The organism is Ochrobactrum sp. WV_118_8 (assembly GCF_039631535.1).
Lineage (GTDB): Bacteria > Pseudomonadota > Alphaproteobacteria > Rhizobiales > Rhizobiaceae > Brucella > Brucella anthropi.
Window position 1 is genome coordinate 1592802 of sequence record NZ_JBDIUZ010000001.1, and the last position, 230686, is coordinate 1823487.

Below are 230686 nucleotides of genomic sequence, written 5' to 3' on the forward strand. Positions count from 1 at the left end.
GGCATGAAGAGCACTTTCTTCGTCAATCCGTCGGGACTAACGGCGAAGTCAACCCAGCTGACCACAGCGCGGGATATGGCCGTGCTTGGCATGTCGCTCCGCCGTGACTTTCCGGAACAATATGAGTTGTTCTCGCAGCGCTCCTTCACTTTCCGCGACCGTGTTCGCAACGGCCACAACAATCTGATGTATCGCTATCAGGGCGTCGATGGCATCAAGACCGGCTATACGGATGTATCCGGCTACAACCTCGTTTCCTCAGCCGTCATCAACGACAAGCACCTTGTCGGCGTTGTACTGGGGGCTGGATCGGCGCGGCAGCGCGACGATCAGATGGCGAAACTGCTCACCCGGTTCGGCACGGAAGGCACTGAGGCCACGGGGCAGCTCGTTGCAATGGCAAAGCCGCAGCCTGTCGCCAAACAGGCAGCTCCGGCCCAGCCGAAAGCAGACGCAGTAGCAGACCTGATCGACGATTCCCGTATCGAGCAGGGCGATGGTGGCTTCCTGATCGCCTCAGCCGCTGGAGCATCGGCCTGGACGATTCAGCTCGGCGCTCCACCGACACTTTCCGGTGCCAAGGAGCTGCTGGCCAAATATCGTCCGGCGGTCGACAAAGTCGCGCCGGGTCTGAAAGCTGAAATTTCTCCTGCAGAAAAGCGCCGCAAGGTCTATCGTGCGCGTTTTTCCGGTTTCAGGGACTCTGCCTCCGCCGAAAAGGCATGCTCGCAGTTGAAGCAGCAGAAGATCGACTGCCTCCCGATTCGGAACTGATTTCATTTCAATTGCACAGATGAGCGCGACCTGACGCTGTCAGTCTGTCGCGCTTTACTGGCTGGGCAAAAAAGACTAGAACCCAACCTTCATTTTCATACGCATGAACCCACCCGCAATCGTTGGCGGGACTGGATAAGGATGATCAGAATGTCGAATACCGTTTCCATGCAATTTCCCGATGGCTCTGTGCGTGAATACGATGCGTCGATGACCGGCGCGGGCCTCGCGGAATCGATTTCCAAATCTCTCGCCAAAAAAGCTGTTGCCTATGCCGTCGATGGCACCGTGCGCGATCTTTCCGATCCTCTCGGCGCTTCCGGCAAGATTGAGATTCTGACCCGCGAAGACCCGCGCGCGCTCGAACTCATTCGTCACGACACGGCGCACGTACTGGCAGAAGCCGTGCAGGAGCTTTTTCCGGGCACGCAGGTTACCATTGGCCCCGTTATCGAGAACGGCTTCTACTACGACTTTGCGCGTAATGAACCGTTCACGCCCGACGATCTTCCCGTGATCGAAAAGAAGATGCGCGAGATCATTCAGCGCAACAAACCGTTCACCAAGGAAGTCTGGTCGCGTGAAAAAGCCAAGCAGGTTTTTGCCGACAAGGGCGAGAACTACAAGGTCGAGCTGGTGGAAGCCATTCCTGCCGGGCAGGACCTCAAGATTTATTATCAGGGCGACTGGTTCGACCTCTGCCGTGGCCCGCACATGGCTTCAACCGGCCAGATCGGCAATTCCTTCAAGCTCATGAAGGTCGCCGGGGCTTACTGGCGCGGTGATTCCAACAATCCGATGCTGACCCGCATCTACGGCACGGCTTTCGCCAACGACAACGATCTTCAGGCCTATCTCCATATGCTTGAAGAAGCCGAAAAGCGCGATCATCGCCGCCTTGGCCGTGAAATGGACCTGTTCCATTTCCAGGAAGAGGGACCGGGCGTTGTGTTCTGGCACGCCAAGGGCTGGAAGATGTTCCAGAATCTGGTGAGCTATATGCGTCGCCGCCTCGACAGCCATGGCTATCAGGAAGTGAACGCGCCGCAGGTGCTCGACAAGTCGCTCTGGGAAACCTCGGGCCACTGGGGCTGGTATCGCGACAACATGTTCAAGGTGACTGTTGCCGGTGACGAAACCGATGATGATCGTGTCTTTGCGCTGAAGCCGATGAACTGTCCCGGCCATGTCATGATCTTCAAGCATGGCCTCAAGTCCTATCGCGACCTGCCGATCAAGCTTGCGGAATTCGGTAATGTGCACCGCTACGAGCCGTCAGGCGCGTTGCATGGCCTGATGCGCGTGCGCGGCTTTACGCAGGACGATGCGCACATCTTCTGCACAGAAGAGCAGATGGCTGCCGAATGCCTGCGCATCAATGACCTGATCCTGTCGGTCTACAAGGATTTCGGTTTCGAAGAGATCACCATCAAACTGTCGACCCGTCCTGAAAAGCGCGTCGGCTCGGATGAGCTCTGGGATCGTGCCGAAAGCGTGATGATGTCGGTGCTGGAAAAGATCCAGCAGCAGTCCAACAACATCAAGACCGGCATTCTGCCGGGCGAGGGCGCGTTCTACGGTCCTAAGTTCGAATATACGCTGAAGGATGCTATCGGCCGTGAATGGCAATGCGGCACCACGCAGGTGGACTTCAACCTGCCGGAACGCTTTGGCGCATTCTATATCGACAAGGATTCTGAAAAGCGCCAACCGGTCATGATCCACCGCGCGATCTGCGGCTCGATGGAGCGCTTCCTAGGCATTCTGATCGAGAACTTCGCCGGTCACATGCCGCTGTGGTTTGCGCCGGTGCAGGTTGTTGTTGCCACGATCACCTCGGATGCCGACGAATATGCGGCGCAGGCTGCGGCAAAGCTGAAAGCCGCCGGACTGCAGGTCTCGACCGATCTGCGCAACGAGAAGATCAACTACAAGGTTCGTGAGCATTCCTTGCAGAAGGTTCCGGTGATCCTCGTCTGCGGCAAGCGCGAAGCCGAAGAAAACACGGTTAATATGCGCCGTCTCGGTTCGCGCGATCAGGAATCCATGACGCTCGATGAAGCCATTGCACGGCTGGTGGAAGAGGCGACCCCGCCCGATCTGCTCCGCCTCAAGAATGGTGGCTAACAATAAAAAGGCCGCGCATTGCGCGGCCTTTTGCTTTTGCAGATAGTTTAAACTCAATCCATGCTGTCTTGAACGGATTCGGATTCGCCATTGGCGACGACTTCGACTTCCTCGTTCTTGCCGGATGAAACCTTGAAATCGCGCTGATAAATGCGGTCCTTGTTCTTGGCGACGGCGACATAATCGCCTTCGATAAGAACCATCGAAGAATAAGCACCAGCACTTTCGCGTACCACATCGCCGGAAGCGTTCAGGATTGACCATGACGTATCGGCAAGCGCTTCGCCGCCGCGCTCGCGCACAAGCTTCAACGTCACTTCCGCGGCCCGATGCTGAACGGTCGCTTCCGTCAGTTTTCCGGCTTCCACGCGAATATCGGCCCGAATGGTGGCATTGGCCGTGCCATAGTTGGAAACAACATGATAAGTGCCGCTGTTGAGGCGAATGATCGCGTTCGGCTTGACGTCGGGCACGATCAGCGAACGATCATTATTGTCTTCGTCCGCATAGATCGAGAAACGCAGGAGATCGTCATTAATTTTGCCGCCATCCGGCAGAATCGCACTGAGCTTCATCCCGCCTGCATCGAGCATCATCACTTCATGACGGGTCGCGTTGCCGACCGTGATCCGCTTGGTAGCACCGGCGCGCCCATAGGCGACATGCACCAGATAGCTGCCCTCGGGCAGATTGAAAACAGCGCTGCCGCCCTTTGCACTTGCGATCAACGGCAGTTGACCATCCGCTCCGACATCCGGCGAGAACACGCGCCATACAAGCCCCGCCGGAATATCACCGCCACCTTCACTCAACCGCGCCTTGAGATCGAGTTCACGCGTCTGGACGAGCGGATTGTTCTCCGGGCTGGATGGGGCGGCATAAGTGTTCAGTGTCGGAAGATCGAGCGCTGGCTGCGGCAAGTCTGGCAGGCCAGTCGTGGTGGTCTGCAACTGTGGAATATTTGTCTGCGGATCTAGGCTCTGAGCCAACGATGGCATTGCACTGACGGCAAACGCGAACGCCGTAAAAAACGATCCTCCGCGCAGGGCAATTTTTCTCTTTGGGTAAAACAGGTTCAAGCGATCCGACATGTTGTATTTTTGAGCCCATGCGGGTGGCGAATTCAAGGCCAAATCGCTTCCGGCACCCGCATTTTTCCAACTTCTGTTGATTAATCGTTTCTGGAATTTTGACTTTACAGTACGGATGCAACGGGCGAGAAGAAGCAGCCCCGAATAAGTGGAGCAATATAAGCAGCATTTTAGTGACGAGGTTATCCGTGGCCCATCCGATCTTCGATTTTCTGGCACAGCGCAGTTCCACCCCGATTTCGGCAATTTCCGGACCAGCACCCGAGGGCGAGGAACTTGCAGCCTTGCTGAAAGTTGCAGCACGTGTGCCTGATCACGGACGCCTGACGCCCTGGCGTTTCATCCTTTATCGTGGCGATGCACGGCTGAAAGTCGGCGAGTATCTGGCCCAACGTGCCGAAGAAATTGAAGGTCCGATGCCGGAAGGACGCAAGGAAAAAGAGCTTACGCGTTTCTCGCGTGCGCCGCTCGTCGTCGGTGTCGTGTCGGCGCCTGTCGCGCATGAACGCATTCCGGAATGGGAGCAATTCCTTTCGGCTGGCGCTGTCGCAATGAACCTTTGCACGGCTGCGAACGCGCTTGGTTATGCCAGCAACTGGATTACAAACTGGTATTCGGACGACGCTTCCGCCCGCGCATTTCTGGGACTGGCGCCCAATGAACGCGTTGCCGGGTTTGTTCATATCGGAACGGCGGCAAACAAGATGCCGGAACGCCCGAGAGCCGACATGGACAAGATCGTTACCGAATATTCCGGCCCATGGACGCAAGCTTAGAACTGACTTCAACAAGACTTTCTAATCAGCGGATAAACATATGTTTTATGAACCGAGGGAAGGGCACCCGCTGCCCCATAATCCGTTCAAGGCAATCGTTGCACCACGCCCCATAGGCTGGATCGGGACGAAATCGAAGGAGGGCGCCGTCAACCTCGCGCCCTACTCCTTCTTCAACGCGATCTGTGACACGCCGCCTATGGTCATGTTCTCATCGAGTGGTGTGAAGGACAGCGTTTCATTCATCGAAGAAACCGGCGAGTTCACCGCAAATCTGGTGAGCGATCATTTGAGAACCCAGATGAATGCATCATCTGTCGACGCGCCTCGCGGTATCAGCGAGTTCGAATATGCCGGACTAACCCAGACGTCGAGCAGGCTTATCGCAGCCCCACGCGTCAAGGAGGCCTATGCAGCGCTTGAATGTGTCGCGGTGGAAATCAAACGATTGCAGGACAAAGAGGGCAGGCCGACCGACAATTACATGGTGATCGGCGAGGTTGTCGGCGTGCATATCGATGAACAGGTCCTGACCAACGGTCTCATCGATATCGCGAAAGCCAGACCTGTCAGCAGGCTTGGCTATATGGATTTTGCCACGACGGAAAGCGTCTATCAGATGTTCCGTCCAAAATGGGAAAACGAAAAACAGGCCGATTGAGCATTCCAGCGAAAGTGTGAAACGGTTTTGCGCCCGGAAATGCTTAAAAACAAATAGTTAGAGGCCTTTTTTCTTGGCTTCGCCCCAGATTGCTTCCATTTCATCGAGAGTAGCGGCGTCAAGGTCGCTTCCGGTTTCACCGAGCGTTTTTTCGATGAAATGGAACCGCCGCTTGAACTTCTCATTGGCTGCGACGAGCGCGGTTTCCGCATCGATCTCAAGATGGCGGCCCAAATTGACCATAGCAAACAGCAGGTCACCATATTCCTCTTCGATATCCGCGCGCTCCTTCGCCGCCATAGCTTCCTTCAGCTCTGCGGTTTCTTCGGCGATCTTGTCGAGGATCGGTGCTGCCTCAGACCAGTCGAAGCCGACTTTGGCGGCTTTCTGCTGAAGTTTCAAAGCACGAAGCAGGGCAGGGAAGGCGTGTGGAATATCGTCCAGAAAACCGTTCTTCTCGGCCGTTTCAAGTCCGAGTTTCTCACGCCGTTCGGCCCGCTCGGCTTTTTCCTCAGCCTTGATGCGATTCCACGAGCCCTTGGCCATGCCTGCATTTCTGGCTTCAGCGTCACCGAAAACATGCGGATGCCGACGTATCATCTTGTGCGTGATAGCTTCGACAACATCGCCAAATGCAAAGCTGCCCTGTTCTTCGGCCATGCGCGAATGGAACACCACTTGCAACAACAGATCGCCAAGTTCTTCGCGCAGATCGTCCATATCATTGCGCTCTATGGCATCGAGGACTTCATAAGTTTCCTCAAGCGTATAGGGCATGATGGATTCGAAACTCTGCTCCACATCCCATGGACAGCCGGTTTCGGGGTCACGGAGCGCTGCCATGATTTCCAGAAGGCGATCAATATTGCGGGATGGTTTCATCATCGCTCCGTCAAACTTGGCTGATCTATTGCAACCATTCAAGAGAATCGCACCGGATGGCTTGAAGTCTGTTACTGATTTTGCATAGTCAGCCGGGGATCGCACATCAGGGCGGTATGTTCAACAAGCGGATACATAAACGATGACAATTCTTGTGACTGGCGGCGCTGGTTATATCGGCTCGCACACCTGTGTTCAGCTCATCGAGGCAGGCCACGACGTCGTTGTGGTCGACAATTTTGACAACAGCCACCCGGAAGCCCTGCATCGCATCGAAAAGATTACCGGGCGCACGCCGCGCCGGGAAGCAGGTGATATTCGAGATCGCGCTTTTTTGGAACAAGTGATCCGGCATCACAAATGCACTGCCGTCATTCACTTTGCCGGTCTGAAGGCCGTCGGTGAATCGAGCGAAAAGCCGATGCTCTATTATGATTGCAATGTGGTGGGCACGCTCCGCCTGTTGCAGGCCATGGAAGCAACCGGCGTCAAGACACTGGTTTTCAGCTCATCAGCCACGGTCTATGGCGATCCGCAGAAATTGCCAATCACGGAAGACCAGCCGCTATCGGCAACCAATCCCTATGGTCGGACCAAGCTCGTCATCGAAGACATGCTTCGCGATATTTATAACGGCGACAACAGCTGGAAGATCGCCATCCTGCGTTATTTCAACCCGGTTGGCGCACATGAGAGCGGCCTGATCGGCGAAGATCCAAAGGGCATTCCGAATAATCTGATGCCGATCATCGCGCAGGTCGCGACCGGTCGTCGCGAAAAACTGAATGTCTGGGGCAATGATTATTCAACGCCCGATGGCACCGGCGTTCGCGACTACATTCACGTAGTGGATCTGGCCGCCGGCCACTTGAAGGCACTCAAGAAGCTGGATGAGCCGCAGTGTTTCGAGGTGAATCTCGGCACGGGGCAGGGCTATAGCGTTCTGGACGTCGTGAAGGCCTTCGAGCATGTTTCGAACCGCGAGATCAAATACGAGATTGCGCCGCGCCGTCCAGGCGACGTTGCTGAATGTTACGCTGATCCAACCTTTGCCCGCGATTTCCTCGACTGGTCCGCAGAGAAGAACCTCCGCGAAATGTGCCAGGATATGTGGCACTGGCAATCGAAGAACCCCAACGGTTACGAATGAACCAGCTTGGATTGTAAATTGGAAGCCACATCTCAAAAGTGTGAGCTATCGCGCCATATCGGGAGGATTGAAACTCCTCCCGAGAGGTTTATGAACGAATGTGAGTTTTGAATGAAGCGGGCGTCGCGCTCTGCGATGCCTGCAAGATTGGACGATATGATGCGCTTCCTGCCTGACAAATTCACCAGCATGCTGATCGTGACCATTCTGCTTGCGTCCGTGCTCCCCGTGCACGGTGATTTTGCAGACTGGTTTGCGCTGGCGACGAAATTTGCTGTCGGGCTTCTGTTCTTTCTGCATGGTGCGAGGCTCTCGCGTGAGGCCGTCGTTGCAGGCATAACGCACTGGAGACTGCATCTGGCAGTCCTGTCATCGACGTTCATCCTGTTTCCGATCCTCGGTCTGGCGGCAGGCTGGACCATTCCCGGCTTGTCGCAATCAGCTTTCTACACAGGTATCCTCTTTCTTTGTGTTTTGCCTTCGACGGTACAGTCGTCCATAGCCTTCACCTCAATTGCGGGCGGCAATGTTTCAGCGGCAATCGTATCAGCATCTGCGTCGAACATTTTCGGCATGTTTCTCACACCCTTGCTGGTCGGCTTGTTGTTCGCAGTCAAAGGCGGTGGTGGAATATCGGTCGATGCGCTCGAATCAATTCTGTTGCAGCTGCTCGCACCCTTCGTGCTCGGACAAATTCTGCAGCCATGGATCGGCAGTTTCATGCGGCGGCACAGCAAAGCACTCGGCTTTGTTGACCGAGGCTCGATCCTGATGGTCGTTTATCTGGCTTTCAGCGAGGCTGTGGTTGAAGGTCTTTGGCGTACCGTTTCATGGCACGATCTCGGCATGATGGTGGGCGTCAACATCGTTCTGCTGGTCGTTGTGCTGCTGGCCACCTGGTACGGCAGCAAGTTGCTCGGTTTCAATCGTCCCGACCGCATCACGATCATGTTCTGCGGATCAAAGAAGAGCCTCGCCAGCGGAGCTCCAATGGCAAGCGCGATTTTCGCCGGTGCGAATGTCGGCAGCATCGTTCTGCCTTTGATGCTCTTTCACCAGATCCAGCTTATGGCCTGTGCTGTGATTGCACGAAAGCTGGCGGATCATAAAGGACAAGACGAGCGCGTCACAGCAGCTGCCGAGTAGGGAACCATCTGATTGCAGCGACCCCGCTTGCGAGATTTTCCAGATAAGCGTAGGAAGCGGGGAGGGATACTCTTGCTCTACGCGCTCGAATGTCCACCAAAGTAAGAAATTATAGATTTTACAAACACTTACATACCGCATCTAACAGATGCCAAGAACAGAAGAAGGGCCGATCTTTATGGCTGAGAATGACCAACCAGCTTTTGATCAGGAAGCGCTTGCAGAAGCCTATGAGCGGGCGCTTGCACTGGAAAAAGCTGGCGATTTCGATGCCGCTGCCAAGGCCTATGAAGATGTGCTGCGGATCGATCCTGATGACCATGGCGGCGCAGCCGTGCGGCTTGCGAGCATGGGACGCGGCGCGGTACCTCTAAAGGCACCGGATGCCTATGTGTCGACACTCTTCGATCAACATGCCGAAATGTTCGACACGATCCTTGTTGACCAGCTCGGTTATGACGTTCCGCTGCAGCTGCGGGAAATGCTCCTCGACATGAACGACGAGTTTTTCGCTGAACGCATGCTCGATCTGGGCTGCGGCACTGGCTTGTCAGCTGATGCGCTCGATGACATGGCCGGACATAAGACCGGCGTCGATATCTCGGAGAACATGATCGAAGTCGCTTACGAGAAAGGCGACTATCAGGTGCTGTTCGTCGGCGAAGCCGTTCGTTTTCTCGAAACCACGAGCGAACAGGATTGGGATCTGATCGTGGCTACCGATGTTTTGCCATATATGGGCGAACTCGACAAATTCTTCACGGGCGTTGCCGCGCATCTGCTGCCGGGCGGACATTTCGGCTTCTCCAGCGAGACGCTGGACGATACAAGGCTTGCCGGGCGCGCATTCATGGTTGGAGACTATCAGCGCTTTGCACACGCACAAACCTATGTGCGTGCAATGCTCGACAACCACGGAATGGACTGTGTGCGTTGCGAAGATATCGTCGTTCGCAGCGAACAAGGAGCGCCAGTTCCAGGCCATCTCTATATAGCTCGGCGTCGCTAGTACTCTGGGCTGATATTCAGGGTTCACATCTAAGTCTCGAAGGAGCTCAGATGTCGACAGCGCCGCAAGCGGTTGTCGCGATGTTTCAGGACAGATGGATATAGGGTAGTTCCATAATCTATCTTATGTGATCGATGTATATAACAGCAATATACAGATGCGACAGATGGGCAAGATAGAGATGCGACATTTTTAGGTCGCGTGCTCTGTTCAGATCGAACGAGGAAAGGAAGACTGGCTCTCTATTGATGTGTATCAGTTTAGAGAGTTGCCATGTCTTGTTTGATTACTATGTCGCAGAGAGAACTCAATCGATTGGAAGTCATTCAGAAGATACGGGATCGCCGCCTGACCGTTATACAGGCCACCGCATTGCTCGATCTCAGCCGCAGCCAGATTCATCGTCTTTTACAGGCTTACGATAAACTTGGGAGTGCTGGACTGGTTTCGGGAAGACGCGGTCGCCTGAGCAATCATCGTTACAGCGAAGATTTCCGCAATGGTGTTCTGGATTTGGTGCGGGGTTATTATCGGGATTTCGGTCCGACACTGGCCTGTGAGAAGCTTGCCGAACGACACCAGCTTTCGGTCAGCAAGGAGACGCTGCGGCAATGGATGACGGTGGCTGGGTTGTGGACGTCGCGTCGTGAACGCAAGCGACAACTGCATCAGCCGCGCGGCCGGCGGGATTGTTTCGGTGAACTGGTGCAGATCGACGGGTCGCATCACTGGTGGTTTGAGGAGCGGGGTCCCAAATGCGCCCTCCTCGTTTATATTGACGATGCCACCGGCAAGCTTCTGCATCTGCGTTTTGCCGGATCAGAGAATACATTCGATTATTTTCATGCGACGAAGGCCTACTTGCAGGAATGGGGCAAGCCGCTGGCCTTTTACAGCGACAAGCATGGTGTGTTTCGCTCCACACATGGTTCAGAGAAAGATCGAACAAGCGGCCTGACACAGTTTGGTCGGGCACTTTATGAGCTCAACATCGATATTATCTGTGCCAATACTCCGCAGGCCAAAGGCCGTGTCGAGCGGGCCAACAGGACTTTGCAGGATCGCCTGGTGAAGGAATTGCGACTGCGCGGCATTGATACAATCGAAGCAGCAAATGCTTATGCGCCGGAATATATTGCAGACTTCAATGCCCGGTTTGGCAAGGAGCCGCGCAATCCGAAGGATATGCATCGACCGCTGGCCGGGCATGAGAACATCGACAGCGCGATGTGCCGGAAGGAAGTACGGACACTTTCGCAAACACTGACGCTGCGTTACGACAAGGTGCTGTTCATCCTGGAGCCGACGGAGCTTGCAAAGCGGCTGGCCCGACAGAAGGTGATTGTCTGCGATTATCCGGATGGCCGTCTGGAGATCATGCATGGAACGGACACCCTGCCCTATACAACCTTCGACAAGCTTCGTTCTGTTCACCGGTCGCCTGTTGTCGAGAACAAGCGATTGGATGACATGCTATCGATTGTGGCCGAGATGCAGGCAGGTCGGGAATTGCAACGCAGTAAGAGTGGACCACGCAGAACGGGGCAGACGAACCACATGTTTGGTGTTCGCGACGGCAGCACAGCCAACGGTTATCAGAAGCGTGAGCGCAAATCGCGCACCGCTTACATGAACGATCCTGAAGTTACTGCACGTCGGGAAAAAGCATTAGCCCGGTTGGCTGCAGCCGAGTGAAATGCCCATCTTTAATGACATTTGGCACTCTCAAAGCTAAAGCCGAAGAGGTGGATATTCACCCGCCCCCATTCCTCGCTTGCAACCCTGACCAGCCTCTCGGAATGGGGGCTGAACGTCAGCACCTGTCGCATTTCTATCTTGCTAAAAACGTCGCATCCCTAACTTGCTAAAACAATGTACGTCACTAGGTGGGTTCTAGTTTGAAGTGCGACTTGCAAATGATAACAATGAGTTATCCAATGCAAGGAACCCGTCATGGACCGCACCTATTCGCATATTGATCTGGATGAACGTCGCAGAATAGCACGCTGGCGCACTGCAAAGCTTTCCGTTGACGTTATTGCTGAGAAGCTTGGAAGGCATCGCTCGACGATTTTTCGTGAACTGAAACGCAACCAGTTTAACGATGATGAGATCAAAGATCTAAACGGCTATTATTGTACGATTGCTGACCAGAAATGCCGCGAGCGGCGTTCGAAGCAACGCAAGCTCATCCGGTATGATGAGCTCCGGCAGTCCGTGATCGATCACATCAGCGATGGATGGTCACCGCAACAGATTGCCGGGAGAATGCGACTGGAGCGGCATCCCATCTCTGTCAGTCACGAAACAATCTATCAGTTTGTGTATTCCACCGACGGTCGAAAAGAAGAGCTTTGGAAATATCTGCCGGAACGTCGTGCCCGACGCCGCCCACGTCATGCCCGGCGTCATCATGGACGCCGCTTTCCACCAGAACTGAGCATCCTTTATCGTCCAGACATGGTTGCCAGGCGCAAGCAGTTCGGACACTGGGAATGCGACCTCATCCAGTTTCGCAAGAGGTTCGGCAAGGCCAATGTGACGTCTCTGGTCGAGCGGGTGAGCCGCTTTACTGTGTTGCTACGTAACAATGATCGTCAGTCACGGCCGGTGATGGATGGCGTGATTAGGGTACTCCAACCCCTGCCCCAAATGGCCCGCCGATCAATCACGTTTGATCGTGGCACTGAGTTTACAGAGTGGTCGTATCTACAGAATGGAATAGGGTCGCAAATATGGTTCTGCGATCCGCAATCACCCTGGCAGAAAGGCACCGTTGAAAACACCAACAGACGCACAAGACGTTGGCTCCCCCCGAGACCTTGATCCGCTCACCCTCAGTGATCGAGACCTCGCATTCATCTGTCATCGGCTCAACAATACGCCGCGCAAATGTTTGGGGTACAAAACGCCCGCAGAAGTCTTTCGGCAGAAAATCTTCGCAAACAGACATCGTTTTGCGTAAACTCAAACGGCAAAAGTCGCGCTTCAGCCTGACCTCACATAAGCATTAGCCGATTGTATCCTGCCCTTCATACCGATTGGACGCGCAGCAGCCTGCTTTACATCGTTGATTTCAATCATTTCGAAGAATCGCGTGACGTGAGAAACACGACCAGTATCACAGCAATCTGTCTTGGCATCTAAGACCAAAGCATGCGTGTACTGTCGGTCCATATAGGCTATTACCCGGGCGGCGCCGTATTTCGCAGATGGTCGGTAGCGATATCTTGCTTTCGAGACGGTGAGCGCCATTTCCGGCTCAAGTCCGGATGGGAAGGAAGGTAGATTTAAAGATGTTGGAAGCACGTATTCGAAACACTTCGCTTCGAGACAAGATCATTACCGCTGAACAGGCCGCGAGCCTTATCCAGGACGGTATGGTCGTCGGCATGAGTGGATTTACCCGCGCTGGCGACGCCAAGGCTGTACCCGTTGCCATGGCTGCCCGTGCTGCGACAGATCCCTTCAAGATGACGCTGATTACTGGCGCTTCCCTCGGCCACGACGTCGACAAGATTCTTACAGAAGCACACGTGCTCTCGCGGCGCATGCCGTTTCAGGTCGACAGAACCCTGCGTGCCGCGATCAATCGCGGCGAAGTGATGTTCATCGACCAGCATCTTTCCGAAACTGTAGAGCAATTGCGCTCAAACCAGATCGGTCCTATCGACTACGCCGTGGTCGAGGCTCTTGCCATCACCGAGAGCGGCGGAATCATTCCCACGACCTCGATCGGCAATTCGGCAAGTTTTGCCATTCTGGCCGATAAGGTCATCGTTGAAGTGAACCTTAATCAGCCTATGGCGCTTGAAGGTCTGCACGACATCTATATTCCAACGAAGCGCCCTTCCCGCGACCCTATACCGGTCACGGCGTGCGACAGCCGCGTCGGCCTGCCCTATATCCCGATCCCACCGGAAAAGATCGCAGGCATCGTCATCACGCAGGAAAATGACAGCGCCTCGACCGTGGAACCGGCCGACGGTGAAACAATAGCCATTGCGGGCCATCTGATTGAATTTCTGATGCAGGAAGTCGCTGCCGGACGTCTTGATCTGACGCTCAATCCGCTTCAGGCTGGCATCGGCACCATTGCAAATGCCGTATTGAACGGTTTTGCCGATAGCCCGTTCCACAATCTGCGCATGTATAGCGAAGTGCTGCAGGACAGCACCTTCGACCTGTTCGATGCCGGAAAGCTCGACTTTGCATCAGGATCATCGATCACGCTCAGCCCCACCTGTGGAGAGCGTGTCTTCAACAATATCGACCGTTACCGCGACAAGCTTATTCTGCGCCCGCAGGAAATCAGCAACCACCCGGAAGTCATCCGTCGTCTCGGCATTATCGGTATCAATACAGCGCTCGAATTCGACATTTATGGCAATGTGAATTCCACGCATGTCGACGGCACGCATATGATGAACGGAATTGGCGGTTCAGGCGACTTTGCCCGTAACGCCTTCATCTCGATCTTCGTGACCAAATCCGAAGCCAAGAACGGCGCGATATCGTCCGTCGTTCCGATGGTCACGCATGTCGACCATACGGAGCATGACGTGGACATTCTGGTAACGGAACAGGGCCTTGCCGATCTGCGCGGCCTCGCCCCTCGTGAGCGGGCCCGTGTCATCATCGACAACTGTGCGCACCCGGATTATCACCCACAACTCAACAATTATTTCGACCGCGCTTGCGCACGTGGCGGGCATACACCTCATCTAATTGAAGAGGCTTTCAGCTGGCATCAGCGCCGCCGCGAGACGGGCAGCATGCGTAGCTGAATATCTGAAAAATCTTGCACTGTTCGGTGCCAGCTTGATTTAAGTTATTGCTTACAAAGCGGAACCTTCTTTTCCTTGGAACGTTAACCGGCACATCGTTTTTGGATTGGAGACGATGTGCCGCTAGCAAGAGCCCTGCTCTTTCTTTCGGTTTGAACGGGCTCAATCGGCGGCGTCGAGGAACGGTCGTCGGTTAGGCAACGCAACCCCAAGTTCCGGGAAGGATCAGACCGCCTATGTCCATCCTCATCAGCCTTCTGATAACAATTCTTGTTATCTTCCTCGTACTTTATCTCATCAACATGCTGCCTCTGGATGCCAAGGTCAAACAGATCGCTCAAGTTATCGTGATCATTATTGGCATCATTTCGCTTCTGAAATATTTGGCGGTCTTCTGATTCAAACCATCAGCAGTCATAGTGCCGGCGAAATCCCGGCCAAAATCCCGGAGTGTCAGGCCGCTCCGGGATTCGTTGCAATGCCTTACCCAGGGTATTTCCTGACTTATATTAGCCACTTACGATTTATGTCTCGTTGAGACGGTTCTTTTAAACATAGTTGTGCTTAATTACATTTCCTCGTAACATATATTCGCTATGCTACCTGTGATTGTGTCAATAATGGCACTCATAGACAAAAAATTGCAAGAAGCGCATGGTGGTATCTTTCCCCTCTCCGGCGTTCCTTTTATAAGGCCCACAAAATAAATGCCCGTTCTTAATAGGGATCAGGCGCGGGTCGTGGATCATCCTCACTCAGGGTTGGGAGCGCGAGGAAATGAAGAAGACTGCTCTACTAAAAGCAGCCTTGATAACGTTGTCTGTCGTGTTGTTCTCTCTCGGGGCAACCTCGATAGTGGCGTTCACTTCTGGCGTCACGCCTGGCATCGTCGCGCTCGGCCTCAGCGCGGGCATTCCCGCAGCCACGGCCTTCCCTTCTCTTGCCTATATTTTTCATCAACATAGCAAGTTGCAAGACGCATATCTCCAGCTTGAAAAAGCGCATGTCGAACTGCAGGCACGGTCACGGATCGACCACATGACTGGTCTTCTCAACCGTGAAGCGTTGTTCGAAGCCATGAAGATCAGCCGCTCCCGTATCGAAACCGGCACCTTGCTCGTTATCGATGCCGACCATTTTAAGGCGATCAACGATACGTTTGGCCATGGCGTCGGCGACCGTGCCTTGAAGCTGATCGCATTCGCGCTTCAGAATGTGACGCGAAAAGGCGATCTTGTCGGCCGTATCGGTGGGGAGGAATTCTGCGTTTTTCTGCCGGGTGCCAGTGGAGAGACCGGTATGCGGGTTGCACAACGCATACGCGCAGAAGTAGAAAATACGCCGTTTCACACAACGGAGTATCAGGTCTATCCGTTGACGATCAGTATCGGTGTTGCCTCTGCGCCGAAAAATGAGACGAACTCGCAGGTACTCAGCCGCGCTGATCGCTGCCTCTATATTGCGAAGCAGCGCGGACGCAATTGCGTGGTCTTCGATGAAGAAAGTGGGCGCCTTGCCAGCGCATCTGTCGTTTCTATCGTAAGTGCTCGGGAAGTGGCGCGCGGATAGCGCCGCGCTTCATTCCCAGGGTTCAATTACCTCTTCAGACCAACCGACCGGCACGAATCCCATTTTCTGATAGAGTTGCAGAGCTCTTGGGCTGTCGAGCGTATTAGTATGGATCGTCACCTTTTCCGGTCCATGCACCCAGGCTGCGGAAATGGCCTCACTCAGGAAAAACTTTCCGAGACCCCGCCCCTGAAAATCATCGATGAGACCGAAATAGACAATCTCGGCAGCCTCCGGCAAAGCGGTCAAGTCGAGTTCGACAAATCCAGCGGGACAGCCTTCTGCATAGAGAACGTGGATTTCAGTCGTATCTGCATGAATTACGGCTGCAACTTCCGCATCCGTCTGAACACGGCGCATCATCCAGTGATGCTTACGCCCGATCTGTTCATAGAGATAGCGGTAGTAATGGACCGGCATGGCACCCGCGCGCATCATAGCGAGGCGGATACCAGACGGCACCGGCACCTGAACTGCCTGACGGGCAGACATTTCCAGGTGGGTGATGCGGGCGGTCAGTTTTCCGGTCATGCTTATTCAGCTTCACCGGTGACAACTGGTGTATCCTGCCGGCTTCCCCATTCACTCCAGGAACCGTCGTATAGACGATTATCCTTGTGACCGACCGACGCCAATGCAAGCATGATGACCGCTGCGGTAACGCCAGAGCCACAGCTCGTAACGACCGGTTGTGAGAGATCAACACCGGCCTCGTCGAAAATCTTGCGCAGGCTTGCAAGGTCCTTTAGCTCACCGTTTTCAGACAAAGTGCCAACGGGAACGTTGCGTGCACCGGGCATATGGCCGGAGCGCATGCCTGCCCGCGGCTCGGCATCGCGTCCGGTGAAGCGTCCGGCTGCGCGTGCATCGGCGATCTGCGAGCGTCGCTCGTCCACAATTTCGCGCATCTGCACGAAATCGACCACTGCGGCCTCGTCGAATGATGGCGTGAACAGCGTTGGCGCAATCTTTGTAGCTTCTTCGGTCACCGGATAACCAGCCTTTTTCCAGCCGTCGAAGCCGCCATCAAGTACATAGACATTCTTCACACCCATCACGCGGAACATCCACCAGACGCGCGGTGCGGAAAACATGCCGACTCCGTCATAGACAACAACTGTCTCATCAGCCGTAACTCCCATGGCACCGACATGCTGCGCAAAAAGCTCTGGCGACGGCAGGGTGTGCGGCAGACCGGATTCCTTGTCAGCAATCTTGTCCTGATCGAAGAACACAGCGCCTGGAATATGTGCAGCGTTGTATTCTTCCTGCCCGTTGCGTCCAGCAGCCGGGAGATACCAGGAGGCATCGACAATCGCGATGCCCGGCTTGCCGAGCCGTTCTTTCAACCAGTCCCGTGAAACGACGAAGGCGCTTTTCTCTACCATGGGTAAACACTCCTCAAGCATGTTTCGTAAAACCGGGAAACACGCAGAAAAAAATGGGTTCAGGCTTCTGGCAGGGAGCCAAAGCGAATGCGGAACCGGCGGTTTTCCTTGCCCTTTTTCTCGATCTTGCCGATGTGGATTTCACCCACTTCCTGCGTTTCGGAAACGTGCGTACCACCGCAAGGTTGCGAATCCACCACGCCGTTTTCACCGATAAGAACAAGGCGTATGCGACCGAGCCCCACCGGAGGACGCACATTCTTCGACTTTACGATATCCGGATTTGCAAGGAATTCTTCATCGCTGATCCAGCGAATGGCAACCGCGTCATTGGCATTCACCCGCTCCATGAGCCTTTCGGTCACGAATTCCTTGGTGTAGCTCGGATCGGGAAGATCGAAATCAACGCGACTTTCATCCTCGCCCACCGCAGCGCCGGTAATCGGAAACGGGCAGACAACGGAAAGCAGGTGGCAGGCCGTATGCATCCGCATCAGCTTGTAGCGACGCGGCCAGTCAACATGCAGGACCAGCTTTTCACCGACAGTGGGCGAAGCCTGTCCTTCTGCCGGAACATGAATGATTTCGTTCTTGTTTTCGCCCGTAACGGTTGCTGAAATCTCGATACGAGAACCATCCGCGCGCTCGAGAAAGCCGATATCCCCCGGTTGGCCGCCGGAGGTCGCATAGAAGTTTGTCTGGTCGAGAATAATCCCGCCCGTCTCGGTAATGGCGAGTACCGTGCCCTCCGCCGTTGAAAGATAGGAATCCTCGCGGAAAAGCGCTTCGGTCTCGTATGCCATGATTATCCCTCGAACGGTATGTCTATCTCGGTCTTCCTCTCCAGCCATCCCGGCACTGGCAGGTTCTTGCCACGCAGGAAAGCAGGATTGAACAGCTTGGACTGGTAACGATTACCATAGTCGCAAAGCACCGTCACAATTGTGTGGCCCGGCCCGAGATCTTTTGCAAGCCGGATTGCGCCTGCAATATTGATACCCGAAGAACCGCCGAGGCAAAGTCCCTCATTTTCCACGAGATCGAAAACGATATCGAGCGCCTCCGCGTCGGAGAGGCGATAGGAGAAATCGGGGGTGAACCCCTCAAGATTGGCGGTGACACGCCCCTGCCCGATGCCTTCGGTGATCGAGTCGCCTTCGGCTTTCAGCTCGCCCGTCGTGTAGAAGGAATGGAGTGCGGCTCCATATGGATCGGCAAGTGCGATCTTGATATCAGCATTGTGGTCCTTCAGACCGAATGCGGTGCCGACAAGCGTTCCACCTGATCCGACAGCGGCGACAAACCCATCCACCTTGCCGTCGGTATCCCGCCAGATTTCCTGCGCCGTGGTTTCGATATGGGCCTGCCGGTTGATCGGATTATCGAATTGATTGGCCCAGACCGCGCCGTTCGGCTCGCTTCTGGCAAGTTTTTCGGCCAATCGTCCCGACAGGCGCACATAATTGTTCGGATTGCGATAGGGGGCGGCTGGAACTTCAATCAGTTCGGCGCCAAGCAGGCGCAGCGCGTCCTTCTTTTCCTGGCTTTGCGTTTCGGGAATAACGATAACTGTCCGATAGCCAAGCGCTTTCGCGACCATCGTGAGGCCGATGCCGGTATTGCCGGCCGTACCTTCAACGATGACACCACCGGGTTTCAGAAGCCCACGCTTTTCGGCATCGCGAATAATATAGAGCGCTGCGCGGTCCTTCACCGACTGTCCGGGATTGAGAAACTCGGCCTTGCCATAAATTGCGCAGCCGGTAAGTTCGGAAGCCTTTTTCAAATGGATCAATGGCGTATTGCCGATTGCGTCGAGCACCGATTGGAACATGGCTTCCGTCCTTCCTGTTTTGAAGAGGAAATTATGAGGAACGGCCCTGCCCTTCAAGCAAGCATGGAATATTTTTCCAAGCCATTACGCAAATTGAAACCCATCCTGCGCTCATAAATAGAAAAGCCGCCCGAAATGGGCGGCTTTTTGAAAAAATATTCAAGGCAAGCTTACGCTGCGCGCTGTCCGCCATTGCCGTTGGCATTGCGGCGCTTGCGGCGAAACGGACGCTTCGCTTTCGGAGCGGCTTCACCTGCTGCGTGACCGCCTGTACGATGGTCGCCTGACTTCGGGGCTGCACGACGCGGCTTCTGCGCCGTTCCGCCCTTGCGATGCTGGGTCTTCTGCGGGCGTTCGCCCGGAGCTGCCGCACGCGGTGCCGGAGCAGGTGCAAGCTCCACAGGTGCATCCTTGATCGGAAGCTTGTTACGCGTCACACGCTCAACGGCTCTCAGCTTGGATTCTTCCGCTGCCGGATCATAGAGCGTGATCGACGCGCCGCTGGCGCCATTACGGCCGGTACGGCCAATACGATGCACATAGGTTTCCGGCTCGTCAGGCAGATCGTAGTTCACGACGTGGCTGATACCCGGCACGTCGATGCCGCGAGCAGCAATGTCCGTTGCGATCAAAATCCGCAGCGATCCATCACGGAATCCGTTCAGCGCACGCTGACGTGCATTCTGCGACTTGTTGCCGTGAATGGCGGCGACTTCATAGCCATCGCGTTCCAGATGACGGACGACTGCATCGGCACCATGCTTCGTACGGGTGAAGACGATGACCGAACGCATAGCCTTGTCACCCAGCAGCGCGGAAAGAAGACGGCGCTTCTCCTTGGTGTGCACAGGATGCACAACCTGCGTGATTTCAGCAGCCGTCGTTCCCTGCGGAGCGACTTCCACACGAACCGGATCACGCAGCAAGCTTCCTGCCAGCGACGCGATTTCCTTCGGCATGGTGGCCGAAAACAGCGCGGTCTGACGATCAGAATGCGTCGCTTTTGCAATGCGCTTCACATCGTTGATGAAGCCCATGTCCAGCATACGGTCCGCTTCGTCGAGGACGAGCCAACGCGTCTGCGAGAGGTCAACCAGACCGTCACGCATCAGATCGGTCAAACGACCAGGCGTGGCGATCAGAACGTCGATGCCCGGTGCGATGCGCTTGATCTGGGACAGCTTGGAAACGCCGCCCAACACAAGCGCTGTCGAGATATGCGCGTGTTTGGAAACATTGCGGATCGTCTGTTCAATTTGCACGGCGAGTTCACGCGTTGGCGCCAAGATCAGCGCGCGTGCAGTTTTTGGACGGCGCTTGTCGCCGAGGCCGATGATCTTCTGCAGGATCGGCAGGCTGAAAGCTGCGGTCTTGCCGGAGCCCGTCTGCGCGATACCAAGAATATCGCGGCCTTCAAGCTGGTGTGGAATCGCCTGCAACTGGATCGGCTTCGGCTCGGTCATGCCAGCGGCTTCGACGCCCTTGAGCAAAATGCCGGTAACGCCGAGAGCGGCAAAGCCGCCCGTAATTTCTTTTGTCAATTCAATCTCTTTCGGCGGCACCATGATGTCATGGTCCGCATACAAATGCCGGTCAAGCGCAACTTGCCGAACTCTATCTGTTCAATGATAACGACGGGACGCCGAAGCTTATAAACTCCAGGCGACTTGCGCTGCCGTGCCCGAACATTTTCTCGGGTCTCCCCGCTTCCGGACCATTCCGGAAGACAGAGGCGAGACGCAACAAGTCCAATGCCGGGAAAGCCGACGAACACGTCGGCCCATGCGCCTGACGCGGCATATGGGGTGTTTTCGTCGAAAAAGCAACTGATTTCGCTTAAGGCACCGAAATCAGATGATGAAATCAGCGAGCACCTGATTGTCCGTTATGTCCTGATAGGCCCAACCGGCTTCTGCGAATTTCTTTTCCAGAAGCTTGAAGTTCGCCGCGTTCTTCGTTTCGATGCCGATCAGCACAGAGCCGAAATTACGCGCCGATTTCTTCAGATATTCGAAACGCGCAATATCATCTTCAGGACCCAGAAGATCAAGGAACGACCGAAGGGCGCCCGGCCTTTGCGGGAAGCGGAAGATGAAATATTTCTTCAAGCCTTCGAAGCGCAGTGCACGCTCACGAACATCCGGCAGGCGCTCGAAGTCGAAATTGCCGCCCGAAACAACAATGACGATGCGCTTGCCTTTGAGGTCGCTCTTCTTGAAGTCCTTCAACGCATCAATGCCGAGCGCGCCCGCTGGTTCAAGCACGACGCCCTCAATATTGAGCATTTCGATGATTGTTGCGCAAAGCCGGTTTTCCGGAACCGTTATAACAGTTTTCGGATCGAACCCTTTGAGAAGCTTGAAGTTTTCTTTTCCGATCTCGGCAACAGCTGCACCATCGACGAAATTGTCGACATGCGTAAGTTTGATACGCTTGCCTGCTTCAAGGCTCCCTTTCAGGCTCGCAGCACCCTGTGGCTCGATAAAGCGGAAACTTGTCTTCCAGCCCAGATCTGAAACATATTGCGTAACGCCGCCGGACAATCCGCCGCCACCGACAGGCAGCAGAATAAAGTCGGGCTTCTTTCCCTCCGGCAACTGCCGCTCGATCTCAAGCGCTACCGTCGCCTGCCCCTCAACGATACCGGGATGATCGAAAGGCGGTACCATCACGCCTTTCTGGCTTGCGGCAAACTCCTGCGACGCGGCATAGCAAACGTCGAAAATATCGCCCACCAGCTTGATTTCGATGAATTCGCCGCCAAAAGCGCGGGTCTTGTCGATTTTCTGCTGCGGCGTCGTAACCGGCATGAAAACGACACCCTTGCGGCCAAAATGGCGGCAGACGAATGCAAAACCCTGTGCATGGTTGCCTGCGGAAGCGCACACGAACACCGCATTCTTGTCGGTCGTTTCTACTGCCTTGGAGATGAAGTTGAAAGCGCCACGAATCTTGTAGGACCGGACCGGTGTGAGATCTTCGCGCTTGAGCCAAATTTCCGCACCGTACTTCCGTGAAAGGTAATCGTTGAGCTGCAGCGGCGTTTCAGGAAACAGCGCGCGCATTGCCTTTTCGGCCTCGGATACGGATTTGACGAAGGCGGTCATTATTCAACTTTCTGCATTTCCTGCTGGATTTCCGCCCATGGCTACATGGGTTTGACAATGCAGACAAGGTTGAAGCTCGTCAGGTCGCCAAATCAACGATTTAGAGTAAGCATATATTCGGCAATACTAACTGTTGATGTTAACAGGCTTTGTGGCTTGAATTCGTGACACAAATCATGACATAGACGAGGGCAATTGCTGCGGTCGTGGCGAAATTGGTATACGCAACGGACTTAAAATCCGTCGTCTTTTAGACTTGCGGGTTCAAGTCCCGCCGACCGCACCACCTCCTCCTTTTGCGCTCAGTTTTCCCATATCCGCTCCAGGCAACCTCGCCTTGACAATTTACTGCCCTATCCTCCAGTTTTCCCCTACTCGAAACAGATGCAGACGGAACAATGGAAGAGCAAGCCACACAGTTGATCGCAAATACAAACGCATTCGTTCTCCAGATGTACGACCTTCTCATACGATATTCAGTCTCCACACTCGGTGCGCTGATTATCCTTTGCGTCGGCTGGATACTGGCCGGAATCCTTCAAAAATGGACCATACAGTCGCTGTCGAAAATTCGCGGCTTCGACCAGACGTTGGTCGGATTCTTCGGCGCTGTCGTCCGCTACGGCATACTCGTCATCATTCTGGTCATGGTTCTCGGGCAGTTTGGTGTCCAGACCGCGTCCATTCTCGCAGCGCTAGGCGCTATTGGCCTTGCTATCGGCCTCGCCCTTCAAGGTACGTTGCAGAACATCGCAGCAGGCATCATGATTCTGGTCCTCAGGCCATTTCGCGTTGGTGAATATATCAGTGCAGGCACCGTCGTCGGCACCGTGCAAGACGTCGGCTTGTTTGCGACGGAGCTCAAAACCATTGATGGCCTTTATGTGCTGGCACCCAATTCCTCTCTTTGGAATACGCCCGTCACCAATTACAGCCGCATGAAAACCCGCATGCACGAGTTCAAGGTAGGGATTGGCTACGAAGACAATATCGATCAGGCCTTCGCGATCATAAAGAAGGTTGTCGAAGATCAGAAAGGTGTTCTCTCAACACCCGCACCGGCCTATTTCGTATCGCAACTGGGCGACAGTGCCGTTGTTCTCAGCGCCAACTACTGGATAAACAGCGCCGATTATGCGCAGGTGTCGCGCCACACGATCAAAACGGTGAAGATCGAATTCGACAAAGCCGGGATCAACATCCCTTATCCGCAAATGACTTATCATGTCATTGAAAAAGATAATAAAACAGAAACAGTTAACTGATCTTTCTAAACTCTTTTTTCAGAGAAGCCGCAGATTGAATCTGCGGCTTTTCAATAGCTGCTACTCCGCTCAACTGTTCAGCTTGGCAGTGATTTCCGCAACACGCCTGCCCTGAAACCGCGCCCCGTCCAGTTCCTGTTCCGAAGGCTGGCGCGAACCGTCGCCATCTGCAGTTGTCGTCATCCCATAGGGAGCACCGCCGCGCACCACATCATTTCCCATCTGCCCCTGATAGGCATAGGAAAGCGGGACGATAATCATGCCCTGATGTTGCATCTGCCACTGTGTGGAAATCAACGCCAGTTCCGCACCACCATGCTGCGTGGCTGTAGAAACCATCACCGACCCGACCTTGTTAATGAGGGCACCCTTTGCCCAGAGACCGCCGGTCTGGTCGAGGAAATTCTTCATTTGAGCCGCCATCATGCCATAGCGGGTAGCGGTGCCGATGATGATGGCGTCGTAATCCGCGAGTTCAGCCGGCGTGGCAATCGGCGCATCCTGATCGATCTTATAGTGCGAGGCTTTCGCGACATCCGGCGGAACCAGTTCCGGCACCCGTTTGATCGTGACTTCCGCGCCGCCTTCGCGCGCACCTTCAGCCGCCGCCTTGGCCATTTTTTCCATGTGACCATAGGCCGAATAATACAGCACCAGCACTTTAACCATGTGACGTCTCCTTATCCCGATTTGTGAGGCCCCAACCTCGACAGGTTCAATTAGGGGAGCCGCCTTCTTTGGGAAGGCACAACTTCTCGCGCCCAAATAAAATGCTGCAATAAAGCAGTTGCAGCCTTGCCCTGCTGGCGCTTAACTGATGCCAGAAAATGGAGTCTGGATATGACCAACAATCCGCAGCAAGCCGTCAAGGCAGCCATGCTGGCAATTGGCGACGAGCTTCTCTCAGGCCGCACCAAGGACAAGAATATCGGGCATCTCGCTGATGTCCTGACAGCGGCGGGCATTGATCTCAAGGAAGTACGGATTGTTCCGGACGAGGAAATCGCCATCGTCGCCGCTCTGAATGCACTGCGACCGCATTATGACTATGTTTTCACGTCCGGTGGAATTGGCCCTACCCATGACGACATCACCGCCGATGCGGTTTCTGCGGCCTTTGGCGTGCCTTGTATCTATGACGAAAAAGCCATGAAACTGCTTGGCGACAATTATGCAAAGCGCGGGCTGGAATTCACCGACTCGCGCAAGCGCATGGCGCGTATGCCGCAAGGTTCTGAGCATATAGCGAACCCGATCTCCGCTGCGCCCGGTTTTCATATCGGCAATGTCTATGTGATGGCAGGCGTGCCTTCCGTGTTTCAGGCAATGCTTGACAATGTACTGCCGACACTGAAGACCGGCCGCAAGATTCTGTCCAGGTCGGTGCTTTGTCCTTTTGGCGAAGGCGTGATTGGCGCTCCCCTGACGGAAATCCAGAAAGAAAACCCCGATACGATCATCGGTTCCTATCCGAAATTCGAGAACGGGCGCTTCAGCACGGAACTTGTCGTCCGCGGGAGCGATCCTCAAAAAATCGATACGGCAATTGATGCAATCGAAAAAATGATCTCGTCGCTCGAAACAAAAGGTGCCGCTTAATCCTTTGCAACCTTTTGCCCGCGCAACTCGTTGCACTATATGCTAAAATAGAAACACAGCCGGAAGGAGTTCGGTCATGTCCTACAAGACGGTGGTTGCCTATTCTCGCAGTGAATCCGAGTTGAAGCGGGTTGTGTCCGCCGTTGGACTTCTAAAGCAGAAGGTGCCCGATATTCACGTCATCGGGCTTTATTCAATCCCTTCGCCCATCGTCTATGCCGACCCGAACGGCTTCATCGATCCGGGAATGTTCGAACTGCATGACAAGCAGCACAAGGAGCTTTCCGAAAGGCTGAAACATCTCTTCGAGGAAGAGATGCGCCGTCAGGGCACCAACTATGAATATCGCATCACGCGGTCCGAAACCGGCACCGCTGCTGATGGCGTGCTGACTGCTTGTCTTGGAGCCGAATTGCTGGTCGCCGGGCAACCCGACCCCGACGATCCGGCCACCAACGACGAAACCGCCGATACGATTGTTTTCAATTCCAGCTGCCCTGTTCTGCTGGTTCCCTATGCACCGGTGCTGCAGATGATTTCGCTCGACCGGATCGTCGTCGCCTTTAACGGCAAGCGGGAAGCGGCCCGGGCCGCTTTCGACGCCCTGCCCTTGATGAAACATGCCGACAGAACGGAAATCGTTTGGGTCGATCCACCGGAAATTGAAGGCGAGGATCAGGCTTTGGCGAGCCACGATATTGCGGAATCACTGTCTCGGCATGGGATTGATGTGACGACCACAGCACTGGCATCCAACGGACGTTATGCGCAGGATGCCTTGAGGGAACATATCATCGCTGAACGCGCTGATCTTTTCGTGATGGGCGCTTACAGTCATTCCCGGTTGCGTGAACTCGTCTTTGGCGGGGTGACGCGCTCCATGCTGAACGAGCTGCCCATTCTCACGCTTTTCTCGCGTTAGAAGACACGATTGAAGCCAGTTTGATCCGGCAATTGGCCAACAACTGGCCGACAACTAGCCTGTGATGACACGACACGCTTGCAAGAACACCATTTTTGCGGTTATCAGCATCACCCGGCGCTGACTGTGCCGGGTGGAGAGCCTTTTCCTCTCTTGCCGCCCGCCTGAAAGGGCGCAGACGAAGAAAAGCCGCAGATCCTGACAGTTACAGCGCTTGGCAATCCGTCATAGCGCATTTTTGGTTTTTAAAGGTCCGGAGAACGAGCTCCGGATCGTTCCACGGAGCGTTTCGATGTCCTTGCCAGATAAAGCCTTCCCAGTTTCATGGGATCAGTTCCACCGTGATGCCCGCGCCCTTGCCTGGCGGATTGCCGGTATGAATCGTGATTGGCACGCAATTGTTGCCATCACGCGTGGCGGTCTGGTCCCTGCTGCCATCGTCTGCCGCGAACTCGGCATTCGTCTCATCGAAACCGTCTGTATTGCCTCCTATCACGACTACACGTCGCAAGGCGACATGCAGATCCTCAAGGGTGTGAGCGAAACACTTCTGGAAAATGGCGGCGAAGGCGTCATCGTCGTAGACGACCTGACCGACACCGGCAAAACCGCAGCCATCGTGCGGGAAATGATGCCGAAGGCCCATTTTGCGACTGTTTACGCCAAGCCGAAAGGCCGTCCGCTGATCGATACCTTCGTAACGGAAGTGTCTCAGGACACCTGGATCTACTTCCCTTGGGATATGGGCTTCACCTATCAGGAACCGATCGCAGGCGACAAGCGCAGCTGAAGCCCGACAGACTTGAAGCCATAAATCCATCGAATGCACTTCCGATAAAACTGGCGGATTCACATCCGCCAGATCAAAACGCTGCGAAACGAAAACAAACGAACGCCATTGCGGTGACATTTCCGCCGCAATCGCACCTTATAGAAAGCGCATCGAAATAACGCCGATTAGAGGCAGATAGCGTTTTCAAAGCCGCCATCCCACCCTGAAATTTCAGTAATACCTTTAAAATAAAAGCTTTTTTCGGATACTTTCAAAGGTCTGTTGCCTAACTAATCAGTTGTTATTTTGGCGAATCGGATCATGCTATAGATAAAAAGGGGATTTTCGCGGTGAAGTCGCAGGCCAAACAACTGATTGCAACCGAAAAGCGTATTTTGACGCCTTCCGGTCGTTTGCAGCAGGTTGCGGCGCTTGTCTATCGTCGCGACATGGGCATCCTCAAGGTTCTCGTCATTACGAGCCGCGGTACAGGCCGCTGGATCATCCCCAAGGGCTGGCCGCAAGTCGGTCGCACTCTGGCGGATACTGCTCTTCGTGAAGCTTATGAAGAAGCCGGCATTCGTGGTGAGGTCTCACCAGTACCAATCGGCAGTTTCTGCTACTGCAAGACCGACCTACCGCCTGAACGCATAAACCAGTTCACGGCAGCAGTATTCGCGGTGCAGTTCACCGGGCAGGAGAAAGATTGGCCTGAGCGGGATCAGCGCATCTGCGAATGGGTGTCGCCACAGGAAGCGGCCAATCGCGTCGAAGAGACAGAACTGAAGCAGTTACTGAACCATTTTGGTGATTCGGGCATTGCCGCTGCTGCTGAGTAAGCAGCCGGCAAGCCGTCTTCAATGCAGTATTCCCCCGGATTATGATCCTTTTGCAGGGATTTTCTCTTTCGACAGTCGACGCCGCCGTGCTTGTTCCTCTAACTGCTAGTAATAGCGGCTATCCAGGCTCCCCAAATCACATAGCCGGCTTGGTTCGCAAAAGTGTCGCTTCTCCCCGTTATCCACATTTGCCCCAAGCTGTTACGCACAATATCTAGATGCTGGAGCGTTACAACAAACCATTGCTTGACGCTCGAAGCCGAGTCGTTTTTTATGATACTATCGTTGCGTAAGTAGCGTGATCGGGCGTTGTAATCTGCCGGTCCTTTTTTCGGTCAAGTTGAGTATCGAACGAGCGTTGCGCTTTGAAAGTGCGGTTTTCGCTCGGTGCTTTCCTGCGCCCAAATTCTGGGTGCGCCCTTCTCTGGAGAAGCAGATGCAACATCGATCAGAAACAGCGTTAACACTAGATTTAGTATTTGCGCTCATGCTTCTTACAAGATAAGGTATTTTTCGTTCCGCCGATTTTTGATCGCGATCGCGCTAGCAAGGTTGCAATTAAGCTCCCCTGAGGCGTTTTTTCGTGGGCTTTGATGAGGTGGAAGCGGATTTCCGGGAGTTTTCTCCCCAACAAGACGCTCCTCCCCGCAGAAGAGCTGTTTTGACAGAGACGCGATACAGACAGGCCGTGGCTGAAAACCGTCACTAGAGCTACTATATATAGAACGTTTGGATGGGACAGATGAAGATCGAACGCCGTTTCACGAAAGAGAATCAGTCGGCCTATGCGGACATCGCGTTCCGGACTGCGACCAGCGAGATCAAGAATCCCGATGGATCCATCGTATTCCGTCTTGAGAACATCAATGTGCCCGCGCAGTTCAGCCAGGTCGCTGCGGACATTCTTGCACAGAAGTACTTCCGCAAGGCTGGCGTTCCCGCACAGCTGAAGAAGATCGAGGAGAACGACGTTCCCTCATGGCTGTGGCGCTCGGTCGCTGACGAGGACGCGCTTGCCAAGCTGCCTGAAAATGATCGCTACGGCTCCGAAATGGACGCCTGCCAGGTTTTCGACCGTCTCGCCGGCACTTGGACCTATTGGGGCTGGAAGGGTGGCTATTTCGCCTCTGAGGAAGACGCCCTCGCCTTCCGCGACGAGCTTGCCTATATGCTCGCGACCCAACGTGTGGCTCCAAACAGCCCGCAATGGTTCAACACCGGCCTGCATTGGGCCTATGGCATCGACGGTCCCGGCCAGGGCCATTTCTATGTCGACTGGCAGACCGGCAAACTGACCAAGTCCAAGTCGGCCTATGAACATCCGCAGCCGCATGCCTGCTTCATTCAGTCCGTTGGCGATGATCTCGTCAATGAAGGCGGCATCATGGATCTGTGGGTCCGTGAAGCGCGCCTGTTCAAGTATGGCTCCGGCACGGGCTCTAACTTCAGCTATCTGCGCGGCGAAGGTGAAAAACTTTCCGGTGGTGGCAAATCCTCCGGTCTGATGAGCTTCCTGAAGATCGGCGACCGCGCCGCAGGTGCGATCAAGTCGGGCGGCACGACCCGCCGCGCCGCCAAGATGGTCGTCGTCGACATCGATCATCCGGATATCGAGGAATATATCGACTGGAAGGTCAAGGAAGAGCAGAAGGTTGCTTCGCTCGTCACCGGTTCCAAGATCGTCAAGCAGCATCTGACCGCCATCATGAAGGCTTGCGTCAACTGCGAAGCGGACAATGATGATTGCTTCGATCCGGCGAAGAACCCTGCCCTGAAGCGCGAAATCAAGGCCGCAAAGAAGAACCAGGTTCCGGAAAACTACGTCAAGCGTGTGATCCAGTTCGCGCGTCAGGGCTACACCGACATTCAGTTCAAGACCTACGATACAGACTGGGATTCGGAAGCCTATCTCACTGTTTCGGGCCAGAATTCCAACAATTCCGTTTCGCTGAAGGACGAATTCCTGCGCGCTGTCGAAAACGACGGCGACTGGAACCTGACAGCTCGTCGCGACGGTCGCGTCATGAAGACGCTGAAGGCGCGCGATTTGTGGGAAAAGATCGGTTACGCCGCCTGGGCGTCCGCTGATCCGGGCCTGCACTACAACACGACCATGAACGACTGGCACACCTGCCCGACCGCCGGTCCGATCCGCGCTTCCAATCCGTGCTCGGAATACATGTTCCTTGACGACACGGCTTGCAATCTGGCGTCGATCAACCTGCTCACCTATCGCAACAAGGATGGTTCATTCGATATTGCGGCTTACGAGCACACGGCACGCCTGTGGACCATCGTTCTCGAAATCTCGGTGATGATGGCGCAGTTCCCGTCGAAGGAAATCGCCCGTCTTTCTTATGAATACCGCACGCTCGGCCTCGGCTACGCCAATATTGGCGGCCTGTTGATGACTTCCGGTATTCCTTATGACTCCGATGAAGGCCGTGCAATTTGTGGCGCGCTGACGGCGATCATGACCGGTGTGGCCTATGCCACCTCCGCTGAAATGGCAAAGGAACTCGGAACCTTCCCGAGCTATGAGCCAAACGCCGAGCATATGTTGCGCGTCATTCGCAACCACCGCCTCGCAGCCCATGGCCAGACGGAAGGTTATGAAGGACTTGCTGTCAATCCGGTTGCACTGATTGCCGAGGATTGCCCGGATCAGGATATGATTACCCATGCACGTGCTGCCTGGGACAAGGCGCTGGAACTTGGCGAAAAGCATGGCTACCGCAATGCACAGTCCACCGTCATCGCGCCTACCGGCACGATCGGCCTCGTCATGGACTGCGACACGACCGGCATCGAGCCTGATTTTGCGCTGGTGAAGTTCAAGAAGCTCGCTGGCGGTGGTTACTTCAAGATCATCAACCGCGCCGTACCGGAAGCACTCCGCACGCTCGGTTATTCGGAAAGCCAGATTGCTGAAATCGAAGCCTATGCTGTCGGTCACGGCAACATCAATCAGGCTCCGGGCATCAACCCGTCTTCTCTGAAGTCCAAGGGCTTCACCGACGAGAAGATCGAAGCCCTGAATGCTGCTCTCAAAAGCGCATTCGACATCAAGTTCGCTTTCAACAAGTGGACGCTGGGCGAAGACTTCTGCAAGGACGTGCTGAAGCTCACCGATGAACAGCTCAACGATTTCTCGTTCGAGATGCTCCCGGCGCTGGGTTTCGCCAAGAAGGACATCGAAGCTGCCAACATCCATGTTTGCGGCGCAATGACCCTCGAAGGGGCGCCGTTCCTCAAGGAAGAGCACTACGCCGTGTTCGATTGCGCCAATCCTTGTGGCAAGATCGGCAAGCGTTATCTCTCGGTGGATAGCCACATTCGCATGATGGCAGCCGCACAGCCGTTCATTTCGGGTGCGATCTCCAAGACGATCAACATGCCGAATGACGCAACCGTCGAGGACTGCAAGAACGCCTATATGCTGTCCTGGAAGCTGGCGCTCAAGGCCAATGCGCTTTATCGCGACGGCTCCAAGCTTTCGCAGCCGCTCAACGCCGCCCTCATCTCGGATGATGAGGACGAAGACGATGCAGTCGAGGCACTGATCGAAGCCCCTGCTGCAGCCCGCGCCGTTCAGGTAACCGAGCGTATCGTCGAAAAGGTTGTCGAAAAGATCGTGCATGAGCGCGAAAAGCTGCCGAACCGTCGTCAGGGTTATACGCAGAAGGCAGTCGTTGGCGGTCACAAGGTCTATCTGCGCACCGGCGAGTTCGGTAATGGACGCCTCGGTGAAATCTTCATCGATATGCACAAGGAAGGCGCTGCTTTCCGTGCAATGATGAACAACTTCGCCATCGCCGTATCGCTCGGCTTGCAGTATGGCGTACCGCTCGAGGAGTATGTGGAAGCCTTCACTTTCACGAAATTCGAACCGGCAGGCATGGTCATCGGCAACGATGCCATCAAGACCGCAACGTCGATCATCGACTATGTCTTCCGTGAGCTGGCGGTGTCCTATCTCGGACGCAATGACCTCGCCCATGTCGACACAAGCGATTTCGGTAATACGGCGCTCGGCAAGGGTATCAAGGAAGGTAAGACCAACCTGGTCTCGACCGGTTGGACGCGTGGTTACAAGCCCACTCTGGTGACCAACTCGACTAACGAAGCCAAGGGATCGACAAATTCTGCGCCGCAGGCTTCCAACGTCACAACCTTGAAGTCGACCACGCCGACGGGCAATCGCCCCGCAACAATCGGTCTGGTGACGGATGGTGCGACCGCCTTCAAGCGGGAGTTGGAAGAGCAACCTGCTCCGGCACAGCAGCAGGAAAGCACATCAGCAACGGCAACCGAACTTTTCTCGGATAAGGCTGCAGCAGACGCTGCTTCCGCCCGCGCGGAAAGTGCGAATGCCGCCAAGAAGCTGGAAGCTGACCGCCGCATCAAGTCGATGATGCAGGGCTATACCGGCGACAGCTGCACCGAATGCCAGAACTTTACCATGGTTCGCAACGGAACGTGTCTCAAGTGCGACACTTGCGGTGCAACGAGTGGCTGTAGCTAAGTCTAGTTCGTTGAATATGAAGATAAAAAAGCCCGCTTTATGCGGGCTTTTCTTTTCCATAAGTATTTTCAAAGAAAAATTATATAGAATTATATTTCTATGATGAAATATTGAGATTCAACAAATTTCGGAACGAACCGACTATTTCCACGTTCAACCTAAGCAACCGAACGTATAAAGGAGATAGTTATGTTCAGGACTACACTTCTGACGACGACGTGTGCATTGCTGATAGGTGGCGCTGCTTATGCTCAGACAACTGCACCAACACCAGCACCTGCCGAGCCACCGGCTGCGGCAGAGGAAATGCCGGTTTCGTCCAAGGACATGTTTGGCAATCCCACATCGGGTGAGACCGACAAGGTCGGCTTTCTGGAACCGAAAGAGGGCCAGCTTCTCGTCACCTCTTTCATCGGACAGAGCGTCTATGAAAGTGATGCTGCTGACGCCCAGACTGTCGGCAAGCTGAATGATCTTATCGCCAGCCCCGAAGGTGATATTGAAGCTGCGGTGATCGGCGTGGGTGGTTTTCTTGGAATCGGCGAGAAGGACGTCGCTGTAAGCCCGGATCAACTGCAGCTTGCAACCCGCAGTGACGGCAAAAAATGGCTGGTCATAAAGGCGACCAAACAGCAGTTGACCGATGCGCCGGCATTCGATCGCTCGAAGCTTTTTGTGGACGGTGTAGCCGATCCATCAGCAGCGAACGAGACCAATGCCCCGACGACTGATGCCCCGGCAAGCGATACAACTCCGGCATCACCACCTCCAGCCCAATGATACGGTCTCGATGAGCAATACGACAAGTCTACCCCCCGGCCTTCTGGCCGGGGTTTTGATGCAAATAACCATTACTCGCGGTTGAAATATTCATATGGCCGCCTTAATTCCTGGTAGAACATGATACAAGCATCGCAACACGGCACCCAATTTTCACCAGGTTAATCTCAGGAAAGTCTATTGTCCGATTTTTTTATTGCTCATCCCTGGGCGGAAACCCCTGTGGCGCTTGGAGGATTATTTCTTTCAGCTTTCATTGCAAACTTTCTAATCAAGGCGATTTTACTCAAACTACTCGAACGTCTTGTCCAGAAAACCTCTTTCGGACAAGACGAAGAGCTTAAAAGACACAGTGTCATCAGCCGTCTTGCCAATATCGTTCCGGCGTTGATTATTTCATCTGGAATCATGGCGGTGCCGGGCCTGCCCGAAGGCGTGATCACCGTTATTCGGAATGTAGCGATAGCTTTTATCATTCTGACGCTGGCTTTGGCGGTCAATTCAGTCTTTGGGCTGATCGATACGCTCTATCATCGCCGTCCCGAAGCCAGATACCGCCCCATAAAGGGCTACATTCAGGTGGCCAAACTTGCTGTCTACATCGTGGCGGCAGTCCTTGTCATTGCGACACTGCTGGACAAGTCGCCGGTTATCCTTCTTTCCGGTGTCGGTGCTATGGCCGCGGTGCTAATCCTTGTCTTTCAGGACACATTGCTTTCTCTGGTCGCCAGTATGCAGATCGCTTCGTCCAACATGGTTCGTGTCGGCGACTGGATCGAAATGAAGAATCTCGACGCCAATGGCGATGTCACGGAAATCGCGCTCTATACCGTCAAGGTCCAGAATTTCGACAAGACGATCACCACCATTCCGATCCGCAAGCTCATCACCGAGCCGATGAAGAACTATCGCGGCATGCAGGAATCCGGCGGGCGTCGCATCAAGCGCGCGCTTTATATCGATCAAAACACCATTCGTTTTCTGTCGGATGACGAGCGAGCCAGACTTGGCACAGTTGATTGGCTGGCGGATTATCTGCCCAAGAAGGCCAAGGAAATCGCCGAATGGAACCAGAAGCTTGGCGACCGCGCCAACAATCCGGTCAACAGGCGTCAGTTCACCAATGTCGGTACGTTTCGGGCCTATGTAGACAATTATCTGCGCAATCACCCCGGCATACACAAAGGCATGACATTGCTGGTGCGCCAGATGGACCCTACTCCCGAAGGGCTGCCGCTGGAAATCTACTGCTTTACGAACACGACCGTCTGGGCGTCGTTCGAACAGATTCAGTCGGACATTTTCGATCACCTTTACGCGGTGTTGCCGGAATTCGGCCTCAGTGCCTTCCAGAATCCGAGCGGTAACGATTTTCGCAAACTGACAATCAATGCGCCTGTCGAGCAGCCTCAATCACCTTGGCGTTCAAACGTTGAACATTATAGCGTGCCCGGGACGGTGTCAGGCCAAGACGGACGACAGCAAGATGCATTGAAGGAACGATCATGACGCTTTGCCCGTCATGGCCCGACATCCAGAATGCGTCTTCCGGAATGCCATCCTCACCTGCCTTCACACCGCTAATCTGCAGCCAGACCTGAGCGGAACCATAGCGCCCTTCGGACTCGGGCCTGGGTTTGCGCATAAATGAAGTATAGTCCGCAGGCAGGATCGGTTTTCCGTACAGGTTTCCACCGTCCGCGAGAAACGCGCCCAACCGAGCCCAATCACGGGCGGTAGCGTACATATAGGAAGAAACGGCAAAGACGCCTGACGCATCCGTCTCCAAAATGACGCTGTTCATGCCAAGCGGACCGAATAGGGCAAGCCGCGGATAAGCCAGCGCCTCCTCGCGGCTGTTAAAACTATCCATGAAAAGATATGACAGAATATTCGCCGTTCCACTGGAATAATTGAATTTCGTCCCTGACGCCGCCTCCAGCGGCAAAGACGCAGCAAACCCGGCCATATCCGGCTCCAGATAAAGCATGCGCGTGACATCCGTTACTGTGCCGTAGTCCTCATCGAAGCGCAGACCGCTATTCATCGCCATCAGATTTGCGAGAGAAATCTTTGCCCGCTCATCGTTCTTCCATTCCGGTAAAAGGGCTGTGCTTTCCAAACTCATGCGCCCTTCAGCAATGCGCATGCCGATCAGTGTCGCGATGACGGACTTGGTCATTGACCAGCCCAGCAAAGGCGTATCCGCATTAAAGCCCGGACCATACGTCTCCGCGATCAGCTTGCCATCGCGAATAACTGCGATTGCACGCATTCCCGGCCCGGCCAGAGCCTGATCCTCAATCACAGCCTGCACCGCTGGATCGGTCTCAATCCGGATCGGTTCTGCGGGCACCTGCGGGCCGGTCGGAATTTCAACGCGCAAATCATCTTTCTGGATATTCGCGCATCCCAGCACTGGGCGATAGATTGCGGTACTTGGTGCAAAGAAGCCGAAAATCCGCACCGTCACACTGCTATTATTCTTGTCGAGAGAGGCATTCAGAAACCGCAGCAGCGGGTTTCCCGGTGCCTGAACATCGTCTGCAAGGACGGCATCAGCATCCCGACCGGCAATGAAAACATTTGAACAGACAATCTTGGCAGCATAGCCGGTGCCGACACGCAACAGCTTAGGCGGCCGAACCGCCAGCCAGAGAATTGCTCCCAGCACGATGACGAGCAGAAGACCACCGACAAACTTCAGAATACGCTTCATGCTGCCCCTCGCAAATAGTCGTTACGTCAATCATACCAAGCCGAGATAACTTGCCAACTCCCGCGCGGCGGCACCACCTGCCCTGTTTGCACCGATGGTCGAGGCAGATGGGCCATAACCAACAAGATGAATACGGGGATCGGCGGCCACCTGTGTTGCAAGGCGTCCAGTCATGAGAATACCGGCTTCCGCATTGCGCAATTGCAGCGGGGCAAGATGGTCGAGCGAACTGCGAAATCCTGTGCACCACAAAATAACATCAAAGGATTGTTCACTTCCATCGTCCCACCGAACACCTGTTTCCGTGATTTCGCTGAACATGGACAAACGGTTGAGCACACCGCGAGCGCGTGCCGCTTCAATGGCTGGCGTCAACGGCAGCCCTGTTACTGAAACGACCGATCCAGGTGGTAAGCCCCGGCGTACCCTTTCCTCAACCAAAGCCACGGCAGCACGGCCCAACTCCGGTGTAAACGGACCCTCCCGGAAAGCAGGTTCTTTGCGCGTGACCCATACGGTTTTCGTCACACGCGATATCTCGTCCAGAAGCTGCACAGCCGAGATACCCGCGCCTACGACAAGAACACGTTTGCCCTTGAAGGCGTCAGCTGTCTGATAATCCCGCGTGTGAAGTTGCTGGCCTTTGAAAAGCTCCGCACCCGGATAGGGTGGGATATAAGGAGACTCCCATGTGCCGGTCGCGTTGATGATCCCGCGTGCCGAATAGTTGCCCCGATCTGTCTCCACACGAAGCCGTTCGCCACGATCGCAAACGACTTTCACGGCCACAGGACGGTGCACCGGAAGATCGAAGGCTTCCTCATAGGCGCGGTAATATTGTGGGATGGCAACCGATGCACGCACCTCACCATTGGTCGTTTCGACAATATCCTCGAACTTCATGCCGGGGAGATCGTGAATGGCGTTGGCAGTCTGGAGAGTTAGCGAAGGCCAGCGGAATTGCCAGGCTCCGCCCGGCCCTGCGGCCTTGTCCAAAACCACGAATTGCCGTTCGCCTGCGAGACCAAGTTTATTCAGATGATAGGCCGACGAGAGCCCCGCCTGCCCGGCTCCAATAACCACAATGTCGACCTTGCGGGCGACTTTCACATGGCCATTATCGGCTGGCTGCTGATCGACGGACTGTATATCTGACATGATGCGCTATAGGCTTCCGAAATATGATTTGTGTCCGTAGATAGGGATCGGACGGCGGCGTCGAAAGCCCACCTATCCTACCATCGCAGCCGAGCGCAGTCTTTTATTGCGCCCCTCCCAAACACTCACAACCAGCATGATAACCGTCGTCAATATGCCCATTTCCAATAAATCGGCCATATAGCCGACCGGGATCGCTGCCAGTAGAGCCAGAACGCCAAAGACGTGGGACGTGGGAATAACGCCATAGACAACCTTCTTGTAGATCGCGCTGCCAATCAGATAGATCGCCGGTCCTGCGACAAGAACAAGAACGTAAGCAGTCTTCAACGGATCATGCGGATGGGCCATGACAAGATCGTTTCCAACTGCCGTTGCGATAATCCCGGCCACCAGAATGGCGTGAACATAGTGGAAATATGCGCCAATCCGTCCAGGATCAGTGGAGTGGGTGATCGTATCTGTCGCATCCTTGCTGGAGGTGCCAAAGTAGAGCCACCACATGGCAAGCGTCCCGAGAAAAGTGGCCAGCAGCGCCGACATGAGGGCCAAATTCCAGACTTCAGCATTTGCAAGGGTTGCCCCGGTAGCCAAAACCGTTTCGCCAAGTGCCACGATTACGAACAACTGGCAACGCTCCGCCAGATGTCCGCCTTCAATGGTCCAATCACTGGTGTGAGAGCGTCCGAGACCCGGCAGTGCAAAGCCGAACATCGGCGATAAGTACTCGCAAAGCACGGCAATAAGCCACAGCGCCATACGGGCTTCATGCTCGACAAAACAACCGGCTATCCAGAAGACAGCGGAAATAGTGAGCCAACCGAGCATACGCCTGTAATTGGCGGCAAGTGGATGGTCCTGCCCCAGAACAAACACGATATAGGCTGTTTTGCCGACCTGAATCGCCACATAGGCCAGAGCAAATATCCAGCCTTTGTCAGCGAAAGCACCGGGGATGGACGATGCCATCACCAAACCGAGCAACATGACGCAGAACAAAAGGCTGCGTATCTGCGGCGTTTCCGGGTTGAACCAGTTTGTCACCCAGCAGGTATATTGCCAGCCGAGCCATACCGCGAACCAGAGGATCAGCGTTTCGACAACACCGGTGAGCGTCAGATTGTGCAGAAGTTCATGACTGAGCTGCGTAACCGCGAAAACATAGACCAAATCGAAGAACAATTCCTCGAATGTCACCCGGGCATGGTGCCCGTCTCTTTGTCTCAAAAGCGGATGTGAAGCGACGGCAGAAGCTGAATTCATGCGAATGTACCTTCCCCTCAGACGGCAAGCATTCAATGCCACTGTCCGGCAGCTTAGCCCGCAGTCGATCAGCCGTATATCCGAATGTGCTGATTTCCACTTAAAGAAGTCAGTGTCGTCTTATTTCCCGCCGAACGTGTTACCCGCCTCGAGCCATGCATTGATACCGTCCGCCGCCGCGCGGCCCATCGCGAAACAGGCAGTCAGGAGATAGCCACCAGTTGGAGCCTCCCAGTCGATCATTTCTCCGACAACGAAAATGCCGGGTAGCTTCGGCAGCATGTAGTTCTTGTCGATTTCATGCCAACGAATACCGCCTGCCGACGAAATCGCTTCATCCAGCGGGCGCGGACGGAGCAGTGGAATGGAAATAGCTTTGATCGCAGTGGCCAGCACTTTCGGGCTTCTGTCGCGGGTAAATTCCGTCACAAGAGCTGCCTTCACGCCCGTCAGACCTGCAGCCTTGCGCAACAGATTGCCGAAGCTCAACTTTGTATCCTGCCGAGCAATATCGCTTTCCAGTCGCTCGATAGTTCGTCCAGGAACAAGATCGAGCGTTAGAAATGCCTTTCCATGTTTCTGCAAGCTGTCGCGCAGAGCTGCGGAATGCGCATAGATGAGACTACCCTCAACCCCACCGCGTGTAATGACAAACTCGCCCTGTGTCGCGCCTGCATGGGAAGTTGCGATAACAGACTTCACCGGTTCACCGGCGAAGCGTTCAGCAAAGAAGTCGCTCCAGGCAACGTCAAAACCGCAATTTGCGGGTTGAAACGGCGCTATATCGATTGACCTTCGCTGAAACTCATTGATCCAGAGGCCGTTGGAACCGAGCTTCGGCCAGCTGCCACCGCCAAAAGCAAAGAGCGCAGCATCGCATGTAATCGTCTGAACACCGTCGGGGTTTTCAATCTTGAGACTATTGCCCTCGAAGCCAATCCAGCGATGTCGGGTGAGAATGCGAACACCCTGATCTTCCAGACGTTTTCCCCAAGCCCGCAAAAGCGGAGACGCTTTCATCGCTTTGGGAAAGACACGACCGGATGAGCCGACAAATGTCTCGGCACCCAATTCATCCGCCCAGACACGTAATTCGGTCGGGCCGAAAGCCGTCAAGGCTGGCAATATACGGTCAATGCTTGAGCCGAAGCGTTTCGCGAAAGTTACAAAATCTTCCGAATGCGTAATGTTCAGCCCTGACTTTCCGGCAAGCAGGAACTTGCGGCCAACTGTCGGCATCTGCTCGTAGACCGTCACGCGATAGCCTCGCGCTGACAGTCTTTCGGCGGCCATCAGACCAGATGGCCCGCCTCCGAGAATGGCGATATTGCCTTCAGGCATCACGGTATCAGCCTCGCCGAAGTATTAATCCTGCTTCTCCAGCATTTCCTTAACTGTGGTCGCCAACTGCTTGAGTGAGAACGGCTTTGGCAGGAATCCGAACTTGGCATCAGCTGGAAGATTGCGTGCAAAGGCATCCTCCGCGTAACCCGACACAAAGATGAATTTGATATCAGGATACGTCTTGCGAAGCTCACGCAGCAGTGTCGGGCCATCCATTTCGGGCATGACGACATCCGATACGACGATATCCACCTCACCGCCAAGTTCTGCCATGACTTCAAGCGCTTCGACACCGGAAGCCGCTTCGTGGACTGTATAACCGCGTGACTGGAGTGCGCGTACGCCGCCCATACGGACCGCGTCTTCGTCTTCCACCAGGAGAACGGTCGCGGAACCGGAAAGATCGGTTGCTTTCTCGACCTTCTTTTCCTTCACGACAACCGGAGCATCGTCGGCGCGTTTTTCCTCGATGAGGCGCGGCAGGAAGATCTTGAACGTCGTGCCTTTTCCAACCTCGGAATCACAATAGATGAAGCCACCGGTCTGTTTGATGATCCCGTAGACCATCGACAGCCCAAGACCCGTACCCTTGCCCACTTCCTTCGTCGTGAAGAACGGCTCGAAAATCTTTTCGAGCACATCCGCAGGAATACCCGTCCCGGTGTCTTCCACTTCGAAGACCACATAGTCCGCTTCCGGAAGATCGCGATAATGCAGCTTTGCGACTTCCTGCGCCGACACGTTACGGGTGCGCAACGTGATTTCGCCGCCGTCCGGCATGGCATCACGTGCATTGACCGCGAGATTGACAGCAACCTGTTCGAACTGTCCGAGATCGGCCTTGACCGGCCAGAGATCACGTCCATGATCGATCTTCAGCTCTATATCCTTGCCGACAAGGCGAGCCAGAAGCATACGCAGATCTGCAAGAACGTCGGTCAGGTCGAGTACTTCCGGACGAAGCGTCTGACGGCGCGAGAATGCCAGCAGCTGGCGCACAAGCGAGGCCGCGCGATTGGCGTTCTGCTTGATGTTCATAATGTCCGGGAAGGACGGATCGGATGCGCGATGGTTGGTCAGCAGCAGGTCCGACGACATGATAATCGCCGTCAGAACGTTGTTGAAGTCGTGCGCAATACCACCTGCAAGCTGGCCGACAGCCTGCATCTTCTGGCTCTGCGCCATCTGGTTTTCAAGGGCTTTCTGCTCGGTTGTTTCGACAGCCGAGATAATCGCCGCTTCTTCGGCGCGCTCGCCGCCCAGATCAGTGACAGGGCTCATATAAAAGCGGATGTGCCGCTCTTCGTTGCCCGGCAACACCGTATCAACAGGCGAAATGCTTGCCTGTCCTGCAAAGGCTGCGGCAAGCGCTCTGTTGAAGGTCTCGCGGTCGCGTTCATGCACGACAATTTCAAGCTTCGCATTGCCGTCAATCGCATCGCGATCGACAACAGGAGCGAAAATATCGAGGAAGCGCGCATTGGTGCGCAGTATATGTCCGGCAGAATCAACCGCAGCGATGGCCATCGGAGCCGAATTGAAGAAACGCGTGAAGCGCACTTCTGCGGAGCGCAGCGCCATTGATGAATCCTCACCCTCCGCACGATCCAGAACGATGGTACGGCTCGTACCGCGCGTTCCATCACGCGCAGCCTGGACACGGTGATAGAAGCGGACGGCGAGGCTCTGTCCGTTCCGCTTGATCAGATCAAGATCGATGACAGTGTTGCGGCTTGTGCCCGGCTCGGCTTTCACCGCCTTGATGAGCGCCATTCCACTGCCTGCCACTATATCGTTGAGTGTCAACGATCCCGGTGTGAACTGGGTCAGATCGACACCGAGCCACTCTGCAAGCGTCGCATTGAGGTAGATGATCCGGCCGGAAGGGTCGGCAGAAAAGAACCCGGCTGGCGCGTGATCGAGGTGATTGATCGCTTCCTGCAGCTCCTGAAAGAAGCGCTCCTGCTCCGCACGCTCGTCGGAAATATCGGCAATCTGCCACGCGACGAGCGGGCTCTTGAATTCGTGTCCGGCTTCAACGGGACGCGCCTTGATGCGATACCAGACAGGCGCCAGCGAGCCATGCCCTTCACGGGAAAGGCCGCCGGAAAGACGCACTTCCTCCTGTGCCGACAGACCATCGCGAACGGCATTCGTCAGACGGTATATGGCATCGGATGCCGCGGGTTCTGCCGTCAATACATTATCGAGCGAACGGACTCCTTCGGCATTCGCAACACCAGTCATGACGGCATAAGCTTGATTGGCATAAACGATCTGGCCGCGTGCGTCGGAAATGACAGTCCCTTCCGGCTGCGAATCCATGAAGGAATGAGCGAGGTCCTGTTCACCGTTCTTCTGGCTGAATTGAATGAGACCCGTTGCTGCGCCGAAAAGGTAGAATACGCCGACCATCGACAGAACGCCCATAAGAACGAGGGCGAATCCATCTCCAAGCTGGTCGCGGAACACAAAATAGGCGATTGCGGCGACCGTAAGCAGAATACCGACGATCAGCAGGCGAAGAGCTCCGCTGCGATTGCGCTTGGGCATTACGAGCGGTTTCGGGTAAGCGTTGTCCGTCTGTCGCGACATCAAGCCTGCTGCCCTCTCATGTTGCGTGGCCGAGCACCAACAGGCATCCGGGTGCCCCGGGTGCCAGGCATTTTTTCGATCAGCCAAGACGTCATTTCAATCATCCGCATATCCGATTTTCTCGAATGCACTTTTCCGCACAGTTCAGCTCTCACGTGGGAACACGCAGCCAATATGTCAGGGTATATCCGATTCGCAGAATGCTTTAATCGGCGAGCAGTACAAGCATTGCCGTACTGAAACGGTGCAAATTGGACTTTTTTGCACCGTTTTGCCTGGGGATCATATATTTCTCGCATTTCCAAGAAACATTCCCAAGGCTTAGAAATTCAACTACTGTACCAATCATGTGATGATGCGGAGTGCCGGGGGAAGCGCAGTCTCCATTCGTCGCAGGTTTTTCGTTTATTGTATAAGAGGGTATCCGCATGAAGGAATGGCTCAGCGGCATCGTTGGAGAGAGTGCGGCTAATATTGTTGGCTTCATCCTAATATTTGCGATCATTCTTGGCGGAATTTTCGTTGTTCTCAGTATCATTCGCCGTTTCAGCGGCGGTACTTTCGTTTCCAACGGGCGTACGCGACAGCCGCGCCTTTCGGTGATGGACGCAGCAGCGGTCGACAGCCGACGCAAGCTCGTGCTTATTCGCCGCGACGACGTGGAACATCTCCTGCTCATCGGCGGGCCAACCGATGTTGTGGTGGAACAGAATATTGTCATGGAATCGCGGGCCCATGCGCGTGTGCAAGCTTCCCGCATCGAGCCTGAACATATCGAACGCTTCAAGCAGCACGAAGCAACCCTGACCAATGACAAGGCGGAGCGCCCTGCTCTCTCACTGCAAACACCGCAGGCCGAAGAGAAGGACGAAGCGATCCAGATCACCTCCGCAATCGAAGCACCGGTCTACCGCAAGCCTGAGCCAGCACGAGAAGAGCCGGTCCAGCAGGCTGCTGCACCTGTTCGTGTGCCGCCGCAGGCGCCGACGGCACCAATCCCGCCACGCCCCCCTGTCGAGCAGAAATCCGCTCAACCACCTCAGCCACGGCCTCAACCGCGCCCGGCGCCGAACTATCCGCCACAGCCACGCACCGTATTGCCGCCCCGCCCCGCGCAAGCACAGCCGCAGTCAACACGTGCACATCCGGCCTATCCATTGAGCCAGGTTTCGCGCGGCGTTCTGAGTTCAACCTCGTCCGGTGCGACCGCCACTGCAGCCGGTGTTGCCGCCGCCGCATCGGTTGCTTCAGCAAATCTTGGCAGCATCGTTCCCGAGCGTGAAACAACGGTTGCGGATAAATCTCCTTCGGTCGATGTAACCGGACCTACAGTCTCTGCGACTGCAGCCCCGGCATTCAGCGCCCCTTCGGAACCGGAGCGCGTCGAGCCGGAAATCGTGGTTGCCGAGTCAAAGCCTGTAGAAACAGAGGCCGTAGCAGTAGAAACGCCGAGCGATAACCTGGCCGATCTCGGCGGTGCGTTGCACGAAGCAATCGCTGCAGACGTCAATTCGGAGAGCGCCGCCAGCGATGACGCCAAGGACGCGATCTCATTCGATACTGAATTCTTCGAGAATGAGCTTCTAAGCTCACTTGATATTTCCGCAACGGACGACGTTGTCGAAGACAAGGCGAAGGATGATATCGAAGATGAAATGGAAAAGCTTCTCGGTGAATTGACCAAGGATGAAACTCGCAGAAGCTGAACTTCCGGCCAAAATTTGTCTCGATACAAAGAAAATAGGCTGCGGAAACCGCAGCCTATAAATTTTCAAACCGTCTCGAAGCTTAGTCGTCGCGATAGACTTTCTCACGACGCTCATGGCGCTCCTGCGCTTCGATAGATAGCGTAGCGATCGGACGCGCATCAAGCCGCTTCAAGCTGATAGGTTCTCCCGTTTCCTCGCAGAAGCCGTATGTTCCTTCATCAATGCGGCTCAATGCTGCGTCGATTTTGGAGATCAATTTGCGCTGTCTGTCGCGAGCACGTAGCTCAATTGCCCGATCCGTTTCGGAGGATGCCCTGTCCGCCAGGTCCGGGTGGTTTGCATTTTCCTGCTGTAGCGCCTCAAGCGTTTCACGCGCTTCTCGCAGAATATCATTCTTCCAAGCGACCAGTTTCGCGCGGAAGTAAGACTTCTGCCGCTCATTCATGAACGGCTCGTCTTCAGTGGGCCTATAGTCAAGGTCAATCAATTCACTCATTCTGAATTACCCCACATCTAGGAGACGCGAGCGGTTATATAGTTCCATAGCAACAAGGACACAACATCAAACAACCGTATCCCACTACTTTTTAGTGCATCAATTTTGTATGATTTTGCATCAAAATTATGCAATTCAAAACTGCACGCAAAAAATTGCTCTTTGGACTTTCAGAATAACTTCAATCAATTGCCAATAAAGTGGGTATATTTTCCAGTCACTGTCACCATCAACCTATGGAAGCATAATCAGCCCAATAATTAGGCATGTGGCACCTGTAAATAATGCTGACAGACATCAAAAAATCGGGAGAATGGACCACCGGAGCGCTCAATTGCGCTCGAAATATGGTCGAAAATGCTCACAAAACACAGCTTGGAACGTTACAGATGAGTCGTTTGCTTCTCCTTAGACATGCTAAAGCCGTGTGGGCGAAACCTGGGATGAAGGATTTTGACCGCCCTCTTGATCAGGAAGGCAAAGCTTCGCTCGACCGGCTTGCTAGGACGATGAAGTCAATCGATCTTTATCCTGATCGGGTGGTTCTTTCCGGTTCGTGTAGAACGCGAGAAACCGCGTTCGGCATTATTGAACGTCTGGGTATCGAGGTCGAAACCATCATCGACGATACGATCTATAGCGGCGGCGCGGCTGACTACATGCAAGCCATACGTGAACATGGCGATGTGCCGACGCTGTTGCTCGTGGGACACAATCCCAGCATAGAGGATCTGGCGCTGGCCGTATGTGGCGATGGCAACAAGGATGGCCTCTTGAAGCTCCGTGCAGGTTTTCCCACTGCCGCACTGGCAAATATTACATTTCCTGCTTCACTGGGCGAACTCGAACGTGGAGCAGGCTATCTCGAAAGCTTCATACTACCCCAGTAGATTTTCCGTAAGTGCACCAACATTCCTTGCCAAGACCGCTGACGCAACCCTATCTATACCGCTGACAGATCATTGAATTCGGCGAGGATTAATTGGCTAAGCTGACAAGTATTGGCGACGAAGCGAAGATCGCACTGGATACGCTGGCAGACCGTGCGACCGGGCTTTTGTCTCCATCATTGCGGCTCGGTGTGACTGGTTTGTCGCGTGCCGGAAAGACGGTCTTCATCACAGCTCTCGTTCACAACATGCTGCATGGCGGCAGGCTTCCAATGTTCGAGGCCTATAAATCGGGCCGCATTTCACGCGCGCTGCTCGAACCGCAGCCCGATGATGCAGTCCCCCGCTTTCAATATGAAGAGCATCTGTCGGCTTTGATCGATGAGCGTATCTGGCCGGACTCCACGCGCGCCATCTCGCAATTGCGCCTGACAATCGAATATGAATCCGCTTCTGCCTGGGGGCGCTGGCTGTCACCGGGCAAGCTTTCGGTCGATATTGTGGATTATCCCGGAGAATGGCTGCTGGATCTGCCTTTGCTGGGCAAATCCTATGCGGAGTTCAGCGCGGATTCCTTTGCTCTGGCCCATGAACCGACGCACAAGGATCTGGCTCAGGATTGGATCACCGAAGCTTCACTCGTCACCCCTTCCGAAAAGGCAGACGAACTGACTGCCCAGCGTCTGGCCAAGAGTTTTACGGCTTATTTGCGTGCAGGCAAAGCGGATGAGCGTGCATTATCGACCTTGCCGCCAGGGCGTTTCCTGATGCCGGGCGATCTCGAGGGTTCACCGGCACTGACATTTGCCCCGCTTCCCGACCTGAAACCGGACGATCTGAAGGCCGGTTCTCTGGGCGCAATGATGGAGCGGCGCTACGAAGCCTATAAAACCTATGTCATCAAGCCCTTCTTTCGCGAACATATTGCGCGGCTCGACCGGCAAATCGTGCTTATCGACGCCATGCAGGCAATGAATGCTGGTGGCGCGGTCGTTGCCGACCTCGAACGTGCACTCACCGATATCCTGTCCTGCTTCCGACCGGGACGCTCTAACCTGCTAACCGGGCTGATCCAGCGACGGATCGGCCGGATTCTCGTGGCTGCAACGAAGGCCGACCATCTGCATCATGAAAGTCATGACCGTCTGCAAGCCATCGTGCGCCGTCTCGTGGAACGGGCTATAGAGCGCGCCGATTTTTCCGGCGCAGATATTGATGTCCTCGCAATGGCTGCCGTGCGCGCCACTCGCGAGGCAACCGTTACACAAGGTAAGGAAACCCTTCCCGTCATCGTCGGCACGCCGCTGGAAGGCGAAAGGATCGACGGTGAAGTATTCGATGGCGAAACCGAAACAGCTATATTTCCCGGTGACTTACCGAAGAATCCCAATGCGATTTTTGAAAAGTCCTTTGCGCAGGATGACCCAGCCATTCGTTTCGTCCGTTTCCGGCCGCCCCGGCTTGAACGTACTGCCGAAGGCATCACGTTGTCCCTGCCCCATATAAGGCTGGATCGTGCCTTGCAGTTTCTGATTGGGGATCGTCTCGCATGACAGAGAAGACACCACGCAAACCAGCTTCCTTTACGGTAAGCCAGTCCTCTAACCGCCCCGAAGCAGCGGATGAAGCACCACGTCGCCCTCGTGCAGTGCGAGACCTTGATGTTGTTGTTGCCCAACCAGATGTTTTTGCATTGAGCGAAGAAGAGGCAGCAGAGCTGGAAATCCTCGATCCGTCGTTTGAAGCGCCCGAACGCAAGGGCTGGTCGCTCAGCAGAATACTTTTCGGTGCACTCGGTATCCTTGTTTCATTCGCCATCGGCATCTGGACCGAAGACCTTATCCGAGCGCTATTTTCCCGCGCGGATTGGTTGGGCTGGACGGCTCTTGGTGTTGCGATAATTGCGCTTGCCGCCTTTATCGCCATCGTCGTTCGTGAACTGGTCGCATTACGCCGCCTCGCGTCCGTGCAGCACCTTCGCAAGGACGCCGCAGATGCAGCAGAACGCGACGATATGGCCGCGGCCAGAAAGGCAGTGGACGCCTTGCGCTCAATTGCGGCGGGCTTGCCGGAGACGGCACGCGGACGACAGCTTCTGGACGGTCTGACAGACGATATCATTGACGGCCGAAACCTGATCCAGCTTGCCGAAACAGAAATCCTTCGCCCCCTCGACCGTGAAGCACGCACACTTATTCTGAATGCTTCAAAGCGGGTTTCGATTGTCACGGCAATCAGCCCGCGTGCGCTGGTCGATATCGGTTACGTCATTTTTGAATCAGCTCGGCTGATCCGCCGACTGTCACAACTTTACGGTGGTCGTCCTGGCACGCTGGGCTTTCTGAAACTTGCCCGCCGGGTCATTGCCCATCTGGCCGTGACAGGAACGCTGGCCATGGGGGACAGCGTGATCCAGCAGCTCGTCGGCCATGGTCTTGCGTCCCGGTTATCGGCCAAGCTCGGTGAAGGCGTCGTCAACGGACTCATGACGGCGCGCATCGGGATTGCCGCCATGGATGTGGTGCGTCCGTTTCCATTCAATGCGGAAAAACGCCCCGGCATCGGCGACTTTATCGGCGATCTCGTGAAGATCAACGGCGAACGACCGGATAAAAAGCATCCCGGAAAATAGCGGTTTATTTCCGAAGCATTAACCATTCGCGACGATTATAGATAGATAGAAATCTGCGCCAGAATCGAGCGACCAGATGTATCGGCACACTCCCCTGAACCGTGTCCTTCTCTGTCAATCGGCTTATGGCAACGTCGGCAAATCCGACGGTTTGCGAGGCGCGACCAGCTTTTGGTCGTGACATGCTGGAAAACAACGATTAGGAATGACGTCCGATCAAGGTCGTGAATCCGGGACAGAGCTGAATATGAAGAATTGCATCGCCGCCTGCCTGACGCTGCTGCCCGTGTCATTTTCCGCTGCGCCGGTTCTGGCCGCTGACAAGGACAAACAGTTCTTTCAAACGATCGAAGGCCAATGGTCAGGCCCGGGCGAAATCGTCGCCGGGAAATACAAAGGCACGAAATTCGTCTGCAATCTCGCCGGATCGACTCCGGATGAAGATATTGGCATGACACTCGACGGCACCTGCCGCGTCGGTGTCTTTTCGCAGCCGATGAAGGCCACCGTCACGCGTGTCGGGTCCGCTTATTCCGGCAAATTCAATGATGGCGCAGCGGGCAAAGGCCTTGATGTCACGTCGGGTTCCGTCAGTGGAAACAAGGTTGTTTTCGGCCTGAACCGCAAGCAGCTCAATGGTGCGATGCTGGCACGTGTCTCCGATCCGAACACGATGAACGTGACGGTTTCGGTGCGGGTCGACAAGGAACTGGTTCCGGTCATCGGCATGAGCCTGAAGCGCGTCGATAATATCGCTGTCGGCAGTATCGCCAAGAACTGACCGGAACGCTATTCACGCCACCAGCCCGCATCCGTGCGGGCTTTTTCTATTCCGGATTGCTCTATCCCGGCATTCCAGTCCGCAACGGCCTTGCCTGCAATCTCGAGAGACGGTGCAATATCGCTCAGGGGCACGAGGACGAAAGCGCGCTCGTGCATACGCGGATGCGGAAGCTCGAGAGCAGCATCCGTCATGACGACAGTCTCTCCCGCATCATCCTGCATTGCCAGTATGTCGATATCGATGATGCGCGGCCCCCATCTTTCAAGCCTGACACGCTTCAAAGAACGCTCCACATCAAGGCAGGTCGCAATCAACTCCAATGGCTGCAACGATGTTTCTATCTCTGCACAGGCATTGTGAAACCACGCCTGATCCGTCTTCCCCCATGGCGGCGTGCGATAGACTGCCGAAACCGCAACGACATCTGTGTCGGCTCGTTCGTCCAATATACGCAACGCCTTGCCCATCGAAGCGACAGGATCATCGATGTTTCCGCCAAGCCCCAGCCAGGCACGATAATGTCTGCCTGTAGTCACTGCGGATAAACCACCGTCACTTCAACATGGTCCAATACGCCCGGAACAGGTGCATTCGGCTTGCGGACGGTAATTTCTGCGCGCTTTACCTGCGGAAACCGGGCAGTCATTGCCTTGGCCACGTCGAGAGCCAGCGTCTCGATCAGATAGCGCTGACGACCGGTGATGATGTCTTCAATGACAGCAAAGGCGATACCGTAATGCACAGTACCGTCAATATCGTCATTCTCCAGCGCATTGCCCGGATCGACATCAAGGATAGCATCGACGTAAAAACGCTGACCGAGCTTGTGCTCTTCATCGAAAACGCCGTGATGCGCGAAAAACGCGCAGTTCATCATTCGGATCGTGTACACGGCTTCACTTTCTATTTTCACTGCGTCTGGATTGCAGGATATCATCTGCAACGGCAAGTGCATCTCTATTAAAAGCGACATTGTGAACACGGAAGATGTCGGCACCTGCCAAACGCAGTGCGACAGACGTTGCCGCAGTTCCTATGTCGCGGTCGAGCGGATTGTCCCTGCCCGTCATGCCGCCGATAAAGCGTTTGCGCGACGTGCCGACGAGCAACGGAAATCCGAATTTCTGCAATTCGCCTGCTCTCGCCAGCAGCGCAATATCCTCATCCTTGTTTTTGCCGAAACCAAAACCGGGATCGAGTACGATGCGGGTTTCTTCAATGCCTGCCTTTTTCGCTATATCCAGTGAAGCATCCAGGAACGAGAACTGGTCCTCGATGACATCAGCATGAACGGGTCGATCCCTGCTGGTATGCATGATGACCAGCCCTGCGCCGCTCCTTTTGGCGACATGAGCGATTTCTGGTTCTCGTTGTAGTCCCCAGACATCATTGACGATATGTGCCCCGGCACTAACTGCCGCCTGCGCTGTTGCTGCGCGGTAAGTGTCGATGGAGATGATGCAATCGTATTTTTTCACCAATGCTTCGATGACCGGGACAACGCGCGTGATCTCCGTTTCGGAATCGATCGCAGCAGCTCCGGGCCGGGTCGATTCTCCGCCAACATCAATGATCGTCGCTCCATCGGCAAGCATCTGACCGGCCACTTCGACGGCCCTTTCCAGCTCATTGTGGTGGCCGCCATCGGAAAATGAGTCTGGCGTGACATTCAATATGCCCATGATCACGGACTTTTCCCCCAGACGAAGGCTTCTTCCATGAGCAACGTGCCATTCTTTCGTCATAGCGAAATGTTCCTGTGTCATTTCCTTGGGCTGTTTACTTGGGGGCATTTCATTGCGGCGAGGTTGCAACCAACCTCGCCTGAAGTCATTTTGTGAAGGGCGTTATAGTTCTCTTGACGATTGCATGCCATGCTCGCGGCAATAAAAAGCGAATTTCTTACTGGTTTTAGAAAGAGGTGCCAGGACATGAATTTGAGGAAGAAGGTTCTGGCTCTCAGTGCAGTTCTTGCCATCGTAGCTCCCCAGGCGGAAGCCGCCGCGATCTTTCGCGAATTCAGCTACTATACCGTGAGCGGCAAAACGGCAGCGGACCTCGACAAGGCTCTTTCCCGCAATGGACCCTTCCTCAAGAAGACTGGTCAGCATCATCCCGGTGCCGCTGAAATCCGTTTCGATGCGAAGGTACGTTATGGTCGCGCGCCCGGGAAAGCCTGCAAAGTGCAGGACGTTTATGTAAACGTTCACGCAAAGGTCTCCCTGCCCCGCTGGAAACAGCGCCGCAAGGCCACGCCGGAACTGGCGCTGATCTGGGATACCCTGTTGCAGGATATTCGCCGCCACGAAGAGAGCCACATCGTCATTGCCCGCAGCTTTGCAAGCCAGATGGAACGGGAAATACGCGGACTGCGCACCCGCACGGATTGCTCTGTGCTTCGCGCTGACATCGACAAAGTGACTGCACGCCTTATGGAAGCGCACGATAAGGAGCAACAACGGTTTGACCGGGTTGAGACGATCAATTTCGAAAACCGCTTTGCACGCTTGCTGACTTATCGCATGGAGCGCGCCCAGCAGGCTTCCAAATAACAGTAGTGTCGAACTATCTCAATTCGCGGCGTATAGCCTGCGTCATCAATGCTGCTTCATGGAAGCCTGACAGGATAAGTTTCAGCTTGCCCGGATAGTGGCAAGCATCGCCGATAGCGTAGACCTTCGAACTTGAAGTTCTGAAGGTCTCGGGACTAACAGCCAGCATGTTGCCCGTCTTGATTAAGGAAACTTCGGCCAGAGGGTCGGGACGGATAACCTGTCCATCGAGACCGAAAGCACCAAGACCGGATGCAATCACCGCTGTCCGTGCTTCAAGCTTGTCGCCATTGCTAGTGTCAACAGCCACGCCGTCATCATCGACCGCGATGCTGACCGCGATCTTGTTGAAATGAAAAACAGGATTATATGGCGCGATCTGCTTGAGAAGCCTTTCGACCAGCTCCTCACCCATGATTTCAGGAAACCCGGGCACGTCGTAAATCGGCTTGTCGGCATAGAGTGCCGTACATTGACCACCGGGCCGATCACTGGCATCAATGAGATGGCACCTGAAACCGAACAGCCCAAGCTGAAAAACGGAAAAGAGTGCAACAGGCCCGCAGCCGATAATGACAATATCATTCTGCGGTTCGGCGCCCATCACATCACCATCTCTTTCAAAACTTAATTCTGGCGTTCGGGCACCTGCACGACAAGGCCGTCAATATCGTCAGAAACCCGGATCTGACACGAGAGGCGTGAAGTAGGACGAACTTCATAAGCGAAGTCCAGCATGTCCTCTTCCATCGCGTCAGGTCCGCCGACAGTGTCCGTCCAGTCTTCATCAACATAGACATGGCAGGTTGCACAGGCGCAGGCACCGCCACATTCCGCATCAATGCCCGGAATGCCATTGCGAATGGCAGCTTCCATCACGCTTGACCCGTTGTCGGCTTCGACTTCGGTCCGTGTCGCGCCATCAGCTGATACGAATACGATCTTCGTCATTTTTATTCCTTGAAACACGCAAGTTTCGCGCGATCTTCATCCTGAGCGCCCGTCACTGCCTTGGCAGGGAGACGCAAATAAACTCGGAATGGCAGATACGGCGTTCTGCAATTAGTTTCAACCTTGACCGCGCCCGCGCCCACAACTGCGCCAATATGCCGTGCATCGACGACGAGTTTCCCTGCCTGATAAACCCGACAGTTGCGCCCAAAACCCGAAAACTCTTCCTTGCCGTCTGCAGAAACTGCATCATATGATGTGAATTGAGGGACGGTTAGGAATGACGGACAGAATCCAGCGCTCCAGTGGATGCAATCATGAAATGAAATTCAGTCATCCAGACACTCTGTACGGGTATTTTTGTTAATAAACTCGTAGAGCTTTCCTGGATGAAGGAAACGGTCCGGATCGATTTCCACAACTTGCTGGTAAATGCGGGAAGCCCGGAAATGTCGAATTTTCATGAATTGAGCCGGTTTCTGTTAACCTTGTATTTAAAGTTTTAGGTATCGGCAGAAGAGGCCTATTTCCTTAACAAGCCCGAGCCGATACGATGCAAAATGGCGGAGAAAGTTTTGTAACGGCCTTTTTATGGTCCGGCCGTCGCAGTAATGAGTACGAGGTAGGCAAACAATGGCTTCCAAATCCAAGGCACAGAAGCTCGACCTTGAGGTTGAAAAGGCACTGGAACAGGCACTTGATATCGATTTCGGTGACGATCTTGATATCGACATGGACTTGAGTGCGTTCGATGAAGGCTTCTCCGTCGATGATCTGGAAGAACAGATTTCGCGCGCGGCTGAAGAACTTGTTGCTGAGCAGAAGACCAAGACGGTAGAGCCCGTTGCCGTTTCCCCTGTGGAAACTGCTGCAAAAGTGGCCACCATCACCACTGCCTCGGTGATTGCAACGCCTGCAGCGCCGCCGGTCCCGCCGGTTGTGAAAGCTGCCGGACCAGTTTCGCAAGGTACGGCCAACGTTCAGCACAAGCCTGCCAACACCTCGAAGGTCGCAACGCCCGCGCCCGAACCTGTTGTCAGCAAGCCTGTTTCCGCTGCACCTGTTGCAACCGCCGCCACCGTTGCATCCCCTACCTTCACGCCGGCCAATGACGATTCCCGCAGTGAAAAAGCGATTATCGCCGCTCCGCGCCGTGCGACGGAAAACTCCTCTAAGCTTTTCTGGACGACAACTGCAATCAGCGTGCTCTGGGCCGCTGGCGGCGTCGCCCTGAGCAAAGCCATCAATCCTGATGTCTTTTCGACCCTGCAAGCCACCAAGGACTTTTTCACCTCGCCCGCCGGCCTCGGCGTCGTTGCGGGTGTAGCATTGCCGGTCGCCATGTTCTGGGGCTTCGCGCAACTCGTAAAACGCGCGCAGGAAATGCATACGGCAGCACGCAGCATGTCGGAAGCTGCGATGCGCCTGCTCCAGCCGGAAGCCGTATCCGGTGATCGCGTTTCTACCCTCGGACAGGCAGTGCGCCGCGAAGTCGCCGCCATGAACGAAGGCATCGAACGCACCTTGGCTCGTGCCGTCGAGCTGGAAACGCTCGTTCAGTCTGAAGTCAATCAGCTTGAGCGTGCTTATAGCGACAATGAAGTTCGCATTCGTTCGCTCGTCAGCGATCTGGGCAATGAGCGTGAAGCTGTTGTCAGCCATGCCGAACGGGTACGTTCATCGATCTCCGGCGCGCATGAGCAGCTTAAGGAAGAACTTTCCAGCGCGTCCAACATCATTCGCGACAATGTTCTGTCTGCCTCGCAGCAGCTGAGCACCCTGCTCGGCGAATCCGGTGAACGCCTGATCGGCAGCATCAACGAAAGCGGCGGCGCTATTGCCGAGGCCATTGAAACCCGCACCGGTGACATCGGCTCCCGCATCACGACTTCGGGCGAAGCTTTTGCAAACCTGCTCGATACGCGCATTGCAACGCTTGATGAACAGTCGCGCACTGTATCGGACCGCCTGACGGAAGCTCTGGACGAACGCACGACCGGTATTGCCAATCTGCTCGGCGGTGCAACGCAATCCATGGTCAGCGAATTCGACACCCGTCTTGCAAACCTCGAAAGCACCCTTTCCGAGCGTGGCCGGTCGCTTCTGTCCGAATTCGAAGCCCGTGCGCATGCTCTCGACAGCAGCACTGAGAAGCTCAATGCAGCTCTCGAAACCCGTTCGCGCCAGATCAACGAAAACCTCATCGCTCGTACTCGTGAAATCGCAGAGACCTTCTCCAGCGGTCGCACGTCTCTGAGCACGATGATCGACGAAACCAAGACAAAGATCGGCGAAGATCTGACATCTATCGGCGAAAGCGTCGGCAATATTCTTGGCGAAAAGGCCGATGCCTTTGCAGGCAAGCTTGCCGAAAGCCGTGATGTTCTGGCTGCTTCGCTGGAAGGCGAAACGGAACGCGTTTCCTCCGTCATCCGCGGTCATGCCGATACGCTTGCTGCACGCACGAGCGATATCGAGAATGCCGTTAACGTCAGCGCATCTGCCCTCAACACCGTTGCCGATAGTCATGCGGCAATTCTGGAAGAGCGGACCAACGCATTGCGCGAGACAATGGCAAGCCATTCCGCACTGCTTGATGCAAGCTTTGCAGACCACGCTCGTTCGCTGGAAGAGCGCGCCACCACGCTTCATGGTGTCATTGCGGGCAATCAAGCCATGCTTGCTCAACTGATGGATGAGCGTGCCGCCGCAATGCGCGATAACTTCAACGAAAACCGTGAGGTTCTCGCTCGCACTTTCGATGAGCGCGTAAATTCGCTACAGGCGCTCATCACTGATAATCAGAACACGCTCGCACGCATTCTCGATGAACGTGCAAGCAGCATGACTGATTCCATTGGTGCCGGTCGCGATGCATTTGTTGCCGCCTTGGGCGAACATGTTCGTCAGGTCGAAGAGCGCACGAGCGGCCTTCATAACGTCCTGAACGATCACAACAATGCCCTCTCCGGCATTCTGGACGGTCACGAGCGCACAATTGAAACGCGTGCTGCCGAAATCCGCTCGACCCTGAGTGAGAGCACGACATCGCTGAGCCAGACGCTGCAGGATCACAGTGATATCCTGGAACAGCGCACGACCAACCTTCACAACGCAATTGCCGACAGCAGTTCGACCATCAGCCGCGCATTCGAAGGCCAGACCGGCATTATCGAAGAACGCACACAGACGATGGAAAAGGCACTCACCATCGGCGTCGACAATGTCCGCCGTGCACTCGAACAGAGCGCTGGCATCGTTGCTGGCACGCTGCGCGAGAAGATCGGCGAAGCCGCGAGCACGCTTTCGGCTGAAGCAGCCAAGGCTGGTGAAGCTCTGGACGGCTTCGGCGAAGCATTCAGCGCTCGCCTGATCGATAATCTGTCTGGGACGGAAGCACGTCTCGGCGACCGCGCCGACGCGATTGCCGGTCGTCTTGGTGAGATCGAAAGCCGTCTCACCGGCGAGCTTGGCTCAATCGAAGCCCGCATCGCCAACACGGCAAGCAGAACCAGCGAAACGCTTGCTGGTCACAGCGAAGCCTTCGCTGCAAGCGTCGCCGACAACCTTGCTGGCACCGAAACGCGCCTCAATGAACGCGCCAGCGCTATTGCCAGCGGTCTTGAAGCAATCGAAAGCCGCCTCACCGGCGAACTTAGCTCGATTGAAGCGCGGATTGCCGATACGGCTTCCAAGACGAGTGAAACGCTTGCAGGCCATAGCGAGTCCTTCTCGGCCAGCGTTGCCGACAATCTCGCTGGTACCGAAACGCGCCTCGCTGAGCGTGCTGACGCGATTGCAACCCGTCTCGGTGATATCGGCTCGCGCATCACGATGGAACTCGGCTCCGTCGAGGCTCGTATTGCACAGGTAACCGACACGACTGCGGTGACGCTGGAAGAACGTACTCGTGAGCTCAATGCCGTTCTCGCTGCCCGTTCGCAGGAAATCACCAAGATCCTCAACGATACGGCAGAACCGCTTGTACAGCGGCTTGCTGATAGCGGTCGTGGACTGGCGCAGCAGCTTGAAGAAGCAACCCATGCCGCAACAGACAGGCTTCGTTCGGAAAACGCCGCTCTGGTCAATGCGCTTGCAAGCCGCACAGCGGAAACAATTGCCGCTGTTCAGCAGGCCAAGACCGGTCTTTCCGACAATGTCAGCGAACTGATCGATCGTCTTGCAGCCTCCAACGGCGAACTGGGCAAGTTGATCGACACTGCAACGCGCAATCTCACCGATATCGATGGTCGCCTTGTCGACACGACGTCGAGCTTCGTTGAGAACACCAACCGTGCAGCACAGATGTTCCAGGCCTCCACTGGCCTGATTGACGGCAATATCGGCACGCTGCGCGCGATCTCCGACAGCACGCTGTCGCAGATCGCAGACATCGCCGATCGTTTCGAAGAGCACGGAAAGGTTCTCTCTTCGGCTTCCGACATGATCAACACGGCCCAGAACGGCCTTGTCAGCACGCTTGAAGATCGCCATCAGGCGCTCGACAAACTGGCATCCGGTCTCGTCGAAAAGTCGGAAGGCGTGGAAAAGCTGATGCAGTCCTTCGAAGGGCTGGTGACCTCCGCATTCCAGCGCGCCGAAGGCCAGACCCGTTCGTCTGCCGAGAAGATGCGGGAAAGCGTTTCGGAAATCGTTGAACAGGCAGCACAGAAGTTCTCTGCAGCAACCGACGATATTCGCCGCACTGCAAGCGAGATTCGAAACGAGCTCAACACGACCCGTGGCGAACTGAAGCGTGGCGTTCTCGACATGCCTGCCGAGGCCAAGGAAACAACGACCGCTATGCGCAAAGCCGTGAGCGAGCAGATCAATGCGCTCAAGGAACTGGCCGAAATCGTCAATAAGTCTGGTCGTCTGGTAGATGTCGGCGAAAGCCGTGCTGATCGCCCGGTTTCGCGTCCGGCACCGGCAGCAGCTCGTCCAGCCCCTGTTCAGGCACCGGTGGTACAGGCAGATGTTGCAATTCGCCAGCGCGCCTACGAAGCGCCGAAGGCTCAGCCTGCACCGGCAGCCGCACAGGCAGAAAAGCCGCGTGGATGGGTGTCTGATCTCCTAGCCCGTGCTTCCCGCGAGGAAGAAGAAGCCGCGCAGCCGAAAGCACAGCCGGTCGCAACGCCTCGTTCACCAAGCCATGTCGTTGAATCGCTGAACTCGCTTTCGGTGGACATTGCCCGCGCTATCGACCACGAAGCTTCGGTGGAGCTTTGGGACCGTTATCGTCGCGGTGAACGAAACGTCTTTACTCGCCGTCTCTACACGCTGAAGGGTCAGCAGACTTTTGATGATATCAAGCGCAAGTATCAGACGGATGGTGAATTCCGCCGCGCCGTCGACCGCTACATGGACGACTTCCAGCGTCTGCTTGAGGATGTAGCCCGCAACGACCGTGACAACATGGTGACGCGGACTTACCTCACCTCGGACACTGGCAAGGTCTACACCATGCTTGCCCACGCAAGCGGTCGCCTTCGCTAAGACCAGAACTAAAAGGAAACGCGGCCTTCGGGCCGCGTTTTTGTTTGTCTGGCTCGGATGAAACCGGCTGGTTCCGTTCAATAAAAAAGGTCGGCGCAACACGCCGACCTTTTTTATTGTTCCACCTTGCCTCGGTTGGAGTGCATCTCGAAAAGTGTGAAACGGTTTTCAGACAATATGTGCTTTAAAAAAACGGTTAGAGCGCTGTCACTGTCCAGCTAACAATCTCGCTAGCAGTCCGTTCAAAAGCCGCGTCGAGTGCCTTCACATAGGCCGCATTCGTCGCACCGCTTACCGGAATGGCCGTACGGAACACGCGGGTGGCCCGAACCTCGCCATTCTTGTCATTCATCAGTTTGACAGCCAGTTCGACCACTGCGAGCTTAGGCGATGCATAGGCCTGAATGCCGAACATGCGCAGATCGGTCAGAATCTGATAGTTGATTGCCAGCCCGTCTCCTGGACGGCCAATCCCGCCGAACACACCTGTATTCTCATAGGCCTGCACCAGACGTGATTGCACAATATTCGTCAGCCTGTCACCCCATTGAGCACCCTTCAGATATTCGATGGAACCGGGCGCTGAGCTGACAACGATATTCTCGCTATCGAGCGCCTTAAGGGCTGTTGGCGTCGGAACCAGCAACTGTGTGTTCTTGCGGCTTGGCGAAGAAACACCGGGCTGCGGTGCAGACAGATTGAACGTGTCGAGCGGCGTCGTCGTCCCGCAGCCAGCAAGAAGTATGCTGAGCAGAACAGATATTGAAGTTGTACGACAAAGAGTGCGACGTGATTTCATGTCAACAAGGCTAGCTTTGGAAATCAATGACGCGTCCTCCCGTCATACTGAGGTACATTCCCTTTACCGCCAAAGATAAGGCGCTGAGGGTTACGCTCGAGATCGGTAATTGCCTGTTCTATGCGCTGAATGGAGCGGCGGCTATCCACAACGACGGATTGCACATCACGCAATCCCTGTCCCGAAAAACGCTGGAGATTGTCCGCAATCGGCCCCATCCGCTTGTCGAGATTGTCGGATGTCTGGCGGATGGATTCCAGCGTTGCCTTAGCCTGTGCAACAACCCCATCCTTGTCGTCGCTCGACAGGAGCTTGTCGGTCTTCGCCAGAATGGCGTCAACACGCACAGAAGCAGCGTTCAAGCGAGCCATCATATCCTTGGCGTCAGTGACGATCTGGTTGATGTTTCCGGTGTTCTCACCAAGTTCCTGAATAATGTTGGCGTTCTGTGCCAGTGCGTCGGTGAAAGTCTTCGTGTTGTTGATTGTATCCGTCAGCGGTCCACGAGCATCCTTTACGAAACCCTCCAACTGACCAAGCACGGCATTGGCTCGTGCAGCAATATCCTGTGCGGTAGCAAGAAGATTGTTGATTGAGGACGGATCGGCATCAATACGCGCAACCGAATCTACGTTTGCAGCCTCGGTCAGAAGATTGGGCTCATCAAGACGACCGCCCTTCAGTTCAATATAAGCCTGCCCGGTCAGTCCCTGAAAACCGAGGGTTGCTGCAGTTGAGCGGGTAATAGGTGTTGTCGCGTTGACGCGAGTTTTGACGATCACCATTTCTGGATTGGACGGATCAAGACGCAGCGCCCGAACATCGCCAACTTTGATACCGTTGAATAGAACCTGACTCCCGATCGAAAGGCCAGTCACGGAACCCGGGATGCGAACATCAAGCTCCAGAGAATCGCGTGCTTCCCCAAAACGGGCGATCCAGAACACAAACGCGAAAGCCAACAGGCTGACGATCAGCGTAAAGACACCCACCAGTACGTAATTGGCTTTAGTTTCCATATCTTATCCAGTCTGCAAGCGGCTGCCGGGCCGCCGTCTCGTTGGCGCCGATGGATCAATCTGGCGCGCACGCTTGCCCCGAAAATAGGATTTAACCCACGGATCGTCTACCGTTAGCATGTCTTCAATGGTGCCGCTGACGAGTACCTTCTTGTTTCCAAGAACAGCAATCCGGTCGCAAATTGCAAAAAGACTATCGAGATCATGAGTGACCATATAGACGGTCAGACCCATCGTATCCCGCAGATTGGCAATCAGGTCGTCAAACTCTGCAGCGCCAATGGGATCAAGACCCGATGTCGGTTCGTCAAGGAACAGAATATCCGGATCCAGAGCCAGAGCACGTGCAAGCGCAGCACGCTTGATCATGCCGCCGGAAAGTTCGGACGGAAACTTTTCTGCCGTGTCAGGCTTCAAACCGACAAGGTCGATTTTCAGTCGCGCCAGCTCGTCCATCAGCTTCGGTGACAGATCAAGATACTCGCGCATCGGAACCTGAATATTTTCAAGAACATTCAGCGCCGAAAATAGCGCCCCGTGCTGAAACAAGACGCCCATACGCATGTCGATGGACATTTTTTCCATCTCATTCAGCTGATCGATGTTGCGACCGAGAATCTCGATTTCACCCGACTGTTTCTTGTTGAGACCGAGAATGGTCCGCATCAGCACTGATTTTCCCGCCCCCGAAGGACCGATGAAGCCCAGAACCTCGCCCTGGTAAATCTCAAGCGACAGCTTGTCGAGCACCGTCTGACGCCCGAACGAAACCGTCACGTCGCGCACCGAGATCATCGGCGCGGTCGTCTGGCGATTGTCTTCGTCCTGCAGTTGCGACCGGTGGTCGATGCCGTTCTCCATAACCATTCTTTAACCGAGCTTGGCTTCGGACTGAACCGTTGAACACGATTGAGGGGTCAATTTTCTGTGCAACTGTGTCTCAAAGAACCCATTAAAAACAAAGAACATAAGCAGTTTCTAAAAATTAATGGCCGCATAGAACATCGCAAACAAACCATCCACGACAATAACCACAAAAATTGCTTTCACAACGGAAGCAGTAACACGACGGCCAAGTGATTCTGCACTGCCGCCGACCTTCATACCTTCTACCGAGGCGAGAATCCCGATGATCATGGCCATAAACGGTGCCTTGATAAGACCGGCGAAATAAGTATTAAGCGCCACCGCGTCATGCAGGCGGCTAATGAAAGCATCGGGCGAAATATTGGAGTAGAACCAAGCGACCCCGCCTGCCCCGATCAATGCAGCCAGATCGGAAATGATGGTGAGCAATGGCAGGACTACGACCAGCGCAACGAGACGGGGAAAAACCAGAACGCCGACCGGATTGAGGCCGATAACCGTCAGAGCATCCGTCTCCTCGCGCATTTTCATGGAGCCGATTTCAGCTGTGATCGCACTGCCTGAACGACCGGCGATCATGATAGCTGTCAGAAGCACCCCGAGTTCACGCAGCACCAGAATGCCAACCAGATCGACGACAAAGATTTCTGCACCGAAATAGCGCAACTGAAATGCGCCCTGCTGGGCGATGATCGCACCAACGATCGTCGACATCAGGATGATAATGGGAATCGCACCGACGCCCATGCGGTCCATCTGCGTAACGATGGCAGCGATTGGAATACCGCTTCCTCGACCGTATTTCAGCTGGGCCCCGCGGATCGTGGCGCCCAGGATATGCATCGCCATCTTGAAGTCGTTACCCATAGAGATAACGCCACCGCCAAGCGCGGCCAGAAACGAGATGAAAAAGAACGGCTTCTTCTGACGTGGAATATCCAGAGTACGTTCGACAGCCTGCCCCACTTCCTCCATCAGAGGGAGCCAGGATTGACGCACGCCTTCAAGCTGGGCGTCGGCACTCTTTGCAACGAGCCGCTGCCGCAAGCGTTCAATCAGCCAGGCACCTGCCGTATCGAGACCGGATACGCCAGAAACATCGATTATCGTTGCTTTGTGTTCGTCCGTTTTCTCAAGACTGCGCATCTTGTCATCGACAAGATTGACGCTCTGCGAGACCCAGCGACCGCTCAACCTGATATGGCGCGCACCGTCCTGCTCCGTCAGATCAATCTTCGGCGCAGGATTATTGGTGGCTCTTGCTTTGTCGGCAGTGTCGGTCAACATGGCCTACCTCATATACGAGTCGTTGAACGACCGAAATACTGCGTCCCAGAGGGCATCTCTATGCACAATACCTTGAATATCATTGTCGAACGCTATCCCATCGCCGGAAAATTCACAATCTCCAGAGGTTCCAAGACGGAAGCCGTTGTCGTTGTGTGTGTGATTGGCAACGGTCTCAATCAAGGGCGCGGCGAATGCGTTCCTTATGCGCGTTATGGCGAAAGCATTGAGAGCGTAAGTGCCCAGATTGAAGCCGCCCGTACAGCTATCGAAAGTGGCGCCACACGACAGGATATCCAGACTTTGATGCCAGCCGGCGCTGCCCGCAATGCGGTCGATTGTGCCTTATGGGATCTCGAGGCAAAGGCATCAGGCAGAAGCGTCACCGATATGCTCGGTACGCCAACCCGACCACTTGAAACCGCAATCACCGTTTCGCTCGGCACACCCGCCGAAATGGCAGAGTCGGCAGCGAAGGTCGCTCACTATCCTCTCATCAAGGTCAAAATGGGTGGTGAAAACGATATCGAGAAGATACAAGCGGTCACGACTGCGGCTCCGAACAGTCGCATCATTATCGATGCGAACGAAGGTTGGACGGCCGACAATATTGCCGAAAACATGCGTGCAGCAGCCGACGCAGGCGTCGTTCTTATCGAACAGCCCTTACCAGCGGATAACGATCATATTCTCAGTGAAATTGAACGGCCTGTCATTATCTGTGCCGATGAAAGCGTTCATACGTCGGTCGGACTTGAGGAGCTGGCCAAGCGCTACGACGCGGTGAACATCAAGCTCGACAAAGCAGGTGGACTGACTGAAGGTCTCATCATGCGAGACAAGGCAATCAACTACGGTCTTCAGATCATGGTCGGCTGTATGGTCGGCACATCGCTCGGCATGGCGCCAGCTGTTCTGCTCGCCCAGAAAGCCAATGTGGTTGACCTTGATGGCCCGCTACTCCTCGCCCATGATCGTGACCCAGGCTTGCGCTATGATGGGGCTCTGGTTTACCCGCCGGAAGCCGCCGTTTGGGGCTGACTTGCACGTTGATAACTCTCGCTCGCGGTTCCGCTTATCGGAGCGAGAGCATCTTCGAAAATGTCCGCACAAGCGTCCCAGGTGAACTGCCTGAGCACCTGTGCGGGCTCAAACGGCTCCATTTGCAGGGCTGACAGACACGCCTTCCCAAGATCTTCGGAGAGAACGCCTGCCCCGGTTGCCCCCACGACATCCCGTGATCCGGGAACGGGATAGGCCGCCACCGGCAAGCCGGAGGCAATCGCTTCCAGCAAGACGAGACCAAACGTATCTGTCCGGCTTGGGAAGACAAACACGTCGGCTGCGGCATAGGTGTTTGCCAGCGTTTCACCTTCCTGCTTCCCGACAAACACAACCTCCGGGAAACGCGCACGCAGATCGTTGAGGGAAGGACCATCCCCGACGATCAACTTTGTGCCGGGAAGATCAAGCTCCAGAAACGCTGGCAGGTTCTTTTCCGTGGCGACGCGTCCCACACAAATGAACACCGGACGTGGCAAGTCCTTGACCACTTCCGGCCGAGGATAAAACAGATTGCGATCGACACCGCGCGTCCAGAGGTCCAGCCGCGTAAAACCTCGCCCCTTCAGATCATCCACAATAGATTGGGTCGGTACCAGCGTATGCTGGGCCGCATTATGGAAACGTCGCAGGAAAGCATAGGTCCATTGTGGCGGGACAGGAAAGCGTTCCGCGAGATATTCGGGAAACCGCGTGTGAAAGCTTGTCGTGAAGGACCAGCCCATTTTCAGGCAGGCGCGCCGTGCCATAAACCCGAGTGGACCCTCGGTTGCAATGTGCACATAGTCCGGTCGCATGACCTTCAGACGTCGCCTAAGCGCACCTGGCGTCGTCAAGGCGAGCCGGATTTCCGGATAGGTCGGACAGGGGACCGACCGATAATCCAGCGGAGATATGACGGTGACGTCGTATCCGCGCTCAATCATCAGATCACGACATTTGGTCAGCGTGCGCACGACGCCGTTGACTTGAGGATGCCAGGCGTCGGTAACGATGACAATTTTCTTCATCAGCGGAAGGTCGCCAGTTCGCGGACGGGAAGTGGGAGCTGGATTACCCTATCCTCGTCACGCTCTTCACTGTCGGAATTGACAATACCTGTCGTCGGGCGGCGATCACGGCGTTCCGTCCATTCGATGAGCTCCATACGGCCATCGAAATGTTCAATCACGGCCGTGCAGCTTTCCACCCAATCGCCCGTATTGATGTATTCCACGCCATTCATGCTCTCGATCGTGGCGTGATGAATATGGCCGCAGATAACACCATCAACCCCGATACGCTGCGCTTCTTCCGAAACCACGCTCTCGAACTGACCAATGAAATTGACCGCCTTTTTGACGCGAAACTTCGCCCAGGCTGAAAATGACCAGTAGCGCAGGCCGAAAAGCGAGCGAACCCGGCTCATAACCGTATTTATCCAGATCGCTGTGTCATATGCCCAATCGCCCAGATAGGCGATAAAGCGGGCATTGCGTACAACCACATCGAACTGATCACCATGGATTACCAGAAACTTGCGACCGTCTGCCGTCTCATGGATCGCGCGGTTCATCACTTCGATGCCGCCAAAATGCGTTCCCTGAAAATTGCGCAGGAACTCATCGTGATTACCGGCAATGTAGATGATGTTGGCGCCCTTGCGGCTCTTGCGAAGCAGCTTCTGGACTACGTCATTATGCTCTTGCGGCCAATGCCAATTGCGCCGCAGGCGCCACCCATCGACAATATCGCCGACAAGATAGATCGTCTCGGCTTCATGATAGCGAAGAAAATCCAGAAGCAGTTCCGCCTGTGCGGCCTTGGAACCGAGATGCACATCCGAGATAAAGAGGGTTCGGAGTTTTCTGGGCTGCGGAGCGTCGGTGCTCATGTGGTTGTCCCTTTCAATGGCAACCTGATCTGAGCGCAGAAAACCCGATTCATGTCACAGACATATGACGGTCGGCTTTGAGGCGCGGAAGGTGGCGTCCGCGCCTCCTGTTGTGTCCACTTTAGGCGACAAGTCCCACAGTTGGGCCGACATATCGCGACTGCGGACGAATGAGCTTGTTTGCCGCCACCTGTTCACGACAATGCGCTATCCAGCCCATGGCCCGCCCCATAGCGAAAACGCAAGTGAAAGCCTCGCGTGGGAACCCCAGTTGTTCCAACAACAAAGCAGTATAGAACTCGACATTGGTTTCGAGGGAACGCTCCGGCTTGTGGCGCTTTAGAACTGCGATAGCGGCTTTTTCAACGGCCTCGGCCAATTCAACGCGGTGTTTTCCACGCCCTTGTTCTAGGGCTTCGATGTGCTTCAATGCACCTTTCAAGGCATCGGCACGAGGATCGCGTACACGATAGACCCTGTGACCGAACCCCATCAGCCTGTCTCCATCGGCAACAGCAGATTCAAGCCAACGTTCAGCGTTGTCGGGTCTACCGATTGCATCCAGCATATCGAGGACCGGTCCGGGTGCACCACCATGCAGCGGTCCTTTCAATGCGCTGATTGCGGCAAGCAGCGATGAGGTCAATCCGGCTCGTGTTGATGCCACGACACGCGCAGCAAAAGTCGATGCGTTCAATCCATGGTCGGAAACCGTCATAAGATAGGTGTTCAGCCCCGCAACTTCTGCTTCATCCGGCATTCCCGCATTCATCATACGAAGGATGTCAGCGCTATGGGGAAGCGTCGGATCAGGATGTATGGGACGGCGCCCCTTCTGGCCCCTCAGAATGGCCGTCGTAAAGACTGCCGGTGCCGCCATCAGGTGTAAGGCTGCGGTCAGATCATCGTCATCAGGGATGCGTGCCATCAATGCGCGAAGCGCTTCGATGGGAGACATTTCCATCAATGTATCGTCAAGCGCATCCGTATGATAAAATACCTGTACGCGCGCTTCACCGAGCGCTTTTTGAAGCTCTTCCCCTTTGGGAAGGTCATTGAAAAAGCCGCCCCACAGAAGTTCTATTCCATCTTCGACGCTGCTATGCGGGACCAGATCGTCCAGCGACCGACCGCGAATAACCAGCCTGCCTGCAAGCCCATCGACGTCAGACAACACGGTTTCAGCAGCAATCACATCTTCAAGTCCGCTATTCATAATTATTCTCCTTGTTTGCCTTTCGACATTGAATCCAAGTATAGTTGACGTCAATCTTGACGAAATAGATCAATGTAGGGGGCAATAATGGACTGGCTAACTGCGGAGGAAGCCCTCGCTGTTCTCCAGACAAAGCCGCAGACTCTCTATGCAAATGTGAGCCGTGGCCGCATCCGTTCCAAACCATTGCCGGATGATCCGAGACGCAGCCTCTATCGGTCGGAGGATGTCCATCGTCTGGCTGGCAAGCGTCCCGGTCGCAAGAGAGATAGCGTGGTTGCCGCCGACACCATTCGTTGGGGCCTGCCGATCATGCGCTCGGGCATTTCGACCATCCTGGATGGCCGCTTGCTCTATCGCGGCTGCGACGCTGCTGAGCTGTCCGAAACAGCGACGCTGGAGGAAGTGGCTGCACTGCTGTGGCAGATGGATTTCGACGGTATCATCAGGAGTGACAACGAATCGACCTTGAACATTCGTCAGACCGAAACTGCGCCTCTGGAACGGCTGTTTACTGTCCTTGGTATTCGCGCTGCGAATGATCTACCCAGTTCGGGGCGTTCAACATCGATTCTGCAGCAAGAGGCTTTTGGTCTGCTGCAACTGTTTCACAATACCGTTCTTGGCGTTTCCGCATCGAATATGCCGATGCATGAACGCATTGCTCAAGCTTGGCAAAAGCCGCAGGCAAGTGATGTGATCCGGCGCATCCTTGTGCTTCTGGCCGACCACGAACTCAATGCATCGGCATTCGCTACACGCGTTGCGGCGTCTACAGGTACACCGCTTTCCGCTGCGGTTCTCGCCGGATTATCAACATTGATTGGCCCGCGACATGGACGAGCGGCTACAGCGGCGGCGGCTATTATTACGCAAACCCGGCAAATAGGAGCGGAAGCAGCGATCAAGGGCCAGCTCAGGCAAGGAACACAGTTTCACTTTTTCGGCCACCCGCTTTACCGCGAAACAGGTGATATTCGCGCCGCCGCACTATTGGAACATCTGGAATTGCCTGCCTCCTATAGCGATCTGGAACAAAGTGCCGCGAACATTCTCGGAGAAAAGCCAAACGTCGATTTCGCCCTCGCCGCCGTTACAGAAATCTATGATCTACCGCCCGACGCACCGCTATTTCTGTTTGCGCTCGCACGCATTGTGGGATGGCTCGCCCATGCACTGGAACAGGCTGATAGCGGATCGCTCATACGCCCGAGGGCAGAATTCATGCCGCCGCTTGAATAGCACTTCACCAAATATTGTTCGCAATGAACGCATATTCTGCCGGTAAAAGGTGGACATATGCGCCCGTGAACCAGAATCCGGTTGATCGGACTGCTCGCTTGGTGGCATGTCTCTAAAACTTGAACAAGATGTGAGGATCGAGCCGTGGACTTGGGCCTGAAGGGTCGAAAAGCAATTGTATGTGCTTCCAGCAAGGGACTCGGACGGGCATGCGCGGAGGCGCTCGCCGAAGCCGGTTGCGATCTGGTTCTCAATGGACGCAACGAAGAAACTCTCGCCACAACCGCGGAAGCAATTCGCAAAACATTTGGCGTGAAAGTCGATGCTGTCGTTGCCGACGTGTCCACCGCTGAAGGGCAAGCCAAACTGCTTGCCGCCTGCCCTGCACCCGACATTCTCGTGAATAATAACGGCGGTCCAGCCTTCAAGGATTTCCGCCTGCTCGACCGCGACGCGATCCTGCAGGGTGTGACACAGAATATGGTCACCCCCATAGAATTGATCAAAGCTGTTATCGACGGAATGGTCGAGCGCCGTTTCGGCCGTATCGTCAATATCACATCGACGTCGGTTTACGCCCCCATTCCCGGGCTTGATCTCTCATCTGGCGCCCGCGCCGGTCTGACTGCATTTCTGGCTGGCGTCGCCCGCACGGTTGCAGCCTCCAATGTGACGATCAACAACATCCTTCCCGGGGCCTTTGACACGGATCGCCTTCGCAATGGCTTTGCATTCTCAGCCCAGAAGAACGGCACGACAGCGGATGCGGAAGCTGCAAAGCGAGCATCAGCAATTCCCGCCGGAAGAATCGGGCAGCCAAAGGAATTTGGTCAGGCCTGTGCCTTCCTATGTTCGGAACATTCCGGGTTCATTACCGGGCAGAATCTCGTTATCGATGGCGGCGCCTATCAGAGTGCGTTTTAACAGCATCAAATAATAGATCTGCAAAATTGGAAAAACTCATTCTCGAAAACGGGCCTACTGAGATTTGAGCCGATAGACTAAGAACAATGACGGCCCAGAGTGCGGAAGTCGTGTACGGAAACTGTATGCGGATACCGCACCCTCCACGTGCAAACGAGCTTTTGCCCTGCACGAAAGATTTTGGAAAGCGATGCGACCATGACCAAGAAAACACCTTCCACTTCCCGTTCGGATTTCGATGAAGCAGCTCTGTTCTTCCACCGTTATCCGAAGCCCGGAAAGCTGGAAATTCAGGCGACAAAGCCACTTGGCAACCAACGAGATCTGGCGTTAGCTTATTCTCCCGGCGTAGCCGCTCCCTGCCTCGCAATCCACGAAGACCCGGCAACTGCCGCCGAATACACCGCTCGCGGCAATCTCGTTGCTGTCGTGTCAAACGGCACTGCGGTTCTCGGCCTTGGTAACATTGGTGCGCTTGCTTCCAAACCGGTCATGGAAGGTAAAGCCGTCCTTTTCAAAAAATTCGCCGACATCGACGTGTTCGACATTGAAATCGACGCGCACGAAATCGGTCGCATCGTTGATGTTGTTGCCGCTTTAGAGCCGACTTTCGGCGGCATCAACCTTGAAGACATCAAGGCACCGGAGTGCTTCGAAGTTGAAGAACAGCTTCGCGCGAAAATGAACATTCCGGTTTTCCACGACGACCAGCACGGCACAGCGATCATCGTTGCTTCGGCGGTGTTGAACGGTTTGGAACTTGCCGGCAAGAAAATCGGGGACGCCAAGATCGTTACATCGGGCGCTGGCGCTGCGGCCCTTGCCTGCCTCAATCTTCTCGTCAATCTCGGCGCGAAACGCGAAAACATCTGGGTCTGTGATCTCGAAGGCGTTGTCTACGAAGGCCGTAACACGCTGATGGATCGTTGGAAGGAAGTTTACGCCCAGAAGACTGACGCGCGCGTTCTGGCCGATGTCATCGGTGGTGCTGACGTCTTCCTCGGCCTGTCGGCTGCTGGCGTGCTGAAGCCTGAACTTCTGAAACAGATGGCCGAAAAGCCACTCATCATGGCCCTTGCCAATCCGAAACCGGAAATCATGCCGGAAGAGGCTCGTGCGGCCCGCGCCGACGCCATGATCTGCACCGGACGTTCGGATTATCCGAACCAGGTCAACAACGTTCTCTGCTTCCCCTATATCTTCCGCGGCGCACTCGATGTCGGTGCGACTGCAATTAACGAAGAAATGAAGCTGGCGGCTGTCCGCGCAATTGCCGCTCTTGCCCGCGAAGAGCCTTCGGATGTCGCTGCACGCGCTTATTCCGGCGACACACCCACTTTCGGACCAGACTACATCATTCCATCGCCATTCGATCAGCGCCTGATTCTGCGTATCGCCCCGGCAGTGGCCAAAGCGGCCATGGAAACAGGCGTAGCAACACGCCCGATCGAAGACATGGAAGCCTATCTCGATCGTCTGAACCGCTTCGTCTTCCGCTCCGGCCTCATCATGAAACCGGTTTTTGCTGCCGCCCGCGCACAGGAAAAACCAAAGCGCGTCATTTATGCAGATGGTGAAGATGAACGCGTGCTCCGCGCTGCTCAGGTAGTCATTGAAGAGCGTATCGCAGCTCCGATTCTCGTCGGACGCCCGCAGGTTATCGAAACACGCTTGCGCCGCTACGGCCTCAAGATTCGTCCGGGAACGGATTTCGAACTCATCAATCCGGAAGACGATCCGCGCTATCGCGACTATGTAGACCTTTATCTGTCCTACACCGGCAGGCAGGGCGTCACACCGGAAGCTGCACGCACCATCGTGCGCACGAACTCGACCGCAATTGCCGCTCTCGCGGTTATGCGCGACGAAGCAGACGCCATGATCTGTGGTCTTGAAGGTCGCTTCGAACGCCACCTCCGTGTCGTACGGCAGATTATCGGCAAGGTTCCCGGTATCCGAGACTATTCCGCCTTGAGCCTGCTCATCTCGCAGCGTGGCGCCCTCTTCCTCACAGACACTTATGTCAACGTCGAACCGGGCGCGAACGAGATCGCCGAAATGGCAATTCTTGCCGCAAAGGAAATCAGCCGCTTCGGTATTGAGCCAAAGGCTGCCCTCGTATCCCATTCGAATTTCGGGTCGAAAGAATCAGCCAGCGCCGAAAAGATGCGTGAAGCAGCGGCAATTCTTGCCGAGAAGGCACCTGAGCTGGAATCCGATGGCGAAATGCATGGCGACTCTGCTCTCTCTCAGGCTCTGCGCGATCGTGTGTTCCCGAATTCGCGCCTGAAGGGCGAAGCCAATCTTCTTGTCTTCCCCAACCTTGACGCTGCAAACATCACGCTGAACGTAGTCAAAATGGTTACAGATGCGCTGCACGTGGGTCCAATCCTGCTCGGCGCGGCACGTCCGGCACATATTCTGACGCCATCCGTCACCTCGCGTGGCGTCGTCAATATGACAGCACTGGCAGTTGTTGAAGCCTTGCAAAAATCAGGAGAGACTCTTCGCAAGAAGAAGTAATTTAACAACAACTAAGTTAGATAATTATAACATAAGTTTAAATAACGGCGAGTATATTTAAATATACTCGCCGTTAGTATTTAATTTACTATATTTTTTAAACATGATATCGCCAGCATCGTTATCGAGGTTATCATGTCTTTTATTTCAATTAATTCTAATAGATCGCTGACTTACTCAGTAGTTTTGATATTTTCGGGAATATTGGCTGGCTGTACAACTATACGCCCTCCAGAATTATGCACGCCTGCCGAGCAGATGCAGCTTAAGAAGCAACTTCGCGTCACCCAGTCACTCCTTGATCGCAAGGAAGCAGAACTTTCTCAGATGAGAAAGACCTCGGCTCAGAATCGTTGCGTCGGGAGCCTGTTTACACCTGCTGTCAAATCCGCACAGTGCACGAAATTGCTGACCAGAACAGATCATCTGGCAACCGAAACACAGACTTTGCGCGAACGCGCCAATGAGCTGAGTATGGCGCTTGCCGGACGTCCGTCTGCGTCCAAACATGTCAAATCGTGCAAGGCCTCCTGGGTGGTGTCCCCTAAGAAACCTCAGTCGAAAACTGTCCACGTACCACAGCGGAAGTCCAGGGGCATCGCCAAGCCGAGCGCCGAGATGGCCAACTCAATTGCATTGCCTGCCTATGAAACTCCCGCTCCTGTCGAAACAGAGAAAGTGGATTACACGTCATCTGCAACGGTACAGACCTCGAATACCACACCAGCCTATGTTGCACCTGTCGCAACGACACCGCCTGTGGAACGTCCCTATACGGCAAACGCAAAAGTCAGGGTCGTCGGGTCAGGGTTCTTTCCGGACCAATCAACACCAGCAAGTCAGCCAACTCCGGCCCATGCGCCTGCCCCGTAAGCGCCAGTCGCAAGGGCATGAAAAGGTTCTTGCCCTTGCGCCCAGTTGCAGCCTTCACTGCTTCGGTCCAGACTTTCCATGTCTGATGATCCCAGGGAGCCGGTGGCAAAAGGGCAAAAGCCTCTTCCAGGAAAACACGATCCTCTTCTGACAGGTCCAGCGTTTCTGGCAGATCACCGTCAACGATGGACCACCAATGTACCGCATCCTTGAAGCGGTCGAGATTTCCTCGCACCGCCTGCCAGAAAGGCTCAGCCTTCTCGCCGCAAATGCCCATGGCAGCCAGACGTGGCTGGGCTTCTGAAAACGGCATCTCGTGCAGCAGGGCGCGATTGAGCGTGTCCAGTTCCGCAGGATCGAACTTTGCCGATGACTTCGATATGGATGCCAGATCGAAACGTTCGGCGAGACTTTCCATATTGGGTGCCGCCGAAACATTTTCCGAGGTGCCGATCAAAATCGCCAACGAGGCCACTGCCATCGGCTCGAACCCGGCGTCGCGCAGCGATCCGACAGACAGTGCGCCGGTTCGCTTTGAAAGCCCCTCGCCCGAAATTGTCGTCAGTAGATTGTGGTGCCCAAAAACCGGAGCCTTGGCCCCCAGTGCCTCGAAAATCGCAATCTGCACACCGGTGTTGGTTACGTGGTCATCACCGCGAATGATGTGCGTGACACCGAGATAGATATCATCCACCACCGACGGCAAGGTATAAAGATAAGTGCCGTCTTCACGCACCAGCACAGGATCGGACATAGAGGCCAGATCGACAGTCTGCGGGCCCCGAACAAGGTCATCCCAATGAACCTCCGTGCGCTGCGTATCAAACGGATCAGCTTCGAAATTCGGCAGCAGGAAACGCCAGTGCGGCTTGCGCCCTTCAGCTTCAAACGCAGCTTTCTCATCGTCAGTGAGTTTTAAACCTTCGCGGCCATATACCGGCGGCAGACGACGTGCGAGGCGCAGTTTGCGGCGACGCTCCAATTCATCAGCCGTTTCATAGCAAGCATAAAGCAAACCAGCCTGTTTGAGCTTCTCTACCGCCTTGCCATAAACATCAAAACGCTTCGACTGATATTCGACGCGATCAGGTTTGACACCGAGCCAGTCAAGATCGACTGCGATTGCCTGTGCGTATTCTTCTTTGGAGCGTTCAACATCGGTGTCGTCATAGCGCAGAATGAACTTGCCGCCATTCTTCTGTGCGAAAAGCCAGTTTGAAAGCGCTGTGCGCGTATTACCAATATGGATATAGCCCGTCGGCGACGGAGCAAAACGAACGGTTGCGGTCATCTTATTGTCTTTCAGCGGTCGCGGAAGCGGTTCGTTATAGGGTAGCGGCGATCGCGTCCGAAATTCTTCTTGGTAATTTTAACACCGGGCGCCGATTGTCGGCGCTTGTATTCAGCCAGATAGAGCAAATGTTCGATCCGTTGAACGGTTTCGAGCGGATGCCCGCGTTTAGCAATCTCGGTGTTGCTCATTTCGTTTTCGACAAGGCATTCAAGAATATCGTCCAGAACCGGATAAGGTGGCAGACTATCCTGATCCGTCTGGTTTTCACGCAGTTCAGCAGACGGCGCCTTGGAGATGATGTTGTGCGGGATCACGTCACCCGATGGTCCGAGTGCGCCGTTCGGAACATGACTGTTGCGCCATTCCGACATCGCATAGACCTGCATCTTGTAGACGTCTTTGATCGGATTGAACCCGCCATTCATGTCGCCATAAAGCGTCGCATAGCCTACCGACATTTCAGACTTGTTGCCGGTGGTGACAACCATCGAACCGAACTTGTTTGAAACAGCCATCAGAATGGTGCCGCGTGCGCGGCTTTGCAGGTTTTCTTCGGTAACGCCGCTCTCGGTGCCTTCAAACAGCGGATGCAGCGCTTCAAGAAAGCCTTCAACTGGCGCAGAGATCGGAACAATATCGTACCGAACACCGAGCGCTTTTGCACAATCGGCCGCGTCTTTCAGAGATTCATCGGATGTATAGCGGTAAGGCAGCATGATGCAGCGCACGCGATCCTTACCCAATGCATCGACGCCGAGAGCCGCGCAGATTGCCGAATCGATACCGCCCGAAAGCCCGAGCACCACATCCTTGAAACCGTTCTTGTTCACATAATCCCGCAAGCCCAGCATGCAGGCGGAATAATCAGCTTCAAGCCCTTCAGGAAGAATAGCCTTTTCGCGTTCGTCACAGCGCCAGCCGTCATTCTCTCTGCGCCAAACGGTCAGCGTGATCTGCTCCTCAAACTGAGGCATTTGCAGACAGAGCGACCGGTCAGTGTTGAATGCAAACGATCCACCATCGAAAACCAGTTCATCCTGTCCGCCAACCTGATTGGCATAGACCATCGGTAACTCGGTTTCGATCACCTGCTTCAGGACAACCTGATGGCGCCGGTCCATCTTCGCACGATGATAAGGCGAACCATTCGGTACAAGCAAAATCTCTGCGCCGCTCTCAGCCAGCGTTTCCGCCACACCGAGTTCGCCCCAAATATCTTCACAGATTGGAATCCCGATGCGAACACCACGGAAATTGACTGGCCCAGGCATTGGGCCCGCCTGAAATACGCGCTTCTCGTCAAACTCGCCATAGTTGGGCAGATCGACCTTGAACCGTTCGGCAATGATCTCGCCGCCATCCAGAACCGCGATAGAGTTGTGCAGACCACTTTCGCGGCTAAGCGGCGTGCCGATAATGACGCCTGGTCCGCCGTCGGCAGTGTCGCTCGCCAGCGCACGAACAGCCTTTTCACACGCAGCAAGAAAAGATGGTTTCAGAACCAGATCTTCCGGCGGATAGCCGGAGATGAACAATTCTGTAAACAAAATGAGATCGGCCTTCATCCTGGCCGCCTCAACGCGTGCCGCGCGTGCCTTGGTCAGATTTCCGGCGATATCGCCCATGATGGGATTAAGCTGCGCAACGGCAATACGGAGCATGGCAAGATTCTCATGAGAGGCTAACATGCCCAAGCTTTAGCGCGCTTGGGCAAGCAAATGCAACGGATGCAATCAACAGACTACTCTGTTTGTCAGGCCAAATAGGTATTGGCGAGGATATAGCCCCAGATCGCGACGACGAACACAATGGAAATCAGAACAGCAAGAGAACCGCAGTCCTTTGCAATCTGAATTTCCTTGTGAAAATCCCGCGAGACGGCATCACACGTTGCCTCGATACCAGTGTTCAACACTTCCACGAGGATGAGAAACAAGATCGAGCCAGTCATGAAGAGGAAAGCGAGCCATGTCGGCGCAAGGAAAAAAGCCACCGGCAGAGACAGTAGAAACAGCACAAGCTCCTGTTGGACGGCCTTTTCATGTCCTGCGAGGTACTTCAGTGCTCGCATGGAATTAAGAAAGGCCAGGAAAATGCGCTGCATCATTACCCTCAATCAAATTGGTTACAGCTTGGCCCGAAAATCAGAGCCAATTTTCTGAAAGCATAAAGCGTCCTCTATGCATCCATTCAGACACATGCCGCTCCAAGGCAATCAATAGGTGAGTTTCCCCGAAATGCAACAGGGCGGAGATCGAAACCTCCGCCCTGCAAGCTCTAGAATGTTGGAAGCCGGTCAGGCACTCGCAACCTGCTTGTCCGCACCGGCATCGCGCTCCTTCTTGAGGAGTTCGGCCAGCAAAAACGCGAGTTCCAGTGCTTGATCGGCGTTGAGACGTGGATCGCAATGCGTGTGGTAACGATCGTGCAGATCTTCTGCCGAGATCGCACGCGCGCCGCCCGTGCATTCCGTCACATTCTTGCCGGTCATTTCGACATGGATACCACCCGGATGCGATCCTTCAGCGCGATGGATCGCGAAGAAGGACTCCACTTCCTTGAGGATACGGTCGAACGGACGCGTCTTGTAGCCACCGGCAGTGATCGTATTGCCGTGCATAGGATCGCATGACCATACGACCTTGCGACCTTCCTTCTCGACAGCACGGATAAGCTGCGGCAGATGATCACCAACCTTGTCGTAGCCAAAGCGCGCAATCAACGTCAGGCGCCCTGCTTCGTTTTCCGGATTCAGAAGATCGATAAGGCGGATGAGATCATCCGGCTGCAGCGACGGCCCACACTTGAGACCGAGCGGATTCTTGATTCCACGGCAGTATTCGATATGCGCATGGTCAGCCTGACGTGTGCGATCACCGATCCAGATCATGTGGCCGGACGTGCCGTACCAGTCGCCGGACGTCGAGTCCACACGAGTCAGCGCTTCTTCAAAGCCAAGAAGCAGCGCTTCATGGCTGGTGTAGAAATCGGTTTCACGCAGCGAATGATTGCTGTCAGCCGTGATCCCGATTGCACGCATGAAGTTCATGGTCTCGGAAATACGCTGCGCCAAAGCTGCATAGCGCTCTGCCTGCGGGCTCTTGCCGACAAAGCCGAGCATCCACTGGTGAACGTTCTCCAGATTAGCGTAACCGCCCTGAGCGAATGCCCGCAGCAGGTTAAGCGTAGCCGCCGACTGGCGATATGCCATGTCCTGACGCTGCGGATCGGGATTGCGCGATGCCGCGTCGAACTCGATACCGTTGATGATGTCACCACGGTAGGACGGCAGTTCCACACCATTCAGCGTTTCCATGTCCGATGAACGTGGTTTGGCAAACTGACCGGCGATACGACCGACCTTCACGACGGGCTTCGACGCACCGAATGTGAGGACAACGGCCATCTGAAGAAAGACGCGGAAAAAGTCGCGGATGTTATCCGCGCCATGTTCAGCAAAACTTTCAGCACAATCGCCGCCTTGGAGCAGAAATGCCTTGCCTTCCGCCACTTCAGCCAGTTGCTGCTTGAGCTTGCGTGCTTCACCTGCAAAAACCAGCGGCGGATAGGTGCGAAGACGAGCCTCAACGTCGTTCAGAGCCTGTGCGTCTGGATAAAACGGCACTTGCTTGATCGGTTTGTTTCTCCAGGAATGCGGGGTCCAGTTCTTCGTCATTTGAGCACCTGTTTGCTTCTATCCGCTCGATTTCTCTCGGATTATATCCTCCTTACACGAATGCTGGAATCCTTTAACGGACAGCTCGCATCTGACAAAGATGACAGTCTGCCCCGGAAAACCGGCCTGCGTGGTCGCGCTGATATAATGCAGGCCGAGACTTTATGCCAGCAATAATCGTTAACCGGAGAAACCGGTCGCGAAAGAGTTAACCGTCGACTTTCTCACCATTCACGACGCGATAGGTCGGCTTGTACATGGTGACCAGTTCTTCGGCCGCAGTCGGATGAACCGCCATCGTGCGATCGAAGTCATCCTTGGTCGCACCAGCCTTGAGGGAAATACCCAGAAGCTGAGCCATTTCACCGGCATCTGGCCCCATGATATGCGCCCCGACCACCCTGCGGCTCGCGGCATCAACGATGAGCTTCATCAGCATTTTTTCATTGCGGCCGGAAAGCGTGTTCTTCATCGGGCGGAACAGCGCTCGGTAAACCTCAAGTTCCGGATACTTCTTCGCAGCCTCATCTTCCGGCAAACCGACCGTGCCAATTTCTGGCTGAGAGAACACCGCCGTCGCAATCAATTCATGGTCGGGCTTCGTCGGATTGTCCTTGAACGCCGTTTCGAGAAAGCACATGGCTTCGTGAATTGCCACCGGCGTCAGCTGGACGCGGTTCGTAACATCACCGACGGCCCAGATGTTCGCGACATTGGTACGCGAATAATCATCGACCGGAATTGCGCCAAGCTCATCCATCTTGACGCCAGCTCTCTCTAGCCCAAGACCCGTCGTGTTGGCCTTGCGCCCGATCGCCATCATTGCCTGACCGACTTCCAATGTATCGCCATTGTTCAACGCGATTTTCAGATTACCGTCGGACTGCTTCTCGATTTTCTCGAAAACCGCTTCGCAAATGATACGGATACCTTTTGCTTCCATGGTTTCATGCAAAAGATGGCGCAAGTCCGGGTCGAAACGGGAGAGGATTTCCTTGCCTCGATACACGAGTGTCGTTTCGACGCCAAGGCCGTGGAATATGTTCGCGAACTCAACAGCGATATATCCGCCACCCGCAATGGCAATCGCTTTCGGCAGCTCAGCGAGATGAAACGCTTCGTTGGAGCTGATGCAATATTCATGTCCAGGCATAGATTCGGGCATGCTCGGATGACCGCCGGTCGCAATCAATATCTGGTCTGCAGTAACGCGACGACCGTCTGCCTTCAGCTCGACAGTATGTTCATCGATCAATTCGGCGCGGCTGGCAAAAATTTCGACATCGGAATTCTGGAGGCCCTTGGTGTAGAGCCCTTCAAGCCGGGCAATTTCTTTGTCCTTGGCATCGATCAGCTTTTTCCAGTCAAACGTCGATGTGCCGACATCCCAACCATAGCCAGCTGCATCCTCGAAATGCTCAGGAAACTGCGAAGCATAGACGAAGAGTTTCTTCGGTACGCAGCCACGAATAACGCAGGTTCCGCCCATGCGATATTCTTCTGCAAGACCGACCTTTTTGCCCATGGCCCCAGCGAGACGCGCTGCCCGAACACCGCCAGAACCGCCGCCGATAACAAAAAGATCATAGTCGAAGCCGGTCATGGGATTCTCCAATAAACATTAGGTTGGCTGTTATGTAAGCAAAAGAAAAAGCCCGGCCAAGGGACCGGGCTTTCAAATTCCTCGTTACCGCAAAAATTACTGCTGCGCAGGCTGTGCCGGAGCTGCAGCAGCGCCAGCCTGTGCCGCCAGAACCTCAGCTACGCCGGTCGCCAGATCACGAGCGATGCCATTCTGCCAGATATTTGCTGCCTTCACGACTTCACGCGTCACAATCGGGCCTTCGGACAGAAGCTTCTTGCCTGCAGGCGATGTATAGAATGCTGCTATGGCTTTGAGTTCGTCTTCGGAAAACGCTTTTGCATAGGCGCGAGCGGATTCGGTTTCGAGATCAGCACGGCGGGAAGCAAGAGCGAGAGCCTTGTCATCGACAGTCTTCGTGATCAGGGCTTCCAGATTCGGATCTTTCTGGATCAGTTCACCCTTGAGGGAGCGCGCTGCGTTCGGCAGAATTTCGTCGAACTGCTCAGTAGCACTAATCGCAGAAATAGCAGCACGGGCAGCTTCCAGATGAGCTTCAGTGATTTCCTGTGCCGAAGCTGCATGAATGCCCGACATCAGTACGAGCGCGGAAAACGGTGCAATCAGACGGCGAAAGCCAGTTGCCGGGATCATAAGGTCAGTACTCCGTTCAATCAGTTCAAGACCGGTTCATGGTGCGGATGCCGTCGTTGCCGGCAACCACCGCCGCACGCGCCAGTCCGATGAAAAGTCCGTGCTCGACAACGCCTGGAATTGCGAAGAGAGCGTCAGATAGTGTCTTTGGATCGGGAATGCGGCCAAAAGATGCATCCACGATATAATGCCCACCATCTGTTACGAAGGGTGAGCCATCTTTTAAACGCAGTGCCAGTGGACCTGCAAGACCACACTTCGCAGCTGCCTCTTCAATCGCGTGCATGGTAGCACCGAGACCGAAGCGATTGACTTCTATAGGCAGTGGAAAACGCCCAAGCGCCTCAACTACCTTTGAGCTGTCGGCAATAACGATCATTGCGTCAGATGCCGCAGCCACGATCTTTTCACGAAGAAGCGCTCCACCGCCGCCCTTGATGAGCGAAAGGTTGGTATCGACTTCATCGGCACCATCCACGGTAAGATCGAGATGAGGCGTTTCATCGAGCGTCGTAAGCGGAACCCCGAGTTCCTCGCAAAGTTTTGCGGTGCGTTCGGAAGTAGGCACTCCAATGATCTTGAAGCCGTTGCTTACCTTGTCGGCAAGCAGGCGCACGAATTCCTCGGCTGTCGAACCAGTACCAATCCCCAGACGCATTCCGTCCTTGACGTGCGTGAGCGCTTCTGCGGCGGCTGCGATTTTCAGCTTGCGAGCTTCGTCCATACTTGAATTCCCGATATTCCCCTGCGGATTCTCATTGTGGTCCGGTTCGCCTCTAGCATGCGGACGCGGCACAACAAAGCGCCTATTCGAACTATGACGCAGAATTTCGGTTTTTAGAGCGCATCCCGATCGCGAGGTTGAGCCGAAGTCGACAATCAGATAGGACTTCCTTATTCCCCATTTCACACACGAGAAGCTAATGTCTGCTGCCAACCCCAAGCCCATCATCATTTTCGATCTCGACGGAACCCTTGTCGACACAGCACCAGACCTTCTCGACAGTCTCAATCACTGCCTCGCTATATCGGGCCTGAAAACAGCTGATCGTGAATCGTTACGCAGATTCGTAGGACAAGGCGGACGTGTCATGATCGAACGTGCTTTCGCTGCGCAGAAGAAACAAGCTGACGAAGCACAGCTCGACAATCTCGTGGAAGAATTCCGCGAACATTATGCCGATCACATGCCGGGACATTCAACCTTTTTCCCAGGCGTTCTGGAAGCAATGGACCGCTTCTCAGCAAGTGGCTACGAGTTGGCAGTTTGCACGAACAAATTCGAGGCCTTGTCGGTAAAACTCCTGACTTCCATGGGTGAAGCCGAACGATTTGCTGCAATCTGCGGAGCCGATACATTTGCTTATCGCAAGCCTGATCCGCGCCATCTCACCGAGACCATCGTACGGGCTGGTGGCAATCGTGAACGGGCAATCATGGTCGGGGATAGCCGAACCGACATCGACACCGCAAAAGCTGCTGGCATCCCCGTTGTTGCCGTCGACTTTGGATATACCGATCTTCCCGTGCAGCATTACGATCCAAGCCGTGTGATTTCGCATTTTGACGAGTTCACCCTCGAAATGGCCGAACAGCTCATCGATGCGGTCACCGATCCCGTATAAAGGGAGAATGGTAAATGATTACGCAGCATTTTCTTATATTTGGCTTTGTTTTCTTAGCCACGGTATCAACAGCGTCTGCGAACGACGGATCGCCGGGACTGCCCGGCGTTCAGGCTCAAAAACCCATTGTGACCGCCCCGCCGCCTGCTCCCGAACCGGAACAGGCACCAAGCGGTAACTGGAAAAATTTTCGTGTTGGCAATACTGACGTTTCGGTCTCTGGAAGCATCACGATTGATGTCGGCACCAAGAACAGCCGGACGTCCGGTCGTTAATTGCGAGAGGATCGCACCAATGCCGACAGGACAGCAGGTATCTGAGCAGGCAAATCTTCCGCAATAAGTCCATGGCCAAAGCGTCGCGCGGCGTCCGCATGCATCCACACGGAAGCACAGGCCGCTGCAAATGCAGGCATCCTTTGAGCAAGCAGGCCGCACACAATTCCCGTCAAGACATCGCCTGATCCTGCAGTGGCGAGCAGCGGGGTTCCATTGGCATTGACCACTGCCAGACCACCCGGTTCTGCGATCACGGTATCGGGACCTTTATATATAAGGACTGCGTTAGCACGCCTTGCAGCCTCGCGAGCCTTTTCGATCTTTGATGTCGAACTCTTTGCTATATCTGGAAAAAGCCGCCGGAACTCTCCCTCATGTGGTGTAAGCACAAGAGCAGTCTTTATGCCCTGTCGCTTATCGAAAAGCTCAGCTGGATTCTGCTCAAAGGCCGTAATCCCGTCGGCATCAAGAACCAAACCATGAAACCCCTCAGCCTCACCGCTTGCGAGAAACAGGGCGTGCTCACGCGCGAACGCGGGATTTCCATAGCCCGGACCGAGTACCGCTGCTGCGACCTTGCGTTCGGCAAAAAACTGTCGAACATCCCTCAAACCACGGGTCTCACGGACCATGATACTGGTCAAATGCGTGGCATTGACTGTCATAGCATCGGGTGGAGACAGAAGTGTTACCGCACCCGCTCCACTACGGGCCGCAGCGAGGGCTGATAAGCGTGCGGCACCTGTCGAATGAGCACCACCGGAAAACACGGCTGCATGGCCGCGACTATACTTATGGGCCTCAACGCCAGATACTGGCAGGGCGCTTGTCCAAAGGTCTGGAGCATTCTCGAATGCATGCGGTTCGATCGCCGCGAGTATGTGATCGGGAATGCCGATATCGGCTGCATGAAGTACACCGCAATGCGCCCTTCCCGGTTGTAGCAAATGGCCGGGTTTCTTGCGAAAGAACGTAACTGTTGCTCGTGCACGGATCGCCGTTCCGAGGATATGGCCGCTTTCACCGGATATGCCACTAGGTAAATCAACCGCCACAACCGGCACATCAGAAGTGTTCACAGCATCAATCGCGATGGCTTCAGCTCCGTGAACATCGCGAGCGAGGCCAGCGCCGAATAATGCATCGATTACGCCACCGAAACTCGCGACCGAAAATTCACCGAAGTTCGAGACAGGCCCCTTATAGAACAACGACGCACGCATGGCATCGGAGCCTTTCCTCGGGGGAGCGGATGCGAAGCACACAACTTCCAAACCCGCTTCCAGCAGAAACTGCGCGGCGATGTAACCGTCGCCACCATTGTTGCCAGGCCCGCACAGAACAGCAACTGGAGCATTGCGAGGAAACATCCGCTGTGCAACCTCTGCGACGGCTCGGCCTGCAGCAAGCATCAGTGAGAAACCATCCTTGATACCAGTCTCGATCGTCTGGCGATCCGCTTCTGCCATTTCCTGCGGGGTCAGCAACTCGTACATCGCGTACCTTCTCAATACGGGGTCTCATTGTGATTAAATACGCGGCACCGGACTTTATGCAAGCTTGCCCTCTTTTGATGCACAATGACTAATTTTTAGACAGATAAACCAGAATGATAGTGCCTATTTCATACCCGTCAGCAGAGTCCCGCTTGCACAAGCGTCATGAATAGTGCCACTCTGCCTGCGGATGAACGAAATCGAAGAAATTTTTTATACAGACTTCAAACTGGCACACTTCATGCTTCTCTATTGGTGAAACGGGCACAATGTCCATTTCCGTAGAAGAGCGGAGACCATTCTCTGATGAAAAAGATCGAAGCCATCATTAAGCCCTTCAAGCTGGATGAAGTGAAGGAAGCCCTTCAGGAAGTCGGCTTACAGGGGATCACTGTCATCGAAGCCAAGGGCTTCGGACGACAGAAAGGTCATACCGAGCTTTACCGCGGCGCCGAATATGTCGTCGACTTTCTTCCCAAGGTGAAAGTTGAAGTCATCGTCGCAGACGAAACCGTGGACAGCGCCATCGAAGCCATCCGCAAGGCTGCCCAGACGGGACGCATCGGCGACGGCAAGATTTTCGTCTCCAACATCGAAGAAGTTATCCGTATCCGCACCGGTGAATCCGGCGTGGATGCAATCTGATAATACCTGCGTACAATCCATCGTCGTGCAAACAGGGAATTAAAATGACGACTGCCAACGATATTCTCAAACAAATCAAAGACAACGACATCAAGTTCGTCGACCTTCGCTTCACCGACCCGAAGGGCAAACTGCAGCACGTTACGATGGATATCGGCCTCGTCGACGAAGAAATGTTTGTCGACGGCGTGATGTTCGACGGCTCTTCCATCGCCGGTTGGAAAGCCATCAATGAATCCGACATGGTTCTGATGCCGGATCCGACGACGGCCCATATCGACCCGTTCTTCGCTCAATCCACGCTGGTCATCCTTTGTGACATTCTTGACCCGATCTCGGGTGAAGCCTATGGCCGCGATCCGCGCACGACTGCAAAGAAGGCGGAAGCCTACATGAAGTCGCTCGGTATCGGCGACACGGTCTATGTCGGTCCGGAAGCTGAATTCTTCGTCTTCGACGACGTGAAGTACAAGGCTGACCCGTACAATACCGGTTTCAAGCTCGACTCGACCGAACTGCCGTCGAACGACGATACCGAATATGAAACAGGCAATCTCGGCCACCGTCCGCGCGTCAAGGGCGGCTATTTCCCGGTACCGCCGATCGACAGCGCGCAGGACATGCGCTCGGAAATGCTGACCGTCCTCACCGAAATGGGTGTCACGGTTGAAAAGCATCACCATGAGGTTGCTTCCGCACAGCACGAACTCGGCGTGAAATTCGATACGCTGGTCCGCAACGCCGACAAGATGCAGATCTACAAGTATGTCGTGCATCAGGTTGCCAATGCCTATGGCAAGACCGCAACCTTCATGCCGAAGCCGATCTTCGGTGACAACGGTTCGGGCATGCACGTCCATTTCTCGATCTGGAAAGAAGGCAAGCCAACCTTCGCTGGTAACGAATATGCCGGCCTGTCGGAAAACTGCCTTTACTTCATCGGTGGCGTCATCAAGCACGCCAAGGCCGTGAATGCCTTCACCAACCCGTCGACCAACTCTTACAAGCGTCTGGTTCCGGGTTACGAAGCCCCGGTTCTGCTTGCCTACTCGGCTCGCAACCGTTCGGCTTCGTGCCGTATTCCATTCGGCAATTCGCCGAAGTCCAAGCGTCTGGAAGTTCGTTTCCCTGATCCGGCGGCAAACCCGTATCTGTGCTTTGCTGCCCTGCTCATGGCTGGTCTTGACGGCATCAAGAACAAGATTCATCCCGGTCAGGCCATGGACAAGGATCTTTACGATCTGCCTGCCAAGGAACTGAAGAAGATTCCGACCGTCTGCGGTTCGCTGCGTGAAGCACTGCAGTCGCTCGATAAGGATCGTGAATTCCTCAAGGCTGGCGGCGTGTTCGATGACGATCAGATCGACAGCTTCATCGAACTCAAGATGGCCGAAGTGATGCGTTATGAAACGACGCCGCATCCGGTCGAGTACGACATGTACTACTCGGTTTAAGAAAGCTGCGCGGGCGTTAATGCGTTCGCGCCATTTCTTTTGCTCTTACCGAGGGGAACGACGCGCAACACTTGATGATTGCGCGCGCAAAAGAAACCCCGGCATTGCCGGGGTTTCTTTATTAGATCAATGCGATAAGTCTGATATTTAAAGTGCTTTGAGCACGCGCGCCGCCATCATCATTTCAATTTCGCGGTTTTCTCGCCGCTCTATGGCTTCCGCGTCCGAACCCCAATGCTCGATAGTCCAGTCCTCATCAATATGAGCCAGATTCCAGCCTTGCTCTGCTGTTATTTCACCCTTTGCGATAGCAAGTGCAATAATCGCTGACCCGGTCAGCGTCGTCATTGTATGCAGTGATGCCAGCGCGATTGGGTCTTTGAAACCAGCCAGATGAACACCGAATGCCGCGATGGCTTCCCGAGGCTGTTCAATGTGCATCACACCTTCAGCAAGTGAAAAACGTGCGCCAAGGCCTTCCATCCAATCGATCAGCGGATCCCATTGCTCGGTCTGCCGAGAAACGAGTTCCTGCGGACTATCGGCGCGATAGCAAAGCATATCCGTGCCTGCGAAACGCAAAATGTCCTCGAAAACTGCCTGCGGATCCTGCGCAATCCCATCAATCGCCGTGTTGACGAGACGGGTCGCAGGCATTTTCCCCGGGTCGATAACCTTTTCCTGAACGGTGAATTCGTCCGCTACGATCTGGGCCGCCGCCTTGGTCGGCAACAGCAGCAGATTGCGAGCCGGCGTCTTGACAGGGCGACCATCCAGATGGACGGTAAAACCGCCTTCAACTTCCGCCACTTCTGCCTTTTCGTAGAAGCGTTTAGGCAGTTGCGCCAGCATCTGCTTTTGTGCCCGCACGATCGGGTTTTCGTCCGAAAGCTGCTTTCCTGCCTCAAGATCACTCAAAATATCACGCATAGATTTGTCCAGTTCTGTGTCGCTGACTTGGTGGAAGGCTCAACAACTAGAGAACCTGTTCGTCCATACCTTGCAGCAATGCATGGAGTTCAGATGGCGCTTCCAGAATGTGATGGGCGCCAGATTCAATCAGTCCCTGTCGGTTATGATACCCCCAGGAGACGCCCACCGCCATAGCCGCCGCCGCGCGTGCCATCTGCATATCATAAACAGCATCGCCGATAACAATTGTCTGGCTGGGTTCTATCCCCATTTCCGCGCAGGATTCAAGCACCATGGCCGGGTGTGGTTTCGACGGGCAATCGTCAGCAGTACGCGTCACCACGAAATGATGCCCGATGCCATGACGTTCGAAAACAGAGCGGACGCCGCGCTGGGATTTTCCGGTCACTATGCCAAGCAGAAGATCATCCCTCGCCCCGAGCTCCGTCAGAAGCGGCATAATTCCATCGTAGAGCGGTTCCGTGAAATCGGGCGCCTGTCGCAACATCACAAAGTTTTCCTTGTAGCGTTGCGTCAACCAATGCACCTGCTCATCCGGCTCGCGATCCAGAATCTTAGCAATAGCCAGATGCAGCGACAGGCCGATGATCGAATGCGTTTCCTCGATTCCGGGAGGTTCCAGACCGGCATCTGCGAAGCTCGTAGCCATGCATCTGTGAATGAAGTCACCGCTGTCGACCAGCGTACCGTCGCAATCGAAAAGGACCAGTTTCATCGGGCGTTGGTGACCTTTGCCGGCTTGTTGATAATCATCAGTCCGCAACCAATCAGCGCAAGAGCCGCGAATATTTTCCAGCTCAGAGGCTCATTCAGGATCAGACCGCTCAATAACACGCCGAAAGCGGGCGTGAGAAAGGCGAAATTAGAAAGTTTCGATGCCGGATAACGGCGCACCATCCAGAACCAGAGCGGATAGGTGAAAGCCACCACGAATATCGCCTGAAAGAGAAACGCCGATATGGACAAGGCATCCGGGCTACGAAGCAATGGGCCGCTCAACGCGATGAATGGCAGCGGCACCAGTGTCGCGACCACCAGCTGGTAGAGAAGCGTCTTTTCTGGAGCCGTATAGGCAAGCCGGGTTCGCTTGATAACCAGCGTGGTAAGTCCCCACAGCACACCTGACACCAGCGCAAGCATATCGCCATAGATGGCGTACGGCCCCGGTCGGCTGACATGATCGGAGAAGACGAGAAACACACCCAGAAAGGCGATACACATGCCAACGAAGGCCCGGACAGACATCCGCTCGCCGAGAAGGAAATGACTGCCAATAGCGACCCAGAACGGCATGACGTTCATCATGAGTGTGACGCGCCCAACGCTCGTCAGCTCCATCGCCAGAAAAATCAGGACGAATTCGCTTCCGAACAACAGCCCGGCGGCAATTCCGGCCCAGAGCGTGCCATCACGCTTGAAAAGCGGAATACGGCGCCAGTAACACCAGAGAAAAACGCACAGGCCACCGAGCGCAGCACGCCCCGCTGCCATCAGCATGGGATTGAACCCTCGATTGCCGATCTTGATGGCAACCTGATTGAGCCCCCAGCTGAACATGATGAACATGACCAGCATGATGGCCAGTCCATCGAACGAAACTCGTCCCTCGGACGATCCCCCCGCTTCGCCTGACATTTTTAATCTTCCGCACTTTCCTCATCAAAGCCGAGCAGGTTCCACGACTGAACCATATGCGGCGGCAGTGGCGCGGTCACATCGATAGTACCGCCCGACGGGTTTGGAATACGAATACGGCGCGCATGAAGATGCAGACGTTTTTGTATACCGCCCGGGAATTCCCAATTCTGGTCAGCTTCAAAATACTTTGGATCACCGATGATAGGATGACCGATATAGGCCGCATGAACGCGCAACTGATGGGTTCTGCCGGTATAAGGCTCCATCTCCAGCCAGGTCAGATTGTTCCCTGCCTTCTCAATGATGCGATAATATGAGACAGCGTGATCGGAATCCGGCTCACCATGCTGGCAAACACGCATCTTGTCGCCATCCGGTGTCTGTTCCCTGACCAGCCAGGTGGAAATTTTGTCTTCGCGCTTGCGTGGAACGCCTTTGACCAAAGCCCAATAGGTCTTTTTGGTGTCGCGTTCACGGAAGGCGGTGGTCAACGCCTGCGCTGCGCCCCGCGTACGAGCAACGACAAGCACGCCCGATGTGTCACGGTCGATACGATGCACAAGACGCGGTTTTTCGCCCTTCTTGTTGCGCCATGCCTCCAGCATTCCATCAACATGACGCGATACGCCTGAACCGCCCTGCACGGCGAGACCTGCAGGCTTGTTGAAAACATACACTTTCGGGTCTTCATAAAGAAGCATCTGCGAAAGCACGTCGCCGTCCTGCTGACTGCGGATTGTGCGCGCCGTGACCGGGCCGACGGCCTTTTCATCGACGCCAAGAGGTGGAATACGAACAGTCTGTCCGGCCTGAATACGCGTATCTGCCTTGGCCCTTGAGCCGTCGATACGAACTTGCCCCGACCGCAGAAGCTTCTGCAGATGGCCGAAACCCAGCCCCGGATAATGGACCTTGAACCAGCGGTCGAGCCGCATGCCCGCCTCGCCTGTATCCACAATCTTCTGTTCAACGCCTGCCATGGAGAAACCCGATCAACTCTTGCTATTGCGGTGCGTACGCGCGCGCCGGTCATTAAGTCCTGTCAATAGACGCGAGTTCCGACGATTGCTAGGCGGAATTCCTGAAAACTGCAATTTGGCTGCTTTAGCCGAAACTGGTCCAGCAATCCCTAAAGAATTCCATTTCGACTACTGAATCTTCACACTCGGTTACACACGTTCTTAATTTATGGTCGATCTTGACACCCAATCGCCACTTCTTGTCGTCATCAGATATTGATAGAACTAAGGGGCTATACCATTTAGTCCCGTGAAATAGAACGAGCGGGAGTGCGAAAGTGTCATTGCTCAAAATCTACTGGCGAGCCATGGAATACCTTGCGGTCGAAAAGACTGCAACGATTACCATGTGTGTCGCCAGCGTGCTGGTTGCCCTGGTCACACTTGCCGAACCTATTCTGTTCGGTCGGGTCATTCAGGCTATCTCCGATAAGGGCGACATCTTCTCGCCTCTTGCGATGTGGGCTGCGCTTGGCGGCTTCAATATCGTTGCTGCAGTCTTCGTGGCGCGCGGAGCCGACCGCCTCGCACACCGCCGTCGTCTGGGCGTGATGATCGATTCTTATGAGCGTCTCATCACTATGCCGCTTTCGTGGCACCAGAAGCGCGGTACATCCAACGCACTCCACACGCTGATCCGCGCAACAGACTCGCTTTTCACGCTCTGGCTCGAATTCATGCGCCAGCATCTGACGACCGTGGTTGCTCTGGCAACGCTCATTCCGGTTGCAATGAGCATGGATATGCGCATGTCGCTGGTGCTCATTGTGCTCGGTGTCATCTATGTGATGATTGGCCAGCTCGTCATGCGCAAGACCAAGGATGGTCAGACCGCTGTCGAAAAGCATCACCACAAGCTGTTCGAACATGTGAGCGATACGATCAGCAACGTCTCGGTTGTGCAGAGCTATAACCGCATCGCGTCGGAAACCCAATCTCTGCGTGATTATGCCAAGAACCTGGAGAAGGTACAGTTTCCTGTTCTCAATTGGTGGGCGCTGGCCAGCGGCCTGAACCGCATGGCATCGACCTTCTCAATGGTGGTGGTTCTCGTTCTGGGCGCTTACTTTGTCACCAAGGGCCAGATGCGCGTCGGCGATGTAATTGCCTTTATCGGCTTTGCACAGCTGATGATCGGTCGTCTTGACCAGATCAGCGCCTTCATCAACCAGACCGTTACGGCACGCGCCAAGCTTGAAGAATTCTTCCAGATGGAAGATGCCACGGCTGATCGTCAGGAGCCCCAGAGCGTCTCAGACCTGAACGACGTCAAGGGCGACATCATATTCGACAATGTAACCTTCGAGTTTCCGAACTCCGGTCAGGGCGTCTATGATGTATCGTTTGAAATCAAGCCGGGACAGACGGTGGCCATCGTCGGCCCAACCGGTGCAGGCAAAACGACGCTCATCAATCTGTTGCAGCGCGTCTTTGATCCGGCAGCTGGCCGCATCACGATCGACGGAACAGATACGCGTACCGTCAGCCGTCGTTCGCTGCGTCACGCCATCGCAACCGTCTTTCAGGATGCAGGCCTGTTCAATCGATCGGTCGAGGAGAATATTCGTGTCGGTCGTGAAAGCGCCACGCATGAGGAAGTGCATGCTGCAGCACGTGCCGCAGCAGCCCACGACTTCATTCTGGCCAAGAGCGATGGCTACGATACGGTTGTCGGTGAACGCGGCTCACAGCTTTCGGGCGGTGAACGTCAGCGCCTAGCGATTGCGCGCGCAATCCTGAAAGATTCGCCGATCCTCGTTCTGGACGAAGCCACCAGTGCGCTTGACGTTGAAACCGAAGAGAAGGTGAAGCAGGCGGTTGACGATCTCAGCCACAACCGCACGACCTTCATCATTGCTCACCGTCTTTCGACAGTCCGTTCCGCCGATCTGGTCCTTTTCATGGACAAGGGCCACCTGGTCGAAAGCGGCAGCTTCGATGAACTGGCCGCACGCGGCGGTCGCTTTACCGACCTTCTTCGTGCTGGCGGCCTCATGCTGGAGGACAAAGCGCCCAAAGCTGTCGAGGGTAGCAATGTGATGCCGTTTCCGTCCAAGGGCGCAGTGGGCTAAAACATAGAGCTTCACATGAAAAGCCCGCGATGATCTCATCGCGGGCTTTTTTCTTCATGGCCTAAAATCTAAAACGGTACCTCGAAGCGGAGCCCATCATATCCCGGTTCGACATTACCCGGTGTCTCACGCATGACTGTCTCGTAATCGAGTGGAACGTGCATATGCGTGAGAATGGCGCGCTTGGGCGCCAGCTTCTCGATCCATTCGAGCGCTTCACCAAGCGAGAAATGGCTTGGATGCGGACGATATTGCAGCGCATCTATGATAAGCACGTCGGCCCCGCCCAAATGCTTAAGGCTTTGCTCAGGGAAAGCGCTCACATCGGTGCAATAAACGACTGAACCAATACGAAAGCCGAGCGATTCAATATCGCCGTGTACCTGACTGAACGGCTTGAAACGGATTGAGCCACCCGCTCCCGATATGGAAAACGGCGTCTCCGGAGCAATATCGTGCATGCTGAGGATCGGCGGGTAGCTCGATCCGGCAGGTGTTTCGAAACAATAGCCAAATGCCTCGAAGAGCCGGTTCCGCGTCAATCGATTGGCATAGACATCCATGAGACGACGATTTTCAACGACATATGTGCGAAGATCGTCGACACCGTGAATATGGTCAGCATGCGGATGGGTATAAACAGCCGCATCGAGGCTGTATGCGCCTGCATCAATCATCTGAGCACGGAAATCCGGCCCGGTATCGATCACAACTGTTGTGCTGTTACCTGTATCGTCAAATCGCTCGACCAATAGCGATGCGCGACGACGTTTGTTTCTCGGATTATGGGGATCGCAACTGCCCCAATCGCCATTGATACGCGGCACGCCGGGCGACGAACCACAGCCCAGAACCGTGAAACGCAGGCAATTTTTTGGGGGATTCACGCTCAATCTTCCCCCTTACAGTGCCAGTGTAGGCCGAGGCATCTTGGAAAACAGCCTGAACACGTTGTCGCTCGTGATACGCGCGACTTCGTCATTGCTCACGCCAATTGTCTCAGCCAGCACGGCCGCCGTATGCTGCACGAAAGACGGTTCGTTACGCTTGCCCCGGTGCGGCAACGGAGCAAGGAACGGCGCATCCGTTTCCACCAGCAGGCGGTCACGCGGAACGATGGTCGCTATTTCACGGATCTCCGGTGAGTTCTTGAAAGTCAGAATCCCTGAGAAAGAAACATAACCGCCGAGCGCGATGCCCTTTTCAGCCAGAGCACGACCGGAAGAGAAGCAGTGCAGGATAAACGGAAAAGCGCCCTTCTCCGTCTCACGCTCCAGTATCTCGGCCATATCCTCATCCGCACTGCGGGCATGAATGACTAACGGCAACTGAGTCCGACGCGCCGCCTCGATGTGTACGAGGAAACCTTGGCGCTGCGCTTCCGGTGGGGCATAGTCGTAGTGATAATCGAGACCCGCCTCGCCTATGGCGACAACCTTCGGATGTTCCGAAAGACGCATGAGATCATCAGCCGTAATGTCGAGTTCTTCATGCGCGTTGTTCGGATGGGTACCGACCGAGCAATAAACGGAATCATAGGCTTCCGCGATCGCACGGATCGTATCGAATTTCTTCACCCTCGTGGAAATCGTCACCATGCGCCTAACTCCGGCATCCAGAGCGCGCTGAACAATATCATCACGCTCCGGTTCAAAGTCGGCAAAGTCGAGGTGACAATGACTGTCGACAAGCATCATCGAACTCAGTTCTGTTCTTCTGTTTCCACATAGCGCGGAAATACCGGCTGCGGGGCTGGCAGATCGGCACCCCCGACAAGCTGGCTTGCCGTAACGTCAGAGAACTGACGCTTGTCGGCAGGAATTGCCAGTATGTCGAGAAGCTTTTCTGCCGACTGCGGAATGAACGGCTGCACCATAATGCCGACACGGCGAATGACTTCAGCTGTTACATAAAGGACAGTGCCCATGCGTGCAGGATCGGTCTTGCGCAGAGCCCAAGGCTCCTGCCCTGCGAAGTAACGATTGGCTTCCGCAACGACGGCGAAGATCGCGCCGAGCGCCAGATGCAGCGCTTGGTCGTCCATAGCTTTACGCGCCGTTTCCAGCGCCGCATCGGCCTGATCGAGAATGGCTTTATCCGCGTCGGAGAATTCACCCGGAACCGGAACCTTACCTTCGCAATTCTTGGCGATCATCGACAGCGAACGCTGCGCCAGATTACCGAGATCATTGGCCAGATCGGCATTGGTGCGGTTGACGATGGCGTCATGACTGTAGCTGCCGTCCTGACCGAATGGTACTTCACGCATCAGGAAATAGCGCAGCTGATCGAGCCCATAACGTTCAACGAGACCGAAGGGATCGATCACATTGCCAAGGGACTTCGACATTTTCTCGCCGCGGTTGAACAGGAAGCCATGTGCGAAAACCCGCTTCGGCAGCGGAATACCAGCAGACATCAGGAATGCAGGCCAATAGACAGCGTGAAAGCGCGAGATATCCTTACCGATGATATGCGCATCGGCAGGCCAATAACCCCACTTTTCATCCGAAGTATCAGGATAGCCAAGAGCAGTAATGTAATTGGTCAGGGCATCGACCCAGACATACATGACGTGTTTCTCGTCACCCGGCACCGGAATGCCCCAGTCGAATGTCGTACGCGAAATCGACAGGTCCTTCAGACCCGACTTTACGAAGCTCACGATCTCGTTGCGACGTTCCGCAGGCATGATGAAGCCCGGATTCTTCTCGTAAAGATCGAGCAATTTGTCCTGATAGGCTGAGAGACGGAAGAAATAGCTTTCTTCCTGAACCCATTCGACAGGAGTCCCTTGCGGACCGTAGCGCACACCATCCTCGCGGACTTCCGTTTCCTCTTCGCCGTAATAGGCTTCGTCACGCACGGAATACCAGCCGGCATATCCACCCTTGTAGATATCGCCATTGTCAACCATCGCTTTCCAGATAGCCTGACTCGCCTTGTAATGGCGCTCTTCCGAGGTGCGAATATAGTCGTCATTCGAGCTGTTCAGCACATCCGCCATCTGGCGGAACGCAGCCGTATTGCGATCTGCGAGCTCGCGCGGCGTAATGCCTTCCTTGCGCGCGCTCTGCAACATCTTGATGCCGTGTTCGTCCGTACCGGTCAGAAAGAAAACATCCTTGCCATTCAGGCGCTGAAAACGCGCCATTGCATCGGTCGCGATCAACTCATACGCGTGGCCGATGTGCGGCTTTCCGTTCGGATAAGCAATCGCGGTGGTGATGTAATATTTTTCGCGGCTCATTATGGACCCGGTCTTTCGAAGTTTGAAAGCGCGCCTGAATGATTAGCAGACACACGAGGAGAAAATTATCAGCGGTGACATAACGCATGTCAGCGGCCATGTCACGCAAGCGGAGGCTGACCGGAACGAAAAGCGCGATGCGTTTTTTCCAAAAGGATTATCACAGCTTGCCGGCGGTCGAGATTGTAGGTTTCAGCATCCACGGTCTCGCGTACGAGATCGCTCCAGAAACGCGACCAGCGATCTGCATCACGCAGTTGCCCTGCCTCCGCACGACGACGAGCTTCGATTGCAACCTGCCCAAGCAGATGATCACGGAACAGCTCATATTGAACCTCCGACTCACGACCATTCAATATGCCGCCGAGCGCCTGCGCTTTCGGCAAATCGAAATTTTGTCCTTCAAGAAGGGAATCGACAGTGTCGGAGATTTCGATACCGCCATTCGCTACCAGCAGAAGTGCCTTACGCACACTGCCTTCCGATCGCTGGAGCAGTGTTTGCGTTACAGCGTCAGCCTGCATTCCGACACCGGGACCGACATGTGCCAAGGCATCCGTCAACCCAGCATCGTCAAGTGGCTTGAAGCCGATGCTCTGGCAACGCGACCGGATTGTCGGGAGCAAGCGTCCCGCCGAATGGGAAATCAGGATAAAGAGCGCCCGTGCAGGAGGCTCTTCCAGGGTTTTCAGGAGTGCATTGGCGGCATTGCGGTTCATATCATCGGCAGGGTCGACAATAACGATGCGCCAAGCGTGGTCTGATGCCGTTCTGGTCAGAAAATGTGTAACCCGGCGGATTTCCTCCACAGGAATACCCGTTTTGAATTTCCCGGTCTTCTGATCGAATGGGCGATTAATATGCAGGACAGCGGGATGCATCCCGCCTGCAATCTGTCGCCAGAGCGGTCTTGCAAAATCCGGAACAGCAATATGCTCCGGCGCCTCGCTATTGTCGCCATGCGCCAGCATATGCCCTGCCAGGTGAAAAGCGAGCGTTGCCTTGCCGATCCCCTGCGCACCTTCAAAGAGCAGCGCATGATGCATACGCCCCTCGCGATAGGCTTGCGCCAAAAAGTCACTAATCTCCCGGTGCCCGGCAACATAATCACTTGCAGAAGGCTCTGGCACACCCTCAATGGAATCGTGCGCTTTAGGGACGTCGAGTTCCTCAATCACAACAACCCCCTTTCCTTCAAAGCACTATCAACCTCTTTTGCGACATCACTTGCAATCTGGTCTTGCAAGCGATCAGCATCGATCACCTTGCAGCGTTCAGGTTCCGCCTCGGCGATTGCGAGAAAGGCTTGCCGTCGTGCCTCGTGCACCGCAATATCTTCCTTCTCGAACCGGTCCGCCGTCTCGCTACCGCGCCGTTTTCCAGCACGAGACAAACCCTTCTCTGCGGGAATATCGAGGATGATCGTCATGTCAGGCATGGCGCCATCGATCGCAATGCGCTCCACCGCCGCCATATAGGTTCTGTCGAGATTGCCGGTAACACCTTGATACGCACGACTTGAGTCGATGAAACGGTCACAGAGGACCACCCGCCCCTCATTCAGCGCCGGGCGGATAAGCTGGTCCACATGGTCTGCTCTTGCCGCCGCGAACAGAAGCGCCTCCATCGCTGCGCCGTAGTTCTCCGCATTGCCGCTCAATATGACATGGCGAATTGCTTCCGCACCAGGAGAACCACCCGGTTCTCGCGTGGTGACCGGATCGAAGCCGTTTGCCCGCAAATGCTTGGCCAGCAACGCAATTTGCGTTGATTTGCCCGCTCCTTCGCCGCCTTCGAATGTGATGAACAATCCCGACAAACCAACTTCCAAATGTTTGAATCGATGTCCGAATGGACTTCTATGAAAGTTATTATCGGCCTTTGGCTATCAGGTCGAGCCTGGAATACGCGTAGCACAGGTTAAAGATATTTCCGCAGCCAGCCAGTGGAAAGCTCCATTGCCGCACCCAATGCGCGCTTCGAAAGACTCCCCTCTTCTACAGATTGCGCTGTAAAAACAGGAACATCGCGAAGAATACTACCATTAAGCTCCAGCCGAAGAACGCCGACCTGCTGGTTGTCGGCAACAGGTGCATCGAGTGGACCCTTATAGACAATACGCGCTTTCAGCTTGTCGCGACCGTCCTTGGGCAGCAACAGCTCGACGCGATCCTTGACCTTCAACGGCACGTGCGTGAGCGCACCACCGAAAACTTGCGCCTCACCCACGATTTCGTCCGCCGGATAAAGCTGCACATCATCAAATGCCGTCATCCCCCATTGCAGGAGACGCTTTGCTTCTTCTTCACGCTCCTTGATGCTGGCAAGGCCGCTCATCGCCAGATAAAGCCTGCGACCGTTCTGTTCCGCCGACCCGACCAGCGCAAAGCCCGACGCTTCCGTAAAGCCTGTTCCCATGCCGTCAGCCCCGACATCAAGCCGTAACAACGGATTGCGGTTGCGCTGCATGATGTTGTTCCAGGTGAAGGCCGGTTGAGCATAGTACTTATAGTATTCAGGATGGGCGGTTCGGATATGTCGCGCCAATCTGACCAAATCCTGCAGCGAGACAACCTGCCCTTCAGCAGGCAAACCTGTCGAGTTTACGAATTTGGAGCCGGTCAAGCCTAGCTCCTTCGCACGGTCATTCATGCGGTCTGCGAAAGCCTGCTCGCTGCCTGCCAGTCCTTCTGCCAGTACGATAGCTCCGTCATTCGCCGACTGAACAATCATTCCTTGCAAAAGATCAGCGACGGTCGGCGTCGACTTGATACGCGCGAACATCGTTGACGTCCCCGAGGGTGCACCTCCGGTTCTCCATGCATTTTCGCTGACTGTGTATGGTGTACCGAGTGTCGTGGCACCCTGTTCGAGCGCTTCAAATACCACTTCCGCAGTCATCAGCTTGGCAAGAGACGCAGGAGGAATCGGAACATTGGCATTCTTGGAAAGAAGCACAGTTCCGCTCCGGTCATCGACGAGCAAGACCTGCGGAGCTTTTGTAACGAATGCAGTTTCGACAGGTGCCGCCAAGCTAGTAACCGGCATGGCAACAGCCAGCGAAACGCCGACAGTGACGGCACGAGCAAACACCAGTGTTTTTGAAATCAGCCCCATGCAAATCCCGTTACGTGAGCAATGTGATAGAGCTTACGCAACGAATCCGACCAAAATCAATATGCCAGTGTTTATCACCGTATCGTGAGCGATCAATCGAGACGCACCACAAACGCATTTTCTGCACCTGCCTTCCAGGCCGCACGCAGCAGAGCATCATTTCCACCCTTCTCGGCCACGACTGTCAACTCGTACAACTCACTGGTTTCGGTCGGAATCTTCGTGAGCGTAAATCTGATTAAGCCTGGCAATGAAGCCTGAACCTGCTTGGCCTCTTCAAGCGTCTTGAATGTGCCAATCTCAACATATTCGCCGTGTTCCTCGGCTTCACGACGCTTCCAGGCGCTTGAGATCGCATCCTTGGTCAGGATGCTGCCATAGGCGCGCTCTTTGGCATAGGCCGTTGCTGCAAGCCGGTCAGACGCATAGCCCGCGAGACCGCTGACACCGGCAGCATTAGCCACTCCGAAGCTTGAGCCAGGGCGCTGCGACGGTACCGGTACATTTGCCGGTAACATTGGAGCTGCTCCACCCGACGGATCGCTATAAGCAGGATCGACTGCAAACGGTGAGTTTTCAGGTATAGGCGTGGACACCGGAACCGCGTCCATTACAGGCATCGGAACGCGTGACTTCGGTGAGGTCGGCGTCGGCCCGTTCATTGCCATCATGACGCCAGTTGCGGGCTGGCCGATCGCATCGCCACCTGCCGGACGGTACGACGCCATCAGAAATGCATCATCATTGCCGTTCAACGGAGCTCTTCCGACATATTCGACCTTCACATTCGCTGTACCGTGATGCTGATAATCAAGCATTTCGGCAGCTTTCTGGGAAAGATCGATCACGCGATCATATTCGTATGGACCACGGTCGTTCACACGCACGATCACCGAACTGCCATTGGCAAGATTGGTCACGCGGGCATAGCTCGGCAACGGCATCGTTGGATGCGCTGCGGTCAGATGCGTCATGTCATAGACTTCACCATTGGCAGTCAGACGACCATGGAAAGCTTCGCCATACCAGGAGGCATGGCCGACCTTGACGTATTTCTTGTCTTCTTTGGGATAATACCAGCGCCCCTTAACCTTGTATGGCTGACCGGTCTGATCGCGCCCGCCACCACGTGGTAGAGGCTTTCCTTTCGAAAAGGCTACGCGTGGGCTGGCTTTCACGCCATATTTGGATTCGGCGAAATATTCCTTCGAGCGCTTTGTCTTCGATTTCGGCTGCGGTGCCGATGCACAACCCGCCAAGGCAACAGCAATGGCCATAAACGACAACAGAACGACAGAACCGCGCCTATCGCGCAGCTTCACTGCCTTGCCGTTGACCGAATGTTTCAGCCCTCGTTTCGAATCCATACGCCACACGCCCGTTACTCAACAACGCAACCGGAAACGCTGGTCACGCCTTTTAGAATTTAGTGATGTCACCGATTCATTGACGGATCATTAAAGCTTTTGAAATTCCGCGTATTTTGAGTCGCATTGAACGGCACGGGCTCAACGCGGACGCGCCATGAATGTCCTGACTTGTGGAACAATCGCTCATTCGAAACGTTGAATTTTCAACAGGAAGGAGAACAAAAATGTTGAGAGCAATGATCCTTTGGCTGATGGGGGTTCCACTCGTTGTCGTGCTGCTTATCTGGTATTTTTTCTTTTAAATGTGGAACGTTCAGACCCTTCAATCGTTATTCATACGGCTCTTATGACCTCCGAGCCAGTCACCTAACGTCATGGATTAGGCCCGCTCCAACAAGGCGGGTCTTTTTTTGCGTGATCAACATCACGGCCTCAATTTTGAATCTGGCATGTAAACATTGATTGCTTTGCGCAGCAGACGAAAATGGGCAGGTGTCCAGGTTGACAGTTCACCATCTGTGTTTACGGCACGCGGCTTCTTGGTGCGCACAATAACTTCGGTCGTCGGGAAAGCCCGTACATCATCCCATTTGGAATGGGTACCGCGACGCAAGCTTGGAAGCAGGCGCAAAAGCTTCCACCAGTGATCGACTTCCAGACTATAGAAATCCAGCTTACCGTCATCCACTGTCGCATCCTTTTCGACAGCCATACCGCCGCCGTAGAATTTTCCATTCCCGACAGAGACTTGCAACGTACGGATTTTCTCTGTCATGCCGTCATGTTCCAGATAGACTGTGAAAAGCTCGGAGCGCATGAGGATGCGCGCTGCGACAATCGCATAACCGAGCTTCCCCCATTTCTTCTTCGCCGCGGAACTCAGTTGCTGCGCCAATTCAGCACTGAAACCGATACTTGCGACATTGAAATAAAGGTGACCGTTCACCTCACCCAGATCGATGGGCTGCACCTCGTAGGATGCAAGGCGACGCGCTGCCTCAACTGGATCGGCAGGAATGCCAATGGTTCGGGCAAAATCGTTTGCGGTTCCCAGCGGAAGGATTGCAAGCGGCAATCCGGTTTCCATCAATCCTTTGGCCGCAGCGTTCAGCGAACCGTCGCCACCACCGACAATAACCAGATCGCAATCTCTTTCACGAAGGATCACATCTGAAATTGTTTCATCGTCCTGCGGATTTCGTTCTATGAGCTGGAGGCCACCGCGTTCCAATGCTGCACGAATATCCGCGCCGTATCCCCTGCCATTTCGGGCATGTGGGTTTACGATAAGTAGTGCTCGGCGCTTTGTGGTCTTACCCATGGACTTCCTGTCATCTGCAACAGCCTGCAAATCTGGCTGCATGGTTGGGAGCGTTACCTGCAGATGGCCTCTCAATCTTGGATATCAATGGAATGGTTCATGAAAAATTTGTCACGGTACTGTAGTGTTTCGTGAGGTCATGAGACCGCATGTAGTGACAAGGCCGACCTGTCGACAAAACAGTTTGACGAGACCAGAAAGAGAACATAGTTTGGCAAAACCAACTGTAAAACTTTCTAAAGCGGCCTCGTCGAATTTGTCGCTAATCGACTGAACTACATTACAGTTTGCGGGTATGATGTAATGGTAGCCTGTCAGCTTCCCAAGCTGAACGCGCGGGTTCGATTCCCGCTACCCGCTCCAACATAATCGCTCGCACAAGTGTCAGAGACTAGCGAACATTTTCTCCGGTTTTTGGATCGACCTTCACCTCCACCTTGGCGCCAGCCTTGGTGACATATTCGATCTCGTAATAACCACGATCATTCCAGTCGACTTCATCAATGAAAGCAGTATCCGCATTCTGTTCGATTTTCGCGATTATTTCCGAAAGTTTGGTGCCTTCCGGTGGCGGAGCGGCATAGGCCGCAGCAACAGACAGACCGAGAAACAAAGTCGTAACAGCAAGACGCATGGTTATCTCCTTTAGCTATCCTAAAAGAGTAGGACTTCAGGCGTCTTCTTCAAGGCTAATGAGCATTACTTTATGATGGGGCTTATCGAACCGGTGAAGGTTTGATCTATCATCGCAGAGAGTTTAGGCTCTGCTCCAGACAAGATGACGACGATCGCTAGCATCAATATCAAAGGCGCAGCAAGAATGCCGCTCCTTACAGCCGGTTCGAGAATGCGCCGGGTTTTCTTGCTTCGCGTGGATTGCTGATCTCTCATGCAACTAACAGTAGTCGAGCAGACTTAATCGCCTATTAAATAATGTAGTTAATGCGTTATTAGCGCCCAACTACCGCTTAGTTTCCCTTGTTGCCGCGATATATATTGACCCCTAGCTCACGAATTTTCTTGCGCAGCGTGTTCCGATTTAATCCCAGAAGATCTGCCGCCTTGATTTGATTTCCACGTGTTGCCGTAAGACAGGCAAGGATCAAGGGATATTCCAGTTCCGCCAGAACCCGATGATAGAGACCTGGAGGCGGCAGGTCGGCACCGAATGACGCGAAGTAACGCTGCATATTCTGCTCGACAGCCTGCGATATGGAAATGTTCTCCATATCGCCACCACCGGCGGGAACGATATCCGGCTTGGCCAACTCAGACTTCAATTCGGTTTCGATGATCTCCGGCGATATTTCCTCTTGCGGATAAAGCGCCGCCAGTCTTCGCACGAGATTTTCCAGCTCACGCACATTTCCAGGCCATGGGTACCGGCGCATCATTTCCAGGCCAGCAGTGCTGATACGTTTTTCGGGCAGACCTTCTTCGGCAGCCCGCTTGAAAAAATGGCGCACGAGATCCGCCACATCCTCGCTGCGCTCGCGAAGCGGCGGCAAGCGCAGAGGCACGACATTCAGCCGATAATAAAGGTCTTCGCGGAAAAGTCCTTGTGCAATCAACTGCCGCAAATCCTTGTTGGTTGCTGCAACGATGCGCACATCGGTCTTGATCGGCGTGCGTCCGCCGACTGTCATATATTCGCCCTGTTGCAGCACACGCAAAAGTCGGGTTTGTGCTTCCATCGGCATATCACCGATTTCGTCGAGAAACAGTGTTCCACCATTCGCCTGCTCGAAGCGACCGCTCGAGCGGTTTTGTGCGCCGGTAAAAGCGCCCTTCTCGTGCCCGAACAACTCAGACTCAATCAGGTCGCGTGGGATTGCCGCCATATTGATCGCAACAAACGGTCCTTTTCGACGGCGTCCATATTCGTGCAGGGCGCTCGCAACCAGTTCCTTGCCCGTACCGGATTCACCCGTAACCATCACGGTCAAGTCCGTCTGCATCATGCGCGCCAGCACCCGGTATATTTCCTGCATCGCAGGCGAACGGCCCACCAGCGGCATGTTATCTGCTTGCTCATCCGATAGAGCGGCAATGGGCTTGTGTTTTGGTTCAGACAGCGCACGACCGACGATATTAATGAGTTCCGTCAAATCGAATGGCTTCGGCAGATATTCGTAGGCTCCCGCCTCGGATGCCCTAATTGCCGTCATGAATGTGTTCTGCGCGCTCATCACCAGAACCGGCAGGTCGGGACGCATCTTCTTGATGCGCGGCAGAAGATCAAAGGCATTCTCGTCCGGCATATTGACGTCTGTAATGACCAGATCACCATCACCTGCAGCCACCCATCGCCAGAGCGAGGCAGCATTGGAAGTTACGCGCACATCGTAGCCTGCTCGCGACAATGCCTGGTTCAGCACGGTCCGAATGGCTGCATCGTCATCCGCCACCAATATGGTTCCCGTCGGACGTCCTGCGATCATGCGTTATCTCCAGTATTTCCAGCTGCCAGTTCAGTATTTTTCCATGCGGGCATCAGAACGCGGAAAGTCGTTCGCGAAGGATGGCTGTCACATTCGATAATGCCACCATGATCGCCAATGATCTTCGCAACGAGTGCCAATCCCAGCCCCGAGCCATTGGTCTTCGTGGTCACGAACGGATCGAACAAATGCGGCAGCATATCCTGCGGCACACCTGGACCATTATCATGCACACAGAATTCGAGAGGCAGCGCCACCCTGTCCCGTGCGCCCGGCACCTGTAGACGAATGCCTGGACGATAAGCCGTGGACAGGACAATCTCGCCGCCCTCACGATCGCCTATGGCTTCCGAGGCATTCTTCAGGAGATTGAGAAAGATCTGCACGAGCTGGTCACGATTGGCGAAAACCGGCGGGAGAGAAGGATCATAATCTTCCACAAAGCGGATCTTCCGTGCGAACCCGTTCTTCGCAATCGCCTTCACATGATCCAGAACCGCGTGAATGTTGACCGCAGAACGCTCGATGGGGCGCTCGTCCGAGAAAACTTCCATGCGGTCAACCAGTGAAACAATCCGATCCGTTTCGTCGGTAATGAGGCGCGCAAGCGCTCGATCTTCATCGCTGACAACCTGCTCCAGCAATTGTGCCGCACCGCGGATACCGGATAAAGGGTTTTTGATTTCATGGGCCAGCATTGAGGCAAGCCCGGTCACGGACCGCGCAGCACCTCGATGCGTCATCTGGCGGTCTATCTTTTCAGCCATCGTCTTTTCCTTGAAGAGGATGACCACAGCTCCCGGCAGCTCCGCTACAGGCGCTACGTAAACATCAACGATGCGCTCTGCCCCAAGACGCGGCGACGAGACATCGACGCGATATTCGTTCACCGGCATCTGACTGGTGCGAACCTGATCGACGAGTGCCAGAAGCGGGCTGCCGAAGGGCAGAAAGGATTCCAGCCGGTTGCGCGCCAGAATGGACGAGCCGGAACGAAAGAACTGTTCCGCGTCCAGATTGGCATAGGCGATATAATTCTCGGCGCTAACCATGATAACCGGTTGGCTGATCGCATCGAGTACAACAGACGGAATACCGTTCGTTTCGGTTCTCTCGCGCATCAGGCAACCTCTTTGAGCGCGGTTTCAGGAACTTCGCGCATGAATATACGACGCAAGGCATCGATGACGGCTTTCCGGTCAGTCAGGGTCATGACTTCTGCTTTCTCGATTGGCGTACATGCAGCGCCAGCATGACGATCAAGATACCAGCCGAGATGTTTGCGCGAATGACGGATGCCCGTCGTACTTCCATAATGCTCGAGCATATCTTCGTAGTGCTTTATAATATAATCAAGAATTTCACTTCGTGACTGTGGGGCAAGATCGCTTCCAGCAATTGCACCGGCCAGCCATGGTTGTCCATAAGAGGCACGCCCAACCATCACGGCATCCGCTCCGGAACGGCGTAAAATTTCCTCCGCATCAGGTCGACACGCCACGTCTCCGTTGGCAATCAGAGGAATCCTGACTGCATCCCGGACGGCGTGAATTGCATTCCAGTCCGCTTTACCTTCATAGAACTGACAACGCGTGCGCCCATGGACAGTCACCATGGCAATACCGGCTCCTTCAGCGCGCCTTGCAAGTTCAGGCGCGTTGACGCTTTTCTCGTCCCATCCCAGCCGCATCTTGAGTGTGACCGGAACGCGGACCGCATTAACCGTGGCCTCGACGAGGGTCATTGCGTGATCGAGATCGCGCATCAGCGCAGATCCCGAATAACCGCCCGTCACTTTCTTGGCCGGACACCCCATATTGATATCGATGATATCAGCGCCTTCACCTTCGGCGATCCTGGCCGCCTCGCCCATCCAGTGTGCTTCTCGTCCCGCGAGCTGCACGACATGCGTTCCAAGCCCTTCACCCGAAAGACGCAGAAGGCTTTCCTTGTGACGGTTACAGAGTTCGGCGCTGGCGACCATTTCAGACACGACCATGCCAGCGCCAGCCTCTGCGGCACGCCTGCGGAACGGAAGGTCCGAAACGCCAGACATCGGCGCGAGGAAAACGCGATTGGCAAGGGCCACATCGCCAATGGTCAAAGGTTGATCGAGAAAACTCACCAATAAATGCCTATTTGATGTGCATAGTGCAATTAGCACATACATTAATCAGTCTCAATTTTCAACGCAAGGAAAAGCGCGCGCAAAATCACGATAAATCAATTGCCGTCTGGCATTTATCTGCGCAAGGCATTATTCGGCTTGAAAAGGCAAATTTGAACAGATGCAACCTTTGGCAGAGGCGACAACCATTTCAAAGATAGCAGCAGTCATTGTGGCAGCTGGCCGCGGAGAGCGAGCCGGGCAGAGCATCGAAGGGCCGAAACAATACCGGCGCATCGGTGGCGAAGCCGTACTTGCCCGCACTTTGCGCGCTTTTATCGACTGCCCGCTGGTTGATAGCATCGTTGTCGTCATTCATCCAGACGACCATGTGCTTTACGAACGCGCCCTCCCGGAAAACTGCGGCACCATTCTCGTCGTGAATGGCGGCGCTACCCGGCAGGAATCAACGCGCCTTGGTCTCCTCGCATTGCGAGATTATGCGCCGCAATATGTCATGATCCATGATGGTGTGAGACCGTTTGTCAGTCAGGATTTACTGAAGCGTATCGTCGAAAATCTCGCGCCTGATGAAGGCGTTCTACCGGCTCTGGCAGTTTCGGACACTCTCAAACAGTCAGCCACAGACGGAACAGTAAAAACGACGGTGCCTCGCGTTGGTCTTTTTGCTGCACAGACCCCCCAAGCATTTCCCTATACGCCAATCCTTGATGCACATGAAAAGGCCTTCACGATCAGTCGCTCTGATTTCACGGATGATGCTGCCATTGCCGAATGGCAAAGTATCGCTGTCCGCATCATCGAAGGATCGGCGGACAATACCAAGCTTACCTGGGCAAAGGATATCGAAATGGCTGACAAACGCCTGCGGCAAGACCAAGTCTCGTTTCCCGACATTCGTACTGGCAATGGTTATGACGTCCATTCCTTTGAACCCGGCGATCATGTGACGCTGTGCGGTGTGAAAATTCCCCACGAAGCGAAACTCAATGGCCATTCAGACGCCGATGTTGGACTTCATGCGCTGACCGACGCCCTGCTTGCGACGCGAGGAGCGGGTGATATCGGCACGCATTTCCCGCCTTCCGACCCACAATGGAAAGGCGCTGCTTCCCGCATCTTTATCGAACATGCTGCCAATATCGTGCGTGAAGCTGGCGGTCGTATCGCCAATGTCGACGTGACCTTTATCAGCGAAGCACCGAAGATCGGCCCACATCGTGCAGCAATGACGGAAGCTCTTTGCGACATGCTGGGAATTGCCGCCGATCGCGTTTCCATTAAAGCCACAACCAACGAAAAACTTGGCTTCGTCGGACGCCGTGAAGGTATTGCTGCCATTGCAACGGCAACCGTCATCTATCCCGGCGAGGTTCCCGAATGAGCGCGCTCATCGCAGAAGACAAAGCTATTGCCGTGCTGGAAGCCTGCCGCAAGGCCGGTGTAATGATCGCGATGGCCGAGTCTTGCACAGGCGGGCTTATAGCTGGATCTCTGACCGACATCGCCGGTTCATCCGATGTCGTGGATCGCGGCTTCGTTACTTATTCCAACGAAGCGAAAGCCGAAATGATCGGTGTTCCGATGGAATTGATCAATCGCGTTGGCGCTGTCTCGAAAGAAGTGGCGCTTTCCATGGCTGAAGGGGCACTTTCTCGCTCCCGCGCCGGTGTAACGGTGGCGGTTACGGGCGTTGCGGGGCCAGGCGGCGGTTCCGATGAAAAACCTGTCGGTCTCGTGCACATCGCATCGGCGCGAAAAGGCCACCCGCCCCTTCATCGCGAATACCATTTCGGTCCAAAAACCAGAGCCGAAATCCGCCACGCGACGGTTTTCGCCGCACTGGACCTCGTTCTGGAAAACCTTCGATAATCTGAAGCATATACTTTTATCTGTCGCGCCCTATCCTTGTCTTTGATCAGACAAGGAGAACATGGCGATGCGTTTCGATGGTAAGGTGGCAATCGTTACAGGTGGGGCAAGTGGCATCGGCGAAGCGACTGTTCGGGCTTTTGTTCGCGAGGGAGCGAATGTCGTTATCGCGGATTATTCGGAGCATGGCCAGCAACTGGCCAGCGAGCTTGCAAGCGGCACCGAACGGGCAATATTCGTCAAAACCGATGTAACCGATACGAAAGCCGTGCAGGCGTTGATTGCAAAAACCGTCGAAACTTATGGTCGCCTCGACATTATGTTCGCCAATGCAGGCATCGCCGCAGATGGCCCGATAGACGAGCTGGATGAAACTGCATGGCAGAAAACCATCGATATCAACCTTACCGGTGTCTATCTTTGCGATAAATACGCGATTGACCAGATGCGCTCACAGGGCGCCGGAGTGATCGTAAATTGCGGCTCCATTCACAGTCATGTCGGGAAATCCGGCGTCACCGCCTATGCGACTGCAAAGGGCGGCGTAAAACTTCTGACGCAGACACTTGCCATTGATTACGGTGCGCAGAACATCCGGGTGAACGCGGTTTGTCCCGGCTATATCGATACGCCGCTTCTCAAGGATATACCCGACGACAAGAAACAGGCTCTAGTAGCCCTGCATCCTATAGGTCGTCTCGGTCGCGCCGAAGAAGTAGCCAGCGTCGTGCTTTTTCTGGCAAGCGACGAATCTTCCTTCGTCACGGGAGCATCCATACTGGTCGATGGCGGCTATACGGCGCAGTAAAAGCACATCCTGAAAAGTGTGAAACGGTTTTCAGATAAGATGTGCGTGAAAAGAAAAAATGAGAGCCCCGGAAAACCAGGGCTTTTCTCAGGTTAGTCCGTATATCTGATCGGCCCGCTTCTCAAACGCTTCGGAAAATTTTTTGAAAGCGAGATCGAACATCGTTCCCATGAGAAGACCGAGGGTACGGCTCTTGAACTCATAATCGATGAAAAACTCGACATCGCACTCACTTCCGTCTCCCACCGGCTTGAAGGTCCAGCGGTTGTCGAGATAGCGAAACGGCCCGTCGAGATATTTTACATCAATGACGTTTTCCTCGGGCTTCAGCAGCACCTGACTGGTGAATGTCTCACGGATAAGCTTGTAACCAACTGTCATGTCGGCAATGAGAAGAGACTTTCCGTCACGCTCCTTGCGGGAGCGAACAGACAAGGCCTCGCACATTGGCAGAAACTGCGGATATTTCTCGACATCCGCAACGAGACCGAACATTTGCTCTGCCCGGTGATGTACCCGCCTGACGGTCGTAAACTGCGGCATTTCCTGTCTTAGGCCCGTGCAGCGATCTGCGCCTCACGCGCGGCTCTCAGCTTCGCGAAATCATCGCCAGCGTGATGCGATGAACGCGTCAGCGGACTGGATGCAACCAGCAGGAAGCCCTTCGTCCGACCAATCGTCTCGAACGACTTGAATTCGTCGGGTGTCACGAAGCGAATGACAGGATGATGCTTGCGGGTCGGCTGAAGATATTGGCCGATGGTCATAAAATCCACATCAGCCGAACGCAGATCGTCCATCAACTGAAGGATTTCGTTCCGCTCTTCGCCAAGACCGACCATGATACCGGACTTGGTGAAAATGGTTGGGTCCAGTTCCTTGACGCGCTGCAGCAGACGGATCGAATGGAAATAACGAGCGCCAGGACGAACCTTCAGATAACGCGACGGCACAGTTTCCAGATTGTGGTTGAACACGTCGGGACGGGCTTTCACCACGACTTCGAGAGCGCCTTCCTTGCGCAGGAAATCCGGCGTCAGGATTTCAATCGTGGTAGCAGGAGTAGCTTCGCGGATGGCCTGAATGACCTCAGCAAAATGCTGCGCACCACCATCGGCAAGATCGTCGCGATCCACCGATGTAATAACCACATGCATCAAGCCCATCTGCTTGACGGCCTTGGCAACATTCTCGGGTTCGTTCGGATCGAGCGCAGTCGGGATACCGGTCGAGACGTTACAGAAAGCACAGGCACGCGTGCAGATCTCGCCCATGATCATGAAGGTCGCGTGCTTCTTTTCCCAGCACTCGCCGATGTTCGGGCAACCTGCCTCTTCGCAAACCGTGACCAGCTTGTTTGAGCGAACGATATCGCGCGTTTCGCTGTAGCCGCGTGAGACAGGAGCCTTGACACGAATCCACTCGGGCTTCTTCAGGACAACATTGTCCGGACGATGCGCCTTCTCTGGATGCCGCTCACGCTTGCCTTGGTTCACCAGATCGAGAACTGTAACCATGCTTTTTCCTGCCTATCCGAAGCATTTTCATGAATGGACCTGAAATGCTCCCAAATTCGGTTCGGTCCTAATCCCTGCCCTCAACCCTGTCAACTTGAGCGATTTGCTACTCATCGCCGCGCCGCCAGTCCAAGAGCCCGGAAAACTAATGCCCATATCAGGCCAAATACCAAGCCTGCAGCGCCGAGCGCCAATGTGAGTACCCAGACACCATACCAACCGGTTATGGCCACTCCGTTGACCGATATGGTGTTGCCGCCAAGAACACTCAAGGTGCCGGCTGCAAAGCCCAGCACCAGTCCTCCAACAGTACACCACTTAATGATCGGCCAGGCGGCACGCCGCCATGGCCCTCCGTTCTCGATCAGCGGAATGAGTGTCCCTCCGTATTATGCGTTCAGCACACGACCATACGCATCCAGAACGCTTTCCTTCATCATCTCGGAAAGGGTCGGGTGCGGGAAGACCGAATGCATCAGCTCTTCCTCAGTCGTTTCAAGGTTCATGGCGATCACGAAACCCTGGATGAGTTCAGTCACTTCCGCACCGACCATATGAGCACCAAGCAGCTGTCCCGTCTTCTTGTCGAAGATGGTCTTAACCAGTCCCTGATCTTCACCGAGCGCAATCGCCTTGCCATTTGCAGCAAACGAATAGCGACCAACGCGGATATCGTAGCCCTTTTCCTTGGCCTTTGCTTCGGTCAGACCAACGGAAGCGACCTGCGGATTACAATAGGTGCAGCCTGGAATCATGTTCTTTTCGAGCGGATGAACATTCGGAAGGCCTGCAATCTTCTCGATGCAGATAACGCCTTCATGCTCGGCCTTGTGTGCTAGCATTGGCGGACCGGCAACGTCGCCGATAGCATAGATGCCAGCAACGTTGGTCTTGCCATATCCATCAATGACGACGCATCCACGGTCTGTTTTCACACCGAGTGCTTCAAGGCCAAGATTTTCGATATTACCCTGAACGCCAACTGCCGAGATCATACGGTCCACGGTCAACGACTGCGTCTTGCCGTCCTTGGTCTCGATATGGGCGGTCACATTATTTGCACCCTTCTCGACCTTGGTAACCTTGGCATCGGTAATGATCTTCAGGCCACGCTTTTCAAGCTGTTTGCGCGCGAGTGCGGAAATCTCCGCATCTTCAACCGGCATGATCTGCGGCATCAATTCCACGACCGTCACGTCAACGCCCATGTCATTGTAGAAAGAGGCAAACTCGATACCAATCGCACCCGACCCCATAACCAGCATGGACTTCGGCAGTTCCTGCGGAACCATTGCTTCGAAATAGGTCCAGATCAGCTTGCCATCCGGCTCAATGCCCGGCAAAGAGCGCGGACGTGCGCCAGTGGCGACGATAACGTGCTTCGCCTTGTAGGTGCCCTCCCCCAAAACGCCCTTCGGAACAGGGTTCTGCGGTTGCATCGGCTGCTTTGACGACTTGCCGACCGAAATCTCAACCGGATTGTTGCCCGAAGCAGCCTTTACAAGCTTTGCCTCGCCCCAGATCACGTCGATCTTGTTCTTCTTCATCAGGAAGCCGACGCCGCCATTAAGACGTGCGGACACACCGCGCGACCGCTGTACCACAGCCGTCACATCAGGTGTGATCGTTCCTTCCAGCTTCAGACCGTAATCCTTGGCGTGTTCGCCAAAATGCAGGATTTCAGCCGAGCGCAAAAGCGCCTTGGTCGGAATACAGCCCCAGTTGAGGCAAATGCCACCCAGATGTTCACGCTCAACGATAGCCGTCTTCAGGCCAAGCTGCGCAGCGCGGATTGCGGTAACATAACCACCCGGGCCCGAGCCGATAACAATAACGTCGTAAATGTCGGCCATATTGTCCTGCCTTTGCTCAGTTCACTTCTCGGGTGAGCAGCACCCAGTCGTGTCTTTTGTCCTGCCCAATGCGTTCTATCGCTTCGAGCCGCTCAATTTCCTTGAAACCATGGGCGCCGTAAAGGGAAAGCGCCACATCGTTGTGGCTTTCGGTTATCAGGCTGATTGCCGGATTACCGTTCCGGTACGCCAGGTCGATCTCGTTGGCGACGAGTGCACGGCCAATACCTTTGCCGCGAAACTCCCGATAAACGCCAACACTATCTATAAAACGGTTGCCAATGACCTTGCGCTGCATCGCGATCAGCTGATCCGTAACCGGATGTTTTTCAGGCAGATCGTTGATACTTTCGTCCACAGTGAAGCCGATGGAAAGCCCAGCAATATCGCCGGCCCATTCGGCTATGGTCGCGCTCTGCCAGCCTTCGCTCCCGTCAGCGCGCATATATTGCCGACCGCGTTCCATGGCCGTTTCGGTTCGCCCGTCAAGAACGGCCCCGTACCAGAGCCATGACGCAAAACCGTGCGAAGAGATATCGACAAGAATGGCGATCTCTGCGGCTTCACGGCGTTCAGCCGGGCGTAGGTTCGGTTGTCCAGCCATTCAAAAACCTCAGGCGTCGAGTTCAGCAGAACGCGACGCCCTTGAAGTTGATCAATCAGACCAGCATACCCATCGGGTTTTCGATGTGACGCTTGAAGGCCTGTGCAAGTTCAGCAGCCAACGCGCCATCGACGGCACGATGATCGGTTGAAAGGGTTACAGACATAACGGTCGCAACCTTGATTTCACCGTTCTTGACCACTGCACGCTGCTCACCTGCGCCGATTGCGAAAATGGTTGCATGCGGCGGATTGATGATCGCGGCAAAGTCCTTCACGCCAAACATGCCAAGGTTGGACACGGAGGTCGAACCGCCCTGATATTCTTCAGGCTTCAGTTTGCGATCGCGCGCACGCTTGGCAAGGTCCTTCATCTCATTGGAGATAGCGGACAGCGTCTTCGAGTCCGACTGACGCACGATTGGTGTAATCAGACCGCCCGGAATGGAGACTGCAACGCCGACATCAGCACGCTTGTGCTTGACCATACCGCCTTCAGTCCAGGAGACATTGGCTTCAGGAATGTCACGCAGTGCAAGAGCAACAGCCTTGATCACCAGATCGTTGACAGAAAGCTTGTAGGCCGGAACCTCACCCTTTTCAGTCTTGATCATCGGTGCAGCTGCATTGATCTGCGAACGCAGAGCCAGAAGTGCATCCAGTTCGCAATCAATCGTCAGATAGAAATGCGGAACAGTCTGCTTCGATTCCACCAGACGGCGGGCAATGGTTTTACGCATACCATCGTGAGGAACGATCTCGTAGGTGCCTTCCTCAAAGAGCTTGAGAACGGTTTCATCCGACATCGGCTTCGGTGCGGCAGCAGAGGCAGCTTCCGCCTTCGGCGCAGCAGCCTTGGCACCACCGGAAGCCAGAGCAGCTTCCACATCGCGCTGAACGACACGGCCGTGCGGACCGGTACCCTTCACAGCGGCGATATCGACACCGGATTCCTTGGCGATACGGCGTGCAAGCGGTGACGCAAACACGCGGTCACCCTTATTCGCAGCAGCAGGCTGCTCTGCCTTGGTTGGTGCAGGCACCGCTGCAGGAGCTGCGGCTGGCTTCGGCTCTTCCTTGGGAGCCTCGACCTTCGCTTCTGTCTTCGGAGCAGAAGCCGCGCCCTTTGCTGCAGCCGCCACGTCCTCGCCTTCTTCGGCGAGGATAGCGATCAGCGCATTGACCTTGACGCCTTCGGAGCCAGCGGGAACCACGAGCTTGGCAATCGTGCCCTCGTCCACAGCTTCCACTTCCATCGTGGCCTTGTCGGTCTCGATTTCAGCAATAACATCGCCAGGAGCGATCTTGTCGCCTTCCTTGACCAGCCATTTCGACAGGTTGCCTTCTTCCATCGTCGGAGAAAGCGCTGGCATGGTGATATTGATCGGCATGTCCAGACCCTTTCGTTACGCGGTATAGGTAACGGCTTTCACCGCTTCGACCACTTCGGCGACAGTCGGCAGCGCCAGCTTTTCCAGATTTGCCGCATAAGGCATCGGAACATCCTTACCAGCAATGGTCAGGATCGGCGCATCGAGATAATCGAAAGCCTGCTGCATGACGCGGGTGGCGATTTCCGTACCAACGGACGACTGCGGGAAACCTTCTTCCACAGTCACAAGTCGGCCAGTCTTCTTGACCGATTCGACTACAGTTGGAATATCCATCGGGCGGATCGTGCGCAGATCGATGATTTCAACATCGATATCCTGCTGGGCCAGCTCTTCAGCCGCCTTGACGGCGTAGGTCATGCCGATACCGAACGAAACAATGGTGGCGTCCTTGCCCTGCTTGTGAATGCGGGCCTTGCCAATCGGCAGCACGAAATCGTCAAGCTTTGGTACATCGAAATGATGACCGTACAGGATTTCGTTTTCGAGGAAGATCACTGGATTCGGATCGCGAATGGCAGCCTTCAGCAAGCCCTTGGCGTCGGCTGCCGTGTACGGCATGACGACCTTGAGACCCGGAATGTGGCTGTACCAGGCCGCATAGCATTGCGAGTGCTGGGCAGCAACACGCGCAGCCGCACCGGACGGACCACGGAAGACCATCGGAGCGCCCATCTGTCCGCCGGACATATAAAGCGTCTTGGCAGCAGAGTTCACGATCTGGTCGATTGCCTGCATGGCAAAGTTGAAGGTCATGAACTCAACGATCGGACGCAGACCTGCAAAAGCAGCCCCTACACCTACACCGGCGAAACCATGTTCGGTGATCGGGGTATCTACAACGCGCTTGGAACCGAATTCATCGAGAAGTCCCTGAGTTACCTTGTAAGCGCCTTGATATTCGGCAACTTCTTCACCCATAACGAAAACGCTCGGGTCGCGGCGCATTTCTTCGGCCATCGCATCACGAAGCGCTTCACGAACGGTCGTAGAAACCATTTCGGTGCCAGCCGGAATGTCCGGGTCGGACGCGACTTCGAGTGCTGGAGCCTTTGGAGCAGCCGGAACAGAATCAGTCTTCTTTTCTTCGGCTTTTGGCTCTTCCTTGGCTTCGCTCGATGGTGCCTCGGCTTTGGCGGCCGGAGCAGAACCGATATCGGAAGCGCTTTCACCGTCACCGAGAAGCACGGCAATCGGCGTATTGACCTTCACGCCTTCGGTGCCTTCATCGACAAGAATTTTGCCAATCGTGCCTTCATCGACAGCTTCGACTTCCATCGTCGCCTTGTCGGTTTCAATTTCGGCGATCACATCGCCGGACGTAACCTTGTCGCCTTCTTTCTTCAGCCATTTGGAGAGCTTGCCCTCTTCCATGGTTGGGGAAAGTGCGGGCATGAGAATTTCTACGGGCATGACAACACCTTCCTGGAATTAGAGCAGAATATCCGTGTAGAGCTCGGATGCATCCGGCTCCGGATCGTTTTGAGCGAAATCAGCAGAATCAGCGACAATGTCGCGGACATCCTTGTCGATTTCCTTCAGCTCTTCCTCGGTTGCCCAACCCTTGTCGATCAGACGCTGCTTGACCTGCTCGATCGGATCATGCTCGGAGCGCATCTTCTGCACTTCTTCCTTCGAGCGATACTTTGCCGGGTCCGACATGGAGTGACCGCGGTAACGGTAGGTCTGCATGTCGAGAATGATCGGCCCCTTGCCCGAACGCGTCCATTCCACGGCCAGATCCGCAGCAGCCTTGACCGCACGAACATCCATGCCATCCACCTGGATACCCGGAATATTGAAAGAGAGACCGCGCTTCGAGAAGTCCGTTTCTGCGGACGAGCGCGAAACCGATGTGCCCATGGCGTAGCGGTTGTTCTCGATGATGTAGACTACCGGCAGCTTCCATAGCGATGCCATGTTGAAGCTTTCGTAGACCTGACCCTGATTGGAAGCGCCATCGCCGAAATAGGTCAGCGTTACATTGTCGTTGTCGCGATAGCGATTCGCGAATGCGAGGCCTGTGCCGAGTGAAACCTGCGCACCGACGATACCATGACCGCCGTAGAAGTTCTTCTCTTTGGAGAACATGTGCATGGAGCCGCCCTTGCCCTTGGAAAGGCCGCTGCGACGTCCGGTCAGTTCAGCCATCACGCCGCGCGCGCTCATGCCCGCTGCAAGCATATGACCATGATCGCGATAGGCGGTGATGACCTGATCACCTTCCTTCAGCGCCATCTGCATGCCGACCACCACGGCCTCCTGGCCGATATAAAGGTGGCAGAAACCACCAATGAAGCCCATGCCATAAAGCTGGCCGGCTTTTTCTTCGAAACGCCGGATCAACAGCATTTCGCGATAAGCGTCCAGCTCCTGCTTCTTGTCGAAGTTCACAGGTGCAGGTGCCTTGGGTGCAGTCACAGAAGACGCCTGCGTTTTGCTAGCAGGCGACTTTTTAGCCCTCGGTGCCATATCTCGCTCCCTAAATTGTCGTTCTATTGTGACGTTATACGGGCATATCACAAGATACAATATGCGCCCAGAGCATAGCTGCTATGTCGCCAAGCCCTTAAAAACATATCACAAAAAGACAATTAACCGGATTTCAGTTAATTTGAACGGTCTTCCCTGGAGGTGATAATTGTCACTTCATCGGGATGGGAGAGATTAAGCGCCCTGCGTGCCTGCTCGTCAAGCATATCCTTCTCGATGGAACCATCGCGCAAAAGCGTGACTCGTTTTTCGAGCGCGTTGCGATCTGCCGTCACTTGTTCGAGCTGCTTGGCCAGAAGACTTTTCTGCTCTTCCAGCTGGATACGGGAGTAAAGACCATATTCGCCGTGATAGGCGTGAAAGCCGAAGTAACTCAGAAATGCAGCCGTCAGAATGGGCAACACAAAACGCCCACGGATCGATTTACGCTTCTGCTTGGTCCACATTTCGGCTTCCTTCCCGGATATTCGGTGCCACTACGAATCCTGCGAAGGGCATCAATCCGAATTCCACCATCAAGCATTATTTTGCTTAACAGAGATTTACCAAGAACCGATGTCAGGAGCAGTCGGGACTAGTTTTCGTAACAGCTGGAAGAAGTGAACCTCGCGCAAACCATTCAAACCCGTCAGGAATCGAGAACGGCTCATCATAAGACGAGCCGCTCATTCAGATTGATAAAATGTTTGACAGGATCAAACATCTACAATTGTGGAAAACCCGCCCATGATCATGCGCTTGCCGTCGAATGGCATCTGGTCACCCATCGCCTTCATACGCGGATCACTCATCATTTTGCTATTTGCAGCGTCGCGCGTTGCCTTGTCGGGATATTCGAACCAGGAGAAAACAACCTCCTCGTCGGCCTCGGCCTTAACCGCACGTCGAAAATCGGTGACCTTGCCATCCGGCACATCATCCCCCCATGCTTCGACCATACGCGTCACGCCAAACTCCTTGAATAATACAGCAGCTTCGGCGGCATGCTTGCGATAAAGTTCCTTGTTCGCCTTGGGGACGGCGACAACAAATCCTTCGATATAAGCCATTTTCTCTCTCCCGTTGTTAACTCCCCCACGGCTTCATCATCTGAATTCCAAGCCGCTGCCTCATCAGCTCAAACACCAATGCAATAACATTGATATCAATATAATTGCATTCGGTCAAATGCCGAGCATTGGAAGTCATATAGGGCGAAAACGAAAAAAGGCGGACCGAAGCCCGCCTTTATCAGTCTCAGAGAAAAATCAGAGGAACTTCAATGCGCTGCGACCTGCATAGCGGGCCTGCTTGCCAAGTTCTTCCTCGATACGGATCAGCTGGTTGTACTTGGCCGTACGGTCCGAACGGGCCAGCGAGCCAGTCTTGATCTGACCACAGTTGGTAGCAACCGCGAGATCGGCAATCGTCGAATCCTCGGTTTCACCCGAACGATGCGACATGACGGCAGTATAGCCAGCCTTATGAGCCGTTTCGACCGCGTCGAGCGTTTCAGACAGCGATCCGATCTGGTTGACCTTGACGAGAATCGAGTTGGCAACGCCCATACGAATACCGTCACGGAGACGAGCGGAATTGGTGACGAACAGGTCGTCACCAACGAGTTGGCACTTGTCGCCAATAAGATCGGTCAGGTACTTCCAACCTTCCCAGTCGTCTTCAGCCATACCATCTTCGATAGTGACGATAGGATAGTCGCTGGCGAGCTTGGCGAGATACTTGGCCTGAGCCTTTGGATCGCGCGTCTTGCGTTCGCCTTCATAGACGTAATTACCGTCCTTGAAGAATTCGGTCGCAGCGCAGTCGAGGCCAAGAGCAATATCTTCACCCGGCTTGAAACCGGCCTTTTCGATCGATTCCATAATGAAGTCGAGCGCAGCCTGGGCATTCTTCAGATTAGGAGCAAAGCCGCCTTCATCGCCAACATTGGTGTTGTGACCGGCATCCTTCAGACGCTTCTTGAGGGTATGGAAAACTTCCGAGCCATAACGAACAGCTTCACGAACGGACGAAGCCCCCACTGGCAGAATCATGAATTCCTGGAAATCAATCGGATTGTCAGCATGTGCACCGCCGTTGATGATATTCATCATGGGAACCGGCAGAACATGTGCGTTTGCGCCACCGACGTAGCGGTAAAGTGGGAGACCGGTTGCCTGGGCCGCAGCCTTGGCAACGGCAAGCGAAACGCCCAGAATAGCGTTGGCGCCGATGTTGCCCTTGTTGGCCGAGCCGTCAAGCTCGATCATCGTCTGGTCGATAAGCAGCTGGCTTTCCGCATCCATGCCCGCAATAGCGTCAAAAATCTTGCCATTGACAGCTTCGACGGCCTTTTCCACACCCTTGCCGAGATAGCGGCTGCCACCGTCACGCAATTCTACAGCTTCATGCGCGCCAGTCGATGCGCCAGACGGAACCGCAGCACGTCCGAAAGAGCCGTCTTCAAGCACAACGTCCACTTCGACGGTCGGGTTGCCGCGGCTGTCGAGGATTTCGCGGCCGACGATGTCGATGATTGCAGTCATAGGAACCAGTCCTTCCCTATAGATTGCCCCGCCAGATGTGCGAGGCGCTTAACAAATCCGATGCGGCCATTTCTTAGCGCATAATCCTGAAACTTTGCAGACATTTCAGAAAAGATTATGCACCAGGCCAATTTTTAAGCCCTAACCGCAAAAAAGCGGCGAGAATGGCTTAGCGAAACAAAAGGCGGAGGAAAATCCCCCGCCTTTTTAAATTCTCCGAGAACTGTTTAAAGCCCTTTCGCGATACGATCGAAAGCCATCAGCTTTTCGAGGAGCGCGGGCATTTTATCCACCGGCACCATGTTCGGGCCATCGGAAGGAGCATTGTCCGGATCCTGATGCGTTTCGATGAAGAGCCCGGCAACGCCAACGGCTACAGCTGCGCGTGCCAGTGTCTCAACGAATTCGCGCTGACCACCCGACGAACCACCTTGCCCGCCTGGTTGCTGTACGGAATGAGTCGCATCGAACACAACCGGTGAACCAAGGCCTGCCATGATCGGCAAGGAACGCATATCGGAAACGAGCGTATTATAGCCAAACGAAACACCGCGTTCGGTCGCCAGCACATTCGGATTGCCACTTTCCGTAATCTTGGAAAGAACATTCTTCATGTCCCACGGCGCCAGAAACTGACCCTTCTTGACATTCACGACACGTCCCGTCTTTGCGGCAGCAATCAGCAGATCGGTCTGGCGGCAGAGAAATGCCGGGATTTGCAGGACATCGACCACAGGAGCAACTGCGGCGCACTGCTCTTCAGTGTGGATGTCCGTCAGCACCGGAAAGCCGAACTCCTTCTTGAGATCGGCAAAAACTTCCATTGCCTTTTCGAGGCCGATTCCACGCTCAGCCTTCAAGGATGTGCGATTGGCCTTGTCGAAGCTGGACTTGTAGACAAGACCGATGCCGAGCTTATCGGTCATCTCCTTGAGACGGCCCGCCATATCGAAGGCGTGTTCACGCGTTTCCATCTGGCACGGGCCCGCTATCAGGGCAAACGGCGCACTGTTTGAAAAAGTAACGTTTCCGATTTTTACGGATGAATTGGCAGTCGCCATGACGTGAACCTCGATATTGAATGCCTTGCAGGCACCTTATCTGGCGTAAAGGTGGGTCGAAAACAAGACCACGGCCTGAGAGCGGAAATGAAAACGCGCCCCGAAAGGCGCGTTAGGTTTTCAGACCAGACGGCTCTGCTCGATTGCCGCTTCGATGAAGGAAGCAAACAGCGGATGCGGTTCGAACGGTCGAGACTTCAGTTCAGGATGATACTGAACGCCGATAAACCAAGGGTGGTCAGGATATTCGACTGTTTCCGGCAGAACACCATCCGGTGACATGCCTGCGAAGTTCAGTCCGGCAGATTCCAGACGTTCCTTGTAGTCGATATTGACTTCATAGCGATGACGATGGCGCTCGGAAATATCGGTCGATCCGTAGATTTCCGCAATCTTCGAGCCCGAATTCAACGCCGCTTCATATGCACCAAGGCGCATTGTACCGCCAAGATCACCAGCCGAAGCGCGCTTCTCGAGCATATTGCCCTTCAGCCACTCGGTCATGAGACCGACAACCGGCTCCTTGGTCGGACCGAACTCGGTCGAAGATGCGTTTTCGATACCAACGAGATTACGTGCTGCTTCAATGCAAGCCATTTGCATGCCAAAGCAGATACCGAAGTAAGGAACCTTGCGTTCACGAGCGAACTTCGCTGCAAGAATCTTGCCTTCCGCGCCACGTTCGCCGAAACCGCCCGGCACCAGAATGCCATGAACCTTTTCCAGATATGGGGCCGGATCTTCGCTTTCGAAGACTTCAGCCTCGATCCAGTCGAGATTGACTTTTACCTTGTTGGCAAGACCACCATGATAGAGCGCTTCGATCAGCGACTTATAGGCATCTTTAAGGCCGGTATATTTGCCGACGATGGCGATGGTCACTTCGCCTTCCGGATTGTGGAGGCGGTTGGAGACCTCTTCCCAGCGGTCCATACGGGGCTTCGGAGCCGGATCGATACCGAATGCCGACAGAACTTCCGAATCAAGGCCTTCCTTATGGTAGGCAATCGGCACATCGTAGATCGTTGCCACGTCGAGCGCCTGAATGACCGCGCTTTCGCGGACATTACAGAACAACGACAGCTTGCGACGTTCTGATTCCGGAATCTCGCGATCGGCGCGGACCAGAAGGATATCTGGAGCAATACCGATAGAGCGCAGTTCCTTGACCGAATGCTGGGTCGGCTTGGTCTTCAGTTCACCAGCTGCCGGAATATACGGCATCAAGGTCAGATGGATATAAACCGCCGTTCCGCGCGGCAGTTCATTGCCAAGCTGACGGATCGCTTCGAGGAACGGCATGGCTTCGATGTCGCCAACCGTGCCGCCGATTTCGCAAAGAACGAAATCATAGTCTTCGTTGCCTTCAAGGACGAAGTTCTTGATCTCGTCGGTCACATGCGGAATGACCTGAACCGTCGCACCGAGATAATCGCCGCGGCGTTCCTTTTCGATGATGTTCCGATAGATGCGGCCGGTGGTGATGTTGTCCTGCTGGTTGGCAGGACGACCGGTGAACCGCTCGTAATGGCCCAGATCAAGGTCGGTTTCGGCACCATCGTCAGTGACGAACACCTCACCATGCTGGTAAGGCGACATCGTGCCGGGATCGACATTCAGATAAGGGTCGAGTTTACGGATACGCACGCGGTAACCACGTGCCTGAAGGAGTGCAGCCAGTGCTGCGGCAGCTATGCCTTTTCCAAGGGAAGAAACCACGCCGCCAGTGATGAATACATATCGCGCCATGGGCTTATCTCGTTAGACTTTCTTGATTGATTCCGCCACAAAAAAATGCACCCCGGCAGTGTTTTTTCACCGAAGCCAGGCGGTAATCGTCGTTGCACAAAGAAAAACCGGAGCCAGAAACCCCGGAGCGAATACGTCTGTACTCTCTAGCGCCCCTATTCACATAAAGCCATGTCGAAGCTCGAAATCCACAGCTTCCACCTGCCAGAATAGCCATTGGCACAAAAGAAAAGGCCGAGCCCATAAGCCCGGCCACATTCACATAGTCATTTACAGATCAGAGAACAACCACTTCGGTACCCAGACCGACGCGCTCATAAAGATCCATCACATCCTCATTGATCATGCGGAAGCAGCCGTTGGAAGCCGAGCTACCGATAGTCCATGGCTGTACCGTACCATGAATGCGGATGTAGGTGTCCTTGTTGCCCTGAAACAAGTACAGAGCGCGCGAACCAAGTGGGTTGCCTGGACCACCATCCATACCGTTCTTGAAGCGACCATAGTGAGCCGGATCACGCTCGATCATTTCCTTGGTTGGAATCCAGCGCGGCCACTCCCGCTTCGCGTTGATTGTTCCAGTGCCCTTGAATTCCAATCCCTGCTTGCCGACAGCGATGCCATAACGGCGAGCAGTCGTCGACGTTTCAACAAGGTAAAGGAAACGCTGCTTCGGGTCGATCACGATGGTGCCAGGCTTATAGCCGGTAAAAGCCACTTCCTGCGCCCGGAACTTCGGATCGATGTTGTACTTGTTGGCCTTAACTGCATTGCCGCTCTTGGAAGCCTTTTTCTTCTTCGGCTTTTCAGGATTGGCCTTGGCATCGCTTGAGAGAGCAACTTGCTGAACAGACGCAGCAGCTTCATTGAGCTGCGCTTCAGCGCTTACCGGCGAAGTTGCAAATGCAGGAGCAGTCGCTCCGATGCAGAGAGTTGCAATACCTGCCATCAAAATACGGCGTGAAAACATGTTCGGTTCCCGAAAATTCAAGCACAAGGGAAAAATGTCTGCCGCATTAATTGCGACCAGACTTTCGCTTTCCTTACTGCAAAGCGATCCGGTTCTCAATTCGCTGCCATCGTTCTGCAATGCGATTCGCGGCAGCGTATTGCCTAGCTGCAACACTTTGCAGTCTCATGATTAACAAAAAGAAAACCGGCCACAAGGGCCGGCTTCGCATTCTGTTCACTTTGCTCGACCTTTTACTGCGAGCTAGGAACCGGGTTGGCCGGGGTTTCCGGAACAGCCGGAGCCTGCGGCTGGGTAGCGTCGGGCTGTGTTGCCGGTGCCGCAGCACCTGGAGCTGCAGGTGCAGTCTGATTGGCGTCAGGACGCGAAGACTCGCCACCCAGCTGATTGAGGATACCGCCGCCATTGCCGCCTGCCGGAGCTGACTGACTGCCGGTTGCCGCCGGGATACGATTGAGAATGTCGGTCGGCTTTTCGCCGTAGCGTGCCATGATGCCAAGAATAAGCGAGGTCGCGAAGAAACCGATCGCGAGAATGGCTGTCGTGCGGGTCAGTGCGTTGGCTGCGCCGCGAGCCGTCATGAACCCCGAACCACCGCCAATGCCAAGGCCACCGCCTTCAGAACGCTGGATAAGCACAACGCCGACAAGCGCCAGCACGATCAACAAATGAATGACAATGATTACGGTCTGCATGGGTTACGGTCTTTATATCCCTAAAACTAGAGCGGCTCTTTACACGCTATTGTCCGATAATCCAAGCCCCGAGACCAAGATAGACAGACGTGATGTGCCGGTTACAAATTACGATAGGTTTCGCATATGGCGAGAAAATCGTTCGCCTTCAAGCTCGCACCACCAACAAGCGCACCATCAACATCCGCGACGCCGAGCAATTCCAATGCGTTTGAAGGCTTGACCGAACCGCCATAGAGCAGCCGAAGATGTGCGCCTTTCGTGCCGAAACGTTCAATTAGCTGCTCACGCATGAAAGCATGAGCGGCACGCACGTCCTGCACTGTTGGCGTCAACCCTGTACCGATTGCCCAAACCGGTTCGTAAGCAATGATCGTATTCGCGGCATTGACGCCATCCGGCAAAGAGCCAGCAAGCTGCTTGCCGATTACATCCAGAGTACGCTCCGCCTTGCGCTCATCGGCAGTTTCGCCGACGCAAACGATTGCAATCAATCCGGCAGCCCATGCGGCCTCGGTCTTGGCGCGAACAGTGTCATTGCTTTCATGATGGTCGGTCCGGCGTTCGGAATGACCGATTATGACATGCGTAGCGCCCGCTTCCTTAAGCATTTCTGCTGAGACATCGCCTGTATGCGCGCCAGACACTTTATGGTGAGCATCCTGACCGCCGAGACCAACAGTCTCGCCTTCGAGCGTTTCCGCCGCGCGGGAAAGAAGCGTCGCAGGTACACAAATGACGGCGTCAAGCTTGCGGCCGAGATCGGAGCTCAGGCCGGCAGCAATCGCACGCAATTCGGTCAGGGACTCTCCCGTGCCATTCATCTTCCAGTTGCCAGCAACCAGCGGACGGATTCCCGGAGTCATTTCATTCTCCTCGCCTGTTCAAAACAGTAGACGCGGTCACCTCTTGAAAGCGGACCAGCGCCAAAATTTGCCACTGACTAAGCGTATTCGTGCCGCAATGCAAATGTTCTTGAGTGCCTACATGCAATGAGACCTTGCATATAGGGCTGGCTTGAGGTTATCCCCTGACTGGCTCTATCTATGAAAGCCGAGCTTAGATTTATACTTGAAGGGTTTCCAATGCTCGACAGCCTGCGTTCTGCCGCTCAATCCTGGGTCGCCAAACTTCTGCTTGGCCTGCTTGTACTGAGCTTTGCGATCTGGGGCATCTCCGATGTCTTTCGCGGCGGCCTGTCAGGCAATGCCGCTTTGACGGCTGGCGGTTCCGAAGTGAGCGCCACTGATTATCGTTTCGCCTATGAACAGCAGATGATGCGTTTATCTCAACAGTTTCGCCAGCGTCTGACGCGCGAACAGGCAAAAACGCTCGGTGTCGAAAATCAGGTACTCGCCCAGCTCGCAGCCGGTGTGGTTCTGGATGAAGGTGCGCGCAACATGCAGCTCGGCCTTTCCAAGGACGGAATTGCTCGACTGACCGGTGAAGATCCGGCTTTCCATGACGCAAGCGGCAACTTCAATCGCGCGCAGTTCGATGCAGTGCTTCGTCAATCTGGCATTCGTGCACAGGATTATCTCGACAACCGCGCGAAAGTGGCTCGCCGCCAGCAGATCGTGGAAGCTGCAACGGACGGCATCAAACTTCCGAATACAGCGTTGAAGGCGCTGGCTCTATATCAAGGTGAAACCCGCAGCGTTGACTATGTGACCATTCAGGCTGAAAAGGCCGATGCTGTCCCTGCCCCGTCCGAAGATGCGCTCAAGACCTATTTTGACGCACACAAGGACGAGTATAAGGCACCGGAGTACCGGAAAATAACCTATGTGAAGCTGGAGCCGGCTGATATTGCAGATCCGTCTGCCGTCACGCAGGACGAAATCAACGAATACTATGAAAAGAACAAGGACCGCTTCAGCACGATCGAAAAGCGTACTATCGAGCAGTTGAGCTTTGCCGATGATGCCGCAGCTGAAGCTGCCCAGCAGAAAATTGCCGCTGGAACGAGCTTCATCGATATCGGCAAGGAACAGGGCAAAACAGAAGACGACCTGAAGCTTGGCACGTTTGAGAAATCCGCCATTCCTGATCAGGCCGTTGCCGACGCAGCTTTTGCACTGGCAGAGAATGGCGTGAGCCCGGTGGTGAAGGGCGGCTTTGGTCCGGTTATCCTGCGTGTGACGCAGATCGAACCGGCTCATGTGAAGCCACAAGCCGAAGTTGAAGGCGAAATTCGAACCACGCTTGCCAACAATATCGCAGCAAGCAGCATCAGCGGCATTCATGACTCTTATGAGCAGGACCGTTCCGACGGCGCATCAATGGCTGATGTGGCAAAGAAGCTAAGCCTCAAGTCCGTCATCGTGGAAGCCGTCGACGCCGAAGGTAACGATCCTTCTGGTAATCCGGTGCAGCTGCCAAACTCCGAAGCGCTGCTTTCTGCTGCCTTCCAGGCCGACCAGGGTTTTGACAACGACGCCCTGACCATGGGCAATATTGGCTATCTCTGGTATCAGGTAGACAGTGTAACTCCGGCACGCGACCGTACGCTCGACGAAGTCAAGGACAAGGTTGCAGCGGCGTGGAAGGGCGAAGAAGCAGTCAAGCGTCTCAACCAGCGCGTAGACGAGTTGAAGAAACGCCTCGATGGCGGCGCGACACTCGACGCGATCGCTACAGAGCTGGGCGTCGAAAAGCAGACCAAGCGTGGTATTGTCCGCACGACCAACGATGCCGATATCGGAACAGCGGCGGCGGCGCAGATTTTCCGGGGAGCGAATGGTTTCACCGGTAGCGCTGCTGCACCTTCGGACGATGCCCAAATTCTGTTCAAGGTTGTTGAAGTGACCGAACCTGCCGGAGCTGGCCCGGAAGCTATTCCGGAACAGCAGCAGAAATATCTGGCGACATCGCTCTCGGATGATGTTCTCGAACAGCTCGTCGGCGAATTGCAGAAGCAGTATCCTGTTAAGATAAACCAGACCGTCATCAACAACGCTCTGGCGTTTTAAGGACGGTGGGCATCCAAAATGGCTGATCTAAAACCCTATATCGCGAAAGCTGCATCAGGCGAGCCGCTTTCGCTTGAGGATTCCAGAGCCGCCTTCGATATCATGATGTCAGGACAGGCAACGCCGTCGCAGATCGGCGGACTGTTGATGGCGTTGCGCGTACGCGGTGAAACAGTACCGGAAATCGCCGGTGCCGTTGCCTCCATGCGCTCGCGTATGCTGGGAGTTTCCGCTCCCGACAATGCCATCGATATTGTTGGCACTGGTGGCGATCAGTCGGGTTCATACAATGTCTCCAGCTGCTCGGCGTTTGTTGTTGCTGGAGCTGGCGTTCCTGTAGCAAAACATGGCAACCGCGCCCTCTCCTCCCGCTCTGGTGCAGCCGATGCACTCGCCGCGCTCGGCATCAATATCGAGGCCGACGCGAGCATCATCGGTCGCAGCATCACAGAAGCTGGCCTCGGCTTCATGTTTGCACCGATGCACCATTCCGCCATGCGCCATGTCGGCCCCTCCCGCGTAGAACTCGGCACCCGCACCATCTTCAATCTGCTTGGCCCCCTCTCCAATCCGGCCAGTGTCAAGCGTCAGCTTGTGGGGGTATTCGCACCACAATGGCTTGTGCCGCTGGCTGAAGTGCTCAAGGAACTGGGTTCCGAAGCGGCTTGGGTTGTCTACGGCGACGGCCTCGACGAGATGACTACCGCAGGAACAACACAAGTTGCCGCCCTCGAAAATGGTCAAATCCGCACCTTTGAAATCACGCCGGAAGAAGTTGGATTGCGTCGTTGCGACCCGGCCGAACTGAAAGGTGGCGAGGCTTCGGTAAACGCCAAGGCTCTGCTGGGCGTGCTTGAAGGCGAGAAAAACGCCTATCGAGACATCGTCCTGCTCAATTCAGGCGCGGCGCTTGTGATTGCTGGCAACGCGAAGGACCTGAAAGAAGGCATCGCACTCGCGGCACAATCCATCGACAGCGGCGCAGCACTTGATGTTTTGCAGAAGGTGATTGCCGTTTCCAACGACAAAGCCGCCTGACGAAAAGGATTAAGTCATGTCCACCGACATTCTGCGCAAGATCGAGGCTTACAAGCGCGAAGAAATCGCTGCTGCAAAAGCCGAGCGCACCGTCGCTGATTTGAAGGCACGCGCACAGGATCAGGAAGCGCCGCGTGGTTTTCTCAAAGCGCTGGAGGCAAAACGCGCCGCCGGTGAATTCGCGCTGATTGCTGAAATCAAGAAGGCAAGCCCATCAAAGGGCTTGATCCGCCCTGACTTCGATCCGCCTGCACTTGCAAAAGCCTATGAATCTGGTGGCGCTGCATGTCTTTCAGTGCTGACTGACACGCCTTCCTTTCAGGGAGCGCCGGAATTTCTGACGGCAGCTCGCAACGCTTGCAGTCTCCCGGCGCTGCGCAAGGATTTTCTGTTCGATACCTATCAGGTACACGAAGCCCGCAGCTGGGGCGCAGACTGCATTCTGATCATTCTCGCGAGCGTCGACGATGATTTGGCAAAAGCGTTGGAAGAAACCGCGTACGAGCTTGGTATGGACGCACTCATCGAAGTGCACGACGAAACCGAGATGGAACGCGCACTAAAGCTTTCATCGCGTCTGCTTGGCGTCAACAATCGCAATTTGCGTACATTTGAGGTCGATCTGGCCATTTCGGAACGGCTGTCGAAAATGGCGCCATCCGATCGCGTTCTGGTCGGTGAAAGCGGCATATTCACACACGAAGATTGCCTGCGTCTGAAAAAGTCTGGAATCGGGACATTCCTCATCGGAGAGAGCCTGATGCGGCAGGCCGATATTGCAGCGGCTACCCGTGAACTGCTGACTGGCAAGGCTTGATCGATGCCATCCAAACTCACCCATATCGACCAGACCGGCGCTGCCAATATGGTGGATGTTGGTGCCAAGGACGAGACTGAACGACAGGCTGTGGCCGAAGGATCGGTCAGAATGAAGCCCGAAACGCTGGCGCTCATTCTGGAAGGCAACGCCGCGAAAGGTGATGTCATTGGTGCTGCGCGTCTGGCTGGCATCATGGCGGCCAAAAAGACCGCCGATCTGATTCCCCTATGCCATCCGCTGATGCTGACCAAAGTAGCCGTCGAAATCGAGCCGGATCAGACATTGCCCGGTTTGCGCGTTCGTGCGCTGGCCAAGCTCAAGGGGCGCACCGGCGTGGAAATGGAAGCCCTCACCGCCGTTTCTGTCACATGTCTTACGATCTATGACATGGCCAAAGCCGTCGACAAACATATGGAGATCGGCGGTATCCGCGTTACCGAAAAGAGCGGCGGCAAATCAGGTGACTGGAAAGCATAAACCGCTAGACTTTGCTCTGGATCAACTCATCTGGACAGATTCTGTGGTCTAGACGGGTCAACAATTCAGTTCGAGAGGAAACGCCATGTCCCTTCTCCCGGTCGATGAAGCACTGGCCCGCATCCTGAAATCCGCAGAACCGCACGGTAAAGAGCAGGTCGCTTTGTCAGATGCAGGTGGGCGCGTGGTTGCAACACCTGTTTTGGCACATTTTCTGCAGCCGCCGTTCGACGGATCAGCCATGGACGGTTACGCCCTGATCGCGCCAGACAACATCTCTTATCCCGTCGAGTTCGACATCATCGGCGAATCGGCAGCGGGCAATCGCTTCGAAGGTGAACCGGGAATTGGTCAGGCGGTCCGGATTTTCACCGGCGCGCCACTGCCCAAAGGCACGGATACGATCGTTATTCAGGAACACACTGAGCGCTCGGATAACCGGCTAACCGTTCACGAAGGCATAGAACCGGGACGACATATACGCCGCGCAGGCCTCGATTTTTCACCCGATAACATCGTCATTCCGAGCGGGCGGGCGCTGGATGCTGCGGCCCTGTCGCTGGCAGCGGCCAGTGGCAATGCGAAAATCGACGTGTTTCAAAAGCCCAAAATAGCAATCATTGCAACCGGCGATGAACTGGTTCCGCCGGGGGAAACACCCGGAAAAGACCAGATTGTTGCATCGAACAGCGTTGGAATCGCCGAGATAGTAAGGCGAGCCGGCGGAGCACCACATGATAAAGGGATCATTCCGGATGATCCTGCCAAAATCGAACGGGCAATAGCAGACAGCCTGCAAAGCGGCATCGACATTCTGGTGACGGTCGGTGGCGCTTCCGTCGGTGACCGGGATTTTGTGCATGGAGCACTGCAGAAACAGGGCGTGGATCTCGACTTCTGGAAGATCGCCATGCGGCCCGGCAAGCCCCTGATGTATGGGCGCATCGAAGTGAACGGCAAGATCGTGCATGTCATCGGACTACCGGGCAATCCCGTTTCGAGCTTGGTATGCAGCCTCGTTTTTCTCCGTCCGCTCGTCGCCAAGCTTGCCGGAACGAACCTCGATGCCGATATCCGACCTGCAAAGCTGGGCACTGACCTGCCTGCGAATGACCACCGCCGCGATTATATCCGGGCCACAATCGAATCAAACCCTGATGGAACGCTGACCGCAAAGCCGTTTCCGGTCCAAGATTCGTCCATGCTTTCAGCTCTCGTCGGTTCAAAAGCGCTTCTCATCAGGGATGAAAACGCTCCTGCTGCCACTGTTGGCGATGACTGTCGCGTTCTCATGCTGTAGATCGAGCGCAATTCTCGGCCTCACTAAAGCTTGAGAAAACAGACCTAAGTCGTCATAAAATATATGTTATTCGAAGCAGCATCTGACATGCCGTGCCCGCGATGGTCTTGCCCTGAAATATTCCGTTCAACCTCACCCCGAGCGTTAATGATTTTAAAACCATTGCAGAACAAGACTGGAACATATAGTGTTCGTTCTGGTTTTGTTTTTCTCGATTCTTGGCCGGGAGGGTGTCGCGCATGTTAACCCGTAAACAGCACGAGCTTCTGCTGTTCATTCATGAACGTCTAAAAGAAACGGGCATTCCCCCGTCTTTCGATGAAATGAAGGAAGCGCTCGATCTGGCTTCAAAATCGGGTATCCATCGTCTGATCACCGCCCTTGAGGAGCGTGGATTTATTCGCCGTCTACCGAACAGGGCGCGTGCGCTTGAGGTGTTACGTCTGCCGGATTCCATCGCTCCGGGCCTCAATGCACAAAAGAAGTTCGCTCCCAGCGTTATCGAAGGCAGCCTGGGCAAAACGCCTCCGCCACCGGCACGCCCCGCCCCCGTGGCTACCAATGACGACACGTCTGGAACTGTGTCCGTACCGGTCATGGGGCGAATTGCTGCGGGTGTACCGATTTCAGCAATCCAGAATCAGACACACTCCCTCAGCCTTCCGCCCGAAATGATCGGTGCGGGCGAGCATTACGCGCTTGAGGTCAGAGGTGATTCAATGATCGACGCCGGAATTTTCGATGGTGACACGGTCATCATTAAACGCGGTGATTCCGCAAACCCCGGCGAAATCGTGGTGGCACTTGTCGATGACGAGGAAGCGACTTTGAAGCGCTTTCGCTGCAAGGGTGCATCCATCGCTTTGGAAGCCGCAAATCCGGCATACGAAACCAGAATATTTGGCCCGGACCGCGTTCGTGTGCAGGGCAAGCTCGTGGGCTTGATCCGCCGCTACTAGATCGTAGTGTAGCCGGTTTTGGAGATAAGCTCCGAGTTCAAACAATGGAGCGGTTCCAGTTAAGAACAGAAACGTGAAACCGCTCTTTATTCAGTTGCAGCGCGTTGATTCATCGCTAACCTCTGATGAGCAAACTCCAGCATTTTGAGCGGAGTGGGATTTCGGTTTGTACTCGCGTTCGGACAAGCCACGTGCTGGACGCGAATGGATGCGGTGCAAATGCCAGGGACGACTTGGCGCATCAATTGCATAGGTAATTCGGTCCTCCGGCTGCAATTCGGATGTTTGCTGGCTCATCTCGGGCTTTGCGACTTCGTAGGTGTCGCTCGACATAGCCTTGAAAGATCGATTTTTATCTGGCCTTTCTCCGAGCCTGATCTCAACGGCTCCCTTTAGTGCCAGTTCCTGTTTGCTGATACTCAGGATAGTGGAACGTCCGCACGCCAGATCTTTGCCGGAAACGGCGAGAATAACCACATCGCCGATATTGCAGGCTATTTCCAGCATCGCGACATCTGCGGTGTAGGCTAGTGTACGACCATCACGCAGACTGATCGTGCAAAGTCCATCTTCGCATTCGAACCCGTCCCCATCAGTTCGCTTTTTGTTTTTGCCGGATGGCGGCGCGATGAACTCTTCCACTAGATAAGCGGTTTTCCAATTGTCTATTGTGAACTGTGACTGTCGGCTTCGATTGACTGCGAACTTCCCGTCTGCGAGCCGAACACCCACCAGTTTGGCATCTTCCGAGATCACGATGTCAGGAAAAGGCTCCCTGACGAAAACGGCAAACCCCAGAACGATGAAGGGCAGCGCCAGCGCCTTCAATCTGGTCGACAGAACAACAACCAGAACGAGCGCAATGGCCCAGAGAACGATAGTGAGTGCGGGCATGGCTCCAGGATTGCCATCTGGTGACCACTTTGCAACAAAGGCAGCAATGTGCCTGACTGCAAAAATACCCCAGCCCATTATCTGCAAAGGCACCCAGTCCAGTTGCAATGGCATCAGCACAAGACCAAAGACGGCAAACGGCATCACGAGAAGAGCTATTACAGGCTCAGCGAGGACATTTCCTACCAGACCAAACGGCGCTGTATTGTTGAAGTGATAAGCTGCAAAAATCCCGCTTGCCAATCCGGCGATGAGCGAAGTAGCCGCCGCCGCAGTGATCGGCTTCAGGACTTTTCCAGCGAAGCTATAGGCGGTCTTCCCACGTTCTTCCGTGCCAACCTGCCTGATCGCGTTGCGCTCGCTCCACCAGGCATAACCGGCAATCAACGCAGCCGTAGCCGAAAAAGACATTTGAAAACTCGGTCCCAGTATCTCATGCGGCGAAATTGCAATCATAGCGATGGCCGCAATCGCCAGATTGCGCATGCTGATGGCCGCTCGGTCTACCAACAAAGCTCCGAGCATCACTGCAATCATCACATAGCTTCGTTGTGCAGCGACATCCGCACCTGACATGGCAAGATAGAAGGTACAGCTCAACAGGGAGAGAAAGGCCGCATATTTCTTCACGGGATGCCGCACACTGAAAGCCGGAAATAGCGCGAAGACAGATCGCAACGTCAGCATGACAACGCCAGCGGCAAGCGCCATATGCAAGCCCGAGATCGACAGAATATGTGCGAGCCCCGCCTTGCGCAGGTCTTCATTTGTCCGCTCGCTGATCCCAGCACGCATACCTGCCACAAGCGCCGAAGCAACACTGCCGTCCTCGCCACCGATCACTTCCTCGATTCGTTCAGACACCCGCACGCGCAACATGGCGATCCACTGGGAGATTTCCGCAGTCAGTTCGTCTGGCTGAGAAACCGTCGCCACTTTGGGTGTTCCGAGAAAGAAACCATTGGCACCGATACCATTGAAATAGGCATGAAACGAGAAATCGTAGTTACCCGGGCGAACCGGACCCGACGGAATACGCAATCGCACGAAACCTGCCAGTCCGCTGCCAATGGCCGTTGACGCCGGTATGTCCCGCGCATTGACACGAATGCGTTTCGGTGGAAAACGGAGTTTTGGACGCTCTGTCTGGAGCACATCAAGTGTTATCCGCCAGCTGCCATTGTCCTGATATTCAAGAGCGACAACCCGACCCGTTACACGTGTTGCCACGTCAGAGCCCAGCATCGGCGTGGCACGACGTTCCGTTTCCCATTTGCCGACCACAAACCCCGCCAGCAGAGCGATTGCCAATGTCACGCCTTGGGCAGCGGCGAATTGCTTGCGCGTCGCAATTCGCAAGATAGTGGCCATACCGAGCATGGACAAAAGCGGTATCCATGCCGGTTCGAATGAGAGCGTGAAATAGATGATTGCGCCAACACCGGCAAAAACCGGCAGCAGAAGAAAAAATACACCGCGTCCCGCTTCAGTTTCGACCGCAGCATTGAACTGTCGCGCTGTGACCGACGGTATAGACAGAAGTCGTTCACGCAAGCTCGGCGCAGGAGGCTTGACCGGCAGTGGATTTACCGGAATCTCGACATCATTTGGAGGCCAGACCTCTGGCAACAAAGCGCGCACCAAACCGTCGGGCATGCTTTTCACAAGCGCCCGTTCGTTTGCATCGCTCGCTTCCCTGATGCCTGTCATGCCCCCGCCTGACTGCAAAAGTTGGCCCAACCGCCGGAATACCCCGAAAGAACGACGGCACATTCGCACGAAAGGGATGCGAGGCCCTTGCGCACATTGCTGCCTATGCTACATGAACCGCAGCCGAAATCGAGTGGGTTCGCATAACGAACCCCGATTACCTGCCGGGCATTCTCGCGCAGGCATTGGAATTCAAGTTCGCGCCTGTGTCTCCGGCATTTGCCGCTGCTCTAAAAAGGCGCACGACATAGTGGAGCTATCATGTCGAAACCGGTCGTTACCCGTTTTGCCCCCTCGCCCACGGGGTATCTGCACATTGGTGGTGCGCGCACTGCCTTGTTCAACTGGCTTTATGCCAAGCACAGCGGTGGCAAGATGCTGCTGCGCATCGAAGACACCGACCGGGAACGTTCCACCGACGCCGCGACGGCTGCCATTCTTGATGGCTTGACCTGGCTTGGTCTGGACTGGGACGGCGATGCCATCTCTCAGTTCGAGCGCGCACCTCGCCATCGCGAAGTAGCAGAAGAACTCGTCGCTCTCGGCAAGGCATATTATTGCTATGCAACACCAGAAGAACTGGCCGAAATGCGCGAGAAAGCACGCGAGGAAGGCCGTCCGCCGCGCTATGACGGTCGCTGGCGTGATCGCGATCCGTCAGAAGCGCCTGCAGGCGTAAAGCCGGTCATCCGGATCAAGGCACCGCAGGAAGGCGAAACCCTCGTGCAGGACGCTGTGCAGGGCGATGTGCGCTTCCCCAACAAAGACCTGGACGATTTCATCATTCTGCGTTCCGATGGTACGCCGACTTACATGCATGCAGTCGTTGTTGATGATCACGACATGGGCGTGACGCATATCATTCGCGGCGACGATCATCTGACCAATGCTGCGCGGCAGACAGTCATCTATGATGCAATGGGTTGGGACGTGCCGCAAATGTCGCATATCCCGCTCATTCATGGTGCGGACGGTGCAAAACTCTCCAAGCGTCATGGCGCTTTGGGTGTGGATGCCTACCGTGCGATGGGTTATTTGCCTGCTGCTCTGCGCAATTATCTTGTACGTCTCGGCTGGAGCCACGGCGACGACGAAATCATGTCGACCGAACAGATGATCGAATGGTTCGATGTGAAGGATATCAACAAGGGTGCAGCTCGCTTCGATTTTCAGAAGCTTGAGGCAATCAATGGCGTCTATATGCGCGCCAGTGACGACAAGGCGCTTTATGATGCGCTTATCGCTGTTCTGCCGGAGATCGAGGGTGGCAAGGAAATTGCCGACGCTCTCGACGACAAGCGAAGCACGCAATTGCTTGCCGCCATGCCGGGCCTGAAGGACCGCGCCAAAACTTTGGTGGAACTGGCTGATGGTTCGAAATTCATCTTTGCTGCCCGTCCGCTTGATCTTGACGAAAAGGCAGCTTCTCTCCTGAACGACGAAGGCCGGGCCGTGCTCAAATCCGTACTCCCGGATCTGGAAGCAGCTGGCGAATGGACCGTTGAATCTCTAGACGCTGTCGTAAGGACTCACGCAGAAAAAACCGGCCTGAAACTGGGCAAGATTGCACAGCCTTTACGTGCAGCTCTGACCGGTCGCGCCACCTCTCCGGGCGTGTTCGACGTGCTTTTCGTCCTTGGACGTGAAGAGTCCCTCGGGCGTATTCGCGATCAAATCGGTTAAGGTGGGAACATTCACGCTGACGTGACAAAACCGGCGTAAATAGTTCAAATTACGCATTGCATCGCGAACCGTTTGGGATAGTTTGACGGGCAAAATCGTTAGGATAATGCGCTAAACGCTGATGGTCCCCATAGGGGCGGGGACCATTCCAAGAGATAAAAGACAAATTATAACGACGATTACAATTCTGCCGTCGTGCGGGCGGCAAAGTGGACATGAAAGGAAACACGATGTCAGATAGGACAGCCAGCTTTACACTAGAAGGCAAAACATTCGACCTGCCTGTACGACAAGGCACTGTCGGACCAGACGTCGTCGATATCGGTCCACTTTACAAGAATTCCCAGATGTTCACCTACGATCCGGGCTTCACATCCACGGCATCGTGCGAATCCAAGATCACTTACATCGATGGCGATGAAGGCACCCTGCTCTATCGCGGATACCCGATCGATCAGCTCGCCGAACACGGTGATTTTCTGGAAACCTGCTATTTGCTTCTCTACGGCGAACTGCCGACCGCGACGCAAAAGTCTGACTTCGACTACCGTGTGACACGTCACACAATGATTCACGAGCAGATGACGAAGTTTTTTACGGGCTTCCGTCGCGACGCTCATCCCATGGCAGTCATGGTCGGCTGCGTTGGTGCAATGTCGGCTTTCTATCATGACTCGACCGACATCACCGACCCGCATCAGCGTATGGTCGCGTCGATCCGTCTGATCGCCAAGGTTCCAACGCTTGCCGCCATGGCCTACAAGTACCATATCGGCCAGCCGTTTATGTACCCGAAGAACGATCTCGATTTTGCGTCGAACTTCCTGCACATGTGCTTTGGCGTTCCATGCGAGGATTACAAGGTCAATCCGGTTCTGGCTCGCGCAATGGACCGCATCTTCATTCTCCACGCAGATCATGAGCAGAATGCCTCGACCTCGACCGTACGCCTTGCCGGTTCTTCTGGAGCCAATCCGTTTGCATGTATCGCTGCCGGCGTTGCCTGCCTCTGGGGCCCTGCCCACGGCGGCGCAAATGAAGCTGCGCTCAACATGCTGGCTGAAATCGGTTCTGTGGACCGCATTCCAGAATTCATCGCCCGTGCAAAGGACAAGAACGATCCGTTCCGTCTGATGGGCTTCGGTCACCGAGTCTACAAGAACTACGATCCACGCGCCAAGATCATGCAGAAGACCTGCCATGAAGTTCTGGGCGAACTGGGCATCAAGGACGACCCGTTGCTCGACGTTGCAATGGAACTGGAAAAGATCGCCCTGACGGACGAATACTTCATTGAGAAGAAGCTTTATCCAAACATCGACTTCTACTCCGGCATCACGCTGAAGGCTCTCGGCTTCCCGACCGAAATGTTCACGGTTCTCTTTGCTCTCGCCCGCACCGTCGGTTGGGTCGCACAGTGGAAGGAAATGATCGAAGATCCGCAGCAGAAGATCGGCCGTCCACGCCAGCTCTATACCGGCGCTCCCGAGCGGGATTACGTGCCGCTCGCAAAGCGTAAGTAAGTATCAGACTATAATAAAAACCCCGGTTGCCAAAACAACCGGGGTTTTTTGTATTCTATCTACAGTCAAAATCAGCTCTTGGAATTGCCTGCCAATTCCAGAATGACGCGCGCCCCGATCTCGCCAGAGGGTTGCTCCGTCGCCATGATCGACGCAACTTTATCAAATCCGTCCAGCTGCGCCTGACGTGCCGATCCAGGCCGCATCAACCGTTCAAGGTTGCGTGCAAGCATTCCCGGACGGACAAACTCATTGAAATACTCAGGAACGACCGGTTCGTCGGCGATGATATTTGGCAAGGCAGCGCTCCAGATCGTGATCTTGGGCATCAGAAACTTGCGTGCGAACCAGTCCGCCTTATAGGAAAGCACGCTTGGAATGCGCGATAGAGCCAGCTCCAGCGAAACCGTCCCTGAAGCGGCAAGCGCTGCATCGGCTTTAGAAAAAGCTTTCCACTTTTCCTCATCACCCAGCACAATAAGCGGTTTGACAGCCCAGTCCTTTGAAAGATCGCGAACCATTTCTTCAATGCGTGGCAGTGTCGGCAGAACGACGTCGAGCTTATCGACCCGGGCAGCTAATTCACCAACTGCCTGCCCGAACGGTTCCATGAGCATCTGGATTTCAGTCCGACGAGACCCCGGCAGAACGAGCAATGTTTTCCGGGACTCAACAGTCCGTCGCGCTTCCAGGTTTTTTTGCTCACCCCGTGCCCGCAGTATCGGTTCATAGCTGGAAAGGCGATGCCCGACATAAGTGGCACTCGGCCCGCTTAACCGCTGCATGACCTCCACCTCAAATGGAAGAATAGTTAGCACATGGTCGAAATAGGCTTTCATCGCCCGCGCGCGTTGCGGCCGCCAGGCCCACACGCTTGGTGCTATATATTTCACGACGGGAATCGATGGATTTGCAGCCCTGATCTTCTTGGCGACGCGATGTGTAAACTCCGGACTGTCAATCAGAAGTACGCAATCCGGTTTCTCAGCGATGATGCCTCTAGCGGTCTGGCCAATACGCCGCATTAGACCCGGTAAATTCTTCAGAATTGCGCCCAGCCCCATAAGCGCAATCTCGTGCGGATCAAAAAAGGACTTCATTCCCCGGGCTGCAAGGTGATCACCACCGACACCAATGATATCAACCAACCGGTCTGTCTGGCTCCGCAACGCATCGATAAGGTCGGCACCTAGAAGATCACCGGATTCTTCACCGGCCACTATTGCTATTTTCAATGGCCGGCTGGTGGTGTTCACTTCTTGATATCCTTTTTCTCGCGACTGACCGTCTCTATGAAAAGGCCTCTTGCATTGGCCGCCGCGATGGTTTCACCGAAGCCTAGAATGAATGTCCTGCCTGCCTCAACAGCTATTCCTGATAATCCCGCTTTTACGGCATTATCAATCGTAGAAATTCCGATGGTCGGAAGGTCTGCTCTTTCGTCCTGTCGCGGCTTCGCCATCTTGACGAGAACACCGCCACGACGAGGTATGCGGCCAGCTGCACGTAACTCGCGCACACGCTCTATCATTTGATCTGTGCCTTCCGCCCCTTCGAGCGCAACGACACGTCCGCCAACCGCAACAGCACCCTGCCCGACATCCAGATCACCCAGACGAAGCGCAGATTCCATTGCAAGTTCAAGATTATAACGTTCTCTCGCGTCCGGTGCTTTTCGCGTCAAAATTTGAGCAGGTGACGGGGAAAGTAAATCCGGAACAACATCGTGAGCCCCGACAACTTTGAAACCGAAGGATTCCAGCAAGCCGATAAATGCACGTAAAAGAGCATCGTCGCCTTGCCCCAGCGCACGTAAAACGTAAGGCACTGCGCGCAGAGTAGGCCAGTCAAACTTCAGATCACTGACATGGGGCCTGCTTGTCACGCCACCAGCGAGGACAACGCGATCCACACCGGCAGCTTTCATGAACCGGACGAGCTTTGCAAACTCTACGATGGAAATTTCCTGATGCTCGTACTTGTAGAGTACCGGATCGGCTTCCCCGCGCAACGGCACGAGGAATGGCTTCTTCTCCGCAGCCTCAAGGGCCTCCGCCACACTGATCGGCAGCAGGCCATTACCGGCGATAATTGCAACGCGTCCCGCATCATCTGCAAGACGCGGTATTTGCTCAATCTTCGCCGCTGTCATGCCCGGCCCCACCATGGACCGCATCGAGCGGAGGTGTACAGTAGGCACGTTTGGTATCGACATTGATGAAGTCGATCATATCGATGACAGCCGGAGAATCCGGTATCGCAGTCAGGACGTCCTTTGCACGGTCCCGAATGGGTTTTGTGCGATCGAACAGCATCCGAACTGCATGACGGAGATTATGAATCTCTTTGCGTTCCATACCGGAACGCTTCATGCCGACGATGTTCAATCCACCGAGATGAGCGTGCACGCCAATCGCCATGCCGTACGGGATAAGATCGCTTACAACCGCAGCCATGCCGCCAACGAAAGCGTGATGCCCAACGCGCACAAACTGATGAATAGCGGCACCACCACCCAGAATAGCGTGATGTCCGATTGTCGTGTGGCCACCAATCATCACATTGTTGGAGAAGGTGACGTAGTCGCCAATGTCACAATCATGTGCCACATGCGCGTAAGCCAGGAACGAGCAGTTGTCGCCGACCGAAGTGTAACCACGTGCGCTGTCTGACCCCTTGTGCATGGTCACGCCTTCGCGGATCAGGCAATTTGTGCCAATGTTCAGCTTCGTTGGACCGCCCTTATGCTTGTTGTTCTGCGGATCGCAACCCAAAACGGCATGCGGATAAACCTTTCCACCTGCGCCAAGCGTCGTTGCACCGGTCACCACTACATGACTCATCAATTCCGAATTGTCGCCTATGACGGCGCCAGACTGAATGTGACAGAAGGGGCCGACAGACACACCCTGCCCCAGTTCCACACCCTGCTCAACAAGAGCGGTGGGGTGAATAAATGTTTCTTTCATTGATATGCTCACTGGCTTTCTTCAGCTGTACTGATCATGGCAGCGACTTCAGCTTCCGCAACCTTTACACCATCGACTTCGGCAATGCATTCGTATTTCGAGATATTTGCGCGTTGCTTGATCTTCTTTACGTGAAGCAAAAGTCGATCTCCCGGTATGACCGGGCGACGGAATTTGGCATTATCTATAGTCATGAAATAGACCACGCCAGGGCGCCCGGTTTTGCGCTGAAGCAGAGAAATAGCGCCCGCCGTCTGTGCCATGGCTTCGACAATCAATACGCCCGGCATAATCGGCTTTTCAGGGAAATGTCCGGTGAAATGCGGCTCGTTGATCGTCACATTCTTGATGCCGGTTGCGGAGACGTCGCCGTCAATGTCAACAATCCGGTCGATCAGTAAAAATGGATAGCGATGCGGCAGCACTGCCAGAAGATCCTGGATATCTGCTGCTTCCAGCTTGGTCTGATTTGCATCACTCATCAGAGGATTGCTCCTTTCTCGATTGCCCGATGCTACGTATGTTCGCGATATCTCGGAACCACTGCTTGATAGGCCGAGCGGGAATACCGCCCCAGCGCTCACCATCGGGTATGTCATTCATAACGCCGCTCGCTGCGGCAATCTGCACGCGCGAACCGATAATCAAATGGTCGGCAAGTCCCACACGACCACCCAGCATCGTCTGGTCACCGATGACACAGCTGCCGGAAATGCCGCAATGAGCCGCAACAATACAAAAACGGCCAATCCGCACATTATGGGCGATCTGTACGAGGTTATCGATCTTTGTACCTTCGCCAATGACGGTGTCGTTCAATGAACCACGGTCAATCGTCGTATTGGCGCCAATCTCGACATTGTCCTGAATGATGACTCTGCCAAGCTGGGGAACCTTTTCCAAGCCGGCGGGACCTGGGACGTAGCCGAAACCGTCCTGCCCAATCCGAACACCTGGATGAAGAGACACTTGATTGCCGATGAAAGCACACTGAACGGTTACACCGGGAGCAATATAGCTGTTGCGACCTATCTGGCTGCCTTCACCGATCACCGCTGTTGAAGAGACCAGCGTACCGCTGCCGACACTTACGCCCTTGCCGATAACTGCACCGGCCTCGATCGTAGCACCGGCCTCGATATGTGCTGTGGGATGAATAACTGCAGCTGAAGAAACACCGGTTTCTCCAAACCAGCTGACCGGTCTAACGGATGCCGGAAACAGCATTCGACCAACAGAAGCAAAGTCGCGTTGTGGATTGCGGGTTATGAGTGCAGCTATGTGCGACGGCACACTGTCCACCACAGCTTCGCTACAGAGAACACCAGCAGCATTGATCGAGGAGAGACCGTCGGCATTCTTCTTGCCTTCGACGAAGACAAGAGAACCCTCAACAGCATCTTTAAGCGAAGAAAGACGCGCAACAGAACGCGGTGCAAGCTTCGGGTCACGAAGTCTTGCACCGGTAAAATCTGCGATATCGCCAATCGTGAGTTCACGCGAAGGCGCGAAAAAAACAGGATCTGCCATCAAAACACTTTCTTCCCCGGGGTTGTTATACCCCGGGAAAAGGCAAACCTATTAGAACTTGGTCGAAACACCGAAGTTGAAGTTCTGAACCTTGTCGGTATCAGCCTTCGCGATCGGGAACGCATAGTCAAAACGCAGAGGACCGAACGGCGAAGCCCACATCAAGCTTATACCTGCCGAAGCGCGAAGCTTCTTGTCGTCGCCATAGATTGGCGAACCGCCCTGCGAGGAGTCATTACCATAAAGCGTTGCGGCATCAGCAAACAAGGCGCCACGGATACCCAAGCTTTCAGGAACGAGCGGCATCGGGAACTGAACTTCAGCCGTACCGTTGATATAGGTCGTTCCGCCCATCCAGTAGCGTTTGCCGTTCGCGGCATCCTGATATGGACCGATACCATTGAACTTGAAGCCGCGGATGATGTCCGAATTGTTCTTGAACAGATCAAAGATGCGGACGCCATCATCACCGAATTCATGGATATAACCACCGCCAATGCCCAGCATACCGACGATATCGGCTTCCTGAGAAAGCGTCTTGTAGTAGTTACCCTTGAACGTGGTCTTGATGTACTTGGCATCGCCGCCAAGACCTGCGAACTCCTGCGTGAACTTGCCATAAAGACCGTCATGCGGATTCTTCATGTCGTCGATGGAGTTGTAGGTCAGCGAGTAGCTGATCGACGAACGCAACCACGGACTATGCTCAGCAGCCTCTAGCAAGGCAGGCGCATAGTAGTTGTCAGCGTCCGCACGGAACAGGTCATACTTTTCCTGAACGAGGTTATACGCGATACCTGCCGAGAAATTGTCCGTGATCGGAAGACCGAAGCGGATCGTACCACCGGTCTGCTCGACGTCGTAATCATCGTTTACGCGATACGTACGACGGAATACATCGAAACCAGCCGAGAGACGATATCCGAGGAAATATGGCTCCGTAAACGACAGGCCATAATTGCGCATATCATCCTGACCGGCACCGGCGCTGATACGGATGTACTGGCCGCGTCCGAGGAAGTTACGCTCGGTAATAGCAGCTTCTACCTGCGCACCCGGCGATTCGCCGCCTGTCGTGTAACCGCCACCAATCGAGAATTCGCCGGTCGACTTTTCAACGACATCAACGACAAGAATAACCTGATCCGGCTCAGAGCCAGGCGCCGTCGAGATATTGACCGTCTGGAAGAAGTCCAGCGCTTCGAGACGACGCTTCGCGCGCTGTACCATGACCTGATTGAAGGCATCGCCTTCGTTCATGTCGAATTCGCGACGAATCACGAAGTCACGCGTCTTGTCGTTACCGCGAATTTCAATGCGCTGAATATAAGCGCGCGGACCTTCGTCAACGCTATAGACGACCGAAATCGTATGGTTCTCGAAATCACGATCGCCACGCGGTTCAACCTTGGCGAAAGCATAACCACTACCGGCAACATTTTCGGTAACTGCGAGAACCGAATCTTCGATTTCCTTGGCGCTGTAAGGCTTACCCGAACGAGTCTTGACCAGATGATCCAGGGCCTGCCCGTCAACGCCATCAACATTGCTCTCGACGCTTACATTGCCGAATGTATAGCGCTGACCTTCATCAACCGTGATGGTGATAGTGTATTCGTTTGTCGACGGATCGAGAACTGCATTCGATGAAATAACGCGGAAATCCGCATAGCCGCGATTGTAATAGAAACGACGGAGCGTTTCCTCGTCAGCCTGAAGACGCCCTTCGTCATATACGTCATTACGCGTCAGCCACGAAAGCGGATTCGAACGTTTGGTCGAAATCACGTCGCGCAAACGACGAGAGCCGAATGCCTGATTGCCAACGAAATCGACATTTGCGATTTTCGTGCGCGAACCTTCGTTGATTTCATAAACGACGTTCACACGCCCCTGACCAAGATCAACAGTACGTGCATTCACGGTCGCATCGCTGCGCCCGATATGCGCATAGGCTCCCTTGATCGCTTCAACGTCAGCTTCCATCGTCGCAGCGTCATAAGGCGAACGCGGCTTGAGCTGAACAGCACGAGTAAGATCAGGATCCTTGATCTTCTTGTTGCCCTGGAAAAGGACGTTGTTGACGACGGAACGCTCAGAAACATTCACGACGAGCGTGCTGCCGGACTGATTAATACGAACATCCGAGAACAGACCCATCGCAAACAGACGCTTCACCGCAGCATCAATATCAGCGCTGGTGAAGGCCTTGCCCGGACGAATGTCGATATTGTCACGGATGGACTGTGCGTCGACGCGTGTATTACCGCGTACCTCGATACGGCTAACGACAGCAGCCTCGGCAACATTGACCGAAGCCAGCGAGAGTGCAGCAGTACCCGAAGCCACAAGAGCCACTGACATGGCGAGCGCAGAAGCGGCGCCAAAGAATTTAGAACTTGCCGTCATAGGCTTTCCGAACCTTCGTTTCTTTCTGTCCCCGGGGCGATTAACCCAGAAAAGCACGTACAGATACAACCGTCATACCCGGTTTTTCCATACAAGCAAGCGTCACGGTTAAATTCTGTTTACTTAAGCAACCAGCGTGGCATCCGCGCCACGCGATTTGAGCGTTATGGTAAACAAATCGCTTAGCTTTTCGAGCAGTCACTCCCAATTTTCACTTCTGTTTAACACCTTCCCCGATCCTCGCCAGAGAAGATGCGCATCATAGCGGTTAGCCGACTGGAACCCTCCAGCCTGCACCGATCCCCAAGATCACCACCTGAGCCAGCCGGAGAGTCATCTAGCAGGCAAACAGGTCGTTGAAAAGTACGAACCCCATGAATCCCATAACAAGTAGGAACCCAACACGATAGAAAATTTCCTGCGCCGCAACAGATACCGGGCTACCCTTTATGGCCTCCACCGCATAGAAAACCAGGTGACCGCCATCCAGCGGAGGCAATGGAAACAGGTTCAAAAGCCCGATACCAACCGACAACATTGCCATTAGCTGGATGAGCCAGTCAAAACCCTGACTTGCAGCCTTACCAGCCATATTGGCAATTTTCACCGGACCACCGAGCTGACATTTATCCTCACGCCCGACCGCAAAACGCTGAAAAAACTCTCCTGTGCGGCTGATAATGTAGCCCGTTTCCATGACAGCTTGTCCCACTGATTCGAGGGGACCATATTCAATCCGGCGGAAATTACCGACAGCTTCAGTGGTTTCCACGCCGATGGCGCCAAGCTTGATCTTGTTTCCAAGCGGATCCGTACGCTCGACGATTGCCGGAACGGCCTGCAAATCTACCATCTTGCCATCACGCTCGACAGTGAAGTTCAGCTTGTCCCCGGCCCGTCCGGATACGATGCGCTGCACATCGGAAAAAGTTGTGATCTTTTCGCCCTCAACGCTGATAAAGCGATCCCCGGCTTCAAACCCTGCTTCAGCAGCAGGACTGCCAGGCTGGACGCCAGCTATGAGCGGATCGGAAATCTGACGCCCATAGAGCGCGAAGAAGACACTGAAGATAACGATCGTCAGAATGATATTGAAAGCAGGACCGGCAAAGACGGTCGCCGCACGCTTCCACACAGGCTGGGTATGGAATGCCCTTCGCTGCTCATCTGCGCTCAGGCTTGCATTATCGACGTCAACTGGAGAGCTCGTGGCGCTCTCGTCACCGATGAATTTGACATAGCCACCGAGCGGAATGGCAGAAATCTTCCACCGCGTGCCGTGCTTGTCCGTGAAACCAATCAGCTCAGGTCCGAAGCCGATAGAAAATGCCTGTGAGCCAATGCCGCACCAGCGCGCAACCAGATAGTGGCCCATTTCATGGACAAAGACCACAACGGTCAAAACAAAGAGGAATGGAATGATGGTTCCGACAAGCAGACTTTCGCCACCCAGAAAAAAGGCCAACGCCTCCTGCAAATCACTACTCCTTACACAACGCTAGTGGGCTTCCGAAGAACCGAATGCGTTTTGAGCAATCCCACAAACTCATCCGTCGCACTCTTAGAAACTGAAGAATATAGCGGACGGCACGTCTGGCTCGGCAAAAATTGCACCAAACAGGTACAAAAGTGCGGCAGCAGCGACAAGCCCGTCCACGCGATCCAGAACACCGCCATGCCCCGGCAAAAGACGGCCAGAGTCCTTTGCGCCGAACTGGCGCTTCACCCATGATTCTGCAAGATCGCCAATCTGCGAAACGACAGACAGCAGCAATGCGAGTAGCGGTACCAGCCAGCTGCCGGGAGCAGCCACCAGTGAGGCAACCAGAATGCCACCGGCTACCGCAGCCGCGGCGCCACCGATGGCGCCTGACCATGTCTTGTTCGGTGAAAAGCGCGGTGCCAGTTTCGGCCCGCCCAGTGCCCGGCCATTGAAGTAGGCCGCGATATCCGTGGACCAGACAACTGCGAAAAGGAAAACAATCGCAGTAAAGCCAAAGGGCTCATCGCCGCGCAGGAGTGAAAGCGAAACGGCGGAGAAACCTGCATAGAAAAGCCCCGCCGCTGGCCAGCCGCGCCCTGTCCGCCATTGCGTGGCCAGAAGAATGAGGGTGCCCACCAACAGAACGCCAATCGTCAGCAAAGCGCTCCGGTCCATAACAAGCAGAACGCTTGTGAGCACCAGCCATGCCCAGCCGAACACACGCGAGAACACTGTCTGCTTCGGCGCGGTCAGGCTCGTCCACTCGTGGAACATGGCCAATCCGATTGCAATCGAAAACAGTGTGAAACCCAAACCGCCGACCCACGTCAGCCACAAGGCGGCTGCACCGAGGACAATGGCAGTAATGATGCGGGTTTGCAGATTGGACATTGAGACCTTTCGACGGACTGGCTTACGCCATATTAGAGCATTTTCAGTCGTCCCAACTCTCGGGAACCACCTTAGACTGCCGCCCCCTTGGTCGAAGGGCATGCGATTTCTTCTTCACGGTCTTCCAGTCCGGCGCGCACTTCAACGCCGCCAAACCGACGCTCGCGCTGGCGAAAAGCCTCATAGGCTGCATCAAGATCAGACGCGCGGAAATCAGGCCAATGAATGGGCAGGAATAGAAACTCGGAATACGCCGCTTGCCAGAGCAGGAAATTCGACAGGCGCATTTCCCCGCTCGTACGGATGATAAGATCGGGATCGGGTATCCCGGCTGTATCGAGATTTGCGGAAACCAGTTCACTGGAAATGGAAGCAGGATCAAGCAGTCCGGCAGCGACATCACGCGCCAGACTTCGAACGGCACGGACGATCTCGTCGCGGGAACCGTAATTGAAAGCTATGATCAGGTTGAGGCCTGTATTGCGACGCGTAAGCGTTTCCGCTTCGACTAATAGCGCACGTATATCGGCGGCAAGTTCCTCGCGCTCGCCGATAATACTGACACGCACATTATTGCGGTGCAGCTCAGCAAGATCGCGTCGGATGAAAATCTTCAGCAACCCCAGAAGATCGTTCACCTCGCCGCTGGGGCGGGACCAGTTCTCTGAAGAGAACGCAAACAATGTAAGGTAGCCGAGGCCACGATCCCCGGCCGCCCGTACAATCTCACGAAGAGCTTCCACGCCTGCCCGGTGCCCGGCGCTGCGCGGCAAATTGCGCGCCTTCGCCCAACGGCCATTGCCATCCATGATAATGGCGATGTGGCGCGGATCGGACATGGCGAAGCTCTCCCTCAATGAAAACCATGCAGGTACTAGACCTGCATGATCTCCCCTTCTTTCACTGCAACGACCTTATCCATCTCAGCGATGGTTTCGTCCGTCAGCTTCTGCACTTTTTCAGACAGAACGCGGCCATCATCCTGACTGATGAGGCTGTCCTTCTCCAGCTTTTTCAGCGTGTCCATACCGTCACGACGAACATGACGGGCAGCGATACGACCTTGCTCAGCATACTGGTGCGCGATCTTGACCAGTTCCTTGCGGCGCTGTTCGTTCAATTCCGGTAGCGGAATGCGCAGCGTCGTACCATCGGTGATCGGATTGAGACCGAGGCCGGAATCGCGAATTGCGCGTTCCACAGCGCCCACCATGCTCTTGTCCCAGACGGAAACCGAAAGCATACGCGATTCGGGAACTGTGATATTGGCAACCTGATTGATCGGCATGGTCGAGCCATAGGCCTCGATCACGATCGGCTCCAGCAAGCTTGCTGAAGCGCGGCCCGTGCGCAGACCGTTAAGGTCGTGCTTCAAAGAGTTGATAGCGCCTTCCATGCGGCGTTTCAGGTCGTTGATGTCGAAAGCATCACTCATGCATTTTCTCCTTCGATACGCAGCAAAGGTCGATCAATTATCGGAAACGATCGTGCAGCGTCCCTTGCCTTGCAGAATTTCGGCCAAGCCGCCGTTTTCATGGATGGAATAGACTATTATCGGAATGTTGTTCTCACGCGCAAGGGCAACAGCGGCTGTATCCATGACTGCGAGCCCGCGATCGAGAACTTCTTTGTGGGTCAAACTGTCAAAACGCGTCGCGTTCGGATCCTTCTTCGGGTCGGCAGAATAGATTCCGTCAACCTGCGTACCCTTCAAAAGCGCATCCGCTTCAATTTCCGCAGCACGAAGAGCTGCTGCCGAATCCGTCGTGAAGAAAGGATTTCCGGTGCCACCAGCAAAGATCACGACCTTGCCCTCATCCATGTAAGCCGTAGCCTGTCTCTGCGAGAAGCTCTCACAGATTTCAGGCATGGCTATGGCCGAGAGCACGACAGAATCGACGCCGATCTTGTGCAGGGAAGTACGCAGCGCCAGCGAATTGATGACCGTGGCCAACATACCCATGTGATCGCCTGTGACGCGGTCTCCGCCCTTGGAGGCCACAGCAACCCCACGGAAAATATTACCGCCGCCGATCACGACGCCAACTTCAACACCAAGCGACCGTGCTTGCTTGATATCGCTTGCAATACGGTCTGCAACGGAAACATCAATGCCAAAGCCCTGACTGCCCATCAATGCCTCGCCCGAGGCTTTCAAAAGGACGCGTTTGTAGGCGGGCTTACCGGACATTGGATGCTCTCCGCAGATTGTGATCAAGTGGTTGTGTTTGGGTTCCGATACACGAAGGGCACCGCGTTGTCACGCGATGCCCTTCATAATCAAAAGCCTTTTCAGGCAATCAGCGCATTCCGAAAAGTGGAAACCGGTTTTCGGAACAAAATGCGCTGAAAAAACGGAGCCACTTAGCCCTTGGCAGCAGCAGCTACTTCAGCAGCAAAGTCGGTTTCTTCCTTCTCGATGCCTTCGCCGAGAGCAACACGGACAAAGCCGGTGATCTTGGCTGGTGCACCGATGGTCTTTTCAGCTTCCTTGAGGGCAGCTGCAACCGTCAGGTCAGGATTGATGACGAAAGCCTGCGAAAGAAGAACAACTTCTTCGTAGAACTTGCGCATACGGCCTTCGATCATCTTTTCGATGATGTTGTCCGGCTTGCCGGATTCACGGGCCTGCTCGATGAAAATCGCCTTTTCGCGCTCGGCAGCAGCCGGGTCAACGTCCTCGGCGGTGAGAGCCAGCGGGTTGATTGCAGCAACGTGCATGGCAACCTGACGACCAAATGCATTTGCAGCTTCTGCATCGCCAGCGGTTTCGATTGCTACGAGAACGCCGAGCTTGCCGAGGCCATCAGCAACGCCGTTGTGAATGTAGGTCGCGACAACGCCCTGCGGGACGGTCAGCGCAGCCGAACGGCGGAAGCCAATGTTTTCACCGATGGTGGCAACAGCGTCCTTTGCCGTTTCGGTAACGGTCTTGCCGTCAACGTTGGCGTTGGCCACAGCTTCGGTCGAACCGTCGGTCGACAGAGCAGCCTGGGCGATCTTGCGGACCAGATCCTGGAAAGCATCGTTGCGGGCAACGAAGTCGGTCTCGGAATTGACTTCAACGACAACAGCCTTGTTACCGGAAGCTGCAACGCCAACCAGACCTTCGGCAGCCGTACGGCCAGCCTTCTTGTCAGCCTTTGCAATGCCCTTGGCACGCAGCCAGTCAACGGCAGCTTCGATATCGCCATTGGTTTCAGCAAGTGCTGCCTTGCAGTCCATCATGCCGGCGCCGGTGAGGTCGCGGAGTTCTTTGACGAGAGATGCGGAAATGCTCATGATATCGCCTTTCATGAAAGCGAAGGCACACCGGATGGGTGTGCCAACTTTTAACCGGCGCTTGGTTTCTGGATCGCGACCACCCTGAGCATTGCACTTCAGGAATCACAATCCCGCACCGGGATGAAACGAGATTATCCACCCGCCCTATCGCAGATATGACGGATGGATGAAATCATACGCTGATTAAGCGCCTTCAGCCGGAGCTTCGAGGGCTGGCTCAACCGGAGCTTCAGCCTGCGCGCCGACGTCGATGCCCATTGCGCCCTGCTGACGAGCAATGCCGTCGAGAGCAGCGCGAGCAATCAGATCGCAATAGAGAGCGATAGCGCGTGCAGCGTCGTCGTTACCCGGAATCGGGTAGTCGATCTGGTCTGGATCGCAGTTCGAGTCGATCACTGCGACAACCGGGATACCAAGACGCTTGGCTTCCTGAATAGCAATCGCTTCCTTGTTGGTGTCGATGATGAACATCAGGTCCGGAACCGAACCCATGTCCTTGATGCCACCGAGGGCGCGATCAAGCTTTTCACGCTCACGCTCAAGGTTCAGGCGTTCCTTCTTGGTGAAGCCCTGAGCTTCGCCAGCCAGAAGTTCGTCGAGCTTGCGCAGACGCTGGATCGAGTTGGAGATCGTCTTCCAGTTGGTCATCATGCCGCCGAGCCAGCGTGCATTGACATAATACTGTGCCGAACGGTTGGCAGCATCGGCAATGATGTCCGAAGCCTGACGCTTCGTGCCGACGAACAGAACGCGACCGCCACGAGCAACCGTGTCCGAAACGATCTTCAGCGCATTGTGCAGCAGAGGAACGGTCTGGGACAGATCGAGAATGTGGATGTTGTTACGGTCACCATAGATGTATGGTGCCATTTTCGGGTTCCAGCGATGGGTCTGGTGGCCGAAGTGAACACCAGCTTCCAGAAGCTGGCGCATGCTGAAATCAGGCAATGCCATCTTTATTTTCCTTTTCCGGTTTAACCTCCACGGGCTGAGGCGATTTCTCGCCACCGGAGGTTTTTGCCGGATTTCTCCCGACAAAAGCCCAATCCCGTGTGTGGAATAGGCGCGCTGTTAACTGATCACGCCGTAAATTGCAAGTCGTCTACACAATATAGCATCGAACAGGCGAACAAACACGCCAATCGGCGTGCTTATTTGCAGGTCGCGGTCTGTTTTGCCGCGTCATAGACATCAAGCTTCACAAGCTTCCCGCGCATGGAGAAATCTCCATAGTCCATAGTGAGGTCGCGGGTGATGCCATTGCGATAGAGCTTGAAATTAATGCGGTAGATCGGCAGGCCGTCCTGCTTTTCCTTGTCATCGAAATAGGCAATCGTCACCGGCCAGACCTGATCCTTGGAAAATTTACCCATGACCTTGGTCTCATCATCCGGCAGAGACTGCTCCTTGCCGACGACAACGGTGGTAGCAACCACCCGGTCGGCATCTTCGGACGCGTCGAAAAGCGACGTCTGGTAAAATTTCTGCCCGGCTTCCGCCTTGCCGATCAGCTCTTCCATATGTCCGGTCGGAAATTGCGTTCCCTTGAGGTCAAGCTTGTTTTCCTTCGGCTTGTTCAGTTCAACGACTGTCTTGCCGCCCTCGAGTTTCGCGTCACCACGCACTTCCTTGACCAGTTCCTTGTCCACGAAGGTCTTGTTGACGAAACGGAAGTTCTTTCCGTCTGCACCTTCGAAAGTCGTCGTCTGCTGGTCGGTCACACGCTGCGGCTGTTCTTCCATATCGATCCGCGTCACGAAACGGAAATTGGTGGTGTAGCCTTCACACGCAGATCCGTTGAACTCGTAGACCATACGACCGGTCAAACCACTGATCCCCGATTTTTCATCGGCACGATCCAGGGTCAGATCATAGACTGCGCGATGTGGAACCAACGTTACCGTCGAGGCCGCATGAGCGACGCCAGCGAATCCAGCCCATACACAAGCAGCCGTTCCACTCGCCGCAACCGCACTCTTGAAAAAACGCATACATGAATCTCCCGATGAGTTGACGAGCATGATAAAAAAACTCGTGGCGGAAGCGAGGCAAAAAACGCACCCTTCCCAAAAGCTTCACCGATTCTGCCTATAGGTAGATCGCGAAGTACCTTTGCAAGCAAGGATTAATACAATGACCGACACGATCGACAGCCGCCTCAAAAATCTGGGTATATCTATCCCGGAGGCCGCAGCACCCGCCGCAAACTACGTTCCTTTTGCGCAAAGCGGTTCTCTGCTTCTCACATCTGGCCAGCTTCCGCTGGAAGGCGGCAAGCTTGTGCACACGGGGCAGATTGGTGATGAGCTGACGGTTGCGCACGGACAAGCGGCTGCACGCGCCTGTGCTGTCAACATCCTTGCCCAGGCAAAGGCTGCTCTTGGTGACCTTGGCCGCATCAAGCGGATTGTGAAGATTACTGCCTTCGTGGCTTCCACACCTGATTTCGTGGAACAGCACCTTGTGGCCAATGGCGCCTCCGATCTCCTCGTGGCGGTTCTCGGCGACGCTGGCAAACATGCCCGCTCGGCTGTTGGTGTTGCGAGCCTACCCCTCAATGCACCTGTTGAAATAGAAGCGATCATCGAGGTTGCCTGACATGACTTCCATCGACTGGATCAAGAAGCGTCCTGTTGCTCATCGCGGATTGCACGATCTCAATAAAGAGCGCTGGGAAAACACTCTTTCAGCGTTCGAGGCAGCAGCAAAAGCGGGTTTCGCTATCGAATGCGATGTGCATCTCACAAGTGACGGCGGCGTAGTCGTCTTTCACGACGATGAACTGAAGCGCCTTGCTGGTCGCGAAGGCTACATCAGCGATCTGACACTGAAGGAAGCCACCGCACTGAAGATTGGCGGCACCGCCGATCATGTGCCGACGCTTCGTCAAATGCTTGATCTGGTCGATGGTCGCGTTCCCCTCGTTATCGAGCTGAAGGGTATCGAAGGTAAAGATGACGGTCTGGTTGCCGCCGTTGCCAAAGAACTGGCGTCCTATAAGGGCGAAGCCGCGATCATGTCTTTCGATCACCACCTGATCCGCCGTTTTGCGGCAGATGCACCGGGAATTCCTGGCGGTCTAACAGCCGAAGGTACACGCAGGGAAGACTATGAAAGACATTTCTCCATGCTGGCGCATGGCATCTCCTTCGTCTCCTATAATGTGCATCACCTGCCCAACCCGTTCGTCACCTTCGTTCGGGAGAAATTGCAAATGCCTGTGATCAGCTGGACAGTGAGGGATCGGGAAATGCAGAAACATAGCGATCTCAATGTCGACCAGATCACGTTCGAGGGCTTTGATCCACGCGCCCTCGTGGCTTGACGACAACACGCCGAACGCCGCAAAATATGTGCGATAACGGCAAAGGAATAGCGGTGAACGACGAAGATCCGCAGAATGAGCAAAGCTTTGTTCTCCGTGTCGTTGAGAATATCAGCGAGTTCACGGCAGACGAATGGAACAGTCTTGTCGGGGCATCCCGGCAGGACGCGCATTACAATCCCTTCATTACCCGCAACTTCCTGCTGGCTCTGGAAGAATCAGGCTCGGTTTCACGAAAAGCGGGCTGGCTTCCGCGCCATTTGCGCCTTGAAGATGATCAGGGCCACCTCATCGGAGCCGTGCCGAACTATCTCAAGGGGCATAGTCAGGGAGAATATGTCTTCGACCATGGATGGGCTGATGCTTTCGAGCGCGCCGGTGGTCGATACTATCCAAAATTTCAGGCCGCAGTGCCGTTTACACCGGCTACCGGTCCGCGCCTCCTCAATCACATCGCCTATGAAAGCAAAACCGTTCGACTGGCGCTGGCTGGCGGACTGCGGGAACTGGCTGATCAATCCGGCGTCTCATCAGCGCATGTCACATTTGCACTGCCAGATGAGATCACCGCGCTCGAGCGCGCAGAGTTTCTTCATCGCACGGATCAACAGTTTCACTTTAAAAACAATGGCTTTAAAAGCTACGATGATTTTCTGAATGAGCTGGTATCTCGGAAACGCAAGGCGTTAAAGAAAGAACGACGTGAAGCCTTGTCGGATGGTATCGAAATCGACTGGTTGACCGCCAGCGACCTCACGGAATCCGTCTGGGACGACTTCTTCGCGTTTTATACGGATACCGGTAGCCGCAAATGGGGACGGCCCTATCTGAACAGGCAGTTCTTTTCGCGGATCGGCGAAACCATGGCCGAAGACATTCTGCTCGTCATGGCCAAACGCAACGGACATTACATTGCCGGTGCGATCAACTTCATCGGTGGTGATACACTTTTCGGCCGTCATTGGGGCTGCATCGAAGATCACCCATACCTGCATTTCGAGGTTTGCTATCATCAGGCAATCGATTTTGCGATTGATCGAAAGCTCAGCGTCGTGGAAGCCGGAGCACAGGGCGAGCACAAAATTGCCCGCGGTTATGTACCGGTAACAACCCATTCAGCGCATTATATTGTCCATGAAGGCTTTCGGAACGCCGTACGCGACTATCTCGATCATGAACGTCGCGAAGTCGAACAGATTCAAGACGCCCTGGAAGAACACTCGCCATTCAGGGATGCGCTCTGACTGTTCGTTTTGACGCGCCTCTCATCCGAAAGCCGCTTCACACCTTTCGGGATGCGCTCGCTCTATCCACCTTGCCTAACGCGACTTGATACGGTCTGATCCTGTCAAACATTTTCGCATTGGAGAGAATCGCATGTCCGCCACCTATGACGACAACAATATCTTCGCCAAAATTCTGCGCGGCGAAATCCCGTCCACCCGTGTTTACGAAACCGATGACGTCGTTGCTTTCATGGATGTGATGCCGCAAGGCACGGGCCACACGCTGGTTGTGCCAAAGACTGCTTCCCGCAATCTGCTCGATGCCAAGCCGGAAACCCTCGCGAATGTTGTTCAAGTGGTGCAGAAAATCGCGCAGGCAGTGAAGAAGGCATTCAATGCCGATGGCGTAACCGTCATGCAGTTCAACGAACCGGCATCCGGCCAGACCGTCTATCATCTGCACTTTCATGTGATCCCGCGTTTTGAAGGCGTGGCGCTCAAGCCCCATACCGGACAGATGGAAGACGCGGCGGTTCTTTCCGCAAACGCTGAAAAGATTCGTGCAGCGCTCTGATAAGACTCACACTTTCAAAGTGTAAGCAGGCCGATTACCAGCAGGATTTCCGCAACGAGCACGCCGACGAGCAATCGCTTACCGGTAATGAGAAAGGCGGCAAATCCTGCCGCGGCGGAACCAGCGCGGAGCCAGAGCGGCGAATTGGCCAGTTCTCCATTAGGATAGAGAATAAGCTGCGCGATAACGCCTGCAACCAGCGCAGTTGCGACGCAGCGCACGAAAACGAGAACTTCTGAATCCTCCCGCACGCGCCCACCAACCAGCACCCCCATCAGCCGAAACAGATAGGTTGGAAGCGCTCCAGCCAGGAGGATAAACAGAAACGGCCACCACCAGGTCGAAAAGCTGTCCCAGTTCATTCAGTTGCCCCCACCGATACGCGGCGCATCCGGTGAAAACCGAACGCTATCAGCCCACCGAGAACACCCGTGATCAGCAGGTCATATCCAGGAGTCAGATGATGAAATATGGGGAATAGAACGATCCCGGAAATCATTGCGACCTGCCCTGCCCTTTCTCTGGCTGAACGCCAGAGCGACGTCAGAAAATACATCGGCGTCAGCATGAAAAGTGCCGCGAAAACAATTGGCGGAAAAGACGTCGATAACGAATAGACGATAGCAACGACAATCGCATTGGTTCCCACCAGAACCATACCGATCCCCGCAAAATAGCTCGTCCGCATATCACGCGGGATCTTGCGCAGCTCCTCCATGGCCATGACCCAGGCGGTGACGGCAACGAAATGACACAGAGCCGCGAGCGTCAGTTTCCGCGTTTTCGATCCCTGCAACTCGGGAAGCAGCGCGACCACCATCGGCATCAAACGCACGGACGAAAGTCCCACCGCGAGAGCCGCGGCAGGCAAAGCCACACCTGCACTGATCGCTCCGATCAGAACGACCTTTGCCGGAAGCGCCCAGATGGTCAGAGTCATAAAGACGGCTTGAACAACGGTGATGCCGCTTTCAATTGCCAGTCCCGCAAAACCGATAAACGAACTCATCAACAATAGAGCTGGAATGCTGCAAATGCGTGTGCAGCCGCGCAAGAACCATCGCAGGTGACGATGGTCTTCTGAATCTTGCTCAGGATAATCGGAATGAATCGGTGGCATGGAGTCACGTTAGAGCAAGGTCCGAGCAAGTTGCACCCGGTTTTTACCGCTCAGATCGGAAAAACTCCGTTTTCCTTCACACCAGCCTCATGCTCACAACAAAACGGCCCTCAGAGAGGGCCGTTCCGCTTGCTTGTTACTTCTTACGTGGCACTTTTGGCACCGACGATTTGGCCGCCGAGGACTTCGAGGAAGATTTCGGCGCCGGTTCGTCCTTGCCCGCCAGCACCTTCTCCTTCTCTGCCTTCTTCGGCGCAGCCTTCTTGCGTTGCAGCTGCTTCTTCTCAGCCGGAATATCCTTCTTCGGACTTACCGGCTTATCAGCCACGCTTTCCAGCGAAAGATCGGTCTTACCGTCCGGTTTCGTCACGACATCCACACGGACCGTGCCACCATGCTTGAGTTTTCCGAAGAGCACTTCATCAGCCAATGGCTTCTTGATGTGTTCCTGGATAACCCGGGCAAGCGGACGTGCACCCATGCGCTCGTCGTAACCCTTGTCAGCAAGCCAAGAGATTGCACCTTCGGTCAGTTCGAAGGTCACGCCGCGCTCAGCAAGCTGTGCTTCAAGCTGAAGCACAAACTTCTGCACAACCTGATGAATGACCGGAACCGGCAACGGACCGAACGGAATGATCGCATCCAGTCGGTTACGGAACTCAGGCGTGAACAAGCGGTTGATCGCTTCCATGTCATCGCCTTCGCGACGCGTGGAACCGAAGCCGATTGCTGCCTTCGCCATATCCGACGCACCGGCATTGGTGGTCATGATCAGGATCACATTGCGGAAGTCGATCTTCTTGCCGTTGTGATCGGTTAGCGAGCCATGATCCATTACCTGCAACAATATGTTGAACAGATCGGGGTGTGCCTTCTCGATTTCATCGAGCAACAGCACGCAATGCGGATGCTGATCGACGCCATCGGTCAGGAGTCCGCCCTGATCGAAGCCAACATAGCCGGGAGGCGCACCGATGAGTCGTGATACGGTGTGACGCTCCATATATTCCGACATATCGAAACGCAGGAGTTCCACGCCCAACGAACTTGCCAGCTGTTTGGCGACTTCCGTCTTGCCGACGCCGGTCGGGCCGGAGAACAGGTAAGAGCCGATTGGCTTGTCCGGTTCGCGCAATCCCGCACGGGCGAGCTTGATCGACGCTGACAGCGCTTCGATGGCCAGATCCTGACCGTAAACGACACGCTTCAGTTCAGCATCCAGATGCGAGAGAACCTGCTCATCATCCTTCGATACCGACTTCGGCGGAATACGGGCCATCGTTGCGATTGTCGCTTCGATTTCCTTCACACCGATGGTCTTCTTGCGCTTGTTCTCAGGCAGCAGCATCTGGCTGGCACCTGTTTCGTCAATCACATCAATTGCCTTGTCTGGCAATTTGCGATCCGAAATATAACGCGCAGAAAGTTCCACTGCCGTCTTGATGGCATCGACCGTGTACTTGACCTTATGGAAATCCTCGAAATAGGGCTTCAGCCCCTTCATGATTTCAATCGCATCCGGGATCGAAGGCTCATTGACATCTATCTTCTGGAAGCGACGCACCAAGGCACGGTCTTTCTCGAAGAACTGACGATATTCCTTATAGGTCGTCGATCCGATGCAGCGGATAGCCCCCGATGAAAGCGCCGGCTTCAACAGGTTCGATGCATCCATCGCGCCGCCAGAAGTGGCGCCCGCACCGATGACCGTATGAATCTCGTCGATGAACAGCACCGCACCCGGATACTCTTCGAGCTCCTTGACGACCTGCTTCAGACGCTCTTCGAAGTCACCGCGATAGCGGGTGCCAGCCAGAAGCGTACCCATGTCGAGCGAGAATATCGTCGCATCGGCAAGCGCTTCAGGCACCTGTCCTTCAACGATCCGCTTGGCAAGACCTTCGGCAATCGCAGTCTTGCCGACGCCGGGATCACCCACATAAAGCGGGTTGTTCTTCGAACGACGGCAAAGCACCTGAATGGTGCGGCTGATTTCGCTGTCACGACCGATCAGCGGATCGATACGCCCGGCCTTGGCTTTCTCATTCAGATTGACGCAATAGGCAGACAGGGCGTCCTGCTTCTTCTTGGCGCTTTCTTCCTGTTCTGTGCTGGTACGTTCTTCACTTGCGCTCTCTGCGCCGCGCGGCGGGCGAGTTTCGCTGTTCTGCGGGCGCTTGGAGATGCCATGCGAAATATAGTTCACGGCATCATAACGTGTCATCTGCTGCTCCTGGAGGAAATAGGCAGCATGACTTTCCCGTTCCGCAAAAATGGCAACCAGCACGTTGGCACCGGTTACTTCCTCACGGTTCGAGGATTGCACATGAATGACCGCGCGCTGAATGACGCGCTGGAAAGCGGCAGTTGGCTTGGAATCCTCGTCATAACCCGTGACGAGATTATCAAGTTCGCGATCAATATAGTCGGTAACGATACGTTTGAGATGCTCAAGGTCGACGCTGCAGGCACGCATCACTGCGCCCGCATCCTGATCGTCGATCAAGGCAAGCAAAAGATGTTCGAGCGTCGCATATTCGTGATGCCGCTCGTTTGCAATTGTGAGGGCTTGGTGCAGGGCCCTTTCAAGGCTTGGGGAGAACGATGGCATATGACCTCACTTTTTCTCCATCACGCATTGCAGCGGATGCTGGTTTTGGCGGGCGAAATCCATGACCTGGCTAACTTTGGTTTCGGCGACTTCGTATGTAAATACGCCGCACTCGCCGACCCCGTGATTGTGAACATGCAGCATGATGCGCGTGGCATCATCCTGGTTCTTCTGGAAAAACCGCTGCAGGACATGAACGACGAACTCCATGGGTGTGTAGTCGTCATTGAGGAGCAGGACACGGTAGAGGCTGGGCTTCTTGGTTTTCGGCTGTGTACGCGTAACTACAACGGTGCCGTTTTCCGGACCATTTCCGCCGTCAGTCTTGCTTTGCATGACTATATCGAGATGCCTCATGAAACCTATTACCCGGATGCCCATCTGCCTGACCCAACTTGCCCTATTATGTAGGTCGTCATGTGGTGATTTTAAGCCCTTCATTGGCACTTGCAACCGGGACTTATTGCAATAACGAGGCTTGACACAGTTATATGATGTCGTCCGAACGATAGGTCATGACAAAACAGCTCTATGTAAAATAGCCGGAGCACTTCGCTGCCAAATAATATAGGTACTAATAATTGGACCTAATAAACTCGACCCTATAAAAAGCGGAACACAAATTGCGGTTTCACGAATACGAAAAAAATACTAATTTTCTCACATAATCAAAACATTAATAAATGCATTAGGGCTACTAACAGAACATACTTTTTAAAACCCGCTCATTTCTAGAGGCTGCCTCTCCCCTTCCACCCAAACAAGGCAGCAGCAAAACTAAACTCGCGCAAGCGGGTTTTTTTGTGTTGTGACACCACTGCCTTCCCCTGATACGAACACAGCATTTCATTGACACATCTGCGTGAACGTTCGCAACGCACCGGGCCTGAACGGACTGTCAGCGTTATGGCTTCCTCAAAATTTTTCCGAAATTTATGAACAACACGGTTACCATAAACGGATTGGTAACGCTGATGGCAGTAGGATCACCGAATTAGACGCTGTGTGCCTTTTGTGTCGCAGTTCAAAAAATCCGGGATACAGGTAGGTCATCATCGTGCGTACCGCATTTAGTAAAGTCGCATATGCCTTGAAAAGAGCGGCGCAAGCCACCCTTCTTCTTGCAGTTGTAACGGGGTGTTCGACAGCTTCGACAACGATACCGGCGATAGCGGCTAGCGATAGATATGCAGCGATCGTGATCGATGCGAACACGGGCAAAACGCTGTTTGCCTCGAATGCGGATGCACAGCGCTATCCAGCTTCCCTCACCAAAATGATGACTCTGTATATGCTTTTCGAGGCAATGCAGGCAGGGCGTATGAACAAGGACACGCGTATCCCGGTGTCCGCCTATGCCGCCGCACGTCCGCCCACTAAAATCGGCTTCCGTTCGGGGCAAAGCATTCGTGCTGAAGATGCAGCGCTGGCCATGATCACAAAGTCGGCCAACGACGTGGCAACTGCCGTCGGCGAATATATCGGCGGCTCCGAAGAGCGCTTTGCGCAGATGATGACAGCAAAGGCTCGTCGTCTTGGCATGCGTAACACGACCTTCCGTAACGCATCGGGTCTGCCGAACATGGCACAGCATACGACTGCACGCGACATGGCGATTCTCAGCATCGCACTTCGCCAGCATTTCCCGAACGAATTCTCCTATTTCTCCCGCCGCAGCTTCGTTTTCCGCGGACAGACCATCAACGGTCACAACCGTTTGCTCGGTCGCGTTGAGGGCGTGGACGGCATCAAGACCGGCTACACCAATGCATCCGGTTACAATCTGGCCTCTTCAGTCAGTCTGGATGGCCGCAGGCTCGTAGCGGTGGTCATGGGCGGCAATACCGGTGCAAGCCGCGACGCCCATATGACTCAGCTCATCCGCAAATATCTTCCTATGGCAACGCGTAGCCGTAACGCTGCACCGCTCGTCGCCATGCGCAACGATGCACCGCAGGTCATTGCTTCGATCGATCTTCCCAAGGCCAAGAATGCCCCTGTTCCTGTAACCCGTCAGGTTGCAGCCGTGGACGACATCATCAACAACGAAAGCGGTGAAGGCGATAGCGACCAGCCTCAGGTTCTGGCACTTGCAGCACCGACCGCGCGTCCTGCTGCGCTGGCCGCACAGGCTGCGATCCGCCCCACACCGAAGGCCGCCGTCCCGTCTGCACAGGCTCAGGAAGTCGATCCGGTCACCACGGCATCCGCCCCTGCTGCCGGTGGCTGGGCTATCCAGATCGGCTCCCTCCCGAGCGAAGGTCAGGCACGGGACATGCTTGCCAAGGCTTCTGCCACGGCAGGTGGCACGCTGCGTGCGGCGTCGCCCTATACCGAGACCTTCAACAAGGGTAGCGCAACTTTCTACCGCGCCCGCTTTGTTGGCTTCTCCTCCAAGCAGGCTGCTTGGGATGCCTGCGCCTCGCTGAAGAAGAAAAACTTCGGCTGCTATGCAGTCGCGAACTAATCGATTGCGAGGGGTTCTGCCCCCTCGTTGCCAGCTTCAAACCCGAATTTGTAGTGCGTAGAGGGTTTCGAGATGTCAAATATGAGAGAAACTTTCGGCCAGCCGCCGTTCAAAACAGCCGACTGGACACAGGATGAAGGCAAGACTTCAGCTTTCGGTGCATTGTTCTCGGTGCAAGGCCTCAAGCAGGCTGCCCTGCGAATTGCCGATGTAAGGCGAGGCACCGGCTTTCAGACTAAAGATCTGGTCGGGCTGCTCGTCTCTCATGCAGCACGTAACAAGCGGTTGGTTCAACCACGGGCTTCCATGCGGATGACCCTGCCGGTGAATTTCGACCGAGTTTCTGTGCGCCTGACGATAGAAAACTGAATGAACACCAGATGAAATAAAAAAGGGCCTGCCGGTTAACCGGCAGGCCCTTTTTCATGAGTGTGTCAATCTTCAAAGCAACCCCAGCGCCGCGAGCTCCTGTCGCAATTCTGCAGGCAAGGCAGCCCTGCCCGCTTTACCAGCAGCCTCATCACGCGGAACTTCATTTTCAGCCAGATAGCGCCAACCCTGAAAGGCACGGCGTGGCTGCCACTCGGTCGGAATGACCTTGGGTTCGAGAACAAGGTGGCAGCGATTGATACCCTGCTCATCTGTAAATGGACGAACATCCAGCAGGCGCTGACGGCATTGGACGTTGCCCTTGATAACCCAGTAGAGCGAGCCACCTTCCAGCAGCTCATCGATCCGTTTCGGAACCATTCTCGTTGTGTGAAACTGTTCCGGCACCAAACCGGCCGCACGCTGTTCAGCGAGACGGAAATCGATCCAAGCCGCGAGATCTTCGATACTGTCGCAGCCGACACAAAGTTTGACGAGATTGAGAGCCATAGGGGTGATTTAGCCAAGACGAATGCGCGCTTCAAGCCTGAAGCATCGCATTCCGCCCAGAATTGCGAATCAACAGGCGACCACGTTGACGGCGAGACCGCCCTGACTGGTTTCCTTGTAACGCTCGCTCATATCGTGACCGGTCTGGCGCATTGTCTCAATACAAGCGTCGAGAGGTACAAAATGCTTGCCGTCGCCCTTTACAGCAAGTGACGCTGCGGTCACCGCCTTCACCGCACCAAGCGCGTTACGTTCAATGCACGGCACCTGCACAAGTCCGGCAACCGGGTCGCAGGTCATGCCAAGATGGTGTTCGAGCGCAATTTCAGCAGCATTTTCAATTTGCTCAGGCGATCCGCCAAGCACAGCGGCAAGACCCGCTGCCGCCATTGCCGATGCTGATCCTACTTCGCCCTGACAACCAACTTCCGCGCCAGAAATCGATGCGTTGTGCTTGATGACACCACCAATTGCGGCAGACGTCAGGAGAAAATCGCGAATGCCTTTCTCATCGGCATCATCATGAAAATGCAGATAATAGCGCAGAACCGCCGGTACAACGCCTGCAGCGCCATTTGTTGGTGCGGTGACTACCCGGCCACCGGACGCGTTTTCTTCATTGACTGCCATCGCGTAAACCGAAAGCCAGTCATTTGCCAGAAGCGGGTTGCTGCGATTGTTGCGCCAGTCATCCTGAAGCTTATCATGAAGCTGTCGCGCACGACGACGGACATTCAGGCCGCCCGGCATGACACCGTCCCGGCTCAGTCCACGCTCGATACAGCCACGCATGGCCCCCCAAATACGATCGAGACCATTATCCAGATCACCGCGTGCCATATGCTTTTCTTCATTGGCCCGCTTCATTTCGGCGATCGACAGCCCGCTGTCGTGGGCCATCTCAAGCATCTCAGCAGCACTACGGAACGGAAACGGCACATCAGCCTTGTCGTCCTGCTTTGCACCGCTGCGCTGAACGCGGCTCAGCTCTTCTTCGGTCACCACAAAGCCGCCACCGATGGAAAAGTATGCCCGACGCAAGAGAAGATTGTCATCGGCATCGAATGCAGAGAAAGCCATGCCGTTGGCGTGCCCCGGCAAAGGAGTCTTCCGATCCAGTACGAGATCGACCTTCGGATCGAAATGATAGGCCGGATGTCCTTCGGGTTTCACCTTCTTCTCGGTAAAAACCTTCTCAACTTCAACGTCCATAATGTCGGGATCAATCGTATCCGGCAGATGACCGCAGAGCCCCAGAATAACGGCTCGATCCGTCGCATGCCCGACGCCGGTATATGCAAGAGAGCCGTGCAGGCTCGCTTTCAACCGGTGGATTTTCGAATGCGCAGGCCGTGGCCAGTTTCCGCCTATAATTTCATTGAGAAACATGCGCGAAGCCGTCATCGGGCCCATCGTATGCGAACTGGAAGGCCCAATGCCAATCTTGTAAAGATCGAAAACCGACAGAAACATTCCACACCTTCTGCAGCCGTCATAAAGGCTGATTGATTCCTGATCGCAGCGTCGCCCGCGATTTGCCTGATCGTCCATTCTAGACAAAAATCGGCAAAAAGTCGCTAACGCAGAAACCGCGTATCTCTATCAGATAGTGTAGGAAAGGATCAACGCAAACGGAATGCCGAAATGCGGCATCAAATTTCCGGAATACGTAACGCCGCCTGACTTCTAGAGCATTTCCTGTTTTGTTTGATTCATTGGAAATGCTCTATCCGTTTGTTTTCACGCATGTCTTTATCCCGAAACCGGTTCCCACTTTCGGGAGACATGCTCTAGACGGAGAACAAATAGGCCATGAGGATGACAGCAGCGAGACCAACGACTGCCCAGAGCGTAACGCCCCAGCAGGATTTTTGAACGGTTTCGTCCATGGAGATTTTGGCAACCTTGTTGTGCAACTCTTTTACACAGCGTCCTTCACAACGCTGTTACCAATCATATAGCTTCGTGAACAACGGAACGCAACGGCGAAAAGCGACTGAATTGTGGCGATGAATTTTCAGGATTGAACATACGCTTCATGAAAGCTTTCTTTATCAATCAGTTACCAATAGATAACCTTAACAAAAGCTTTAAAGTGACGGCAGAAATGCGACATCAGGGTTGAGGTAGAAGCATATCTGTCTTGCCCGCCAACCAGTAAGCGGCAAGTCCTACCCACTCACGCATGGCCACGCTGAACCGCGAAAGCGCTTCATTCGGGGATTCGAGATAAAGGGCAAAACGCTCGCTGGCGCGCGTCTTGTAGTCTACCGGCCAGGCGACAATATCGAAATCCGCCTTGCGAAAGCAGCCAACGGATCGCGGCATATGATATGCGGAAGTCACCAGAAGCCACGTTTCGCCGGGCTTGGGCTGGGCCAGTTCTTTCGAGAAAATTGCATTCTCAACCGTGTTCCGAGACTTGTTTTCATAGATGTAACGTTCGCCGGAAAAGCCGAGATCTACCAGCATCTGCCGCGTGCTATCTGCCTCTTTGACGGATTCTTCGAAAAAGGCTCCATCACCTCCGGAAACAATAACCCTGGCGTCTGGATATAATCTCGCCAGCCGCATCGCTTCGAAAATGCGGTCGGCCGCGCTATTCAACTCGAAACCTTTGCGCCCGGCATTGATGTCGCCATTCATATAGCCGCCAAGAACAACAATCCCATCCACATGTTGTGGCATTGCATCCGGTTTCGGGAAACGATCTTCCAGCGGGGCAAGCAGAACAGAACCCAGTGTGGTGAAAGCCGCAAAAAACAGAATGGCGATAGACAACCCCAGCACACTCATACTGAGCCGTCGAGAACCTCGCCACATGGCCAGAAAAGCAATCAGGACAAGAACGAGAATTATCATAACAGGTTGGAAAAACAGCCAGAAAATCTTCGACAGACTAAAAAACAATCAAGCTCTCCAATATCCAGCCCTCGTTCCGTGCCCATGCCAGCACGAATCCGTGTGCGACCGCATACTATAGTGTTGCAAAAGCCTGTGTTAGAGATTTGCCGGGAATCGAAAAACGCCGGATAGCGCTATCCAGCCGGAAGGAACCATGTCTAACATCACGCCTCAGGATATTGCACCTTCGTCCCGTATTCGTCTCGGGCGCATCGATATTGCGCGTGGGATCGCGCTGATCGCCATGGCGATCTACCACTTTGGCTGGGATCTTGAGTTTTTCGGCTATATGGCGCCTGCCACAACTGCCCATGGGGGCTGGAAGCTTTTCGCCCGCTGTATTGCCTCAAGCTTCCTGTTTCTGGTCGGCTTCAGCCTCGTTCTGGCGCATGGCAACGGGATTCGCTGGAAATCAATGGCGAAACGTCTGGCACAGATCGTTATCGCTGCGGCCGCGATTTCAGCAGTCACATGGTATATGTCGCCGGACAGTTTCATCTTCTTCGGCATCCTTCACCAGATCGCTCTGGCAAGTGTGCTCGGTCTTCTTTTCCTGCGCCTGCCCGCCTTTGCAATATTGATCATTGCAGCGTTGGTCATCAGCGCCCCGCTTTACGCAAGCGCCGATATTTTCAACAATCCCGCGCTCAGCTGGGTCGGCCTTTCGACCGTGGCGCCGCGTTCGAACGATTATGTGCCGCTGTTTCCGTGGTTCGGAGCTGTCCTTATCGGCATGGCGGCGGCGCGCATGTTTCAGCGTTTTGGATGGCTTCAGCTCTTGGCTGGCGGGATCAAACCCCAGTTGCTTGAAAAGCCGCTGACATTTATCGGCAGGCATAGTCTGGCTTTTTATCTCATTCATCAGCCAGTTCTGATCGCGCTAGTTTATGTCTTCTCGCAACTGATGCCTCCGGCACAGCCAACACCGCGAGAAGCTTTCACGCAATCCTGTGTTGCTGCATGCCTGCAAAACGGAAGCGAACAGCTATGCCAGCAGTTCTGCGGCTGCGTCGTGACGGAACTGGATAAAGCGAAACTGTTCGATGATGTCTTCAGCGGCAAGATCGATCAGGAGAACAACAGCACGGTCCAGGATATTGCACAAATGTGCTCACCGGTGCCCGCTACCCGGTAAAACAGATCAGGTATTGACGCCCAGTTCGGCAAGACGCTCGATGCAGGATTCCTCGATCTGGTCGAGTTCGCCGAGTGTCTCCTCAATGTCGCGTCGCTTCTGGCGAAGATCGGCGCGTTTTTCCTCAACGCGCTTCATGAGCAGCTTCAGCTGCCCCGTCTCGCCGGGCGGCTCACGATACATCTGGATGATTTCGTGGATTTCGGCGATCGAAAAACCAAGCCGCTTGCCACGCAGAATCTGCTTCAGAAGATGACGGTCGGCGGGACGGAACAGTCGTGTGCGGCCACGTCTCACAGGAGCGATCAGGCCTTCATCTTCGTAGAAGCGCAAAGTACGGGTTGAAATACCGAACTCGCGCGTCAACTCTGTGATCGTATAATATTCGCGCACCACAACATTCCTGCCTTATATCAAGCGGACCAGCCTCTAAACCGAATTGAGTTCAGAGGCTAAGTTGTGCTCCCCCATTTACGTAAAAGTCAACATTAAACCGATGCGAACTAAAATACATCTAGCTACAATTTGGCCGAAAACCGGAATAATCAATTTCACTTACCGCCACAAACGGTGAAGGCTTTTCCAAAGGGTATTGAGCTGAAACCCCTTAATTTCCGCTGATTTCCCATGGATTGCGACTTGCCATCATATTGCCGCTCATGCGTTATGAACTTGCGGAAACCAGTTACAAATGGCGATTCATGCGGCGCTCTATAAAATTTACCTTGATCGGACTTGTCGTCATCGCTGTGATAGGCGCGGCCCCATTTGCCGTCGAACCAATTGTCGTGAGGATCGGAGAAGGTTCGATTCGTCAGCTCGCCAGAGACGGTAATTTCTGTCAGACAGAGCAATGCGACGAAGGCATGAATTACGCGCTTGGCTTTCTCGAAACCAATTATGCCCTGTCGCCTCACGACGTTAAATGGTGTATGGGCGTCGATGTCATTTCCCATTATGAGTTGCCATTCGGTAACGCATTGAAAAAGTCAATAACCGATCGAATGTACCAACGTTGTGGCGATCCGAAGCAAGATGAACCACCCGGCGATCATACGGATGAATAAAGGCGCTCTTCATGAAGCGATTTTTGCGCATTGGCGCCTGGATGATACTTCTGGCCATCCTTGCAGTTACGATCAGCCCGATTAAATTCCGCCCCGTGACAGGTGAGCCCGTCGATCTAGAGCGGTTTGCGGCTTTCTTTCTGGTCGGAGCCTTGTTCGCCCTCGCCTATCCTCGCCACTGGATGGGTGTTCTTCTGCTGACAGTCGGCTGCGCCGCACTTTTCGAACTGATGCAACGTTTGGCACCTGGGCGTCACGGCGAGTTCATAGACTTTGTTTTCAAGGCGGCCGGAGCCATATTTGGCATTGCTGTTGGCTATGGCCTCAGCCTTATGCGCCCTTTCCGGCAAGAAGGCTGATCAGGCAGCGGGAATAGCCTTCAGTCTGTCGCCTGCCGTTTCACGCATGAATTCCAGATGGATCGAACGTAGCAATGCGGCCAGATCGTCATTGGCAGCAGCAAATCGGCCGCCCCCGACAGCCTCGCACATGAGTGCTGATATTTCCGCAGCGCCCATACGCTTTCGCCCGGCAGCAACCGCCCGCCAAGCCTCGATGGCAACAATCAAGGGCGCATGCGTGGCATCGTTCAATCCGGAAGAGCGAAGAAGCGCAGCAAGGGCAGCAGGACGTCCGCCCGAAATAATCGCACAAATGCGCCTATCATCGAGCTCGGAAAGTGCGCCCAGCAAGCTGGCGAAGAAATCTATACGGCCTCCGGCAACAGCACGGATAACAAAACTGGTCGTGATTTCACCGCGCAGACGCAGATGTTCGACCAGCGCCGGGAGTTCTTCCTGTGAACAGTTTTCCGCCAGTTGCATTGAGGCACGAGCAGTCGCATCGCCTACAACCTTATCGGCGCGGCGTTGACCCAGAAGCAATTTCACCAGTGGAAGAGATTGGAGAACCTCTCCGACTTTCACTGCGAGTAGATGACGGCATTCAGCCGGAAGATGCGGATGGGCCAGCAAGGCTTCCCGTACGACAGCATCATGTCCGCAGCGCTCGCTGATGCGCCGAAACGAAACGGGGGCGATACGGGCGCAGCTGTTGAAGAGCATTTCAGCAACAGCTTCATTATTCCCGACTTCGGCGATTGCCGCCGCGACTGCGAAGGAAACATGCGGGCGCGCGGCAATCAAAACCTGCATCGATGGAGCGCTATAGGCCACACGATCAATCAGATCAGCGTCGCTAAGAAGCTTTGAGCGTGCAAGGATATATCCCGCCACCTCCGGTTGATCGCCTGCAAGCGCAGTTACGATATGCAAAGGCGAATGCACGCTGGTCGAAAGCACATCTGCAATAGCCATGCGAACTTTCGGGGAAGGATCATCAAGCAAAAGCGTCAATGCGGCTTCTGCACGTGCACGAACATGATCAGACTGAAGCTGGTCAATACATTGCCGGGCCAACTGAGCAGCACGGACAACGCGCGCAGCTACCGGCTCGCAGCCACCGACAAACGTATCTTTTTCGATATACATTCTGGCCCCGCTCCAGATCGTTCTTGTATTCGAAAATGATAAATTAAAATGGTTTACGAGCGGTTTACCATGTTTGTTAACCGCATTGTCGCAGCATGGAACCGAACGCGTTTTCACTCGTTTTATCGTCATCAATTCAACGGAGACTTCAAATGGCCGACGAAAAGATCACGAACGAAATCCAGCAGGCTCTCGAAAAGCAGATTGCCGATATGCGCACTGAACTGAAGCGCCTTTCAAAGTCGCTGGCGTCACATTCTGGCGAGCTGAGAGAACGCGCGGAGGACGTCATGGATGATGCGTCCGGTCGTTTCCGTCATGCCGCGCAGGCCGTGCGTGAACGCGGTCAGGTCGTTGCCGAAACGGTTCGCGAAAACCCAGGCACAGCCACGACCCTTTTCGGAACTGCCGGAATTATCGGTATTCTCATTGGTGTTGCCATCGGGTGCGCCATTTCTGATCGCCGCTGAACAGCAAGAACAGCCTGATACTTATGCCCGCGCTCAATGCGCGGGCTTTTGTTTGCACTCTTTACGAGACGGTTGTGGTCTGCTAGCTCCCGGTCATTGGCAGTTTGCCACCGGTCGCAGCCTACCCGGTCAAAACAAGGATGAGCGCAATCAAGCGCTGCAAGACTGCGACGTGGCTTGAAACAAAGGCACGCAAATGTCTGAAAAGACGATATATTCCGATCTCAAGCAGCTCGGCTCCAACGCTTCGATCCCACAAAATCCGGAAGATGCCATCCTTGAAAGGGTCGCAAATCCGCAAGCGGGAACGCCTTACTGTGTGCGCTTCACCGCACCTGAATTCACCTCGCTATGCCCAATGACGGGACAGCCAGACTTTGCGCATCTGGTCATCGACTATGTTCCCGGCCAGTGGCTGGTGGAAAGCAAATCTCTGAAACTGTTCCTGTTTTCCTTCCGCAATCACGGTGCATTTCACGAAGATTGCACGGTAACCATCGGCAAGCGCCTCGTCGAGCTGCTGGAGCCGGAATGGCTCAGGATCGGCGGCTACTGGTATCCACGTGGCGGTATACCCATCGACGTTTTCTTTCAGACCGGAGCGGCGCCGCAGAACGTCTGGATACCGGAACAAGGCGTGCCCAACTATCGTGGTAGAGGCTAGAGCATCTCCAGCAAAAGTGCGAAGCAATTTTGCGTAGGATAATGCGAAAACAAAGAGATCGAGCGGTTCCAGTGAACCCGTTTTAACTGGAACCGCTCCAGTTGATCGGAGTCGCTGTTGCGACTGAAGATCACGATCCCTATTATAGAAGCAGACCACATGGCCCCTGAAAGGACCCCCATGAAAAACTTCGCTATTCTGATTTCTCTGGCCGTTCTTGCCGGATGCGGGGGAGCTGGTAAGGCGGCCATGGATACAGGCAAGAGTTTTGATCGATTCGCCTGCATGTCGCGCAATTTCAAGGGCGAACCGCCCTGCCCGCAGCCGGAAGCTACAAACCAGAAGGCACAGTAAAACCAGAAAGGAGGCCTGTCATGGCTATCGAACCCAAGGACGTTCTCGATTTCTGGTTCTCGCCGAAGATGCGAGAAAACTGGTTCAGCAAAAGTGATGAGATCGACGCGGAAATTCGTGAGAAATTTCTGACGGCTTACGAAGATGCTCGCGCCGACAAGCTGGAACACTGGAAACAACAGCCCGAAAGTGCGCTTGCGCTCACCATTCTGTTCGACCAGTTTCCGCGCAATATGTTCCGTGGTTCACCGCGTTCTTTTGAAAGTGACGGGCTGGCCCGAGATGTGGCGGCGCAGGCGCTCGATCACGATTTCGACCGCAAACTATCGCCCGAACAACGCCAGTTCTTCTATCTGCCATTCATGCATAGTGAGCATCTGAGCGACCAGAAGCGCTGCGTCGATCTTTATGAAAGGCTCGGCGACGAGTTCTCGCTCGGTTTCGCCCGCCAGCATCACGATATCATCGAACGCTTTGGACGCTTTCCCCATCGCAATAAGGTGCTTGGTCGCGATACCACCCACGAGGAAACCGAGTTCCTCAAGGAACATACAGGCTTCTGAAATTCAGAGCGGATCCCGAAAAGTGTGAAACGGTTTTCGGTAAAGATGCGCGTTAAACAAATATCTAGAGCAGCCGATAAGGCAATATTCCGCGGCGGTCATGATCGACCGCCAATCTGCTTTTAAGCGGCGGAACGGCGCGCTGCACACATTCAGCGCGTTCGCAGATACGGCAGGAAACGCCAATCGGATCAAAGGCAGAGCGCACTGCTATGTCGAGCCCATCCGCATAGACAAAATCCTGCGCGTAGGCCACCTCACAGCCAAGGGCGATAGCGTAGCGCCGCTGAGGTGCATTGAATCCCCCCTCGCTCTTGGTCAGTTCTGTCGCAATGCAAAGATAGCGCGCACCATCCGGCGTTTCGGCAAGCTGCCGAATGATCCGTCCCGGCGTCTCGAATGCCTGATGCACATTCCATAGCGGGCACGCAGCACCATAGCGCGCAAATTGCAGCTTGGCAGCGCTGTGTCGCTTCGTGATGTTTCCAGCCCTGTCTATGCGAGCAAAAAACACCGGTACGCCCCGATGGCCGGAACGCTGCAAGGTGCTAAGCCGATGTGCAACCTGTTCCAGACTTGCCCCGAAACGCGATGCCAACAGCTCCAGATCATGGCGCAGCTCCTTGGCTGCTGAAAGGAATGTCTGATAGGGCAGCATCAGCGCCCCGGCGAAATAATTGCGCAAGCCGATCTTGCAAATTTCAACAGCCTCGGCAGAGCGAAAATCCGCTCGTCCAGCAATCGTGCTCACCAGTTCTTCCATTTCCAGTTCGGCGATCTGGAACGCGATCTGGAAACTGCGGGTTGAGGCGGGAGAATAGGGGTTGAGATAAAGCACACGTGCTGCAGGATCGAACCGACGCAGGACTGCCTCCTCCGGCCCGGCCCGCGCAATGTGCACACGGTGGTGCTCCGCCATATATTGCGGCAAGGCTACGCCGATGTCCCGACCCGGAATATTTAGCTCCGCTGCCAGCTTTTCTGCGGCAACATCAATCTCATGTACGTAATTGTCGATAAAATGGAAAAAGTCGCGAACTTCCTCATAAGGCGCAGGCTCCGCAGTAGACGGAGCGCGACCCAGCTGATTATCCAGACTTGCGAGCTGTTCGCTGTTGCGGCGATAGGCCTGATGGCAGGCGATCAGCGCATGAGTCAGCCCCGGCGCATTTTGCGTAATGAGCTTCAGTTCCTGCAGGTTCGGCTTGTAATTGTCGAAAACGGGGTCAGCCAGTGCCTCGGAAACAGCTGAAAGCAATCGATCATCATCACCCAGTGAAATGGCGCCTATATCGATCTGGTAGTTTTCAGCCAGCGCGAGCAAAACGGCTGCGGAAACAGGCCGCTGATTATTCTCGATCTGATTGAGATAACTCGTTGAAATACCGAGGCGTTCAGCAAAGCCCGACTGGGTTGCCTTATGTTGCTCGCGTATTTCGCGTATCTTTCTGCCGATATAAAGTTTTCTCGGTGCCATTTTCGCAAATTCGCATTTCGCTATTTGCAAATTTATATCTTACACAATCGCACCTTTTCAAGCTTTTCCAGAACGCCTTCCGATTTTAAGCAGGAAGGAGAAAAAGACTATCTTTTCAGTTTCATAACTCGCCTTCCAAAGGCCGCCCAAAAGTGGGGACTTTATGCAGGAACTTCTTGAGCAACTCGAAGCCCGTCGTACGGAAGCCCGCCTTGGCGGTGGTCAGCGCCGTATCGATGCCCAGCATGGCAAAGGCAAGCTTACTGCCCGCGAAAGGATCGAAGTGCTTCTCGACGAAGGATCGTTCGAGGAGTTCGATATGTATGTCACGCATCGCTGCACCGACTTCGGCATGGAAAAGCAGAAGGTCGCTGGCGACGGCGTCGTGACGGGCTGGGGCACGATCAACGGCCGGCAGGTTTATGTGTTCAGCCAGGATTTTACCGTTCTGGGCGGCTCATTGTCCGAAACCCATGCGCAGAAAATCTGCAAGATCATGGATATGGCCATGAAGAACGGCGCGCCGGTAATCGGCCTCAACGATTCCGGTGGTGCGCGCATTCAGGAAGGCGTCGCGTCACTCGCGGGCTATGCCGACGTGTTCAAGCGCAATGTGGATGCGTCTGGTGTGGTGCCACAGATCTCAGTCATTATGGGCCCTTGCGCAGGCGGCGCGGTCTATTCGCCAGCCATGACCGACTTCATCTTCATGGTGCGTGACAGCTCCTATATGTTCGTGACCGGCCCCGACGTGGTAAAAACCGTCACCAACGAAATTGTCACCGCAGAGGAACTGGGCGGCGCCTCGACCCACACCAGAAAGTCATCGGTCGCCGATGGCGCTTATGAGAACGATATTGAAGCGCTGGAACAGGTCCGCATTCTGTTCGACTTCCTGCCGCTCAACAATCGCGAGAAGCCGCCAGTACGCCCGGTATTCGATGATCCGGCCCGGCTCGAAATGCGGCTCGACACACTGATTCCAGATAGCGCCACCAAGCCCTACGATATGAAGGAGCTTATCCACGCACTGGCCGACGAAAGCGATTTCTTCGAAATTCAGGAATCTTTTGCGAAGAACATCATTACCGGCTTCATCCGTATGGATGGTCAGACTATCGGTGTCGTTGCAAACCAGCCCATGGTGCTTGCCGGTTGCCTCGATATCGATTCATCGCGCAAGGCTGCCCGGTTCGTTCGCTTTTGCGACGCCTTCAATATCCCGATCCTGACCCTTGTGGATGTTCCGGGCTTCCTGCCCGGCACGGCGCAAGAATATGGCGGCGTCATCAAGCACGGCGCAAAACTGCTCTTCGCTTATAGCCAGGCAACTGTTCCCATGGTCACGCTCATCACCCGCAAGGCCTATGGTGGCGCATATGATGTGATGGCCTCAAAACATATCGGTGCTGATATCAATTATGCCTGGCCGACGGCGGAAATCGCCGTGATGGGTGCCAAGGGTGCAACAGAAATTCTCTATCGTTCCGAGCTGGGTGATGTCGAAAAAATCGCCGGGCGCACGAAGGAATATGAGGAGCGTTTCGCCAATCCGTTCGTGGCCGCTGAACGTGGGTTCATCGACGAAGTCATCATGCCGCATTCCTCGCGTCGCCGCATTGCCCGCGCTTTTGCCAGCCTGCGCAACAAGCAGCAAAGCACGCCGTGGAAGAAGCACGACACCATCCCGCTGTGATCCCCCGGTTCATTTGAGTAAACGCACATGATCAAGAAAATTCTCATTGCCAATCGCGGCGAAATCGCATGCCGGGTCATCAAGACGGCGAAGAAAATGGGCATCGCAACGGTTGCTGTTTATTCCGACGCCGACCGCAATGCCCTGCATGTCAAAATGGCTGACGAAGCGGTCCACATCGGACCAGCGCCGTCCAATCAGTCCTATATCGTCATCGACAAGATTCTGGCTGCGATCAAGGAAACCGGCGCAGATGCCGTACATCCCGGCTACGGCTTTCTGTCGGAAAACCCGCGTTTTGCGGAAGCACTGAAGGCAGCCAATGTCACCTTCATTGGACCGCCGGTGAACGCAATTGAGGCCATGGGCGACAAGATCACCTCGAAGAAGCTGGCCGCGGAAGCAGGCGTATCCACCGTGCCGGGCCATATGGGTCTGATCGAGAATGCCGACGAAGCGGTGAAAATCGCAAGCATGATCGGCTATCCGGTGATGATCAAGGCGTCTGCCGGCGGCGGCGGTAAAGGTATGCGTATTGCGTGGAACGACGAGGAAGCCCGCGAAGGCTTTCAGCTGTCGCGCAACGAAGCCAAGGCCTCCTTCGGCGACGACCGCATTTTCATCGAAAAATTCGTCACCCAGCCGCGCCATATTGAAATTCAGGTTCTGGGTGACCAGCACGGCAATGTTGTCTATCTCGGCGAACGCGAATGTTCCATCCAGCGCCGTAATCAGAAGGTCATTGAAGAAGCACCTTCGCCATTCCTGGATGAAGCCACCCGCAAAGCCATGGGCGAGCAGGCAGTGGCTCTCGCAAAGGCCGTTGGCTATTATTCTGCAGGCACGGTGGAGTTCATCGTTGATGGCAGCCGCAACTTCTACTTCCTTGAAATGAATACGCGTTTGCAGGTTGAGCATCCGGTGACGGAGCTCATTACCGGCATCGACCTCGTGGAAGAAATGATCCGCGTTGCATCGGGTGAAAAGCTCCGTTTCGACCAGAGCGACGTGAAGCTCAACGGTTGGGCTATGGAAAGCCGCCTCTATGCGGAAGACCCATATCGCAACTTCCTGCCCTCTATCGGCAGGTTGACCCGCTATCGCCCACCAGCCGAAGGCCGCAATTCGGATGGTACGATCGTACGCAATGACACTGGCGTGTTCGAAGGCGGCGAAATTTCGATGTATTATGATCCGATGATCGCAAAGCTCTGCACCTGGGGGCCGGATCGCACCAGCGCCATCGATGCGATGGGAGATGCTCTGGACGCATTCGAGGTTGAAGGCATCGGTCACAACCTGCCCTTCCTGTCGGCAGTGATGGATCATCCGCGTTTCCGCGAAGGCGCGCTCACCACTGCATTCATTGCCGAGGAATATCCGGACGGCTTTGCCGGTGTCCCGGTTTCGGAAGATGATGCGCGGGTGCTTGCTGCGGTTGCTGCCCAGATCAATCTGGCGATCGAACAGCGCAACATGCAGATCTCCGGACGGATTTCCAGCGAAAAGCAATCGGTCGCGACTGATTGGGTGGCGACACTTGGCGGGTTCATCCTGCCGGTTCGCATTGTGGAAGGCGAAGGCGGAACGACGATCAATTTTGTGGATGGTGGTAGCCTGCCTGTTGCCACCGACTGGCATCCCGGTAGCCATCTGGGCTCATTCACCGTTGGCGGCAAGCCCATTGCAATCAAAGTTTCGCGCTCGGGCACTGGCTGGCGCCTGCGCTGGCGCGGCATGGATATGGTCGCTCACGTCCGCAAGCCACGTGTCGCAGAACTCGCAAAACTCATGCCGGTAAAGCTGCCACCAGATACGTCGAAAATGCTGCTCTGCCCGATGCCGGGCGTCATCACATCGATCCTCGTCAAGGATGGTGAAACTGTCGAAGCCGGTCAGCCACTGGCCACCGTAGAAGCCATGAAGATGGAAAACGTGCTGCGTGCGGAACGCCGTGCTACCGTAAAGCGCATCACAGCGGAGGCTGGCTCCAGCCTTGCCGTAGACGAACTGATTATGGAATTTGAGTGAGGTCGATATGAGCGAGCGCCCCACAACCCGAGCAGACTGGGAAGCATTGGCCGAGAAGGAACTGAAGCGGCCAGCTGACAGCCTCATTTGGCAAACGCCAGAAGGCATTGACGTCAAGCCGCTCTATACGGAAGATGACCTTCAAGGCATCGACCATCTGGGCACCCTGCCCGGCTTCGAGCCTTTCTTGCGCGGTCCTCGTGCGACCATGTATGCGGGTCGTCCGTGGACGATCCGGCAATATGCGGGATTTTCGACGGCAGAAGAATCCAACGCCTTCTATCGCAAGGCTCTCGCTGCCGGTCAGCAGGGCGTTTCGGTTGCCTTCGATCTTGCCACGCATCGCGGCTATGATAGCGACCATCCGCGTGTTGAAGGCGATGTGGGCAAGGCTGGCGTTGCCATCGATTCCGTCGAGGATATGAAGATCCTTTTCGACGGCATTCCGCTGGAAAAAATTTCCGTTTCCATGACCATGAACGGCGCGGTGATCCCGATCCTCGCCAATTTCATCGTGGCGGGCGAGGAACAGGGCGTGCCCCGCGCCCAGCTTTCCGGCACGATCCAGAACGACATCCTCAAGGAGTTCATGGTCCGCAACACCTATATCTATCCGCCAGAACCTTCCATGCGAATCATTGCGGATATTATCGCCTATACGGCAGCCGAAATGCCGAAGTTCAACTCGATTTCCATTTCCGGCTACCATATGCAGGAAGCGGGCGCGACGCTGGTTCAGGAACTGGCCTTTACGCTGGCCGATGGCCGCGAATATGTGCGTGCCGCCCTGAACAAGGGCCTGAATGTCGATGAATTTGCGGGACGACTGTCATTCTTCTTCGCCATCGGCATGAATTTCTTCATGGAAATCGCCAAGCTGCGCGCCGCGCGCCTGCTCTGGTCGCGCATCATGAAGGAATTCGATCCGAAGAAGCCCGGCTCGCTGATGCTACGCACGCATTGCCAGACTTCGGGCGTATCGCTTCAGGAACAGGATCCCTACAACAATATCGTCCGCACCGCATTCGAGGCCATGTCAGCTGCTCTTGGCGGTACGCAATCGCTGCACACCAATTCCTTCGATGAAGCCATTGCTTTGCCAACCGAATTTTCGGCTCGTATCGCTCGCAATACGCAGCTCATCCTCCAGAACGAAACCGGCGTAACCAAAGTGGTCGATCCGCTGGCAGGTTCTTATTACATCGAAAACCTCACCAACGAGCTGGCCGAAAAGGCCTGGGCGCTGATCGAGGAAGTCGAAGGTCTGGGCGGCATGACCAAGGCGGTCGAAAGCGGCCTTCCGAAGCGCCTCATCGAAGAAGCAGCGACCAAACGGCAGGCGGCGGTCGATAAGGGCGAAGAGATCATTGTCGGGGTCAACAAGTTCCGGCTGGAACAGGAAGACGAAATCGACATTCTGGAAATCGACAATTCGGCTGTTAGCCAGTCGCAAATTGCACGTCTCAATCGCATCAAGGAAACGCGCAACAAGGCAAAAGTCGAAGCAGCTCTGGCAGAACTGGAAAAAGTTGCAAAGACCGGCGAAGGCAATCTTCTCGCCGCCGCTGTTGAAGCCTCCCGTGCTCGCGCCAGCGTCGGAGAAATTTCCGACGCCATGCGCCGCGCATTCGGCGATCATGCTGCAGTTCCGAAGGTCGTCAAGAAGGTTTACGGCGCGGCCTATAAGGACGAGCCCGAATATCAGACGCTGGTTGAGCGGCTTGGCGATTTTTCAAAGCAGATCGGCAAAACGCCGAAAGTGATGGTGGCAAAGCTCGGCCAGGACGGCCATGATCGCGGTGCCAAAATCATTGCGTCAGCCTTCGGCGATATCGGCTTCGACATATTGGCCGGGCCACTGTTCCAGACGCCGGATGAAGCTGCCGATATGGCGATCAAGTCCAAGGTGCATGTTCTTGGAGTTTCGTCGCTAGCAGCCGGTCACAAGACACTTCTGCCTCAGCTTGTGGATACGCTCCGCAAGAAGGGTGCGGAAAATATCATTGTCGTCTGTGGTGGCGTCGTTCCCCGTCAGGATTATCAGTATCTGTTCGACCACGGTGTGGCGGCGGTTTTCGGCCCCGGCTCGAATGTGCTTGATTGTGCCCGCGCCGTGCTCGACCTGATGGAGGGCAAACGTCGTAATCTGTAGTATTCTCAGATGGATATGCCCTTTACAGGACTCACTTTCTGAACAACTTTAGAAGCCGGGTGAATAGCCCGGCTTCTTGCGTGGAGCATTTCCAGCAAAAGTGCGAAGTGTCTACGCAGGGAAATCAGTTCACTGGACTGATTTCTGATCCCGCTTCGATGCGTCAGATAATGCGACGAAACAAATACTCAGAACGGTTCCAGCGACTCCGTTTTAACCGAAACCGCTCTAGAACCATCATTCAGTTTTTCGGTCCGGCAAAACCGGCAATCGTGGAACTGGTAACCGAGACCGGATCGCTGGCCGGGAACGTATCTTCCAAGCCCTCTTCAAGCTGGCGCTCCAGCTCTGCCCGGTCACCAGCGCGGCGCGCGCTGGGGCGTGTCAACAGGTTTTCAGGCTGAATGCCGCATTCCATACATGCAACGCCCAGCGCTTCGCCGAGCTTGATCGCGGCACGACGTATCACTTCATCGCGCGCAAGTTCCGCTTCCGTCTCGTTCTCAACCTTGACAGTGATCTTCTCTTCACCCTCGGTGACGAACTCCACCATATAGAGCTTGAATCCCCCAACCGAACTGATGCGGGTTTCGACAATTTCCATCGCTTGACCTCCGCGTTTTCTATGAGGATCAAACGTCGACCAGCGCCTGAAAGTTCCGCATATCTATGCAATTACGGAACCGCGCCCCTCCATCAAGCGTTTCTCGCCTGTCGTCTGGAGGTTGCGATGTCACAGTTCTTCACAAAGCTCAGCGAAAAAGCCGCCGAACTTGCAGGCCATTATCTGGCATTCGGGCTGGCAACCTTGTTCATCCTGTTATGGGGCATTAGCGGGCCTTTCTTTGACTTCTCGGATACTTGGCAACTGGTGGTGAATACATCGACCACAGTCATCACATTCCTGATGGTGTTCCTTATCCAGAACGCACAGGATCGCGAAGCAAGCGCGACACAGGCAAAACTCGATGAAATTTTGACCATCGTCTCAACAGCCAGGAGTGAGACCATAGGTGCGGAACACCTTCCTCTCGACAAGCTGAAGGCAATCTTGAAGCACCTTGAAGAGCAAAGCAAAAAAACCTCGACCGAAGAACCAGAATAAGCAACCCGATCTTTCCGGTGGAATGTTCACGCCTATATCCCCTCCGGAGAATTCTTATCATTAGCAGAAAGGATGTCCCATGGCCGTCACCAAGAAGCAGGAAGCTCGCGCTCTCAATGCCGACGAAAAAGAGCTAGTGGAAAAGTCGCACCATCCTTTTTTGCAGAACGTCCCCGACGAAGAACTTTCTCATCTGGCGAAACTGATCCGCGAACGCCGCAAGAAGGCGAAAGATCAGGCCCACCAGCGCAGGCGCGAAGTGCGCGGAAAGGGAGCCGCTCGTGGCGCGACACCCTCCAAGGCGGATGAAGGTTCACATCTGAAAGTTTCCGTTCTGGCTATGGCGGTGCGTCGCATCAACACCGAAGTTGAACGCCGTCGTCGCATGTCAGCCAGCGCCGAACTGATCGCCAATGCCCGAAAAGCGCTTGCGACCAAGGAAGCAAACGAAAAGAAAGGCAAGGATTTCAACACGCGTCATGCGCTGAACGGCATGCGTAACATCCCGAACGAGAAATACGACAGCCTTGTCCGCCCTGCAGAGCGTGGACGACTCCGTAAGGCCGCAAGTGTCGCTCAGGCGAAGAAGGACACTCGCCAGAAAGACGCGGGTTAGAGCATTTCCAACGCCGTCTTTCGGGAGGGGGGTGCGAAAGCCCGGTCCAGACGTTTCAATTGATCTTCGGAAAGCCGCAAGTCTGCGGCTTTTCTGTTATCCCGCACATGATGCAGGTTGGACGACTTTGGAATTGCTATGACATTGCCGCTGCGCATTACCCACGCAAGCGCAATTGAGGCTGGCGTTCCTCCCGTCTCGCTTGCAATTTCCGCCAGTACGGAATTGCCCAGCAATCGACCTTGCTCGATAGGCGAATAAGCCATCAGCGGAATCTTACGCCCGGCACACCATGGCATCAGATCAAATTCTGGGCCGCGCCGCGTCAGATTGTAAAGTATCTGGTTCGTTGCAACGGCATTGCCGCCAGCTATACCGACGAGTTCTTTCATGTCATCCGCATCGAAATTGCTGACGCCCCAGCTCACTATCTTTCCAGCATGCTGTAATTCATCGAACGCCGCGACAGTCTCCTCAAGCGGATATCGCCCACGCCAATGCAGCAAATACAGATCAATGTGATCCGTGCGAAGGCGCTGCAGGCTCCTCTCGCAGGCCTCGATTGTGCCCTTCCAGGACGCATTGAACGGCAATACCTTGCTGACGAGAAACACATCATCGCGACGGCCCGTAATGGCTTCGCCAACAACGTCTTCCGCCTCTCCATCAGCATACATTTCCGCCGTATCGATCAGCGTCATCCCGAGATCGATGCCGCTTCTCAGTGCTTCGATTTCATAGCGGCGTTGCGTGCTGTCCTCACCCATATACCAGGTGCCCTGCCCGAGCGCTGGAACCGTCTGGCCCGAAGGCAGGGTGATCTGTGATATGGTTCCCGTCATTGCATCTTCCCCTATGAAACGATCATTGCCATGATCGCTACATAGCCGGAAAATTCAAGACCTTGAGAACAAGGGCTCAAGCAAAATGCAGACCGAAACCCTGCATGAGCCTGCGGATGGCATAGTCCGGATTGCGGGATGTCACGACCGCCAGATCGTTGTGATGATGCAGCTCTTCATCGGCGCGGCGTGGTTTCAGCAGCGAGACGGTACGCCGGGCGATCGCTTCCGCAGGATCGAGCCAGTCAACCGGCCATGGCGCAAGACGGCGAAACACATTGGCAAGGAACGGATAGTGCGTGCAGGCCAGCACGACAATGTCGGTCCGGTTACCATCCTGCTCAATGAAGCAGGGAGCGATCTGTTCCACGACCAGCGCCTCGTCGATCTTTTCGCCGCGAATATGGGCTTCCGCTACTGTCGCAAGCTGATCGGCACCAACGAGACGAACATGGCACTGGGTGGCGAAAGATTGAATGAGATCGCGCGTATAAGCACGCCTGACGGTACCGGGGGTCGCCAGCACGGAAACAAGCCCCGACGATGTTCTTTCGGCAGCGGGCTTGATTGCTGGCACTGTGCCGACAAACGGCACCGAAGGATAGGCTTGCCGCAAATCATCCAGCACCAGCGTGGAGGCCGTATTGCAGGCAATGACCGCGATCTCGGGGTCATAGGTGGCAATGAGCTTGCCGAACAGCTCGACAATCCTCTCCCTCAACGCATCCTCTTCCCATCCGCCATAGGGAAACCCGGCATCGTCGGCAACGTAGACAAAGCGGCGATCCGGCATAAGCACCCGCGCTTCGCGCAAAACCGTCAGGCCTCCGATACCGCTGTCGAAAACCAAAATAGGTCTTTCGACATCGGCAGAAGGCATGGCGGCAAAGCTTACAGCGGGTGCGTTTTTCATTCGTCCTCGTCCTTCATTGCCGGAGCCTCGCTCGCAGGCTTACGCGCACGTCCTTCCGGGGCACCGGAACCGCGTGGTTTCTTCGGCGTGAACACGTCAAGCGACGTGACAACACCGCGCAGCAACTTGAGTTCTGCGGATGCGAAACCAGCACGCGTCAACACGGCGCGCAGATTGTTGACCATGATTTCCTTGCGGGCTTCCGGACGGAAATATCCCCGAACATCAAGGGCTTCTTCGAGATGATTGAAGAGCCCCTGCAACTCCTGTTTTGGCGCCATCTCAAGCTCCGGCCCGCGGAACACGGTCTCCGTTTCCGTCTCAAGGCCCGACTTCATCCATTCATAGGACATCAGCAAAACGGCCTGAGCGATATTCAGCGATGCGAAAGCCGGATTGACCGGAAACGTCACCAGTTCATCCGCAAGACCGACCTCTTCATTGCTGAGACCGAAGCGTTCACGGCCAAACAGGATGCCGGTCTTCTCACCAGTCCGGAAACGACGGCGCAGTTCGCCCCCCGCTTCCACGGCGCTGCGAACCTGCTTGAAGCCATCACGTTCACGTGCCGTCGTCGCATAGACGAAATTGAGATCGGCGATAGCGGACGGCAAATCGTCATAGACGACCGCATTGTCGATCACATGATCGGCCTTGCTGGCTGCCGCCCTCGCCTTTTCGCTCGGAAATTCCTCACGCGGATTGACCAGACGCAGTTCAGCCAGACCAAAATTCGCCATGGCGCGCGCCACCATGCCGATATTTTCCGGCAATTGCGGCTCCACCAGCACGATTGCCGGTCCTTCCGCTATAAAGGGGCGCTGTTTATCTGTTCCTGCCATGATCTCTTCCGCATTAGCTATCGTATCGTGGCGTTTCCCTTACATAATTGACGCAGAATCGCAAAGATTCCCCTTACGTGTTTTAGGGAAAAGCCTGTGTAGTAGCCCGATAACACCTATTTGCTGCCCATTCATGCCAGACTGTCCCACCAGATACAGGATCAAAGGGAGGAAACCATGTCCGGTAAGAAGATACTCATGCTTTGCGGCGACTTTGGTGAGGACTATGAAACCATGGTCCCGTTCCAGACGCTTTTGACTGTTGGTCATACGGTTCATGCGGTCTGCCCCGGCAAGAAGGCTGGCGATCATATCGCGACAGCCATTCACGACTTCGAAGGCCACCAGACCTATACAGAAAAGCCGGGCCATAACTTCACGCTGAACGCGACCTTCACCGATGTTAAGCCTGAGAACTATGACGCTCTGGTCATTCCCGGCGGTCGGGCACCGGAATATCTGCGTCTCGACGATAAGGTTATCGCCGTGGTGAAGCATTTCTTCGAAGCGAACAAGCCAGTTGCTGCGGTCTGCCACGGCGCGCAATTGCTGGCCGCAGCGCGCGTTCTGGAAGGTCGCACCTGTTCCGCCTACCCGGCCTGCCGCCCGGAAGTTGAACTCGCCGGTGGCAAATATGCCGATATTCCGGTTGATCAGGCGGTTACGGATGGCAATCTTGTCACGTCGCCCGCATGGCCTGCTCATCCAGCATGGCTATCACAGTTCCTTACTGTGCTCGGCACCAGGATCACCCATAGCTGATCGCAACGCCCTGCCTGTTTCCCAACACGGTTGCAGGCAGGGCGAAACTGCGCGACAGTAAGTTTGGGAGAATGATCCGGAGGAAATCATGTGCAGGCTGTTCATCGGTGCCGATCCTGAGCTCTGGCTGAGCGTAACACGTTCGCTGCGCATCGACGGCGTCGTGACAAGCGTCCGGCTTGAGAATTTCTTCTGGTGGGCTCTCGAAGATATTGCAGCGCGCGATGATCTCACGGTCAGCCGCCTTATCGGCAAACTTTACGATGAATCCCGGAATGAAGGGCACGACCTCGACAATTTCGCGTCGTTCCTGCGGGTCTGCTGTGGACGCTATCTTTCGTTGCAGCTGAGCGGCCTTGTTCCCACAGACAAGTCGACCGCCATCTCTACACTGGATGCAGATACCATTCTGGTCAGGGAACAGGAAAACTATCGCCAGCGGCAATCTTCCTGGGAGAAATCTCGTGATGACAATCGCGCTGCGCACCGCGCCGCATAATCGGTGCCGTCAAAAGCCGTTTCACGCTTTTCGCAAGTCTCTCCCGAAATTTTGACCGTCTAAACGCTCTATAGGCCAAAGAATAAGCCTCTTACGCTTTGCCTTATTCGTCGTGAGTGCTATACGGGCGCGACGCATTGAAAAAGAGGCTTCATCCATGGCAAAAATCAAGGTTGCGAACCCGGTCGTTGAACTCGACGGCGATGAAATGACCCGCATCATCTGGCAGTTCATCAAGGACAAATTGATCCATCCCTACCTCGACATTGATCTGAAATATTACGATCTATCAGTCGAGCACCGCGATGCCACCAATGACCAGGTTACCATTGATGCGGCTAATGCCATCAAGGAACACGGCGTTGGCGTAAAATGCGCAACCATCACCCCGGACGAAGCCCGCGTTGAAGAATTCAAGCTCAAGAAGATGTGGAAGTCGCCAAACGGCACGATCCGCAACATTCTCGGCGGCGTGATCTTCCGCGAGCCGATCATCTGCAAGAACGTTCCGCGCCTCGTGCCGGGCTGGACCCAGCCGATCATCGTTGGCCGTCATGCTTTCGGCGATCAGTACCGCGCGACCGATTTCAAATTCCCGGGCAAGGGCACTCTGTCGATCAAGTTCGTCGGCGAAGACGGCGAGACCATCGAACACGAAGTCTATCAGGCTCCGGCGGCTGGCGTGGCAATGGCCATGTACAATCTCGACGAATCGATCCGCGAATTTGCACGCGCTTCGCTGAATTACGGCTTGCAGCGCAACTACCCGGTCTATCTTTCGACCAAGAACACTATCCTCAAGGCCTATGACGGTCGCTTCAAGGACATCTTCGAAGAAGTTTACCAGACCGAGTTCGCTGACAAGTTCAAGGCTGCAAAGATCTGGTACGAACATCGCCTCATCGACGACATGGTCGCTTCGGCGCTCAAGTGGTCCGGCGGCTATGTCTGGGCTTGTAAGAACTACGACGGCGACGTGCAGTCGGACATCGTGGCTCAGGGCTTCGGTTCTCTCGGCCTGATGACCTCGGTTCTGATGACGCCGGATGGCAAGACGGTTGAAGCTGAAGCCGCACACGGCACCGTTACCCGTCACTACCGCCAGCATCAGAAGGGCGAGGAAACCTCGACCAACTCGATCGCTTCGATCTTCGCATGGACGCGTGGTCTCGCACACCGCGCCAAGCTCGACGACAATGCCGAGCTTAAGCGTTTTGCCGACACGCTGGAAAAGGTCTGCGTCGACACAGTTGAAAGCGGCTACATGACCAAGGATCTGGCTCTGCTCATCGGTCCGGATCAGCCTTGGCTCTCGACCACCGGTTTCCTCGACAAGATCGACGAGAACCTTCAGAAGGCCATGGCCGCCTGATAAAATATTCGACGCGTATCGTCGATATGGAAAACCCGGCAGCCTCGCTGCCGGGTTTTTTCATTTCCTTTTCAAGGGAAAAAGCGCATCCTGCCACCGCTTACAGGGAGGATGAAATGGCTGAGTTGAAGCTCTATACCAACCCGATGTCGCGCGGACGCATCGCGCGCTGGATGCTGGAGGAGATCGGCAAACCCTATGATGTGGAAATTCTGGATTTCGGGCCACCGATGAAGGGGCCTGACTACTGCACAATCAATCCGATGGGCAAAGTTCCTGCCCTGCGCCACGGCGATGCGGTGGTGACGGAAGTGGCTGCAATCTGCGCCTATCTGGCAACAACATTTCCCGAAGCTGGTCTGGCGCCTCACCCCAATGAGCGCGCGGATTTCTTCCGCTGGCTGTTCTTTACATCTGGTCCTGTGGAAGCCGCCTTGTCCAACCATGCGCTCGGCTTTGAAATCCCCGCAGACAAGCAGGGAATGGTCGGCTACGGCAATTACGATACAGTGGTCAACACATTGGAGAAAGCGGTTTCGCACCATCCATACATCACCGGCGACCGCTTCACGGCGGCTGACGTTTATGTCGGCTCGCACATCGGCTGGGGCCTGCGCTTCGGCACTTTGCCTGCCAGAGCAGCGTTCGCCGCCTATTGGGACCGACTAAAAGATCGTCCTGCCATGAAGCGCGCCACGGAACTGGACGAGGCAGCAGCCGCAGCCACACAGCATTAACAACATAATGCTGGCTGTTCAGGTCACGTAATCTGGCCAGCCAGCTCAAACGTGTGTGAGAATGCCTGTGCACCTTTTGGCGAGAACGCGATGACACGCCCCGCTTCGCGGCGTGCCCAGCCCTTTGAAATGAAATGGTTCAACAACGCTGCACCGAGCGCTCCGCCCAGATGGTTGCGACGTTCACTCCAGTCGAGGCAGTGACGACAGACCGGGCGCTTGCCCTGCTCCAGAGTGGTCACATCAACGCCAAGGCAACTGAAAAACGACTTGCCCTTTTCTGTCAGCACCGGCTCATTGTCATCAACAATCAGCTCAAGCCGATGCGAGGCATCGAGCATTTCCACCCCACGCTCACCGGCCAGATGGTCATAGCAGATGCGTGCCTTGCGTAGTGCCTGATCTTTCGGGCCGGTCCGCACCCGCACAGCGCCGGTGCGTTGCGCAAGCCCCATCAAACCTTCCAGGACCTGCGCCACATCTGTTCCTGAAAGCCGGAAATAGCGGTGGCGCCCCTGCTTCTGCGCGACCAGCAGATTGGCCGCATCAAGCTTTGCAAGATGCCCGCTGGCGGTTTGCAGCGTCACGCCTGCGGCTGACGCGAGTTCACTGACAGTCAGCGCACGACCATCCATCAGCGCCGTGAGCATGTTTGCACGCGCCGGATCACCAAGGAGTGCTGCAACGGAAGCTATGATCGGGCCATCTTTCATACTTCGATGCTAACCGAACTATGGAGAAACTTCAATTGCTACATTGTCAGCATCAAAGACATGCTTTTGAAGGAGACACGCATGATTACCTGTTTCATCCGCTATCAGATCGACCCGTTCAAAGCGGATGCCTTTGCAGAATATGCGCGCAATTGGGGACAGGCGATTCCGCGCTGCGGCGCTGATCTCATCGGCTATTTCGGGCCGCATGAAGGTTCGTCGACCACAGCCTACGGCGTCTATTCAGTCGAAAACCTTGCCGCGTATGAAGCATATCGGGCACGGCTTGCCGCCGATCCGATGGGACGCGAGAATTACGAATTTGCGCGCAAAGAACAATTCATCCGATCCGAAGACCGCATCTTCCTCAAACTCCAATCCGCACCGCATGGGGAGTTCATCAAGCCATGATTGCCGTCATATTCGAAGTCTGGCCAGCCGATGACAACAGGCGTGAACAGTATCTGGATATTGCCGCAAGCCTGCGCGAAGATCTTTCCAGGATTGACGGTTTTCTGTCGATCGAGCGTTTTCAAAGCCTGGCCGATCCCGACAAATTGCTTTCGCTCTCGTTCTGGCGCGACGACGATGCGGTGCGTGAATGGCGCAACCTGCCATCTCATAGGGTAGCACAGGGGCAAGGCCGCAATGGTGTTTTTGAAAACTACCGTTTGCGTGTAGCCAGCGTCATGCGTGACTATGGTCTGGATGAACGAAGCGAAGCGCCTGACGACAGCCGCACAATTCATGCTGCTTATTTCCACCGATAAAAAAGGCCGGGTTAACCCGGCCTTTTGAATTAGATGATCAGTGCCTTGACTGCTGCAATCGCGGCGTCGGCCTTATCGCCATCCGGCCCGCCGGCCTGCGCCATGTCCGGGCGACCGCCGCCACCTGCGCCACCGAGGGCCGCAGAAGCAGCGCGAACCAGATCGACCGCACTAAAGCGACCAACCAGATCTTCCGTCACTGCGGCCACCGCGCTGGCCTTGCTATCTTCGCCGACACCAATGAACAGCACCACACCGGAGCCGACCTGCTTCTTGCCTTCGTCGGCAAGCGGCTTGAGATCACGCGGGGAAACGCCAGTCACGATCTTGCCCAGGAAGTTGACGCCATTCACAGCTTCAACGGCGCTGCCGCCATCTGCCGAACCACCGCCAAGCGCAAGCTTCTTGCGCGCATCAGCAAGTTCGCGTTCCAGCTTCTTGCGTTCATCAAGCAATGCGTTGACACGTTCCAGCGCTTCAGACGGTGTCGTCTTCAATGCACCGGCGATGGCCTTTACGCGCTCGTCCTGCTCTTCAAGGTAAAGACGTGCTGCCTCACCTGTCAGCGCTTCCATACGACGAACGCCAGCGGCAACCGCGCCTTCCGAAACAATGCGGACGAGACCTATATCGCCGGTCTGGCGCACATGCGTACCGCCGCAAAGCTCAACCGAATAAGCCTTGCCCTCCTTCGAACCGTGCTTGGCGGTGCCCATGGAAACAACACGAACTTCATCGCCATATTTTTCACCGAACAGTGCCATGGCACCCTCGGCAATGGCATCGTCAACGGCCATCAGGCGGGTGCTGACAGGAGCGTTCTGCAGAATGATTTCGTTGGCGAGAGTTTCCACCTGCGTCAGCTCTTCAGCCGAAATCGGCTTCGGATGCGAAAAGTCGAAACGCAGACGATCCGGTGCAACGAGCGAACCCTTCTGTGCAACATGACTGCCGAGCGTTTCACGCAGCGCCTCATGCAAAAGGTGCGTCGCCGAATGGTTGGAACGAATGCGCGTGCGGCGCACCGAATCCACTTTCAGCTCGACCGCATCGCCGGTCTTCGCCGTCCCCTTGGTGACTTCGCCGATGTGAACGAAGACGCCCTCGCCCTTCTTCTGCGTATCCTTGATTGCGATAGCAAAACCTTCTCCGGAGATCGTGCCGGTATCGCCCTGCTGGCCGCCGGATTCTCCATAGAACGGGGTCTGGTTGACTACGACCGAAACAACATCGCCTTCAGCAGCGGACTGTACTTCCGCGCCATCGCGGACAAGCGCAGTGATAACGCCTTCGGCAACCTCGGTCTCGTATCCGAGAAATTCCGTCGCACCGACCTTATCCTTGATACCGAACCAGATCGTTTCGGTTGCAGCTTCACCAGAACCAGCCCAGTTCGCACGGGCCTCGGCCTTCTGGCGCTGCATGGCGGCACTGAAGCCATCCGTATCGACGGCAATACCGCGCTGACGAAGTGCATCCTGCGTCAGATCCAGCGGAAAGCCATAGGTGTCGTAAAGCTTGAAAGCGGTTTCGCCGTCAAGACGATCCCCTTCAACAAGGCTTTCCGTCGCATCCGACAGGAGGCCAAGACCGCGATCCAGCGTCTTGCGGAAACGGGTTTCCTCAAGCTTGAGCGTTTCGGAGATCAAGGCATCGGCGCGGATCAGTTCCGGATAGGCCTGTCCCATTTCGCGGATCAAGGCCGGCAGCAGGCGCCACATCAACGGCTCTTTGGCGCCCAAGAGCTGGGCATGACGCATTGCACGGCGCATGATGCGACGCAACACATAGCCGCGGCCTTCGTTGGACGGCAGAACACCGTCAGCGATCAGGAAGCTCGAAGCGCGCAGATGATCAGCAATCACGCGGTGGCTGGCGCGGAATTCGCCCTCAGCCTTGACGCCGGTTGCTTCTTCCGAAGCGCGGATCAATGCCTTGAAGAGATCGATATCGTAATTGTCGTGCACGCCCTGCAGAACCGCAGCGACGCGCTCCAACCCCATTCCGGTGTCGATAGACGGACGCGGCAGGTCGATGCGCTGTTCGGGCGTAATCTGCTCGAACTGCATGAAAACGAGGTTCCAGATTTCGATGAAACGGTCACCGTCTTCGTCAGCCGATCCGGGAGGTCCGCCCCAGATATGGTCGCCGTGGTCGAAGAAGATTTCTGAACACGGACCGCATGGACCGGTATCGCCCATAGCCCAAAAATTATCGCTGGTGGCAATGCGAATGATGCGGTCATCGGAAAGACCAGCAATCTTTTTCCAGTAATTCGCAGCGTCGTCGTCCGTGTGATAAACGGTGACGAGCAATTTGTCCTTCGGAAGTCCGAATTCCTTCGTGATCAGGTTCCAGGCGAAGCTGATGGCATCTTCCTTAAAATAGTCGCCAAACGAGAAATTGCCGAGCATTTCAAAGAATGTATGGTGACGAGCGGTATAGCCGACATTGTCCAGATCGTTGTGCTTGCCACCGGCACGCACGCACTTCTGGGAGGTCGTCGCGCGATTGTAGGAACGGTGTTCAAGACCCGTAAAAACGTTCTTGAACTGAACCATACCCGCATTGGTGAACATCAGCGTCGGATCGTTGCGTGGGACAAGTGGGCTCGATGGAACGACCTCATGCCCGTTCTTACGGTAATAATCGAGGAATGTGGACCTAATCTCGTTGACGCCAGCCATAAGTCACCCTTGGGCTTTTTTGCCCTGCACGGATACAGCTCTGCAGAAAGCTGTATCAATTATCCTGTTCAAACTCCCATAGCCGCCAACCGTCATTGAAGGCCCGAGGCTCTCCCGCACTGCCAGGAGGTGAAGTGGAGTTTTCGATTGACCGCTTTTAGCGGTGCCTTGCTTTTCTGTCCAGATAAGTACGCTGCGCCATAAAAGCAATTTCTGCCGGAAAGCGATAAAACCAGCACCATTCACTTCGCAAAAACACTCACTGCTAAACAAAAAGCCCCATGCAATTGCACGGGGCTTCGATAATTCATTCGATGCTGGCGATCTTACATTTCGGCAGCGTCACTCGCATCGTCTTCTGGTCCGCCATCTTCGAGGAACTGTTCGGCAATCAAACCGGCATTCTGACGAAGCGTGGTTTCGATCTCGCGGGCCACTTCCGGGTTGTCCTTGAGATATTGCTTGGCGTTTTCACGGCCCTGTCCCAGTCGCTGGGAATTATACGAGAACCACGCACCGGACTTCTCGACGACACCGGCCTTTACGCCAAGATCGACCAGCTCGCCGGTCTTGGAAACGCCAGCACCGTACATGATGTCAAATTCGACCTGCTTGAAGGGCGGTGCAAGCTTGTTCTTGACGACCTTCACACGGGTCTGGTTGCCAACAACTTCGTCGCGCTCCTTGATCGAACCGATACGGCGAATATCGAGACGGACCGAAGCATAGAACTTGAGAGCGTTACCGCCAGTCGTCGTTTCCGGCGAACCGAACATCACACCGATCTTCATACGAATCTGGTTGATGAAGATCACCATACAGTTCGACCGCGAGATCGAAGCAGTAAGCTTGCGCAGCGCCTGGCTCATGAGACGAGCCTGAAGGCCAGGCAAGGAGTCACCCATTTCGCCTTCGATTTCCGCACGTGGCGTCAAGGCTGCGACGGAGTCGACGACGAGAACGTCAATGGCGCCCGAACGCACAAGCGTGTCGGTGATTTCAAGTGCTTGCTCACCCGTATCTGGCTGCGAAATCAGCAGGTTTTCCAGATCGACACCCAGCTTGCGTGCATAGACAGGATCAAGCGCATGTTCCGCATCGACGAATGCACAGATACCGCCCTTCTTCTGTGCTTCCGCAATCGTGTGCAGCGCGAGTGTCGTCTTACCGGAGCTTTCCGGTCCGTAAATCTCAACAATACGTCCTTTGGGCAAGCCGCCGACACCCAGCGCGATGTCCAGAGAAAGCGAGCCGGTCGGAACAGTTTCGATCTCGATAACCGGGGCATTTTTCCCCAGACGCATGATCGAGCCCTTACCGAACGCCCTTTCGATTTGCGACAATGCCGCATCGAGAGCCTTAGTCTTGTCCACTGAATTTTCCTCAACAAGTCGCAATGAATTCTGAGACATCTTACACCATCCTCTTGTCTCGCTAGAAGCCCGGCAGGCTCGTTGCTATGATCTATTTGTATTCGTTTTGTTCTCATTTGACAATAGGGCTAACTCATTGATTAAAAACAGTTCCGAAATTTTGTTCTATAATCGTTCTCTAACATCAGCAATTACGAAAATAATCGAACTATCCACGAATTAACTTAATTCAAACCAAACTGCCCATCCACCGATTCGGAAAAGCAAAGAAAAACGCAGCCCTTCTATCGAAGAACTGCGTTGTTTGAAGCCTATTAACCCTCGGAAGGGAATCAGCTGGCGGCGCGAAGCGGAGAAATCTGGATTTCCACGCGACGGTTCTGCGCACGGCCTTCCGGTGTTGCGTTAGTGGCAACGGGCTGGCTCGCGCCATAGCCGATAACGGCGAAGCGACGCGGATCGATACCCTGCGAACCGAGATAGCTCGCGACCGACGCGGCGCGGCGCTGCGAAAGAGCCTGATTGTGGCTGACGCTACCGGTCGAATCGGTGTGGCCATAAACGTCCACAAGTGTCTGGTTGAATTTGCGCAGTACAATCGCGACCGAATTAAGCGTCGGGTAGAACTGGCTCTTCACCTGATCCTGATCGGTATCGAAAGTGATGCTGGACGGCATATTAAGGATGATCTGGTCGCCGTTACGCGTCACAGACACGCCAGTGCCCTGCAACTGTGCACGGAGCTCGTTTTCCTGACGATCCATGTAATTGCCGATTGCGCCGCCGCCAAGTGCACCAATACCGGCACCAATCAGAACGGCATTGCGCTGTGCACGGCTGGAACCGCCGACCATCAGGCCACCAAGAGCGCCCACAGCCGCGCCAATCGCAGCACCACCTGCGGTGTTCGACATCTTCTGTTCCCCGGTATAGGGGTCGGTGGTGCAGCCTGCCAGAAATGTGGCGGCGAAAAGGGCAATACCGATCTTCTTCAGCATGAAATGGTCATCCTCAATTAGCGAATCCGTCGCATGATAATAGCGATTAAGGCCGGATGGTGTCTCAAATGCGAGTTTGAATCCAGCCTTTCGCTTTTTAACTGAAGCCTCCGCAACTGCGCAACTGCGTGGCGTAACGATTGGCCATGGATTGGGCACGTTTTGCGCCATTGAGCGCTGTAGCATTCCCGCGCCAGACACCACGAGCGTAACCGCCGTGACCCGAATAGTAAGCGAGATAAAGGCTATATGCATCGGCGCGATTGATGCCGTTTTTCAGATAGCTTTGATAGTGATACCAGCCAATGAAATGGATAGCGTCCGCGAAATTGGTGCGCGATGCAGTCCAGCGACCGGTTTCCCGCTTGTAACGATCCCACGTGCCGTTCAGCGCCTGGGAATAGCCATAGGCGCTGGAAGCCCGCTTCCACGGTATGATCCAGAGAATCTTGGTCCGTGGCGGGCGTGCATAGGGCTGGAAGCCGGATTCGGTATAGATTGTGGCCATCAGAACCGGAACCGGCACGCCGAACTCGCGCGAAACCCGCGTGGCAGCCGTCTGCCAGTTATTGAACCAACCGTCGCGTTGATCGAAGACCGCACACACATTGTTGACCTGCCGTGGGGCAGTCGCGCAGCCTCCTAGGATCACGAGCGCGACGAGAAACAAAACGCGCATCATGGAAAACCTCGTCTCTTTGCAAAGATTGATAAAGCGTAAAAATTAAGAAGACCTTTCTAACGACAGGTCACCCCTTTCCGGGGCCTTCAAACTCGCGTGAAGAAGCAAAGTAAAAACCGCTGCCAACACGACAGCGGCCCGAACTGTGGATGAATGTGCGTAGCGACAATCAAGGTGAGATTCAGCGTCAATCAGGATGAGACTCGCGCCGGGGTGTGACGGAGAGAGGGCGTAGCCCGACCGTAGTCATATCCCGGCGCGGCGCAGATTTTCGACGTCTCATGATCGCGGTCGGTCCGATACATTTCAGGTTTTCTGGATTGGAGAACCAGTTTGTGCCGGGTCGTCATGTAACCGATCATCAGATGAGATTATTCATGAAGTATCGACAAATGCATTCAGTAGAGGTCGCCGCTGCAAAAGCGTCGATCAGCCGGGCCACGGCCTATCGTCTCGATAAGGAGACGCAACTTCCATCCCAAAGCAAAGCACCACGCGGGCGTCGTCGTCCTGATCCGCTTGAGCCGATATTCGATACGGAAGTTGTTCCGCTCCTCAAAGCAGCACCGGGCATCCGCGCCGTGGCCGTTTTCAACGAGATGCTACGGCGGCATCCAGAACTGCCCGAAGGTATCCGCCGCACGCTCGAGCGTCGCATCCGGTCCTGGCGTGCTGTTCACGGTGAGGCCCAGGAGGTCATCTTCCGCCAGACGCATGAACCTGGTCGGCTGGGCCTTTCGGATTTTACTGACATGAGCAGCCTCGGCATCACAGTCGCCGGCCAGCCGCTCGATCATTTGTTTTATCACTTCCGGCTTGTCTGGTCTGGGTTCGAGCATGCTCATGTCATTCTCGGCGGCGAGAGCTTCGTTGCGCTGGCAGAAGGGTTGCAGAACGCCCTGTGGTCTGTGGGGGGCGCGCCCCTTTATCACCGCAGCGACAGTCTGTCGGCCGCCTTCCGCAACCTCGATGCCGATGCCAAGGTCGACCTGACAAATCGCTATGACGAACTGTGTGCCCATTATCGCATGACGCCGACGCGCAACAACAAGGGCATCGCACATGAGAACGGCTCGATCGAAAGCTCCCATGGCCATCTCAAGAATGCTGTTCGTGATGCCTTGCTGATGCGCGGTACCAGGGAATTCGCTGATCTCAGCTCTTACCGCGCCTTTGTCGACGAGATTGTCAGCCGGCGCAACGCCGCCCATGGCAAGCGTATCGATGCCGAGCGGTCCCATTTGCAGGCGCTGCCCGAGCGCCGGACCACGGACTTCGAAGAGGTTGTCGTGACGGTATCTCGCACCGGCGGCTTTACCTTGCGCAAGGTGTTCTACACCGTGCCGTCCCGCCTCATCGGGCATAGACTTCGGGTGCGCTTGTTCGACGATCGGCTTGATGTCTTTGTCGGGGGTACGCACCTGATGACGCTGCGCAGGGGACGTGGCCATGCCGACGGGCGGCATGATCAGGTCGTCAATTACCACCACATCATCCATTCCCTGCGCAAAAAGCCGATGGCGCTGCGTGGTCTCGTCTATCGTGACAAGCTCTTTCCACGGCAGGAATACCGCAGAGCCTACGAGACACTCATCGAGCATCTTCCCGACAAGCAGGCCTGCAAGATCACCGTCGAGCTTCTGGCGCTGGCGCATGATCGCGGCTGCGAGCGCGAACTTGCCGAAGAATTGGCCACGACACTCGATGCCGGAGATCTGCCCGATCTGGCTGCAATGCAAGCGCTCTTCGGTCCCGATCCAGCCAAATTGCCGACCGTCCATGTCCAACTCGCATCGCTTCATGGCTACGAGGCCTTGATCGGGACAGGAGAAGCAGCATGAAGAACGCTCATGTCATCGATGAAGCGCGGCTCGGCATCATGCTCAACGAACTCCGACTGCCGACAATCAAGACTCTATGGTCGCAATTTGCCGAACAGGCCGATCGAGAAGGATGGCCGGCCGCACGCTTCCTATCGGCCATCGCCGAGCACGAATTGGCCGAGCGTGCCCACCGCAGGATTGAAAGGCATCTCGCTGAGGCACACCTGCCACCTGGAAAGACCCTGGATAGCTTCGCTTTCGACGCCGTGCCCATGGTCTCAAAGGCCCAGGTCATGGCAATTACCGCTGGCGACAGTTGGCTCGCCAAAGGTGCCAATATCCTCATGTTCGGCCCACCCGGTGGAGGAAAGAGCCATCTCGCTGCCGCTATCGGCCTCGCACTTATCGAGAATGGATGGCGCGTGCTATTCACCCGAACAACCGACCTCGTGCAAAAGCTACAGGTCGCGCGCAGGGAACTGCAGCTCGAATCTGCTATCGCCAAACTCGACAAGTTCGACTTGCTCATCCTCGATGATCTCGCCTACGTCACCAAGGATCAGGCCGAAACGAGCGTGCTCTTCGAGCTGATATCGGCACGCTACGAGCACAGATCGGTCTTGATTACCGCAAACCAGCCATTTGGAGAGTGGAACCGGGTCTTCCCAGATCCTGCCATGACACTCGCAGCGGTCGACCGGCTTGTTCATCACGCTACGATCTTCGAGATGAATGTCGAAAGCTACCGGCGAAGAACGGCGCTGGAGGAAAAACGCCAACGCGGACGACCGGCATCTTTTGCGACAATCAAAACCTCGACGGTGATTGCCGCGGAGCGACAATCAGAAAGCGACGAAGAGCTTGCCAGCGACATTCAACGTGATAACTTCAACTCGACCGCGACATAAGAATCTCATCCAGATTGTCGCCCGCGTCTCATCCTGATCGCCGCGCTATAGAATGTGGATAACTATGGGGATAGCGCATTTTCAACGGTCGAAACTGCGTGAAAACCAATGGTTAGAGCGATTGCGCCGGAACAGAACTGCTCCAAACTTCAACGGCGTCCCTGGCGCTCCTGTCGCAACCGCGCCCAGTATTCGAGGCGCTTGCGGATATCTCGCTCAAAACCCCGCTCCGGCGGATCATAGAATTTTTGCCTGCCCATGCTTTCCGGGAAATAATCCTGTCCTGAAAACGCGTCTGGCTGGTCGTGGTCATAGGCATAGCCATCGCCGTAGCCCTCGTTCTTCATAAGCTTGGTTGGCGCGTTGAGAATATGCTTCGGCGGCAGCAGTGAACCGTTCTCCTTGGCCGCACGCATTGAGGCTTTATAGGCCACATAGACGGCGTTCGATTTCGGAGCCGTTGCAAGATAAACACAGGCCTGTGCGAGCGCCAGTTCGCCTTCCGGCGAACCGAGATAGTCATAGGCATCCTTGGCGGCGTTGCAGATGACCAGTGCCTGCGGGTCGGCCAAGCCGATATCTTCCACCGCCATGCGCACCAGCCGCCGCCCAAGATATAACGGATCTTCGCCCGCATCGAACATACGAGAAAGATAGTAGAGCGCTGCGTCAGGGTCCGATCCCCGCACCGATTTATGCAGCGCCGAAATCAGATTGTAATGCCCGTCCTGCCCCTTGTCATAAACGGGGGCGCGACGTTGCACGACATCCTGCAGCTTTTCGGCAGTAAAAACTTCATCGGGACGGGCCGCGCGCCAGACTTCCTCGGCAAGCGTCAGCGCAGCACGTCCATCGCCGTCAGCCATCCGAACAAGGCTTACCCGTGCTTCCTCGTCCAGCGGCAATGGACGTTCTTCTTGCTCTTCGGCACGGGTCAGAAGTGTTGCAATGCTCTCGCCATCATGGGGATGAAAAGTAAGCACCCTCGCCCGGGACAAAAGAGCAGCATTGAGCTCGAAAGACGGGTTTTCCGTCGTGGCGCCGATCAGGATAACAGTGCCGTCTTCCATGACCGGCAAAAACGAATCCTGCTGGGCGCGATTAAAGCGATGAATTTCGTCTACGAAAAGCAGTGTCTGCCGGCCCGACATACGCCGCGCACGAGCAGTCTCGAAAACCTTCTTGAGATCGGCAACGCCGGAGAAGATCGCCGAAATCTGCTCAAACGCGAGATCAGTTTCTCCAGCAAGCAGGCGGGCAACGGTCGTCTTGCCGGTTCCCGGAGGTCCCCAGAAGATCATGGAACCGAGCGAACCGGATGCAATCATGCGCGTCAGCACACCTTCTGGTCCGGTCAGATGTTCCTGACCGGTTACTTCCGACAAATGCTTCGGGCGCAGACGGTCAGCAAGCGGCCGGTTGCGGTCCGCGTTCGGGTCTGCCGCTGCTGAGAAAAGGTCGCTCATTTCATTCGCTCGATCGATAAATTAAACGCCGCTTCAGGCATAATGCTACCCGAAGCGGCATGCAACTTTTGGCGATATACTGGCCGACAGTTTTAACGCACGAACTGACGCAACAACGTTCCGTTGCGTTCCACCTCAAGCCGCCAGGCAAGACCACGTCCCCCATCCAGAATCGCGGTCATCTCCTCCACGGAGCGGATAGGATTTCCGTTGATGCTTCGAACAATGTCGCCCGGGCGCAATCCGAGCCGTGCCGCCGGCGAGCCGGAATAAACGTCAACAACGACCACCCCCTGGCTTTCACTCTTGAGACGCAGCTTTTTAGCGGTGGATGGCGTCAGCACAAGAACAGCTGCACCGGCGAAGGGATTATCGCCCTTGATCACCTGCGGCGCAGTTTCCTTGACTTCAGGCGCTTTGGAAAGCTTCACCGGGATGGTCTGGTTCTTTCCATCCCGCATGATTTCGACCGACACGGTGTTACCAATGCCAGCCGTCGATAGACGATAACCAAGCACATCCTGATTATCGACACGAACGCCCTGAACGGACAGAACCACATCGCCGATCTTCAGCCCTGCGGCTTCTGCAGGACCACCTTTTGCAACTGCCGTGATCAGGGCACCGTAGGGCTTTTCCATTCCAAGCCCTTCGGCCAGATCGGAGGTGACCCCTTGGAAAGTCGCGCCGATATAGGGGCGCTCGAAACTTTTGCTGCCATTCTGCGCAGCTTCCACGACAGCGCGGACCATATTGGACGGAATAGCAAAGCCGATGCCCACGGAACCGCCAGAACGTGAATAGATCGCTGTGTTGATACCTATCAGGCGTCCGCGCATGTCAATCAATGCGCCACCGGAGTTGCCGGGATTGATAGCCGCATCCGTCTGGATAAAGAAATCAAAATCGGAAATGCCAACCTGTGTTCGGGATTGCGCCGACACGATACCGCTCGTCACAGTCTGTCCGACCCCGAACGGATTGCCGATGGCCAGCACCAGATCGCCAACTTCGACTTCGTCGGAATTGCCGAGGCCCAACACTGGAAACTTGTCCTTGGCTTCAATTTTTAACACGGCAAGGTCCGTGGTTTCATCACGCAGAAGCAGCTTGCTTTCGAACTCGCGACCGTCCGACAAGGCGACTTTGATTTCGTCGGCATCCTTGATGACGTGATTGTTCGTCACGACAATGCCTGAACTATCGACAATCACGCCGGACCCGAGCGACTGCTGGATACGTGGCTTGCTTTCCCCGAACTGCCGCCCGAAAAACTGCTCGAAGAACGGATCGCCTGCAAATGGCGATTGTGCCCGTGCCTGCACCTGTCGCGCCGCATAGACATTCACAACAGCTGGTGTCGTCTCTTTCACAAGAGGAGCGAAGGAAAGTTGCATATCAGCGCGGCTGAGCGGCACTTCTTTGGGAGGTGTTGCAGGCGCATCCTGCGCCATTGCCTGCGGCATAACCAGCCCGATGGATGTCAGCATAAGACCCAATACACCTAAACGTCGCCAATTCATGCACATACTCCGCGCTTTCCGAGGGCACTCATATCTTCGGTGAAAAAATATGAGATTCGTCGTCCATATGTAGTCAACTGAGGACAAGGATAAAGGGCCACATTGTGACCTTGAAGTGCAGCACGGCAATTTTTCGTGAAACATATCGATCCGAAAGAGCCGAACAGCAGCAAGAACAAACAAAAAGGGCCGCTCAAGGCGGCCCTTTTCAATAATCAGAAACAGTGCAGATTATGCTGCGTCTGCTTCAGCAGCCTGTTCGGCTTCGACGCGGGCGCGGTCAGCCTTGCCCTTTGCATCGACGTCGCGTTCCACGAATTCAACAACCGCCAGAGGCGCGTTGTCGCCAGCGCGGAAGCCAGCCTTCATGATGCGGATGTAGCCGCCGTTGCGGGTTGCATAGCGAGCAGCCAACGTATCGAACAGCTTTGCAACGAGCTTAACGTCGCGAATAGCCGAGATAGCCTGACGGCGTGCATGCAGATCGCCGCGCTTGCCGAGAGTGACAAGCTTTTCTACGATCGGACGGATTTCCTTAGCTTTAGGAAGCGTGGTCACAATCTGTTCATGCTCGATGAGCGAAGCCGCCATGTTGGCGAACATTGCCTTGCGATGCGAGGCAGTGCGGTTCAGCTTACGCTGTCCATTACCGTGGCGCATGGCCTTCTCCTTAATTAGTTCTAGCCGGATTGCCGGTCTTAATATTGGTCTTCGTAGCGCTTTGCGAGATCTTCGATGTTTTCTGGCGGCCAGGACGGGATTTCCATACCGAGATGGAGACCCATCGATGCCAGAACTTCCTTGATCTCGTTGAGCGACTTGCGGCCGAAATTCGGAGTCCGCAGCATCTCGGCTTCCGTCTTCTGGATCAGATCGCCGATGTAGACGATGTTGTCGTTCTTCAGGCAGTTTGCCGAACGGACGGACAGTTCGAGTTCGTCGACCTTCTTGAGCAGAGCCGGGTTGAAAGCCAGTTCCGCAACCTGTTCCTGCGGAGCTTCCTTCTGGGGCTCTTCGAAGTTGACGAAGATCGCCAGCTGGTCCTGGAGAATACGAGCAGCATACGCCACTGCGTCTTCACCGCTGACCGAGCCGTTTGTCTCGATGTTCAGCGTCAGCTTGTCATAATCGAGAACCTGACCTTCACGGGTGTTCTCGATCTTGTACGACACCTTGCGAACCGGAGAGTAGAGGCTGTCAACCGGGATAAGCCCGATCGGAGCATCTTCCGCACGGTTGCGGTCGGCAGGCACATAGCCCTTGCCGGTGTTGACGGTGAATTCCATGCGGATTTCAGCGCCTTCGTCCAGCGTGCAGATGACGTGATCCGGGTTAAGGATCTCGACATCGCCGACAGTCTGAATGTCGCCAGCCGTAACAACGCCTGGGCCTTCCTTGCGGACGACCATGCGCTTCGGGCCCTCGCCTTCCATGCGGATGGCGATTTCCTTGACGTTCAGAACGATATCCGTAACGTCTTCGCGGACGCCCGGAATCGAAGAGAATTCATGCAGAACGCCATCGATCTGAATGGCGGTCACGGCAGCGCCGCGAAGCGACGACAGAAGCACGCGACGCAGAGCATTACCGAGCGTCAGACCGAAACCGCGTTCCAGCGGCTCAGCAACGACGGTTGCATGCGTGCGGGAGCCGTTGGTGATGAAATCCACCTTATTCGGCTTGATGAGTTCCTGCCAGTTCTTCTGGATCATGTAAGTATCCCTCTATCAATCGTCGCTACCATCCTATCGTAGCGATCAAGTGTAGAAACCGCAGAGGAACCCCGAACTTGAAAAGCCCGAGGCTCGTACGGCATGTGAACGAGGATTAGACCCGGCGCTTCTTGCGCGGACGGCAACCGTTGTGCGGGATCGGCGTAACATCGCGGATCGACGTAATCACAAAGCCGGCAGCCTGAAGGGCGCGCAGCGCGGATTCACGGCCAGAGCCCGGTCCGCAAACCTCGACTTCGAGGGAGCGCATACCGTGTTCCTGAGCCTTCTTGGCGCAATCTTCGGCAGCGATCTGAGCGGCGAACGGGGTCGACTTACGCGAACCCTTGAACCCCTGAGCACCGGCAGACGACCAGGCAATCGCATTGCCCTGAGCATCCGTGATGGTGATCATGGTGTTGTTGAACGTCGAATTTACGTGGGCAACGCCCGACGAGATGTTTTTACGCTCGCGACGGCGAACGCGCGTGGCTTCCTTGGCCATGACAGTCCTTTCAATCGATCTCTACACCGCCGTAATTCCAGCGGCTACACCGGTCCTCAAGAAAGGACCAGCATCAAACCCAACCGGCGCACCGGAAAGGCCCGACGGAACATATGTCCCGTCGAAATTACTTCTTCTTGCCTGCGATTGCCTTCGCCGGACCCTTGCGGGTGCGTGCGTTGGTGTGCGTGCGCTGGCCGCGAACCGGCAGCGAACGACGATGACGCAGACCGCGGTAGCAGCCCAGGTCCATCAGGCGCTTGATGTTCATCGAAACTTCACGACGCAGGTCACCTTCGACCTGGTAGTCAGCATCGATTGCTTCGCGGATCTGAAGGACTTCAGCATCCGACAGCTGGTTAACGCGACGATCGTCAGCAATGCCGACCTTCGTTACGATTTCCCGAGCAAATTTTGGTCCGATCCCGTGAATGTACTGAAGCGCAATAACAACGCGCTTGTTCGTCGGGATGTTGACGCCAGCGATACGTGCCACGTCTGTTCTCCTTGAGTTATAAAAATTTCCATCTGGCAGATGCGATCAACCAGACAGCATTAAACGACCGGTACCGGCCTCTTTCGATTTCCGCCGATACCCGCCATTCAAAACCAGTTGAAGTGGCGCAGTCTTTGACGGAATCGCCCGAAAAAGTCAACTCTTAACTGTCCGTAAAGCCATCAAACCGGCCTGACAGGCAACTCAAGCAACTTCTGGAAGTAATAAACGGGCAGAAAACGCTTCACGCTTTCCCTGCCCGTATTGGAATGAGGCTTCTTCAAGCCCCTTCAATTTTCATGCCGGAACCAGAATTCTCTCGATTTCGGCAGTAACTTCTTCAACCGGCGCCATGCCATTGATGACGCGCAGTTCACCAGTTCCGGCATAATAGCTCGAAAGCGGCGAAGTCTTTTCGCGGTATTCCACGAGACGCTTGCGGAACGCTTCAGGATTGTCGTCCGAACGGACCTGACCACCCTTGGCAATCGTTTCAGCCACGCGGCTCTCCATCCGCTTGACCAGAGCATTCTCGTCAACCTTCAGCTCAATGACTGCATCGAGCTTTAGGCCCTTCCCCGCCAGCATGGTTCCCAGAGCCTGAGCCTGTGGAACCGTGCGTGGATAACCGTCAAGGATGAAACCGTTCGCGCAGTCAGGCGCATCGATGCGCTCCGAAACGATCTGGTTCACGATCTCATCGGAAACCAGTTGCCCGGCGTCCATCACGGCCTTGGCGCGCTTCCCGATCTCGCTCTGCTGGGCGACTGCTGCACGCAGCATGTCGCCGGTCGAGAGCTGAGGAATTCCATGCTTCTTGGTAAGAAGTCCAGCCTGCGTCCCCTTACCTGCTCCGGGCGGCCCAAGAAGTATCAGTCTCATTTATTGCGTTTCCCACCTCTGAGTTTGGACTTCTTGATCAGCCCTTCATACTGATGGGCGATCAGATGTCCCTGAATTTGCGCAACCGTGTCAAGCGTTACGCTCACAACGATCAGCAGCGAGGTGCCACCAAGATAGAACGGCACACCGGTTGCGGAAATCAGGAATTCCGGCAGGAGACAGACAAGCACGATATAGATGGCGCCGACAACAGTGATGCGTGTCAGCACATAGTCTATGTATTCGGCGGTACGCTCACCCGGACGAATGCCCGGAATAAAGCCGGAATGCTTCTTGAGCTGGTCAGCAGTGTCCTTGGGATTGAACACAATGGCCGTGTAGAAGAAGCAGAAGAATGCCATCAATGCGGCATAGAACAGCATGTAAAGCGGCTGACCATGACCGAGTGCATTGAGAACGGTAGTAGCCCAGGCCGGCATTTCCGTCGTGTTGGCGAAACCGGCAACCGTCGCAGGCAGAAGCAACAACGACGAGGCGAAAATCGGAGGAATGACGCCTGCGGTATTGAGCTTCAACGGCAGATGCGACGTATCGCCCTGGAACATGCGGTTGCCGACCTGACGCTTCGGATACTGGATCAGAAGGCGACGCTGCGCACGTTCAACGAATACGATGACCGCAATCAGCACGATGGCAAGAATGATAACGCCCAGAATGAGTCCCGTCGACAGCGCGCCGGTACGGCCAAGTTCCAGCGTGCCGGAAATAGCGTGCGGCAGGTTGGCCACGATACCGGAGAAGATGATCAGCGAGATACCGTTGCCGATACCGCGTGCAGTGATCTGCTCGCCGAGCCACATCAGGAACATCGTACCGCCAACAAGGGTGATCACCGACGAAACGACGAAGAACGGTCCCGGATTGGTGACAATACCGTTGCCCGACTGCAAGCCGACAGAAATCGCGTAGGCCTGAACAAGCGCCAGAAGCACCGTGCCGTAACGCGTATACTGATTGATGATCTTGCGACCTGCCTCGCCTTCCTTCTTCAGCGCTTCAAGAGACGGAACAACCGACGTCATGAGCTGCACGATGATGGAGGCAGAGATATAAGGCATGATGCCGAGCGCGAAAATGGCCATACGACCGACGGCGCCACCGGCGAACATGTTGAAAAGCCCGAGCACACCCTGGCTATGCTGCTGGAAAGCCTGCGCAAGCGCGTCAGGATTGATGCCGGGAAGCGGAATATAGGTGCCGAACCGGTATACGAGCAAAGCACCCAGCGTGAACCAGATGCGCTTCTTGAGTTCTTCTGCTTTCGAGAAAGCTGAAAAATTGAGATTGGAAACTAGCTGTTCAGCAGCCGATGCCATTAAATTTCTCCGGTGAAAAGTCTCCGGTCCTCCGCCCCCGTCAGCGCAATCTATTGCGGTCGCGCCTCGAGACTAAAAAGACCCTACCCAGATATGCGCATTGGCATAAATGTGCAAGCGGCGGCACTGAGGCCGCCGCTTTTTATTTCTGTATCGAAGCCTTATTCGGCAGCGGCTTCAGGAAGCTTGATGCTACCGCCAGCCTTTTCGATCTTTTCGACCGCAGCCTTGGAAGCACCGGCTACCTCGAAAGCAACCTTTACCTTCAGCTCGCCGTCCGAAAGGATGCGAACGCCGTCTTTGGCACGACGAATCACGCCAGCAGCCTTCAGCGAATCGAGGTTCACAACTGCCTTGGCATCAAGCTTGCCTGCATCGATAGCGGCCTGAACACGGCCGAGCGACACAACGTTGAAGCTCTTTGCGAAGATGTTGGTGAAGCCGCGCTTCGGCAGACGGCGGTAGATTGGCATCTGGCCGCCTTCGAAGCCGTTGATCGCGACGCCCGAACGGGACTTCTGCCCCTTGACACCACGACCACCGGTCTTGCCGGTGCCCGAACCGATACCGCGGCCAACACGCTTGCGTGCTTTGACCGAACCTGGCTTGTCACGCAGATCGTTGAGTTTCATATCTCTATCTCCTGCGCTATCACGCCTCGTCCACAACTCGAACGAGGTGTGGAAGCTTGGCGATCATGCCACGAACTGCCGGAGTATCTTCCAGCGTGCTGCGGCGGTGCATTTTATTAAGACCCAGACCGATCAGCGTTGCGCGCTGCTCGGCTGGACGACGGATTGGGCTTCCGATCTGCTCGACCGTAACCGTCTTGCCCTTCTTCTCAGCCATCACTCAAATCCCTTGTCTATGGCGTATCCGGTGGCCTGAGCGGCCCCGGACGAACACAAACTATCGGCTACTCTTCCGAACCGACCACATCATGGCGGCGAGCCTGAAGGGTCGAGTACTTGATGCCGCGCTGTGCAGCGATGTCCTTCGGATGCATCTGATGCTTCAGAGCATCGAACGTCGCACGAACCATGTTGTAAGGGTTCGACGAACCAAGCGACTTGGCGACAACGTCCTGAACGCCGAGCGTTTCGAACACTGCACGCATCGGACCACCGGCGATGATACCCTTACCAGCAGGAGCTGCGCGGAGCAGAACCTTGCCGGCGCCGTGACGGCCTTCAACATCGTGGTGCAGCGTACGGCCCGAACGCAGCGGTACGAAGATCATGTCGCGCTTGGCAGCTTCCGTAGCCTTACGGATAGCTTCCGGCACTTCACGAGCCTTGCCATGACCGAAGCCTACGCGGCCCTTCTGGTCGCCAACAACGACGAGCGCAGCAAAACCGAAGCGACGGCCGCCCTTGACGACCTTGGCAACGCGGTTGATGTGAACGAGCTTATCGACGAATTCGCTGTCGCGCTCCTCACGGCCGCGATCTTCGCGGTTACGTTCTCTCTGTGCCATATCCTGATTTCCTTTTTCTTTTCCGGAAGCACAAAATGCTATTAGAAGCTCAGTCCGCCTTCGCGGGCAGCTTCGGCGAGAGCCTTCACACGGCCGTGGTAAATGAATGCACCACGGTCGAACACTACTTCGCTGACGCCTGCTTTAACGGCACGCTCGGCGACCAGCTTGCCAACTGCAGCTGCTGCTGCGGAGTCGGCGCCAGTCTTGAGCTTGCCCTTCAGGTCGCCATCCAGGGTCGAAGCAGCGGCGATGGTAACACCGCGAACGTCGTCGATAACCTGAACGTAGATGTTCTTGGAAGAGCGGTGCACGCTGAGACGCGGACGGCCGTTTGCAACAGCCTTGACCTGACGGCGTACACGAGCAGCGCGACGCTGCAAAGTTTCTTTTGGCGATGCCATGACGCGCTTCCCTTACTTCTTCTTGCCTTCTTTGCGGACGATCTTCTCGCCAGCATACTTGACGCCCTTGCCCTTGTAAGGCTCGGGGCCGCGATATTCGCGGATCTCAGCCGCGACCTGACCGACCTGCTGCTTGTCGATACCGGTGACGACGATTTCCGTCGGCTTCGGAACGGCAACAGTGATGCCAGCAGGCACGTCGTAGACCACTTCGTGGCTGAAGCCGAGCGAAAGCTGCAGGTTCTTACCCTGCATGGCAGCACGGTAACCGACGCCGCTGATTTCGAGCTTCTTTTCGAAGCCGTCCTTCACGCCAACAAAAATGTTGGAGATCATCGTGCGGGACATGCCCCACTTCGAACGAGCTTCCTTCGACTGGTCGCGCGGATCGACGCTGACAGCGCCGTCTTCCATCTTGACCAGAACTTCATCGTGCACGACGAAGGAGAGTTCACCCTTCGCGCCCTTGGCCTTGACGATCTGCCCATCAACACTGGCGGTCACGCCTGCCGGGACCGGCACGGGTTTTTTACCGATACGAGACATTTTAATACCTGTCTTTTATCTGTTCGCTGTCAACCGCATCAGAAGATGCGGCAGAGCAGCTCACCACCAACGTTTTGTTCACGGGCTTCATGATCAGCCATCACACCCTTAGGGGTGGACAGGATCGAGATGCCAAGACCATTCGCAACCTGCGGGATCGACTTGACCGACACGTATACACGGCGGCCAGGCTTCGAAACGCGGGTCAGTTCACGAATGACTGGAACGCCTTCATAGTACTTCAGTTCGATTTCGATCTCGGCTTTGCCGTTCACGAATTCACTCTGCGTGTATCCGCGGATGTAACCTTCAGACTGAAGAACATCAAGAACGCGAGCGCGCAACTTGGAAGCCGGGGTCGAAACCTTGGTCTTCTTGCGGCCTACTGCGTTACGAATACGGGTCAGCATGTCGCCGATAGGATCTGACACAGACATATGCTACTCCTTACCAGCTCGACTTGACGATGCCCGGGATCTGACCGAGCGAACCCAACTGACGGAGCGCAATACGCGACATCTTCAGTTTACGGTAATAACCACGCGGACGGCCCGAAACTTCGCAACGATTGCGAATACGAACCTTCGATGAATTGCGCGGCAGTTCGGCAAGCCGGATAGTGGCGCGGAAGCGCTCCTCCAGCGGAAGGCCCTGATCCATTACGATCGCCTTCAGACGTGCACGCTTGTCAGCATGACGCTTAACCAACTTTTCGCGGCGCTTGTTTTTTTCGACTGCGCTAGTCTTGGCCATATTATTATACCTCGCTACGCTTGCCGTTACTGCCGGAAGGGGAAGTTGAATGCACGCAGAAGAGCGCGCGCTTCATCATCCGTCTTGGCGGTCGTGCAAACGATGATGTCCATGCCCCAGATCTGATCAACCTTATCGTAGTTGATTTCCGGAAACACGATGTGCTCCTTGATACCCATGGCATAGTTGCCACGTCCGTCAAAGCTCTTCGGGTTCAGGCCGCGGAAGTCGCGAACGCGAGGAAGAGCGATCGTGATGAAACGATCAAGGAATTCGTACATGCGGTCCTGGCGAAGGGTGACCTTCGTGCCGATCGGCATGCCTTCACGCAACTTGAATGTTGCGATCGAGTTACGGGCGCGGGTGATAACAGCCTTTTGACCAGCAATCAAGCCAAGGTCTTCAGCAGCTACAGCCGGCTTCTTGGAGTCGCCAGTGGCTTCGCCAACGCCCATGTTGAGGACAACCTTGGTGATGCGTGGGATCTGCATCTCGTTGTCGTATTTGAATTCTTCAAGCAGAGCCTTACGAATGTTTTCGTTGTAAAGCTTCTTGAAGCGGGGAAGTGCCTTAGCTTCAGCCATCGATCAGCGCTCCAGAACGTTTTGCGACACGAACCTTCTTGCCGTCCTCGACGCGGAAACCGACGCGGGTCGGCTTACCGTCCTTGGGATCAGCAATTGCCAGGTTGGACAGGTGGATCGGCGCTTCCTTGGAGATAATGCCGGCTTCCTGGGTCTGGGTCTGACGCTGATGACGCTTCACAACGTTGATACCGCGAACGAGCGCCTGCTCGTCCTTAGGCATAACCTTGAGAACTTCGCCTTTACGGCCCTTGTCCTTACCGGACAGCACGACAACGCTGTCGCCTTTGCGAATCTTCTGCATCGTCTTGCTTCCTTACAGAACTTCCGGGGCCAGCGAGATGATCTTCATGTGGTTCTTTGCGCGAAGTTCGCGCGGAACCGGTCCGAAGATACGCGTGCCGATCGGCTCTTTCTTGTTATCGATGAGAACGGCTGCATTGTTATCGAAACGAATAACGCTGCCGTCCGGACGACGGATGTCCTTGGCGGTGCGTACAACAACCGCCTTCATCACATCACCCTTTTTGACGCGGCCGCGCGGAATAGCTTCCTTGATCGACACCACAATGATGTCGCCAACGGAAGCGTAACGCCGCTTCGAGCCGCCCAGCACCTTGATGCACATGACACGACGTGCGCCGGAGTTATCCGCCACGTCGAGGTTTGTTTGCATCTGAATCATGACTGGCCGCCTTCTTTCCTCTCAGCTGGTTAAGGGCTCCTGCCCTACCTAAGCTGCGTGTTTATAATTTAGCCTGCTGCTTCGTTCGTGAGAACGACCCAGCGTTTGTCCTTCGAGATTGGAGCCGATTCCTGAATGGAAACGAGATCGCCAACCTTGAACTGGTTGTTTTCGTCATGCGCCTTGTACTTCTTAGACTGACGCACGGTCTTCTGGAGGAGCGGATGCGAATAGCGGCGCTCAACCTTGACCACAACAGTCTTGTCATTCTTGTCGCTGACGACAACGCCCTGCAGAACGCGTTTAGGCATTATATTTTTCCTTATGCCTTGCTTGCGGCCGCCTTCTGGCGGGCAATAGTCTTAATACGCGCGATGTCGCGGCGAACCTGCTTCACGCGCGCGGTTTTTTCGAGCTGGCCGGTGGCCTTCTGAAAGCGCAGGTTGAACTGCTCTTTCTTCAGGGTGCCCAGCTCGTCATTCAGTTGATCGAGGCTCTTCGCCCGAACGTCTGCGGCTTTCATAGTTGCCTCTCTCTTATTCAGCAATGCGCTGGATAAAGCGCGTCTTGATCGGCAACTTTGCTGCGCCGAGTCTGAGGGCTTCGCGTGCCACATCTTCGGGTACGCCGTCAAGCTCAAACATCACGCGACCTGGTGCCACACGGCATGCCCAGTAGTCAACCGAACCCTTACCTTTACCCATACGGACTTCGGTAGGCTTCGACGTAACTGGCAGGTCAGGGAAGATGCGGATCCACACGCGGCCGGCACGCTTCATGTGACGGGTGATCGCGCGGCGGGCCGCTTCGATCTGACGTGCAGTGACGCGTTCCGGCTCAACGGCCTTCAAACCGAATGCACCGAAATTCAGATCCGTGCCGCCTTTCGAGTTGCCGTGAATACGGCCCTTGAACTGCTTGCGGAACTTGGTGCGCTTAGGCTGCATCATTGTTCTCTACTCCAAATTTCTCGCCCGCGGCCCGCTTTTTAAGCGTTTTCGCGGCGGCGGTTCGACGAGGAACCCTGATTGTCACCCTCGACCGCACGACGCTCGGAAGCCATCGGATCGTGTTCAAGAATCTCGCCCTTGAAGACCCAGACCTTCACGCCGCAGATACCATAAGCGGTCTTCGCTTCTGCCGTGCCGTAGTCGATATCGGCGCGAAGCGTATGAAGCGGAACGCGACCTTCACGGTACCATTCCATGCGAGCGATTTCCGCGCCACCCAGACGACCCGAGCAGTTGATACGGATACCTTCGGCTCCAAGACGCATTGCCGACTGAACGGCACGCTTCATGGCGCGACGGAATGCCACACGGCGTTCGAGCTGCTGAGCGATCGATTGAGCGATCAGCGTAGCGTCGATTTCCGGCTTGCGAACTTCAACGATGTTGAGCGACGTATCGGCATTGGTCATCTCGGAAAGCTTCTTGCGGAGCTTTTCGATGTCTGCACCCTTCTTGCCGATGATGATGCCCGGACGAGCCGAATGGATCGTCACGCGGCACTTCTTGTGCGGACGCTCGATTACGATCTTGGAGATCGCAGCCTGCTTCAGTTCCTCGGTGAGGAATTCGCGGATCTTGACATCTTCATGCAGCAGCTTGCCGTACTCACCGGTATTCGCGTACCAACGCGAATCCCAGGTGCGGTTGATGCCGAGACGAAGACCGATCGGATTAATCTTCTGACCCATTATGCGGCCTCCCCTTTTTCCGCGACTTCGCGGACAACAATGGTGAGATGCGAAAACGGCTTCTCGATACGGCTCGCGCGGCCACGGCCACGGACGTGGAAGCGCTTCATGACGATCGACTTACCTACATAGGCTTCGGCGACGATCAGAGAATCGACGTCGAGGTCATGGTTGTTTTCTGCGTTCGCAATTGCGGACTGGAGCGTCTTCTTAACCGTATCGGCGATCCGCTTACGCGAGAACGTCAGATCGGCAAGAGCCGCATTCACCTTCTTGCCGCGGATCATGCTCGCAACAAGGTTCAGCTTCTGCGGGCTGACGCGCAGCGTACGGGCAACAGCTTGCGCTTCGTTGTCCTTGAGCTGACGGGGAGCTTTAGCCTTGCCCATCGTTACTTCCTCTTCGACTTCTTGTCCGCGCCGTGACCGTAGTAGGTACGTGTAGGCGCGAATTCACCGAACTTGTGTCCGACCATTTCTTCCGAAATCGACACCGGCACATGCTTGTTGCCGTTGTAGACGCCGAAAGTCAGACCGACAAACTGCGGCAGGATGGTGGAGCGACGGCTCCACATCTTGATAACTTCATTACGACCGCCATCGCGTACCTTCTCAGCCTTCGTGAGAAGATAGCCATCGACGAACGGACCTTTCCAAACTGAACGAGCCACTTCAGACTACCTCTCTTACTTCTTGCGCTGATGGCGCGAACGCATGATGAACTTGTCGGTCGACTTGTTCGAGCGCGTCTTCTTGCCCTTCGTAGGCTTGCCCCACGGAGTGACAGGGTGACGACCACCCGACGTACGACCTTCACCACCACCATGCGGGTGATCAACCGGGTTCATAGCAACGCCGCGAACGTGCGGACGCTTGCCACGCCACACCGAACGACCGGCCTTACCGTCGTTGATGTTGCCGTGGTCCGGGTTGGACACTGCACCGACCGAAGCGAAGCAGGCACCTGGAACCAGACGCTGTTCACCGGAGTTGAGGCGCAGAATGGCCATGCCCTGATCGCGACCAACCAGCTGGGCGTAGGTGCCAGCCGAACGAGCGATCTGACCGCCCTTGCCAGGCTTCAGTTCGACGTTGTGAACGATCGTACCAACCGGCATGGAAGCGAGCGGCATTGCGTTGCCCGGCTTCACGTCAACGGAGTTGCCTGCAACAACCTTGTCACCAACAGCCAGACGCTGCGGAGCCAGGATGTATGCCAGTTCACCGTCTTCGTAACGGATCAGCGCGATGAACGCGGTGCGGTTCGGATCGTATTCCAGACGTTCGACAGTGCCGACGACGTCAAGCTTGCGACGCTTGAAATCGATGAAACGGTACGTACGCTTGTGACCACCGCCCTGAAAGCGAACAGTGATACGACCGGTGTTGTTACGGCCACCCTTCTTGGACAGACCTTCGGTCAGGGACTTGACCGGCTTGCCCTTGTAGAGTCCCGAACGGTCCACGATGACCAGCTGACGCTGGCCTGGCGTGATCGGATTAAAATGCTTGAGTGCCATTGTCTCTTACTCCATGGCCTCTCAGAGACCGGTCGAAACGTCGATGCTCTGGCCTTCGGCCAAAGTAACGATCGCTTTCTTGACGTCGCTCTGGCGCCCGATGAGGCCGCGGAACCGCTTAACCTTACCCTTGCGCACTGCAGTGTTGACTGCGGTAACCTTGACGCCGAACAGCGCTTCGACTGCAGCCTTGATTTCCGGCTTCGTTGCCTTGCGGGCTACGTTGAAGACAACCTGGTTGTGTTCGGAAACCATGGTGGACTTCTCGGTGATAACCGGGCTGACGATCACGTCGTAATGGCGAAGATCAGTCATTTGAAACGCTCCTCGAGGGCTTCGACAGCCGCCTTGGAAAGAACGAGCTTGCCGCGGCGAAGGATGTCGTAAACATTGATGCCCTGCACCGGCAGAACGTCGATGTTCGGGATGTTCGAAGCCGCGCGCTGGAAGTTCACGTCGATCTCTGCACCGCCGATGACGAGTGCATTTTCAAGACCGAGCTTGGCGAACTGCGAAACAAGCTGCTTCGTCTTGGCTTCCGTTGCAGCCAGATCATCGATGATGATCAGGTCAGATGCCTTTGCCTTTGCAGACAGGGCATGACGCAGGCCAAGAGCGCGAACCTTCTTCGGCAGATCGTGATCGTGCGAACGGACAACCGGTCCGTGAGCCTGACCACCACCGCGGAACTGCGGAGCGCGAGCCGAATGGTGACGAGCGCGACCCGTACCCTTCTGCTTGTACATCTTTGCGCCGGTGCGGCTTACGTCGCCACGGCCCTGAGCCTTATGGGAGCCCTGCTGGCGGCGAGCCAGCTGCCAGCGCACAACGCGCTGAAGAATGTCGTCACGCGGGTCGAGGCCGAAGATTTCTTCGTTCAGCTTGACCTTGCCGGCATCCTTGCCTTCAAGAGTGGTAATCGTGAGATCCATTATTCGGCTCCCTCAGTCGCGACAGCTTCAGCCTTCGCGGCACCTGCACGCAGAGCGGCCGGCTTCGGCGCGTTCTCAGGCAGCGAGACCTTTACCGCATCGCGCACGATGATCCAGGCGCCCTTGGAGCCAGGAACCGCACCGCGAACCAGAATGAGGCCGCGATCGCTGTCCGTCGAGACAACTTCAATATTCTGCGTGGTTACGCGGGTCTGGCCCATGTGACCAGCCATCTTCTTGCCCTTGAACACCTTACCCGGGTCCTGACGCTGACCGGTCGAGCCGTGAGCGCGGTGGGTAATGGAGTTACCATGGGAAGCGCGATGACCGGCGAAGTTATGACGCTTCATAACACCAGCAAAGCCCTTACCAATCGAAGTACCCGTCACATCGACCTTCTGGCCAGCGACGAAGTGTTCGGCGGTGATTTCAGCGCCGACTTCGAGGAGGTTGTCCGGCGAAACGCGGAATTCCGCGACCTTCGCCTTTGGCTCGACCTCGGCCTTCGCGAAATGACCGCGCATAGCCTTGGACGTGTTCTTTACCTTGGCAAGTCCAACGCCAAGCTGAACAGCCGTGTAACCATTCTTTTCAACTGTACGCTGAGCTACCACGTGGCAATTCTCCATGCGGAGAACCGTCACCGGCACATGCTCGCCGGCGTCGTTATAGACGCGGGTCATGCCCAGCTTCTGTGCAATAACACCTGAACGCATCGGGTTCGTTCCTTCCGTCCTCAAGCCGATTAAAGCTTGATCTCGACATCGACACCGGCGGACAGATCGAGCTTCATCAGCGCGTCCACCGTCTGCGGGGTCGGGTCAACGATATCGAGAAGACGCTTGTGCGTGCGCATCTCGAACTGCTCGCGGCTCTTCTTGTCGATGTGCGGCGACCGGTTAACCGTGAACTTCTCGATCCGCGTAGGAAGCGGGATCGGTCCGCGCACATTTGCACCGGTACGCTTGGCAGTCGACACGATTTCCCGCGTCGAAGCGTCAAGGATCCGATGATCAAACGCCTTGAGGCGAATGCGGATGTTTTGACCGTTCATTTCATCTGTTCCTTGTTACGCGGGAACGCTCGCTCCAAAGCGAGCGTTCCTGCACAAACCTTCATTACTCGATGATCGAGGAGACGATGCCTGCACCGACGGTGCGGCCGCCTTCACGGATAGCGAAGCGGAGCTTCTCTTCCATGGCGATCGGCACGATCAGGGTGACGTCCATAGCGACGTTGTCGCCAGGCATAACCATTTCCGTGCCTTCCGGCAGCGTGACAACACCGGTCACGTCCGTCGTGCGGAAGTAGAACTGCGGACGGTAGTTCGTGAAGAACGGCGTATGACGGCCACCTTCGTCCTTGGTCAGAATGTAGGCTTCTGCCTTGAACTTGGTGTGCGGCTTCACAGAACCCGGCTTGCAGAGAACCTGGCCGCGTTCAACGTCTTCACGGCCAACGCCGCGGATCAGAGCGCCGATGTTGTCGCCAGCCTGGCCCTGGTCGAGCAGCTTGCGGAACATTTCAACGCCGGTAACCGTCGTCTTCGCCGTCGCCTTGATGCCGACGATTTCAACTTCTTCACCAACCTTGACGATACCGCGCTCAACGCGACCCGTCACAACCGTACCACGGCCCGAGATCGAGAACACGTCTTCGATCGGCATCAGGAACGGCTGGTCGATCGGACGTTCCGGGGTCGGAATGTAGTCGTCAACAGCGGCCATCAGCGAACGAACGGCGTCTTCGCCCAGTTCCTTCGAAGAATCTTCCAGAGCAGCAAGAGCCGAGCCCTTGATGATCGGAACTTCGTCGCCCGGGAAGTCGTACTTCGACAGAAGTTCGCGGACTTCCAGTTCAACCAGTTCGAGCAGTTCTGCATCGTCAACCTGGTCGCACTTGTTCAGGAACACGACGATTGCCGGAACGCCAACCTGACGAGCGAGCAGGATGTGCTCACGGGTCTGCGGCATCGGGCCGTCAGCGGCCGAAACAACCAGAATTGCGCCGTCCATCTGGGCAGCACCGGTGATCATGTTCTTCACATAGTCAGCGTGACCTGGGCAGTCGACGTGTGCATAGTGACGGTTCGGCGTTTCGTACTCGACGTGTGCCGTCGAGATCGTGATGCCGCGGGCGCGCTCTTCAGGAGCGGCGTCGATCTGGTCATACGCCTTGAACTCGCCGAAAAACTTCGTGATCGCTGCAGTCAGCGACGTCTTGCCATGGTCAACGTGACCAATCGTGCCGATGTTAACGTGGGGCTTCGTACGTTCAAACTTACTCTTTGCCATTTGAGCTCTCCGTAAATTTAGCCTGCTCAGGCATTCTTTTAATTGGGAGCGTGACCCTTAGGTCACGCAAACTTCTTCTGGATTTCCTGTGCGACCGCCGTCGGAACCGGCTCATAATGGTCGAACTGCATCGTGTACTGTGCACGGCCCTGGGACATCGAACGCAGGTTGTTCACGTAACCAAACATGTTGGCGAGTGGAACATTTGCATTGACGACCGTGGCGATGCCGCGGGCTTCGGTGCCGGAAATCTGACCGCGACGCGAGTTCAGATCGCCGATAACGTCACCAACGTAATCTTCCGGCGTGACAACCTCGACCTTCATGATCGGCTCGAGGAGCTGAGCGCCTGCCTTCTGCGCACCTTCACGGAACGCTGCACGGGACGCGATTTCGAAGGCGAGAACAGACGAGTCAACGTCATGGTATGCGCCGTCGATCAGGGTGGCCTTCACGCCGAGCATCGGGAAGCCAGCCAGCGGGCCTGCACCCATGACGCTTTCGATACCCTTCTGGACACCCGGAATGTATTCCTTCGGAACCGAGCCGCCGACGATCTTCGATTCGAAGATGAAATCGTCGCCATCATGCGGTTCGAAGATGATCTTAACGCGAGCGAACTGACCCGAACCACCCGACTGCTTCTTGTGGGTGTAATCGATTTCAGCCTGACGGGTGATCGATTCACGGTAAGCAACCTGCGGGGCACCGACGTTGGCTTCAACCTTGAATTCGCGCTTCATGCGATCGACGAGAATGTCGAGGTGAAGTTCGCCCATGCCGGCGATGATGGTCTGACCGGATTCTTCGTCCGACTTGACGCGGAAAGAAGGATCTTCGGCAGCCAGACGATTGAGCGCAATGCCCATCTTTTCCTGGTCGGCCTTGGTCTTCGGCTCGATAGCGATTTCGATAACCGGATCCGGGAATTCCATGCGCTCGAGGATAACTGGCTTCAGCGGATCGCAGAGCGTATCGCCAGTGGTGGTTTCCTTGAGGCCAGCCAGAGCAACGATGTCGCCTGCAAAGGCTTCTTCGATGTCTTCACGGCTGTTGGAGTGCATCTGCAACATACGGCCGATACGCTCACGCTTGCCCTTGACGGTGTTTTCGAGCGAAACGCCCTTGGTCAGCTTGCCCGAGTAGATACGAGCAAAGGTCAGCGAACCAACGAACGGGTCGTTCATGATCTTGAATGCGAGCATCGAAAGCGGTGCTTCATCCGAAGATTCACGGGTGGTTTCGGTTTCCGTCTTGACGTCGATGCCCTTGATCGCTGGCACGTCGGTCGGAGCCGGAAGGAATTCCACAACAGCGTCCAGAAGCGGCTGAACGCCACGGTTCTTGAACGCGGTACCGCAAAGGATCGGGTGGAACTTGACCTCGATGGTGCCCTTACGGATCAGCGCACGGAGCTGTTCGTTCGTAGGCATCGTGCCTTCGAGGTAAGCTTCCATGGCAGCTTCGTCGATTTCCACAGCCAGCTCGATGAGCTTTTCGCGGTATTCTTCAGCCTGATCCTTGAGATGCTCAGGAATTTCACCAACGGTCGCAGCTGCGCCGATCGTGCCATCCCAGGTCAGAGCCTTCATTTCGATCAGGTCGATGACGCCTTCGAACTCGTTTTCAGCGCCGATCGGCAGCTGAACCGGAAGTGCTACTGCGCCAAGACGCGAACCGACCATTTCTACGCAACGGTAGAAATCGGCACCGATCTTGTCCATCTTGTTGACGAAGACCATACGCGGGACGTGGTACTTTTCAGCCTGACGCCACACGGTTTCGGTCTGAGGCTCAACGCCAGCGTTGGCATCGAGCAGTGCAATTGCGCCGTCGAGAACGCGGAGCGAACGTTCAACTTCAATCGTGAAGTCAACGTGGCCCGGCGTGTCGATGATGTTGAAGCGGCGCTTTTTGCCATCCTGACCCTGCCAGAACGTGGTCGTGGCAGCGGACGTGATGGTGATACCGCGTTCCTGCTCCTGCTCCATCCAGTCCATGGTCGACGCACCATCGTGGGTTTCGCCGATCTTATGGTTCTTACCGGTATAGAACAGAATGCGCTCGGTCATCGTCGTCTTACCGGCGTCGATGTGAGCCATGATACCGAAATTGCGGTAGTCTTCGATTTTATATTCGCGGGCCATGATAGTCGCTCTTTGAATAGGTTTCGACGATTACCAGCGGTAATGCGAGAAGGCGCGGTTGGCTTCAGCCATGCGGTGCGTGTCTTCACGCTTCTTCACAGCAGAACCACGGTTGTTAGCAGCGTCAAGCAGCTCACCGGAAAGACGATCGATCATCGTCGTCTCGTTACGGCCACGAGCAGCATTGATGAGCCAACGGATGGCAAGTGCCTGGCGGCGTTCTGGACGCACATCAACCGGAACCTGATAGGTTGCACCACCAACGCGGCGCGAACGGACTTCGATGTGCGGAGCTACATTGTCGAGCGCCTGATGGAACAGCGCGACCGGCTCGGACTTGGCCTTGGCTTCGATTACATCGAGCGCACCGTAAACGATGCTTTCAGCAACCGACTTCTTGCCATGAAGCATGACTGCATTCATGAACTTCGTGATAACGAGATCGCCGAACTTCGGATCCGGATTGATCTCACGCTTCTCAGCCTTATGGCGTCTGGACATTTCGTCTCTTCTTTCAATTACATCGGGCTCAGCTCGCCTTCTGGCGGCCGGTATCCCCGGAAAATCTTACTTCGGACGCTTTGCACCGTACTTCGAACGGCGCTGCTTGCGGTTCTTGACACCCTGGGTATCGAGAACGCCGCGGATGATGTGGTAACGCACACCCGGCAAGTCCTTTACACGACCGCCGCGGATCATGACGACGGAGTGCTCCTGCAGGTTATGCCCTTCACCAGGGATATAACCAATGACTTCGAAGCCGTTCGTCAGACGAACCTTGGCAACCTTACGGAGAGCCGAGTTCGGCTTCTTCGGGGTCGTCGTGTAAACGCGGGTGCAAACGCCGCGCTTCTGAGGGTTTGCCTGCAGTGCAGGAACCTTATTACGCTTTACCGGCGCAATGCGCGGCTTGCGGATAAGCTGGTTTACGGTTGGCATACAACCTTCCTCTATAAAAAATCTCGTATCCACGCCCATACGGGCCGTTTCACCGCCATGCTGATGCACGAATTCGGGACAAGTCACGACAACCGGTGACCACCCCGAACAAAAGCAGAGGAAGCTGACGCTTCATGCGAACGGCAAGTTGCATTTCGATCGTAAAACGAACCCTGTTTGAGATGAACTTCAGGGCGCGTCGCCCCGAAAAAGCTTGTCTCACATCGGCTCAGATGGGGTGCTGATACGTCTTTAGCGACGTTTCGTCAAGGGCAGCGGCTCAAGTTTCTTCAATGGACGGTCCGAAACCAGCGTTTTGGCTTCGCCCGGACAGGTTATTGCGCCGCATTTGACGTCCATTCGCTAATATTTCGCGATCAAAACCGTCATTTTCCTATGCAAGCATGGCGCAGCCACTTGGTAAAGGTTATTGAAGCACATCTGAGTCGAAACGCAACAGAATATTAAGGGTTTCTCAATGTCTTCCACATCCCCAATAGCCGGCGACGATTCGCCAACCGTCCATCTCGTCATTGCTGACGTCTGGAATGAAGGTGAAGAATCTCCGGTAGAAGTGCACCTGCTTTTGAAATCGGACGAGAATGAAGATCTCGTCCAGACGGTCCTCAGCATTCTTGCCGAAGAAGGCTACCATGAAGCCGAGCTTCTCGAGATGGGCACGCTGACCGAAGAACCGGAAGAAGAGCCGCACAAGAGTGCCTGGGCCACCGCGCTCAGCGGCGAAGTCGCGCTGATCGAGTTCGACGGCGACGACGAAGAAGAAGAATAAGCATCAGAAGAAAGTGCCGGTTCCGACCGGCATTTTTTTATCCAGCATCAAGCCGCACCCGCTTTTGCAGGAAATATCGAAATACAAAAAGGCCGCCTCGAAAGGCGGCCTTTCTCAGTTTCATATCTGTCGATCTTACTCGGCAGCGTTGTTGGTCATATCGACCAGCATTGCATTGGCTTCGGTAGAACCCGAAGACTTGCGGCGCTCATCGATGATCAGCTCGTCGCGTGCAGTTGCGATGCGACGGATCTGGTTGGTCATGCCGCCAGTACCGGCCGGAATGAGACGGCCGACGATGACGTTTTCCTTGAGACCCTGCAGCGTGTCCATCTTGCCGGCAACCGCAGCTTCGGTAAGCACGCGGGTCGTCTCCTGGAACGACGCAGCCGAGATGAACGAAGGCGTCTGCAGCGAAGCCTTGGTAATACCGAGGAGGACAGGATTGCCGGAACCCGGCTTCTTGCCTTCTTCGATAAGACGTTCGTTGATCTCTTCCAGCTCGATGCGGTCGACGTGGTCGCCCGGAATGTAACCGGTATCGCCGGATTCCGTGATTTCCACCTTCTGCAGCATCTGACGGACAATCACTTCGATGTGCTTGTCGTTGATCAAAACGCCCTGCAAACGATAGACTTCCTGGATTTCGTTCACGAGGTACGAAGCCAGAGCTTCGACGCCCTTGATCGCCAGAATGTCATGCGGTGCCGGGTTGCCGTCGAGGATGTACTCACCCTTTTCGATGACGTCACCGTCCTGAAGATGGAACGGCTTGCCCTTCGGAATGAGGTACTCGACCGGCTCGATCGTGTCGTCGTTCGGCTCGATGATGATGCGACGCTTGTTCTTGTAGTCGCGACCGAAACGAACGGTACCATCGATCTCGGCGATGACGGCATGGTCCTTCGGACGACGTGCTTCGAACAGTTCCGCAACGCGCGGCAGACCACCGGTGATGTCCTTGGTCTTGGCGCTTTCCATCGGCAGACGAGCGATAACGTCACCAGCCTTAACATGCGCGCCCGGCTCGACCGAAAGGATCGATTCCACGGAGAGCATGAAGCGGGCATCGCCACCCTTCGACAGTTTCAGAATCTTGCCGGCCTTGTCCTTGATGACCATGGCAGGCTTGAGGTCCGAACCGCGAGGGGTAGAACGCCAGTCGATAACGACGCGCTTGGTGATACCGGTCGACTCGTCAGCCGATTCCGAAACCGAGAGACCATCGACGAGATCTTCGAACTCAACGTAGCCTTCAACTTCGGTCATGATCGGACGGGTGTACGGATCCCACTCGGCAATACGCTGGCCGCGCTTGACCGTGTCGGCCTCATCAACAAACAGACGCGAACCGTAGGTCACGCGATGGACCGCACGTTCCTTGCCCGTATTGTCGAGGATCAGCACAGCCATGTTACGGCCCATCACCACGAGGTTGCCATCGGAGTTGCGAACCACATTGCGGTTACGCAGCTTGACGGTGCCTTCGTACGAAGCTTCGAGATACGAGCTGTCAACAACCTGTGCAGTACCGCCAAGGTGGAAGGTACGCATGGTGAGCTGAGTGCCCGGCTCGCCGATCGACTGAGCGGCGATAACGCCGACAGCTTCGCCCTGGTTGACCGGAGTACCGCGTGCAAGGTCGCGACCATAGCACTTGGCGCAAACGCCGTTGCGGGTTTCGCAGGTCAGGGCCGAGCGGATGCGGATCGACTGGATGGCAGCCTTCTCGATGATCTCGACGTCCTTTTCCTCGATCATGCGGCCAGCCTCGACGATGACTTCGCCGGTGGTCGGATGCAGGATCGGATCGAGAGCCGTACGGCCCAGAACGCGCTGGCCAATCGAAGCCACGATCTGGCCGGCATCGACGATCGGCTGCATGGTGAGACCGATTTCGGCGCCGCAATCGACTTCCGAAATGATCGCATCCTGTGCAACGTCAACGAGACGGCGGGTCAGGTAGCCCGAGTTAGCAGTCTTCAAGGCGGTGTCTGCCAGACCCTTACGGGCACCGTGGGTCGAGTTGAAGTACTCGTTAACGGTCAGGCCTTCCTTGAAGTTCGAGATGATCGGGGTTTCGATGATTTCACCCGACGGCTTGGCCATAAGGCCACGCATGCCGCCAAGCTGACGCATCTGGTTGACCGAACCACGGGCACCCGAATGCGACATCATGTAGACCGAGTTCATCTGCTTCTGGCGACCGGTCACCGGATCGAATTCGACGGCCTTCAGGCGCGCCATCATCTCTTCGGTGATCTTGTCGGTTGCCTTACCCCAGGCGTCGACGACCTTGTTGTACTTTTCGCCCTGAGTGATCAGGCCGTCATTGTACTGCTGTTCGTACTCGGTCGTAAGCGCTTCGGTGTCGGCAACGATCTTCGCCTTCGTATCCGGAATGACCATGTCATCCTTGCCGAAGGAAATGCCTGCACGGCAGGCATGCGCGAAGCCGAGCTGCATGATGCGATCGCAGAAGATAACCGTCTCTTTCTGACCACAATGGCGGTAGACGTGATCGATCATCTTGGAGATGTTCTTCTTTGTCATCTCCTGATTGCAGATGTCGAAAGGCACGTTGACGTTCTTCGGCAGCAGCTCACCGGTGATCATGCGGCCAGGCGTCGTGTCGTAGATCTTCGACACAGGCTTGCCTTCGGCATCGACCGTCTTGAAACGGCCCTTGATCTTGGTGTGCAGCGTAACGACCTTGTTTTCAAGCGCATGCTGCAGCTCGCCCATATCGGCGAACATCATGCCCTCGCCCGGCTCCTTGTCTGCCACGATGGACAGATAATAGAGGCCGAGAACCATGTCCTGCGAAGGAACGATGATCGGTGCGCCGTTGGCAGGGTGCAGGATGTTGTTGGTCGACATCATCAGCACGCGTGCTTCAAGCTGGGCTTCGAGCGACAGCGGAACGTGAACAGCCATCTGGTCACCGTCGAAGTCGGCGTTGAACGCCGTACAAACGAGCGGATGCAGCTGGATAGCCTTGCCTTCGATCAGCGTGGGTTCGAAGGCCTGGATACCAAGACGGTGCAGCGTAGGCGCGCGGTTCAGAAGAACCGGGTGCTCACGGATCACTTCGTCGAGGATATCCCAGACTTCCGGACGTTCCTTTTCAACCAGCTTCTTCGCCTGCTTGACGGTCGAGGAGTAACCCTTGGCGTCAAGACGTGCGTAGATGAATGGCTTGAACAGTTCGAGCGCCATCTTCTTCGGCAGGCCGCACTGGTGCAGCTTGAGTTCCGGACCGGTCACAATGACCGAACGACCGGAATAGTCGACGCGCTTGCCGAGCAGGTTCTGACGGAAGCGACCCTGCTTGCCCTTGAGCATGTCGGACAGCGACTTCAACGGACGCTTGTTAGCACCGGTGATGACGCGACCACGACGGCCGTTATCGAACAGCGCGTCCACAGCTTCCTGCAGCATGCGCTTTTCGTTACGGATGATGATGCCCGGTGCGCGCAGTTCGATCAGGCGCTTCAGACGGTTGTTACGGTTGATGACGCGGCGATAGAGATCGTTCAGATCCGACGTCGCGAAACGACCGCCATCCAGCGGCACGAGCGGACGCAGATCCGGCGGAATAACCGGAACGATCTTCATGATCATCCATTCCGGGCGGTTTCCCGACTCCAGGAAGTTTTCGACGATCTTCAGACGCTTCATCAGCTTCTTCTGCTTCAGGTCCGAAGTGGTCTCGGCAAGATCAACGCGCAGATCGGCGGCAATCTTTTCGAGTTCCATCGAAGCCAGAAGCTCGTAGATAGCTTCAGCACCAATGAGAGCCGTGAACTGATCTTCGCCGAACTCGTCGATGGCGATCATGTATTCCTCTTCCGAAAGAAGCTGATGCTCCTTCAGCGAGGTCAGGCCCGGTTCGGTAACAATGTAGTTCTCGAAGTACAGGACGCGCTCGATATCCTTGAGCGTCATGTCCAGGAGCGTGCCGATACGGCTCGGCAGCGACTTCAGGAACCAGATGTGGGCAACCGGGGCTGCGAGTTCGATGTGGCCCATGCGCTCGCGACGAACGCGCGAGAGCGTGACTTCCACGCCGCACTTTTCGCAGATGATGCCCTTGTATTTCATACGCTTGTACTTGCCGCACAAGCATTCATAGTCCTTGATCGGGCCAAAGATGCGCGCGCAGAAGAGACCATCGCGTTCAGGCTTGAACGTGCGGTAGTTGATCGTCTCCGGCTTCTTGATCTCGCCGTATGACCAGGACAGAATCTTCTCAGGGCTGGCAATCGAGATTCTGATGGAATCGAACGTCTGTGCCGGAGCCTGAGGATTGAAAAGATTCATGACCTCTTGGTTCATGCCGTTCTCCTTGAGGGCGATCCGTCGCCCTGTGTCGTCGATGACAAGCTGAAAATCCTTGCCATCCTGAAAAGAAATCGCGGTACTACGCAGTTATGAACTGGCTTGCCGTAGTTTCGTTTCCGGTGCGGAACCGTGTTCCGCATATTCTGGAAACGATTATACGGGCGCGCCGCGGCAATACCGTGGCGCGCCCTTGAGCTTTATTCCGCTGCGTCAGGCAGGGCCTGCTGCTGTTCGTCGCGTGTATCGTCCAGCTCGACATTGAGACCGAGCGAACGCATTTCCTTTACGAGAACGTTGAAGCTCTCCGGAATGCCTGCTTCGAACGTATCGTCGCCGCGCACGATCGCTTCGTAGACCTTGGTACGGCCTGCCACGTCGTCCGACTTGACGGTCAGCATTTCCTGCAGCGTGTAAGCCGCACCGTATGCTTCCAGAGCCCAGACCTCCATTTCGCCGAAGCGCTGGCCACCGAACTGGGCCTTGCCGCCCAGAGGCTGCTGCGTAACGAGCGAGTAAGGTCCGATCGAACGAGCGTGGATCTTGTCGTCGACCAGGTGGTGGAGCTTCAACATATAGATGTAGCCCATGGTCACCTGACGGTCGAACGGCTCACCCGTACGGCCATCGTAAAGCGTCGACTGACCAGACGTTGCAAGACCCGCATCCGTCAGCATCGCGTTGATGTCGGCTTCCACCGCACCGTCGAAGACCGGCGTTGCGATCGACACGCCGCGCTTCACCTGGTTGGCCAGCATGAGGACGGAATCGTCGTCATAAGACCGGACCGGTTCGTTGCGGTCGTTGTCCGGATAGATGTGCTCCAGCGTATCGCGCAGCGGCTCGATATTGGCCGTCTTGCGATAAACGTCGATGAGCTCACCGATCTTCTTGCCCATGCCAGCGCATGCCCAGCCGAGGTGGGTTTCCAGAATCTGGCCCACATTCATACGGCTCGGAACGCCAAGCGGGTTCAACACGATGTCGGCATGCGTACCGTCTTCGAGGAACGGCATGTCCTCGACTGGCAGAATGCGGGAAACCACACCCTTGTTGCCGTGACGGCCAGCCATCTTGTCGCCTGGCTGGATCTTGCGCTTCACAGCGACAAAGACCTTGACCATCTTCATGACGCCTGGAGGCATCTCGTCGCCACGCTGTACCTTCTCGACCTTGTCCATGAAGCGTGCTTCGAGCAGCTTCTTGGATTCGTCATACTGGCCACGCAGAGCTTCGAGTTCGCCCTGGAGCTTCTCGTCGTCGACAGCAAACTGCCACCACTGCGACCGCGGATATTCGGTCATCAGTTCACGGGTGATCGTCGAGCCCTTCTTGAAGCCCTTCGGACCCGCTGCAGCGACCTTGCCATCGATCATGTCGGCAAGACGGCCATAGACGTTGCGATCCAGGATAGCCTGTTCGTCGTCACGGTCCTTGGCGAGACGCTCGATTTCCTCGCGTTCGATAGCCATGGCGCGTTCGTCCTTTTCAACGCCGTGGCGATTGAAAACGCGAACTTCCACAACCGTACCGTAGGTTCCGGGCGGCATACGCATGGAGGTGTCACGGACGTCCGATGCCTTTTCACCGAAGATGGCGCGCAGGAGCTTCTCTTCCGGCGTCATCGGGCTTTCACCCTTCGGCGTGATCTTGCCGACAAGAATGTCGCCAGGATGCACTTCGGCACCGATGTACACGATACCGGCTTCGTCGAGATTCTTCAGCGCTTCTTCCGAAACGTTCGGAATGTCGCGAGTGATTTCCTCAGGTCCAAGCTTGGTGTCGCGGGCAGCTACTTCGAATTCCTCGATATGGATCGAAGTGAACACGTCGTCCGAAACGATCTTCTCGGAAAGAAGGATCGAATCTTCGTAGTTGTAGCCGTTCCACGGCATGAACGCGACGAGCACGTTACGGCCGAGAGCCAGATCGCCCAGATCCGTCGACGGACCGTCAGCGATGATGTCACCCTTCTGGATGGGATCGCCAACGCGTACGAGCGGACGCTGATTGATGCAGGTGTTCTGGTTCGAACGCTGGAACTTCATCAGGCGATAGATATCGACGCCCGACTTGGACGGATCGAGATCTTCAGTCGCACGGATAACGATACGCGTTGCGTCAACCTGATCGACCACACCGCCACGGCGTGCTGCAATAGCGGCACCGGAGTCACGCGCAACGACAGCTTCCATGCCCGTACCGACGAACGGCGCTTCAGCGCGAACGAGCGGCACAGCCTGACGCTGCATGTTCGAGCCCATGAGAGCGCGGTTGGCGTCGTCGTTTTCAAGGAACGGGATGAGAGCCGCAGCAACCGAAACGAGCTGCTTCGGCGACACGTCCATCAGATCCACGTTTTCACGCGGAGCCATCATCACTTCGCCTGCATGACGGCAGATGACGAATTCGTCAACGAAACCGCCCCGCTCGTCCAGCTCGACGTTAGCCTGCGCAACCGAGTGCTTGGCTTCTTCCATCGCCGACAGATAGACAACGTCGTTCGTTACCTTGCCGTCGACAACCTTGCGGTACGGGCTTTCGATGAAGCCGTACTTGTTGACGCGGGCAAAAGTTGCAAGCGAGTTGATCAGACCGATATTCGGGCCTTCCGGCGTTTCAATCGGGCAGATACGGCCATAGTGGGTCGGATGCACGTCGCGGACTTCGAAGCCAGCGCGCTCGCGGGTCAGACCGCCCGGTCCAAGAGCCGAGAGACGGCGCTTGTGGGTGATTTCCGAAAGCGGGTTGGTCTGATCCATGAACTGCGACAGCTGCGAGGAACCGAAGAACTCGCGCACGGCTGCAGCAGCCGGCTTCGCGTTGATCAGATCCTGCGGCATGACCGTGTCGATTTCGATCGAGGACATACGTTCCTTGATCGCGCGCTCCATACGGAGCAGACCGACGCGATACTGATTTTCCATCAGTTCGCCGACCGAACGCACACGGCGGTTGCCGAGATTGTCGATGTCGTCGATTTCGCCGCGACCGTCGCGCAGTTCCACCAGCATCTTGACCACGGCCAGGATGTCTTCCTTGCGCAGAACGCGCACAGTGTCTTCCGCGTCGAGATCCAGACGCATGTTCATCTTGACGCGACCGACGGCCGAAAGGTCGTAGCGCTCAGCGTCGAAGAACAGCGAGTTGAACATCGCTTCGGCGGAATCCATCGTAGGCGGTTCGCCCGGACGCATGACGCGATAGATGTCGAACAGGGCTTCCTGACGGCTTTCGTTCTTGTCGACAGCCAGCGTGTTGCGGATGTAGCCACCGATGTTGATATGATCGATGTCGAGGACGTTGATTTCCGTCTCGCCGGTGTCGATCAGAGTCTTGAGGACCTTCTCGTCGATTTCGTCACCAGCTTCGAGATAAATCTCGCCGGTTGCGTAATTGACGACATCTTCCGCAAGATACGAACCGAACAGATCGTCTTCCGTCGCCTTGATGGCCTTGAGGCCCTTTTCAGCAAGCTGCTTGGCCGAACGGGCGGTCAGCTTCTTGCCGGCTTCAAGAACGACTTCACCGGTGTCCGCATCGATGAGATCGGAGATGATCTTCATGCCCTTGAAGCGGTCAGCCGAATACGGAATGCGCCAGTTGTCGCCGTCACGCGTATAGGTGACAGTCTTGTAGAACGTCGACAGAATGTCTTCGCCGTCCATGCCGAGAGCCATCAGCAGCGTGGTGGCCGGCAGCTTGCGGCGGCGGTCGATACGTGCGTAGACGATGTCCTTGGAATCGAACTCGATATCGAGCCAGGAACCGCGGTAAGGGATGACGCGCGCGGCGAACAGGAGCTTGCCCGAAGAATGGGTCTTGCCCTTGTCGTGGTCGAAGAAGACGCCCGGCGAACGGTGCATCTGCGAAACGATCACGCGCTCTGTGCCATTGACGATGAAGGTGCCGTTGTCGGTCATGAGCGGCATATCGCCCATGTAGACATCCTGCTCCTTGATGTCCTTGATCGACTTCGCGCCGGTATCTTCGTCAATATCGAACACGATAAGACGCAGCGTCACCTTGAGTGGCGCCGAATACGTCAGATCGCGCTGACGGCATTCGTCAACGTCGAATTTTGGTGCGTCGAATTCGTAGCGAACGAATTCGAGCATTGAAGCGCCGGAGAAATCCTGAATTGGGAAAACAGACTTGAAAACCGCCTGCAAACCCTCGTCAGAACGCCCACCGGATGGTTCTTCAACCATAAGGAACTGGTCGTAAGATGCCTTCTGAACCTCGATAAGGTTCGGCATCTCGGCGACCTCTGGGATCTTGCCGAAAAATTTGCGTACGCGCTTGCGACCATTGAATGAATGGGTCTGAGCCATCGTCGCTCCTCGTTCTATAGCCTTGCGGCTTGCTCACGCCTTGCGGCCTTTATCATGCGCCGCCCTTCGGCGGTCCTTCGAGCACATGGTCCTTCAGATCGGCCCCTTCAGATCGGATGGATCGAAAAGGATCATGTGCAAACTTTCCAGAGCTGCCTTCCGCATCGTTACCGGCACGCGGCGCTCTTAACGGGCTAAAACCCGTTTCCTGAAAGCCGTTCCGGCACTCAGGAAAAGGGTTCCAGTCATCCGACCCACCAGGAAAGTCCGGCGGGAACTGGCGGATGGAAAACCATCCGCCAGAATAGTCCGAACTTACTTGAGTTCGACCTTGGCGCCAGCAGCTTCGAGCTGTGCCTTGATCTTCTCAGCTTCGTCCTTCGAAGCGCCTTCCTTGACAGCCTTAGGAGCGCCTTCGACCAGGTCCTTGGCTTCCTTGAGGCCGAGACCGGTGATTGCGCGCACTTCCTTGATCACGTTGATCTTGTTAGCGCCGCCGTCAGCGAGAACGACGTCGAATTCGGTCTTTTCTTCAGCAGCAGCAGCCGGAGCAGCGCCACCAGCAGCAGCAACTGCAACAGGAGCAGCAGCCGAAACGCCCCACTTCTCTTCGAGAAGCTTCGAAAGCTCTGCAGCTTCGAGAACGGTCAGTGCCGACAGGTCGTCAACGATCTTTGCGAGATCAGCCATTTTGGTATTTCCTTAGTTTCAAGGTTTGAACAATTGACAGCGAAAAACGGCCTTACGCCGCCTCGTTCTTCCGGGCGTGCGCGCCAATAACGCGAGCGATCTGGCCCGCTGGTGCGCTGGTAAGTACTGCGAGACGCTGAGCCGGGGTCTGGATCATTCCAACCAGCTTTGCGCGCAGTTCGTCGAGCGATGGGAGCGAAGCAAGCGACTTGACGCCATCGGCGTTAAGCGTCGTTGCACCCATTGCACCACCGAGGATTACGAGCTTGTCGTTAGCCTTGGCGAATTCGACGGCTACTTTCGGAGCAGCAATCGGGTCGTTTGCATAAGCAACAACCGTCTGACCTGTAAACAGATCAGAAATGCCTTCCGATTCCGTGCCCTGAAGAGCGATCTTGGCAAGGCGGTTTTTCGCGACTTTAACGGACCCACCTGCATCACGCATCTTCGAGCGAAGATCGCTCATCTGCGCAACGGTGAGACCGGTATAGTGGGCCACGACGACCGAACCGGACTCTTTAAAAGCGCCGTTCAGCCACGAGACAAATTCGCGTTTTTCCGCTCTATCCACTGTCTCTCTCCAGTAGGCAGGACCACATGGCCCTGCCGGTTGCCTTTGCCGGACGAACTTCACAGTCAGCCCGACGTTCGAGGATCCTGTCCCCTTCAGCTATCCTGGAAGCCAGGCGTCACTCAAAGGCAACTACGGTTCAAACCTTGCATGCGTATTCACGCGAAACAGGGTTATTCCACGTCTCATGCAGGCCACATGTTTAAGGACAATCATCCGAAGATGATGATCCGCCTGCAATCTCGGACAGGATAACCGGACTTTCGTCCGGCTATCCGGATCTTGCGATCCGGAATTTTTGCCTTTCGCCCTGCTTTACAGGACTGGCTGGCAGCCACGCCTCCCCAACCGGAAAGGCTTGGACTCCGGCGAACCGGAGCCCATGAAAACTTAGGCGACGACCTTGACGGTTGCCGGATCGACCTTGACGCCAACGCCCATGGTCGAGGAAAGCGATACGCGCTTGACGTATTCACCCTTGGCAGCCGACGGCTTTGCCTTGATGACGGCGTCAGCGAAAGCCTTGATGTTTTCTTCGAGCTTGGCATTGTCGAAGGAAACCTTGCCGATACCGGCATGGATGATACCAGCCTTCTCGACGCGGAATTCGACTGCACCGCCCTTGGAAGCAGCAACAGCGGCTGCAACGTCGGTGGTGACGGTGCCAACCTTCGGGTTCGGCATCATGCCACGCGGGCCGAGAACCTTACCAAGACGGCCAACGAGCGGCATCATGTCCGGGGTTGCAATGCAGCGATCGAAGTCGATCTTGCCGCCATTGACGATTTCGAACAGTTCTTCCGCACCGACGATGTCGGCGCCAGCCTTCTTGGCTTCTTCAGCCTTGTCGCCGCGAGCGAAAACAGCAACGCGAACCGTACGGCCCGTGCCATTCGGCAGGTTGACAACGCCGCGAACCATCTGGTCAGCGTGGCGCGGATCGACGCCGAGGTTCATCGCGATTTCGATGGTTTCATCGAACTTGGCGACAGCACGTTCCTTGACGAGGCCGATAGCAGCCGACAGATCGTACAGCTTGTTGCGATCGACGCCTTCACGGATCTTGTTAATGCGCTTGGAAATCTTCGCCATCGTCTCAGCCCACCACTTCCAGGCCCATCGAACGGGCAGAACCTTCGATCATGCGCATCGCTGCTTCAATATCAGCGGCGTTCAGATCCTTCATCTTCGCTTCAGCGATCGTGCGAACCTTGTCGCGGGAGATCGTGCCGGCGCTCGCCTTGCCCGGGGTCTTCGAACCGGACTTGAGGTTAGCGGCCTTCTTGAGGAAGTAGGTCACCGGAGGGGTCTTCATCACAAAAGTGAAAGACTTGTCCTGATAATAGGTGATCACGACTGGAATCGGCGAACCCTTTTCCATTTCCTGCGAGGCAGCGTTGAACGCCTTGCAGAATTCCATGATGTTGATGCCGCGCTGACCCAGGGCCGGACCGATCGGGGGCGACGGATTGGCCGCACCTGCCGCTACCTGGAGCTTAAGCTGGCCTGCAATTTTCTTAGCCATTGCTTTCTGCCTTTTTAATTTGCCGGAAAATCCGGCTTTCTCGATTAATGCCGGAAGTTCCGGCTCTCGACTGACGCCAGCTGAACTGGCGGGCAGTTCGGTGGTTCGGAGCTCGACGACCGGCTAAGCCGCCTTCCCTTCCACCATTTCACCCCGCCCGAAATTCGGTCAGGGTGAATGCCCTTGCGGGCAAAACGATCAGAGCTTGTCGACCTGACCGTATTCCAGATCCACAGGCGTTGCGCGCCCGAAGATGGAAACCTCAACCTTGAGACGCGCACGTTCTTCGTCGACTTCCTGAACGATGCCGTTGAACGAAGCGAACGGACCATCGGAAACGCGAACGTTTTCGCCAATCTCGAAGGATACCGAAGTCTTTGGACGTTCGACACCATCCTGAACCTGGTTCAGAATCTGGTCGACTTCCTTCTGGGAAACCGGAACAGGCTTGGAATCGCCAAGGAAACCAGTGACTTTCGGGGTATTCTTGATAAGCGAGAAGACGGCATCCGTGAGGGTTGCACGAACCAGCACGTAACCCGGGAAGAACTTGCGCTCTGCGTCAACCTTGCGGCCGCGGCGCACTTCAACGATCTTCTCGGTCGGCACAACGATCTGCTCGATCAGCTCGGACAGACCCTTCTGCTTCGCCTTGGCTTCGATATCCTCGGCGACCTTCTTTTCGAAATTGGAATAGGCGTGAACGATGTACCAGCGCGCCGTCATCTAAAAACTCCCCAATCCTAACTTATCGACCAAGGCCGAGAATAAATTCTACGCCATAGGCCATAAGCTGGTCGGCAAGAAAAAAGAACGCGGCAGCCAGAAACGCCATAATCACCACCATAATGGTGGAGATGACCGTTTCACGCCGTGTAGGCCAGGTCACCTTCGCCGTTTCGGCGCGAACCTGCTGAAAAAAGGTGATCGGATTCGTTTTGGATGCCATCTGCCGCTCTGTCATTGATCCGGCGCTACCCCCAAACCCCAACCCGTCGAAACGAATCAGAAGCCTGAAGTCACGCGTATACGGCACGCAAAGCTGAAAATTCAGCCCCACGCGCCGCGTGTCTGTTGACGCTACATAGAATCGATTCCCGAAAAAAACAAGCCCAAAGGTTAAAAGAATACCATACAGGCTTATCGGAAATCCGATCCTTGCGAATATCACTCGGCGCACCATCCAATCGTGCGGCGGCGATCCTTCCCTACCCGGCCAACAAATCCCGCAGGGAATTATCATTTTCAACGACGTCGCCTTGCCGAAGCCTGCGCCACCGTCGAAAAGGTAAGGCGGCATAGATTGCCACCTAACTTATAATATAGAAAACGGGCGCCCATAGTCAAGCCATGAGCACCCGTTATAAAATGGCAGGGGCAGCAGGGCTCGAACCCGCGACCTACGGTTTTGGAGACCGTCGCTCTACCAACTGAGCTATACCCCTATGCGGCATTGCAATGCCTGATCGGCAGAATGCCAGACTGGCGGCGTAACCGCCAGTCAAATTGATTACTCGATGATCGAGGAGACGATGCCTGCACCGACGGTGCGGCCGCCTTCACGGATAGCGAAGCGGAGCTTCTCTTCCATGGCGATCGGCACGATCAGGGTGACGTCCATAGCGACGTTGTCGCCAGGCATAACCATTTCCGTGCCTTCCGGCAGCGTGACAACACCGGTCACGTCCGTCGTGCGGAAGTAGAACTGCGGACGGTAGTTCGTGAAGAACGGCGTATGACGGCCACCTTCGTCCTTGGTCAGAATGTAGGCTTCTGCCTTGAACTTGGTGTGCGGCTTCACAGAACCCGGCTTGCAGAGAACCTGGCCGCGTTCAACGTCTTCACGGCCAACGCCGCGGATCAGAGCGCCGATGTTGTCGCCAGCCTGGCCCTGATCGAGCAGCTTGCGGAACATTTCAACGCCGGTTACCGTCGTCTTCGCCGTCGCCTTGATGCCGACGATTTCAACTTCTTCACCAACCTTGACGATACCGCGCTCAACGCGACCCGTCACAACCGTACCACGGCCCGAGATCGAGAACACGTCTTCGATCGGCATCAGGAACGGCTGGTCGATCGGACGTTCCGGGGTCGGAATGTAGTCGTCAACAGCGGCCATCAGCGAACGAACGGCGTCTTCGCCCAGTTCCTTCGAAGAATCTTCCAGAGCAGCAAGAGCCGAGCCCTTGATGATCGGAACTTCGTCGCCCGGGAAGTCGTACTTCGACAGAAGTTCGCGGACTTCCAGTTCAACCAGTTCGAGCAGTTCTGCATCGTCAACCTGGTCGCACTTGTTCAGGAACACGACGATTGCCGGAACGCCAACCTGACGAGCGAGCAGGATGTGCTCACGGGTCTGCGGCATCGGGCCGTCAGCGGCCGAAACAACCAGAATTGCGCCGTCCATCTGGGCAGCACCGGTGATCATGTTCTTCACATAGTCAGCGTGACCTGGGCAGTCGACGTGTGCATAGTGACGGTTCGGCGTTTCGTACTCGACGTGTGCCGTCGAGATCGTGATGCCGCGGGCGCGCTCTTCAGGAGCGGCGTCGATCTGGTCATACGCCTTGAACTCGCCGAAAAACTTCGTGATCGCTGCAGTCAGCGACGTCTTGCCATGGTCAACGTGACCAATCGTGCCGATGTTAACGTGGGGCTTCGTACGTTCGAATTTGCTCTTTGCCATCGCCGTTGTTCTCTTTGTTCTAGAACCGCTCAAGCGCCAGCACAAAAGCCTTTTGGCTTCCGGGCCAGCATTTATGCCAAAACGGAACGGCGAACCGCCCGTCGATGATTCCTTACACGCCAAACCGCTCTGAAAAATTTGGAGCGGGTAGCGGGAATCGAACCCGCGTATTCAGCTTGGAAGGCTGCTGCTCTACCATTGAGCTATACCCGCGCACTCTTAACTCTGATCCGACAGTGGTGGAGGGAGTTGGATTTGAACCAACGTAGGCATAGCCAACGGATTTACAGTCCGTCCCCTTTAACCACTCGGGCATCCCTCCAGATATCACTATCAGCAGAGTCGAGCGACTAGGCATTTCCGCGGGGCTTCTGGCTGACTGTTAGGCCAGCCGTCGATCCGCGAGGGGCCTTATGACGATAAGCTTATCCCCTGTCAACAGGGTAAAAGCGAAAAGAATGCATGTCCGTCCACAACGTCGTGGAAAGATCCTCTTCCACGCTCCTGTTCCATAGGCTCAAACGCCCGCATTTCTCAGGATTTTCCAGCCATCAGAGATTATTTTGCAATCAGAACAGCCTGATAGCAATCACAGGTGAAGTCGCTATCTTCCGCTCACCTAAAGAGTTATAAGCACGCCATGACCGATCAAAACTCGCCCCGCACCCCAAAAGATTCTCATTATGCGCGCCTGCGCCGCCAGCATCGCGACCAGAAGGCCGTGACCGAAGGCAAATCACCGCGCAAACCGCAGCGTCCTTCCATTTCGGCAAGCACCGTGACTGAGGGAACCGTACGGCTTTATGGCCTGCATACAGTCCGCGCCGCCGTGGAAAACCCGGAACGCAAGATATTGCGCATGCGCGCGACGCGAAACGGATTCGCCCGACTTGAGATCGGAGAGGCTGAATCTCTCCCCTTCCCTGTCGAAATCGTTGATCCGCGCGATATCGACAAGGAAACGGGTTCCGAGGCCGTCCATCAGGGCGTCATGATAGAAGCTGAACCGCTGCGCGCCCGTAAACTGTCCGAACTGAAGGACAGCCCGCTGCTTCTCGTTCTCGATCAGGTGACGGATCCGCACAATGTCGGCGCTATCATGCGTTCAGCCGTCGCCTTCGGTGCTGGCGCGCTGATTACGACAAGCCGTCACAGCCCGCAGGAAACCGGCGTTCTGGCGAAGGCCGCCTCCGGTGCACTCGAAATGATCTCTCATATCGAAGTGCGCAATCTGGCCGAAGCGATTGAAGAG

217 protein-coding genes, 5 tRNA genes and 2 pseudogenes (2 of these 224 only partly in view) are annotated in these 230686 nt (G+C 55.2%); 77 read left to right on the top strand and 147 right to left on the bottom strand.

All coding sequences use genetic code 11. The features are described from left to right. Window positions 1-774, top strand: partial view of a D-alanyl-D-alanine carboxypeptidase gene (locus tag ABDF71_RS07685; RefSeq protein ID WP_029376106.1) — the 3' portion only. The gene continues 441 nt to the left of window position 1, outside the view; the window shows 774 of its 1215 coding nt (coding positions 442-1215); the start codon falls outside the window, past its left edge; the stop codon is at window positions 772-774. Between the two features lie 150 nt (window positions 775-924). Continuing rightward, window positions 925-2901 (top strand): threonine--tRNA ligase, encoded by a 1977-nt coding sequence (gene thrS, locus ABDF71_RS07690; protein WP_029924832.1) that lies wholly within the window; start codon window positions 925-927, stop codon window positions 2899-2901. A 53-nt stretch (window positions 2902-2954) separates the two neighbouring features. Here thrS and ABDF71_RS07695 read toward each other — a convergent pair whose 3' ends face one another. Next, the gene (locus tag ABDF71_RS07695) at window positions 2955-3899 is read right to left on the bottom strand and encodes an RgsD C-terminal domain-containing protein (RefSeq protein WP_373366444.1); all 945 of its coding nucleotides are present in this window, start codon (window positions 3897-3899) and stop codon (window positions 2955-2957) included. A 281-nt stretch (window positions 3900-4180) separates the two neighbouring features. On the opposite strand from ABDF71_RS07695, the gene ABDF71_RS07700 reads away from it, so the two are divergent. Together ABDF71_RS07700 and ABDF71_RS07705 are read left to right on the top strand one after the other, a co-directional pair. Next, on the top strand, window positions 4181-4768 hold the full coding sequence (locus ABDF71_RS07700) for a nitroreductase family protein (RefSeq protein ID WP_010660098.1): 588 nt from the start codon (window positions 4181-4183) through the stop codon (window positions 4766-4768). A gap of 40 nt (window positions 4769-4808) precedes the next feature. Continuing rightward, complete coding sequence (locus ABDF71_RS07705; RefSeq protein WP_036581770.1) at window positions 4809-5429, top strand: flavin reductase family protein; 621 nt, start codon at window positions 4809-4811, stop codon at window positions 5427-5429. A gap of 57 nt (window positions 5430-5486) precedes the next feature. On the opposite strand, the gene mazG is transcribed toward ABDF71_RS07705, so the two are convergent. Further along, window positions 5487-6311 (bottom strand): nucleoside triphosphate pyrophosphohydrolase, encoded by an 825-nt coding sequence (gene mazG, locus ABDF71_RS07710; protein WP_029924824.1) that lies wholly within the window; start codon window positions 6309-6311, stop codon window positions 5487-5489. Between the two features lie 142 nt (window positions 6312-6453). Here mazG and galE point away from each other — a divergent pair, with 142 nt between their 5' ends. From galE to ABDF71_RS07735, 5 genes and pseudogenes are all read left to right on the top strand, one after another. Beyond that, on the top strand, window positions 6454-7461 hold the full coding sequence (galE, locus tag ABDF71_RS07715) for a UDP-glucose 4-epimerase GalE (protein WP_500061458.1): 1008 nt from the start codon (window positions 6454-6456) through the stop codon (window positions 7459-7461). Window positions 7462-7620: 159 nt separating this feature from the next. Then, complete coding sequence (locus tag ABDF71_RS07720; RefSeq protein ID WP_036563726.1) at window positions 7621-8607, top strand: bile acid:sodium symporter family protein; 987 nt, start codon at window positions 7621-7623, stop codon at window positions 8605-8607. Window positions 8608-8785: 178 nt separating this feature from the next. After that, entirely contained in the window at window positions 8786-9616 is an 831-nt protein-coding gene (locus tag ABDF71_RS07725; protein WP_043062549.1) for a class I SAM-dependent methyltransferase, read from the top strand. 273 nt (window positions 9617-9889) lie between these two features. Further along, entirely contained in the window at window positions 9890-11311 is a 1422-nt protein-coding gene (locus ABDF71_RS07730; protein ID WP_151610612.1) for an ISNCY family transposase, read from the top strand. Between the two features lie 258 nt (window positions 11312-11569). Further along, a pseudogene (locus ABDF71_RS07735) lies at window positions 11570-12581 on the top strand (IS30 family transposase). A gap of 23 nt (window positions 12582-12604) precedes the next feature. Here the strand turns inward: ABDF71_RS07735 and ABDF71_RS07740 are convergent. After that, window positions 12605-12871, bottom strand: a complete 267-nt coding sequence (locus ABDF71_RS07740; RefSeq protein WP_151664388.1) for a hypothetical protein — start codon at window positions 12869-12871, stop codon at window positions 12605-12607. A 41-nt stretch (window positions 12872-12912) separates the two neighbouring features. Here ABDF71_RS07740 and scpC point away from each other — a divergent pair, with 41 nt between their 5' ends. The 3 genes from scpC (at window position 12913) to ABDF71_RS07755 (ending at window position 15972) form a co-directional block, all read left to right on the top strand. Then, window positions 12913-14403 (top strand): succinyl-CoA:acetate CoA-transferase ScpC, encoded by a 1491-nt coding sequence (gene scpC, locus ABDF71_RS07745; protein WP_500061459.1) that lies wholly within the window; start codon window positions 12913-12915, stop codon window positions 14401-14403. A gap of 236 nt (window positions 14404-14639) precedes the next feature. Next, window positions 14640-14801 carry a Thivi_2564 family membrane protein gene (locus ABDF71_RS07750; RefSeq protein ID WP_010660091.1) on the top strand — a complete coding sequence of 54 codons (162 nt, stop codon included), beginning with the start codon at window positions 14640-14642 and terminating at the stop codon, window positions 14799-14801. Between the two features lie 379 nt (window positions 14802-15180). Then, a complete protein-coding gene (locus ABDF71_RS07755) occupies window positions 15181-15972 on the top strand; it encodes a GGDEF domain-containing protein (RefSeq protein WP_012092042.1) in 792 nt (263 codons plus the stop codon). Window positions 15973-15981: 9 nt separating this feature from the next. Here the strand turns inward: ABDF71_RS07755 and ABDF71_RS07760 are convergent, their stop codons facing one another. From ABDF71_RS07760 to ilvA, 6 genes are all read right to left on the bottom strand, one after another. Continuing rightward, the gene (locus ABDF71_RS07760; protein ID WP_151664386.1) at window positions 15982-16503 is read right to left on the bottom strand and encodes a GNAT family N-acetyltransferase; all 522 of its coding nucleotides are present in this window, start codon (window positions 16501-16503) and stop codon (window positions 15982-15984) included. A 2-nt stretch (window positions 16504-16505) separates the two neighbouring features. Continuing rightward, window positions 16506-17360 carry a 3-mercaptopyruvate sulfurtransferase gene (gene sseA / locus ABDF71_RS07765; protein ID WP_010660088.1) on the bottom strand — a complete coding sequence of 285 codons (855 nt, stop codon included), beginning with the start codon at window positions 17358-17360 and terminating at the stop codon, window positions 16506-16508. Window positions 17361-17419: 59 nt separating this feature from the next. Continuing rightward, the gene (locus tag ABDF71_RS07770; protein WP_029924810.1) at window positions 17420-18163 is read right to left on the bottom strand and encodes an alanyl-tRNA editing protein; all 744 of its coding nucleotides are present in this window, start codon (window positions 18161-18163) and stop codon (window positions 17420-17422) included. A gap of 2 nt (window positions 18164-18165) precedes the next feature. Further along, window positions 18166-19194, bottom strand: coding sequence for a cysteine synthase A (locus ABDF71_RS07775; protein ID WP_010660086.1), 1029 nt, complete (start codon window positions 19192-19194; stop codon window positions 18166-18168). Window positions 19195-19364: 170 nt separating this feature from the next. Further along, window positions 19365-20759, bottom strand: a complete 1395-nt coding sequence (locus ABDF71_RS07780) for a DEAD/DEAH box helicase (RefSeq protein WP_036563724.1) — start codon at window positions 20757-20759, stop codon at window positions 19365-19367. A 285-nt stretch (window positions 20760-21044) separates the two neighbouring features. Then, complete coding sequence (gene ilvA, locus ABDF71_RS07785; RefSeq protein WP_029376102.1) at window positions 21045-22304, bottom strand: threonine ammonia-lyase IlvA; 1260 nt, start codon at window positions 22302-22304, stop codon at window positions 21045-21047. Between the two features lie 197 nt (window positions 22305-22501). Between ilvA and ABDF71_RS07790 the strand changes: the two genes are divergently transcribed. Together ABDF71_RS07790 and ABDF71_RS07795 are read left to right on the top strand one after the other, a co-directional pair. After that, window positions 22502-22587 (top strand) — tRNA-Leu (locus tag ABDF71_RS07790). A 112-nt stretch (window positions 22588-22699) separates the two neighbouring features. Further along, window positions 22700-23566, top strand: coding sequence for a mechanosensitive ion channel family protein (locus ABDF71_RS07795; RefSeq protein WP_029924806.1), 867 nt, complete (start codon window positions 22700-22702; stop codon window positions 23564-23566). A 69-nt stretch (window positions 23567-23635) separates the two neighbouring features. Here ABDF71_RS07795 and wrbA read toward each other — a convergent pair whose 3' ends face one another. Further along, window positions 23636-24235 (bottom strand): NAD(P)H:quinone oxidoreductase type IV, encoded by a 600-nt coding sequence (wrbA, locus tag ABDF71_RS07800; RefSeq protein WP_036586728.1) that lies wholly within the window; start codon window positions 24233-24235, stop codon window positions 23636-23638. Window positions 24236-24406: 171 nt separating this feature from the next. Between wrbA and ABDF71_RS07805 the strand changes: the two genes are divergently transcribed. The 7 genes from ABDF71_RS07805 to ABDF71_RS07835 all read left to right on the top strand — a co-directional run bounded on the left by ABDF71_RS07805 (window position 24407) and on the right by ABDF71_RS07835 (window position 34512). Next, the gene (locus tag ABDF71_RS07805; protein WP_151664385.1) at window positions 24407-25165 is read left to right on the top strand and encodes a competence/damage-inducible protein A; all 759 of its coding nucleotides are present in this window, start codon (window positions 24407-24409) and stop codon (window positions 25163-25165) included. Window positions 25166-25241: 76 nt separating this feature from the next. Further along, on the top strand, window positions 25242-26087 hold the full coding sequence (locus ABDF71_RS07810; protein WP_010660080.1) for a universal stress protein: 846 nt from the start codon (window positions 25242-25244) through the stop codon (window positions 26085-26087). Window positions 26088-26379: 292 nt separating this feature from the next. Then, entirely contained in the window at window positions 26380-26877 is a 498-nt protein-coding gene (gene gpt, locus ABDF71_RS07815) for a xanthine phosphoribosyltransferase (protein ID WP_151664384.1), read from the top strand. Between the two features lie 332 nt (window positions 26878-27209). After that, a complete protein-coding gene (locus tag ABDF71_RS07820; protein ID WP_010660078.1) occupies window positions 27210-27698 on the top strand; it encodes an NUDIX hydrolase in 489 nt (162 codons plus the stop codon). 742 nt (window positions 27699-28440) lie between these two features. Next, window positions 28441-32223 carry a vitamin B12-dependent ribonucleotide reductase gene (locus tag ABDF71_RS07825; RefSeq protein ID WP_151664383.1) on the top strand — a complete coding sequence of 1261 codons (3783 nt, stop codon included), beginning with the start codon at window positions 28441-28443 and terminating at the stop codon, window positions 32221-32223. A gap of 189 nt (window positions 32224-32412) precedes the next feature. Further along, window positions 32413-33003: a PRC-barrel domain-containing protein gene (locus tag ABDF71_RS07830; protein WP_151663055.1), complete on the top strand. Its 591-nt coding sequence runs from the start codon at window positions 32413-32415 to the stop codon at window positions 33001-33003. Window positions 33004-33183: 180 nt separating this feature from the next. Beyond that, window positions 33184-34512 carry a mechanosensitive ion channel family protein gene (locus ABDF71_RS07835; RefSeq protein ID WP_151663054.1) on the top strand — a complete coding sequence of 443 codons (1329 nt, stop codon included), beginning with the start codon at window positions 33184-33186 and terminating at the stop codon, window positions 34510-34512. Here ABDF71_RS07835 and ABDF71_RS07840 read toward each other — a convergent pair. From ABDF71_RS07840 to cckA, 5 genes and pseudogenes are all read right to left on the bottom strand, one after another. Next, window positions 34409-35722 (bottom strand): annotated as a pseudogene (locus tag ABDF71_RS07840) (serine hydrolase domain-containing protein); the annotation flags it as partial. The gene ABDF71_RS07835 and the pseudogene ABDF71_RS07840 sit on opposite strands and share 104 nt — an antisense overlap. Before the next feature lie 30 nt (window positions 35723-35752). Further along, a complete protein-coding gene (locus tag ABDF71_RS07845) occupies window positions 35753-36880 on the bottom strand; it encodes an NAD(P)-binding domain-containing protein (protein WP_192800221.1) in 1128 nt (375 codons plus the stop codon). Between the two features lie 72 nt (window positions 36881-36952). Beyond that, complete coding sequence (locus ABDF71_RS07850; RefSeq protein ID WP_043061845.1) at window positions 36953-38143, bottom strand: low temperature requirement protein A; 1191 nt, start codon at window positions 38141-38143, stop codon at window positions 36953-36955. Window positions 38144-38263: 120 nt separating this feature from the next. Further along, the gene (locus ABDF71_RS07855) at window positions 38264-39484 is read right to left on the bottom strand and encodes a TIGR03862 family flavoprotein (protein WP_151663053.1); all 1221 of its coding nucleotides are present in this window, start codon (window positions 39482-39484) and stop codon (window positions 38264-38266) included. 24 nt (window positions 39485-39508) lie between these two features. Further along, window positions 39509-42082 carry a cell cycle histidine kinase CckA gene (cckA, locus tag ABDF71_RS07860; protein WP_151663052.1) on the bottom strand — a complete coding sequence of 858 codons (2574 nt, stop codon included), beginning with the start codon at window positions 42080-42082 and terminating at the stop codon, window positions 39509-39511. A 428-nt stretch (window positions 42083-42510) separates the two neighbouring features. On the opposite strand from cckA, the gene ABDF71_RS07865 reads away from it, so the two are divergent. Further along, window positions 42511-43788, top strand: coding sequence for a flagellar biosynthetic protein FliO (locus ABDF71_RS07865; RefSeq protein WP_029924781.1), 1278 nt, complete (start codon window positions 42511-42513; stop codon window positions 43786-43788). A gap of 82 nt (window positions 43789-43870) precedes the next feature. Here the strand turns inward: ABDF71_RS07865 and dksA are convergent, their stop codons facing one another. Next, window positions 43871-44287: an RNA polymerase-binding protein DksA gene (gene dksA / locus ABDF71_RS07870; RefSeq protein WP_010660068.1), complete on the bottom strand. Its 417-nt coding sequence runs from the start codon at window positions 44285-44287 to the stop codon at window positions 43871-43873. A gap of 389 nt (window positions 44288-44676) precedes the next feature. Here dksA and ABDF71_RS07875 point away from each other — a divergent pair, with 389 nt between their 5' ends. The 4 genes from ABDF71_RS07875 to ABDF71_RS07890 all read left to right on the top strand — a co-directional run bounded on the left by ABDF71_RS07875 (window position 44677) and on the right by ABDF71_RS07890 (window position 48590). Continuing rightward, window positions 44677-45177: a SixA phosphatase family protein gene (locus tag ABDF71_RS07875; RefSeq protein ID WP_151663051.1), complete on the top strand. Its 501-nt coding sequence runs from the start codon at window positions 44677-44679 to the stop codon at window positions 45175-45177. A gap of 92 nt (window positions 45178-45269) precedes the next feature. Then, window positions 45270-46730 carry a YcjX family GTP-binding protein gene (locus ABDF71_RS07880; RefSeq protein ID WP_029924777.1) on the top strand — a complete coding sequence of 487 codons (1461 nt, stop codon included), beginning with the start codon at window positions 45270-45272 and terminating at the stop codon, window positions 46728-46730. After that, entirely contained in the window at window positions 46727-47809 is a 1083-nt protein-coding gene (locus ABDF71_RS07885) for a YcjF family protein (protein WP_029924775.1), read from the top strand. The genes ABDF71_RS07880 and ABDF71_RS07885 overlap by 4 nt, the downstream gene beginning before the upstream one ends. A gap of 247 nt (window positions 47810-48056) precedes the next feature. After that, window positions 48057-48590: a hypothetical protein gene (locus ABDF71_RS07890; RefSeq protein ID WP_012092019.1), complete on the top strand. Its 534-nt coding sequence runs from the start codon at window positions 48057-48059 to the stop codon at window positions 48588-48590. Between the two features lie 8 nt (window positions 48591-48598). On the opposite strand, the gene folK is transcribed toward ABDF71_RS07890, so the two are convergent. The 3 genes from folK to folP are packed head-to-tail and all read right to left on the bottom strand — an operon-like array spanning window position 48599 to window position 50338. Beyond that, a complete protein-coding gene (gene folK / locus ABDF71_RS07895) occupies window positions 48599-49129 on the bottom strand; it encodes a 2-amino-4-hydroxy-6-hydroxymethyldihydropteridine diphosphokinase (RefSeq protein WP_151663050.1) in 531 nt (176 codons plus the stop codon). Beyond that, on the bottom strand, window positions 49126-49485 hold the full coding sequence (folB, locus tag ABDF71_RS07900) for a dihydroneopterin aldolase (RefSeq protein ID WP_010660062.1): 360 nt from the start codon (window positions 49483-49485) through the stop codon (window positions 49126-49128). Before folB ends, folK begins: the two co-directional genes overlap by 4 nt. Before the next feature lie 4 nt (window positions 49486-49489). Then, entirely contained in the window at window positions 49490-50338 is an 849-nt protein-coding gene (folP, locus tag ABDF71_RS07905) for a dihydropteroate synthase (RefSeq protein WP_029924771.1), read from the bottom strand. A 186-nt stretch (window positions 50339-50524) separates the two neighbouring features. Between folP and ABDF71_RS07910 the strand changes: the two genes are divergently transcribed. Next, window positions 50525-51145, top strand: coding sequence for a DUF922 domain-containing Zn-dependent protease (locus ABDF71_RS07910; RefSeq protein WP_012092016.1), 621 nt, complete (start codon window positions 50525-50527; stop codon window positions 51143-51145). Between the two features lie 13 nt (window positions 51146-51158). Here the strand turns inward: ABDF71_RS07910 and ABDF71_RS07915 are convergent, their stop codons facing one another. Next, entirely contained in the window at window positions 51159-51749 is a 591-nt protein-coding gene (locus tag ABDF71_RS07915) for an NAD(P)/FAD-dependent oxidoreductase (protein WP_151663049.1), read from the bottom strand. A gap of 23 nt (window positions 51750-51772) precedes the next feature. Further along, on the bottom strand, window positions 51773-52096 hold the full coding sequence (locus ABDF71_RS07920; protein ID WP_010660058.1) for a 2Fe-2S iron-sulfur cluster-binding protein: 324 nt from the start codon (window positions 52094-52096) through the stop codon (window positions 51773-51775). Window positions 52097-52729: 633 nt separating this feature from the next. On the opposite strand from ABDF71_RS07920, the gene ABDF71_RS07925 reads away from it, so the two are divergent. Then, window positions 52730-57592 carry an apolipoprotein A-IV repeat region-like domain-containing protein gene (locus ABDF71_RS07925; RefSeq protein WP_010660057.1) on the top strand — a complete coding sequence of 1621 codons (4863 nt, stop codon included), beginning with the start codon at window positions 52730-52732 and terminating at the stop codon, window positions 57590-57592. 196 nt (window positions 57593-57788) lie between these two features. On the opposite strand, the gene ABDF71_RS07930 is transcribed toward ABDF71_RS07925, so the two are convergent. The 4 genes from ABDF71_RS07930 to ABDF71_RS07945 all read right to left on the bottom strand — a co-directional run bounded on the left by ABDF71_RS07930 (window position 57789) and on the right by ABDF71_RS07945 (window position 61564). Continuing rightward, complete coding sequence (locus ABDF71_RS07930; RefSeq protein ID WP_010660056.1) at window positions 57789-58391, bottom strand: ABC-type transport auxiliary lipoprotein family protein; 603 nt, start codon at window positions 58389-58391, stop codon at window positions 57789-57791. Window positions 58392-58414: 23 nt separating this feature from the next. After that, complete coding sequence (locus ABDF71_RS07935) at window positions 58415-59410, bottom strand: MlaD family protein (RefSeq protein WP_010660055.1); 996 nt, start codon at window positions 59408-59410, stop codon at window positions 58415-58417. Between the two features lie 3 nt (window positions 59411-59413). Further along, window positions 59414-60277: an ABC transporter ATP-binding protein gene (locus tag ABDF71_RS07940; protein ID WP_029376099.1), complete on the bottom strand. Its 864-nt coding sequence runs from the start codon at window positions 60275-60277 to the stop codon at window positions 59414-59416. Window positions 60278-60388: 111 nt separating this feature from the next. Continuing rightward, window positions 60389-61564 carry an ABC transporter permease gene (locus ABDF71_RS07945; protein ID WP_010660053.1) on the bottom strand — a complete coding sequence of 392 codons (1176 nt, stop codon included), beginning with the start codon at window positions 61562-61564 and terminating at the stop codon, window positions 60389-60391. 60 nt (window positions 61565-61624) lie between these two features. Here ABDF71_RS07945 and dgcA point away from each other — a divergent pair, with 60 nt between their 5' ends. Further along, on the top strand, window positions 61625-62605 hold the full coding sequence (dgcA, locus tag ABDF71_RS07950; RefSeq protein WP_151663048.1) for an N-acetyl-D-Glu racemase DgcA: 981 nt from the start codon (window positions 61625-61627) through the stop codon (window positions 62603-62605). Here the strand turns inward: dgcA and ABDF71_RS07955 are convergent. The 3 genes from ABDF71_RS07955 to ABDF71_RS07965 all read right to left on the bottom strand — a co-directional run bounded on the left by ABDF71_RS07955 (window position 62575) and on the right by ABDF71_RS07965 (window position 65715). Beyond that, entirely contained in the window at window positions 62575-63636 is a 1062-nt protein-coding gene (locus ABDF71_RS07955) for a glycosyltransferase family 4 protein (RefSeq protein WP_043061854.1), read from the bottom strand. The two genes, dgcA and ABDF71_RS07955, sit on opposite strands and share 31 nt — an antisense overlap. Continuing rightward, window positions 63636-64499, bottom strand: a complete 864-nt coding sequence (locus ABDF71_RS07960) for a UDP-2,3-diacylglucosamine diphosphatase (protein WP_010660050.1) — start codon at window positions 64497-64499, stop codon at window positions 63636-63638. The genes ABDF71_RS07955 and ABDF71_RS07960 overlap by 1 nt, the downstream gene beginning before the upstream one ends. A 121-nt stretch (window positions 64500-64620) precedes the next feature. Further along, entirely contained in the window at window positions 64621-65715 is a 1095-nt protein-coding gene (locus ABDF71_RS07965) for a citrate synthase/methylcitrate synthase (RefSeq protein WP_500061460.1), read from the bottom strand. Between the two features lie 87 nt (window positions 65716-65802). On the opposite strand from ABDF71_RS07965, the gene ABDF71_RS07970 reads away from it, so the two are divergent. The 3 genes from ABDF71_RS07970 (at window position 65803) to ABDF71_RS07980 (ending at window position 70404) form a co-directional block, all read left to right on the top strand. After that, window positions 65803-66957, top strand: a complete 1155-nt coding sequence (locus ABDF71_RS07970) for a citrate synthase (protein WP_043061856.1) — start codon at window positions 65803-65805, stop codon at window positions 66955-66957. Between the two features lie 144 nt (window positions 66958-67101). Then, entirely contained in the window at window positions 67102-67881 is a 780-nt protein-coding gene (locus ABDF71_RS07975; RefSeq protein ID WP_010660047.1) for an SDR family oxidoreductase, read from the top strand. A 198-nt stretch (window positions 67882-68079) separates the two neighbouring features. Beyond that, window positions 68080-70404: an NADP-dependent malic enzyme gene (locus ABDF71_RS07980; protein ID WP_029924749.1), complete on the top strand. Its 2325-nt coding sequence runs from the start codon at window positions 68080-68082 to the stop codon at window positions 70402-70404. A gap of 790 nt (window positions 70405-71194) precedes the next feature. Here ABDF71_RS07980 and gltX (ABDF71_RS07985) read toward each other — a convergent pair. The 7 genes from gltX (ABDF71_RS07985) to rpiA all read right to left on the bottom strand — a co-directional run bounded on the left by gltX (ABDF71_RS07985) (window position 71195) and on the right by rpiA (window position 79207). After that, entirely contained in the window at window positions 71195-72568 is a 1374-nt protein-coding gene (gene gltX / locus ABDF71_RS07985) for a glutamate--tRNA ligase (protein ID WP_500061461.1), read from the bottom strand. Between the two features lie 11 nt (window positions 72569-72579). Next, a complete protein-coding gene (locus tag ABDF71_RS07990) occupies window positions 72580-74259 on the bottom strand; it encodes an NAD+ synthase (protein ID WP_151663044.1) in 1680 nt (559 codons plus the stop codon). A 65-nt stretch (window positions 74260-74324) separates the two neighbouring features. Further along, complete coding sequence (locus tag ABDF71_RS07995) at window positions 74325-74675, bottom strand: diacylglycerol kinase (RefSeq protein ID WP_010660042.1); 351 nt, start codon at window positions 74673-74675, stop codon at window positions 74325-74327. A gap of 192 nt (window positions 74676-74867) precedes the next feature. Beyond that, window positions 74868-76247 carry a class II 3-deoxy-7-phosphoheptulonate synthase gene (locus ABDF71_RS08000; RefSeq protein ID WP_151663043.1) on the bottom strand — a complete coding sequence of 460 codons (1380 nt, stop codon included), beginning with the start codon at window positions 76245-76247 and terminating at the stop codon, window positions 74868-74870. Window positions 76248-76455: 208 nt separating this feature from the next. Next, window positions 76456-77850 (bottom strand): glutathione-disulfide reductase, encoded by a 1395-nt coding sequence (gene gor, locus ABDF71_RS08005; protein ID WP_151616041.1) that lies wholly within the window; start codon window positions 77848-77850, stop codon window positions 76456-76458. Window positions 77851-77946: 96 nt separating this feature from the next. After that, window positions 77947-78483 (bottom strand): DUF2059 domain-containing protein, encoded by a 537-nt coding sequence (locus ABDF71_RS08010; RefSeq protein ID WP_010660039.1) that lies wholly within the window; start codon window positions 78481-78483, stop codon window positions 77947-77949. Between the two features lie 25 nt (window positions 78484-78508). Then, the gene (rpiA, locus tag ABDF71_RS08015) at window positions 78509-79207 is read right to left on the bottom strand and encodes a ribose-5-phosphate isomerase RpiA (RefSeq protein ID WP_010660038.1); all 699 of its coding nucleotides are present in this window, start codon (window positions 79205-79207) and stop codon (window positions 78509-78511) included. A 199-nt stretch (window positions 79208-79406) separates the two neighbouring features. Here rpiA and ABDF71_RS08020 point away from each other — a divergent pair, with 199 nt between their 5' ends. Then, complete coding sequence (locus ABDF71_RS08020; protein WP_151663042.1) at window positions 79407-80108, top strand: HAD family hydrolase; 702 nt, start codon at window positions 79407-79409, stop codon at window positions 80106-80108. Window positions 80109-80122: 14 nt separating this feature from the next. Then, window positions 80123-80383 (top strand): hypothetical protein, encoded by a 261-nt coding sequence (locus tag ABDF71_RS08025; protein ID WP_151663041.1) that lies wholly within the window; start codon window positions 80123-80125, stop codon window positions 80381-80383. On the opposite strand, the gene ABDF71_RS08030 is transcribed toward ABDF71_RS08025, so the two are convergent. After that, on the bottom strand, window positions 80380-81882 hold the full coding sequence (locus tag ABDF71_RS08030) for an NAD(P)H-hydrate dehydratase (protein ID WP_151663040.1): 1503 nt from the start codon (window positions 81880-81882) through the stop codon (window positions 80380-80382). The genes ABDF71_RS08025 and ABDF71_RS08030 overlap by 4 nt on opposite strands. 306 nt (window positions 81883-82188) lie before the next feature. Here ABDF71_RS08030 and ABDF71_RS08035 point away from each other — a divergent pair, with 306 nt between their 5' ends. Both ABDF71_RS08035 and glnA read left to right on the top strand, forming a co-directional pair. Beyond that, on the top strand, window positions 82189-82527 hold the full coding sequence (locus tag ABDF71_RS08035; protein ID WP_002964122.1) for a P-II family nitrogen regulator: 339 nt from the start codon (window positions 82189-82191) through the stop codon (window positions 82525-82527). Between the two features lie 44 nt (window positions 82528-82571). Continuing rightward, window positions 82572-83981, top strand: a complete 1410-nt coding sequence (glnA, locus tag ABDF71_RS08040) for a type I glutamate--ammonia ligase (RefSeq protein ID WP_010660034.1) — start codon at window positions 82572-82574, stop codon at window positions 83979-83981. Window positions 83982-84128: 147 nt separating this feature from the next. Here glnA and ABDF71_RS08045 read toward each other — a convergent pair whose 3' ends face one another. The 4 genes from ABDF71_RS08045 to ABDF71_RS08060 are packed head-to-tail and all read right to left on the bottom strand — an operon-like array spanning window position 84129 to window position 87532. Continuing rightward, a complete protein-coding gene (locus ABDF71_RS08045; RefSeq protein WP_151663038.1) occupies window positions 84129-84911 on the bottom strand; it encodes an ATP12 family chaperone protein in 783 nt (260 codons plus the stop codon). A 46-nt stretch (window positions 84912-84957) separates the two neighbouring features. Next, window positions 84958-85629 (bottom strand): HAD-IA family hydrolase, encoded by a 672-nt coding sequence (locus ABDF71_RS08050; RefSeq protein ID WP_151663037.1) that lies wholly within the window; start codon window positions 85627-85629, stop codon window positions 84958-84960. Beyond that, window positions 85626-86549 carry a DMT family transporter gene (locus tag ABDF71_RS08055; RefSeq protein WP_010660031.1) on the bottom strand — a complete coding sequence of 308 codons (924 nt, stop codon included), beginning with the start codon at window positions 86547-86549 and terminating at the stop codon, window positions 85626-85628. The genes ABDF71_RS08050 and ABDF71_RS08055 overlap by 4 nt, the downstream gene beginning before the upstream one ends. A gap of 2 nt (window positions 86550-86551) precedes the next feature. Beyond that, complete coding sequence (locus ABDF71_RS08060; RefSeq protein ID WP_010660030.1) at window positions 86552-87532, bottom strand: RluA family pseudouridine synthase; 981 nt, start codon at window positions 87530-87532, stop codon at window positions 86552-86554. Between the two features lie 317 nt (window positions 87533-87849). On the opposite strand from ABDF71_RS08060, the gene ABDF71_RS08065 reads away from it, so the two are divergent. Continuing rightward, entirely contained in the window at window positions 87850-89643 is a 1794-nt protein-coding gene (locus ABDF71_RS08065; RefSeq protein ID WP_010660029.1) for a glucan ABC transporter ATP-binding protein/ permease, read from the top strand. Window positions 89644-89711: 68 nt separating this feature from the next. On the opposite strand, the gene ABDF71_RS08070 is transcribed toward ABDF71_RS08065, so the two are convergent. The 8 genes from ABDF71_RS08070 to ABDF71_RS08105 form a co-directional block, all read right to left on the bottom strand. After that, complete coding sequence (locus tag ABDF71_RS08070; protein WP_151663036.1) at window positions 89712-90530, bottom strand: MBL fold metallo-hydrolase; 819 nt, start codon at window positions 90528-90530, stop codon at window positions 89712-89714. Window positions 90531-90545: 15 nt separating this feature from the next. Next, window positions 90546-91337, bottom strand: a complete 792-nt coding sequence (locus ABDF71_RS08075; RefSeq protein WP_151663059.1) for a TatD family hydrolase — start codon at window positions 91335-91337, stop codon at window positions 90546-90548. 8 nt (window positions 91338-91345) lie between these two features. Then, window positions 91346-92893 carry a methionine--tRNA ligase gene (gene metG / locus ABDF71_RS08080; RefSeq protein WP_151663035.1) on the bottom strand — a complete coding sequence of 516 codons (1548 nt, stop codon included), beginning with the start codon at window positions 92891-92893 and terminating at the stop codon, window positions 91346-91348. Between the two features lie 101 nt (window positions 92894-92994). Then, the gene (locus ABDF71_RS08085) at window positions 92995-94071 is read right to left on the bottom strand and encodes a DNA polymerase III subunit delta' (RefSeq protein WP_151663034.1); all 1077 of its coding nucleotides are present in this window, start codon (window positions 94069-94071) and stop codon (window positions 92995-92997) included. Next, a complete protein-coding gene (gene tmk / locus ABDF71_RS08090; RefSeq protein WP_029924729.1) occupies window positions 94068-94712 on the bottom strand; it encodes a dTMP kinase in 645 nt (214 codons plus the stop codon). The genes ABDF71_RS08085 and tmk overlap by 4 nt, the downstream gene beginning before the upstream one ends. A gap of 101 nt (window positions 94713-94813) precedes the next feature. Further along, on the bottom strand, window positions 94814-96010 hold the full coding sequence (locus tag ABDF71_RS08095; RefSeq protein ID WP_029924726.1) for a D-alanyl-D-alanine carboxypeptidase family protein: 1197 nt from the start codon (window positions 96008-96010) through the stop codon (window positions 94814-94816). A 92-nt stretch (window positions 96011-96102) separates the two neighbouring features. After that, window positions 96103-97377 (bottom strand): septal ring lytic transglycosylase RlpA family protein, encoded by a 1275-nt coding sequence (locus ABDF71_RS08100; RefSeq protein WP_500061462.1) that lies wholly within the window; start codon window positions 97375-97377, stop codon window positions 96103-96105. 427 nt (window positions 97378-97804) lie between these two features. Next, window positions 97805-98701, bottom strand: coding sequence for a lipid kinase (locus ABDF71_RS08105; protein ID WP_029376096.1), 897 nt, complete (start codon window positions 98699-98701; stop codon window positions 97805-97807). Between the two features lie 289 nt (window positions 98702-98990). On the opposite strand from ABDF71_RS08105, the gene ABDF71_RS08110 reads away from it, so the two are divergent. Next, window positions 98991-99064 (top strand) — tRNA-Gly (locus ABDF71_RS08110). 28 nt (window positions 99065-99092) lie between these two features. Here ABDF71_RS08110 and ABDF71_RS08115 read toward each other — a convergent pair. From ABDF71_RS08115 to dusB, 4 genes are all read right to left on the bottom strand, one after another. Further along, window positions 99093-99335 carry a PepSY domain-containing protein gene (locus ABDF71_RS08115; protein WP_029924719.1) on the bottom strand — a complete coding sequence of 81 codons (243 nt, stop codon included), beginning with the start codon at window positions 99333-99335 and terminating at the stop codon, window positions 99093-99095. Between the two features lie 334 nt (window positions 99336-99669). Continuing rightward, entirely contained in the window at window positions 99670-101142 is a 1473-nt protein-coding gene (ntrC, locus tag ABDF71_RS08120; RefSeq protein ID WP_029924717.1) for a nitrogen regulation protein NR(I), read from the bottom strand. Then, window positions 101139-102263 carry a two-component system sensor histidine kinase NtrB gene (locus ABDF71_RS08125; RefSeq protein WP_010660018.1) on the bottom strand — a complete coding sequence of 375 codons (1125 nt, stop codon included), beginning with the start codon at window positions 102261-102263 and terminating at the stop codon, window positions 101139-101141. The genes ntrC and ABDF71_RS08125 overlap by 4 nt, the downstream gene beginning before the upstream one ends. Beyond that, window positions 102263-103267 carry a tRNA dihydrouridine synthase DusB gene (gene dusB, locus ABDF71_RS08130; RefSeq protein WP_200892867.1) on the bottom strand — a complete coding sequence of 335 codons (1005 nt, stop codon included), beginning with the start codon at window positions 103265-103267 and terminating at the stop codon, window positions 102263-102265. Before dusB ends, ABDF71_RS08125 begins: the two co-directional genes overlap by 1 nt. 163 nt (window positions 103268-103430) lie before the next feature. Here dusB and ABDF71_RS08135 point away from each other — a divergent pair, with 163 nt between their 5' ends. The 3 genes from ABDF71_RS08135 (at window position 103431) to ABDF71_RS08145 (ending at window position 105950) form a co-directional block, all read left to right on the top strand. Next, window positions 103431-104654 carry a bifunctional 2-C-methyl-D-erythritol 4-phosphate cytidylyltransferase/2-C-methyl-D-erythritol 2,4-cyclodiphosphate synthase gene (locus ABDF71_RS08135; RefSeq protein ID WP_500061463.1) on the top strand — a complete coding sequence of 408 codons (1224 nt, stop codon included), beginning with the start codon at window positions 103431-103433 and terminating at the stop codon, window positions 104652-104654. After that, entirely contained in the window at window positions 104651-105142 is a 492-nt protein-coding gene (locus ABDF71_RS08140; protein WP_010660015.1) for a CinA family protein, read from the top strand. Before ABDF71_RS08135 ends, ABDF71_RS08140 begins: the two co-directional genes overlap by 4 nt. 67 nt (window positions 105143-105209) lie before the next feature. Continuing rightward, window positions 105210-105950 (top strand): SDR family NAD(P)-dependent oxidoreductase, encoded by a 741-nt coding sequence (locus ABDF71_RS08145; protein WP_437260129.1) that lies wholly within the window; start codon window positions 105210-105212, stop codon window positions 105948-105950. An 87-nt stretch (window positions 105951-106037) separates the two neighbouring features. On the opposite strand, the gene ABDF71_RS08150 is transcribed toward ABDF71_RS08145, so the two are convergent. From ABDF71_RS08150 to tpiA, 16 genes are all read right to left on the bottom strand, one after another. Next, on the bottom strand, window positions 106038-106493 hold the full coding sequence (locus ABDF71_RS08150; protein WP_029924707.1) for a type II toxin-antitoxin system RatA family toxin: 456 nt from the start codon (window positions 106491-106493) through the stop codon (window positions 106038-106040). Between the two features lie 8 nt (window positions 106494-106501). Continuing rightward, complete coding sequence (lipA, locus tag ABDF71_RS08155; protein ID WP_437260079.1) at window positions 106502-107467, bottom strand: lipoyl synthase; 966 nt, start codon at window positions 107465-107467, stop codon at window positions 106502-106504. A gap of 110 nt (window positions 107468-107577) precedes the next feature. Next, the gene (locus ABDF71_RS08160; RefSeq protein WP_043062028.1) at window positions 107578-107763 is read right to left on the bottom strand and encodes a hypothetical protein; all 186 of its coding nucleotides are present in this window, start codon (window positions 107761-107763) and stop codon (window positions 107578-107580) included. Between the two features lie 93 nt (window positions 107764-107856). Next, window positions 107857-109320, bottom strand: a complete 1464-nt coding sequence (lpdA, locus tag ABDF71_RS08165; RefSeq protein WP_036586703.1) for a dihydrolipoyl dehydrogenase — start codon at window positions 109318-109320, stop codon at window positions 107857-107859. 16 nt (window positions 109321-109336) lie between these two features. Further along, on the bottom strand, window positions 109337-109924 hold the full coding sequence (locus ABDF71_RS08170) for a GNAT family N-acetyltransferase (RefSeq protein WP_043062029.1): 588 nt from the start codon (window positions 109922-109924) through the stop codon (window positions 109337-109339). Window positions 109925-109979: 55 nt separating this feature from the next. Next, complete coding sequence (locus ABDF71_RS08175; RefSeq protein WP_010660008.1) at window positions 109980-111314, bottom strand: pyruvate dehydrogenase complex dihydrolipoamide acetyltransferase; 1335 nt, start codon at window positions 111312-111314, stop codon at window positions 109980-109982. 15 nt (window positions 111315-111329) lie between these two features. Then, window positions 111330-112727, bottom strand: a complete 1398-nt coding sequence (locus ABDF71_RS08180; RefSeq protein ID WP_151663032.1) for a pyruvate dehydrogenase complex E1 component subunit beta — start codon at window positions 112725-112727, stop codon at window positions 111330-111332. A gap of 18 nt (window positions 112728-112745) precedes the next feature. Continuing rightward, entirely contained in the window at window positions 112746-113786 is a 1041-nt protein-coding gene (pdhA, locus tag ABDF71_RS08185) for a pyruvate dehydrogenase (acetyl-transferring) E1 component subunit alpha (RefSeq protein WP_012091970.1), read from the bottom strand. A 137-nt stretch (window positions 113787-113923) separates the two neighbouring features. After that, window positions 113924-114253: an FtsB family cell division protein gene (locus tag ABDF71_RS08190; protein WP_010660005.1), complete on the bottom strand. Its 330-nt coding sequence runs from the start codon at window positions 114251-114253 to the stop codon at window positions 113924-113926. Window positions 114254-114502: 249 nt separating this feature from the next. Next, entirely contained in the window at window positions 114503-114856 is a 354-nt protein-coding gene (locus ABDF71_RS08195; protein ID WP_010660004.1) for a DUF1428 domain-containing protein, read from the bottom strand. A 198-nt stretch (window positions 114857-115054) separates the two neighbouring features. Further along, window positions 115055-116332 (bottom strand): phosphopyruvate hydratase, encoded by a 1278-nt coding sequence (gene eno, locus ABDF71_RS08200; RefSeq protein ID WP_029924698.1) that lies wholly within the window; start codon window positions 116330-116332, stop codon window positions 115055-115057. 227 nt (window positions 116333-116559) lie between these two features. Further along, a complete protein-coding gene (gene kdsA, locus ABDF71_RS08205) occupies window positions 116560-117393 on the bottom strand; it encodes a 3-deoxy-8-phosphooctulonate synthase (RefSeq protein ID WP_010660002.1) in 834 nt (277 codons plus the stop codon). Between the two features lie 120 nt (window positions 117394-117513). Next, complete coding sequence (pyrG, locus tag ABDF71_RS08210) at window positions 117514-119142, bottom strand: CTP synthase (RefSeq protein WP_151663031.1); 1629 nt, start codon at window positions 119140-119142, stop codon at window positions 117514-117516. Between the two features lie 277 nt (window positions 119143-119419). Next, entirely contained in the window at window positions 119420-120112 is a 693-nt protein-coding gene (locus tag ABDF71_RS08215; RefSeq protein ID WP_010660000.1) for a L,D-transpeptidase, read from the bottom strand. Between the two features lie 233 nt (window positions 120113-120345). Next, on the bottom strand, window positions 120346-120807 hold the full coding sequence (secG, locus tag ABDF71_RS08220) for a preprotein translocase subunit SecG (protein ID WP_437260077.1): 462 nt from the start codon (window positions 120805-120807) through the stop codon (window positions 120346-120348). A 101-nt stretch (window positions 120808-120908) separates the two neighbouring features. After that, window positions 120909-121673 carry a triose-phosphate isomerase gene (gene tpiA / locus ABDF71_RS08225; RefSeq protein ID WP_012091967.1) on the bottom strand — a complete coding sequence of 255 codons (765 nt, stop codon included), beginning with the start codon at window positions 121671-121673 and terminating at the stop codon, window positions 120909-120911. A gap of 219 nt (window positions 121674-121892) precedes the next feature. Between tpiA and ABDF71_RS08230 the strand changes: the two genes are divergently transcribed. From ABDF71_RS08230 to lexA, 6 genes are all read left to right on the top strand, one after another. Beyond that, a complete protein-coding gene (locus ABDF71_RS08230; RefSeq protein ID WP_010659997.1) occupies window positions 121893-123779 on the top strand; it encodes a peptidyl-prolyl cis-trans isomerase in 1887 nt (628 codons plus the stop codon). Between the two features lie 18 nt (window positions 123780-123797). Then, on the top strand, window positions 123798-124817 hold the full coding sequence (gene trpD, locus ABDF71_RS08235) for an anthranilate phosphoribosyltransferase (RefSeq protein WP_029924690.1): 1020 nt from the start codon (window positions 123798-123800) through the stop codon (window positions 124815-124817). A 16-nt stretch (window positions 124818-124833) separates the two neighbouring features. Continuing rightward, the gene (gene trpC / locus ABDF71_RS08240; protein WP_151663030.1) at window positions 124834-125634 is read left to right on the top strand and encodes an indole-3-glycerol phosphate synthase TrpC; all 801 of its coding nucleotides are present in this window, start codon (window positions 124834-124836) and stop codon (window positions 125632-125634) included. 3 nt (window positions 125635-125637) lie between these two features. Beyond that, window positions 125638-126114, top strand: a complete 477-nt coding sequence (moaC, locus tag ABDF71_RS08245; protein ID WP_029924686.1) for a cyclic pyranopterin monophosphate synthase MoaC — start codon at window positions 125638-125640, stop codon at window positions 126112-126114. 85 nt (window positions 126115-126199) lie between these two features. Beyond that, window positions 126200-127414 carry a molybdopterin molybdotransferase MoeA gene (locus ABDF71_RS08250; protein WP_151663029.1) on the top strand — a complete coding sequence of 405 codons (1215 nt, stop codon included), beginning with the start codon at window positions 126200-126202 and terminating at the stop codon, window positions 127412-127414. Between the two features lie 239 nt (window positions 127415-127653). Then, window positions 127654-128373, top strand: a complete 720-nt coding sequence (gene lexA, locus ABDF71_RS08255) for a transcriptional repressor LexA (RefSeq protein WP_500061464.1) — start codon at window positions 127654-127656, stop codon at window positions 128371-128373. A gap of 90 nt (window positions 128374-128463) precedes the next feature. Here lexA and ABDF71_RS08260 read toward each other — a convergent pair whose 3' ends face one another. Beyond that, window positions 128464-130977: a ComEC/Rec2 family competence protein gene (locus ABDF71_RS08260; RefSeq protein ID WP_500061465.1), complete on the bottom strand. Its 2514-nt coding sequence runs from the start codon at window positions 130975-130977 to the stop codon at window positions 128464-128466. Between the two features lie 261 nt (window positions 130978-131238). Here ABDF71_RS08260 and gltX (ABDF71_RS08265) point away from each other — a divergent pair, with 261 nt between their 5' ends. Together gltX (ABDF71_RS08265) and gltA are read left to right on the top strand one after the other, a co-directional pair. Next, complete coding sequence (gene gltX, locus ABDF71_RS08265) at window positions 131239-132660, top strand: glutamate--tRNA ligase (protein WP_151663027.1); 1422 nt, start codon at window positions 131239-131241, stop codon at window positions 132658-132660. A gap of 230 nt (window positions 132661-132890) precedes the next feature. After that, a complete protein-coding gene (gene gltA / locus ABDF71_RS08270; protein ID WP_010659989.1) occupies window positions 132891-134183 on the top strand; it encodes a citrate synthase in 1293 nt (430 codons plus the stop codon). A gap of 71 nt (window positions 134184-134254) precedes the next feature. On the opposite strand, the gene lpxB is transcribed toward gltA, so the two are convergent. The 14 genes from lpxB to eipB all read right to left on the bottom strand — a co-directional run bounded on the left by lpxB (window position 134255) and on the right by eipB (window position 148741). Then, the gene (gene lpxB, locus ABDF71_RS08275) at window positions 134255-135439 is read right to left on the bottom strand and encodes a lipid-A-disaccharide synthase (RefSeq protein ID WP_437260073.1); all 1185 of its coding nucleotides are present in this window, start codon (window positions 135437-135439) and stop codon (window positions 134255-134257) included. Continuing rightward, a complete protein-coding gene (locus ABDF71_RS08280; RefSeq protein ID WP_151663025.1) occupies window positions 135436-136335 on the bottom strand; it encodes an LpxI family protein in 900 nt (299 codons plus the stop codon). Before ABDF71_RS08280 ends, lpxB begins: the two co-directional genes overlap by 4 nt. After that, window positions 136316-137152: an acyl-ACP--UDP-N-acetylglucosamine O-acyltransferase gene (gene lpxA, locus ABDF71_RS08285; protein ID WP_010659986.1), complete on the bottom strand. Its 837-nt coding sequence runs from the start codon at window positions 137150-137152 to the stop codon at window positions 136316-136318. Before lpxA ends, ABDF71_RS08280 begins: the two co-directional genes overlap by 20 nt. 8 nt (window positions 137153-137160) lie before the next feature. Beyond that, window positions 137161-137634 carry a 3-hydroxyacyl-ACP dehydratase FabZ gene (fabZ, locus tag ABDF71_RS08290; RefSeq protein ID WP_010659985.1) on the bottom strand — a complete coding sequence of 158 codons (474 nt, stop codon included), beginning with the start codon at window positions 137632-137634 and terminating at the stop codon, window positions 137161-137163. Continuing rightward, a complete protein-coding gene (lpxD, locus tag ABDF71_RS08295; protein WP_500061466.1) occupies window positions 137627-138682 on the bottom strand; it encodes a UDP-3-O-(3-hydroxymyristoyl)glucosamine N-acyltransferase in 1056 nt (351 codons plus the stop codon). The genes fabZ and lpxD overlap by 8 nt, the downstream gene beginning before the upstream one ends. A gap of 51 nt (window positions 138683-138733) precedes the next feature. After that, window positions 138734-141091 (bottom strand): outer membrane protein assembly factor BamA, encoded by a 2358-nt coding sequence (gene bamA / locus ABDF71_RS08300; protein WP_036586699.1) that lies wholly within the window; start codon window positions 141089-141091, stop codon window positions 138734-138736. 337 nt (window positions 141092-141428) lie between these two features. Then, complete coding sequence (gene rseP / locus ABDF71_RS08305) at window positions 141429-142568, bottom strand: RIP metalloprotease RseP (RefSeq protein ID WP_012091955.1); 1140 nt, start codon at window positions 142566-142568, stop codon at window positions 141429-141431. Between the two features lie 84 nt (window positions 142569-142652). Continuing rightward, the gene (locus ABDF71_RS08310) at window positions 142653-143465 is read right to left on the bottom strand and encodes a phosphatidate cytidylyltransferase (RefSeq protein ID WP_010659981.1); all 813 of its coding nucleotides are present in this window, start codon (window positions 143463-143465) and stop codon (window positions 142653-142655) included. A 71-nt stretch (window positions 143466-143536) separates the two neighbouring features. Next, window positions 143537-144304, bottom strand: coding sequence for an isoprenyl transferase (locus ABDF71_RS08315; protein WP_010659980.1), 768 nt, complete (start codon window positions 144302-144304; stop codon window positions 143537-143539). Window positions 144305-144339: 35 nt separating this feature from the next. Further along, on the bottom strand, window positions 144340-144900 hold the full coding sequence (gene frr, locus ABDF71_RS08320; protein WP_010659979.1) for a ribosome recycling factor: 561 nt from the start codon (window positions 144898-144900) through the stop codon (window positions 144340-144342). Between the two features lie 33 nt (window positions 144901-144933). Continuing rightward, window positions 144934-145656, bottom strand: a complete 723-nt coding sequence (gene pyrH / locus ABDF71_RS08325) for a UMP kinase (protein ID WP_029924670.1) — start codon at window positions 145654-145656, stop codon at window positions 144934-144936. Between the two features lie 173 nt (window positions 145657-145829). Continuing rightward, window positions 145830-146747 carry a translation elongation factor Ts gene (gene tsf / locus ABDF71_RS08330; RefSeq protein WP_479884222.1) on the bottom strand — a complete coding sequence of 306 codons (918 nt, stop codon included), beginning with the start codon at window positions 146745-146747 and terminating at the stop codon, window positions 145830-145832. Window positions 146748-146933: 186 nt separating this feature from the next. Continuing rightward, the gene (rpsB, locus tag ABDF71_RS08335; RefSeq protein WP_010659976.1) at window positions 146934-147704 is read right to left on the bottom strand and encodes a 30S ribosomal protein S2; all 771 of its coding nucleotides are present in this window, start codon (window positions 147702-147704) and stop codon (window positions 146934-146936) included. A gap of 197 nt (window positions 147705-147901) precedes the next feature. Continuing rightward, window positions 147902-148741, bottom strand: a complete 840-nt coding sequence (gene eipB / locus ABDF71_RS08340; protein WP_010659975.1) for a cell envelope integrity protein EipB — start codon at window positions 148739-148741, stop codon at window positions 147902-147904. A 142-nt stretch (window positions 148742-148883) separates the two neighbouring features. Here eipB and ABDF71_RS08345 point away from each other — a divergent pair, with 142 nt between their 5' ends. From ABDF71_RS08345 to ABDF71_RS08360, 4 genes are all read left to right on the top strand, one after another. Continuing rightward, a complete protein-coding gene (locus ABDF71_RS08345) occupies window positions 148884-149348 on the top strand; it encodes a RidA family protein (protein WP_006471616.1) in 465 nt (154 codons plus the stop codon). 1 nt (window position 149349) lies between these two features. After that, window positions 149350-150075: a glycerophosphodiester phosphodiesterase gene (locus ABDF71_RS08350; protein ID WP_029924665.1), complete on the top strand. Its 726-nt coding sequence runs from the start codon at window positions 149350-149352 to the stop codon at window positions 150073-150075. Between the two features lie 53 nt (window positions 150076-150128). Beyond that, a complete protein-coding gene (locus tag ABDF71_RS08355; protein WP_479884220.1) occupies window positions 150129-151319 on the top strand; it encodes a GNAT family N-acetyltransferase in 1191 nt (396 codons plus the stop codon). A gap of 133 nt (window positions 151320-151452) precedes the next feature. Then, the gene (locus tag ABDF71_RS08360; protein WP_029924661.1) at window positions 151453-151875 is read left to right on the top strand and encodes an HIT family protein; all 423 of its coding nucleotides are present in this window, start codon (window positions 151453-151455) and stop codon (window positions 151873-151875) included. 14 nt (window positions 151876-151889) lie between these two features. Here the strand turns inward: ABDF71_RS08360 and ABDF71_RS08365 are convergent, their stop codons facing one another. The 4 genes from ABDF71_RS08365 to clpS form a co-directional block, all read right to left on the bottom strand. Next, window positions 151890-152237 carry an AzlD domain-containing protein gene (locus ABDF71_RS08365; protein ID WP_010659971.1) on the bottom strand — a complete coding sequence of 116 codons (348 nt, stop codon included), beginning with the start codon at window positions 152235-152237 and terminating at the stop codon, window positions 151890-151892. Next, window positions 152234-152995 (bottom strand): AzlC family ABC transporter permease, encoded by a 762-nt coding sequence (locus tag ABDF71_RS08370; RefSeq protein WP_479884218.1) that lies wholly within the window; start codon window positions 152993-152995, stop codon window positions 152234-152236. The genes ABDF71_RS08365 and ABDF71_RS08370 overlap by 4 nt, the downstream gene beginning before the upstream one ends. Window positions 152996-153131: 136 nt before the next feature. Further along, window positions 153132-155606 (bottom strand): ATP-dependent Clp protease ATP-binding subunit ClpA, encoded by a 2475-nt coding sequence (gene clpA, locus ABDF71_RS08375; protein ID WP_479884217.1) that lies wholly within the window; start codon window positions 155604-155606, stop codon window positions 153132-153134. 6 nt (window positions 155607-155612) lie between these two features. Then, the gene (gene clpS, locus ABDF71_RS08380) at window positions 155613-155942 is read right to left on the bottom strand and encodes an ATP-dependent Clp protease adapter ClpS (RefSeq protein WP_061346484.1); all 330 of its coding nucleotides are present in this window, start codon (window positions 155940-155942) and stop codon (window positions 155613-155615) included. A gap of 721 nt (window positions 155943-156663) precedes the next feature. Between clpS and ABDF71_RS08385 the strand changes: the two genes are divergently transcribed. Continuing rightward, the gene (locus ABDF71_RS08385) at window positions 156664-158073 is read left to right on the top strand and encodes an SPOR domain-containing protein (RefSeq protein ID WP_437260069.1); all 1410 of its coding nucleotides are present in this window, start codon (window positions 156664-156666) and stop codon (window positions 158071-158073) included. 72 nt (window positions 158074-158145) lie between these two features. Then, entirely contained in the window at window positions 158146-158442 is a 297-nt protein-coding gene (locus tag ABDF71_RS08390; protein WP_010659966.1) for a hypothetical protein, read from the top strand. A 72-nt stretch (window positions 158443-158514) separates the two neighbouring features. On the opposite strand, the gene ABDF71_RS08395 is transcribed toward ABDF71_RS08390, so the two are convergent. The 3 genes from ABDF71_RS08395 to ABDF71_RS08405 all read right to left on the bottom strand — a co-directional run bounded on the left by ABDF71_RS08395 (window position 158515) and on the right by ABDF71_RS08405 (window position 161862). Then, a complete protein-coding gene (locus tag ABDF71_RS08395) occupies window positions 158515-158952 on the bottom strand; it encodes a DUF1489 family protein (RefSeq protein WP_010659965.1) in 438 nt (145 codons plus the stop codon). Window positions 158953-159021: 69 nt separating this feature from the next. Continuing rightward, complete coding sequence (locus ABDF71_RS08400) at window positions 159022-160425, bottom strand: L-serine ammonia-lyase (RefSeq protein ID WP_437260068.1); 1404 nt, start codon at window positions 160423-160425, stop codon at window positions 159022-159024. Window positions 160426-161067: 642 nt separating this feature from the next. Further along, window positions 161068-161862, bottom strand: coding sequence for a YdcF family protein (locus tag ABDF71_RS08405; protein ID WP_029924646.1), 795 nt, complete (start codon window positions 161860-161862; stop codon window positions 161068-161070). Window positions 161863-162010: 148 nt separating this feature from the next. On the opposite strand from ABDF71_RS08405, the gene ABDF71_RS08410 reads away from it, so the two are divergent. Continuing rightward, complete coding sequence (locus tag ABDF71_RS08410; protein ID WP_500061467.1) at window positions 162011-162991, top strand: heparan-alpha-glucosaminide N-acetyltransferase; 981 nt, start codon at window positions 162011-162013, stop codon at window positions 162989-162991. A gap of 6 nt (window positions 162992-162997) precedes the next feature. On the opposite strand, the gene ABDF71_RS08415 is transcribed toward ABDF71_RS08410, so the two are convergent. Further along, window positions 162998-163384, bottom strand: coding sequence for a MerR family transcriptional regulator (locus tag ABDF71_RS08415; RefSeq protein ID WP_010659960.1), 387 nt, complete (start codon window positions 163382-163384; stop codon window positions 162998-163000). Between the two features lie 308 nt (window positions 163385-163692). Here ABDF71_RS08415 and ABDF71_RS08420 point away from each other — a divergent pair, with 308 nt between their 5' ends. Both ABDF71_RS08420 and ABDF71_RS08425 read left to right on the top strand, forming a co-directional pair. Beyond that, window positions 163693-164058 (top strand): hypothetical protein, encoded by a 366-nt coding sequence (locus ABDF71_RS08420; protein ID WP_010659959.1) that lies wholly within the window; start codon window positions 163693-163695, stop codon window positions 164056-164058. Between the two features lie 11 nt (window positions 164059-164069). Beyond that, entirely contained in the window at window positions 164070-164417 is a 348-nt protein-coding gene (locus ABDF71_RS08425; protein ID WP_010659958.1) for a VanZ family protein, read from the top strand. Here the strand turns inward: ABDF71_RS08425 and ABDF71_RS08430 are convergent, their stop codons facing one another. Further along, window positions 164418-165548: a DUF2336 domain-containing protein gene (locus tag ABDF71_RS08430; protein WP_437260067.1), complete on the bottom strand. Its 1131-nt coding sequence runs from the start codon at window positions 165546-165548 to the stop codon at window positions 164418-164420. Between the two features lie 152 nt (window positions 165549-165700). On the opposite strand from ABDF71_RS08430, the gene ABDF71_RS08435 reads away from it, so the two are divergent. From ABDF71_RS08435 to ABDF71_RS08450, 4 genes are all read left to right on the top strand, one after another. Further along, window positions 165701-166018, top strand: a complete 318-nt coding sequence (locus tag ABDF71_RS08435) for an ElaB/YgaM/YqjD family protein (RefSeq protein WP_012091935.1) — start codon at window positions 165701-165703, stop codon at window positions 166016-166018. A 196-nt stretch (window positions 166019-166214) separates the two neighbouring features. Beyond that, complete coding sequence (gene queF / locus ABDF71_RS08440; protein ID WP_012091934.1) at window positions 166215-166682, top strand: preQ(1) synthase; 468 nt, start codon at window positions 166215-166217, stop codon at window positions 166680-166682. Window positions 166683-166862: 180 nt separating this feature from the next. After that, window positions 166863-167036: a hypothetical protein gene (locus ABDF71_RS08445; protein WP_010659953.1), complete on the top strand. Its 174-nt coding sequence runs from the start codon at window positions 166863-166865 to the stop codon at window positions 167034-167036. Between the two features lie 20 nt (window positions 167037-167056). Then, a complete protein-coding gene (locus ABDF71_RS08450) occupies window positions 167057-167599 on the top strand; it encodes a DUF924 family protein (RefSeq protein WP_010659952.1) in 543 nt (180 codons plus the stop codon). 64 nt (window positions 167600-167663) lie between these two features. Here ABDF71_RS08450 and ABDF71_RS08455 read toward each other — a convergent pair whose 3' ends face one another. Next, complete coding sequence (locus ABDF71_RS08455; protein ID WP_437260066.1) at window positions 167664-169076, bottom strand: helix-turn-helix domain-containing protein; 1413 nt, start codon at window positions 169074-169076, stop codon at window positions 167664-167666. Between the two features lie 163 nt (window positions 169077-169239). On the opposite strand from ABDF71_RS08455, the gene ABDF71_RS08460 reads away from it, so the two are divergent. From ABDF71_RS08460 to scpA, 3 genes are read left to right on the top strand one after another with little or no spacing between them, the layout of a single operon-like run. Continuing rightward, window positions 169240-170772, top strand: a complete 1533-nt coding sequence (locus ABDF71_RS08460; protein WP_151663018.1) for an acyl-CoA carboxylase subunit beta — start codon at window positions 169240-169242, stop codon at window positions 170770-170772. 27 nt (window positions 170773-170799) lie between these two features. Next, complete coding sequence (locus ABDF71_RS08465; protein WP_437260065.1) at window positions 170800-172803, top strand: acetyl-CoA carboxylase biotin carboxylase subunit; 2004 nt, start codon at window positions 170800-170802, stop codon at window positions 172801-172803. A gap of 7 nt (window positions 172804-172810) precedes the next feature. Next, window positions 172811-174955, top strand: a complete 2145-nt coding sequence (gene scpA / locus ABDF71_RS08470) for a methylmalonyl-CoA mutase (protein ID WP_500061468.1) — start codon at window positions 172811-172813, stop codon at window positions 174953-174955. Between the two features lie 241 nt (window positions 174956-175196). Here scpA and ABDF71_RS08475 read toward each other — a convergent pair whose 3' ends face one another. Beyond that, window positions 175197-175559 carry a hypothetical protein gene (locus tag ABDF71_RS08475; protein WP_342060398.1) on the bottom strand — a complete coding sequence of 121 codons (363 nt, stop codon included), beginning with the start codon at window positions 175557-175559 and terminating at the stop codon, window positions 175197-175199. A 126-nt stretch (window positions 175560-175685) separates the two neighbouring features. Between ABDF71_RS08475 and ABDF71_RS08480 the strand changes: the two genes are divergently transcribed. Beyond that, window positions 175686-176060, top strand: coding sequence for a low affinity iron permease family protein (locus ABDF71_RS08480; RefSeq protein WP_010659946.1), 375 nt, complete (start codon window positions 175686-175688; stop codon window positions 176058-176060). Between the two features lie 79 nt (window positions 176061-176139). Then, the gene (locus tag ABDF71_RS08485; RefSeq protein ID WP_010659945.1) at window positions 176140-176676 is read left to right on the top strand and encodes a hypothetical protein; all 537 of its coding nucleotides are present in this window, start codon (window positions 176140-176142) and stop codon (window positions 176674-176676) included. Here the strand turns inward: ABDF71_RS08485 and ABDF71_RS08490 are convergent. From ABDF71_RS08490 to ABDF71_RS08500, 3 genes are all read right to left on the bottom strand, one after another. Then, complete coding sequence (locus ABDF71_RS08490) at window positions 176673-177518, bottom strand: aldo/keto reductase (RefSeq protein ID WP_437260064.1); 846 nt, start codon at window positions 177516-177518, stop codon at window positions 176673-176675. The two genes, ABDF71_RS08485 and ABDF71_RS08490, sit on opposite strands and share 4 nt — an antisense overlap. Window positions 177519-177594: 76 nt before the next feature. Next, window positions 177595-178431 carry a glutamate racemase gene (murI, locus tag ABDF71_RS08495; protein WP_500061469.1) on the bottom strand — a complete coding sequence of 279 codons (837 nt, stop codon included), beginning with the start codon at window positions 178429-178431 and terminating at the stop codon, window positions 177595-177597. Then, complete coding sequence (locus tag ABDF71_RS08500; RefSeq protein WP_010659942.1) at window positions 178428-179273, bottom strand: RNA methyltransferase; 846 nt, start codon at window positions 179271-179273, stop codon at window positions 178428-178430. The genes murI and ABDF71_RS08500 overlap by 4 nt, the downstream gene beginning before the upstream one ends. Before the next feature lie 177 nt (window positions 179274-179450). Here ABDF71_RS08500 and ABDF71_RS08505 point away from each other — a divergent pair, with 177 nt between their 5' ends. From ABDF71_RS08505 to ABDF71_RS08520, 4 genes are all read left to right on the top strand, one after another. After that, window positions 179451-180035, top strand: coding sequence for a DJ-1/PfpI family protein (locus ABDF71_RS08505; protein WP_029924622.1), 585 nt, complete (start codon window positions 179451-179453; stop codon window positions 180033-180035). A gap of 88 nt (window positions 180036-180123) precedes the next feature. Continuing rightward, entirely contained in the window at window positions 180124-180534 is a 411-nt protein-coding gene (locus tag ABDF71_RS08510) for a ribbon-helix-helix domain-containing protein (RefSeq protein ID WP_500061470.1), read from the top strand. A 157-nt stretch (window positions 180535-180691) separates the two neighbouring features. Beyond that, window positions 180692-181906, top strand: coding sequence for an NADP-dependent isocitrate dehydrogenase (locus ABDF71_RS08515; RefSeq protein WP_010659939.1), 1215 nt, complete (start codon window positions 180692-180694; stop codon window positions 181904-181906). A gap of 116 nt (window positions 181907-182022) precedes the next feature. Continuing rightward, a complete protein-coding gene (locus ABDF71_RS08520; protein WP_437260062.1) occupies window positions 182023-182643 on the top strand; it encodes a glutathione S-transferase family protein in 621 nt (206 codons plus the stop codon). A gap of 23 nt (window positions 182644-182666) precedes the next feature. Here ABDF71_RS08520 and ABDF71_RS08525 read toward each other — a convergent pair whose 3' ends face one another. Beyond that, window positions 182667-183356: an ArsR/SmtB family transcription factor gene (locus tag ABDF71_RS08525; RefSeq protein WP_437260061.1), complete on the bottom strand. Its 690-nt coding sequence runs from the start codon at window positions 183354-183356 to the stop codon at window positions 182667-182669. An 81-nt stretch (window positions 183357-183437) separates the two neighbouring features. Between ABDF71_RS08525 and ABDF71_RS08530 the strand changes: the two genes are divergently transcribed. Together ABDF71_RS08530 and ABDF71_RS08535 are read left to right on the top strand one after the other, a co-directional pair. After that, window positions 183438-183767, top strand: coding sequence for an NIPSNAP family protein (locus ABDF71_RS08530; protein ID WP_437260060.1), 330 nt, complete (start codon window positions 183438-183440; stop codon window positions 183765-183767). After that, window positions 183764-184126 carry an antibiotic biosynthesis monooxygenase family protein gene (locus ABDF71_RS08535; protein ID WP_500061471.1) on the top strand — a complete coding sequence of 121 codons (363 nt, stop codon included), beginning with the start codon at window positions 183764-183766 and terminating at the stop codon, window positions 184124-184126. Before ABDF71_RS08530 ends, ABDF71_RS08535 begins: the two co-directional genes overlap by 4 nt. Before the next feature lie 29 nt (window positions 184127-184155). On the opposite strand, the gene alaS is transcribed toward ABDF71_RS08535, so the two are convergent. From alaS to ABDF71_RS08555, 4 genes are all read right to left on the bottom strand, one after another. Then, complete coding sequence (alaS, locus tag ABDF71_RS08540; protein ID WP_151663011.1) at window positions 184156-186813, bottom strand: alanine--tRNA ligase; 2658 nt, start codon at window positions 186811-186813, stop codon at window positions 184156-184158. Between the two features lie 326 nt (window positions 186814-187139). Beyond that, entirely contained in the window at window positions 187140-188225 is a 1086-nt protein-coding gene (gene recA / locus ABDF71_RS08545; protein ID WP_010659933.1) for a recombinase RecA, read from the bottom strand. A 293-nt stretch (window positions 188226-188518) separates the two neighbouring features. Beyond that, window positions 188519-189184, bottom strand: a complete 666-nt coding sequence (locus tag ABDF71_RS08550; RefSeq protein ID WP_010659932.1) for a YiaD family glycine zipper/OmpA-like lipoprotein — start codon at window positions 189182-189184, stop codon at window positions 188519-188521. 97 nt (window positions 189185-189281) lie between these two features. Further along, complete coding sequence (locus ABDF71_RS08555; protein ID WP_010659931.1) at window positions 189282-189866, bottom strand: transglycosylase SLT domain-containing protein; 585 nt, start codon at window positions 189864-189866, stop codon at window positions 189282-189284. A 335-nt stretch (window positions 189867-190201) separates the two neighbouring features. On the opposite strand from ABDF71_RS08555, the gene istA reads away from it, so the two are divergent. Next, window positions 190202-191707, top strand: coding sequence for an IS21 family transposase (istA, locus tag ABDF71_RS08560; protein WP_500060850.1), 1506 nt, complete (start codon window positions 190202-190204; stop codon window positions 191705-191707). Beyond that, on the top strand, window positions 191704-192597 hold the full coding sequence (istB, locus tag ABDF71_RS08565; protein ID WP_500060852.1) for an IS21-like element helper ATPase IstB: 894 nt from the start codon (window positions 191704-191706) through the stop codon (window positions 192595-192597). Before istA ends, istB begins: the two co-directional genes overlap by 4 nt. Before the next feature lie 149 nt (window positions 192598-192746). Here the strand turns inward: istB and ABDF71_RS08570 are convergent, their stop codons facing one another. The 33 genes from ABDF71_RS08570 to rpsL all read right to left on the bottom strand — a co-directional run bounded on the left by ABDF71_RS08570 (window position 192747) and on the right by rpsL (window position 214497). Further along, window positions 192747-194063, bottom strand: a complete 1317-nt coding sequence (locus ABDF71_RS08570; protein WP_012091914.1) for a replication-associated recombination protein A — start codon at window positions 194061-194063, stop codon at window positions 192747-192749. Between the two features lie 92 nt (window positions 194064-194155). Continuing rightward, window positions 194156-195586, bottom strand: coding sequence for a DegQ family serine endoprotease (locus ABDF71_RS08575; protein WP_012091913.1), 1431 nt, complete (start codon window positions 195584-195586; stop codon window positions 194156-194158). Window positions 195587-195817: 231 nt separating this feature from the next. Beyond that, on the bottom strand, window positions 195818-196246 hold the full coding sequence (gene rplQ, locus ABDF71_RS08580) for a 50S ribosomal protein L17 (protein ID WP_010659928.1): 429 nt from the start codon (window positions 196244-196246) through the stop codon (window positions 195818-195820). Window positions 196247-196284: 38 nt separating this feature from the next. Then, window positions 196285-197298 carry a DNA-directed RNA polymerase subunit alpha gene (locus ABDF71_RS08585; RefSeq protein WP_006467001.1) on the bottom strand — a complete coding sequence of 338 codons (1014 nt, stop codon included), beginning with the start codon at window positions 197296-197298 and terminating at the stop codon, window positions 196285-196287. A gap of 115 nt (window positions 197299-197413) precedes the next feature. After that, window positions 197414-197803: a 30S ribosomal protein S11 gene (rpsK, locus tag ABDF71_RS08590; protein ID WP_002964339.1), complete on the bottom strand. Its 390-nt coding sequence runs from the start codon at window positions 197801-197803 to the stop codon at window positions 197414-197416. 127 nt (window positions 197804-197930) lie between these two features. Continuing rightward, window positions 197931-198299, bottom strand: a complete 369-nt coding sequence (gene rpsM, locus ABDF71_RS08595; protein WP_006467002.1) for a 30S ribosomal protein S13 — start codon at window positions 198297-198299, stop codon at window positions 197931-197933. 297 nt (window positions 198300-198596) lie between these two features. Next, a complete protein-coding gene (locus ABDF71_RS08600; protein ID WP_010659927.1) occupies window positions 198597-199181 on the bottom strand; it encodes an adenylate kinase in 585 nt (194 codons plus the stop codon). After that, complete coding sequence (gene secY / locus ABDF71_RS08605; RefSeq protein WP_010659926.1) at window positions 199178-200518, bottom strand: preprotein translocase subunit SecY; 1341 nt, start codon at window positions 200516-200518, stop codon at window positions 199178-199180. Before secY ends, ABDF71_RS08600 begins: the two co-directional genes overlap by 4 nt. A gap of 161 nt (window positions 200519-200679) precedes the next feature. Next, window positions 200680-201150, bottom strand: coding sequence for a 50S ribosomal protein L15 (rplO, locus tag ABDF71_RS08610; protein ID WP_151663010.1), 471 nt, complete (start codon window positions 201148-201150; stop codon window positions 200680-200682). 19 nt (window positions 201151-201169) lie between these two features. After that, the gene (gene rpmD / locus ABDF71_RS08615; protein ID WP_002967737.1) at window positions 201170-201367 is read right to left on the bottom strand and encodes a 50S ribosomal protein L30; all 198 of its coding nucleotides are present in this window, start codon (window positions 201365-201367) and stop codon (window positions 201170-201172) included. 67 nt (window positions 201368-201434) lie between these two features. Further along, entirely contained in the window at window positions 201435-201995 is a 561-nt protein-coding gene (gene rpsE, locus ABDF71_RS08620; protein WP_006467009.1) for a 30S ribosomal protein S5, read from the bottom strand. 41 nt (window positions 201996-202036) lie between these two features. Further along, the gene (rplR, locus tag ABDF71_RS08625; RefSeq protein WP_010659924.1) at window positions 202037-202399 is read right to left on the bottom strand and encodes a 50S ribosomal protein L18; all 363 of its coding nucleotides are present in this window, start codon (window positions 202397-202399) and stop codon (window positions 202037-202039) included. 12 nt (window positions 202400-202411) lie between these two features. After that, window positions 202412-202945 carry a 50S ribosomal protein L6 gene (rplF, locus tag ABDF71_RS08630; protein WP_010659923.1) on the bottom strand — a complete coding sequence of 178 codons (534 nt, stop codon included), beginning with the start codon at window positions 202943-202945 and terminating at the stop codon, window positions 202412-202414. A 38-nt stretch (window positions 202946-202983) separates the two neighbouring features. Further along, entirely contained in the window at window positions 202984-203382 is a 399-nt protein-coding gene (gene rpsH, locus ABDF71_RS08635) for a 30S ribosomal protein S8 (RefSeq protein WP_007875325.1), read from the bottom strand. A gap of 10 nt (window positions 203383-203392) precedes the next feature. Further along, window positions 203393-203698 carry a 30S ribosomal protein S14 gene (rpsN, locus tag ABDF71_RS08640; protein WP_010659922.1) on the bottom strand — a complete coding sequence of 102 codons (306 nt, stop codon included), beginning with the start codon at window positions 203696-203698 and terminating at the stop codon, window positions 203393-203395. Window positions 203699-203724: 26 nt separating this feature from the next. Further along, window positions 203725-204282 (bottom strand): 50S ribosomal protein L5, encoded by a 558-nt coding sequence (rplE, locus tag ABDF71_RS08645; protein WP_010659921.1) that lies wholly within the window; start codon window positions 204280-204282, stop codon window positions 203725-203727. Beyond that, window positions 204275-204586, bottom strand: coding sequence for a 50S ribosomal protein L24 (rplX, locus tag ABDF71_RS08650; RefSeq protein WP_010659920.1), 312 nt, complete (start codon window positions 204584-204586; stop codon window positions 204275-204277). The genes rplE and rplX overlap by 8 nt, the downstream gene beginning before the upstream one ends. 12 nt (window positions 204587-204598) lie before the next feature. After that, entirely contained in the window at window positions 204599-204967 is a 369-nt protein-coding gene (gene rplN, locus ABDF71_RS08655) for a 50S ribosomal protein L14 (RefSeq protein ID WP_004683923.1), read from the bottom strand. Between the two features lie 68 nt (window positions 204968-205035). Further along, entirely contained in the window at window positions 205036-205278 is a 243-nt protein-coding gene (gene rpsQ, locus ABDF71_RS08660) for a 30S ribosomal protein S17 (protein ID WP_010659919.1), read from the bottom strand. 11 nt (window positions 205279-205289) lie between these two features. Continuing rightward, window positions 205290-205490, bottom strand: coding sequence for a 50S ribosomal protein L29 (rpmC, locus tag ABDF71_RS08665; protein ID WP_006467022.1), 201 nt, complete (start codon window positions 205488-205490; stop codon window positions 205290-205292). A gap of 13 nt (window positions 205491-205503) precedes the next feature. Beyond that, window positions 205504-205917, bottom strand: coding sequence for a 50S ribosomal protein L16 (gene rplP, locus ABDF71_RS08670; protein ID WP_006467023.1), 414 nt, complete (start codon window positions 205915-205917; stop codon window positions 205504-205506). Window positions 205918-205955: 38 nt separating this feature from the next. Further along, window positions 205956-206666, bottom strand: a complete 711-nt coding sequence (gene rpsC, locus ABDF71_RS08675; RefSeq protein ID WP_006467024.1) for a 30S ribosomal protein S3 — start codon at window positions 206664-206666, stop codon at window positions 205956-205958. Beyond that, window positions 206666-207055, bottom strand: a complete 390-nt coding sequence (rplV, locus tag ABDF71_RS08680) for a 50S ribosomal protein L22 (RefSeq protein WP_010659918.1) — start codon at window positions 207053-207055, stop codon at window positions 206666-206668. The genes rpsC and rplV overlap by 1 nt, the downstream gene beginning before the upstream one ends. A gap of 2 nt (window positions 207056-207057) precedes the next feature. After that, window positions 207058-207336, bottom strand: a complete 279-nt coding sequence (gene rpsS, locus ABDF71_RS08685; RefSeq protein WP_151663009.1) for a 30S ribosomal protein S19 — start codon at window positions 207334-207336, stop codon at window positions 207058-207060. A 15-nt stretch (window positions 207337-207351) separates the two neighbouring features. Next, complete coding sequence (rplB, locus tag ABDF71_RS08690) at window positions 207352-208185, bottom strand: 50S ribosomal protein L2 (RefSeq protein WP_010659916.1); 834 nt, start codon at window positions 208183-208185, stop codon at window positions 207352-207354. Window positions 208186-208206: 21 nt separating this feature from the next. Next, window positions 208207-208500 (bottom strand): 50S ribosomal protein L23, encoded by a 294-nt coding sequence (locus ABDF71_RS08695; RefSeq protein ID WP_006467028.1) that lies wholly within the window; start codon window positions 208498-208500, stop codon window positions 208207-208209. Next, entirely contained in the window at window positions 208497-209117 is a 621-nt protein-coding gene (gene rplD, locus ABDF71_RS08700) for a 50S ribosomal protein L4 (protein WP_010659915.1), read from the bottom strand. The genes ABDF71_RS08695 and rplD overlap by 4 nt, the downstream gene beginning before the upstream one ends. Beyond that, complete coding sequence (rplC, locus tag ABDF71_RS08705; RefSeq protein WP_012091910.1) at window positions 209117-209833, bottom strand: 50S ribosomal protein L3; 717 nt, start codon at window positions 209831-209833, stop codon at window positions 209117-209119. The genes rplD and rplC overlap by 1 nt, the downstream gene beginning before the upstream one ends. Window positions 209834-209862: 29 nt before the next feature. Then, on the bottom strand, window positions 209863-210171 hold the full coding sequence (gene rpsJ, locus ABDF71_RS08710) for a 30S ribosomal protein S10 (protein ID WP_002964363.1): 309 nt from the start codon (window positions 210169-210171) through the stop codon (window positions 209863-209865). 64 nt (window positions 210172-210235) lie between these two features. Continuing rightward, window positions 210236-211411: an elongation factor Tu gene (gene tuf, locus ABDF71_RS08715; RefSeq protein WP_012091906.1), complete on the bottom strand. Its 1176-nt coding sequence runs from the start codon at window positions 211409-211411 to the stop codon at window positions 210236-210238. A 62-nt stretch (window positions 211412-211473) separates the two neighbouring features. Beyond that, window positions 211474-213558, bottom strand: a complete 2085-nt coding sequence (gene fusA, locus ABDF71_RS08720; RefSeq protein WP_010659911.1) for an elongation factor G — start codon at window positions 213556-213558, stop codon at window positions 211474-211476. A 30-nt stretch (window positions 213559-213588) separates the two neighbouring features. Beyond that, window positions 213589-214059, bottom strand: coding sequence for a 30S ribosomal protein S7 (gene rpsG / locus ABDF71_RS08725; protein ID WP_010659910.1), 471 nt, complete (start codon window positions 214057-214059; stop codon window positions 213589-213591). Between the two features lie 66 nt (window positions 214060-214125). Then, entirely contained in the window at window positions 214126-214497 is a 372-nt protein-coding gene (gene rpsL / locus ABDF71_RS08730; protein WP_006471111.1) for a 30S ribosomal protein S12, read from the bottom strand. A gap of 478 nt (window positions 214498-214975) precedes the next feature. On the opposite strand from rpsL, the gene ABDF71_RS08735 reads away from it, so the two are divergent. Next, window positions 214976-215287: a hypothetical protein gene (locus ABDF71_RS08735; protein ID WP_151663008.1), complete on the top strand. Its 312-nt coding sequence runs from the start codon at window positions 214976-214978 to the stop codon at window positions 215285-215287. Window positions 215288-215422: 135 nt separating this feature from the next. Here the strand turns inward: ABDF71_RS08735 and rpoC are convergent, their stop codons facing one another. From rpoC to ABDF71_RS08795, 12 genes are all read right to left on the bottom strand, one after another. Then, window positions 215423-219625, bottom strand: a complete 4203-nt coding sequence (rpoC, locus tag ABDF71_RS08740) for a DNA-directed RNA polymerase subunit beta' (protein WP_151663007.1) — start codon at window positions 219623-219625, stop codon at window positions 215423-215425. 203 nt (window positions 219626-219828) lie between these two features. Next, a complete protein-coding gene (gene rpoB / locus ABDF71_RS08745; RefSeq protein WP_010659907.1) occupies window positions 219829-223962 on the bottom strand; it encodes a DNA-directed RNA polymerase subunit beta in 4134 nt (1377 codons plus the stop codon). 315 nt (window positions 223963-224277) lie between these two features. Continuing rightward, entirely contained in the window at window positions 224278-224652 is a 375-nt protein-coding gene (gene rplL, locus ABDF71_RS08750; protein ID WP_010659906.1) for a 50S ribosomal protein L7/L12, read from the bottom strand. Between the two features lie 52 nt (window positions 224653-224704). Continuing rightward, on the bottom strand, window positions 224705-225223 hold the full coding sequence (gene rplJ / locus ABDF71_RS08755; protein ID WP_010659905.1) for a 50S ribosomal protein L10: 519 nt from the start codon (window positions 225221-225223) through the stop codon (window positions 224705-224707). Between the two features lie 390 nt (window positions 225224-225613). Further along, window positions 225614-226315 (bottom strand): 50S ribosomal protein L1, encoded by a 702-nt coding sequence (gene rplA / locus ABDF71_RS08760; protein WP_010659904.1) that lies wholly within the window; start codon window positions 226313-226315, stop codon window positions 225614-225616. 4 nt (window positions 226316-226319) lie between these two features. Beyond that, window positions 226320-226748 carry a 50S ribosomal protein L11 gene (gene rplK, locus ABDF71_RS08765; RefSeq protein ID WP_010659903.1) on the bottom strand — a complete coding sequence of 143 codons (429 nt, stop codon included), beginning with the start codon at window positions 226746-226748 and terminating at the stop codon, window positions 226320-226322. A gap of 198 nt (window positions 226749-226946) precedes the next feature. After that, window positions 226947-227474 (bottom strand): transcription termination/antitermination protein NusG, encoded by a 528-nt coding sequence (gene nusG / locus ABDF71_RS08770; protein ID WP_006467043.1) that lies wholly within the window; start codon window positions 227472-227474, stop codon window positions 226947-226949. A 22-nt stretch (window positions 227475-227496) separates the two neighbouring features. Then, a complete protein-coding gene (gene secE, locus ABDF71_RS08775; RefSeq protein ID WP_002964376.1) occupies window positions 227497-227697 on the bottom strand; it encodes a preprotein translocase subunit SecE in 201 nt (66 codons plus the stop codon). 420 nt (window positions 227698-228117) lie between these two features. Next, window positions 228118-228193, bottom strand: a tRNA-Trp gene (locus ABDF71_RS08780). A gap of 65 nt (window positions 228194-228258) precedes the next feature. Further along, a complete protein-coding gene (tuf, locus tag ABDF71_RS08785; protein ID WP_012091906.1) occupies window positions 228259-229434 on the bottom strand; it encodes an elongation factor Tu in 1176 nt (391 codons plus the stop codon). Between the two features lie 139 nt (window positions 229435-229573). Beyond that, window positions 229574-229647: transfer RNA gene (locus tag ABDF71_RS08790), tRNA-Gly, on the bottom strand. Between the two features lie 24 nt (window positions 229648-229671). Then, window positions 229672-229756 (bottom strand) — tRNA-Tyr (locus tag ABDF71_RS08795). A 318-nt stretch (window positions 229757-230074) separates the two neighbouring features. On the opposite strand from ABDF71_RS08795, the gene rlmB reads away from it, so the two are divergent. Then, on the top strand, window positions 230075-230686 hold the 5' portion of the coding sequence (gene rlmB, locus ABDF71_RS08800) for a 23S rRNA (guanosine(2251)-2'-O)-methyltransferase RlmB (protein WP_043063103.1). 249 nt of this gene lie beyond the right edge of the window; 612 of the gene's 861 nt are visible here — the first part of the coding sequence; the start codon lies at window positions 230075-230077; its stop codon lies off the right edge, out of view.

Coding starts and splice junctions, on each gene's coding strand:
- thrS (WP_029924832.1), top strand. CDS start 925: ATGTCGAATACCGTTTCCATGCAATTTCCCGATGGCTCTGTGCGTGAA.
- ABDF71_RS07695 (WP_373366444.1), bottom strand. CDS start 3,899: ATGCCATCGTTGGCTCAGAGCCTAGATCCGCAGACAAATATTCCACAG.
- ABDF71_RS07705 (WP_036581770.1), top strand. CDS start 4,809: ATGTTTTATGAACCGAGGGAAGGGCACCCGCTGCCCCATAATCCGTTC.
- mazG (WP_029924824.1), bottom strand. CDS start 6,311: ATGAAACCATCCCGCAATATTGATCGCCTTCTGGAAATCATGGCAGCG.
- galE (WP_500061458.1), top strand. CDS start 6,454: ATGACAATTCTTGTGACTGGCGGCGCTGGTTATATCGGCTCGCACACC.
- ABDF71_RS07720 (WP_036563726.1), top strand. CDS start 7,621: ATGCGCTTCCTGCCTGACAAATTCACCAGCATGCTGATCGTGACCATT.
- ABDF71_RS07725 (WP_043062549.1), top strand. CDS start 8,786: ATGGCTGAGAATGACCAACCAGCTTTTGATCAGGAAGCGCTTGCAGAA.
- ABDF71_RS07730 (WP_151610612.1), top strand. CDS start 9,890: ATGTCTTGTTTGATTACTATGTCGCAGAGAGAACTCAATCGATTGGAA.
- ABDF71_RS07740 (WP_151664388.1), bottom strand. CDS start 12,871: ATGGCGCTCACCGTCTCGAAAGCAAGATATCGCTACCGACCATCTGCG.
- scpC (WP_500061459.1), top strand. CDS start 12,913: ATGTTGGAAGCACGTATTCGAAACACTTCGCTTCGAGACAAGATCATT.
- ABDF71_RS07750 (WP_010660091.1), top strand. CDS start 14,640: ATGTCCATCCTCATCAGCCTTCTGATAACAATTCTTGTTATCTTCCTC.
- ABDF71_RS07755 (WP_012092042.1), top strand. CDS start 15,181: ATGAAGAAGACTGCTCTACTAAAAGCAGCCTTGATAACGTTGTCTGTC.
- ABDF71_RS07760 (WP_151664386.1), bottom strand. CDS start 16,503: ATGACCGGAAAACTGACCGCCCGCATCACCCACCTGGAAATGTCTGCC.
- sseA (WP_010660088.1), bottom strand. CDS start 17,360: ATGGTAGAGAAAAGCGCCTTCGTCGTTTCACGGGACTGGTTGAAAGAA.
- ABDF71_RS07770 (WP_029924810.1), bottom strand. CDS start 18,163: ATGGCATACGAGACCGAAGCGCTTTTCCGCGAGGATTCCTATCTTTCA.
- ABDF71_RS07775 (WP_010660086.1), bottom strand. CDS start 19,194: ATGTTCCAATCGGTGCTCGACGCAATCGGCAATACGCCATTGATCCAT.
- ABDF71_RS07780 (WP_036563724.1), bottom strand. CDS start 20,759: ATGGTGCCGCCGAAAGAGATTGAATTGACAAAAGAAATTACGGGCGGC.
- ABDF71_RS07795 (WP_029924806.1), top strand. CDS start 22,700: ATGGAAGAGCAAGCCACACAGTTGATCGCAAATACAAACGCATTCGTT.
- wrbA (WP_036586728.1), bottom strand. CDS start 24,235: ATGGTTAAAGTGCTGGTGCTGTATTATTCGGCCTATGGTCACATGGAA.
- ABDF71_RS07805 (WP_151664385.1), top strand. CDS start 24,407: ATGACCAACAATCCGCAGCAAGCCGTCAAGGCAGCCATGCTGGCAATT.
- ABDF71_RS07810 (WP_010660080.1), top strand. CDS start 25,242: ATGTCCTACAAGACGGTGGTTGCCTATTCTCGCAGTGAATCCGAGTTG.
- gpt (WP_151664384.1), top strand. CDS start 26,380: ATGTCCTTGCCAGATAAAGCCTTCCCAGTTTCATGGGATCAGTTCCAC.
- ABDF71_RS07825 (WP_151664383.1), top strand. CDS start 28,441: ATGAAGATCGAACGCCGTTTCACGAAAGAGAATCAGTCGGCCTATGCG.
- ABDF71_RS07830 (WP_151663055.1), top strand. CDS start 32,413: ATGTTCAGGACTACACTTCTGACGACGACGTGTGCATTGCTGATAGGT.
- ABDF71_RS07845 (WP_192800221.1), bottom strand. CDS start 36,880: ATGTCAGATATACAGTCCGTCGATCAGCAGCCAGCCGATAATGGCCAT.
- ABDF71_RS07850 (WP_043061845.1), bottom strand. CDS start 38,143: ATGAATTCAGCTTCTGCCGTCGCTTCACATCCGCTTTTGAGACAAAGA.
- ABDF71_RS07855 (WP_151663053.1), bottom strand. CDS start 39,484: ATGCCTGAAGGCAATATCGCCATTCTCGGAGGCGGGCCATCTGGTCTG.
- cckA (WP_151663052.1), bottom strand. CDS start 42,082: ATGTCGCGACAGACGGACAACGCTTACCCGAAACCGCTCGTAATGCCC.
- ABDF71_RS07865 (WP_029924781.1), top strand. CDS start 42,511: ATGAAGGAATGGCTCAGCGGCATCGTTGGAGAGAGTGCGGCTAATATT.
- dksA (WP_010660068.1), bottom strand. CDS start 44,287: ATGAGTGAATTGATTGACCTTGACTATAGGCCCACTGAAGACGAGCCG.
- ABDF71_RS07875 (WP_151663051.1), top strand. CDS start 44,677: ATGAGTCGTTTGCTTCTCCTTAGACATGCTAAAGCCGTGTGGGCGAAA.
- ABDF71_RS07885 (WP_029924775.1), top strand. CDS start 46,727: ATGACAGAGAAGACACCACGCAAACCAGCTTCCTTTACGGTAAGCCAG.
- ABDF71_RS07890 (WP_012092019.1), top strand. CDS start 48,057: ATGAAGAATTGCATCGCCGCCTGCCTGACGCTGCTGCCCGTGTCATTT.
- folP (WP_029924771.1), bottom strand. CDS start 50,338: ATGACGAAAGAATGGCACGTTGCTCATGGAAGAAGCCTTCGTCTGGGG.
- ABDF71_RS07910 (WP_012092016.1), top strand. CDS start 50,525: ATGAATTTGAGGAAGAAGGTTCTGGCTCTCAGTGCAGTTCTTGCCATC.
- ABDF71_RS07915 (WP_151663049.1), bottom strand. CDS start 51,749: ATGGGCGCCGAACCGCAGAATGATATTGTCATTATCGGCTGCGGGCCT.
- ABDF71_RS07920 (WP_010660058.1), bottom strand. CDS start 52,096: ATGACGAAGATCGTATTCGTATCAGCTGATGGCGCGACACGGACCGAA.
- ABDF71_RS07925 (WP_010660057.1), top strand. CDS start 52,730: ATGGCTTCCAAATCCAAGGCACAGAAGCTCGACCTTGAGGTTGAAAAG.
- ABDF71_RS07930 (WP_010660056.1), bottom strand. CDS start 58,391: ATGAAATCACGTCGCACTCTTTGTCGTACAACTTCAATATCTGTTCTG.
- ABDF71_RS07935 (WP_010660055.1), bottom strand. CDS start 59,410: ATGGAAACTAAAGCCAATTACGTACTGGTGGGTGTCTTTACGCTGATC.
- ABDF71_RS07940 (WP_029376099.1), bottom strand. CDS start 60,277: ATGGTTATGGAGAACGGCATCGACCACCGGTCGCAACTGCAGGACGAA.
- ABDF71_RS07945 (WP_010660053.1), bottom strand. CDS start 61,564: ATGTTGACCGACACTGCCGACAAAGCAAGAGCCACCAATAATCCTGCG.
- dgcA (WP_151663048.1), top strand. CDS start 61,625: ATGCACAATACCTTGAATATCATTGTCGAACGCTATCCCATCGCCGGA.
- ABDF71_RS07955 (WP_043061854.1), bottom strand. CDS start 63,636: ATGAAGAAAATTGTCATCGTTACCGACGCCTGGCATCCTCAAGTCAAC.
- ABDF71_RS07960 (WP_010660050.1), bottom strand. CDS start 64,499: ATGAGCACCGACGCTCCGCAGCCCAGAAAACTCCGAACCCTCTTTATC.
- ABDF71_RS07965 (WP_500061460.1), bottom strand. CDS start 65,715: ATGAATAGCGGACTTGAAGATGTGATTGCTGCTGAAACCGTGTTGTCT.
- ABDF71_RS07970 (WP_043061856.1), top strand. CDS start 65,803: ATGGACTGGCTAACTGCGGAGGAAGCCCTCGCTGTTCTCCAGACAAAG.
- ABDF71_RS07980 (WP_029924749.1), top strand. CDS start 68,080: ATGACCAAGAAAACACCTTCCACTTCCCGTTCGGATTTCGATGAAGCA.
- gltX (WP_500061461.1), bottom strand. CDS start 72,568: ATGACCGCAACCGTTCGTTTTGCTCCGTCGCCGACGGGCTATATCCAT.
- ABDF71_RS07990 (WP_151663044.1), bottom strand. CDS start 74,259: ATGTTAGCCTCTCATGAGAATCTTGCCATGCTCCGTATTGCCGTTGCG.
- ABDF71_RS07995 (WP_010660042.1), bottom strand. CDS start 74,675: ATGCAGCGCATTTTCCTGGCCTTTCTTAATTCCATGCGAGCACTGAAG.
- ABDF71_RS08000 (WP_151663043.1), bottom strand. CDS start 76,247: ATGACGAAGAACTGGACCCCGCATTCCTGGAGAAACAAACCGATCAAG.
- gor (WP_151616041.1), bottom strand. CDS start 77,850: ATGACCGGCTTCGACTATGATCTTTTTGTTATCGGCGGCGGTTCTGGC.
- ABDF71_RS08010 (WP_010660039.1), bottom strand. CDS start 78,483: ATGATCCCGGCAACTGGCTTTCGCCGTCTGATTGCACCGTTTTCCGCG.
- rpiA (WP_010660038.1), bottom strand. CDS start 79,207: ATGGACGAAGCTCGCAAGCTGAAAATCGCAGCCGCCGCAGAAGCGCTC.
- ABDF71_RS08020 (WP_151663042.1), top strand. CDS start 79,407: ATGTCTGCTGCCAACCCCAAGCCCATCATCATTTTCGATCTCGACGGA.
- ABDF71_RS08025 (WP_151663041.1), top strand. CDS start 80,123: ATGATTACGCAGCATTTTCTTATATTTGGCTTTGTTTTCTTAGCCACG.
- ABDF71_RS08030 (WP_151663040.1), bottom strand. CDS start 81,882: ATGTACGAGTTGCTGACCCCGCAGGAAATGGCAGAAGCGGATCGCCAG.
- ABDF71_RS08035 (WP_002964122.1), top strand. CDS start 82,189: ATGAAAAAGATCGAAGCCATCATTAAGCCCTTCAAGCTGGATGAAGTG.
- glnA (WP_010660034.1), top strand. CDS start 82,572: ATGACGACTGCCAACGATATTCTCAAACAAATCAAAGACAACGACATC.
- ABDF71_RS08045 (WP_151663038.1), bottom strand. CDS start 84,911: ATGCGTGATATTTTGAGTGATCTTGAGGCAGGAAAGCAGCTTTCGGAC.
- ABDF71_RS08050 (WP_151663037.1), bottom strand. CDS start 85,629: ATGAAACTGGTCCTTTTCGATTGCGACGGTACGCTGGTCGACAGCGGT.
- ABDF71_RS08055 (WP_010660031.1), bottom strand. CDS start 86,549: ATGTCAGGCGAAGCGGGGGGATCGTCCGAGGGACGAGTTTCGTTCGAT.
- ABDF71_RS08060 (WP_010660030.1), bottom strand. CDS start 87,532: ATGGCAGGCGTTGAACAGAAGATTGTGGATACAGGCGAGGCGGGCATG.
- ABDF71_RS08075 (WP_151663059.1), bottom strand. CDS start 91,337: ATGCTTGTCGACAGTCATTGTCACCTCGACTTTGCCGACTTTGAACCG.
- metG (WP_151663035.1), bottom strand. CDS start 92,893: ATGAGCCGCGAAAAATATTACATCACCACCGCGATTGCTTATCCGAAC.
- ABDF71_RS08095 (WP_029924726.1), bottom strand. CDS start 96,010: ATGGGGCTGATTTCAAAAACACTGGTGTTTGCTCGTGCCGTCACTGTC.
- ABDF71_RS08100 (WP_500061462.1), bottom strand. CDS start 97,377: ATGGATTCGAAACGAGGGCTGAAACATTCGGTCAACGGCAAGGCAGTG.
- ABDF71_RS08105 (WP_029376096.1), bottom strand. CDS start 98,701: ATGGGTAAGACCACAAAGCGCCGAGCACTACTTATCGTAAACCCACAT.
- ABDF71_RS08115 (WP_029924719.1), bottom strand. CDS start 99,335: ATGCGTCTTGCTGTTACGACTTTGTTTCTCGGTCTGTCTGTTGCTGCG.
- ntrC (WP_029924717.1), bottom strand. CDS start 101,142: ATGATCGCAGGACGTCCGACGGGAACCATATTGGTGGCGGATGACGAT.
- ABDF71_RS08125 (WP_010660018.1), bottom strand. CDS start 102,263: ATGCGCGAGAGAACCGAAACGAACGGTATTCCGTCTGTTGTACTCGAT.
- ABDF71_RS08135 (WP_500061463.1), top strand. CDS start 103,431: ATGCAACCTTTGGCAGAGGCGACAACCATTTCAAAGATAGCAGCAGTC.
- ABDF71_RS08140 (WP_010660015.1), top strand. CDS start 104,651: ATGAGCGCGCTCATCGCAGAAGACAAAGCTATTGCCGTGCTGGAAGCC.
- ABDF71_RS08145 (WP_437260129.1), top strand. CDS start 105,210: ATGCGTTTCGATGGTAAGGTGGCAATCGTTACAGGTGGGGCAAGTGGC.
- ABDF71_RS08150 (WP_029924707.1), bottom strand. CDS start 106,493: ATGCCGCAGTTTACGACCGTCAGGCGGGTACATCACCGGGCAGAGCAA.
- lipA (WP_437260079.1), bottom strand. CDS start 107,467: ATGGTTACAGTTCTCGATCTGGTGAACCAAGGCAAGCGTGAGCGGCAT.
- lpdA (WP_036586703.1), bottom strand. CDS start 109,320: ATGGCCGACATTTACGACGTTATTGTTATCGGCTCGGGCCCGGGTGGT.
- ABDF71_RS08170 (WP_043062029.1), bottom strand. CDS start 109,924: ATGGCTGGACAACCGAACCTACGCCCGGCTGAACGCCGTGAAGCCGCA.
- ABDF71_RS08175 (WP_010660008.1), bottom strand. CDS start 111,314: ATGCCGATCAATATCACCATGCCAGCGCTTTCTCCGACGATGGAAGAA.
- ABDF71_RS08180 (WP_151663032.1), bottom strand. CDS start 112,727: ATGCCCGTAGAAATTCTCATGCCCGCACTTTCCCCAACCATGGAAGAG.
- pdhA (WP_012091970.1), bottom strand. CDS start 113,786: ATGGCACCGAGGGCTAAAAAGTCGCCTGCTAGCAAAACGCAGGCGTCT.
- ABDF71_RS08190 (WP_010660005.1), bottom strand. CDS start 114,253: ATGTGGACCAAGCAGAAGCGTAAATCGATCCGTGGGCGTTTTGTGTTG.
- ABDF71_RS08195 (WP_010660004.1), bottom strand. CDS start 114,856: ATGGCTTATATCGAAGGATTTGTTGTCGCCGTCCCCAAGGCGAACAAG.
- eno (WP_029924698.1), bottom strand. CDS start 116,332: ATGACTGCAATCATCGACATCGTCGGCCGCGAAATCCTCGACAGCCGC.
- kdsA (WP_010660002.1), bottom strand. CDS start 117,393: ATGGCGACTGCCAATTCATCCGTAAAAATCGGAAACGTTACTTTTTCA.
- pyrG (WP_151663031.1), bottom strand. CDS start 119,142: ATGGCGCGATATGTATTCATCACTGGCGGCGTGGTTTCTTCCCTTGGA.
- ABDF71_RS08215 (WP_010660000.1), bottom strand. CDS start 120,112: ATGTTTTCACGCCGTATTTTGATGGCAGGTATTGCAACTCTCTGCATC.
- secG (WP_437260077.1), bottom strand. CDS start 120,807: ATGCAGACCGTAATCATTGTCATTCATTTGTTGATCGTGCTGGCGCTT.
- tpiA (WP_012091967.1), bottom strand. CDS start 121,673: ATGACTCCGGGAATCCGTCCGCTGGTTGCTGGCAACTGGAAGATGAAT.
- ABDF71_RS08230 (WP_010659997.1), top strand. CDS start 121,893: ATGCTCGACAGCCTGCGTTCTGCCGCTCAATCCTGGGTCGCCAAACTT.
- trpD (WP_029924690.1), top strand. CDS start 123,798: ATGGCTGATCTAAAACCCTATATCGCGAAAGCTGCATCAGGCGAGCCG.
- trpC (WP_151663030.1), top strand. CDS start 124,834: ATGTCCACCGACATTCTGCGCAAGATCGAGGCTTACAAGCGCGAAGAA.
- moaC (WP_029924686.1), top strand. CDS start 125,638: ATGCCATCCAAACTCACCCATATCGACCAGACCGGCGCTGCCAATATG.
- ABDF71_RS08250 (WP_151663029.1), top strand. CDS start 126,200: ATGTCCCTTCTCCCGGTCGATGAAGCACTGGCCCGCATCCTGAAATCC.
- lexA (WP_500061464.1), top strand. CDS start 127,654: ATGTTAACCCGTAAACAGCACGAGCTTCTGCTGTTCATTCATGAACGT.
- ABDF71_RS08260 (WP_500061465.1), bottom strand. CDS start 130,977: ATGACAGGCATCAGGGAAGCGAGCGATGCAAACGAACGGGCGCTTGTG.
- gltX (WP_151663027.1), top strand. CDS start 131,239: ATGTCGAAACCGGTCGTTACCCGTTTTGCCCCCTCGCCCACGGGGTAT.
- gltA (WP_010659989.1), top strand. CDS start 132,891: ATGTCAGATAGGACAGCCAGCTTTACACTAGAAGGCAAAACATTCGAC.
- ABDF71_RS08280 (WP_151663025.1), bottom strand. CDS start 136,335: ATGACAGCGGCGAAGATTGAGCAAATACCGCGTCTTGCAGATGATGCG.
- lpxA (WP_010659986.1), bottom strand. CDS start 137,152: ATGAAAGAAACATTTATTCACCCCACCGCTCTTGTTGAGCAGGGTGTG.
- fabZ (WP_010659985.1), bottom strand. CDS start 137,634: ATGAGTGATGCAAATCAGACCAAGCTGGAAGCAGCAGATATCCAGGAT.
- lpxD (WP_500061466.1), bottom strand. CDS start 138,682: ATGGCAGATCCTGTTTTTTTCGCGCCTTCGCGTGAACTCACGATTGGC.
- bamA (WP_036586699.1), bottom strand. CDS start 141,091: ATGACGGCAAGTTCTAAATTCTTTGGCGCCGCTTCTGCGCTCGCCATG.
- ABDF71_RS08310 (WP_010659981.1), bottom strand. CDS start 143,465: ATGTCCAATCTGCAAACCCGCATCATTACTGCCATTGTCCTCGGTGCA.
- ABDF71_RS08315 (WP_010659980.1), bottom strand. CDS start 144,304: ATGTCCGATCCGCGCCACATCGCCATTATCATGGATGGCAATGGCCGT.
- frr (WP_010659979.1), bottom strand. CDS start 144,900: ATGAGTGATGCTTTCGACATCAACGACCTGAAACGCCGCATGGAAGGC.
- pyrH (WP_029924670.1), bottom strand. CDS start 145,656: ATGTCCGGTAAGCCCGCCTACAAACGCGTCCTTTTGAAAGCCTCGGGC.
- tsf (WP_479884222.1), bottom strand. CDS start 146,747: ATGAGCATTTCCGCATCTCTCGTCAAAGAACTCCGCGACCTCACCGGC.
- rpsB (WP_010659976.1), bottom strand. CDS start 147,704: ATGGCATTGCCTGATTTCAGCATGCGCCAGCTTCTGGAAGCTGGTGTT.
- eipB (WP_010659975.1), bottom strand. CDS start 148,741: ATGCGTTTTTTCAAGAGTGCGGTTGCGGCGAGTGGAACGGCTGCTTGT.
- ABDF71_RS08345 (WP_006471616.1), top strand. CDS start 148,884: ATGACCGACACGATCGACAGCCGCCTCAAAAATCTGGGTATATCTATC.
- ABDF71_RS08350 (WP_029924665.1), top strand. CDS start 149,350: ATGACTTCCATCGACTGGATCAAGAAGCGTCCTGTTGCTCATCGCGGA.
- ABDF71_RS08360 (WP_029924661.1), top strand. CDS start 151,453: ATGTCCGCCACCTATGACGACAACAATATCTTCGCCAAAATTCTGCGC.
- ABDF71_RS08365 (WP_010659971.1), bottom strand. CDS start 152,237: ATGAACTGGGACAGCTTTTCGACCTGGTGGTGGCCGTTTCTGTTTATC.
- ABDF71_RS08370 (WP_479884218.1), bottom strand. CDS start 152,995: ATGCCACCGATTCATTCCGATTATCCTGAGCAAGATTCAGAAGACCAT.
- clpA (WP_479884217.1), bottom strand. CDS start 155,606: ATGCCATCGTTCTCCCCAAGCCTTGAAAGGGCCCTGCACCAAGCCCTC.
- clpS (WP_061346484.1), bottom strand. CDS start 155,942: ATGCAAAGCAAGACTGACGGCGGAAATGGTCCGGAAAACGGCACCGTT.
- ABDF71_RS08390 (WP_010659966.1), top strand. CDS start 158,146: ATGTCAAATATGAGAGAAACTTTCGGCCAGCCGCCGTTCAAAACAGCC.
- ABDF71_RS08395 (WP_010659965.1), bottom strand. CDS start 158,952: ATGGCTCTCAATCTCGTCAAACTTTGTGTCGGCTGCGACAGTATCGAA.
- ABDF71_RS08400 (WP_437260068.1), bottom strand. CDS start 160,425: ATGTTTCTGTCGGTTTTCGATCTTTACAAGATTGGCATTGGGCCTTCC.
- ABDF71_RS08410 (WP_500061467.1), top strand. CDS start 162,011: ATGTCTAACATCACGCCTCAGGATATTGCACCTTCGTCCCGTATTCGT.
- ABDF71_RS08420 (WP_010659959.1), top strand. CDS start 163,693: ATGCGGCGCTCTATAAAATTTACCTTGATCGGACTTGTCGTCATCGCT.
- ABDF71_RS08425 (WP_010659958.1), top strand. CDS start 164,070: ATGAAGCGATTTTTGCGCATTGGCGCCTGGATGATACTTCTGGCCATC.
- ABDF71_RS08430 (WP_437260067.1), bottom strand. CDS start 165,548: ATGTATATCGAAAAAGATACGTTTGTCGGTGGCTGCGAGCCGGTAGCT.
- ABDF71_RS08435 (WP_012091935.1), top strand. CDS start 165,701: ATGGCCGACGAAAAGATCACGAACGAAATCCAGCAGGCTCTCGAAAAG.
- queF (WP_012091934.1), top strand. CDS start 166,215: ATGTCTGAAAAGACGATATATTCCGATCTCAAGCAGCTCGGCTCCAAC.
- ABDF71_RS08445 (WP_010659953.1), top strand. CDS start 166,863: ATGAAAAACTTCGCTATTCTGATTTCTCTGGCCGTTCTTGCCGGATGC.
- ABDF71_RS08450 (WP_010659952.1), top strand. CDS start 167,057: ATGGCTATCGAACCCAAGGACGTTCTCGATTTCTGGTTCTCGCCGAAG.
- ABDF71_RS08455 (WP_437260066.1), bottom strand. CDS start 169,076: ATGGCACCGAGAAAACTTTATATCGGCAGAAAGATACGCGAAATACGC.
- ABDF71_RS08460 (WP_151663018.1), top strand. CDS start 169,240: ATGCAGGAACTTCTTGAGCAACTCGAAGCCCGTCGTACGGAAGCCCGC.
- ABDF71_RS08465 (WP_437260065.1), top strand. CDS start 170,800: ATGATCAAGAAAATTCTCATTGCCAATCGCGGCGAAATCGCATGCCGG.
- scpA (WP_500061468.1), top strand. CDS start 172,811: ATGAGCGAGCGCCCCACAACCCGAGCAGACTGGGAAGCATTGGCCGAG.
- ABDF71_RS08475 (WP_342060398.1), bottom strand. CDS start 175,559: ATGGAAATTGTCGAAACCCGCATCAGTTCGGTTGGGGGATTCAAGCTC.
- ABDF71_RS08480 (WP_010659946.1), top strand. CDS start 175,686: ATGTCACAGTTCTTCACAAAGCTCAGCGAAAAAGCCGCCGAACTTGCA.
- ABDF71_RS08485 (WP_010659945.1), top strand. CDS start 176,140: ATGGCCGTCACCAAGAAGCAGGAAGCTCGCGCTCTCAATGCCGACGAA.
- ABDF71_RS08490 (WP_437260064.1), bottom strand. CDS start 177,518: ATGACGGGAACCATATCACAGATCACCCTGCCTTCGGGCCAGACGGTT.
- murI (WP_500061469.1), bottom strand. CDS start 178,431: ATGAAAAACGCACCCGCTGTAAGCTTTGCCGCCATGCCTTCTGCCGAT.
- ABDF71_RS08500 (WP_010659942.1), bottom strand. CDS start 179,273: ATGGCAGGAACAGATAAACAGCGCCCCTTTATAGCGGAAGGACCGGCA.
- ABDF71_RS08505 (WP_029924622.1), top strand. CDS start 179,451: ATGTCCGGTAAGAAGATACTCATGCTTTGCGGCGACTTTGGTGAGGAC.
- ABDF71_RS08510 (WP_500061470.1), top strand. CDS start 180,124: ATGTGCAGGCTGTTCATCGGTGCCGATCCTGAGCTCTGGCTGAGCGTA.
- ABDF71_RS08515 (WP_010659939.1), top strand. CDS start 180,692: ATGGCAAAAATCAAGGTTGCGAACCCGGTCGTTGAACTCGACGGCGAT.
- ABDF71_RS08520 (WP_437260062.1), top strand. CDS start 182,023: ATGGCTGAGTTGAAGCTCTATACCAACCCGATGTCGCGCGGACGCATC.
- ABDF71_RS08525 (WP_437260061.1), bottom strand. CDS start 183,356: ATGAAAGATGGCCCGATCATAGCTTCCGTTGCAGCACTCCTTGGTGAT.
- ABDF71_RS08530 (WP_437260060.1), top strand. CDS start 183,438: ATGATTACCTGTTTCATCCGCTATCAGATCGACCCGTTCAAAGCGGAT.
- ABDF71_RS08535 (WP_500061471.1), top strand. CDS start 183,764: ATGATTGCCGTCATATTCGAAGTCTGGCCAGCCGATGACAACAGGCGT.
- alaS (WP_151663011.1), bottom strand. CDS start 186,813: ATGGCTGGCGTCAACGAGATTAGGTCCACATTCCTCGATTATTACCGT.
- recA (WP_010659933.1), bottom strand. CDS start 188,225: ATGTCTCAGAATTCATTGCGACTTGTTGAGGAAAATTCAGTGGACAAG.
- ABDF71_RS08550 (WP_010659932.1), bottom strand. CDS start 189,184: ATGCTGAAGAAGATCGGTATTGCCCTTTTCGCCGCCACATTTCTGGCA.
- ABDF71_RS08555 (WP_010659931.1), bottom strand. CDS start 189,866: ATGATGCGCGTTTTGTTTCTCGTCGCGCTCGTGATCCTAGGAGGCTGC.
- istB (WP_500060852.1), top strand. CDS start 191,704: ATGAAGAACGCTCATGTCATCGATGAAGCGCGGCTCGGCATCATGCTC.
- ABDF71_RS08570 (WP_012091914.1), bottom strand. CDS start 194,063: ATGAGCGACCTTTTCTCAGCAGCGGCAGACCCGAACGCGGACCGCAAC.
- ABDF71_RS08575 (WP_012091913.1), bottom strand. CDS start 195,586: ATGAATTGGCGACGTTTAGGTGTATTGGGTCTTATGCTGACATCCATC.
- rplQ (WP_010659928.1), bottom strand. CDS start 196,246: ATGCGCCACGGTAATGGACAGCGTAAGCTGAACCGCACTGCCTCGCAT.
- ABDF71_RS08585 (WP_006467001.1), bottom strand. CDS start 197,298: ATGATCCAGAAGAACTGGCAGGAACTCATCAAGCCGAATAAGGTGGAT.
- rpsK (WP_002964339.1), bottom strand. CDS start 197,803: ATGGCCAAGGAAGCCACGCGCGTTCGCCGTCGCGAGCGTAAAAACATC.
- ABDF71_RS08600 (WP_010659927.1), bottom strand. CDS start 199,181: ATGAGACTGATACTTCTTGGGCCGCCCGGAGCAGGTAAGGGGACGCAG.
- secY (WP_010659926.1), bottom strand. CDS start 200,518: ATGGCATCGGCTGCTGAACAGCTAGTTTCCAATCTCAATTTTTCAGCT.
- rplO (WP_151663010.1), bottom strand. CDS start 201,150: ATGAAACTCAACGATCTGCGTGACAAGCCAGGTTCGGTCAAAGCACGC.
- rpmD (WP_002967737.1), bottom strand. CDS start 201,367: ATGGCTGAGAAGAAGGGCAAGACGGTTACGGTCGAGCAGATCGGAAGC.
- rpsE (WP_006467009.1), bottom strand. CDS start 201,995: ATGGCACAGAGAGAACGTAACCGCGAAGATCGCGGCCGTGAGGAGCGC.
- rplR (WP_010659924.1), bottom strand. CDS start 202,399: ATGGCATCGCCAAAAGAAACTTTGCAGCGTCGCGCTGCTCGTGTACGC.
- rplF (WP_010659923.1), bottom strand. CDS start 202,945: ATGTCTCGTATCGGTAAAAAACCCGTGCCGGTCCCGGCAGGCGTGACC.
- rpsH (WP_007875325.1), bottom strand. CDS start 203,382: ATGTCTGTGTCAGATCCTATCGGCGACATGCTGACCCGTATTCGTAAC.
- rpsN (WP_010659922.1), bottom strand. CDS start 203,698: ATGGCCAAGACTAGCGCAGTCGAAAAAAACAAGCGCCGCGAAAAGTTG.
- rplE (WP_010659921.1), bottom strand. CDS start 204,282: ATGGCTGAAGCTAAGGCACTTCCCCGCTTCAAGAAGCTTTACAACGAA.
- rplX (WP_010659920.1), bottom strand. CDS start 204,586: ATGCAGAAGATTCGCAAAGGCGACAGCGTTGTCGTGCTGTCCGGTAAG.
- rplN (WP_004683923.1), bottom strand. CDS start 204,967: ATGATTCAGATGCAAACAAACCTCGACGTGGCGGATAACTCCGGCGCA.
- rpsQ (WP_010659919.1), bottom strand. CDS start 205,278: ATGCCTAAACGCGTTCTGCAGGGCGTTGTCGTCAGCGACAAGAATGAC.
- rpmC (WP_006467022.1), bottom strand. CDS start 205,490: ATGAAAGCCGCAGACGTTCGGGCGAAGAGCCTCGATCAACTGAATGAC.
- rplP (WP_006467023.1), bottom strand. CDS start 205,917: ATGATGCAGCCTAAGCGCACCAAGTTCCGCAAGCAGTTCAAGGGCCGT.
- rpsC (WP_006467024.1), bottom strand. CDS start 206,666: ATGGGTCAGAAGATTAATCCGATCGGTCTTCGTCTCGGCATCAACCGC.
- rplV (WP_010659918.1), bottom strand. CDS start 207,055: ATGGGCAAGGCTAAAGCTCCCCGTCAGCTCAAGGACAACGAAGCGCAA.
- rplB (WP_010659916.1), bottom strand. CDS start 208,185: ATGGCACTCAAGCATTTTAATCCGATCACGCCAGGCCAGCGTCAGCTG.
- ABDF71_RS08695 (WP_006467028.1), bottom strand. CDS start 208,500: ATGACTGATCTTCGCCATTACGACGTGATCGTCAGCCCGGTTATCACC.
- rplD (WP_010659915.1), bottom strand. CDS start 209,117: ATGGATCTCACGATTACCACTCTTGAAGGCAAGGATGCCGGCAAGGTC.
- rplC (WP_012091910.1), bottom strand. CDS start 209,833: ATGCGTTCAGGTGTTATTGCACAGAAGCTGGGCATGACCCGCGTCTAT.
- rpsJ (WP_002964363.1), bottom strand. CDS start 210,171: ATGAACGGTCAAAACATCCGCATTCGCCTCAAGGCGTTTGATCATCGG.
- tuf (WP_012091906.1), bottom strand. CDS start 211,411: ATGGCAAAGAGTAAGTTTGAACGTACGAAGCCCCACGTTAACATCGGC.
- fusA (WP_010659911.1), bottom strand. CDS start 213,558: ATGGCCCGCGAATATAAAATCGAAGACTACCGCAATTTCGGTATCATG.
- rpsG (WP_010659910.1), bottom strand. CDS start 214,059: ATGTCCAGACGCCATAAGGCTGAGAAGCGTGAGATCAATCCGGATCCG.
- rpsL (WP_006471111.1), bottom strand. CDS start 214,497: ATGCCAACCGTAAACCAGCTTATCCGCAAGCCGCGCATTGCGCCGGTA.
- ABDF71_RS08735 (WP_151663008.1), top strand. CDS start 214,976: ATGTCTTCCACATCCCCAATAGCCGGCGACGATTCGCCAACCGTCCAT.
- rpoC (WP_151663007.1), bottom strand. CDS start 219,625: ATGAACCAAGAGGTCATGAATCTTTTCAATCCTCAGGCTCCGGCACAG.
- rpoB (WP_010659907.1), bottom strand. CDS start 223,962: ATGGCTCAGACCCATTCATTCAATGGTCGCAAGCGCGTACGCAAATTT.
- rplL (WP_010659906.1), bottom strand. CDS start 224,652: ATGGCTGATCTCGCAAAGATCGTTGACGACCTGTCGGCACTGACCGTT.
- rplA (WP_010659904.1), bottom strand. CDS start 226,315: ATGGCGAAGATTTCCAAGCGCATTAACAAGATCCGTGAAGGCGTCGAT.
- rplK (WP_010659903.1), bottom strand. CDS start 226,748: ATGGCTAAGAAAATTGCAGGCCAGCTTAAGCTCCAGGTAGCGGCAGGT.
- nusG (WP_006467043.1), bottom strand. CDS start 227,474: ATGACGGCGCGCTGGTACATCGTTCACGCCTATTCCAATTTCGAAAAG.
- secE (WP_002964376.1), bottom strand. CDS start 227,697: ATGGCATCCAAAACGAATCCGATCACCTTTTTTCAGCAGGTTCGCGCC.
- tuf (WP_012091906.1), bottom strand. CDS start 229,434: ATGGCAAAGAGCAAATTCGAACGTACGAAGCCCCACGTTAACATCGGC.